Source organism: Haloferax litoreum, from assembly GCF_009674605.1.
In the GTDB taxonomy this organism is placed as follows: domain Archaea; phylum Halobacteriota; class Halobacteria; order Halobacteriales; family Haloferacaceae; genus Haloferax; species Haloferax litoreum.
In genome coordinates, this window is record NZ_WKJO01000001.1 from 2784550 (window position 1) to 2982643 (window position 198094).

212 protein-coding genes, 4 tRNA genes and 1 pseudogene (1 of these 217 cut by a window edge) are annotated in these 198094 nt (G+C 62.4%); 120 read left to right on the forward strand and 97 right to left on the reverse strand.

Annotated elements, in window-relative coordinates:
• The 3 genes in view from GJR96_RS14365 to GJR96_RS14375 are tightly spaced (each overlapping or abutting the next) and all read right to left on the reverse strand, a layout consistent with a single transcriptional unit that may run on beyond the window.
• Window positions 1–415 carry the 5' portion of a fla cluster protein FlaF gene (locus GJR96_RS14365; RefSeq protein WP_151163558.1) on the reverse strand. Its footprint begins 23 nt before the window's first position, so 415 of the gene's 438 nt are visible here — the first part of the coding sequence; the start codon lies at window positions 413–415; the stop codon falls past the left edge of the window.
• Window positions 399–1829, reverse strand: a complete 1431-nt coding sequence (locus GJR96_RS14370) for a flagella accessory protein C (RefSeq protein WP_394349496.1) — start codon at window positions 1827–1829, stop codon at window positions 399–401. Before GJR96_RS14370 ends, GJR96_RS14365 begins: the two co-directional genes overlap by 17 nt.
• Window positions 1762–1932, reverse strand: coding sequence for a hypothetical protein (locus tag GJR96_RS14375; RefSeq protein ID WP_154326238.1), 171 nt, complete (start codon window positions 1930–1932; stop codon window positions 1762–1764). The genes GJR96_RS14370 and GJR96_RS14375 overlap by 68 nt, the downstream gene beginning before the upstream one ends.
• A 190-nt stretch (window positions 1933–2122) precedes the next feature.
• Here GJR96_RS14375 and GJR96_RS14380 point away from each other — a divergent pair, with 190 nt between their 5' ends.
• Window positions 2123–2863: an RAD55 family ATPase gene (locus GJR96_RS14380; RefSeq protein WP_058573644.1), complete on the forward strand. Its 741-nt coding sequence runs from the start codon at window positions 2123–2125 to the stop codon at window positions 2861–2863.
• A 274-nt stretch (window positions 2864–3137) separates the two neighbouring features.
• Here GJR96_RS14380 and GJR96_RS14385 read toward each other — a convergent pair whose 3' ends face one another.
• The 3 genes from GJR96_RS14385 to GJR96_RS14395 all read right to left on the reverse strand — a co-directional run bounded on the left by GJR96_RS14385 (window position 3138) and on the right by GJR96_RS14395 (window position 4974).
• Window positions 3138–3776: an archaellin/type IV pilin N-terminal domain-containing protein gene (locus GJR96_RS14385; RefSeq protein ID WP_151163560.1), complete on the reverse strand. Its 639-nt coding sequence runs from the start codon at window positions 3774–3776 to the stop codon at window positions 3138–3140.
• 12 nt (window positions 3777–3788) lie between these two features.
• Window positions 3789–4430 (reverse strand): flagellin A1, encoded by a 642-nt coding sequence (gene flgA1, locus GJR96_RS14390; RefSeq protein ID WP_151163561.1) that lies wholly within the window; start codon window positions 4428–4430, stop codon window positions 3789–3791.
• A gap of 205 nt (window positions 4431–4635) precedes the next feature.
• Window positions 4636–4974: an ArsR/SmtB family transcription factor gene (locus GJR96_RS14395; RefSeq protein ID WP_058573641.1), complete on the reverse strand. Its 339-nt coding sequence runs from the start codon at window positions 4972–4974 to the stop codon at window positions 4636–4638.
• A gap of 141 nt (window positions 4975–5115) precedes the next feature.
• Here GJR96_RS14395 and GJR96_RS14400 point away from each other — a divergent pair, with 141 nt between their 5' ends.
• From GJR96_RS14400 to GJR96_RS14425, 6 genes are all read left to right on the forward strand, one after another.
• Window positions 5116–5775, forward strand: coding sequence for a DUF7500 family protein (locus GJR96_RS14400; RefSeq protein WP_151163562.1), 660 nt, complete (start codon window positions 5116–5118; stop codon window positions 5773–5775).
• Between the two features lie 145 nt (window positions 5776–5920).
• On the forward strand, window positions 5921–6289 hold the full coding sequence (gene cheY / locus GJR96_RS14405) for a chemotaxis protein CheY (RefSeq protein WP_151163563.1): 369 nt from the start codon (window positions 5921–5923) through the stop codon (window positions 6287–6289).
• Window positions 6286–7470, forward strand: a complete 1185-nt coding sequence (locus GJR96_RS14410; RefSeq protein WP_151163564.1) for a chemotaxis protein CheC — start codon at window positions 6286–6288, stop codon at window positions 7468–7470. Before cheY ends, GJR96_RS14410 begins: the two co-directional genes overlap by 4 nt.
• A 24-nt stretch (window positions 7471–7494) precedes the next feature.
• A complete protein-coding gene (locus GJR96_RS14415; protein ID WP_151163565.1) occupies window positions 7495–8004 on the forward strand; it encodes a chemotaxis protein CheD in 510 nt (169 codons plus the stop codon).
• Between the two features lie 219 nt (window positions 8005–8223).
• A complete protein-coding gene (locus tag GJR96_RS14420; RefSeq protein WP_058573636.1) occupies window positions 8224–8727 on the forward strand; it encodes a FlaD/FlaE family flagellar protein in 504 nt (167 codons plus the stop codon).
• A 145-nt stretch (window positions 8728–8872) separates the two neighbouring features.
• On the forward strand, window positions 8873–9967 hold the full coding sequence (locus tag GJR96_RS14425) for a hypothetical protein (RefSeq protein ID WP_151164065.1): 1095 nt from the start codon (window positions 8873–8875) through the stop codon (window positions 9965–9967).
• 66 nt (window positions 9968–10033) lie between these two features.
• On the opposite strand, the gene GJR96_RS14430 is transcribed toward GJR96_RS14425, so the two are convergent.
• Complete coding sequence (locus GJR96_RS14430; protein WP_151164066.1) at window positions 10034–12130, reverse strand: histidine kinase N-terminal 7TM domain-containing protein; 2097 nt, start codon at window positions 12128–12130, stop codon at window positions 10034–10036.
• A 329-nt stretch (window positions 12131–12459) separates the two neighbouring features.
• Between GJR96_RS14430 and GJR96_RS14435 the strand changes: the two genes are divergently transcribed.
• Complete coding sequence (locus GJR96_RS14435; RefSeq protein WP_151163566.1) at window positions 12460–12909, forward strand: FlaD/FlaE family flagellar protein; 450 nt, start codon at window positions 12460–12462, stop codon at window positions 12907–12909.
• Window positions 12910–12960: 51 nt separating this feature from the next.
• Here GJR96_RS14435 and GJR96_RS14440 read toward each other — a convergent pair whose 3' ends face one another.
• The gene (locus tag GJR96_RS14440; RefSeq protein ID WP_151163567.1) at window positions 12961–14103 is read right to left on the reverse strand and encodes an acyl-CoA dehydrogenase family protein; all 1143 of its coding nucleotides are present in this window, start codon (window positions 14101–14103) and stop codon (window positions 12961–12963) included.
• 117 nt (window positions 14104–14220) lie between these two features.
• On the opposite strand from GJR96_RS14440, the gene GJR96_RS14445 reads away from it, so the two are divergent.
• A complete protein-coding gene (locus GJR96_RS14445; protein WP_151163568.1) occupies window positions 14221–14658 on the forward strand; it encodes a universal stress protein in 438 nt (145 codons plus the stop codon).
• A 39-nt stretch (window positions 14659–14697) separates the two neighbouring features.
• A complete protein-coding gene (locus tag GJR96_RS14450; protein WP_151163569.1) occupies window positions 14698–15495 on the forward strand; it encodes an RIO1 family regulatory kinase/ATPase domain-containing protein in 798 nt (265 codons plus the stop codon).
• A gap of 24 nt (window positions 15496–15519) precedes the next feature.
• On the opposite strand, the gene GJR96_RS14455 is transcribed toward GJR96_RS14450, so the two are convergent.
• The 6 genes from GJR96_RS14455 to GJR96_RS14480 all read right to left on the reverse strand — a co-directional run bounded on the left by GJR96_RS14455 (window position 15520) and on the right by GJR96_RS14480 (window position 22944).
• The gene (locus tag GJR96_RS14455) at window positions 15520–17781 is read right to left on the reverse strand and encodes a PAS domain S-box protein (protein ID WP_191965873.1); all 2262 of its coding nucleotides are present in this window, start codon (window positions 17779–17781) and stop codon (window positions 15520–15522) included.
• Window positions 17782–18002: 221 nt separating this feature from the next.
• On the reverse strand, window positions 18003–18740 hold the full coding sequence (locus GJR96_RS14460) for an ABC transporter ATP-binding protein (RefSeq protein WP_151163571.1): 738 nt from the start codon (window positions 18738–18740) through the stop codon (window positions 18003–18005).
• Entirely contained in the window at window positions 18737–19543 is an 807-nt protein-coding gene (locus tag GJR96_RS14465; protein ID WP_151163572.1) for an ABC transporter ATP-binding protein, read from the reverse strand. The genes GJR96_RS14460 and GJR96_RS14465 overlap by 4 nt, the downstream gene beginning before the upstream one ends.
• The gene (locus GJR96_RS14470) at window positions 19543–20640 is read right to left on the reverse strand and encodes a branched-chain amino acid ABC transporter permease (RefSeq protein ID WP_151163573.1); all 1098 of its coding nucleotides are present in this window, start codon (window positions 20638–20640) and stop codon (window positions 19543–19545) included. The genes GJR96_RS14465 and GJR96_RS14470 overlap by 1 nt, the downstream gene beginning before the upstream one ends.
• A complete protein-coding gene (locus tag GJR96_RS14475) occupies window positions 20637–21578 on the reverse strand; it encodes a branched-chain amino acid ABC transporter permease (protein WP_151163574.1) in 942 nt (313 codons plus the stop codon). Before GJR96_RS14475 ends, GJR96_RS14470 begins: the two co-directional genes overlap by 4 nt.
• 52 nt (window positions 21579–21630) lie before the next feature.
• A complete protein-coding gene (locus GJR96_RS14480) occupies window positions 21631–22944 on the reverse strand; it encodes an ABC transporter substrate-binding protein (protein ID WP_191965905.1) in 1314 nt (437 codons plus the stop codon).
• A 183-nt stretch (window positions 22945–23127) separates the two neighbouring features.
• Here GJR96_RS14480 and GJR96_RS14485 point away from each other — a divergent pair, with 183 nt between their 5' ends.
• Window positions 23128–23967, forward strand: a complete 840-nt coding sequence (locus GJR96_RS14485) for a proline dehydrogenase family protein (protein ID WP_151163576.1) — start codon at window positions 23128–23130, stop codon at window positions 23965–23967.
• Window positions 23968–24042: 75 nt separating this feature from the next.
• On the opposite strand, the gene GJR96_RS14490 is transcribed toward GJR96_RS14485, so the two are convergent.
• Both GJR96_RS14490 and GJR96_RS14495 read right to left on the reverse strand, forming a co-directional pair.
• Window positions 24043–24417 carry a hypothetical protein gene (locus GJR96_RS14490; protein ID WP_151163577.1) on the reverse strand — a complete coding sequence of 125 codons (375 nt, stop codon included), beginning with the start codon at window positions 24415–24417 and terminating at the stop codon, window positions 24043–24045.
• Window positions 24418–24546: 129 nt separating this feature from the next.
• The gene (locus tag GJR96_RS14495; protein ID WP_151163578.1) at window positions 24547–25278 is read right to left on the reverse strand and encodes a helix-turn-helix domain-containing protein; all 732 of its coding nucleotides are present in this window, start codon (window positions 25276–25278) and stop codon (window positions 24547–24549) included.
• Window positions 25279–25446: 168 nt separating this feature from the next.
• Here GJR96_RS14495 and GJR96_RS14500 point away from each other — a divergent pair, with 168 nt between their 5' ends.
• Window positions 25447–26973 carry an aldehyde dehydrogenase family protein gene (locus GJR96_RS14500; RefSeq protein WP_151163579.1) on the forward strand — a complete coding sequence of 509 codons (1527 nt, stop codon included), beginning with the start codon at window positions 25447–25449 and terminating at the stop codon, window positions 26971–26973.
• A 73-nt stretch (window positions 26974–27046) separates the two neighbouring features.
• On the opposite strand, the gene GJR96_RS14505 is transcribed toward GJR96_RS14500, so the two are convergent.
• The 4 genes from GJR96_RS14505 to GJR96_RS14520 all read right to left on the reverse strand — a co-directional run bounded on the left by GJR96_RS14505 (window position 27047) and on the right by GJR96_RS14520 (window position 28583).
• Window positions 27047–27274, reverse strand: coding sequence for a hypothetical protein (locus GJR96_RS14505; protein WP_151163580.1), 228 nt, complete (start codon window positions 27272–27274; stop codon window positions 27047–27049).
• A gap of 376 nt (window positions 27275–27650) precedes the next feature.
• Entirely contained in the window at window positions 27651–28082 is a 432-nt protein-coding gene (locus tag GJR96_RS14510; protein ID WP_151163581.1) for an SRPBCC family protein, read from the reverse strand.
• A 42-nt stretch (window positions 28083–28124) separates the two neighbouring features.
• A complete protein-coding gene (locus GJR96_RS14515) occupies window positions 28125–28349 on the reverse strand; it encodes a DUF7123 family protein (RefSeq protein ID WP_058573606.1) in 225 nt (74 codons plus the stop codon).
• A gap of 51 nt (window positions 28350–28400) precedes the next feature.
• Window positions 28401–28583 (reverse strand): DUF7525 family protein, encoded by a 183-nt coding sequence (locus tag GJR96_RS14520; protein WP_058573605.1) that lies wholly within the window; start codon window positions 28581–28583, stop codon window positions 28401–28403.
• A 189-nt stretch (window positions 28584–28772) separates the two neighbouring features.
• Between GJR96_RS14520 and GJR96_RS14525 the strand changes: the two genes are divergently transcribed.
• Together GJR96_RS14525 and GJR96_RS14530 are read left to right on the forward strand one after the other, a co-directional pair.
• The gene (locus tag GJR96_RS14525) at window positions 28773–29984 is read left to right on the forward strand and encodes an LEA type 2 family protein (RefSeq protein ID WP_151163582.1); all 1212 of its coding nucleotides are present in this window, start codon (window positions 28773–28775) and stop codon (window positions 29982–29984) included.
• 137 nt (window positions 29985–30121) lie between these two features.
• Complete coding sequence (locus tag GJR96_RS14530; RefSeq protein WP_191965874.1) at window positions 30122–30565, forward strand: DUF7528 family protein; 444 nt, start codon at window positions 30122–30124, stop codon at window positions 30563–30565.
• Between the two features lie 10 nt (window positions 30566–30575).
• Here GJR96_RS14530 and GJR96_RS14535 read toward each other — a convergent pair whose 3' ends face one another.
• The 7 genes from GJR96_RS14535 to GJR96_RS14565 form a co-directional block, all read right to left on the reverse strand.
• The gene (locus tag GJR96_RS14535; protein ID WP_151163583.1) at window positions 30576–31607 is read right to left on the reverse strand and encodes a phosphate uptake regulator PhoU; all 1032 of its coding nucleotides are present in this window, start codon (window positions 31605–31607) and stop codon (window positions 30576–30578) included.
• Window positions 31608–31736: 129 nt separating this feature from the next.
• Complete coding sequence (locus tag GJR96_RS14540; protein WP_151163584.1) at window positions 31737–32801, reverse strand: ATP-NAD kinase family protein; 1065 nt, start codon at window positions 32799–32801, stop codon at window positions 31737–31739.
• A gap of 266 nt (window positions 32802–33067) precedes the next feature.
• Window positions 33068–33763 (reverse strand): competence/damage-inducible protein A, encoded by a 696-nt coding sequence (locus GJR96_RS14545; protein WP_151163585.1) that lies wholly within the window; start codon window positions 33761–33763, stop codon window positions 33068–33070.
• A 53-nt stretch (window positions 33764–33816) separates the two neighbouring features.
• Entirely contained in the window at window positions 33817–34578 is a 762-nt protein-coding gene (locus tag GJR96_RS14550) for a DUF5803 family protein (RefSeq protein ID WP_151163586.1), read from the reverse strand.
• Between the two features lie 4 nt (window positions 34579–34582).
• Window positions 34583–35260: a DUF2110 family protein gene (locus tag GJR96_RS14555; RefSeq protein ID WP_151163587.1), complete on the reverse strand. Its 678-nt coding sequence runs from the start codon at window positions 35258–35260 to the stop codon at window positions 34583–34585.
• Between the two features lie 3 nt (window positions 35261–35263).
• Window positions 35264–35794, reverse strand: coding sequence for a transcription factor (locus GJR96_RS14560; RefSeq protein ID WP_151163588.1), 531 nt, complete (start codon window positions 35792–35794; stop codon window positions 35264–35266).
• A gap of 127 nt (window positions 35795–35921) precedes the next feature.
• On the reverse strand, window positions 35922–36464 hold the full coding sequence (locus GJR96_RS14565; RefSeq protein WP_151163589.1) for a tRNA (cytidine(56)-2'-O)-methyltransferase: 543 nt from the start codon (window positions 36462–36464) through the stop codon (window positions 35922–35924).
• 145 nt (window positions 36465–36609) lie between these two features.
• Between GJR96_RS14565 and GJR96_RS14570 the strand changes: the two genes are divergently transcribed.
• Together GJR96_RS14570 and GJR96_RS14575 are read left to right on the forward strand one after the other, a co-directional pair.
• The gene (locus GJR96_RS14570; RefSeq protein WP_191965875.1) at window positions 36610–37506 is read left to right on the forward strand and encodes an SDR family oxidoreductase; all 897 of its coding nucleotides are present in this window, start codon (window positions 36610–36612) and stop codon (window positions 37504–37506) included.
• 86 nt (window positions 37507–37592) lie between these two features.
• Window positions 37593–38528: an NAD-dependent epimerase/dehydratase family protein gene (locus tag GJR96_RS14575; RefSeq protein WP_151163591.1), complete on the forward strand. Its 936-nt coding sequence runs from the start codon at window positions 37593–37595 to the stop codon at window positions 38526–38528.
• A gap of 25 nt (window positions 38529–38553) precedes the next feature.
• On the opposite strand, the gene GJR96_RS14580 is transcribed toward GJR96_RS14575, so the two are convergent.
• Both GJR96_RS14580 and GJR96_RS14585 read right to left on the reverse strand, forming a co-directional pair.
• Window positions 38554–38913: a BsuPI-related putative proteinase inhibitor gene (locus GJR96_RS14580; protein WP_151163592.1), complete on the reverse strand. Its 360-nt coding sequence runs from the start codon at window positions 38911–38913 to the stop codon at window positions 38554–38556.
• Window positions 38914–38975: 62 nt separating this feature from the next.
• Window positions 38976–40115, reverse strand: a complete 1140-nt coding sequence (locus GJR96_RS14585; RefSeq protein WP_151163593.1) for a S8 family peptidase — start codon at window positions 40113–40115, stop codon at window positions 38976–38978.
• Window positions 40116–40302: 187 nt separating this feature from the next.
• Here GJR96_RS14585 and GJR96_RS14590 point away from each other — a divergent pair, with 187 nt between their 5' ends.
• Together GJR96_RS14590 and GJR96_RS14595 are read left to right on the forward strand one after the other, a co-directional pair.
• The gene (locus GJR96_RS14590) at window positions 40303–41049 is read left to right on the forward strand and encodes a DUF2797 domain-containing protein (RefSeq protein WP_151163594.1); all 747 of its coding nucleotides are present in this window, start codon (window positions 40303–40305) and stop codon (window positions 41047–41049) included.
• Window positions 41050–41127: 78 nt separating this feature from the next.
• Complete coding sequence (locus GJR96_RS14595; protein ID WP_151163595.1) at window positions 41128–41535, forward strand: hypothetical protein; 408 nt, start codon at window positions 41128–41130, stop codon at window positions 41533–41535.
• Between the two features lie 26 nt (window positions 41536–41561).
• Here the strand turns inward: GJR96_RS14595 and GJR96_RS14600 are convergent, their stop codons facing one another.
• Complete coding sequence (locus GJR96_RS14600; RefSeq protein WP_151163596.1) at window positions 41562–42662, reverse strand: glycosyltransferase; 1101 nt, start codon at window positions 42660–42662, stop codon at window positions 41562–41564.
• A 96-nt stretch (window positions 42663–42758) separates the two neighbouring features.
• Window positions 42759–43817 carry a glycosyltransferase family 4 protein gene (locus GJR96_RS14605; protein ID WP_151163597.1) on the reverse strand — a complete coding sequence of 353 codons (1059 nt, stop codon included), beginning with the start codon at window positions 43815–43817 and terminating at the stop codon, window positions 42759–42761.
• Window positions 43818–43946: 129 nt separating this feature from the next.
• Here GJR96_RS14605 and GJR96_RS14610 point away from each other — a divergent pair, with 129 nt between their 5' ends.
• The 3 genes from GJR96_RS14610 (at window position 43947) to GJR96_RS14620 (ending at window position 45469) form a co-directional block, all read left to right on the forward strand.
• Window positions 43947–44222 carry a ribonuclease P protein component 4 gene (locus GJR96_RS14610; protein ID WP_151163598.1) on the forward strand — a complete coding sequence of 92 codons (276 nt, stop codon included), beginning with the start codon at window positions 43947–43949 and terminating at the stop codon, window positions 44220–44222.
• Between the two features lie 93 nt (window positions 44223–44315).
• Window positions 44316–44564, forward strand: coding sequence for a YhbY family RNA-binding protein (locus GJR96_RS14615; protein WP_151163599.1), 249 nt, complete (start codon window positions 44316–44318; stop codon window positions 44562–44564).
• Window positions 44561–45469, forward strand: a complete 909-nt coding sequence (locus GJR96_RS14620) for a mechanosensitive ion channel family protein (protein ID WP_151163600.1) — start codon at window positions 44561–44563, stop codon at window positions 45467–45469. The genes GJR96_RS14615 and GJR96_RS14620 overlap by 4 nt, the downstream gene beginning before the upstream one ends.
• Before the next feature lie 75 nt (window positions 45470–45544).
• Here the strand turns inward: GJR96_RS14620 and GJR96_RS14625 are convergent, their stop codons facing one another.
• Together GJR96_RS14625 and GJR96_RS14630 are read right to left on the reverse strand one after the other, a co-directional pair.
• The gene (locus GJR96_RS14625) at window positions 45545–46357 is read right to left on the reverse strand and encodes an HD domain-containing protein (protein WP_151163601.1); all 813 of its coding nucleotides are present in this window, start codon (window positions 46355–46357) and stop codon (window positions 45545–45547) included.
• Window positions 46358–46429: 72 nt separating this feature from the next.
• Window positions 46430–46933 (reverse strand): redoxin domain-containing protein, encoded by a 504-nt coding sequence (locus tag GJR96_RS14630; protein ID WP_151163602.1) that lies wholly within the window; start codon window positions 46931–46933, stop codon window positions 46430–46432.
• Between the two features lie 264 nt (window positions 46934–47197).
• Between GJR96_RS14630 and GJR96_RS14635 the strand changes: the two genes are divergently transcribed.
• Both GJR96_RS14635 and GJR96_RS14640 read left to right on the forward strand, forming a co-directional pair.
• A complete protein-coding gene (locus tag GJR96_RS14635) occupies window positions 47198–47449 on the forward strand; it encodes a Sec-independent protein translocase subunit TatA/TatB (protein WP_058573556.1) in 252 nt (83 codons plus the stop codon).
• 82 nt (window positions 47450–47531) lie between these two features.
• A tRNA-Arg gene (locus GJR96_RS14640) sits at window positions 47532–47604 on the forward strand.
• A gap of 383 nt (window positions 47605–47987) precedes the next feature.
• Here GJR96_RS14640 and GJR96_RS14645 read toward each other — a convergent pair.
• Window positions 47988–48518 (reverse strand): hypothetical protein, encoded by a 531-nt coding sequence (locus GJR96_RS14645; protein ID WP_151163603.1) that lies wholly within the window; start codon window positions 48516–48518, stop codon window positions 47988–47990.
• 137 nt (window positions 48519–48655) lie between these two features.
• Between GJR96_RS14645 and GJR96_RS14650 the strand changes: the two genes are divergently transcribed.
• The 8 genes from GJR96_RS14650 to GJR96_RS14685 all read left to right on the forward strand — a co-directional run bounded on the left by GJR96_RS14650 (window position 48656) and on the right by GJR96_RS14685 (window position 58622).
• Complete coding sequence (locus GJR96_RS14650) at window positions 48656–49843, forward strand: low temperature requirement protein A (RefSeq protein WP_151163604.1); 1188 nt, start codon at window positions 48656–48658, stop codon at window positions 49841–49843.
• Window positions 49844–50039: 196 nt separating this feature from the next.
• Window positions 50040–53327 (forward strand): ATPase, T2SS/T4P/T4SS family, encoded by a 3288-nt coding sequence (locus tag GJR96_RS14655; RefSeq protein WP_151163605.1) that lies wholly within the window; start codon window positions 50040–50042, stop codon window positions 53325–53327.
• Window positions 53328–55370 (forward strand): type II secretion system F family protein, encoded by a 2043-nt coding sequence (locus tag GJR96_RS14660; protein ID WP_151163606.1) that lies wholly within the window; start codon window positions 53328–53330, stop codon window positions 55368–55370. It begins immediately after the preceding gene.
• Window positions 55370–55870, forward strand: coding sequence for a DUF7287 family protein (locus GJR96_RS14665; RefSeq protein ID WP_151163607.1), 501 nt, complete (start codon window positions 55370–55372; stop codon window positions 55868–55870). The genes GJR96_RS14660 and GJR96_RS14665 overlap by 1 nt, the downstream gene beginning before the upstream one ends.
• Window positions 55864–56463, forward strand: a complete 600-nt coding sequence (locus GJR96_RS14670) for a DUF7288 family protein (RefSeq protein ID WP_151163608.1) — start codon at window positions 55864–55866, stop codon at window positions 56461–56463. Before GJR96_RS14665 ends, GJR96_RS14670 begins: the two co-directional genes overlap by 7 nt.
• Window positions 56451–57431 carry a DUF7261 family protein gene (locus tag GJR96_RS14675; protein WP_151163609.1) on the forward strand — a complete coding sequence of 327 codons (981 nt, stop codon included), beginning with the start codon at window positions 56451–56453 and terminating at the stop codon, window positions 57429–57431. Before GJR96_RS14670 ends, GJR96_RS14675 begins: the two co-directional genes overlap by 13 nt.
• Complete coding sequence (locus GJR96_RS14680) at window positions 57431–57871, forward strand: DUF7266 family protein (protein ID WP_151163610.1); 441 nt, start codon at window positions 57431–57433, stop codon at window positions 57869–57871. The genes GJR96_RS14675 and GJR96_RS14680 overlap by 1 nt, the downstream gene beginning before the upstream one ends.
• Window positions 57864–58622 (forward strand): DUF7289 family protein, encoded by a 759-nt coding sequence (locus GJR96_RS14685; protein ID WP_151163611.1) that lies wholly within the window; start codon window positions 57864–57866, stop codon window positions 58620–58622. The genes GJR96_RS14680 and GJR96_RS14685 overlap by 8 nt, the downstream gene beginning before the upstream one ends.
• Before the next feature lie 6 nt (window positions 58623–58628).
• On the opposite strand, the gene GJR96_RS14690 is transcribed toward GJR96_RS14685, so the two are convergent.
• The 3 genes from GJR96_RS14690 to GJR96_RS14700 form a co-directional block, all read right to left on the reverse strand.
• The gene (locus tag GJR96_RS14690; protein ID WP_151163612.1) at window positions 58629–60131 is read right to left on the reverse strand and encodes a DUF7289 family protein; all 1503 of its coding nucleotides are present in this window, start codon (window positions 60129–60131) and stop codon (window positions 58629–58631) included.
• An 875-nt stretch (window positions 60132–61006) separates the two neighbouring features.
• A tRNA-Ala gene (locus tag GJR96_RS14695) sits at window positions 61007–61078 on the reverse strand.
• 102 nt (window positions 61079–61180) lie between these two features.
• Entirely contained in the window at window positions 61181–61729 is a 549-nt protein-coding gene (locus tag GJR96_RS14700) for a helix-turn-helix transcriptional regulator (protein ID WP_154326239.1), read from the reverse strand.
• Window positions 61730–61997: 268 nt separating this feature from the next.
• Between GJR96_RS14700 and GJR96_RS14705 the strand changes: the two genes are divergently transcribed.
• Together GJR96_RS14705 and GJR96_RS14710 are read left to right on the forward strand one after the other, a co-directional pair.
• The gene (locus tag GJR96_RS14705) at window positions 61998–62330 is read left to right on the forward strand and encodes a hypothetical protein (RefSeq protein WP_151163614.1); all 333 of its coding nucleotides are present in this window, start codon (window positions 61998–62000) and stop codon (window positions 62328–62330) included.
• 47 nt (window positions 62331–62377) lie between these two features.
• Window positions 62378–62596, forward strand: coding sequence for a hypothetical protein (locus GJR96_RS14710; RefSeq protein ID WP_058573491.1), 219 nt, complete (start codon window positions 62378–62380; stop codon window positions 62594–62596).
• Between the two features lie 34 nt (window positions 62597–62630).
• Here GJR96_RS14710 and GJR96_RS14715 read toward each other — a convergent pair whose 3' ends face one another.
• The 3 genes from GJR96_RS14715 to GJR96_RS14725 all read right to left on the reverse strand — a co-directional run bounded on the left by GJR96_RS14715 (window position 62631) and on the right by GJR96_RS14725 (window position 64531).
• Window positions 62631–63497, reverse strand: coding sequence for a potassium channel family protein (locus GJR96_RS14715; RefSeq protein ID WP_151163615.1), 867 nt, complete (start codon window positions 63495–63497; stop codon window positions 62631–62633).
• Between the two features lie 52 nt (window positions 63498–63549).
• Window positions 63550–64182, reverse strand: coding sequence for a hypothetical protein (locus GJR96_RS14720; RefSeq protein WP_151163616.1), 633 nt, complete (start codon window positions 64180–64182; stop codon window positions 63550–63552).
• 277 nt (window positions 64183–64459) lie between these two features.
• Window positions 64460–64531: transfer RNA gene (locus GJR96_RS14725), tRNA-Ala, on the reverse strand.
• Window positions 64532–64756: 225 nt separating this feature from the next.
• On the opposite strand from GJR96_RS14725, the gene GJR96_RS14730 reads away from it, so the two are divergent.
• The 4 genes from GJR96_RS14730 to GJR96_RS14745 are packed head-to-tail and all read left to right on the forward strand — an operon-like array spanning window position 64757 to window position 67238.
• Window positions 64757–65224: a 30S ribosomal protein S15 gene (locus GJR96_RS14730; RefSeq protein WP_151163617.1), complete on the forward strand. Its 468-nt coding sequence runs from the start codon at window positions 64757–64759 to the stop codon at window positions 65222–65224.
• 4 nt (window positions 65225–65228) lie between these two features.
• On the forward strand, window positions 65229–66350 hold the full coding sequence (locus GJR96_RS14735; protein ID WP_151163618.1) for an exonuclease: 1122 nt from the start codon (window positions 65229–65231) through the stop codon (window positions 66348–66350).
• Window positions 66347–66589, forward strand: coding sequence for a KEOPS complex subunit Pcc1 (locus GJR96_RS14740; RefSeq protein ID WP_151163619.1), 243 nt, complete (start codon window positions 66347–66349; stop codon window positions 66587–66589). Before GJR96_RS14735 ends, GJR96_RS14740 begins: the two co-directional genes overlap by 4 nt.
• A complete protein-coding gene (locus GJR96_RS14745; protein ID WP_151163620.1) occupies window positions 66582–67238 on the forward strand; it encodes a 30S ribosomal protein S3ae in 657 nt (218 codons plus the stop codon). The genes GJR96_RS14740 and GJR96_RS14745 overlap by 8 nt, the downstream gene beginning before the upstream one ends.
• Before the next feature lie 487 nt (window positions 67239–67725).
• Here the strand turns inward: GJR96_RS14745 and GJR96_RS14750 are convergent, their stop codons facing one another.
• Window positions 67726–68172: a cupredoxin domain-containing protein gene (locus GJR96_RS14750; protein ID WP_151163621.1), complete on the reverse strand. Its 447-nt coding sequence runs from the start codon at window positions 68170–68172 to the stop codon at window positions 67726–67728.
• 129 nt (window positions 68173–68301) lie between these two features.
• On the opposite strand from GJR96_RS14750, the gene GJR96_RS14755 reads away from it, so the two are divergent.
• A complete protein-coding gene (locus tag GJR96_RS14755; RefSeq protein ID WP_151163622.1) occupies window positions 68302–68973 on the forward strand; it encodes a protein sorting system archaetidylserine synthase in 672 nt (223 codons plus the stop codon).
• A 2-nt stretch (window positions 68974–68975) separates the two neighbouring features.
• Here GJR96_RS14755 and GJR96_RS14760 read toward each other — a convergent pair whose 3' ends face one another.
• Complete coding sequence (locus GJR96_RS14760; protein WP_151163623.1) at window positions 68976–69233, reverse strand: hypothetical protein; 258 nt, start codon at window positions 69231–69233, stop codon at window positions 68976–68978.
• 132 nt (window positions 69234–69365) lie between these two features.
• Window positions 69366–69641: a DUF7111 family protein gene (locus GJR96_RS14765; RefSeq protein ID WP_151163624.1), complete on the reverse strand. Its 276-nt coding sequence runs from the start codon at window positions 69639–69641 to the stop codon at window positions 69366–69368.
• Between the two features lie 110 nt (window positions 69642–69751).
• Between GJR96_RS14765 and GJR96_RS14770 the strand changes: the two genes are divergently transcribed.
• Window positions 69752–70066 (forward strand): DNA-binding protein, encoded by a 315-nt coding sequence (locus GJR96_RS14770; protein WP_151163625.1) that lies wholly within the window; start codon window positions 69752–69754, stop codon window positions 70064–70066.
• Window positions 70067–70071: 5 nt separating this feature from the next.
• On the opposite strand, the gene GJR96_RS14775 is transcribed toward GJR96_RS14770, so the two are convergent.
• Window positions 70072–71214, reverse strand: coding sequence for an acyl-CoA dehydrogenase (locus GJR96_RS14775; protein WP_151163626.1), 1143 nt, complete (start codon window positions 71212–71214; stop codon window positions 70072–70074).
• 104 nt (window positions 71215–71318) lie between these two features.
• Between GJR96_RS14775 and GJR96_RS14780 the strand changes: the two genes are divergently transcribed.
• Together GJR96_RS14780 and GJR96_RS14785 are read left to right on the forward strand one after the other, a co-directional pair.
• On the forward strand, window positions 71319–72395 hold the full coding sequence (locus tag GJR96_RS14780; RefSeq protein ID WP_151163627.1) for a phytoene/squalene synthase family protein: 1077 nt from the start codon (window positions 71319–71321) through the stop codon (window positions 72393–72395).
• A gap of 181 nt (window positions 72396–72576) precedes the next feature.
• Window positions 72577–73425, forward strand: a complete 849-nt coding sequence (locus GJR96_RS14785; RefSeq protein ID WP_151163628.1) for a cytochrome c oxidase subunit 3 — start codon at window positions 72577–72579, stop codon at window positions 73423–73425.
• 93 nt (window positions 73426–73518) lie between these two features.
• On the opposite strand, the gene GJR96_RS14790 is transcribed toward GJR96_RS14785, so the two are convergent.
• On the reverse strand, window positions 73519–75177 hold the full coding sequence (locus tag GJR96_RS14790; protein ID WP_151163629.1) for a potassium channel family protein: 1659 nt from the start codon (window positions 75175–75177) through the stop codon (window positions 73519–73521).
• Window positions 75178–75231: 54 nt separating this feature from the next.
• On the opposite strand from GJR96_RS14790, the gene GJR96_RS18300 reads away from it, so the two are divergent.
• The 4 genes from GJR96_RS18300 (at window position 75232) to GJR96_RS14810 (ending at window position 79243) form a co-directional block, all read left to right on the forward strand.
• Window positions 75232–75576, forward strand: coding sequence for a hypothetical protein (locus GJR96_RS18300; RefSeq protein ID WP_225317745.1), 345 nt, complete (start codon window positions 75232–75234; stop codon window positions 75574–75576).
• A 67-nt stretch (window positions 75577–75643) separates the two neighbouring features.
• Window positions 75644–78061, forward strand: a complete 2418-nt coding sequence (locus tag GJR96_RS14800; RefSeq protein ID WP_151163630.1) for a penicillin acylase family protein — start codon at window positions 75644–75646, stop codon at window positions 78059–78061.
• Window positions 78058–78396 carry a hypothetical protein gene (locus tag GJR96_RS14805; RefSeq protein WP_151163631.1) on the forward strand — a complete coding sequence of 113 codons (339 nt, stop codon included), beginning with the start codon at window positions 78058–78060 and terminating at the stop codon, window positions 78394–78396. The genes GJR96_RS14800 and GJR96_RS14805 overlap by 4 nt, the downstream gene beginning before the upstream one ends.
• Window positions 78389–79243, forward strand: coding sequence for a CDP-alcohol phosphatidyltransferase family protein (locus tag GJR96_RS14810; RefSeq protein WP_151163632.1), 855 nt, complete (start codon window positions 78389–78391; stop codon window positions 79241–79243). Before GJR96_RS14805 ends, GJR96_RS14810 begins: the two co-directional genes overlap by 8 nt.
• Here the strand turns inward: GJR96_RS14810 and GJR96_RS14815 are convergent.
• Window positions 79240–80145 carry an SAM-dependent methyltransferase gene (locus GJR96_RS14815; protein WP_151163633.1) on the reverse strand — a complete coding sequence of 302 codons (906 nt, stop codon included), beginning with the start codon at window positions 80143–80145 and terminating at the stop codon, window positions 79240–79242. The genes GJR96_RS14810 and GJR96_RS14815 overlap by 4 nt on opposite strands.
• A 172-nt stretch (window positions 80146–80317) precedes the next feature.
• Here GJR96_RS14815 and GJR96_RS14820 point away from each other — a divergent pair, with 172 nt between their 5' ends.
• Window positions 80318–82444, forward strand: coding sequence for a DUF7527 domain-containing protein (locus GJR96_RS14820; protein ID WP_151163634.1), 2127 nt, complete (start codon window positions 80318–80320; stop codon window positions 82442–82444).
• 239 nt (window positions 82445–82683) lie between these two features.
• On the opposite strand, the gene GJR96_RS14825 is transcribed toward GJR96_RS14820, so the two are convergent.
• Window positions 82684–82989 (reverse strand): hypothetical protein, encoded by a 306-nt coding sequence (locus GJR96_RS14825; RefSeq protein WP_058573470.1) that lies wholly within the window; start codon window positions 82987–82989, stop codon window positions 82684–82686.
• 232 nt (window positions 82990–83221) lie between these two features.
• Between GJR96_RS14825 and GJR96_RS14830 the strand changes: the two genes are divergently transcribed.
• From GJR96_RS14830 to GJR96_RS14840, 3 genes are all read left to right on the forward strand, one after another.
• A complete protein-coding gene (locus GJR96_RS14830; protein ID WP_151163636.1) occupies window positions 83222–84559 on the forward strand; it encodes an adenylosuccinate synthase in 1338 nt (445 codons plus the stop codon).
• A gap of 120 nt (window positions 84560–84679) precedes the next feature.
• Window positions 84680–84865 (forward strand): methytransferase partner Trm112, encoded by a 186-nt coding sequence (locus tag GJR96_RS14835; RefSeq protein ID WP_013035425.1) that lies wholly within the window; start codon window positions 84680–84682, stop codon window positions 84863–84865.
• A gap of 43 nt (window positions 84866–84908) precedes the next feature.
• Window positions 84909–85490, forward strand: a complete 582-nt coding sequence (locus tag GJR96_RS14840) for a DUF7524 family protein (protein ID WP_151163638.1) — start codon at window positions 84909–84911, stop codon at window positions 85488–85490.
• 42 nt (window positions 85491–85532) lie between these two features.
• On the opposite strand, the gene GJR96_RS14845 is transcribed toward GJR96_RS14840, so the two are convergent.
• Together GJR96_RS14845 and GJR96_RS14850 are read right to left on the reverse strand one after the other, a co-directional pair.
• Window positions 85533–86618: a DR2241 family protein gene (locus GJR96_RS14845; RefSeq protein ID WP_151163640.1), complete on the reverse strand. Its 1086-nt coding sequence runs from the start codon at window positions 86616–86618 to the stop codon at window positions 85533–85535.
• Between the two features lies 1 nt (window position 86619).
• Complete coding sequence (locus GJR96_RS14850) at window positions 86620–87492, reverse strand: CbiX/SirB N-terminal domain-containing protein (RefSeq protein WP_151163642.1); 873 nt, start codon at window positions 87490–87492, stop codon at window positions 86620–86622.
• Window positions 87493–87655: 163 nt separating this feature from the next.
• Here GJR96_RS14850 and GJR96_RS14855 point away from each other — a divergent pair, with 163 nt between their 5' ends.
• The 3 genes from GJR96_RS14855 (at window position 87656) to cysS (ending at window position 90371) form a co-directional block, all read left to right on the forward strand.
• Window positions 87656–88150 carry a DUF7523 family protein gene (locus GJR96_RS14855; protein WP_151163644.1) on the forward strand — a complete coding sequence of 165 codons (495 nt, stop codon included), beginning with the start codon at window positions 87656–87658 and terminating at the stop codon, window positions 88148–88150.
• A gap of 63 nt (window positions 88151–88213) precedes the next feature.
• Window positions 88214–88762, forward strand: coding sequence for a dihydrofolate reductase family protein (locus tag GJR96_RS14860; RefSeq protein WP_151163646.1), 549 nt, complete (start codon window positions 88214–88216; stop codon window positions 88760–88762).
• A 121-nt stretch (window positions 88763–88883) separates the two neighbouring features.
• On the forward strand, window positions 88884–90371 hold the full coding sequence (cysS, locus tag GJR96_RS14865) for a cysteine--tRNA ligase (RefSeq protein WP_151163648.1): 1488 nt from the start codon (window positions 88884–88886) through the stop codon (window positions 90369–90371).
• On the opposite strand, the gene GJR96_RS14870 is transcribed toward cysS, so the two are convergent.
• Complete coding sequence (locus GJR96_RS14870) at window positions 90372–91022, reverse strand: helix-turn-helix domain-containing protein (protein ID WP_151163650.1); 651 nt, start codon at window positions 91020–91022, stop codon at window positions 90372–90374.
• 116 nt (window positions 91023–91138) lie between these two features.
• Between GJR96_RS14870 and GJR96_RS14875 the strand changes: the two genes are divergently transcribed.
• Window positions 91139–91984 carry an N-acyl homoserine lactonase family protein gene (locus tag GJR96_RS14875; RefSeq protein WP_151163652.1) on the forward strand — a complete coding sequence of 282 codons (846 nt, stop codon included), beginning with the start codon at window positions 91139–91141 and terminating at the stop codon, window positions 91982–91984.
• A 16-nt stretch (window positions 91985–92000) separates the two neighbouring features.
• Here GJR96_RS14875 and GJR96_RS14880 read toward each other — a convergent pair whose 3' ends face one another.
• Both GJR96_RS14880 and GJR96_RS14885 read right to left on the reverse strand, forming a co-directional pair.
• Window positions 92001–92483, reverse strand: coding sequence for a hypothetical protein (locus GJR96_RS14880; RefSeq protein WP_195759387.1), 483 nt, complete (start codon window positions 92481–92483; stop codon window positions 92001–92003).
• Window positions 92484–92525: 42 nt separating this feature from the next.
• Window positions 92526–92810 carry a DUF357 domain-containing protein gene (locus GJR96_RS14885; RefSeq protein ID WP_151163654.1) on the reverse strand — a complete coding sequence of 95 codons (285 nt, stop codon included), beginning with the start codon at window positions 92808–92810 and terminating at the stop codon, window positions 92526–92528.
• A gap of 154 nt (window positions 92811–92964) precedes the next feature.
• On the opposite strand from GJR96_RS14885, the gene GJR96_RS14890 reads away from it, so the two are divergent.
• Window positions 92965–94014 carry an NAD(P)/FAD-dependent oxidoreductase gene (locus tag GJR96_RS14890; protein ID WP_151163656.1) on the forward strand — a complete coding sequence of 350 codons (1050 nt, stop codon included), beginning with the start codon at window positions 92965–92967 and terminating at the stop codon, window positions 94012–94014.
• 339 nt (window positions 94015–94353) lie between these two features.
• Complete coding sequence (locus GJR96_RS14895; protein ID WP_151163658.1) at window positions 94354–95604, forward strand: cation:proton antiporter; 1251 nt, start codon at window positions 94354–94356, stop codon at window positions 95602–95604.
• Window positions 95605–95865: 261 nt separating this feature from the next.
• Here the strand turns inward: GJR96_RS14895 and GJR96_RS14900 are convergent, their stop codons facing one another.
• Both GJR96_RS14900 and GJR96_RS14905 read right to left on the reverse strand, forming a co-directional pair.
• Window positions 95866–97062, reverse strand: coding sequence for a TIGR04347 family pseudo-SAM/SPASM protein (locus GJR96_RS14900; protein WP_151163660.1), 1197 nt, complete (start codon window positions 97060–97062; stop codon window positions 95866–95868).
• A complete protein-coding gene (locus tag GJR96_RS14905; RefSeq protein ID WP_151163662.1) occupies window positions 97059–97346 on the reverse strand; it encodes an Htur_1727 family rSAM-partnered candidate RiPP in 288 nt (95 codons plus the stop codon). The genes GJR96_RS14900 and GJR96_RS14905 overlap by 4 nt, the downstream gene beginning before the upstream one ends.
• Before the next feature lie 100 nt (window positions 97347–97446).
• Between GJR96_RS14905 and GJR96_RS14910 the strand changes: the two genes are divergently transcribed.
• Window positions 97447–97947, forward strand: coding sequence for a halocyanin domain-containing protein (locus tag GJR96_RS14910; protein WP_151163663.1), 501 nt, complete (start codon window positions 97447–97449; stop codon window positions 97945–97947).
• Window positions 97948–97982: 35 nt separating this feature from the next.
• Here the strand turns inward: GJR96_RS14910 and GJR96_RS18425 are convergent, their stop codons facing one another.
• On the reverse strand, window positions 97983–98117 hold the full coding sequence (locus tag GJR96_RS18425) for a DUF7560 family zinc ribbon protein (RefSeq protein WP_255471317.1): 135 nt from the start codon (window positions 98115–98117) through the stop codon (window positions 97983–97985).
• 72 nt (window positions 98118–98189) lie between these two features.
• Window positions 98190–98831, reverse strand: a complete 642-nt coding sequence (locus tag GJR96_RS14915) for a helix-turn-helix domain-containing protein (RefSeq protein WP_151163665.1) — start codon at window positions 98829–98831, stop codon at window positions 98190–98192.
• A gap of 184 nt (window positions 98832–99015) precedes the next feature.
• Here GJR96_RS14915 and GJR96_RS14920 point away from each other — a divergent pair, with 184 nt between their 5' ends.
• Together GJR96_RS14920 and GJR96_RS14925 are read left to right on the forward strand one after the other, a co-directional pair.
• Complete coding sequence (locus tag GJR96_RS14920; RefSeq protein WP_151163667.1) at window positions 99016–99363, forward strand: ArsR/SmtB family transcription factor; 348 nt, start codon at window positions 99016–99018, stop codon at window positions 99361–99363.
• On the forward strand, window positions 99363–99563 hold the full coding sequence (locus tag GJR96_RS14925; protein ID WP_151163669.1) for a DUF7511 domain-containing protein: 201 nt from the start codon (window positions 99363–99365) through the stop codon (window positions 99561–99563). Before GJR96_RS14920 ends, GJR96_RS14925 begins: the two co-directional genes overlap by 1 nt.
• A gap of 45 nt (window positions 99564–99608) precedes the next feature.
• On the opposite strand, the gene GJR96_RS14930 is transcribed toward GJR96_RS14925, so the two are convergent.
• The 4 genes from GJR96_RS14930 to btuC form a co-directional block, all read right to left on the reverse strand.
• Window positions 99609–100286, reverse strand: a complete 678-nt coding sequence (locus GJR96_RS14930) for an RNA ligase partner protein (RefSeq protein WP_058573409.1) — start codon at window positions 100284–100286, stop codon at window positions 99609–99611.
• 130 nt (window positions 100287–100416) lie between these two features.
• On the reverse strand, window positions 100417–101586 hold the full coding sequence (locus tag GJR96_RS14935) for a tubulin/FtsZ family protein (RefSeq protein ID WP_151163671.1): 1170 nt from the start codon (window positions 101584–101586) through the stop codon (window positions 100417–100419).
• Window positions 101587–101741: 155 nt separating this feature from the next.
• On the reverse strand, window positions 101742–103094 hold the full coding sequence (locus GJR96_RS14940) for an ATP-binding cassette domain-containing protein (protein ID WP_151163672.1): 1353 nt from the start codon (window positions 103092–103094) through the stop codon (window positions 101742–101744).
• Complete coding sequence (gene btuC / locus GJR96_RS14945) at window positions 103091–104185, reverse strand: vitamin B12 ABC transporter permease BtuC (RefSeq protein ID WP_151163674.1); 1095 nt, start codon at window positions 104183–104185, stop codon at window positions 103091–103093. Before btuC ends, GJR96_RS14940 begins: the two co-directional genes overlap by 4 nt.
• Before the next feature lie 60 nt (window positions 104186–104245).
• On the opposite strand from btuC, the gene GJR96_RS14950 reads away from it, so the two are divergent.
• The 4 genes from GJR96_RS14950 (at window position 104246) to GJR96_RS14965 (ending at window position 107033) form a co-directional block, all read left to right on the forward strand.
• Window positions 104246–105352, forward strand: a complete 1107-nt coding sequence (locus GJR96_RS14950) for a PGF-CTERM-anchored ABC transporter substrate-binding protein (protein ID WP_151163676.1) — start codon at window positions 104246–104248, stop codon at window positions 105350–105352.
• 142 nt (window positions 105353–105494) lie between these two features.
• The gene (gene srp19, locus GJR96_RS14955; RefSeq protein WP_058573401.1) at window positions 105495–105773 is read left to right on the forward strand and encodes a signal recognition particle subunit SRP19; all 279 of its coding nucleotides are present in this window, start codon (window positions 105495–105497) and stop codon (window positions 105771–105773) included.
• Window positions 105773–105997 carry an H/ACA ribonucleoprotein complex subunit GAR1 gene (locus GJR96_RS14960; protein WP_058573400.1) on the forward strand — a complete coding sequence of 75 codons (225 nt, stop codon included), beginning with the start codon at window positions 105773–105775 and terminating at the stop codon, window positions 105995–105997. Before srp19 ends, GJR96_RS14960 begins: the two co-directional genes overlap by 1 nt.
• Before the next feature lie 49 nt (window positions 105998–106046).
• A complete protein-coding gene (locus tag GJR96_RS14965) occupies window positions 106047–107033 on the forward strand; it encodes a presenilin family intramembrane aspartyl protease PSH (RefSeq protein WP_151163678.1) in 987 nt (328 codons plus the stop codon).
• Between the two features lie 13 nt (window positions 107034–107046).
• On the opposite strand, the gene GJR96_RS14970 is transcribed toward GJR96_RS14965, so the two are convergent.
• Entirely contained in the window at window positions 107047–107529 is a 483-nt protein-coding gene (locus tag GJR96_RS14970; RefSeq protein ID WP_151163680.1) for a PUA domain-containing protein, read from the reverse strand.
• A gap of 119 nt (window positions 107530–107648) precedes the next feature.
• On the opposite strand from GJR96_RS14970, the gene GJR96_RS18190 reads away from it, so the two are divergent.
• Both GJR96_RS18190 and GJR96_RS14975 read left to right on the forward strand, forming a co-directional pair.
• The gene (locus tag GJR96_RS18190; protein ID WP_191965876.1) at window positions 107649–107816 is read left to right on the forward strand and encodes a hypothetical protein; all 168 of its coding nucleotides are present in this window, start codon (window positions 107649–107651) and stop codon (window positions 107814–107816) included.
• 51 nt (window positions 107817–107867) lie between these two features.
• A complete protein-coding gene (locus GJR96_RS14975; RefSeq protein ID WP_151163681.1) occupies window positions 107868–108770 on the forward strand; it encodes a DUF7847 domain-containing protein in 903 nt (300 codons plus the stop codon).
• Between the two features lie 15 nt (window positions 108771–108785).
• Here GJR96_RS14975 and GJR96_RS14980 read toward each other — a convergent pair whose 3' ends face one another.
• A complete protein-coding gene (locus tag GJR96_RS14980; protein WP_151163683.1) occupies window positions 108786–109283 on the reverse strand; it encodes a LabA-like NYN domain-containing protein in 498 nt (165 codons plus the stop codon).
• 322 nt (window positions 109284–109605) lie between these two features.
• On the opposite strand from GJR96_RS14980, the gene dapA reads away from it, so the two are divergent.
• The 11 genes from dapA to psmA all read left to right on the forward strand — a co-directional run bounded on the left by dapA (window position 109606) and on the right by psmA (window position 118633).
• A complete protein-coding gene (gene dapA / locus GJR96_RS14985; RefSeq protein ID WP_151163685.1) occupies window positions 109606–110523 on the forward strand; it encodes a 4-hydroxy-tetrahydrodipicolinate synthase in 918 nt (305 codons plus the stop codon).
• Window positions 110520–111281: a 4-hydroxy-tetrahydrodipicolinate reductase gene (dapB, locus tag GJR96_RS14990; protein ID WP_151163687.1), complete on the forward strand. Its 762-nt coding sequence runs from the start codon at window positions 110520–110522 to the stop codon at window positions 111279–111281. The genes dapA and dapB overlap by 4 nt, the downstream gene beginning before the upstream one ends.
• The gene (locus tag GJR96_RS14995) at window positions 111278–112120 is read left to right on the forward strand and encodes a 2,3,4,5-tetrahydropyridine-2,6-dicarboxylate N-succinyltransferase (RefSeq protein ID WP_151163689.1); all 843 of its coding nucleotides are present in this window, start codon (window positions 111278–111280) and stop codon (window positions 112118–112120) included. The genes dapB and GJR96_RS14995 overlap by 4 nt, the downstream gene beginning before the upstream one ends.
• On the forward strand, window positions 112117–113364 hold the full coding sequence (lysA, locus tag GJR96_RS15000) for a diaminopimelate decarboxylase (RefSeq protein ID WP_151163691.1): 1248 nt from the start codon (window positions 112117–112119) through the stop codon (window positions 113362–113364). Before GJR96_RS14995 ends, lysA begins: the two co-directional genes overlap by 4 nt.
• A 21-nt stretch (window positions 113365–113385) precedes the next feature.
• Window positions 113386–114252 carry a diaminopimelate epimerase gene (gene dapF / locus GJR96_RS15005; protein WP_151163693.1) on the forward strand — a complete coding sequence of 289 codons (867 nt, stop codon included), beginning with the start codon at window positions 113386–113388 and terminating at the stop codon, window positions 114250–114252.
• Window positions 114249–115340, forward strand: a complete 1092-nt coding sequence (locus tag GJR96_RS15010; RefSeq protein WP_151163695.1) for a M20 family metallopeptidase — start codon at window positions 114249–114251, stop codon at window positions 115338–115340. The genes dapF and GJR96_RS15010 overlap by 4 nt, the downstream gene beginning before the upstream one ends.
• Window positions 115341–115390: 50 nt before the next feature.
• Entirely contained in the window at window positions 115391–115948 is a 558-nt protein-coding gene (locus GJR96_RS15015) for a BGTF surface domain-containing protein (RefSeq protein WP_151163697.1), read from the forward strand.
• Between the two features lie 81 nt (window positions 115949–116029).
• Window positions 116030–116725 carry an RNase P subunit p30 family protein gene (locus tag GJR96_RS15020; RefSeq protein ID WP_151163699.1) on the forward strand — a complete coding sequence of 232 codons (696 nt, stop codon included), beginning with the start codon at window positions 116030–116032 and terminating at the stop codon, window positions 116723–116725.
• Window positions 116709–117392 (forward strand): class I SAM-dependent methyltransferase, encoded by a 684-nt coding sequence (locus GJR96_RS15025; RefSeq protein WP_151163701.1) that lies wholly within the window; start codon window positions 116709–116711, stop codon window positions 117390–117392. The genes GJR96_RS15020 and GJR96_RS15025 overlap by 17 nt, the downstream gene beginning before the upstream one ends.
• Entirely contained in the window at window positions 117389–117868 is a 480-nt protein-coding gene (locus tag GJR96_RS15030) for an Rpp14/Pop5 family protein (protein WP_151163703.1), read from the forward strand. Before GJR96_RS15025 ends, GJR96_RS15030 begins: the two co-directional genes overlap by 4 nt.
• A 6-nt stretch (window positions 117869–117874) precedes the next feature.
• Window positions 117875–118633, forward strand: a complete 759-nt coding sequence (psmA, locus tag GJR96_RS15035) for an archaeal proteasome endopeptidase complex subunit alpha (RefSeq protein ID WP_058573385.1) — start codon at window positions 117875–117877, stop codon at window positions 118631–118633.
• 174 nt (window positions 118634–118807) lie between these two features.
• Here psmA and GJR96_RS15040 read toward each other — a convergent pair whose 3' ends face one another.
• The 6 genes from GJR96_RS15040 to purH form a co-directional block, all read right to left on the reverse strand.
• On the reverse strand, window positions 118808–119161 hold the full coding sequence (locus tag GJR96_RS15040) for a helix-turn-helix transcriptional regulator (protein WP_058573384.1): 354 nt from the start codon (window positions 119159–119161) through the stop codon (window positions 118808–118810).
• Between the two features lie 25 nt (window positions 119162–119186).
• Complete coding sequence (locus tag GJR96_RS15045; protein WP_151163705.1) at window positions 119187–119939, reverse strand: NRDE family protein; 753 nt, start codon at window positions 119937–119939, stop codon at window positions 119187–119189.
• Between the two features lie 83 nt (window positions 119940–120022).
• Complete coding sequence (locus GJR96_RS15050; protein WP_151163707.1) at window positions 120023–120205, reverse strand: hypothetical protein; 183 nt, start codon at window positions 120203–120205, stop codon at window positions 120023–120025.
• 36 nt (window positions 120206–120241) lie between these two features.
• Complete coding sequence (gene folP, locus GJR96_RS15055) at window positions 120242–122689, reverse strand: dihydropteroate synthase (protein WP_151163709.1); 2448 nt, start codon at window positions 122687–122689, stop codon at window positions 120242–120244.
• Between the two features lie 62 nt (window positions 122690–122751).
• Window positions 122752–123180, reverse strand: coding sequence for a universal stress protein (locus tag GJR96_RS15060; RefSeq protein WP_151163710.1), 429 nt, complete (start codon window positions 123178–123180; stop codon window positions 122752–122754).
• A gap of 217 nt (window positions 123181–123397) precedes the next feature.
• Entirely contained in the window at window positions 123398–124975 is a 1578-nt protein-coding gene (gene purH, locus GJR96_RS15065; protein ID WP_151163712.1) for a bifunctional phosphoribosylaminoimidazolecarboxamide formyltransferase/IMP cyclohydrolase, read from the reverse strand.
• A gap of 190 nt (window positions 124976–125165) precedes the next feature.
• Here purH and purB point away from each other — a divergent pair, with 190 nt between their 5' ends.
• From purB to GJR96_RS15100, 7 genes are all read left to right on the forward strand, one after another.
• Complete coding sequence (gene purB / locus GJR96_RS15070) at window positions 125166–126557, forward strand: adenylosuccinate lyase (RefSeq protein WP_151163714.1); 1392 nt, start codon at window positions 125166–125168, stop codon at window positions 126555–126557.
• A 359-nt stretch (window positions 126558–126916) separates the two neighbouring features.
• A complete protein-coding gene (locus tag GJR96_RS15075) occupies window positions 126917–127990 on the forward strand; it encodes a glucose 1-dehydrogenase (protein ID WP_151163716.1) in 1074 nt (357 codons plus the stop codon).
• A complete protein-coding gene (gfcR, locus tag GJR96_RS15080; protein WP_151163718.1) occupies window positions 127987–128619 on the forward strand; it encodes a transcriptional regulator GfcR in 633 nt (210 codons plus the stop codon). Before GJR96_RS15075 ends, gfcR begins: the two co-directional genes overlap by 4 nt.
• 105 nt (window positions 128620–128724) lie before the next feature.
• Complete coding sequence (locus tag GJR96_RS15085) at window positions 128725–129069, forward strand: glutaredoxin family protein (RefSeq protein WP_151163720.1); 345 nt, start codon at window positions 128725–128727, stop codon at window positions 129067–129069.
• Between the two features lie 143 nt (window positions 129070–129212).
• Window positions 129213–129779, forward strand: a complete 567-nt coding sequence (locus tag GJR96_RS15090) for a DUF7110 family protein (RefSeq protein WP_151163722.1) — start codon at window positions 129213–129215, stop codon at window positions 129777–129779.
• Window positions 129780–129914: 135 nt separating this feature from the next.
• Window positions 129915–130886: a phosphoadenosine phosphosulfate reductase family protein gene (locus GJR96_RS15095; RefSeq protein WP_151163724.1), complete on the forward strand. Its 972-nt coding sequence runs from the start codon at window positions 129915–129917 to the stop codon at window positions 130884–130886.
• Between the two features lie 120 nt (window positions 130887–131006).
• Window positions 131007–131960, forward strand: coding sequence for a phosphoadenosine phosphosulfate reductase family protein (locus GJR96_RS15100; protein ID WP_151163726.1), 954 nt, complete (start codon window positions 131007–131009; stop codon window positions 131958–131960).
• Between the two features lie 250 nt (window positions 131961–132210).
• Here the strand turns inward: GJR96_RS15100 and GJR96_RS15105 are convergent, their stop codons facing one another.
• Window positions 132211–133050, reverse strand: coding sequence for an ABC transporter permease subunit (locus tag GJR96_RS15105; protein ID WP_151163728.1), 840 nt, complete (start codon window positions 133048–133050; stop codon window positions 132211–132213).
• A gap of 143 nt (window positions 133051–133193) precedes the next feature.
• Here GJR96_RS15105 and GJR96_RS15110 point away from each other — a divergent pair, with 143 nt between their 5' ends.
• Window positions 133194–133904: a diphthine--ammonia ligase gene (locus tag GJR96_RS15110; RefSeq protein WP_151163734.1), complete on the forward strand. Its 711-nt coding sequence runs from the start codon at window positions 133194–133196 to the stop codon at window positions 133902–133904.
• Between the two features lie 70 nt (window positions 133905–133974).
• Here the strand turns inward: GJR96_RS15110 and GJR96_RS15115 are convergent, their stop codons facing one another.
• Window positions 133975–134943 carry a sugar phosphate nucleotidyltransferase gene (locus GJR96_RS15115; RefSeq protein ID WP_151163736.1) on the reverse strand — a complete coding sequence of 323 codons (969 nt, stop codon included), beginning with the start codon at window positions 134941–134943 and terminating at the stop codon, window positions 133975–133977.
• Window positions 134944–135058: 115 nt separating this feature from the next.
• Between GJR96_RS15115 and GJR96_RS15120 the strand changes: the two genes are divergently transcribed.
• Window positions 135059–135358 carry a transcriptional regulator gene (locus GJR96_RS15120; protein ID WP_151163738.1) on the forward strand — a complete coding sequence of 100 codons (300 nt, stop codon included), beginning with the start codon at window positions 135059–135061 and terminating at the stop codon, window positions 135356–135358.
• Window positions 135359–135382: 24 nt separating this feature from the next.
• Here GJR96_RS15120 and GJR96_RS15125 read toward each other — a convergent pair whose 3' ends face one another.
• The 10 genes from GJR96_RS15125 to GJR96_RS15170 form a co-directional block, all read right to left on the reverse strand.
• Window positions 135383–136228 (reverse strand): HNH endonuclease, encoded by an 846-nt coding sequence (locus GJR96_RS15125; protein ID WP_151163740.1) that lies wholly within the window; start codon window positions 136226–136228, stop codon window positions 135383–135385.
• Window positions 136229–136291: 63 nt separating this feature from the next.
• Window positions 136292–136975: a type 1 glutamine amidotransferase domain-containing protein gene (locus GJR96_RS15130; protein WP_151163742.1), complete on the reverse strand. Its 684-nt coding sequence runs from the start codon at window positions 136973–136975 to the stop codon at window positions 136292–136294.
• Window positions 136976–137065: 90 nt separating this feature from the next.
• Window positions 137066–138370: an ABC transporter ATP-binding protein gene (locus tag GJR96_RS15135; protein ID WP_151163744.1), complete on the reverse strand. Its 1305-nt coding sequence runs from the start codon at window positions 138368–138370 to the stop codon at window positions 137066–137068.
• Window positions 138367–139449 (reverse strand): ABC transporter ATP-binding protein, encoded by a 1083-nt coding sequence (locus tag GJR96_RS15140; RefSeq protein WP_151163746.1) that lies wholly within the window; start codon window positions 139447–139449, stop codon window positions 138367–138369. The genes GJR96_RS15135 and GJR96_RS15140 overlap by 4 nt, the downstream gene beginning before the upstream one ends.
• Window positions 139446–140603, reverse strand: coding sequence for an ABC transporter permease (locus GJR96_RS15145; RefSeq protein ID WP_151163748.1), 1158 nt, complete (start codon window positions 140601–140603; stop codon window positions 139446–139448). Before GJR96_RS15145 ends, GJR96_RS15140 begins: the two co-directional genes overlap by 4 nt.
• Complete coding sequence (locus tag GJR96_RS15150; RefSeq protein WP_151163751.1) at window positions 140603–141577, reverse strand: ABC transporter permease; 975 nt, start codon at window positions 141575–141577, stop codon at window positions 140603–140605. The genes GJR96_RS15145 and GJR96_RS15150 overlap by 1 nt, the downstream gene beginning before the upstream one ends.
• Before the next feature lie 16 nt (window positions 141578–141593).
• On the reverse strand, window positions 141594–143429 hold the full coding sequence (locus tag GJR96_RS15155) for an ABC transporter substrate-binding protein (RefSeq protein WP_225317746.1): 1836 nt from the start codon (window positions 143427–143429) through the stop codon (window positions 141594–141596).
• A 247-nt stretch (window positions 143430–143676) separates the two neighbouring features.
• Window positions 143677–144243, reverse strand: a complete 567-nt coding sequence (gene hpt / locus GJR96_RS15160) for a hypoxanthine/guanine phosphoribosyltransferase (RefSeq protein ID WP_058573350.1) — start codon at window positions 144241–144243, stop codon at window positions 143677–143679.
• A 214-nt stretch (window positions 144244–144457) separates the two neighbouring features.
• A complete protein-coding gene (locus GJR96_RS15165; RefSeq protein WP_151164073.1) occupies window positions 144458–144859 on the reverse strand; it encodes a hypothetical protein in 402 nt (133 codons plus the stop codon).
• Between the two features lie 239 nt (window positions 144860–145098).
• Window positions 145099–145440: a winged helix-turn-helix domain-containing protein gene (locus GJR96_RS15170; RefSeq protein WP_151163755.1), complete on the reverse strand. Its 342-nt coding sequence runs from the start codon at window positions 145438–145440 to the stop codon at window positions 145099–145101.
• 600 nt (window positions 145441–146040) lie between these two features.
• Here GJR96_RS15170 and mbhE point away from each other — a divergent pair.
• Genes mbhE through mnhG form a run of 7 tightly spaced genes read left to right on the forward strand, consistent with a single transcriptional unit; the run spans window position 146041 to window position 152222 of the window.
• Complete coding sequence (mbhE, locus tag GJR96_RS15175; RefSeq protein ID WP_151163757.1) at window positions 146041–148446, forward strand: hydrogen gas-evolving membrane-bound hydrogenase subunit E; 2406 nt, start codon at window positions 146041–146043, stop codon at window positions 148444–148446.
• Window positions 148443–148916 (forward strand): MnhB domain-containing protein, encoded by a 474-nt coding sequence (locus GJR96_RS15180; protein ID WP_151163759.1) that lies wholly within the window; start codon window positions 148443–148445, stop codon window positions 148914–148916. The genes mbhE and GJR96_RS15180 overlap by 4 nt, the downstream gene beginning before the upstream one ends.
• Window positions 148913–149254, forward strand: coding sequence for a sodium:proton antiporter (locus GJR96_RS15185; protein WP_151163761.1), 342 nt, complete (start codon window positions 148913–148915; stop codon window positions 149252–149254). Before GJR96_RS15180 ends, GJR96_RS15185 begins: the two co-directional genes overlap by 4 nt.
• Window positions 149251–150951 (forward strand): complex I subunit 5 family protein, encoded by a 1701-nt coding sequence (locus GJR96_RS15190; protein WP_151163763.1) that lies wholly within the window; start codon window positions 149251–149253, stop codon window positions 150949–150951. The genes GJR96_RS15185 and GJR96_RS15190 overlap by 4 nt, the downstream gene beginning before the upstream one ends.
• Complete coding sequence (locus GJR96_RS15195) at window positions 150951–151547, forward strand: Na+/H+ antiporter subunit E (RefSeq protein ID WP_151163765.1); 597 nt, start codon at window positions 150951–150953, stop codon at window positions 151545–151547. Before GJR96_RS15190 ends, GJR96_RS15195 begins: the two co-directional genes overlap by 1 nt.
• A complete protein-coding gene (locus tag GJR96_RS15200) occupies window positions 151540–151833 on the forward strand; it encodes a monovalent cation/H+ antiporter complex subunit F (RefSeq protein WP_151163767.1) in 294 nt (97 codons plus the stop codon). The genes GJR96_RS15195 and GJR96_RS15200 overlap by 8 nt, the downstream gene beginning before the upstream one ends.
• Window positions 151830–152222 (forward strand): monovalent cation/H(+) antiporter subunit G, encoded by a 393-nt coding sequence (gene mnhG / locus GJR96_RS15205; protein ID WP_151163769.1) that lies wholly within the window; start codon window positions 151830–151832, stop codon window positions 152220–152222. The genes GJR96_RS15200 and mnhG overlap by 4 nt, the downstream gene beginning before the upstream one ends.
• A 15-nt stretch (window positions 152223–152237) precedes the next feature.
• Here mnhG and coaBC read toward each other — a convergent pair whose 3' ends face one another.
• A complete protein-coding gene (coaBC, locus tag GJR96_RS15210; protein WP_151163771.1) occupies window positions 152238–153389 on the reverse strand; it encodes a bifunctional phosphopantothenoylcysteine decarboxylase/phosphopantothenate--cysteine ligase CoaBC in 1152 nt (383 codons plus the stop codon).
• A gap of 147 nt (window positions 153390–153536) precedes the next feature.
• Window positions 153537–154316: an FAD-dependent oxidoreductase gene (locus tag GJR96_RS15215; RefSeq protein WP_151163773.1), complete on the reverse strand. Its 780-nt coding sequence runs from the start codon at window positions 154314–154316 to the stop codon at window positions 153537–153539.
• A gap of 168 nt (window positions 154317–154484) precedes the next feature.
• Between GJR96_RS15215 and GJR96_RS15220 the strand changes: the two genes are divergently transcribed.
• A complete protein-coding gene (locus GJR96_RS15220; protein ID WP_151163775.1) occupies window positions 154485–155078 on the forward strand; it encodes a class I SAM-dependent methyltransferase in 594 nt (197 codons plus the stop codon).
• A 210-nt stretch (window positions 155079–155288) separates the two neighbouring features.
• On the opposite strand, the gene GJR96_RS15225 is transcribed toward GJR96_RS15220, so the two are convergent.
• On the reverse strand, window positions 155289–156212 hold the full coding sequence (locus GJR96_RS15225) for a DUF7551 domain-containing protein (protein WP_151163777.1): 924 nt from the start codon (window positions 156210–156212) through the stop codon (window positions 155289–155291).
• A 115-nt stretch (window positions 156213–156327) separates the two neighbouring features.
• Here GJR96_RS15225 and GJR96_RS15230 point away from each other — a divergent pair, with 115 nt between their 5' ends.
• The 4 genes from GJR96_RS15230 to trkA (GJR96_RS15245) all read left to right on the forward strand — a co-directional run bounded on the left by GJR96_RS15230 (window position 156328) and on the right by trkA (GJR96_RS15245) (window position 161529).
• Window positions 156328–156864 carry a type II toxin-antitoxin system RatA family toxin gene (locus tag GJR96_RS15230; RefSeq protein WP_151163778.1) on the forward strand — a complete coding sequence of 179 codons (537 nt, stop codon included), beginning with the start codon at window positions 156328–156330 and terminating at the stop codon, window positions 156862–156864.
• A 126-nt stretch (window positions 156865–156990) separates the two neighbouring features.
• Complete coding sequence (gene trkA, locus GJR96_RS15235; RefSeq protein ID WP_151163780.1) at window positions 156991–158328, forward strand: Trk system potassium transporter TrkA; 1338 nt, start codon at window positions 156991–156993, stop codon at window positions 158326–158328.
• Window positions 158329–158445: 117 nt separating this feature from the next.
• A complete protein-coding gene (locus tag GJR96_RS15240) occupies window positions 158446–160050 on the forward strand; it encodes a TrkH family potassium uptake protein (protein WP_151163781.1) in 1605 nt (534 codons plus the stop codon).
• Window positions 160051–160191: 141 nt separating this feature from the next.
• Entirely contained in the window at window positions 160192–161529 is a 1338-nt protein-coding gene (gene trkA, locus GJR96_RS15245; protein WP_151163782.1) for a Trk system potassium transporter TrkA, read from the forward strand.
• Between the two features lie 18 nt (window positions 161530–161547).
• Here the strand turns inward: trkA (GJR96_RS15245) and GJR96_RS15250 are convergent, their stop codons facing one another.
• Window positions 161548–163092, reverse strand: coding sequence for a TrkH family potassium uptake protein (locus tag GJR96_RS15250; RefSeq protein ID WP_151163783.1), 1545 nt, complete (start codon window positions 163090–163092; stop codon window positions 161548–161550).
• A gap of 213 nt (window positions 163093–163305) precedes the next feature.
• Between GJR96_RS15250 and GJR96_RS15255 the strand changes: the two genes are divergently transcribed.
• The 3 genes from GJR96_RS15255 (at window position 163306) to GJR96_RS15265 (ending at window position 166388) form a co-directional block, all read left to right on the forward strand.
• Complete coding sequence (locus GJR96_RS15255; protein WP_151163784.1) at window positions 163306–164688, forward strand: APC family permease; 1383 nt, start codon at window positions 163306–163308, stop codon at window positions 164686–164688.
• Between the two features lie 88 nt (window positions 164689–164776).
• The gene (locus GJR96_RS15260) at window positions 164777–165439 is read left to right on the forward strand and encodes a potassium channel family protein (RefSeq protein WP_151163785.1); all 663 of its coding nucleotides are present in this window, start codon (window positions 164777–164779) and stop codon (window positions 165437–165439) included.
• 70 nt (window positions 165440–165509) lie between these two features.
• Window positions 165510–166388, forward strand: coding sequence for a hypothetical protein (locus GJR96_RS15265; RefSeq protein WP_151163787.1), 879 nt, complete (start codon window positions 165510–165512; stop codon window positions 166386–166388).
• A 10-nt stretch (window positions 166389–166398) separates the two neighbouring features.
• Here GJR96_RS15265 and gatA read toward each other — a convergent pair whose 3' ends face one another.
• Entirely contained in the window at window positions 166399–167670 is a 1272-nt protein-coding gene (gatA, locus tag GJR96_RS15270) for an Asp-tRNA(Asn)/Glu-tRNA(Gln) amidotransferase subunit GatA (protein WP_151163788.1), read from the reverse strand.
• On the reverse strand, window positions 167671–167949 hold the full coding sequence (gatC, locus tag GJR96_RS15275) for an Asp-tRNA(Asn)/Glu-tRNA(Gln) amidotransferase subunit GatC (RefSeq protein ID WP_151163790.1): 279 nt from the start codon (window positions 167947–167949) through the stop codon (window positions 167671–167673).
• Window positions 167950–168158: 209 nt separating this feature from the next.
• Between gatC and GJR96_RS15280 the strand changes: the two genes are divergently transcribed.
• Window positions 168159–169169, forward strand: coding sequence for a transcription initiation factor IIB (locus tag GJR96_RS15280; RefSeq protein WP_151163792.1), 1011 nt, complete (start codon window positions 168159–168161; stop codon window positions 169167–169169).
• A 58-nt stretch (window positions 169170–169227) separates the two neighbouring features.
• Window positions 169228–169701, forward strand: coding sequence for an NUDIX hydrolase (locus GJR96_RS15285; protein ID WP_151163794.1), 474 nt, complete (start codon window positions 169228–169230; stop codon window positions 169699–169701).
• Between the two features lie 15 nt (window positions 169702–169716).
• Here GJR96_RS15285 and GJR96_RS15290 read toward each other — a convergent pair whose 3' ends face one another.
• Both GJR96_RS15290 and GJR96_RS15295 read right to left on the reverse strand, forming a co-directional pair.
• Window positions 169717–170808, reverse strand: coding sequence for an asparagine synthase C-terminal domain-containing protein (locus tag GJR96_RS15290; RefSeq protein WP_151164075.1), 1092 nt, complete (start codon window positions 170806–170808; stop codon window positions 169717–169719).
• Between the two features lie 20 nt (window positions 170809–170828).
• Window positions 170829–171512, reverse strand: coding sequence for a PHP domain-containing protein (locus tag GJR96_RS15295; protein ID WP_151163796.1), 684 nt, complete (start codon window positions 171510–171512; stop codon window positions 170829–170831).
• A 259-nt stretch (window positions 171513–171771) separates the two neighbouring features.
• Between GJR96_RS15295 and GJR96_RS15300 the strand changes: the two genes are divergently transcribed.
• Both GJR96_RS15300 and purL read left to right on the forward strand, forming a co-directional pair.
• Window positions 171772–172206: a CBS domain-containing protein gene (locus tag GJR96_RS15300; RefSeq protein WP_151163798.1), complete on the forward strand. Its 435-nt coding sequence runs from the start codon at window positions 171772–171774 to the stop codon at window positions 172204–172206.
• Between the two features lie 98 nt (window positions 172207–172304).
• Window positions 172305–174413: a phosphoribosylformylglycinamidine synthase subunit PurL gene (purL, locus tag GJR96_RS15305; RefSeq protein WP_151163799.1), complete on the forward strand. Its 2109-nt coding sequence runs from the start codon at window positions 172305–172307 to the stop codon at window positions 174411–174413.
• A gap of 26 nt (window positions 174414–174439) precedes the next feature.
• On the opposite strand, the gene GJR96_RS15310 is transcribed toward purL, so the two are convergent.
• On the reverse strand, window positions 174440–175411 hold the full coding sequence (locus GJR96_RS15310) for a quinone oxidoreductase family protein (RefSeq protein ID WP_151163801.1): 972 nt from the start codon (window positions 175409–175411) through the stop codon (window positions 174440–174442).
• Window positions 175412–175474: 63 nt separating this feature from the next.
• Complete coding sequence (locus GJR96_RS18195; RefSeq protein ID WP_191965877.1) at window positions 175475–175648, reverse strand: DUF7550 family protein; 174 nt, start codon at window positions 175646–175648, stop codon at window positions 175475–175477.
• A 136-nt stretch (window positions 175649–175784) separates the two neighbouring features.
• Between GJR96_RS18195 and GJR96_RS15315 the strand changes: the two genes are divergently transcribed.
• A complete protein-coding gene (locus tag GJR96_RS15315; RefSeq protein ID WP_151163803.1) occupies window positions 175785–177551 on the forward strand; it encodes a glycoside hydrolase family 13 protein in 1767 nt (588 codons plus the stop codon).
• A gap of 93 nt (window positions 177552–177644) precedes the next feature.
• Window positions 177645–179390, forward strand: coding sequence for an alpha-glucosidase (locus GJR96_RS15320; RefSeq protein ID WP_151163805.1), 1746 nt, complete (start codon window positions 177645–177647; stop codon window positions 179388–179390).
• A gap of 34 nt (window positions 179391–179424) precedes the next feature.
• Here the strand turns inward: GJR96_RS15320 and GJR96_RS15325 are convergent, their stop codons facing one another.
• Both GJR96_RS15325 and GJR96_RS15330 read right to left on the reverse strand, forming a co-directional pair.
• A complete protein-coding gene (locus GJR96_RS15325) occupies window positions 179425–180048 on the reverse strand; it encodes a hypothetical protein (RefSeq protein ID WP_151163807.1) in 624 nt (207 codons plus the stop codon).
• A gap of 90 nt (window positions 180049–180138) precedes the next feature.
• Entirely contained in the window at window positions 180139–180363 is a 225-nt protein-coding gene (locus tag GJR96_RS15330) for a YgaP family membrane protein (protein ID WP_151163809.1), read from the reverse strand.
• A 153-nt stretch (window positions 180364–180516) separates the two neighbouring features.
• Between GJR96_RS15330 and hisF the strand changes: the two genes are divergently transcribed.
• Window positions 180517–181329 carry an imidazole glycerol phosphate synthase subunit HisF gene (hisF, locus tag GJR96_RS15335; RefSeq protein WP_151163810.1) on the forward strand — a complete coding sequence of 271 codons (813 nt, stop codon included), beginning with the start codon at window positions 180517–180519 and terminating at the stop codon, window positions 181327–181329.
• Window positions 181330–181429: 100 nt separating this feature from the next.
• Complete coding sequence (locus tag GJR96_RS15340; RefSeq protein ID WP_151163812.1) at window positions 181430–182020, forward strand: DUF1684 domain-containing protein; 591 nt, start codon at window positions 181430–181432, stop codon at window positions 182018–182020.
• Window positions 182021–182099: 79 nt separating this feature from the next.
• On the opposite strand, the gene GJR96_RS15345 is transcribed toward GJR96_RS15340, so the two are convergent.
• Both GJR96_RS15345 and GJR96_RS15350 read right to left on the reverse strand, forming a co-directional pair.
• Window positions 182100–182390, reverse strand: coding sequence for a DNA-directed RNA polymerase subunit L (locus GJR96_RS15345; RefSeq protein ID WP_151163814.1), 291 nt, complete (start codon window positions 182388–182390; stop codon window positions 182100–182102).
• 26 nt (window positions 182391–182416) lie between these two features.
• Window positions 182417–183403: an MBL fold metallo-hydrolase gene (locus tag GJR96_RS15350; RefSeq protein ID WP_151163816.1), complete on the reverse strand. Its 987-nt coding sequence runs from the start codon at window positions 183401–183403 to the stop codon at window positions 182417–182419.
• Between the two features lie 114 nt (window positions 183404–183517).
• Between GJR96_RS15350 and GJR96_RS18545 the strand changes: the two are divergent.
• A pseudogene (locus tag GJR96_RS18545) lies at window positions 183518–183652 on the forward strand (DnaJ domain-containing protein); the annotation flags it as partial.
• 77 nt (window positions 183653–183729) lie between these two features.
• Here the strand turns inward: GJR96_RS18545 and GJR96_RS18550 are convergent.
• Window positions 183730–184275 carry a hypothetical protein gene (locus GJR96_RS18550; RefSeq protein WP_394349497.1) on the reverse strand — a complete coding sequence of 182 codons (546 nt, stop codon included), beginning with the start codon at window positions 184273–184275 and terminating at the stop codon, window positions 183730–183732.
• Here GJR96_RS18550 and GJR96_RS18555 point away from each other — a divergent pair.
• The 3 genes from GJR96_RS18555 to GJR96_RS15365 all read left to right on the forward strand — a co-directional run bounded on the left by GJR96_RS18555 (window position 184256) and on the right by GJR96_RS15365 (window position 186335).
• Window positions 184256–184714: a molecular chaperone DnaJ gene (locus GJR96_RS18555; protein WP_394349498.1), complete on the forward strand. Its 459-nt coding sequence runs from the start codon at window positions 184256–184258 to the stop codon at window positions 184712–184714. The genes GJR96_RS18550 and GJR96_RS18555 overlap by 20 nt on opposite strands.
• Window positions 184715–184783: 69 nt before the next feature.
• Window positions 184784–185479: an MBL fold metallo-hydrolase gene (locus tag GJR96_RS15360; protein WP_151163818.1), complete on the forward strand. Its 696-nt coding sequence runs from the start codon at window positions 184784–184786 to the stop codon at window positions 185477–185479.
• A gap of 49 nt (window positions 185480–185528) precedes the next feature.
• Window positions 185529–186335 carry a DUF4097 family beta strand repeat-containing protein gene (locus GJR96_RS15365; protein ID WP_151163820.1) on the forward strand — a complete coding sequence of 269 codons (807 nt, stop codon included), beginning with the start codon at window positions 185529–185531 and terminating at the stop codon, window positions 186333–186335.
• Between the two features lie 349 nt (window positions 186336–186684).
• On the opposite strand, the gene GJR96_RS15370 is transcribed toward GJR96_RS15365, so the two are convergent.
• Window positions 186685–187311, reverse strand: a complete 627-nt coding sequence (locus GJR96_RS15370) for a uracil-DNA glycosylase family protein (protein ID WP_191965878.1) — start codon at window positions 187309–187311, stop codon at window positions 186685–186687.
• 87 nt (window positions 187312–187398) lie between these two features.
• On the reverse strand, window positions 187399–187872 hold the full coding sequence (locus GJR96_RS15375; RefSeq protein ID WP_151163822.1) for a DUF5793 family protein: 474 nt from the start codon (window positions 187870–187872) through the stop codon (window positions 187399–187401).
• Between the two features lie 144 nt (window positions 187873–188016).
• On the opposite strand from GJR96_RS15375, the gene GJR96_RS15380 reads away from it, so the two are divergent.
• The 9 genes from GJR96_RS15380 to GJR96_RS18200 all read left to right on the forward strand — a co-directional run bounded on the left by GJR96_RS15380 (window position 188017) and on the right by GJR96_RS18200 (window position 197988).
• Window positions 188017–188514, forward strand: a complete 498-nt coding sequence (locus tag GJR96_RS15380) for a DUF7549 family protein (RefSeq protein ID WP_151163824.1) — start codon at window positions 188017–188019, stop codon at window positions 188512–188514.
• Window positions 188515–188581: 67 nt separating this feature from the next.
• Window positions 188582–190276 (forward strand): type II/IV secretion system ATPase subunit, encoded by a 1695-nt coding sequence (locus GJR96_RS15385; RefSeq protein ID WP_151163826.1) that lies wholly within the window; start codon window positions 188582–188584, stop codon window positions 190274–190276.
• Between the two features lies 1 nt (window position 190277).
• Complete coding sequence (locus GJR96_RS15390; protein ID WP_151163828.1) at window positions 190278–192464, forward strand: type II secretion system F family protein; 2187 nt, start codon at window positions 190278–190280, stop codon at window positions 192462–192464.
• A 93-nt stretch (window positions 192465–192557) separates the two neighbouring features.
• Window positions 192558–193205 carry a class I SAM-dependent methyltransferase gene (locus tag GJR96_RS15395; RefSeq protein ID WP_151163830.1) on the forward strand — a complete coding sequence of 216 codons (648 nt, stop codon included), beginning with the start codon at window positions 192558–192560 and terminating at the stop codon, window positions 193203–193205.
• A 111-nt stretch (window positions 193206–193316) separates the two neighbouring features.
• Window positions 193317–194345: an NAD(P)/FAD-dependent oxidoreductase gene (locus tag GJR96_RS15400; protein WP_151163832.1), complete on the forward strand. Its 1029-nt coding sequence runs from the start codon at window positions 193317–193319 to the stop codon at window positions 194343–194345.
• An 84-nt stretch (window positions 194346–194429) separates the two neighbouring features.
• The gene (locus GJR96_RS15405) at window positions 194430–195635 is read left to right on the forward strand and encodes a DUF4382 domain-containing protein (RefSeq protein ID WP_225317747.1); all 1206 of its coding nucleotides are present in this window, start codon (window positions 194430–194432) and stop codon (window positions 195633–195635) included.
• Between the two features lie 123 nt (window positions 195636–195758).
• Window positions 195759–195829: transfer RNA gene (locus GJR96_RS15410), tRNA-Gly, on the forward strand.
• Window positions 195830–196138: 309 nt separating this feature from the next.
• Window positions 196139–197662, forward strand: coding sequence for a GMC family oxidoreductase (locus GJR96_RS15415; protein ID WP_154326245.1), 1524 nt, complete (start codon window positions 196139–196141; stop codon window positions 197660–197662).
• Between the two features lie 170 nt (window positions 197663–197832).
• Entirely contained in the window at window positions 197833–197988 is a 156-nt protein-coding gene (locus tag GJR96_RS18200) for a hypothetical protein (RefSeq protein WP_191965879.1), read from the forward strand.
• Window positions 197989–198094 lie beyond the last annotated feature (106 nt).

The window sequence follows — 198094 nt, forward strand, 5'->3', positions numbered from 1 at the left end:
CGATGCCAGAACCGGTGACGATTTTCACACGGGAGGGTGAACTGGGCGAGGACACTGTTATGGAAAGGTTTCCACCGGGGTGCCACAAGTTTGTCGACTCCACTCCGTCCACAGTCGTGTTGGCCGACGGCGTGGCCGTGTAGGTGTTGTTGACGAGTAACGTCGTCTCGTCGACTGCGAGCGTCTGTGCACCGGTGTTCGTGACGTTCACGGTGAGGGTCGAGTTCCCGGAATCGTACGTCGCGTTCGTGATGGAAATATCAGTGTTCTTTCGTTCGAGGGCCAACTCTGCGTCTGCGTCTTGGGCCTCGACCAAGTTCTCTGCAGCGTGAGACGTCGCTGTGTAGAGCGTCCCCGTCGCGATGAGGACGCCCAGGAAGATAATCGCGGTCGAACCGCTAACACCGAATCCCATCGATTTCCCCTCCGTAGGCGACGAGCTCTTCGAACAGACGCCCCGCAGGAACGCCTTCCGCGAGTCGGCTGACGTACGCGAGGCTCGTCTGGTGGTCCTCGATGCGAAGTTCGGTGTCTTCTTCGCTGTCCATCGCTGCTGCGATTTGCCCGACGTGGGCGTTCAGTTCGTTCTCGACGTGGCGCGAAATCCACTCCTGTTCGCGGTACTGCCGGAGTGCACGAGAGGCACCGAGTGCACCGCCGACCGAGACGAGGTGCTCGGCCCACTCGAGGACGAGCACTTCGGAGACGTAACTCGCAGGCAACTGCGTGAGGTACGCGTTCGACTCGACCACGACTGGCTCGAAGGGTTCTTCGACAGATTCGGTCGGTTCGTCGATGGTCGCCGACGCGTCGGAGTCGTCTTCCTCGTCGGATTCCGTAAGTTCCTCTTTGGCCATCGCCGCGGAGGCGTACTCGGCTTCCAGTTCGTCGAGAGTCTTTTCCAAGTCGTCCGATTCGTCCTCGGGTTCGTCCGTGACTTCTTCGACCTGTTCGTCGAGTTCGCCAGCGTCGTCTGCCGGGTCGTCTTCGAGTTCGTCGAGCGTGTCTTCGGCGAGTGCAGGTTCTTCGAGTTCGGCCGCTTCTTCGGCTTCTTCGGCCGCTTCTTCTTCTTCCTCGTCGTCCCAACCACCGGACTCTTCGTACTCTTGTTTGAGGTCGTCGAAGCTCGCGCCACCGGCGGTTCCGGCGTCCGAGTCGTCGTCCTCGTCAGTTTCTTCGCTGAAGTCATCGTCCAGTGCTTCCGCAGGGCTCTGACGCTCTGCATCGGTGAGTTCGTCTTCGGCGGCGAGTTCTGCTTCTTTCTCGCCAGTCTCGGCGTCGAGTTCGCCGAAATCGTCGTCGAAGAACGTCTCGGCCTCCGCGTTCGCGACCTCGGGGTCGAGGTGCTCTTCGTCTTCTGCTTCTGCCTCGAAGAGACCGAACGAGCCACCACCGTCGAGGCCGCCCATCTCGCGGGCGTCGTCGACGAACGGGTTGATACCGCGGGTGACCATCTCGTAGATGTCGAGGAGTTTTCGAATGGTGTCTTCGAGTTCCTCGACGGTTTCGCCTATCTGTTTGTTCTCTTCGCGGACGGTGTTCATCCCTGACGAGATGGCGCTCACTTCGTTCTCGAGTTCTCCTACGCGGTCCTCGAGTTCTGCGAGTTCCTCGTTGTTTCCGCCGTCGAATCCGCCGAAGTCGTCGTCGTCGAATCCATCGTCGAGGTCGTCGCCGAAGTCACCAAACTCGTCGGAGAGGTCGTCTATACCCTCCTCGAAGCCAAGTCCATCGTCTGATGACATATGTTGTTCTTTTGTTTCAGCTTCGTCCCCGGCGTCGGCCGTCTTCGAATCGTCTGTCTGTTCCATCTTGCTCGGAGGAGACAGCCCACACCACGTGTGGGGTGCCTCGCCCGCGCGACTGCCTGTCACCCGCCTGGTCGTCGGACGGGCCGGGGAGGTCCAACAGACCCGGGGGAGCAGGTAACATTACTGCAAGGTACGTAAGTCGATACAAGAAAGTTCCCGTCCCGTTATCAGACGAGATATTCGGGGTGAAGAGAATTTTACCTACTCAGACGCATAATAAAAGTCTGACGTAGGCCTAGCGCCGGTGAGAAGAATTATCCGGCGGGGGAACAGATGGACGTTCGACAGTCAACACTCGTCTCACTCAAACTATGACAGAACTAGTCAAGACCGGTGTCGAAGGGCTCGATTCGATCCTGAACGGTGGTATCGTGAAGGACGCCGCAGTACTCATCAGCGGCAACCCAGGGACAGGAAAGAGTATTCTTGGGTTGCAGTACCTCTACAACGGCGTCGACCAGTTCGACGAAGGTGGGTTGTACCTGACGTTCGAAGAGGCTGAAGACGACATCCGGCAAGCGGCGGAATCTATCGGGTTCGACCGCTGGCACGAGTACGTCGAATCCGGCCAGATCAAAGTCTACGACAAGCGGACGCTCCTTCGTGACGGCGACTTCTCCTCGACGCTCGACCGCATCCTCGACGACCTCCAAGACACCAGCTACGACCGACTCGTCCTCGACTCGCTCACGATGTTCCAACTCTTCTTCGACGACGAGAAGGAACAACGACAGTATCTCCTGAAGTTCATCGACATCCTGAAAGACAGCGGCCTCACGTCGCTGCTGACGACAGAACAGTCCGCAATCTTCCCGGAGACGGACATCGGCCTCGAGAACTTCCTCACCGACGGGAACATCTACCTCATCCAGAGTCCTGCCGGCGCGACGAGCAACCGGTACATCTGGGTGGCCAAGATGCGCAAACAGAGCATCAAGAACTCGATGTTCCCACTGGAGATTGCACACGGTGGAATCAAGATATACGAGCAAGCGGCGGGCTTCTCGATGGTCGGCGAATCGCCGCCGTGGTTCGGCGAAGAGACCGAATAACCGGACGACCGTTTTTCGCTACCGACGACTTCCCTTCTTAGTCGACCTCCCGAATTCTCTCCGTCGACGAACGCATGGTCCAGTGACGAGTCACGAGACGCGGCGTGTCCTTCAGCAGAGCGCTGTCAGGCGCGATTCAGCAGTCGTGTTGACGCTCTCGGCACTTCCTGTCAGCCCTCGTCGAAACCTGTCGACACTCGTTGCGATGCGTAGCCGACAGAGCGCGTCCGCTCACCGGTCAGCGTCAAGAAAATGAAAACGTTGGAAACCGAAGTTACAGTTCGACCGGTTCGCCTTGTTTCTTTCCGGCGAGCTGCTGCGGCATCGTCAGGATGACCTGCGTCGTACCACCGGTGCGGGAGGTAATCTCGAGGGTGACCTGTTCACCGGTCGAGAGACCACCAGCAAGGTCGGTGTTACCGTCCTCGATGGCCGACGGGGCGATGAGGACTTCGTAGCGGTCGTTCATGCTGTTGAGCACACCGAACGACGTGTCGTCGTCCGTGACTTCGACGAGACCGAACTCGTCTTGGTCAGGGGTCTGGGCCGCCGTACCATCACCGTCGCCCGTCGTCTGGTTCGTCAGCGTGACGACGTTGTCCCCGCTGAGGTACTTGATAGACGTCTCGTTCATGTCCACAGCGTCGGACCCTGCTGCGAGACGGACCGTCATGGTGATGTTGTCGATGTCGTCTTCAGCGCCGACCGTCCCGTGCGTGTTGAGGACTTCGACGCGGTTCGTGACCTTGTTCACAGATTGCTGTCCAGCGTCCTCGGCGGTGGCCTGCAAGAAGCCAGCCGTGTTCACGAGGACACCCGCTGCGATTGCAGCGACCAGGACCATCGCGATGAAGACGATGAGCGTACCGATACCGACCTGACCGCGGTCGTCGTTAGTGAGTTTGTTGAACATTGGTTTCTCCAGTTATAGTGCGATTGGGTCGTTGTTGTCCTTGCCCGCGAGCTGCTGGGGCATCGTCAGGATGACCTGCGTCGTGCCACCGTTTCGGCTCGTGATGTCGAGCTTGACCGTCTCACCCGTGGCCGTGCCGTTGACAGTGGCGCCTTCGACGACGGACGTGTTGATGATGAGTTCCGCGCGGTCAGACTGTTCGTTGAGGACTTCGAACGAACCGTCAGAGTCTTCGAGGACACCAGCGGTGAAGTTCTGACCCGTGGTCAGGTTCGTTGGGTCCGCCTGGTCGTTCGCGTCGTTCGTGTCGTTGTACGTCAGCGTCTCCGCGGTCGTTCCGCTGAGGTATTTGACAGTGGTGTCTTCGAGTGAGACACTACCGGAACCTGCAGCGAGGCGAACGGTGAGGTAAATCTGGTCGACTTTCCGTTCTTCACCGGTCTTGTTCACGAGACCGTGTGCGTTGACGACGTCGACGCGGTTCGTGACCTTGTTCACAGATTCCTGTCCAGCGTCCTCGGCGGTGGCCTGCAAGAAGCCAGCCGTGTTAACGAGGACGCCCGCCGCGATTGCGGCGACCAAAACCATCGCAATGAAGACGATGAGGGTCCCGATACCGACCTGACCCCGGTCTTCAGTTATGTTTTCGAACATGGGTTGTCGTGGGGGCCCCACTCTGGCGAGCGGCGACCTTCGACTGTTCACTTGAGCAGGGTGTACATAACGGTACGGACCTCAATATCAAGACTGATACTGGTGGACTGTTGCGTGATTACAGATAATACTTCGCGCCCACACGCGAGAGTAAGCACGTCGATAGCTCAGAAAACGGAGAAGAAAGATACGGAGCCGAGGAGCGTCAGTCTTGAGCGATTTTGCGCCAGACGTCGTCGAGTTTGTTCTTGACTTCTGGCCGCTCGGTCACACTCACAGTGTAGTCGTCACTTTCGAAGCGGACGACAATTTCGTCTACTTCTCGCCGGTAGACGTTCGTCCGGCGGTGTTCGTCGGAGAGGACGCGGTCGTGAAGTTCGAGAAGCCCGGCAGCCGTCAGTTCCTCGATTCGGCGATAACAGGTTGCGATGGGGATATCCAGCATCTCACTGAACTCCTGTGCCGAATGAGGTTCGTCGGCGGCACGGAGGATGTCAGGGTTGTATTCGTTTCCCAAGGCGGAAAGTGTCCTGTCAGACTCCATAGATGGATTTGCATCGGTACGCACGGCTTGTTAATATGTTGGTTACCGAGTTGCCACATTCTCAGTTGTAGTATTGGATACACGAATTCAGTTCGGTGTGGGGACGATGGTATTATATGTCGCCACTCCGAGCATCTGGCGATGGACGACGAGCGTCCAAGGCGTCGACAACGTGAGCAAGGCGTGGTCGACACTGACGACCTCGATATCAGCCACGACGAGCGTGTCGCCCAGATAGAATCGGGACGGTACGTCATCACGACCGGTGGTGACAAACCACCGAGTCGGGAACAACTCGCCACCGACGACGCTGACGATGAGACGAACGACCAGCAGACAGGTGACGGCAGTCCCGACGGCGACGGCGACGACGCTGCACAATCCGACCAGACCTCGGACCGTCCGGAAGTAGTCCTCCCTCGCGACCCCCGAAAACGCGCGATTCTCGCTCGCCGACTCCTCACCGAACGAGTTGGGTCGATTAAAGCAGACCACGCGTTGGTCGCCACGGCACTCGTCGATGGGAACGTGGAACGACACGAGAGTGTCTCCGACGACGTGACCGACGTCTTCCACTCGATGATGAGTTGGTACGCAAACGCAGTCGGGAGCGGTGAAACGCCTCCCGACGAGGTACTTGGAATCTTGCTCCTCGCTTCCGAAGTTCAGGTCACGTATCCGAGTCGAGCGATTGCAGCACTCGCTGCCTCGTACGGACTCGACCGCACCGACTCCATCGGCAACCTACTCGACGTGATAGAAGACGACGGTGCGTCGTTCCCGCCGCGCGGAAGTCGGTAGTCACGTCCGTCCGTGACCGACCGGCCCGTTCGACGCTCTACCGCCCGACTCATCTGGGTCCACAGTGGAACCACGACCACAACTCGTATCAGCCTTGATAATGGGGTGGAAGGCTTTATAGTCTGATTTTTGGAAATCTGGAAGTATGGCAAGCAAGGTACTGGTCGTGGACGACTCTGCGTTCATGCGGAACCTCCTCAAACAACTCTTAGAGGGCGAACACGAAGTCGTCGGCGAGGCAGAGAATGGCGTCGAGGCGGTCGAACTCTACCGAGAACTCGACCCGGACGTCGTCACGATGGACGTCGTCATGCCGATTCGAAACGGCATCGAAGCCACGTCAGAAATCAAGTCGCAAGACCCGGGTGCGTCTGTCATCATGTGCACCTCCGTGGGTCAGGAAGAAAAGATGCGAGAGGCCGTCGAGGCCGGTGCGGACGGATACATTACGAAGCCGTTCCAGAAGCCGAACGTCCTCCAGGCCATCGCCGACGTAATTCAGGCCGAGGCATGAACCTCGACGTACGGTCGCTTCGCACGTTCAGCCGACTCGCCCACTCGGGCGCCGAGAAGGCCGCAGGGTCGTTGACCACCCTCGCCGGCATCGATACGTACGTCAACGTCACGAAGGTCGAACTCGGCACGAAGGCGGACGTCGAAAACGAATTCGCCGAGCGAGACTTGGTCAGTGTCAACATCGGATTCAGCGGTGGATTAGATGGGCGCACGATATTGGCCTTCTCACCCGAGTCTGCCGAACGGTTAGTCGACGCACTGGTGCCCGGGATGGACCCGACGAGCGGCGACGGCGAACTCGCCGCGAGCAGTCTGAAGGAAGTCGCCAACATCATGCTCGGTGGGTTCATCGACGGGTGGGCCGACTACCTCGACACGTCTATCGATATCACGACGCCAACGTACGTCGACGAAGACAGCGGCGGTCCACTCGAAGAAGTCGAGACCGACGGGTTCGAACACCAAGACGACGAGCGAATCCTCGTCTTCCGCAACCAACTCGAAGCGGCAGACGACGCGATTGGATTCGACCTCTACATGGTCCCGACGTCACAGTCGATTGGAACCATCGTCGAGGCCAGTGGTGACGACGGTGCACTCCCCGTCGAGTCGTTCGCCGCGTTCTCCGAGATGATTTGTGACGGAGCGAATCAGGCCTCAGACGACATCACCGCGATGACGGGCATCGACACTGCGGTGGAGGTCAGTCGCCTGAGTTTCGTTCCGATAGAAGGTGTTCCGATGTCGCTGACGGACGGCGTCCGCCGCGGTGTCGTCTTGGAGTTCACCGGGACGCCGAGCGGATACATCGCTATCCTCTTCGACGAACCCTCCGCCGAGAACATCGCGAGTTCGCTCCTTCCGGGCATGGAAGCAGACGAGGCGATGCGGCAGAGCGCTATTCAGGAGATTGGGAACATCGTCACGTCGGGATTCCTCGATGGGTGGGCGAACGCGTTGGAGACGACCATCGAGATCTCACCACCGAGGCACGTCCACGACATCGGGTCAGCAATCGTCGACCCGTTGGCGACAGACCTCGCCCAGTCACAAGAGTACGCGTTCCTCATCGACTCGACCATCCGGACAGACGACGACGAGTTCACGTGCGACATCTACGCACTCCCGGACGAGAACGAGTTGCGGAAGGCTCTCGAACAACTCTCCCCGGCGGCCTAATCTGGCCCCGGACGCACCCCAGTAATGCAAGTTTACACTACGGACACACCCACGTCGACGTCTGGCAGAATCAAAGTCGGAATCGCCGATTACGCCGTCGACAGCGACGGGGGGTCCCTGACGACGAGTGGTCTTGGGTCTTGTATCGGCGTCGCACTCTACGACCCCGACTCGGGCGTCTCTGGACTCGCCCACGCGATGCTTCCAGAAGCGGACCCGAGCGGTGACCCGGCGAAGTTCGCAGACACTGGAATCCAGTCGTTGCTCTCGGAGATGAAAGACGCCGGCGCCGACCCGACCCGAGTCGTCGCGAAACTCGCCGGGGGGAGCACGATGTTCGACTTCACTTCGGCCAACGGCGGGGCGAGTATCGGAGACCGAAACGTCGAGTCGGCACGAAAGACGCTGGAACGACTCGGCATCGACATCGTGGCCATGGACGTCGGCGGTGACCACGGCCGGTCGTTAGAACTCGACACGTCGACCGGCGACCTGCGTGTTCGGAGCGCGAAGGCGGGCGACCAAATTCTCTGACCTGCAGTTCTTTCGGTGTCGACGCAGTCCTATTCGACTCTACTGCGCTCTCGATATCAACGCTGATAACAGCTCGGGTAGATTTATGTCGCCTGCTTCGAATTCTCTCACCGAAACGGTACGATGCTCGCGTGTGACATCTCGAGTAGCGTTCTGCGCTACCCAACCCAAGTCGGGGGACTTGGGGGACGTCGTACCGTCCCGAACACGAGGTGACCTATGTACCTGGACCCGGACGACTACGACCCAGACGAAATTCGACGCATCGCCCGCGATTCGCCGCAACAGCGACGGAACGGTGACTCTCGGTTCGAAGACCGGAGTCCGTTCCGCTTCAACAACCCGTTGTTCGACCGGAGTCGGGAACCCGCATCGGAGGCGCTTCGGTCGAGCCAACTCGAGCAACTGCTCGTCCACCAATCACGTGGTGACGACGACGACGGTATCGAAAAGCCGTACCTCCGGTCACTTCCCGACAAGTACGGTGCCGAACGCGTCGTCTTCGATTGGCTCGAGTTCCTCGTCCTCAAGGGAGGGTTCAAGCGGGCGATGGACGCCCTCCGGTACTATCAGACGGTCGGATGGCTCACCTCTGACGTCGAAGAGACGCTTCGAGACTACTTACTCGGGTTCTCCGCGGAAGTCGAAGAGGCGACAGACCTCGACGTCGACGACCACCTGCTGAGCCTCGTCTACGTCGCGCGCCTGTCGTCGATGGTGTAACGACGGTTCCGGTCCCGGTATCGGTCTCTCCTTGTGACAAACGAGCTAAACTGCTATGATTGACCACTTCGACATATCCTTCCACGTCCCACACAGGTGGTAACGAATGACAAACAACGCCGTCGACTCGGACGTGCCAGATAGTATGGCCGACTCCGCAGCCTCAACCGTTGACTCCGCAGCCTCAACCGTTGACTCCGCAGCCGCAACCGCCGACGACAGCGCCACGACACCGACGCCAATCGGCGTCAAACTCGGAAGCGCGAGGACCGTCTTCGTCTACGCCGACGAGGATGGTGACCCGGAGACGGTGCAGACCCGTTCGTGTCTCGCAGTCCCCGAGAACTCGAACCAGTTCTACTACGGTGAAGACGCCGAAGCGAAGTACCCGGACAAGACGATGTACTTCCTCGACGGCGGCGTTCCCGGTGACGCCGAGCGAGCGGAACTGACAGAGCGGTTCTTCACAGAACTCTGTGAGGCTCACGACCTGCCGGCGGACAGTGCCGTCGTGTTCGCGATTCCCGCAGTCGACGACGACTGTGGTCTCGCCAACTTCAACACCATGGTCGACGCGAGCGACATCGGTGACGCGGTCACCCGCGGGTTCCCCGAGTCACTCTGTGGGTCGATTCCAGCGGTCGGTGACGACCTCTCGGCCATCGACCAGATATTCGCCGCCATCAACCTCGGCGCGACCACGCTCGAAGCGTCCGGGTACAGACACGGCGAACGACTCGCGCCGTTCTCGACTGCCGCCGCAACCGGAAACGACGTCGACCAGGCTATCGTGGACGCCATCGACGACGAGACGGACGGCCGGGTGGAACTCGCCCGAACCACCGCCCGCGAGTACAAAGAGACGTACGCCGACTTCGACTCGTTCGAACCCTTCACCGACGTGTTCGACCACCCCGAGGAGGGCGAACAGGAGTTCACCGTCGAACGTGGGCTGATGGGGCCACTCGACGCCTACCTCGACGACGTCGTCGACGAACTCACGACCGGGTTCTTCTCGCGACTCGCGACCCAGCACATGCGGTCGTACCAACTGTCGGTCACCCGACCGCTCGTCGTCACTGGTGGGATGGCCTGCATCCCCGGCCTCGCCGACGAACTGGCGAGTCGATTGAGTGAGGAACTCGATAGAGACGTGACGGCAGTCACCGCAGACCACCCCGAAGTCGCCGCTGCCGAAGGTGCCTACCGTCTCGCAGAACGACTCGCCGCCACTCGCTGAGCGACTTCTCTCTCGCCGTCAGGTACGTTCTCGAAGAACGGGTTCCCTAGTCTCTGGCTCGCGGCGTCAGTCGGTCTGTGTCTCCACGGACGCCTGCTCAGTGTTCGTCACCGCTTTGTCCCACCGTTGAAGTCGAACGATTGCGACGGTCCCTCTGGGCTGGTTCTCAGCGAACTGTAGACGGCCGTTCGAGCGGTCGATAATCCAGTGGACCAACCACAGGCCGAGGCCGCTTATGTGCTGGAGTGGCGTCTCCGTCCCCGATTCGAGGACCGTCAACTCGGCGTCGGGAATCCCCGGACCGTTGTCGGTGATGTGAATCTCGACGAAGTCTTCGGTGACGGCAGACGATTCGATGGTGACGCTGACTTCGGGAAGGATTCGGTCGTTGTGTTCGAGCGCGTTGTCGATGAGATTCTTGAGTGCCGATTCGACCAGGTCGTCGGCGTAGACCCACTGCTCGTCGGGGAGGTCACGGTGGATAATCGCTCGTGGATAATCGGACTCGATGTCGTCGAGTTGTGTCTCGATTCGGTCGACGATTTCGACCGGCGTGAGGCCGTCAGATTCCCGGTCGAGGGTGGTGTCGATTTGTCGGGTCTGCTCTCCGAGTTCCACGAGTGACCGTGCTTTGCGCTTTATCGTCCGCGCGTGGTCTTTCGACTCGGCGGGGATGCGTTCGTCGAGCAGGAGGTCTGCGTGGCCGAGGATGACGTTCATGTCGTTTCGCAGGTCGTGGCGCAACACACGGTTGAGGACTCTGAGTCGTTGTTCGTACCGGTAGCGGTTGGTCACGTCACGAGAGTTCAGGACGATACCACCGACTGCGGGGTCGTCGAGGAGGTTGACCCCGACTGTCTCGAAGCGACGCCACGTGCCGTTGTTGTGTCGAATCCTGAACTCGGCCCGGACGGGACCGTCACCGTGGATAGCCTCGTTCAACCGACTCATTACCATCTCTCTATCTTCTGGGTGGACGAGGCCTTCGACGTGTTCTCCGACGAGCGATTCTGGAGTGTAGCCGAGTACGTCGCCCATCGACGGACTCGTGTACTTGCGGATGCCCGACTCGTCGAGGACCGTGATGACGTCCCGAGAGTTCTCGATGAGTGCGCGGAACTCTTCTTCGGTCCGCCGACGGTCGGTCACGTCGTGGAAGACGAGCAGTTGGGCACGGTTCTCGGTCTGTTCTCCGACGGGTCCGCACCTGACCTCGAAGTATCGCTGTTCGTCCTCGGACTCGACAGTCGTCTCGACGCGGTCACGGCCTTCGAGGACTGCTCGCACTTCCGACGGTCGGCGAGTGACGTCGAGGACGGGTCGACCGATACACTCTGAGACGGGGTGTTCGAGGAGTGCCGACGCAGCACCGTTCGACTCGACGACCCTATCGTGGTCGTCGAGGACGATGACTGCGTCCCGCATCTCCGAGAGGATGGCGTTCCGAGCGATGGGCGTGATGTCGAACAGTCGGTACCGAAGTAACGCCCAGAGGACGAGTACAGAACTGACGCCGAACGAGATGGGCGTCGGGTCGAGCGGAGCGACGGGCCGCCAAAACAGCGTCGTTGCGAAGGTTCCAATCGGGATTGCACCCATCGCGGTGAGCAGTCCTGCCTGTCGTTTGTGGACACCGGTACTCGCGAGTGCCGTCTTCGCGAGGATACTCAGGCCTGCGGTCGAGACACCGGCCGTGTAGACGACGTGGAGGATGAACAGCGGACTTCCACCGACTGAGAGACTCTCGGCGAACCCTGTTTGGAGAAGCATCGGTGAGACGAAGAGGCCGTGAAAGTGGTTCGTCAGCGTGAGGGCAATCGCGACCGCCGGTTCGACAGAGAGGAGGGAAACGGTCCGCCGCGTGAGGTTCTGTGCCTCACCGGCGTAGACGATGGTGAAGACCAGCCACGAACTCGGAACGAGCGTGGCACTCGCCCACGCGACTTCGACGTACAGCCGTGCTGCACTCGGTGACGAGGCGAGGAGAGAGAAACCGTACGCAGTCGCCCAGATAGCCGCCGAGAGTGAGAGAATCGCGAACGGTAACCGAACGCGACGAGAGTAGAGTCGAAACCGCCCCAGGACGACGACCGAGACCACACCTGCGAGGATGCCTGCAGCGAACAGGGCATACACGTATGGTGACAGTCCGAGGTTGGTCATGAGTGGGGTGTGGAACACATCTGTAACTCTCGTCCGTTCAGTCATCTCCGATGAATATCACATCGGTGCGACAGTACACGTGACTCGTGTCCGTGACTTAAGCAGTTCGTCCCAGATATCGATTCTGATACTACTCGTCCGAGAACTACACTCGCTATTTACGCAGAGAGAATTTCGCTATCGAGAGAGTGTCTCGTGACTCCTCACACAGTTATCGATAGTTAAACTACTCACTCACGAAGGGTCGCCTTCGCATTCTTGTCTATTAACCTACATTATATCCAAACGGCCCGAACGCTTAATCGGGATGGATACAGAACCACCAGTAGATGCCGCTCGACCCAAGACATCACGACGTTGCAGAACTCCACCACGCTGTCGATGGAAGGAGCGATGCGTCGTTCGATTGGGTCGACGACCCTGTGGACCACACCTGGCGCGAGACCGTCTACCACCGGCTCCTCGCGACGACGGCGATGATAACCTCAGACGGCGACGTGTACCTCGAATCAATTCCACGGACACCGCGCGCCGAGAACGTACTCCTCGACTGGTGTGTCCACCTCGTCGAACGTCTCGGTGGGCGCGGGGCACTCCTCATGGTCTCGTACTACCGAGACATCGGCTGGATTGGCGACGACCCCCACGACACGATTCACGAGCGAATTCTCTCCTTCACCGTGCCGTCTGACTTCGAAGACGCACCGACAGAAGAAGACCACGTCCAGAGTCTCTCGTACATCGCCCGACTCGCGTCGATGGACGACGAGGACGACTGACGTCGGAGCGAGAGCGAAGGTCGACCAGTTCGCTGTTCGACAGCGACCGTTTCAGAGTCCGAGTTGTCGGCCGATGACGAGGTGCTGAATCTCGCTCGTCCCCTCTCCAATCTCCATCAACTTCGCGTCGCGGTAGTATCGTTGCGGCGCGAAGTCGGTCGTGTACCCGTACCCGCCGAGGACTTGGACTGCGTCTTCGGCGACTTCTCGTGCCGCTTCCGAGGCGTCGAGTTTCGCCAGTGCGGACTCCTGGCTCACCCGATTGCCAGCGTCGTACTTCGTCGCCGCCTTGTGAGTGAGGAGGCGTGCTCGCTCGGTCTTGCGATACATCGAGACGAGTTTGTCGCGAATCGCGTCGAACTTCGAAATCGGTTGTCCGAACTGTTCGCGCTGGCCGGCGTACTCCTTCGCGTGGTCGTACGCACCCTGTGCGAGGCCGACAGAGAGGGCCGCAATCGAGATGCGTCCGCCGTCGAGCGTCTTCATCGTCTGCTTCCAGCCTTCTCCTTCCTCGCCGAGGAGACGGTCTTCGGGAATCCAACAGTCGTCGAACGAGAGTTCACACGTCGGCGAACAGTTGAGACCCATCTTGTCCCACACAGTGGTCACTTCGAACCCATCGTCGTTCTCCGGGTCGACGATGAACGTAGAGATGCCGTCGTACCCCTCACCGGGATCCGTGACGGCCTTGACGAGCACCGACCCGGCGACGTTCGCGTTCGTGATGAACTGTTTCGTTCCGTTGATGACGTAGCCGTCGCCGTCTCTCTCGGCGACCGTGTCCATGTCGCTCGCGTCACTTCCCGACCCCGGTTCCGTGAGTGCCCACGCACCCATGTGTTCACCAGTCGCGAGGGGGCGGAGCCACTGTTCTTTCTGTGCTTCGGTTCCGAACAGTTCGAAGGGTTTCGAAGCGAGACTGACGTGTGCCGCGTACGACAGGCCGATGCCCCCCGAGACGCGTCCTAACTCTTCGACGACGAGCGAGTACATCAACTGGTCACCGCCGAGACCACCGTACTCTTCGCTGATGGGGACGCCCATCACGTCCAGTTCGGCCAACTGGTCGAAAATCTCCGCGGGGAACCGGTGTTCGTCCTCGATGTCCTGCGCGATAGGTGCGATTTCCTCTTCGCAGAATTCGCGGACGGTGTCACGAATCATCCGGTGTTCCGCCGGAAGGTCGAAGTCCATGAGAGCAACTATCGCCGAACGGGACATAAACCAATCGAACGACCATGATGATTATGGGCTCTCAGTGTGTGGGAACGTCCGACCGCTTCTTTCACCCTTCGAGAACGACCGTCTCGTATGTACTCTCACATCCTCTTTCCGACCGACGGGAGCGAGTGTGCCGACGCCGCACTTGACCACGCACTGGACCACGCCGAGATGTACGACGCGACGATTCACGCACTCTACGTCGCCGACGTTCGGGAAGTCGGTCACGCCGCGCCCGCCGTCTCTCTCGGGAAGGTCCGGGACGCACTGCACGATAGCGGACGGGACGTCCTCGAACGCGTCGCACGCACGGCCCGTGCTGCCGGCATCGACGTCGAGACGACGGTCACGGAAGGAACACCCGAGAGCGAGATACTCGAATTCGCCGACCGAGACGACATCGACCTGGTAGTGATGGGAACCCACGGCCGGAGTGGCCTCGACCGTTACCTCATCGGGTCCGTCGCCGAACGGGTCGTCCGCAGTTCACCCGTCCCTGTGTTGACCGTCCGACAAGAACCGGAGTGAGCCCACGACGTTAAGCCATCCCTCGTCATACGAGGGTTCATGGACCTCCGTCGGCTCGTCCGTGGCCGTGTCGGGTGGCCTCGTCTCGAGGCTGTCGTCCGTGAACTAACGCGACGATACGACCGCCAGCCCCTCCACGTTCGTTTTCTCGAAGCAGACAACTGGCTCTCGACACCGATGGTCGTGGACGACGAGTGGTTCGTGAAAGTCATCTCCCGGCAGAACTCGCTCGTCCACGCGCTGTTTACGACCGGACGAAACCTCGGTGCGTTCTCCAGCGGAACCGAGGGGTTCTTCGAACACTTTGGGACACCGCTCGAGATGGCCGAACACGAACTCGAAGCCACGAAGCATCTGCGTGAAATCGGACTGAACGCCCCCGCTCCGGTCGAAGCGTTCGAAGTCGAAGGGCTCGGTGTCCTCGTCTTGGAGTACCTGCCGGATTTCCACACGCTCGATACGGCACCGCGAGAGGAAGTCCTCTCTCTCGCACCGGACCTCTTTTCTGCCCTCCACAAGATGCACGACAACCACCTCGCCCACGGTGACCTGCGGGCCGAGAACGTCCTCGTCCGCGACGATGGCATCTACTTCATCGACGCGACCAACGTCAACGACGAGGGGATGCACGACGCGCGTTCGTACGACTTAGCGTGTGCGCTGGCGGCCCTCGAACCACTCGTCGGGGCGAGGGACGCTGTCGTCGCCGCGGCGACGGTGTACGAACCGACCGAACTCCTCGACGCCGTCGACTTCCTCGACTTCGTCAACATCCGTCCCGACCACGACTTCGACGCGGCGGCGCTCAAAGGCGAGATAGAAAAGCGGGTCACGTGACGGTCCAGCGTGCGTGTCGTCGGATTACGTTGCTTTCTCGAGTCGAATCTCGAAGACCGCTCCAGATGGGTCGTTGTCGCTGACGGTGACGCTCCCTCCGTAGTGGTCGACGAGCGTCTGGACGAGGTACAATCCGAGTCCCGTCCCGCTACTTTCGAGCCCTCGTTCGCCTTTGCCGAAGATAGCGTCGCGCTGTGATTCGGGGATTCCCGGCCCGTTGTCTGCGATTCGGACGGTGATGTCGCCGTCGCCTTCTGTCGCGGACACTACCACTTCGGGAACGTCGGCCCGAGTGTGCTGGATAGCGTTGTTCAAGATATTCCTGAAGACCGATTCGACCATCTCGTCTGCACACACCGGTGTCGACGGGATTTCACCCTCGATGCGGATATCCGCGTCGGGGTTCGCGTGGGCGAGTTCGTCGACTGCCGCGTTCAGCGGGTGGGTGAGTGAGATTGCAGTCGTCCCGTCGGTTTCGTCAGTCAGGAGTGTCGCCATCAACTCTCCGACGGTCTGTGTCAGTTCGACGACGTGGTCCGACTTTTCGGTGATAGACGCCAACTGACCGCGTCCGTCTTCGTCGACGTGGTCTTCGAGCAGTTGACTCATCCCGAGGACGATTTGCATGTCGTTTCGGATGTCGTGTCGGACGATTTCGTTGAGCAACTCTAACTGTTCGTTCCGGTCTTCGAGTGTCCGTTGGTACTCTTTGAGGTCGGTGATATCGCGGTTGATGGCGACGAACCGAACGACTTCGTCGTCGACGACGATTGGTGCAATCGTCTGGTCGACGTAGAACTCCGACCCGTCCTTTCGGGCGTCGACCATCCCCTCGTAGTGCCACTGTTCGCCGTCCAGTATCGTTTCCCAGAGGTCGTCGTAGAACTCGTCGTCGTACCGACCAGACTGGAGCAACGCCGGCGTCTCCCCGACGACTTCCTGTTCGGTGTACCCCGTCTGTTCCTCGAACGCAGGGTTCACGTACTCGATGATGCCGTCGGTGTCAGTGATGTAGATGGCGTGCCCAGCGTGTTCGATGGCTTCCCTGTAGGTCTGGAGCGTTCGGACGTGTTCTCGTCGACTCGTGATGTCGCGAGCGAGCGTGAGCATCGCGTGCTCTCCTTCGTACTGTATCGAGACGGCACTCACTTCGACGGGGAACGTCTCACCGCTTGCAGTCTCGAACGTCGACTCGAAGACGAACCGGTCAGACGACTCCACGTCGTGGAACCAGTTGTCTTCGTCCAAGTCGACGACGAACGACGACAGATGTGCGCCGAGGAGGACAGATTCGTCGTATTCGAGGCGGCCGAATCCCGTGGTGTTCGCCCCCAGAATCTCACCGCGTTCGAGCGAGTAGACGACGACTATGTCGTCCATACTGTTCAGTAATCTGGCCTCACGGTGTCGTGTCTCGCCCGCCGCAATCGAGTTGGCAAGCGTATCTCCGACCTCTTCGAGGATTGCACGCTCACGCCCGTCGAACGCAGATTTTCTGTCTGCGTAGATGGAGAGGACACCGTAGCGCGTCCCGTTGTAGACGAGGGGGACGGCCATACTCGATTGGTATCCTCGTTCGCGTGCCGCGTCGCGCCACGGTTCGAACGCCGGGTCTTCGTGGATGTCTTGCATGACTGCCGATTCGTGCGTTCGGGCGGCAGTCCCTGCTGGCCCACGGGAGGTCGGTCCGTCGGTAACGGTAATCGTGATGCTATCGAGGTATCCGTCTTCGACGCCGGCAGACGCCCGCTGGACGAGTTCGTCGTCTTCGACGTCACCAACCCACGCGAAGACGTAGGGGTCTGCCTCGGCGAGTGTCTCACAGACTGCCTGTTCGAGTGTCTCGCGGTCGTCGGTCGTCGCAATCTGGCGATTTATCTCCCGGACGGTGTCGAGAATCTCGCCGGTCGTCTCCAGTTTCTCGGACTCCGCCGACCGCAACACCGTCGAATAACCGAGCGTCGTGCTGATGCCCGCGCCGCCGAGGACTGTATTGGTGATGAGATAGTTCGCGTGGACGATGGTGGCGCCGTGTATCTGCTGATACGAGACGAAGAGACCACCGATGGCCGCACCGACGAGTGCACCTGCAACGAGCCACGCGTCGAGGTGCCAGACTCTGGTCGTCGAAAGCGTACTCTGATAGAAGAAGACGCCCGCAAAGACGAGGCCGACACCGACGAGTACCATCGGCAAGACGCTCAGTAGGAGGCCGACGAGCGGTTCGCCGTCCTGTGCGTGCTCCCACCCGACGAGGAGTGCAACGGCGCCGAGGATGGCAGGCAATGCGGAAGAAACCGTTCTGGAATATCGTTCTCTGGAGATGACCATCTGCCTCTGAATGACGTGTGTTCGTGACTATCCGGGAGATACCACCGAATGAGAATTGATAATTTTGTTGGTAGCTACCTCTCAATAAATTATTTTTGGCTAACAGGTCTGGCGAGTGGGCACAGTCGCTCTCGTCGTCGAAGTCACGATAAAGAGTGTGACCGCGTCGGACCGACTTACTCCCCTTCGACGCCCTCGTAGTCTGCGCCACCCATGTAGAGACGCGAGACTTCGGGGTCGTCGAGGAGACTGCCGGCCTGACCCTCGTAGGCGACGGTGCCCTGGTCGAGGACGTACCCACGGTCGGAGATGGCGAGGCCCTCGCGGGCGTTCTGTTCGACCATCAACACCGAGGTTCCGAGTTCGTTCACCTTCTGAACGTCTTCGAACACCGACTGAACGATGTTCGGAGCGAGACCGGCCGACGGTTCGTCGATGAGGAGTACGTCGGGGTCCATGACGAGTGCGCGGGCGAACGCGAGCACCTGACGTTGGCCGCCAGAGAGCGTCTTCGCCTTCGCGGTGCGCTTCTCGTCGAGGATGGGGAACTGGTCGTACAGTTCGTCGATACGTGCTTGCAGACCCTGTTTCCGGGCGACGCCGCCCATCTTGAGGTTCTCGTCGATAGTGAGCGACGAGAACACGTTGTCGACCTGTGGGACGTATCCCATGCCGGTTCTGACGAGGTCTTCTGGGTCCTCGCCTGCGATGTCTCGGCCGTCGAGTTCGACCGTTCCGGTCCACGGTTTGAGGAGTCCGAAGACGGTCTTGAGGACCGTCGACTTCCCTGCACCGTTCGGACCGATGATGCAGACGATTTCGTCTGACTTGAGGTGCAACGTCAGGTCGCGAAGGACCTGCACCTCACCGTAGCCACTGTCGACGCCTTGCACGTCGAGTGCGCGGTTGCTCATGGGCCTGCACCTCCGAGGTACGCTTCGATGACTCGTTCGTCCGTGCGGACGTCGTCTGGCGTGCCTTCCATGAGCACCTTCCCCTGGTCGAGGACGATGATGGGGTCGGCGAGGTCCATGATAAACGGCATGTCGTGTTCGATGATGAGGAAGGTCTGTCCCTCCTCGTTGAGTTCGCGGATGAACCGCTTGATGTCGTTCGCCAGCGTCGGGTTGACCCCGGCGACCGGTTCGTCGAGCAGCAAGATGTCCGGGTTCGTCGTGAAGGCGCGCGCCAACTCGACGAGTTTCAACTGCCCGCCCGAGAGGTCCGTCGACGGTTGGTCGATGAGGTGTCCAATCTCGAAGCGTTCGAGCAGTTCCCGTGCTTGTTTGATGTTCGCCCGCTCTTCCCGAGTGACCTCGTCACCTGAGAAGAACAGCGAGAACACCGACTCACCGGCCTGTGGGCCCGGGCCGACGAGCATCGCTTCGCGGACCGACATCCCTTCGAGACGCCGAGGCGTCTGGAACGTCCGAACCAGTCCCTTTCGGGCGCGTTCGTGCGGTTCTAAGTCGGTTACGTCGTCACCGTTGACCATGACGCGACCAGCGTCGAGTTCGTAGAACCCGGAGATGAGGTTGAACAGCGTGGACTTCCCCGCGCCGTTCGGGCCAATCATCCCCGTGATGGTCCCGCGTTCGACTTCGATGGAGACGTCGTCGGTGGCGACGAGGCCACCGAACGCCTTCTCCAGACCGACTGTCTTCAACACGGCGTCGCCTTTCCCGAGGTGTGCGCCCTCGTACACGTCACCGGACATCAGTCGTCACCTCCGGTCTGTGGTTTCGGCGACCCACCGCTGGGTGCCGTCCCCGTGTCCTTCGCGGCCGGCCAGATGAGTTCGTCCTTCGGTGGAAGGAGTCCATCCTGCCGGTAGCGCATGATGAGGATGATGAGGACACCGACGAACAGGAGTCGGAGCGGTGCGACGTCGAGTCCGAGCGACCCAATCGCCGGCACGTCGTTGAGGAACCGCGTCCCCTCGCGGATGGCAATGACGACGGCGGCACCGACGACTGCCCCACGGTTCGACCCAGTCCCGCCGAGGATGACGGCAATCCAGATGTAGAACGTCGTCAGGGGGACGAGGTCGGAGGGGTCGATGTACAGGTTCAGGTGCGCGTAGAACGCCCCGGCGACGGCCATGATGACGCTGCCGATGACGAACGCTTGCATCTTGAACTGGTACGTGTCTTTGCCGAGTGCCTTCGCGAGGTCCTCGTCGGACCGGATGGTCCGCAGGACACGCCCCCACGGCGATCGGTGGGTCCGCCGGAGGAACAGGTAGATGAGTATCCCGAGGACGACCACGACACTTGCCGTCGTCGCGAGTCTCGTGAGCGGCAACCACGGGATGAGCGCGGGAATTCCGCTGATTCCGCTCGACCCAGCGGTCCACTGCCGTTCGTTCAGGATGATGAGACGGATGACTTCCGCCAACCCGAGACTGGCTATCGCGAGGTAGTCTTCGCGGAGGCGCAGCGTCGGGATACCGATGAGTATCGCGACGAGGGCGCTCACGACGATTGCCGCGAGGAACCCGAAGACCGGGTGGAGGCCGAGTCCGAGCGGCGAGTTGGGTGCGGTCAAGAGTGCCGCACAGTAGGCACCGAGGCCCCAGAACGCCGCGACTGAGAAGTTGATGAGACCGGCGTACCCCCACTGGACGTTGAGTCCGAGCGAGAGCAGTGCGTACATCCCGACCAGCGATATCTGGAACAACAGGAAACTCAACCCGACGACGCCGGTGACGACGCCGACGACGAGGAGCACCGTGATGAGTCCCAACGTGGCGAAGATGCGACGCTCGGTCTTGTCGCGAACGACGGTCTCGTTCACCCAGGTTGCGACACTCATCCGCTCTCACCTACGATTCCGCTCGGTCTGACGAGCAAGATTGCGACCATGATGACGAATGCCACTGCGGCGGCGTACCGCGACCCAACCGGGATGATTCCCCACTGGTTGAACAGCGGGACGAGTTCGTGGACCATCCCGATGACGAGGCCACCGAGCATCGCGCCGTACACGGACCCGATGCCGCCGAGGATGACTGCGGCGAACACGATGAGCAGGATGTCGAAGCCCATGCGGGGGCGTACGAGTTCTTCCAGTCCGAGGAAGACGCCGCCTGCGGCGGCGAGTGCGCCGCCGATGAGCCACATCGCGATGATGACTTCCCGCGTGCGAATGCCGCTGATTCGTGCGAGGTCCGCGTTGTCGGCGGTCGCACGCATCTTCCGACCAAGTGTCGTCCGCGTCAGTGTCAGGTGGAGTCCCACGACGAGGACCGTCGCGAGACCGACGACCACGAGGTTACGCGGTGTGACCGCGACCCCGAAGGATTCGCGGACCCACGGAATCGGCCCCTGACGGGTCACCCCGTAGCGCTCGGAGTCGGACCCGAACGACAGGAAGACCATCGCCCGGTAGACGAGGGCGACCCCAATACTCGTGATGAGGAGTCCGATGGACCCTGACCCTTTCATCGGTTTGTAGATGATTCGGTCCGTGACGACAGCGATGACTGCCGCGGCGAGCATCCCGAACGCGAGTGCGAGGAAGAACCACAACGGCAGTCCGAACACGCCCGCGTCGCCGAGTGCCGGTTGCAAGAACGACACCGAAAACAACGCGGAGAACGCGCCCACGGTCATGAGGTCACCGTGGGCGAAGTTCGCGAAGTCCGCGATGCTGTACACTAACGACAGGCCGATGGCCGCGAGTACGATGATGCTCGAGAACACCACGCCGTTGACGACGTACTGGAACGGGCTGATTTGAAGCGGAATCACCGCTTCGACCCCCTTCGTTCAGACGGTTGGCGCGCGGTGCGTACGTGCATGATTAGCTGGTGATGTAGTCGCCGAAGACGTACTCGTGGTTCTCGACGCTGTAAATCTGGTAGAATCCCGGCGGGTCACCGTTCTCGTCGAGGTCGACGGGACCGCTGACACCCTGATAGTTGATGTCGCTCGGTGAACCGCCGTCTTTGAGGATTGCTGCGGCCTCTTCGAAGTTGAACACTTCTTCGCCCTCGGGACGGGTCACGTCGCGGACGACCGACGCGAGTGCGTCGCCGCTGAACTCGTCTGCCGCCTCGATTGCGAGGGCAGCGACGGTCACGGCGTCGTAGGCGTAGGCAGACCAGACGGTCGGCGTCGCGTCGTACGCTGACTCGAACGCGGAGACGAAGTTCTGGTAGTTCTCCTGGTCCTGTGGGGCGCTCTCGGTGATGCCCTTCATGCCGTCCATGCTGCCTTCCGGCGTGTTCTCGATGATGGAGTCGGCGACGGTCGACTCTGCACCGTAGTAGTCGACAGCGGTGTTGTACCCCTGGTCGAACCCTTCGTTGACCATGACGGTGTACTCGTTCGCGTACGTGAGGAACACCCACGCGGTGGCGTCCGTCGATGCCATCTCGGTGAGGATACCACTGTACGACGACTGTCCTTGGTCGTGCGGTTCGTTGTAGGAGACGGTACCGCCGAGTTCGGATTCGAACGTCTCGGCGAACACGTCAGACAGGCCCGTCCCGTAGTCGTTGTTGATCCACGTGACGGCGACGTTCTCGTGGCCGTCGTCGTAGACGAGGTTGGCGAGTGCCGTCCCCTTCGCCGCACCGGACGGACTCATGCGGAGCAGTTCCGGACGCGTCGTCAGTTCGGGACTCGTACTGTTTTGGCTAATCTGTACGACGCCCGCGTCGTTCGTGACGCTGTCGTGGATTGCGATGGACACACCGGACCCGACAGACCCGATGAGCAGTGGGACGCCGTCTTGGTTGACGAGTTTCTGCGCACCGTTGACGCCGCCCTGATTCGTACTCTCGTCGTCCTCGACGGAGATGTTGAGCGAGACTCCGTCGTCACCGATACCGACTTCGTTGACTGCTTCGAGTGCCAGTTCGCGGCCACGGGTGTTACGCTCGCCGTACGGCGCGAGTGACCCAGTGAGCGAGTCGACCATCCCGATGGTGTACGAGGAAGCGCCGTCTCCGCCGTCGTCGCTCGCAGTCGTCGTCTCTTCGGTGTCGTCGCCGCCGCCACCGCCACCCGATTGCTCGGTGGTGGTCGGTTCTTCTTCTTCGCCTTCGAGACAACCGGCAGTCGCGCCGACGAGCGACAGTCCTGACAACTTCAGCAAGGTTCTGCGGTCTATGTCTTGCGGTGTCATAACATGGACTTCTCGCCGATTGTCGTAAATATACCTGTAACCGTCCATGGTCGGGATTGGACGATTTCGGGTACGCGAACACGAGTAGTGTTTAATTTTCGATGCCTAATACTCAGAATAATTTGGTAGGGTTCCCCTTTAGGAGGGGACTCTCAAAACACGGGAGCGATGATACCCCCCATCGCGAACAAGTTCGTGGCGGGTGAGACGGCCGAGAGTGCAGTCTCGCACGTCGAGTCGTTGAACCGTGACGGAGTCTCGGGGATACTGAATCTACTCGGTGAGCACTACAGTGACCGACGCGGCGCGGATGCCGACGCCGAAGCGTACGTCTCGCTCGTTCGCGACGTCGCCGCGGCGGATATCGACGGGTGCATCTCGGTCAAACCGTCGCAAATCGGCATCGACGTGAGTGACGGTGTCTTCCGAGAGAACCTCAACCGAATCGTGGAGGCGGCCTCCGAAGAAGACATCTTCGTCTGGGTCGACATGGAAGACCACACGACGACTAACGTCACTCTCGACGCAGTCTGTGACCTCGGCCACGAGACGGACGGAACCGTCGGCGTCTGCGTGCAGGCGAACCTGAAGCGAACTCCGGACGACCTCGAACGGTTGGCGTCCGTCCCCGGAAAGGTTCGACTCGTCAAGGGCGCGTACAACGAACCGGCGTCCGTCGCCCACAAGAAGAAGGCCAAAGTCGACGAGGTGTACCGTGACCTCCTCGAGTACATGTTCGCCGAGTTCGACGACGGCGTCGCCGTCGGCAGTCACGACCCGGCGATGCTCTCGTACGCACGCGAACTCCACGACGAATACGGGACACCCTACGAGGTGCAGATGCTCATGGGCGTGCGCGAGGATGCACAGCGCGAACTCGCTGCCGAGGGCGTCGACGTGTGGCAGTACGCTCCCTACGGTGACAAGTGGTTCCAGTACTTCTATCGTCGCGTGCGCGAGCGAAAGGAGAACGCGTTGTTCGCACTGCGGGCGGTTGTCGGTGTCTGAATACCACGGGGTTTGACGCTAGTGGGGTTCGACAGAAACTGACCTCATTTGCGGACGCCGGACAGAGACCGTACGTCACATGTATCTCGATGCGCAGAGATAGTCAAAATCGACATCTCTCTCGGTTATCTTGATGTCCATAATTCTGTTCTCACACGTTCTGCTGAACACAGGTCTGTATTCATGGGTCGTCTGGGTATCGTCAACTGCTAGTTCGATGTGGTCGATAGGACCTGCGACGTCCGCCAGTTCGTAGCTTTGGTTTGCTCGGAACGTCCCCGAATATTCGAACAGTTCCGTCTCGTTCGCCGACAGAACGCACAAATCGATTTCGACTGACTTCTCGGTGAAATTTCGAGCAGTCAGTTTGACCGGTTGCCCGTCACCGAGGCACCCTGTGAGGGGAACAATCGAGAGAAGGGTGGTAGACAGGAGGGACCGACGCTTCATGGAAATAGTCGGATAGTGTCGTTCAAATGTCTTTTGGGGCACTCCTTCGGCGTACGGGCCACGTATTCAGCACGCCCGTCGAAACCCCACCGAACACAGAAAAACTCGGCAGACAGGGCCTCGGTTCGGCTACTGCGGGTCCAACAGTTTCGATTCTGCTTTTCGCAGGTGTTCGAGCAACGTCGTCTTCGAGATGTCGAGCATCGACGCGAGTTCGCGGGTCGACACCTCGCGTGGCCAGCGGTAATAGCCCTGCTCACGCGCCAGTTCGAACGCCTCTCGCTGACTCTGGGTCAACGTGTCGAGTTGTCGCTCTCGCTTCGGTTCTGCTCCCGTCGCGGACGTTATCGACTGGACTTTGATGTCCGCTCCGCTGTTGTCCATGACCGCGTCGATTCGGTCCCGTATCTCGGTTCGTTCGCCGGCGTACCAGACCTGCCACAGTTCTCTTCCGTCTTCTATCCGTGCCGGAGCACTGTGGACGAACCCCTGTTCGAGCAAGTATGGATTAATCATGTCTCCCGGGTCGTACTCCAAGAAGAATTCGCGTGCGACCGACCCCGGCGCGACCTGTCTCCCTCGTGAATCGAACCGCTCCTGAAGTTCGAGTACGTCGCCGGTCAACGTCGAGTCGGCGATGGTGTCGAGGAGTGTCTCTACGACGTCTCCGGACTCACCGTAGGCGGTGAACAGTCCGTTCATCCGACCGCTCGGTCGTTCGATTTCACCGGCGGGCGTATCGTAAATCGCGTGTGCGAGAATCCCTCCGTCGTGTTTACTCGTCGCCTCTATCGCCCAGCAGTTCGGATGCCAGAGGTCGAGCGTCAGGCGCGTGCCTTGCCCTGCCATGCGCTCGCTCATACCGCGCCGTAGTAGGTGTGAGTGTAAGACCTTGTCTATGGTCACAACGCGTGACAGTACCCGTAATTCGTCTCTCTCGGTCGTCGGCACGATGGCCGACGCGACGGGGGTGACCCTCCCATGGGAGGTGCCGGGGTTATTAATGTAAGTTCCGCAAATACCACCATCATGGCGCAGGATGTCTACCGACACTATATAAACGGCGAATGGACAGACGGCTCCGGCGAGGAGACGTTCGAGAGCGAGAATCCGGCGACCGGCGAGACGCTGGCGACGTTCCGTCGCGGAACCCCGGAAGACATCGACGTTGCGACTGGCGCGGCGGACGACGCGTACGAGGAGTGGCGTGACCTCTCGCACATCGAACGCGCAGAGTACCTCTGGGAGATTTACCACGAACTGCGTGACCGAACCGAAGAACTCGCAGAAGTCGTCACCAAAGAGTGTGGCAAGGAAATCTCCGAGGGTCGCGCCGACGTCATCGAGGCGTACCACATGGTCGAGTGGGCCGCCGGTGACGCCCGTCACCCCAAGGGCGACGTCATCCCCTCCGAGATTCCAGCGAAGGACGCCTACATGCGCCGCAAGCCCCGCGGCGTCGTCGGGTGTATCACGCCGTGGAACTTCCCGGTCGCCATCCCGTTCTGGCACATGGCCGTCGCACTCGTCGAGGGGAACACGGTCGTCTGGAAACCTGCTGAGCAGACGCCGTGGTGTGGACAGATTATCGCCGAGATGTTCGAAGACGCCGGCATTCCGGACGGCGTGTTCAACATGGTACAGGGCTTCGGCGACGCCGGTGCCTCTATCGTCGACGACGAACGCGTCGACAGCGTGCTCTTCACGGGGTCCGCCGAAGTCGGCCACGAAGTCGCGAGCAAGGTGGCCCAGCAACCCGGCAAACTCGCCGCGTGTGAGATGGGTGGCAAGAACAGCATCATCGTCACGGAGAAGGCGGACCTCGACATCGCGGTCCACTCTGCGGTCATGTCGTCGTTCAAGACGACCGGCCAGCGCTGTGTCTCGTCCGAACGCCTCATCGTCCACGAGGACGTCTACGACGAGTTCAAAGAGCGCTACGTCGAACTCGCCAAAGACGTCTCCGTCGGCGACCCACTCCGCGAAGACACCTTCATGGGTCCCCTCATCGAGGATGGCCACAAAGAGAAGGTCACCAAGTACAACGAACTCGCCAAGAAGGAAGGCGTGAACGTCCTCGTCGACCGCACCGAACTCAACGACGACGAGATTCCAGATGGCCACGAGGACGGCCACTGGGTCGGTCCGTTCGTCTACGAGGCCGATGCGAAAGAAGACCTGCGCTGCACGCACGAGGAAGTCTTCGGTCCCCACGTCGCACTGCTCAAGTACTCCGGTGACATCGAAGAGGCAGTCGAGATTCAGAACGACACCGACTACGGCCTCGCCGGTGCCGTCATCTCCGAGGACTACCGCCAAATCAACTATTACCGCGACAACGCCGAAGTCGGCCTCGCGTACGGGAACCTCCCGTGCATCGGTGCCGAGGTTCACCTGCCGTTCGGTGGCGTGAAGAAGTCCGGTAACGGCTACCCGTCTGCTCGCGAAATCATCGAGGCAGTCACCGAGCGCACCGCGTGGACGCTCAACAACTCGAAAGAGATTCGCATGGCGCAGGGCCTCTCTGCAGACATCAAGACGAAAGACGACGAGTAAGTAGACTCGCACGAACGGTCGTAACGGGATTTTTTGACCGGCAGTCTCTCCGGAGTCGGCGGACGCTTCAGACCTACTCTCTGTGACGTTGGAACAGTATCCAGCCTCCGGCGACGAGTCCGACGAGCAAGAACGCCGCCGCGAAGAACGCCGACTGCGACCCGAGGACATTCGACAGTCCGAACAGGTCGATTCGGTTGACGTAGCCGAGGCCGACGAAGAGTCCGAAGACGACGGCGGCAGCACCGACTCGCAGTCCGAGGTCCGTCAAAAACTGGCCGAGCGACGAGTCAGACGACATACAATCTCACCCAGACTCAGCGTCTTGAGACTGACGGAAGGCACTCGAAGTGAGGACTAAGGGGGAGTGACGTCGCTCGACGGTGTGAAAGTCACGAAGGGAGTGGCCCTCCGTGTTCGCTCGCGTCACCAGTTGGCGGAGTGAGACGAGGCGAGGGGTGCGCCCCCTCCGGGCTTGGGGGCGCGAAACGACGTGGCCACGTCGTTGGAAGCCGCAACGGACCCCGATACGTTGCAGCGAGTGCGGCGGATGTGGAGTCGCCGACGTCTGGCGAGAAAAGCGCCTATTGCGTCGGCGATTCTGGCTAAGGAGCCATGGTGTATAAACCCACCGTAACACTGTATAGCGTGTCCCGTGCGCGCGCACTGCCGCTGTCTCACTCGGCCGATTCGAGTTCCTGTCGAAGCGCCGCTTCGAGGTTGTCGAGTTCGCGGTCGAGGTTTCGCTCGAAGAACGTCTCGACGCCCGGGAGTCGGCCGTCGACGACGAATTCGTTGACGAGTCGGCACCCTTCCTCGCTCGGTTCGATAGTGTGCTCACCCGTGACCCGCATCACGCGCGAGCGACCGACGAATTTGACGTGAGTGGGTTCTTCGACTGTCACGTCTTCGGTTTCGACTTTGACCGTAGACCGGACGAGCGGAATCGGGAGTTCGAGGTACCACGTCGCGTGGCGTCCATCGTCGGAGATATCGAAGCGTTCGACGACACTGATAGCTCCCGCTCGTTTCGCTGGGTCGGCGATAAACTCCCAGACGTCCTCGCCGGGGGCGTCGAACTCGAACGTTCGTTTCACGCGGACGGTCATGCGATAGCATCACTCCTCGTCAGTAAAAAGCCGCTGAATCGATTAGCTCAGGGTGACGCGCCAGGTGGTCGAACGGGCACGACCCCACTTCTCGATTTCCACGTCTTCAGATTTCTCAGCCAGGTGGGGGAGGCGGGAACCAACTTGCTTTGCGGTCAGACCAATCGCTTCGGCGATGTTCTTCGCCCGGAAGTACCCCTCTCCGCGGCTAACGCTATCGCGGAGGTATGCGATAATGCGTTGTTCCTCGTCGGTGTACTCGGTCATCCTCGCCCCGTCTAGGGAATGTGCGCTCTTAACGGTTACTTGTATTCTACGTTACTGGAAGATGTGAGCGCCGGAGACGGCCAGCGAGGCGGCGATAATTGCCACCGCGAAGCCAGCCGCTTTCGTCAGTTGGTCCGGTCCAGCAACCATCAGCCCTGCACCGACGAGCGTGAGCACGCCGAACAACGCCGCAAAGCCGATGGACTTGTCGGATTGCACCGTCTTGGTTTCCATATCGACGAACTTCTCGGGTGCGTACTTAGTTCATTCGACAGCGAGTGTCGCGTGACCGGTTCTCATCGACGCGGGTCGTGTCAGTGGCACGTCCTCTCCCGAAGGCCTGCTTCGCGCATCATGTGACCACGACACAAAGGCGTCGTCGGGCGTTCGACATTTGTACCAGTAGCTTCCTGTGACTCTACGATGGGATTGACATCTGTGCTGTTCGGCGGTAAACTCCGAATCGCACTCGCCGCACTCCTCCTTGTCGGAGGCGGCGTCGCTGGGGCGTTCGCCATGGGCGTCCTCGGCGTCCCGAGTGTACAGGGCGTCGACAACCGATTCGCGGGCGTCAACGAGACGGCGACGGTCATCGAGTCGGAAGTCAACGTCGCGAATCCGAATCCGCTGTCTGCGAACCTCTCCGGTGTCAGCGTCGACTACACGGTGTCGATGAATGGACTGGAGATGGTGAACGGTGAGAAAGACGGCGTCGCCATCGGGAGCGGAGAGACGGCAATCCCGCTCCAGACGACGCTCTCGAACGACCGAATCCCCGCGTGGTGGGTCTCGCACGTCCAAAACGGCGAACACTCCACCCTCCGCGTGGACGCGGACGTTAGCTCCGAGACACTCGGGCGCACGTTCGAGGCACCGGAGATATCCCGCGATATCGACACGGACCTCCTGTCGTCGTTCAACTCTACCGAGACGCGCAAGGTGAACGCCGACTCGGCAGTCGTCTCCGACCCCGTGTTGTACATCAACGAGACGAGCGCCGAGTGGGGCGAAGCGACCGAAGACCGCACGGCACTCGAACTCACGTTCGTCGTCCACAACCCCAAGCCGTACCCCGTCGCCGTCTCGGAACTCGGGTACAACATCTCGATGAACGACGTGGACGTGGGCGAGGGAGCGACGGAGTCCGGGTACGTCATCCCGGCAGAGTCCACCAAGACTATCGAGGCCACGACGTACATCGAAAACGAGAACCTCGACGACTGGTGGGTGACGCACCTCGAACGGAACCAGACCACCGACCTCCGCATCGACTTCTACGCGAAACTCGACGCGGCCGGGACGACGTTCACCGTCCCGCTCGACCCGCTAACCTACGAGAAGACGTTCGAGACGGACATCTTCGGCACCAAGGCCGAGTCCGACGCCAGCACGTCGGCGGACTCGTCGTCTGCGCCCGACTCCTCGGGCGAATCGACCACGACGCAGTCTGGAGAGACGACAACCGAGCAGCGTGACGCGACGACCACTGAGTCCGATTCGACCACTGAAACGACGACTGCGAGCCCAACGCCGACACCCACACCCACGCCAACACCGACGCCGACACCGACCCCCTCGCCGACGCCGACGACCACCGAATCGGGCGGGACGACGACTGACGACGGATTGTTGTAAGTATCCGGCCGTCGCCGACGAACCGTCGGTGATTTCTGGCCCAGCCGACAACTCTTTATTTGGGGACACGATAGCACTGTGTATGACACGGAGTACCCACGCTCCTGATCGAGTTCTTCTCCCGTGATGAGAACCCTGTGACCGTCGAGAGCGACGACGAAACCATCGTCCTCACTATCGGCGGCCAGACCTGTGAATTGTCCCGTGACGCCGCTGCCGACCTGCAGGAAGCCATCGGTTCGGCGCTGACCGAGAAACGCGAGTTCTTCCGGACTGCCGGTGAGTACCGGCAGGACGGCAGTTACGTCGTCTCCAGACGCGGCGCAGACTCGACCGGGAACGCGAAAGTGTTCGCCAGCTTCGAGGAATTGCAACGCCTGTACAAACGGTTGCCCGAGACGTTCGACGCGGACGACGTCGGCCGAACCGGTATCACCGGGTCGCGGCGACACATGATTATCCGCCATCTGGGTGAGCATCCGGCGTTCGACTGTCGAATCGCCAGTCGGAACCCTCTGACCGGCGAGAAGCAATCGACCACCGGCGACGACCGCAAAGAAGTAGAGGTTCTCGCCGACTGAGCCTCGTCGCTCAGTCGAGCGTGACGTGTTCTGACTCTTCGTTGAGCGCCAGGTTTGCCGCGATTTCGGCGTTCCGCATCGCGTACTGTGCGGTCTGCTGGAGACTGACGAGTACCTCGCGAATCTGGAGGAGTTTCTCGTTTTCCATCTCCGGGAGGTCGTTGAGGATGTCGCGTTCGCGGTCACCGATTTCGCGGTAGAGTTCGCGGCACTCGATGGTGAGGTCGTAGTCGCGTTCGACGACGGCCCGAACCGCCGTCTTCGTGATTTCGTCCACGTGGTCGGTGAACTCGCGGATGCGCCGCATCGTGGACTGGTCGACGTCGATGGTGTGGCCGTCGGCGTCCATGACGATGTTGGCGATGTCCTCGGCGTTGTCGGCCGTCAGTTCGAGGTTCTTCGCGACGGCGCGGTAGCCGATGAGCGGGAACCCCGAGTCGAGGCCGACGGCCCGTGCGAGGTTCGGGTTCTGGTACGACGTGAAGATGAGGCGGAGCAAGAGGACGAAAATCTTGTTCGCCTGCCGTTCACGGTTGAGGGCGCGCTGTGCGAGGTCAGGGTTGCCGTGGGCGAGTGCCTTCACAGCCTCGCCACGCATCGTGCTGCCCGTGTTCTCCAGTCGTTCGAGCAAGTTGTCGAGGGTGAAGTCCTCCGCATCGACCGAACAGCGAATGGCGATTCGCTCCGGTGTCTCCTCGATGACGCCGAGACCCATGAGTTGCGTCTCGGCTTTGTAGACGGCGTTGATGTGGTCGGAGTCGAGTGCGCCTTCGCTCTTCTCGATGTGGATGACGCGCCGCCCGAGGACGTACTGTGCGACGATTGCCCGTTCGAGGGCCTCTGCGTTCAGGTTGTCCGCTCGAATCGTCGCCTTCGAATCTTCGTTGCTGACCGATTCGGGGAGGACGGTCAGCGTGCCTTTGCCACTGGTACGAATCGACACTTCGTCGCCCTTGTCGACGTTGTGTTCCTTGGCCCACTCCGCTGGGAGCGTCATCGCCAGCGTGGAGGGACCGAGACGCTGGACTTTCCGGGTTTCCATGGTGACTGACAGCCATTCAATGACCTTAAATCCCACTATATGCCAACCTTTGTGAACAATTATTTGGGATTCACCTTTCACATAATTACCCGTACTAGAGCACTTCTCAGCCTGAATCCCGGGGCGTCGCTACTCGATTTTCATCATCCGTCGTTCGACGCGGCCGACACGAACCTTCGTCCACCCTCGGAGTTCTTCGTCGAGTTCCGTGTCGTCGGTATCGACGCGGAGGAACGGAATGGTGTCCAACTTCGACCGTGAGGCGACGATTGACACGTCACACCGGCGAATCACGTCCGGAGACAGTTGCGGGTTTCCACGGCCGAAGACGAACCCTTGCCCGCCGATGGGCGTGACCACGATGACGTTCTCCTCGCCGAGGTGCGCCAGAATCTCCGCTTCCGTCGCGTCGCGGACGAGAACCTCCCCGTCACGATACACGTCCACCCCGAGGGGCGACCCGTCGATTCCGAGTTCGGCTTTGACGGCGCCGACGGTGCTTCCGGGCCCGAGGACGTACGTGACGCCCGCCTCGGCACGGATATCGTCGGCGACGCCGGCAGCGAGGGCCTCTACTGTGCCGGTGCTCGTCTGTTTCGACGATTGCAAGTCTTCTGCAACGGGGACGTGTGCGACTGCCCTGAGTTCCGGGTGAACTTCTCCGGCCCGATAGTCGTCCTCGTCGATATCCATGACCTCGCGGGCCTCGGTTCGCTCGAACGTCGTCGCGACGGCGGCGGCGTCCTCTGGGGAGACAGCGAACACCGACGAGTAGACTTTCACACCGGCGGGGACGCCGAGCATCGGCACGTCACTCCCGTCGAGGGCGGCGGCGACGTCCGCCGCCGTACCGTCTCCGCCGACGAACAACACGAGGTCCACGCCGGCGTCGACGAAGGCGGTGACTGCGGCAGTGGTGTCGGACGCATCCGTCTCGTCGCCATCGGGTTCGCCGAGCACCTCCGGGTCGAATCCTGCGTCCTCGACGAGAGATGCACCCATCGGGTCACCCCACGTGAGGAGCGTCGTCTCGGGTGCGGCGTCGTACAGTCGAGAGAGTGCCCGGGAGGCACGCGCCGGTGCTCGTGGCTCGGCACCTCTCTTTCTGGCCTCCTCGACCTTTCCGTCGGTCCCCTTCAACCCGACTCGGCCACCCATCCCCGCGACGGGGTTGACCACGACGCCAATTCGCATACTCGAACGAACCAACGCACGCGGCAAAAACACCCCGATGCCGCGGTGACTCTGACGACGTGCCGACGGGTACTGTCGTGTATTATGCACGACCTGACTGTCGCCGGAACCTCACCGTTTAAGAACTGGACGGGGCAATTGTCATCTATGATTCCGTTAGAAATAGCCGAGCAGGTGTTGCCGATGTCGGAGACGGCCGGAACCGTCCTCCTCGTAGGTATCGCAATGACCGCCGGGTGGCTCTGGTACCTCCAGCGCTGACCGGGCTACGCTTCTTCGAGTAGGTCGACTCGTTCTTCGAGCCACGCCGCCGCCGATTCGACGGTGTCCTCGTCGTCGCCAGCGAGTTTGATGCGGACGTGGTCGCCGGGGTAGCTTCCGACTGTCACGTCGAACGCCGCCTGAACCGCTTGGAAACGCTCGATGAGCGAACTCTCGGGTTCCGACGTGTGCACGAACCGGACGTGCGTCTGCTCGCCGGAGAACTCGTCGGCGACTCTGTCGAACATCGCCTTCATCTCACGGGGGACGCCCGGCAGGACGTAGACCGAACCCAGCACTGCACCGGGAGCGACGCCTTCGCCGTTCGGGAGCATCCGCGCGCCGGCGGGGAGGTCAGTCGTCCCTTCTACGAGGTCCTTCGCCGAGTAGCCACCGTTCGTCTCCAACCACACTTCTGCTTCTTCGTTGCGTTCCAGTGAGCGCCCGAACGCGGCGGCGACGGCGTCCATCGTCACGTCGTCGTGCGTCGGACCGAGTCCACCGGTGACGACGACGGCGTCGTACTCGGCGTGATATTCGTTGACGACGCGGGCGATGTCGCCGATTCGGTCGGGGAGCGTCGTCACTCGCTCGACGGTGACGCCGCGGTCTGTCAACTGTTTGCACAACCACGTCGCGTTCGTGTTCTGTGTGTCCCCGGCGAGCAGTTCGTCGCCCACGGTGACTACGGCGGCTTGCATACCCCGGCCTAGGGTCGTGACAAGCAAAAAGGCGTCCGCACCGGCGTGTTTCGTTACCGCTTCCTGTCGCGGTCTTCCACGTCGAGGCCGAGTTCTTCGCGGCGTTCGCGAAGCGCCTCGATTTGCCGGCGATAGTAGAGAATCCCGGCCCCGCCGACGAGGAGCGAGACGGCCGCGACGGCGGCGAAGATACCGAGGTCACGCTGGAGGTAGAACTGGACGACGACGCTGCCGTCGGTCACGTTGGTCCATGTGATGTGCAACTGGTCGTCGACGAGTTCTGTCTCGTAGCCCTGCGGACGGACGGACCCGAAGATTGGGAAACTCACGCGTCGGTCCGGCGGCAACACCACCTCGTAGGACCCCTCGACGAGCACGGGAAGCGAGAACCGCTTCGGCGTGGACGACGAGGTGAACGCGAGTTTGCCCTCACTGTCGGCGTCCGACGGGAGCGTGACGTTCGTGATGCGGTTGTTCTGCGTCACGTCACCGCCGCGGGCTTTCAGTTCTGTCCCGTTCACGACGGTCCCGTTCGGATAGCGGTACCGGAGCGATTCGACTGGGAGCGGCGTCCTGCTGCCGAACCCGTCGAACCGGTAGAGTTCGACCGACGACGAGTTGACCTCGTACACCGCACGGAACCGTCCGTTCTGCTGGACCGTGATGTGGGCGTCCGTCTCGGCGTCCCACGTGTACGACGCTGTGGGCTCGGAGTCCAGACGCTCGTTCGAGACGCTCGACGTGCCGCCGAGACACCCCGCGGTGACGAGGAGGAGGGCGAGTCCAGCAACGCCGACGAGGAGTCGCCTGTTCATCGTCTTACTGGCCGATGACTGCCTTCAGTTCCGACGGCAGGTACGAACCGATACTCGCGAGGAGTCCCGGCGGGTCGGTCTGGTCCTTACAGACGATGCTCTGTTCGAGGAGACCGAGTCGTTCCACGGTCACGATGTCGTTCGCGTGGCCGGCGCGGTTGACCGTCGCGCGGACTTCGCCGCGCGTCGCGCTGTTGACGTTGACGCGGCCACTGCCACGAGTCCAGTCGTAGAGTTGGTCGACCGTGTCGTCGGCCAGGCGGGATGGCTCGTCCTCGCCGCCGTAGACGAACGAAAGCGGGACGTGTTGGACGAGGCCGAACCGGTCACGAATCTGCGTCGCCGACCCGCGACCGAGGCCGAGTTCTTTGGTGGGGATACGAATCTCACGTCCAGCGTCGAGGATGAATCCGTCTTCGTCCCAGTGTTCGAGCGTTCCGACGTACGTCTCTCCCGCGGTGAGGTGTGGCGTGACTTCGCCCCACTCCTCCCGGAGGACGTTCCGTGCGACGGTTTCGTCGTCGCCCGAGACAGTCACGGAGATGAAGTCGTCGTCGCGGATGCCGATGTCGTATTCCACGTCGAGGCTGCCGATGTCGTTGGCGACGAGAGACGTGAGACTATCGAGCGCGCGGTCACGTGCGTCGCCGTCGATGTAACACTTTGTTGCGAGTACGACCATCGATTAGTTCGTACCCGTGACTTCGACGTTCAGTTCGTCTCGCAGTTCGTCGATGCGGTGTTCCATCGCGTCAACGAGGTCGACGTTGTCCATCGGTTCGAGCGGCGCACCCGTCTCGGGACACTGGAATCCCAGTTCCATCGCTTCAGAGAACTCGAAGCGGATGCCGGCGGGTTCAGAGAGATAGAACTCGTGGTTACGTTCGTAGTCGAGACGCTCTTCGAGCGCCTCTAAGAGCCGGTACATCTCTTCTTCGAGGTTCTCCGGGATGTTTTCGTAGTGGAACGTCCAGAGGTAGGTGAGCCATCCAGAGTCTTCGTCGCGGACGCGACGATACGACGCGAGGTCGTTCTCGTAGAGGATGAAGAGGGCGCGACGAACGTCGTTGAGCTCTAAACCGAGCTCTTCGGCGAGTTCTTCGTCGGTTACCTCGCCGTCCGGGGGTGCCGCTGCGACTGGCATCCCCGTCGGCCCAACCAACTCGTGGAGGTACTTCTGGATAACAGGGTCGTTCAGTAACTCCTCAAAAGCCATTGTCCGAAATGGCGTCAGGAACGCCATTAAGTCTTATTACTCTCGCGCACACGGAGAACCGACCGGTGACGGGACAATTCGGCGGCGAGACAGGTCGTGTGTCTCCGTCTCGACCGTTAAAACGCGCTCACTCGTCGTCGGCTGGGACGACTTTCTTGCCAGTCGCCATGGGGACGACTCTGTTCTCGGCGTCTTCCCACTCGCGGTCCAGTTCGCGTCCGTCGAATAGTCTGTCGAGGAAGACGGCGAGGCCGGCGACTTCCGAGTGCGGTTGGTTCGTGACGCCGACGTTCCAGTCCGCTTCGTCGTACACCTCGAACGGGACCTTCTCGCCGCCGACGACGACGAGGAGTGGTTCTTCGGCGTGCGCCTCGCGGATGTCAGCTTCCACGTCTTGAACGCGCTCGCCGTACATCGTGAGGTGGACGATTTTGCCCTCCCAGTTGCGGATGACGCCGTTGAGTGCGTCGGTGAGTTCGACGGTGAACGGCCCGCCGAACCGCCCGGTGATGTCTTCGACTGTCTCCAGCGACTGCCCTGCGTTGTCCGGGAAGATGACCCGGTCAGCACCGAGCGCTCGGGCCGTCAGGCCGACGTGCGTCGTCATCCGGTCGTCCCGTCCCGGTCGGTGTCCGTACCGGAGGACGGCGACTTCGGGTTCGTCTTGCATGCCTCTCCGAAGACGGTGGAGGAAAGTGGTGCTTTCGGAACGTCGCCGTCGATTCGACTGCGACCGGTCGGAATTGGTGACTCTCCAGAAGTGGACACCCGCCCCCCTCCCGAGGTTTATGACCGATGACGGCCCACCACCCCATATGAGTCACAGACCGGAGGTCGGCGCAGGCGTCGAGGGAATCGACCTTTCGAACCGGACTGCGCTCGTCACCGGGTCCACCGCCGGAATCGGTCGCGAGACGGCGCTCGCACTCGGCCGACTGGGGGCGACCGTCTTCGTCCACGGTCGAAATCGTGATGCTGGCAGGCAGGTCGCATCGGCCATCGACGACGCCGGCGGTGAGGCTATCTTCTTCCGCGCCGACCTCGCGGACGTCGAGACTGTCCACCGCCTCGCCGACGAGGTCCGTGACCGAACTGACCGCCTCGACATCCTCGTGAACAACGCTGGGGCGCACTTCTCGACGGGGCAACTGACCGCAGACGACGTCGAAAAGACGTTCGCCGTCAACCACCTCGCACCGTTCGTCCTCACGCACGACCTGCGTGACGTCCTTTCCGAGGATGGTCGCGTCGTCACCGTCTCCTCGGGCGTTCACCCACGCGCTGACGGCACGTTCGACGTGACGACAGTAGACCACTACGACGGCCTCGACGCCTACGCTCGGTCGAAACTGGCGAACATCCTCTTCACGGTCGGTCTCGCCCGCCGTCTCGACGGACCCACGGCGAACTGTTGCCATCCGGGACTCGTCCCGTCGAGTCACCTGTGGCGGGAGGCGTCGATTCCGGTTCGTCTCGGGGTTGGACTGCTCTCACTCCTCCCCCATCGACTCGTCAGCGGGTTCGCCGACACGCCCGCGACAGGCGCTGAGACCACGGTGTACCTCGCTGCGTCTCCTGCAGTCGAAGGAACAAGTGGACGATACTTCTCTGATTGCGCACCCGAGGAACCCTCGGCGCTCGCCACCGACGAGGCACTCGTTCGGAAACTGTGGGAGTTGAGCGAGGAGTTGTCCGGTGTCTCGTGGTCGTGACCGTCCGCTCGCCCTCCCGGCGTCGGTGCATCGCGGGCACACCGAAAGGGGAAACGGACTTACCACTCCGTCGAATCATCTGAGACATGTCGTTAGCACTCTCTGACAAGCGCGTCCTCGTGACAGGAGGCGCGGGTCTCGTCGGTTCTCACATCGCCGCCCATCTCGCTGCGGACAACGACGTCGTCGTCGCGGACGACCTGTCGAAGGGGACCCGCGAACGCGTCCCCGACGGCGTCGAGTTCGTCCAGGCGGACATGACGGACCCCGACGACGTGGCCGCCGTCGTCACCGACGACCTCGATATCGTCTTCCACTTCGCCGCCTACACGGACACGAACTACCACGACCCCCGGCAGTTGTTCGAGGAGAACACCGAGATGACGTACAACGTCCTCGAACGGATGCAGGCCGTCGGCGTGACCAACATCGCCTTCACCTCGTCTTCGACCGTCTACGGCGAGGCACCGCGCCCGACGCCTGAGGACTACGCCCCGCTCGAACCCATCAGCATCTACGGGTCGTCGAAACTCGCCGACGAGGGACTCCTCTCGACGTTCGCCCACTCCTACGACTTCACCGTCTACATGTACCGCTTCGCCAACATCGTCGGGCCGAAGCAACGCGGGAACGTCATCCCCGACTTCATCGAGAAGTTACTGGAGGACCCCGAAACGCTCGAAATCCTCGGCAACGGCCGACAAGAGAAGTCCTACCTCCACGTCGAAGACTGCGTCGAGGCCATGTGCCACGTCGTCGAGAACGCCGAACGCGACTACAACGTCTACAACCTCGGCACGCGGACGACGACGTCCGTGACGACCATCGCCAACATCGTCGCCGACGTGATGGGGCTCGACCCCGAGTACGAGTACACCGGCGGTGACCGTGGGTGGACCGGCGACGTGCCGAAGATGCGCCTCTCCGTGGAGAAACTCTCCGCACTCGGGTGGGAACCCGAGGGGTCGAGCGACGACGCGGTTCGCCGCGCCGCCGAAGAACTGTACGACGAACTCTCCTGAGGTCTGCGGCGGTCCTGCCGCCCACTCACTCCGTCTTGGGAACCACGACGGTCATCGTCGCGGACGCGTCGGCGTTGCTGGCCGCTAGCGACCCGGTGACCTCGTATTCGCCGGGCGGTGGCGAGGACCACTCGGCCTCGTATCCGACCGACTCGCCGGGCACGAGCGTCTCGCTCCCGAGTGCCATCGAAAACGCCCGCCCGTTACTCCAGCGCCACACCTCTGACTCCTCCTCATCTACGGCGACGAACTCCGCGCGCTGGCCATCCGGGAACGAGAGGTCGAACGAGTCCTGTCCCACGTTCTCGACAGTCAGTATCAGCGTCAGCGACACGCCGTCGGCTAGCGGGGTGACTGTCAGTGTCGCATCGAGCGGGTCACTCATACGGCTGCGTGTGAACGCCACGAAAAAGAAACTACAGGCCGACGCCGACTGTGAGCAGGAAGTCAGTTGTCGCTAGAGTCGTAGCCGAGGGCGGCGGCCGTGTCGAGCAGTCCGCTGCCCTGCTGGTTCGACGCGAGTCCGAGGTCCTCTGCCGTGTTCTTGAGCCGCGAGCGAGCTTCGCTGTTCGTGTAGCCGTTGGCCATCAACTGTCCGGCGGCACCGGCGACGTGCGGTGTCGCCATCGACGTGCCCGAGAAGGTGTCGTAGCCGCCGGGGACCGTGGAGTAGATGTCCGTCCCGGGTGCGATGATTTCGACTTCGGGCCCCGTCGAGGAGAACCCAGACAGCGAGTCGTCGCTCGCCGAGGAGGCCACCGCCATGCATTCGCTGTACGCAGCAGGATAGCCCACACAGTCCGTACACGGCCCGGAGTTCCCGGCCGCGGCGACGAGGAAGACGCCGCGGTCGGCGGCGTACGTGCAGGCATCTTTCACCGTCTGGGAACCCGAAGAGGCACCGAGGCTCAGGGACCCCACGTCCCACCCCTGGTCGGCCGTGTACTCGATTCCAGCGGCGATGTCGGAGAAGCTCCCCGAGCCACGCTTGTCGAGCACTTTCACCGCGTGCAGCGTCGCATCGGTCGAGACGCCCTTTACTCCCTGGTTGTTGTCGTCGGCGTTGGCGATTCCCGCGCAGTGAGTGCCGTGGTCGTTGTCGTCGTCCCACGATTCCGCATATTTCCCTCTCGACTTGACGAACGCCTTGCCTGCGCCGAGGTTGGCCTGAAGGTCTGGATGGTCCGAGTCGATTCCAGTGTCGAGGATAGCGATGTCAGCTCCCGCTCCGGTGTCGCCGTTCGCGTGGGCCACCTCCGAGTCCGTGCGGTCGATACCCCACGTGAGTTGCTGGGCGAGCGCGTGCATCGTGCCGTTCACCTCGACGTAGCGCACGTCGGGGCGGTTTCGCAGCCCTGCAATCGCGTTCTCGTTGACCTCGACTGTCACCGCGTCGAAGTTGAACTCTCGGACGACAGTGTTCGCCTCGGCCACCGCCGCACGTTTGCCGCTGGCGTCGCTGTAGCCGACGTTGACCTCGATAGTTCCCGGCGAACCTGACGCCATCCCGGCGAGCCCAGTCGTCGCGACGGCCGCGCCGGCCGCCTTCAGTACGTCACGTCGAGTCTTCCCGTCACGATATACCATGACAATCGTGAAAGTGTCGCATATTGATATAATTCTGATGGCCAGCAATTAAATATAAGTTCTTTCGGTAGGTTTAGTATCTACTACTAATAGGTGTCATCCCGACGTATCGTTCACCACCGGTCGTGCGGAAAAGTCGGGTGCGGCGAACGAGACACCTTTCTACCACCGATTCGTACCCTGATTCGTGCAGGTCGTCGGCTACGATACCGAGACACCCGCCCTCTACGTGAGCACGAGCGACGGCATCGATTCCGTCGAACTCGACCCGGGGACAGAACTCGAATATCGCCTCGAATCCCGCCACTGTGCCGGAACGATACACGACGGCCACCACATCTCGTGTGGCAACGCTCGCGCCCCCTACTGTGACGACCACCGGAGCACGTGGGTCTGCGCCAAGTGTACCGGGATGTGCCTCAAAGACGAGATGGACTGCTACGAAGACCACGCCGTCTACCTCGCGGCGTTCGCCCCGGATACGTTCAAAGTCGGCGTCACCCGCCTGTGGCGACTCGAAACGCGCCTCCGCGAGCAGGGTGCAGACCGCGCGGCGCACATTCGAACCTTCTCCGACGGCCGCGTCGCCCGTGAGTACGAAGCAGAACTCGCAACCGACCTGACCGACCGCGTTCGCGTGCCGACCAAAATTTCGGGATTCGGTCGAGACATGGACACTGCGGCGTGGAGCGAACTCCTCGCCGAGTTCGACCCTATCGACACGTTCTCGTTCGACTACGGACTGGGCCTGTCGGACAGTCCGGTCGCAGAGACCATCGCCGCGGGGACGGTCCGTGGCGTGAAAGGTCGAGTGCTCGTCGTCGAAAACGGCGGCACCACCTACGCCGTCGACATGCGCTCACTCGTCGGCTACGAACTCGAACAGGGCGGAACCGACCGAAACCTCCAGTCGAGTCTCGGTGCGTTCGGATGAGCGCCGGCGGCAAAGCGTTCGACTCCCGACCTCTGAGAGACCGTCAGCACTTTCCGGGTGGACGGCTAATCCGCGACCATGGCTGACGACGAACCCGCAGACGAGACGCAGGCACCCGACGACGAGCAATCTGGTGAAGAAGAGAAGTCGTTCCGTGAGCGGGTCGAAGAGATTCGCAAGCGACGGGAGAAAGAACGCGAAGAAGGTGAGCGACCGTCCCCCGAAGAGATGATGGGCGGCGGCGGCCCTGGCGGAATGGGCGGCGGCATGGGCGGCGGCAACCCCTTCGCACAGATGATGAGCGGCATGATGGGCGGCGGTGGCCCCGGCGGAGCACCCGGCATGGGCGCAAGCCAGCGTGACCCCGAACAGAGTGGCGGCGACAACGAGGCACTCGTCCGCGAAGTTCGACAACTCCGCGACGAAGTTCGTGACGTGAACCGCGAACTGCGGCGCATCGCCGACGCACTCGAAAACCGCGACTAACGCGGCTTCACAGTCGGTCTCTTCTCTTATTGGAGTCGGTCGTAGAGCGCCGCCAGTCTATCGACCGAGTGTTCGACGCTCACCTCGTCCCGGCGTTCGAGGCACCGCGCGCTGAGTTCCTCCTGTTCAGACAACGCCCGCTCGATTCCTCGTTTGAAGCCGTCGACGTCGCCCGACTCGTAGTGATACCCCGTCTGTCCATCGACGATGGTATCCTCCAGCGCACCTTCGTTCACGCCCACGACGGGCGTCCCACAGGCGTTGGCTTCCAGCGCGACGAGACCCTGCGTCTCGACCGGACTGGGGAAGCCGAACACGTCGAGTGCGGAGTAGAACGCCGGGAGTTCCTCGCGGTCTAAAAAGCCGAGGAACCGAGCGTCTACGTCGAGGTCGGTGGCGAGTCGCTCCAACTCGTCGCGGGCGGGACCGTCGCCGCCCAACACGAGCGTCACGTCGAGGTCTGCCGCCGCGTGGACGAGTTCGTCGAGGTGTTTCTCGTAGCCGTGGCGACCGGTGTACCCGACGAGTGGACCGTCTCCGAGGCCGTATCGTTCGCGGAAGGCGTCCCCGTCGGCCGGAGCGAACTGTTCGGTATCGATACCGTTCGAGAGGACGACGATTTCGGCGTCGACGCCGACTTCGTCCACGAGGCGTCGCTTCGCGTCCTCGCTCGGGACGATGACCGCGTCGGCACGGTCGAAGAACCACCGTTCGTAGCGCTCGGCGGTTCGTTCGACGCCGCGTTCGATGACTTCGACCGAACTGAGATACTCGGCGTACTCGCCAGTCGGGGTGTGGTAGGTCGCCACGAACGGCAAGTCACGGCGACGAGCGAGTCGCAGACCTGCTAACCCGAGGCCGAACGGCGTGTGCGCGTGGACGAGTTCCGCGTCTTCGACGGCATCGGGGACGCGCGGCACGCCGACGCGCATGCCCTCGTAGAACGGGAACGGAAGGCTCCGAACGGCGTATTCCCCCGGTTCGGGTGCGTACTCGTCGTCTTTCGGGAAGACGACGTCCATGCGGCCACCGCGACGTTGCCACCGCTCGCGCCACGTCTGAATCGTGTACGTGACGCCGTTGACGGTCGGCAGGTACGTGTCGGTGAAGGCGGCGACCGACTGCATGGGCGGTGCTGTGAGGCCAACGGGATAAACTGTTGTGACTTCTCGCTGGCGTGTCAGTGTGTCGCGAAGCGTCGGTGGACGGGAGAACGAGTCGACTCAGTCGAGGGTCCCGGCGAGGGCGTCTTCGTACGTCTCGACGAGTCGGTCGCCGACGCGGTCCAGACTGTGCTCTGCAGCGGTCGCACGCGCGTTCTCGCCGAGGCGACGACGGAGGGCCGGGTCGCGGTCGAGCAGGTCGAGGGCGCGACGGAACTCCTCGTCGGTCGAGCACTTGAGGCAGTCGTATCCGTGGGTGTAGAACTCCTCGAACACGGGGATGTCGCGGAGGACCACGGCTTTGCCGCACGCCATCGCTTCGAGGACGGCGATGCCTTGATTCTCGTTCTTCGTCGGGAAGAGGTAGACGTCGCCCGCGCCGAACGCGCCACGAATGTCGTCTATCCACCCGGTGAACGTCACGTTCTCGGGGGCGTTTTCGACCCAGTATTTGACTTTCTTCGAGGCGTGCGGCCCGGTGTCGTACGGGCCGAACCACGCGAAGTCGTACTCCGTCTGTTTGGCGACGGTGCAGAAGGTCGTCAGGCCCTTCCGCTCGAAGACGTTGCCGACGGCGAAGACGGTCATCCCGTCGAGGTCGTACTTCTCGCGGTACTCGTCGCGGAAGTCCTCGAACCCTTCGAGAGAGTCGGTGTCGACACCGTTCGAGATAGGGCGAATCGGGGCATCGACCGGGTACGATTCGAGGACGCGCTTGGTGTACTCGGAGGGACAGAGGACCACGTCTGCTTGCGAGTAGAACCATTTGAGGTACCTTCCGAGGGCGGGGCCAACGGCGTTGGACCCACGGAAACTCTCGGCGAAGTCCTCACGGGTGACGTGCGAGTGGAGGACGAGTGGAATGTCGTTTCGCTTCGCGTGTCTGGCGACGGCGACCGACCCCGGTCCGATGAGGTTGCAGTGGGCGATGTCGTAGTCGCGGAAGACGCAGTTACCGCGCACGGCGTCGGCTGCAGCGGTGAGCGGTGAATCGGGCCACGGGGACGTGACGACGTCCACGTCGGTGGTCGCCAGTGCTGCCCGCTGTTGGTCGGTGGAGGTCCCGATACCGCTCCGTTCGAGTTGCGAGGCGAACTCGAGGTAGTTCAGTACGCGCACGTTCCGGGTTTCTTCCGGGTGGGATTTGACCCTACCGGCTTTCCGGTCGGTCACGTGCTGGGACTCCGGTCGGTCGGTTCGCTCCGATGCTTCGGAACGCCTATGTCTCGGCCACTCCCCCGACCTACCATGAGCATCGCGGAGGAGCGAATCGACCGACTCCACCACCTCGCCCGCGAGGCGGCCTCGGACCGGGACCACGACCGGGCCCGAGACTACGTCCGTCTCGCCCGTCGCGTCGCAGAGCGGAATCGCTGCGGTCTCCCGAAGGAGTTCCGCCGGTTCACGTGCGACGAGTGCGATGCGTATCTCGTTCCGGGAGTCAACGCCCGCGTCCGAACCCGGCCGGGGGGACACGTCGTCGTCAGGTGCGATTGCGGCGCGACGGAACGCTACCCGTACTGACGACGGCGAGTGCGCTCGAACCGTGGGTACGACCACCAAGCGCCGCCCAAAGCCTTACTATTGAAGGGCCCTCGAACATAGTAGAATCCACGCATGAACACGCAGGACCTGCGAAAGGAAGCCCACGACCTCGACGTGACGGTCTGGGTAGGAAAGAGTGGAATCGAGGCTGTCGTCGGCGAACTGAACGACCAACTCGCCGACCGAAACCTCGTCAAGGCGAAGTTCCTCCGCGCGGCCCTCGGCGGGACGACTATCGACGAGGCGGCCGCAGACCTCGCCGAACGAGTGAACGCGGACCTCATCGAGACACGGGGGAAAACAGCAGTCTTCCATAGATGAGCGTCTACACACTCCCCCTCCAGTTACAGGGTGACGGCGGAGCAATCGGTCGTGTTCTCGCACAGCAGAGCATTCCGTACGCGGGAATACTCGGGACACTTCTCGGATTCGTCGTCGGGTTCGTCGTCGTCTACATCGTCGGGAAGGCCCTCTTGTCGTCCATCCTTCGTCGTATCCTCGACCGACGCGGGGCGGACGAGCACGCCCAGAAGCCGTTGATGAAGGTCGTGACGCTCGTCGTGGCGTTCGTCGCCCTCGGCGCTGGATTCGCACTCGCTGGACTCGGGAACATCCTGCAGTCACTCGCGACCATCGGTGCGGCGGCGACACTCGCGATTGGCTTTGCGCTGCAAGACGTCATCGCGAACTTCGTCGCGGGTATCTTCATCTTCACCGACAAACCGTTCCGAATCAACGACTGGATAGAGTGGGACGGTAACTCCGGTGTCGTCGAGGACATCTCCTTCCGCGTGACGCGCGTTCGGACCTTCGACAACGAACTGCTCACTGTCCCGAACTCGCAACTCACCGACGGTGTCATCAAGAACCCCGTCGCGAAGGACAAACTCCGCCTGCAGGTGCCGTTCGGCATCGGATACGACGACGACATCCAGAAGGCGACGGACATCATCCTCGAAGAGGCCGAAACCCACGACGGTATCATGGACGACCCTGCGCCGTCGGTTCGCCTGACCGAACTGGGCGACTCGTCCGTCACGCTCAAGTCGCGCATCTGGATTGCCGACCCAAGCCGTGCCGACTTCGTCAAGACGCGCGGCGAGTACGTGACGTCGGTGAAAGAACAGTTCGACGCAGAGGGTATCGACATCCCCTACCCGAACCGGACGCTCAGTGGCGAACTGTCCGTCGGCGGAATGGACCGTCTCGTCCAGTCGAACGACTGAGATTCACGGTATCACCGAGACGCGGGCGCGCCGGTACCTCGCGTCCTCCATCTCGATTTTTTACTCGCTGACCGCTTAGAGTTCGATACGTTCGACCAGTTGCTCTTCGGACCGGGTGTTGACGGCGACGATTTTGACGTCGCCTTCGAGACCCGACCCGTCGAGTTTCGCCTTGAGTAGGTTGTCGACCTGGTAGACGCCGGCCGCGTTCACCATCTCGATTTCGACGAGGACGGGCGTGTCGTCACCTTCTTTCAGCGACACGTTACTGATTGCTTGACTGGAGAGCGTGTTGATGCCGCGTCCACCTTTCTCGTACGGGATGCGTGACCGACCGTGTTCCATGTCGAGGGCGTCTGCGACGCGGATGACACCCGCTTCGAGAGTGAGTGGGTCTTCCTCGCGATGGTGACAGAGAATCGCGTGGAGGACTTCGGCTTTCATTCGGACGGTATCCGCGAGGTCGTAGAACTGCGGGAGGAACCTGTCGAGCACGTCAGATGCGAGCGGAATCGAGTAGTACGCGTGCTCGTCACGGTGGACGATGTGCCCGATGTCGTGTAACTGTGCTGCGAGCGCGATGATGACGGCTTCGTCCGCTTCGTCGAGGCCTTGGTCTGCAGCGCCGTTGAACTCGCACCCACCGCGCTTGAGAAGGTCGTAGAGGCGAAGCGCACGGTTACGGACGATTTCGATGTGCTTCGGACCGTGGTCGTTGTAGCCCTTGCGCGTGACCGCGTTCACGTTCTGCGCTTCGAGGAGGGTCGTCACCTCTTCGTCTTCGAGGAGGACAGGGAGAATCTCGTTGAGTTTCTCGTCGGGGAAGGCGTGGTCGGCGTCAGGGTCGTAGACCCGACCACCGTTGATAGTCTCTTCAGAATCGGCCATGGCGTGAGTGGTCCTCGCAGCAAGAAAAAAGGATTGGCGTGAATGCGATACGGGAGCGTGCCGCGTGCCGGTTTACGCTGCTTCGGACGGTTCTTCGACCGTCTTGGATGCCGCCTGTTCGACGGCGTCGTAGTCGGGTTCGACGCCGGGGTCGTCGCTGACCCACTCGTAGGTGACTTCGCCGTCTGCGTTCACGACGAAGACAGCGCGCTTGGCGACACTGTAGACGCCGAGGTCTGCGAAGTCCATCTCCACGTCGTAGGCCTCGATGAGGTTGCGGTTGGTGTCGCTGATGAGGTCGAAATTGAGGTCGTTCTTCTCGGCGAATTCGGAGAGCGTGAACGGCGTGTCGATACTGATGCCGTAGACCGTCGCGCCGATGTCGTCGAAGTTGGCCATCTGGTCGCGGAAGGTGCACATCTCCGTGGTGCACACGCCGGTGAACGCCGCGGGGAAGAACGCGAGGACGATGGGTGCGTCGTCGAGGTTCTCAGAGAGCGTGAACGACTCGATGTCGCCGTCGATGTCCGTCTTCGGTGCGGTGAAGTCTGGGGCAGAGTCTCCGACAGATACCATATAACCACAATATTGAGGTTGCCACCTTATATTCACGGGAATTGGAACGACTGTCCGCGACGAAAATCGATAGACTGTGTGTTTGTCACCCGACACGATGTGTCAGATTCGAATCGGTTCGATATCAGCTCCATTCACGTATCCACAGGTTTCGAGGCTCGTGTCGACGTTTCGCGACAGTTCACTCTGGCCGATAGTCTCTTATTCGAGAAGCCGTAGAAGGCAAAAAGCCTATAATTGCCACTGGGTTACGCAAAAACAGCGATGTTCGAGACCATCACCCCTCTGTTCCCCGGACTCCCGGGCGGGCCGGAGCTGCTCATCGTCCTCCTCGTGCTCGTCCTGCTGTTCGGCGCGAACAAGATTCCGAAGCTCGCGCGGTCCACCGGGCAGGCAATGGGCGAGTTCAAGCGCGGACGTAGCGAAATCGAAGAAGAGCTCTCAGAGATGCAAGGCGAAGACGACGACGAAGACGACTTCTCCACGGAGAAGACGTCGGCTAAGGCGGAGAACTAATCGCAGCTCCATCTCTCGTTTCTCTCGGCCCAGTGGGGTCGAACCACGCGATTTTTGTCGAGTCCTGAGAGAGTTCTCGGCAGGGCGTGTGGCCTAGTGGACAGGGCGAGAGGTTCCTAACCTCTCGATCGCGGGTTCGAATCCCGTCACGCCCGTGCAGTGAGGAGCGACGCGACGAACGAACCGGCATGACGGGTTCGCAACCCTACGAGACGAGTGAAACGAGTCTCGGTTCGGTTCGAATCCCGTCACGCCCGCTTCACTCACGTCGTTCGTTCAGCGGGCGTTCCTGAGACCCACTCGCTTCGCTCGCGGGACTCCCGTCACGCCCTTTTGTACTTTGTGAGGTATCGCGAGTAGTGAACACGGTCAGCAGGGAGCGAACAAAGTGAGCGAGTGGGGTTCGAATCCCTTGTCTTCGTTCACGACCTGCAGCGTACAGTGCTGCACTCCCGTCACGCCCGTTCTGCGACGAACGTGCTGAGCGGACGGTATTTCGCGCGCCAACGTTCTTCCAAAAACCAGAACCGAACCTCCCTCACTTGTTCCGCCAGTAGTAGACGAGTGCGCCGACGCCGACGGTGTTGACGACGAAGTTCGTGATACCACCGATGACGGGGATGGCGGCGAGGACGGTTGCGACGAATGCACCGGCGACGAGGTGCCCCCAGCGCGACGTCTCGACGTTTGCCGCTTCGAGGAGTCGCTCACCCACGTAGATGAAGACGAGTGCCCCGCCGAACAGCGAGACGAATATCATCAGGAAGATGAGCGGGACGGCCACGACGATACCGATGAGCGTGATGATGAGGACGATGATGACGACGATGAACGCCACGAAGATGCCGAATCCCCAGAGGAACGAGGTGACGGGTTCGTCCTCGATGGTGTCGATGACTCTCTCGGTGAAGTCGGGCGCGAGCGCAATGAGCAGAGCGCCGAGGATGAGCGTTCCGACGAACGTCCCCACGGCAGAGACGGTCGAACCGAAGAACCGCGCGAACGTGCTGGGGTCGGCCCCCGGCGTAATCGGTGCTTGCTGCAGGATTGTGAGTGTGAATGGGTCCATAGTCGGAACTCTCATCGAAACAACATAGTGGTTCGCACCGGACTGACAGTGGTCCAGTGCAGTGTTTTTAGGCGGTCGCCGTCTGTCTGACAACCAACTCGCGGCAGTGCTATACTCTGTCACGACCTCTACTGACTATGCGATTCCCGCTTCGAGTCGCCGGCCCACGACTCCAGACCGACGAGACGACTGGCCGACACGCGACGTGGTTCGAACTCTTCTTCGACCTCGTGTTCGTCGTCGCCGTCGCGGAGTTGGCCCACGACCTCGCCACCGACGTGACTGGTCTTCGACTCGTCGGGTTCGTCGGTCTGTTCGTTCCGATATTTATCGTCTGGATGAACTTCTCGTACTACGCAGACCTCTTCGGCGAGGAGGGACTCGACCGAGTCGGCCTGTTCGTCGCGATGTTCGTCGTCGCCGCACTAGCGACCACGTTGCACGACGCACTCGCCGGCCAACTGCGCGGGTTCATCGTCTCGTATCTCGCGCTCCGAGTCGTGTTACTCGTCTTGTACGCACGGGCGAGGATGGCGAACCCCGACGTACGGCAGTTCACCGGTCGATACATCGCGCTCTATGGTCTCGGTGCCTTGTTCTGGGTGGCGGCGCTGGCGTTCGATGGACTGGCCCAGTTCGTGCTCGTCGGTATCGGACTCGCCATCGAAATCGTTACACCCGGGGTCACGTACTTCACCGTCGACGAACGTCCCGCACAGGTGTCGCACATGCCCGAACGGTTTGGTCTGTTTACCATCATCGTACTCGGTGAGGTGGTCGTCGCCGTCGTCTCAGGCATCAGTGGAACCGAGTGGTCAGTACCCGCAGTCGGCGCGGCGGTGGCATCTTTCGTCGCGGCGGTGGCCGTGTGGCGTCTCTACTTCGCGTACGTCCGCGAAGACACCATTACCGACCTCGTCCGTGGTGACTTCGACTTCTTCGCTGGAATGGGGTACACCTACGGCCACTTCGGCGTCACGCTCGGGATTACCGCGGCAGGTGTCGGGTCTCTCCTCGTCATCGTCGCGGCGGGCGAAGGGGTGTCGGTGGCCTTCTTCGACCGACTCGCACTGGGCGGGGGTGTCGCAGTGTTCCTCCTCGGAATCGCACTCACCCACGGAGCAGTGGGAACAATCAGCCAATCAGTCGCGGGTGTGTGGGTGGCAGGTTCGTTCGTCGCCGTCGTGTTCGCGGTCAGTATCGCGAATCCCGTCGTACTCGTCACCACTATCGCGCTTCTCCTTGGCGCACTCGCCGCACTCGAATTCGTGTTGTCGACAGACTCGGTCACGCCAACTCCAGATGCGCCTCGCCCGCCGACGTGAGGGCGTCGCCTGTCTGACGGTGCTCCCCCGGTAGGAGGGCTGACTCGGGGCATAAATCACTGCTTTAGCGGTCGGTCTGTAGAATTCGAAGTACACACCGTATATAAACTCGTATAAAAACAGTCCTTAAACGGACGCTATAATGTAAATAGTCTGGGAAAAAGACTTTTCCATTAACCCGAATATCCGAGGGACAATGGCAAGGAAAGACGCCGACGGTTCCGGGCCAAAGGCGATCGAGGGTGACGCGGAGTCACCGGTGGAGGGCGATGCCGCCCCGGACCAGGCGTCAAACGCCCGCTTAGGCGAGTATACGTGGGCCGACTTCCTCGACGAATATGGGGAAGACGGCGATGTCGAGGCCCTCTATGGCTTCGACCCGCGGACCCGCACGGAGACACCGGGTAGTTCACGGTGGGGAGAAGACGAGGAACACGAGGTTCCGACCCCAGACCGCACAGATTGGGAGAGCGTCGTGCTCGACCCCGAGAACTATCTCGACTTCCACCCGGTCGACGTGGCCGAATTCGTCGGGAAGCGAGGCGCGCACGCGACGGACATTCACGAACAGTTCGAAGAGTTCTGTGACCCCGAGACCACGCCGGTCGTCAAAGACGAGTGGATGTGGGAGCACTACAAACGAGAGTATTACTACGAAGACGATGGCTCCCGCCCGCGGGACAGCGACGGCGACATCGAGCGTTTCGACGCCGAAGATGCCCTCGGGTTCGACCCCGACTATATCGAGAACGCACTCGCACGAGGTGCCCAACGCGCCGACGAACTCGACGAGGTCATCGACACTCGGACGGTCGACGTCGACGAAGACCTCGACGAAGACGAGTTCTTCTCCAGTGCAGACGGCACGACGACGCTGGCGAACCGCTACGACCTCGAAAAGGCGGTTCCGATGGAGAAGAAGACACACTTCCGTGAGGTCGAACGGTACTGGGTCAACAAGCCCTACGCGTTCGTCGTCATCTTCCACTCGGTCAAAGAGAACGAGAAGAAGTACTACGCGGTCGAACCCTACCTGAACCGCGTCGAGGACGACCTGACAGAGTTCCTCACGAGCAAACTCCGGAACGCAATCAAGTACAGCGAAGAGAGCATCGTCCGAAACGGCGAGGACAACCGTGGGGCAGTCATCGAGGCGGAGACGTACGACCTCCTGTCGCGATACGACCTCTACGACAAGCCAGCATCGAAGGCGCTCGCGTCCGACGGGGCGACCGAGTCGTCCGGTCTCATGGACCGTCTCGGACTCGGCGGACTGTTCGGTGGGAACGACGAGCCTGACTCGACGGGCACGGCCACAGTTCCAGACGGCGGCAGTGCGTCTCTCTTCGGCGGCGTCGCCTCACGACTCGGACTCGGTGGGTTCACCGGCGGGTCGAAACGAACGAACCGCGACGACGCACCGCTCGGCGGTATCGACGGCATCGCCGCACGCCCAGAGTCCGCAGTTCTCGCAGACGACGAGGCAGACCTGAACGACTATCAAGTCCAGAAGCTCCAGTACTACCTCCGCCGCGACTTCATCGGGTACGAGCGAATCGACGGCATCAAACACGACATCAACGTCGAGGACATCTCGTGTGACGGGTACAACTCCCCGGTGTTCGTCTACCACTCCGACTACGAACAGATTATCTCGAACATCTACCACGGCGAGGGCGAACTCGACGACTTCGTCGTCAAACTCGCACAGCGTTCCGGGAAGGGCATCTCGAAACGTCGGCCACAGGTCGACGCGACGCTGCCCGACGGGTCGCGTGCGCAACTCACACTCGGCCGAGAGGTGTCCGACCACGGGACGAACTACACCATCCGTCAGTTCAAGGACGTCCCGTTCACGCCAATCGACCTCATCAACTGGTCGACGTTCTCGCTCGAAGAGATGGCGTTCCTGTGGCTTTGCATCGAGAACGACAAGAGTCTCATCTTCGCCGGCGGCACCGCGTCCGGGAAGACGACATCCCTGAACGCCGTCTCGCTGTTCATCCCGTCGAACACGAAAATCGTCTCCATCGAGGACACCCGCGAAGTCGAACTCCCACAACGAAACTGGATTGCGTCCGTCACGCGCCCCTCGTTCGCAGACGACGACAAAGGCGACGTGGACGAGTTCGACCTGCTCGAAGCGGCGCTCCGTCAACGCCCCGACTACATCGTCATGGGAGAGATTCGTGGGGAAGAAGGCCGGACGCTCTTTCAGGTTATGTCCACGGGTCACACCACCTACACGACGTTCCACGCGGACTCCGTGGGTGAAGTCCTCAAACGCTTCACGACCGCACCCATCAACGTCTCGAAGACGATGTTCTCCGCGCTCGACCTGGTGTCTATCCAGACGTCGACGCGGGTCGATGGCAACAAGGTTCGCCGGAACAAGTCGCTCACCGAAATCAACCACTACGACCCAGAGAACGACGAAATCAACGTTCAGGACGTCTACCAGTGGCAGGCAGAGACGGACGAGTTCCTCGAGATGGGGTCGTCGAACACGCTCGAAGAGATAAAGTTCGACCGCGGGTGGGACCACAAGACGCTCGAACACGAGATTTTCAAGCGACAGGTGGTCCTCGCGTACCTCATCGACCGCGGCCTCAACACGTACACACAGGTCGCCGCGACGTTCCAGGCGTTCATCAACGACCAGGACACTATCATCGGCCTGATGGCCACCGACGACCTCGAACGCAGTCTCGAAGACCTGCGTGAGATGGAGTCGGTCCACATCAACATCGACCCCGAGAGCGAGGCGATGGTTCCCCGCCCCGACCCACCGGAACACGTCAGAGAACTCGCCAGAGAGATTCTCCGTCGGGCCGAAGAAGAACTCTTCCCCGACTACCGTAACCGCGACGTCGGCGAAGTCGCAGAGGCACTCGGGCACATGCGAAGCGAACCCGACGTCGAGGCGACGCCCGGCGAACGGAACGAACTCGACTCGCTCGAAGAGGCCACTAGCGACCCTGCCCTCGGCGAAGGGTCAGAGCGGTCTGAACTCGACGCTGGTGACGAGACGCCCGAAATCGAAGGTGACGACGGTCCGTCGCCCATCGACGGCGAAGAAGAGACGCCGGCGCTCGAAGCAGCGATGGAGGACGCAGACGACCCGGACGAACAGGCGAAACGTGACGCCGCGACGGACCTGTGGGAGTCACTGCTCGAATCCGACGTCGAAGGCGAACCCAACGATTTCGGATTCGACGAAGAAGGCGACCCGACGTTCCCGGACCCGAAGGACGACGACATCGACCTCGACGACTTCTTCGGTGCATTCGGTATCGAGGAACCCAGTGACTCGGCGTCGTCGGACGACGACTCGACCACCACGGAGGCGGACGCGAGCGAAGACGCCGACGCCGCCGACGAGACGGTCGACGAGTCGTGGGGCGGGTTCAAAGCGGCAGAGACAGACACGCCAGACGAAGAGAAGACGGAGTCACAGTCCGTCCAGCGCGACGAGGACGAGTAGATGAGCAATTTCGACGCCGAGAACTCCGCGGGACTTGACCGAAGCACCGACACACTCGGTGACGCCTTCTATCCACTCTTTCAGATTCTCTTCGACGAAGACGGCGAGTTCGTCGCGGACGTCGAAGAGAAACTCCAGCAAGCGCGGATGCCGAACACCGTCGAACTGTACCTCTCACGGGCGCTCGCAGTGGGTGTCCTCGTCGGACTCTCGCTGTGGATTCTCGGAATGTCGCTCGGATACGGCATCTTCGCGCTCGGACTCGTGTCGGCGGAATCGATAAGCCTCGGTATCCCCGTCGGGAGCGAATCGACTGCCGAACTCCTCCGCTCACTCGTCATGCCTGCTGCGGTCACTGTCTCGGGCATCGTCTTCGGGTCCATCGGGTTCGCACTCGGATTCGGGACACTCGTGGGGATGCCGTACTCGAAAGCGTCCGCCCGGAAGCGCGAGATAAACATGCTCCTCTCGGACGCCATCTCGTTCATGTACGCGCTGTCGGTGGGGGGACTGAACCAACTCGAAATCCTCGAAGCGATGGCGCGCGCAGACGACACCTACGGCGAAGTCTCGCGCGAGTTCCAGAGCATCGTCCAAGAGACGGAGTACTTCGGAACCGACTACCGAAACGCGATTCGCCAGCAGGCACTTCTCACACCGTCCGACGAACTCTCCCAGTTCCTCACTGACATGCTCTCTATCGTCAACTCTGGCGGTGACATGGAGGGCTTCCTCAAGGACAAGAAAGACAAGCACCTCCGGACGGCCAAACAGCAACAAGAACAGACGCTGGACACGATGGAACTGTTCGGCGAGATGTACATGACGCTCTCGTTGTTCCCACTGCTCCTCATCATCATCCTCGTCATCATGAGCATGCTCGGGAAGGCACAACAGGAACTCCTCTACGCCACCGTCTACGGCCTCATTCCGCTCGTCGGCGTCGGGTTCTTGGTCCTCATCTCGACGGTCAAGCAAGACGAGATTGGCGATGGGTTCCTCGCACCGGCGAACGGGAGTGCCCGACTCCAGGGCCAGCAACAAGAGGGTCTCGTTCACATGGGACTCGTCGAGTCGTACGTCGGCGAGTACAGTCTGTTCTCGCGCATCAAGGACCGCGAAGGGACGTACAAGACGCGAGAGTTACTCCGGCAACCACACGTCTTCTTCAAACAACACCCGCTTTTCACCCTCGCGCTGACCGTTCCCGCCTCGATGGTCCTCCTCGCGGTTGCCGTCGTCGGAGGGTCTGCGCCCACGTCGTGGGAGGGGATGATTGCACAACCCATCTGGGGAACCGTCATCTGGTTCTACGTCCCCGTCTACCTCGTCACCGTCCCGCTGGCAGTCTTCCACGAGTGGAACGTCCACTCCCGGTCTGCGATAACCGGGAAACTCTCGGACAACCTCCGAAAGCTTTCGAGTGCGAACGACACCGGCCAGACGCTCCTCGAATCGTTCAAAACCGTCGCCGACACGTCCTCCGGGAAACTCGCCGACGAGTTCGAGATAATGTACGCGAAGGTCAACTACGGGATGAGTCTCCGTGAGGCACTCGTCGAGTTCAACAACAAGTACCACATCCCGCGCCTCGCTCGGACGGTCAAACTCATCACGAAGGCCCAAGAGGCGTCCAGCCAGATTACGGAAGTCCTGACGACTGCCGCACAGTCCTCCGAGAACCAAGACGACATCGAGCGGGAACGTATCGCACGGACCCGGATGCAGGTCGCGATTATCCTCATGACCTACGTCACGCTGTTGGCGGTCATGGCCATCCTGAAGACGCAGTTCCTCGACGTGATGGCGGGCCTCTCGTCACAGGCGTCCGGGTCCAGTGGCGGCGTCTCCGGTGGTCCGAGTTTCGGCGGTGCACTCGACCCGGACCTCATGTCGCTCCTGTTCTTCCACGGGGTCACCCTTCAAGCGGTGCTCTCGGGGTTCATCAGCGGCTACATCCGTAACGCCGACCTCCTCGCGGGGGTCAAGTTCGTCGTCGTCCTGCAGACGCTCGCACTCGGGGTCTGGATGGTGGTTGGCTGATGCGACGACGTGACCACACCGCCGGAACCGAACGGAGTCGGGCACAGACGACGCTCGACTACGCCGTCGGCGTCGGAATCTTCCTCCTCGCCATCGCGTGGGTCATCGGAACCGTCCCCCAAATCGTCCAACCGTTCGACGACGCGCAGGACCGTCCTCTCGTCGCCAACCGTGCGGCTGACCACCTCGCGGGTGGCGCACTCTCGCCACCGGGGGAACAGACGGTTCTCGACACGGAGTGTGTCGAGGGATTCTTCGAAAATACGTCGCCGCCGGCCGACTGTGAGTACGGAACCGGACCGGTCGAAGACGCGATCGGTGTCGGAGACACGTACGACGTGAACGTCACGCTCGTTCGGGATGGGTCGGTCGTATCGCTTCCCGGTGGGTCAGATGCGACGCGCGGTGAGCCTGTACCGACCTCCGGGCAAGTCGTCGCCGCTCGCCGCTCGGTTCTCGTCGACGGACAACTCCACCAACTACTGGTGAGGGTCTGGTAACGATGGACCGTGGACAAGCACACGCACTCGAGGCGTTCGTCGCCGCCACCGTCCTGCTGGCGAGTGTCACCTTCGCCCTCCAGGTGACCGCCGTCACACCCCTAACTGCGAGTACGTCGAGTCAACACATCGAGAACCAGCAAGCAGCAGTCGCACAGGGACTCCTCGACGCCGCGGCCGAAAACGGGTCGCTCAAGCGCACACTCCTCCTCGAAAATATCAGTGCAGAAGAAGGGGGGAACTACGTCGCTGGCGGCCCGCCGACGGTGTTCGGGCGGATGCTCAACGACACGTTCCGTGACCGCGGAATCGCGTTCAACGTAATCGTATACTCTGTCCAATCAAATCAAGAGGGGAAGGCACTCAACCGAGTCAGTCTCGTCCACATGGGGCAACCGAGCGACCACGCCGCGTCGGCGTCTCGTCTCGTTACGCTCATGGACGACGACGTGCTCCACGAAGTGGACGACAGGACTGCCATTCCGACGACGACGAGGCTCGACTCGGCGTCGTCGTTCTACGTCGACCAGCGACACGATACGGACCCAGTGTGGTCCGCGTTGAAAGTAGAGGTGGTCGTATGGCGGATGTGACGCTCCCCTCGCGAGACGCCGGTGAGGGCCGTGGGCAACTCTTCCTCATCACTGCCCTCGCAATCGCCGTCCTGTTGGTTAGTCTCGCGTTGATTCTCAACACCGCAATCTACACCGAGAACATCGCCACCCGGACGACCGACACGCAACTCGACGAGGCGACGAGCGCACAGCGCGTCGCCGTCGATACTGGAGGCGTGATTTTGGATGCAGAAAATCGGCGTGGTGGGTCACCCTCGGATATCGAGTCCCGATTCGAGACCACACTGGCGAACTGGAGTTCGTCGGCGGCGACGTTGGAGGCGACGAACGGGTTCACGACGAACGTCTCGTACACTGGGACGAACACGACTGGCTTGCGAGTCCACCAAGACGACGCCTCACGGGACTTCACCGACAACTCGTCGAAAGTCGAATGGGTGGTCATCGAAGATGGCCGCGTTCGCGGTATCCGGTTCAACGTCTCGCGGACCAGTCTCGATAGCACCCCTTCCGACGCCTTCAGGCTCGAAATCGACAACAACGACGGTGGCACGAACGACGACGTGCGAGTCACGATGCACGACGATGGGACAAACGTCGTCGTCACCGTGGAAAACGAGACTGGTGTCGTCGGTTCCTGTGCAGTCGAACCGACGAACGACGGTTCACTCGTCGTGGACGTAAGCGACGCGACTGTGGGGACACAGTACTGCCCACCACTCGAAACCGCTCACGACGAGGTCGACGGCGAAATCGACCTCGAGTTCGACAACGCGGACAACGCAACCGGAACGTACGAACTGTACGCGACGAACGACGATACCAACCTCTTCGACCTGTTCGATGGGGACGAATACGCGACGGTCGGAAGCGGGTACTGGCCCGTTCAACAGGACGCGATATACGACGCTAACGTGACGTTCGTGTTCCAGTCCAGTGGGACGACTGTGAAAAAGGAAATCCGAATCGCACCGGGTGAACTCTGATGAATTCACGAGCAGTCTCGACCACCCTCGGTTTCGTCCTGACCCTCACGATAACGACGATACTCATCTCGGGTATCATGGTCGCGGCAGGTGGGTTCGTCTCGTCCGAGCACGAGCGTGTGACCGAGACAGAACTCGAAGTCGTCGGACAGCGTCTCGCGGCGAATCTGGAGGCCGCAGACCGGGTCGTCGCGTCGTCAGGTGACGAGACGGTCACGGACGTGGAGACGCGTCTCGAGCTTCCCAACCGGGTCGCTGGAACGACGTACAGAATCGAAGTCGAATCGAACGAACTCGTCTTGCAGTCGGTCGACCCCGAGGTGACCGTCCGCATCGACGTCGAAACCGCGACAGACCTCAAGCCGGGGTCAGTCGACGCGGGCGACGTCACTGTCTCATACGATGCGGCCACCGACGAACTGGAGGTGACCAATGGTTGACCGCCGCGCCGTGAGTGACACACTCGGGTTCATCTTCGTCTTCTCGCTCGTCCTCTCGACGGTCGGTGTCGTCACCGCCGTCGGGATGGACGGTCTCCAAGACACCCGTAACGTCGAGCGCATCAACAACGCCGAGCGGGCCTTCGACATCCTCGACGACAACATGGAAGACATCGCCATCCGCGGCGCGCCGAGTCGGGCCACTGAAATCAAGTTGGCCGAGTCGGCGCTCTCGTTCGGTGACCCCGTTCGGATGGAAGTCGAGTGGGAAGATGGTGGCGTGGTCGACAATGCGACGGTGAGCACGCGACCGTTGGTGTACACGTCGGAGACGTCTAACGAACGCCTCGTCTACGCCTTCGGAACTGTCTTCCGGGGGACCGACGAGTCGATGACAGTCGTTCGCCACCCCGCATTCTTACTCTCTGAGGACGCCGTCGTCGTCTCGGCAATCTCCACCAGACGGTCGGCCCAGAGTGCGAACTCGGTCGGCGGGTCTGGAACGTACCTCGTTCGCGCAGAGATGTCCGATTCCGGTGCCAAGTACCGGGGAATCGCCTCCGAAAGTGGGTCCTACGACGTGACAGTCAACGTCACCTCACCTCGTCCACAACTCTGGAAGACCGAACTACAGTCGTACGACGACGTGACGTGTCCCTTCGTCAACGACACCATGGTCTCGTGTGAACTCACGGGTGTCGATTCAATTCGAGTCGTGGAAAAACAGGTCGACGTTTCGCTAGTCGACTGACGGGGGTCAGTGGACCTCGACGCGGACGCGATTTTCAGTGACGTGGAGGAACGTGATGTACCGGCCACCGTCCGCCTGTTCGTAATCGAGATTTCCGGACGAACTGCGTTCGTTCACACGCTCACTCCCGCCGGGACCGTCGGTCACGGTGAGTTTGTACTGCGGCGCGAGAAGGGAAAGGTAGTGGTTCGTAACCGTGTCGAGTGACTCCGTCTCGCCATCCGAGTACGGGGTCGCTCTGTCTGCATCGTGTTGGTCGAAGTCGACAGAGGAGTTCGTCGTGTCGTCTTTGATTTCGGGGCCGAAGTACCACTTGTTGTCGCTTCCGGTCATGTCGATTTCGCCGTACGTCATGTCGGTTCCCTCGTGCGTGAGGTTCACCGTGAACGTCGCGGGGTCGTCGCTGCAATCGACCTGGACGGCCTTGGATGGCCCGGGAATAATGTTAGACTTCTGCCAGCCTTCGTAGTATCCTGACCGATTCGAATAGTAGATGCTGATGTCGACGTCACCGTTGAAACTCCCGCCTGTACATTTCCCTGTAGAGTAGATGTGGAATTCGAGGTCTTCCGTGGGGCCGTCGTGGTACATCGACCAGTGCATGTTGTTGAAGTGCCCGTCGGCAGTGAGGTTGAGCGTGTACGAGGTGACGTTATGGTTGTCAGACATCCCTCGTACGTCGACTGACCCCCCTTCGTTCGGCATCCGGAACGCACCGACGACACCCCCGATTGCTTCCAACTCGACGCTCACCGATTCGTTCGAGTGGTCGATTGACATGTCGCCCTCTGTGCGGTCGTCGAAGAACTGTGCCCACCCGCGGTAGTGCGGACTGTAAATTGTCACCTCGACAGTCCCGTTTTCGACGGGGTTGCCGTATCTGTCGCCGGTGATGCTGTAGGTGGAACTCTCGTTCGGGTACACCGGATGGGCCTGTTCCTCTTCGATGATGTCGACGACCGGACTCTGCCCCGAACTGCCGTCACCGGTGACCTGAATCACCGGGAGCGTGAGCGTTTTGTCTCGATAGTGGAACTCCGGCGGCGACACCATCGACGTCCCGTTGTCCTGTGTGCGCCAGACGCCTCCACCTTCGTACGCGATTGTTACGTCCCCCGTTCGGTATTCGACGCTCCCGAGCGTGTCGTTGTACAACTCTTCGGAGGCACCGTCGCCGTCGAAGTCCTTGTGCGTGACGACGATTCTGGTGGTGTCGTCGCGGACGACGTACTGCCCGTCTTGGGTCCCGCTGAGTTCGACTGACTGCGACTGGGTGTCGCCGAGTGCGGTAATTGCAACCTTCGAGTCGAAGAGCGTCATCGAGTGTTCCGCACGGGCAGCACTCGACGCCTGTTTCGTTTCGCTGAGTGCGGCCCCACCGAGAGTGACCACCGCCGTCGTGCCGAGAACAGTGATTCCGAGGATAAGCACGACAGCCAATGGAGATGCTTGTCCCGACCGGTCACGGACGACGCGATACAGCCACGGGACACGGGAGCGACCGCTCATTACGTAGCCTCTCTACGCCCGGGACCAAAACCTCACTGGCTACGTGACAGTCAAATATCTGGATGTGTCGGTGGGTGACCTGCACCCGACGACTACCGTCGCCTCGACGAACGACTGCGACAAGAACGCTTCGTAAGCCAATCGGAGACGTGTGGGCCGGGGGGCCCGGGGAAAAACCGCGACAACCAATGAACGGGCGTGGGTGGGCGCCTCTGAAAGTGAGTACCGGGAATCGTCACCATCGGTCGATTGCCAGACCACACACAGTGCGACGTCCGGCACAGATAGGTGAATCCACGCTGGTTCAGTGTGTCCTGTTCACAGGTGGTTGCCAAGTTCACGCAACAGGACGGAAGCGTGTCTTGGAATCGGTGGAGCAGAGTTCGAGTGTCCGAGTCCCTTCATGAATCACCTCGTGATAATTCGTCTCACACGCGAGCATAGCTTGAACCACGTGAAATAGGGGGCTTTGATTACTTGTGGGGAGATTGCCGCCCAAAATTATCAACTCTGAACGTGGCACGGAGCCTTTGCTCGTCAGGTAGTGTCGCGGAGAATAGGACTCGCCGGGAGTCACGTGAGCAGAACGAACGTGACGTCGGTGAGTGGGCTTGCCGGGACTGAGCAAACCCCCGGTTTGCGACGGTTGTAAACGGAGTTCACAGGATTTGAACACACTTGCAAACCCGAGGGTTGCTCGCTGCTCAAATCCTACCTCAGACATGCATCAATACAGTCGATACACGCGACTCGTTACGCTCACCGGTGGTATCGACAAAAGTTGATGGACTCGCCGGGACTCCCGCGAGCGAAGCGAGGGGGAGTACGGCGAGTCCACGAACGACTGACGGAGCGAAGCGACGGAAGGAAGTGAGTGGACTCGCCGGGATTTGAACCCGGGGCCTCTCCCATGCCAAGGGAGTGATCTACCCCTGATCTACGAGCCCTCGAACGCATCCTTCCATTCCCCGGTCGAATAAATAAGGGCTTCGAATCGTCGGACCGCTGTGGGGCTATCGCGTGGCACGAACCCGATTCCGACGGCCGAATCACTCCTCTTCAGGGGTCCGGTTCGGGTCAGTGAAGACGACGAGTGTGCCGCCATCAGTCTCTCTTCGCTCGATGTCACCGGTGGCGACGAGTCCGTCGAGCACGCGGCGGGCGTGTGCCGGCGACCAGTCGAGGGCCTCTTGCAACACGTCCTCGAACATCCGACCGTTGTTCTCGTGCAGGAGCGAGATGACGCGCTCTGAGTCGGAGCGTGAGTCTACTGTCGATGCTGCTGCAGGTGGTGTCTGGGTGGTTGTATCGGATTTGTTTCGTCCGCGAAGGATACCCGCAGCGACGAACCCGACTGCGAATACCGCGAGTGCACCCAGCAGGAGCAAGGTCTGGTTGTTCGATTCCTCGCCGCCAGTGTCGCCGTCACCGCCGTCGTCGGGGGCGTCTGTCGCTGGCGGCGCGTCTGTTGGCTCCGCAGTCGTCTCGACCGGTGGTTCGGTCACTTGCTCTTCGGTCGTCTCGTTGGTGCCGTCTCCCACGCCCTCACCGACACCGGCACACCCCGCGGTCACTACGAGAAATGCGAGAATAGCCACCGCGAAGACATTGCGTCTCCGTCGAGCGTCCCCCACTGGAATCACCATGAATACCTATTCGTCAACAAACACGGTAGCTATTGTTGGTGGAGAATCTCCGTTTTGTCAGCGCGTGCTAAATCGTTCAAAAACGCCGAGAGGTACAGATTTTAAGAACATCAAAGGTTACTAGATATTTTCGAAGAGTCAGGTCTGCCTTCCTCCCAAACCAGTCATAATTAAATAATGTTTGACAAATCATATCCATCACGGCGTCGATGTATCGGGTATGGCCCGAGTCCGAGACGAACTGAAGGAAGCGAGTGAGAGCATGAAACGTGCCCTCGACGAAGCGCAAGAAGACGTAAGCGAAGGCGTGAGTGACGCGTCGGACCGAATCTCACGTCTCGTCGACAACGCGAGAGAGGACACAGAAGAAGCGACGGCGGACCTCCGGACGGACATCGACGGAGTGATTGCGGACATCGACCGCCTCATCGACGAGACAGCAGACGAGACGCGGAACTATCTCGAAGAGACGCGCAATCGCCTGCACAACGCCCGTGACGCACTCACCGGACGGTCGGACGACTCGACCGGTGGGGAAGAAGCAGAAACCTGAGCAGCGAACCGGTTCTGTTTTTCCGTCCGTCCGAAAACCAGTGGAGTATGCCCAGTGATGACGACGACGCACCACTCGTCCCAATCGTGTGCGAAGCGTGTGAGACGACGTCCCGGATTCCGCTTTCGGACGTTCCTGACACGATTCAGAAACACAACGACCAATTACACGACGGCGAGGATATCGCACAGGTGGACCCCGAAATCGTCCGTCACGTGACCGACCTCGCTGCCGAAGACATCGGCGTATCCGACGACGACGCGTAATTCGACGACGCTCGACTCTCCGTCTCCCCGCTTCTCAGTGATTCGTCGGGCCAGCGGAGTCGAGTGATTCTCCGCAGTGTGGACACCGGTTCTGAGACGCGTCGTCGCTCGACCGAGTTGGTCCTGTTTTCGGTTCGTCCTGCGCAGACTCAACGTCGTGCTCCTGTTCTCGCTCGGCGAAGAACCCTGCCGCCAAGATACTCGACGGGAGCGCGAAGAACGCGATTCCACCGAAGGTCGTAATCGCACCCAGCAGGCGACCCAACGGCGTAACCGGAACCACGTCACCGTACCCGACGGTGGTGAGCGTCACGACGCCCCACCAGAGTGCGTCGGGAATCGAACTGAAGGCCTCCGGTTGGGCACCGTTTTCGGCGAAGAACATGAGTGTCGAAGAGAGGAGGACGAGTGTTCCGGCACCGATGAAGGCGGTGCCGAGGTCATCGCGCTGAGCAGCGAGAACTCGCTTGAACCGCGTTCGGGACCTATCGAGGCGCGGGATGTCGAACATCCGTGCCAGCCACAGAACGCGAATTCCACCTAACGTCTCTGGGTACACAAAAAACGTGGGCCAGAACACGACGATGACGACCAAATCGAGGAGGACGAAGGGTTGGCGAACTAGTCGAAACCGTCCGTCCGAGCCTCGATATACTCTCGATGTCGCCGCCGCCCAGATTCGGACGGCAAAGAGGAGTGTGAAGAGAGCGACCGAGACGACAGCGAACCCGTCGAACAACAGTGGGGCCGCATCGTAGAGTCGGTCGATGCTCTGAAGCACGACGGCGACGACGTTCAACGACGCGAGAACGAGCGCAACAGATTGGAGACGCTGCCCGACGCGGCTCTTCGTCTCCGGGTCGACTAGCCTCCACGTCCGGCGTTTCGTCGAACTACTCATGGGTGACATATCACCGTATACAGGTAAAGTGTCGCCGCCGGCCCAGCCAAATTCAGATGAGCTCAAAGAAACCGGTGTCTCTCTCCAGTATGTTATTCTTTAGGTCCCAATGCTGAATCTTATCTAGCCCTCGCTCATACCCGCCCCTCCATACTCGACGAGCCAGAGCGACTACTATGATTCCGAGAATCGAAGAATTACTACTCAATACCTTAGCATTCCATCCTCGTTTGAATAGAAGAGCCGAATCGCGCTCACGTGGCGACGCAGAGGAGAAGCAGGCTAGATTGATTAATGCCTTTGTGAACAGCAATCCATGGTTAATCAGGGTAAAGAACAGAAAAACAGCGATAGAAGGAATAAATGCAGGGACTGAGGCCACCCCAAAATGTGTGAGTATTAGATATAAGCCCGATCCAAGTGCCCCTCCCGTGAGACCATCAATTATTTGGAGCTTATCGATTCCATCCTCAACTGTTAGGATTTTTTCTTGAGAGTTCTGAATGGAACTGTCGACTTCCAAAGCTAATTCTCGGGAGTTAATGTCCCACGACATATTCTCTCGATTTTCTTCCCAGATTTCCTTAACGTCGTCTCGAAAGCCGACTAAGTGTCCCTCGGCAAAAACTTCAGAAAGCTCTTGCTCCGCTTTGATGAGCTGAGATTGAAACGGCTTTTCGGCCATCTTCACACGTCAATTAGACGTGATTTGGCAAAGGGATTTCCCAAGGGGATGAGTCACAAAGGATGGAAACACTCGATTCATAGCGTAGGCTTAGGTGCGGGGCCCATTCAAATTCGATTTCAGATAGAGATGGGTGTGGTCGATAAACGCAACTAACTCTGTTTGCAAAACTATCGGCAGAACTCGGTGGACTCGCCGGGACTCCCGCGAGCGCAGCGAGGGGGAGTACGGCGAGTCCACGAACGACTGACAGAGCGAAGCGACGGAAGGAAGTGAGTGGACTCGCCGGGATTTGAACCCGGGGCCTCTCCCATGCCAAGGGAGTGATCTACCCCTGATCTACGAGCCCTCACCACCTCGTAGCCGCCACCTGTTTAGAAGCCCTTCGATTCGACGTCGGCACGAGTCGAAACGGTTTAACCCGGCGCGCGTGGAGAATCCAACGGGAATCCAGCACGGCCGCAAATCTGACGTGCCCACATGAGTGGGCTTGGGATTGCGGTAGTGCCCCAGCAGTCGCCAGTGCGACTGCGGGCACTCGTTTCTGCGGTCAGTGCGGTTCCAACCCGCAACAATGGCACGAATGCACACCCGCCGCCGTGGCTCGTCCGGTTCGGACAAGCCCGTGGCAGACGAAGCACCGGAGTGGAGTGACGTCGACGCAGAAGACATCGAAGCACGCGTCGTCGAACTTGCCGAACAGGGCAACGACCCCAGCCAGATTGGCCTCGCCCTGCGCGACGAAGGCGTCAAGGGCGTCCCGGTTCCGGACGTCAAACTCGCCACCGGCAAGAAAGTCACCACCATCCTCGAAGAGAACGACGCGTCCCCGGACCTTCCGGAGGACCTCCGTAACCTGATGGAACGCGCAGTTCGCCTCCGTGAGCACATGGAGGAGAACCAGCAGGACAAGTCCAACCGTCGCGCGCTCCAGAACACGGAGTCGAAGATTCGCCGCCTCGTCTCGTACTACCGGGGCGACAAACTCGACGACGACTTCACGTACAACTACGACGTCGCCGTCGAACTCCTCGAGAAGTAAGTAGATGTCTCCGAGTCCCGCCGAACAGACACCCGCCGCCGAGGCCGCCGCAGTGCTTCGCGAGGCGACGTTCGTTCGCCTCCGCGTCCACACCAGCGGTGCTGCCGTCGCCACGGCGGGCGTCGTCGGGCGGGCACTCGAGACACTCGACGTCCCCTTCCGTATCCGGGCGACCGACACCCCCGACACTGCCGCACACGACGACGTTGCGGCCGTCGTGGGACTGTCGGACGCCGATGCCGACCTCGAACTCGAACCGCGTGACGCTGTCGCTGTCGTCCGCGAACTCGGTGTCGACCCCGACCCGGTGGTCGCGCTGGCAGGCCTCCACGCCGCCGGCGTGTCGCCGGAGGACGACACTGAACTCACAGACGCGGCGACTGACGCAGGTGTCGAGTCCCGACCCGGTGTGGCCGTCCCGACGGGCGACCTCGCCGACGGACTCGCACACTCGACGCTCGTCCACGCACCGTTTTCGGCCGACACAGAGCGCACACAGGCGGAACTCGCCGAACTCGCACTCCCGGCCGAACTCGACGCAGACGCGCACAGACGTGTCGCCTCCCTCGTCGCACTCGATGCGACAGGTGGCGAGGCGACACCCCGCGCGGCGACCGCTGTCGAGCGTCTCTTGCAACCGGACGCGACCCCGAACGGCCCGTTCGCGACCGTCGGTGGCTTTGCCGACGTTCTCGATGCGACCGTTCGGGAGACGCCCGGTCTCGCCGTCGCACTGGCGCTGGGTCACGACGCACGTGACGCAGCGCTCGATGCGTGGCGCGAACACGCGCAAGCGACGCACACAGCACTCCGAGAGGCGACGACCGGCCGCTACGAGAGCCTCTATGCGCTCTCGTGTGACCTCTCGTCTCCGGGACGCCTCGCGACAGTCGCGCGCCTCGCCCGCGACTTTCGGTCGCCGGAACCGACCGTCCTCGCGGTTGGAACCGGTGCTGCGGCACTCGTCTCGACCGGCCCTGCCGGCCTCGACGAGCAACTCGCCGCAGCAGCAACCGAACTGGGCGACGCGTCGGCGACTGGGTCAGAAGCAGAAGCGACGATGCGGTTCGACCCGTCGGTCGAGCCGAAATCGGTCGTCACGGCCGTCAGGGGGGTGCGCCGATGACTCGGCGGGCGACCCTGCGGACCACACACGACGACCCCGAACTCGTCGCTGCGGCACTCGGCCCGGACAACACGGACTCGATGCAGACGACTATCGATGGGGACGAACTCGTCACGACAATCGAACGCGATTCGACCGGTGGACTCCTGTCTACGGTCGATGATTACGTCGTCAACGTGACGGTCGCACAGACCGTCATCGCAGCAACACGAACGCACACAACCACTAACCATGAGTGAACGATCCGTCTCTAAGCAGAAGCGCGGAAAGCGATGGTACACCGTCATCGCTCCCGAGAATTTTGACCGCCAGGAACTCGGCGAAACCTTCGCCGACGAACCCGAGAAGGTCTACGGCCGTACGGTCGAAGCGACCCTCGGCGAACTCAACGACGACCAGGGCGCGAACAACGTCAAACTCACCTTCAAGGTGAACGACGTCGGCAGCGACGCGGCCTACACCGAGTTCATCCAGCAGGAACTCACCCGAGACTACCTCCGTAGTCTCGTCCGCCGCGGCGCGTCGAAGGTCGAAGCCAACGTCACGGCTGTGACGAAGGACGACTTCCGTGTTCAGGTCCAGCCTGTCGCCTTCACCACGAAGAAGGCAGACCGCAGTCAGGAACACGAGATTCGCCGCATCATGATCGACCTCACCCGCGAGGCCATCACCGAACGAACCTACGACGACCTGACCAACAGTATCACCGAAGGCCGTCTCTCGTCGGCTATCTACGGCGAGGCGAAGCAGATTTACCCGCTCCGCCGCGTCGAAGTCAAGAAGTTCTCTCTCGAGGCCCGTCCCGAGGAGATCGAGGCCGAAGAAGAGGCCGCAGTCAGCGTCGACCAAGAAGACGTTGCCGTCGACGTCGACGAAGACGCCGAGTAAGTCCGCCAGACTGGCGGTCTGAATTCCACTTTCGATTTTTCACGGTGTCGAACAGTCGGATACCAGCGGGACCATCCACCGAGTCGTCGCTCCTGAAATGCAGTCTTCGGTGGTACTATTGCGCACTGAGTCGAGAGGAAACTGTGACCCTCCTCGGCATCGTGCTCGTCTGCGGACTCGCGGTCGCAACGATCACATCTTCTGCTATCTACGTCGATTCCGTCCGGTCTGGGCTATCACCCTCGAAGGGGTTGGTTCGGAGTGTCTCGATTGGAACCATCAGTTTTGCTGGCCTCGCTCTCTCGTACGTGTTTCACGACGGAATCAAGTACGTGTACTATTTTCTGCTAAAACCGAGACCGATTGCCAGCACGCCGTACGAATCACTGTTGGTCGTTCTCGCTACGGGGGTCGTCTTGAGCCAACTCCCGACGTGCTATTACCTCACGAACGTCCGGTCTGGGCGTCGGTGACGAGTGAAACTCGGTTACTCTTCGACCACAACCGTCCCGACCATCCCGGCCTGTTCGTGCGGGATGCAGAGATACTCGTACTCGCCGGGTACATTGAACGTGTACGAGTACGTCTCGCCGCTATCGATGAGGCCACCGAGTGAGTTCGAGTACGACTTGCGGGCCGTCTGTTCGTCCTCGTATCCGCCGCTGGCGAAGAACTCCGCACCCTCGGGGAGGACGCTCTCGTAGGCGGTGACAGTGTGACCGCGCGAACTCGTGTTTCGCCACACGACTTCGTCGCCGACTTCGACGGTGACGACCGGTGGGTCGAACGCGACGGCGGTCATCCCGACGTCGAACTCTCCGTTGGACGCCAGCGTCGTTGCACACCCGGCGAGGCTGGCAGTTACGGCCGTCCCCGCGGCGGCGAGAAACGCGCGTCGTGTCTGGCGGCCATCTGAGGACCCATCGTCTCGCATAGCCGAGTCTCGGGACGCGACGGATAAATGTCGCATGGTTCACTCGCCGAACCTTCTGTGGGGACCCGACTGGCCCGACAGCACGAACGGAACGTAAGAGGCAAAGGGGAGGTACGCAATCGCAACGGTATGAGACCCCGATTCGTCGGCCGGTTAGGCCTCGCGGACGTGGTCACCGCCGGCAACGCGGCACTCGGGTTCGTCGCTGCGGTGTTGACCGCAATCGACGTTCGCCTCGCCGCCAAGGCGATTCTCCTCGCCGCGATAGCCGACGGACTGGATGGGGTCGTCGCCCGCCGCTACGGTGGAACAGAAGCCGGACCGTACCTCGATTCACTCGCCGACGTGGCCTCGTTCGGTGTCGCACCGGCACTTCTCGTCGTCACCGTCGTCCGGGAGATGTGGGCCTTCGACCGACTGCGAGTCGTCCTCGGCGTCGCTATCGCGGCACTGTTCGTCGCTGCCGCCGTGATTCGGTTGGCCCTCTACACCGCCTACGACAGCGACAGCGACGAAACAGTCGGCGTGCCGACGACGCTCGCCGCGACTATCCTCTCGGCCGGCGTCCTCGTCGGGTTCGTCGACCCGATGCTCCTCGTCGTCCTCTCGGCTATCATGGCCGGACTGATGCTCTCCGACGTGACGTACCCAGACTTACACGCGCAGGACGCACTCGTGATGGGCGTGGTGCAGGGACTCGCCATCGTCCTCTCTGGGTCGCTCGGAGAAGGGTTCGCGTTCGGCTTGCTGTTCTTGGCGCTCGGCTATCTGTTCTTGGGGCCGCGGTTCTACTGGGGATAGCACTAGTACCGACCATCGTCGAACAACTCCGGCACGACGAGTGCGACAGCAAAGACGAGGATGGCGACGACAACTAAGACGGCCGGCCCCATCTGCGGGTCAATCCCGAGCGTCTGTGCGACTCCCCTCGCAATCGGGTCTGTTTTCGACTCGATGCGCTGGCCCACGAGGCCAGTTGCACCAACACCGATGCCCGCGGTGATGACGGCCGGGGGACCACCGGCTTTCACGGCGCGTCTCAGGAAACCCTGCCTGAACATGTGAGAGGCACACACTCGGCTCCGATAAAAGCGGTTCCCCGTGGAACCAGAGACGTCCGCGACTCGCCTACAGCGCGAACGTCACTGTGATAGCACCCCGTCGAATGGTGGACGGGACGCTCTCGCCTCGCGTCACATCCCCATGTCCGCCGCATCCTCCGGAACCGGAAGGTCCGTCGGCGAGACACCGAGGAGTTCTGCGGCGTGGTCGAGTGCCATGTCGAATCCGTAGTAGCGTTCTAGCTCGTCGCCATCGACCGTCGGGCGAACTTTGAGCATCGCATAGCCGCTGATGTTCTGCGCCACGGCGGCGGTTCGACCCTCCCGGTCAAATTCGAGGACGCGTTCAGTATCGGTGACGTAGTACCGTGCAGTGATGTCGTTGGCAGACGCCTCCTGTTCGGTCATAACCGCCGCTAAGGACTGGGGTGTGTCTAATGTACCGGTTCTCTCGAAGACCAAGACGAGTCACGACTGCGGAACGAAAGTGACGTGAGTCTCACCTTCGAGGTGGAGGTATGTGGTTCCAGAGCGGCCGGCGACGTGACCTCTGCGCCATCCTCTACGACGCAGGCGAACTCCGGGGACAGAAGTTGAAGACGCGACTCGAGAACTACTACGACATCCGACTCGACCCGCAGTCGTTCTACGCGACGCTCGACGCACTCGTGGATGCGGGCCACCTCGAACGACGAGTACGGGGGATACACGACGTGTATGGACTCACCGACGAAGGAGCGAGACGGGTCGAATCGTACTACGCGTGGCTCACCGAACGCGTAGAAAGTGGCGAAAAGCGGACGGCGGACGCCGACGTGCGGACTACCGACTGACGCGGTTACTTCTGGACCCAGTCGCCGATGGTGTTGCGGAGAATCTCGCTCGTTCCCTCGTATATCTCGTTGAGTTTCGCGTCGCGGTAGTAGCGTTCGGCGGCGAAGTCCTTGGTGTAGCCGTAGCCACCGTGAATCTGGATGCCTTCGTTGGCGACTTCACGAGAGATTTCAGAGGCGTAGAGCTTCGCCTGTGCGGCCTCCTTGATGAACGTCTCGTCGCGCATCTTCAGGTCTGCGGCCTTGTGCATGAGGAGTTTCGCGGCTTGCACCTTCGTGTCCATGTCGGCGAGTTTGTGCTTGATGGCCTGGAAGTCGCCGATTGGCTGGTCGAACTGCTCGCGTTCGCCGGCGTACTTCACGGCGTCGTCGAGGGCCGCCCGCGCGATACCGACAGAGCGCGCCGCGATGGTGATGCGGCCACCGTTGAGCGTCTTCAGTGCGTGGATGAACCCGTCACCCTCGTCGCCGAGGAGTCGGTCTTCGGGGATACGCATGTCGTCGAAGCGGAGTTCGGCAGTCGGACAGCCCTTGTCACCGAGTTTGTGCTCCGTGCCTTCGACGATGAATCCGTCGTCCTCCTCGGGTCGGACGACGAACGAGGAGATACCCTTGTTGCCCGCGTCGGGGTCAGTCTTCGCGAACAGGATGACCGTATCGGCGACCGAGCCGTTCGAAATCCAGAGCTTCCCGCCGTTGACGACGTACTCGTCGCCGTCTTTGACTGCCGTCGTCTCCATGGCGGGTACATCGCTGCCTGCGCCGGGTTCCGAGAGGGCGAACGCGCCGATATCTGTCCCTTCGTTGACCGGCGTGAGGTAGGTCTGCTTCTGGTCTTCGTTCCCGAACTCGTAGAGCATGTTGCCAGCGAGACTCGTGTGCGCGGCGACGATGGTACCCAGTCCACCGGAGCCTCGCGAAATCTCTTCGAGGCCGATAGCGTACGAGTGGTAGTCGAGGCCCGCGCCACCGTACTCCTCAGGGAAGGGCATCCCCATCAGGCCCAGTTCGCCCATCTCTTTGACGAGGTCGGCAGGGAACTCGTCGGTTTCGTCGATTTCGGCCGCCCGAGGTTTGACCTCCTCGTCGACGAACTCCGCGACCATGTCTCTGATTTGCTTCTGCTCAGCAGTGAGCGTGAAGTCCATGTGTGGTTCTTTCATCGACTATGCTTATGATTTTCTGCTACGGAACGCCGAGCCTCGCCCCACGAGACTTTTTATCCCCCCTTCCGTATTGGTGAACACTCCGAATGTCTCGACACGCCGATGCCCGGCCACCGGCAACCGACGACGACCTTGACTGGTGTCACGATGCAGTTCAGGGTGTCTCGCGTACCTTCGCCCTCACCGTGGACGTCCTCGACGAACCGATGTCTTCCTACATCTGTATTGGCTATCTCCTCTGCCGAGTCGCCGACACCGTGGAAGACTCGTCGTCGATTTCGCCCGGCGAGCAGGCCCATCTCCTTCGACTCTACGACAGCGCACTCGACCCAGACGACGACACCGACATCGACGAGTTCGTCGCTGCGGTCGAACCACATCTTCCACCCGAAGGCGAACGTTCCGACGACTGGATGGTCGTCGCGAACGCCGCCCGCGTCTTCCGCACGTTCGACGCACTCCCGGACGACGTTCGCGAGGCGGTCACGCCGCCCGTGCGCGAACTCGTCTCGGGGATGGCGATGTTCGTCGAACGCCACTCGGATACGGGCGGCCTCCGTATCCAATCGCGCGAAGAACTCGAAGAGTACTGTTACTACGCCGCGGGGACCGTCGGCAACCTCATCACGAACCTCGTGACGCGGGGGAACGTCGACCGCGAACGCAGTTCGCGCCTCTACGACACGGCCGAGGAGTTCGGCTTGCTTCTCCAACTCGTCAACATCGCCAAAGACGTTCACGACGACTACACCGCCGAGAACAACGTCTACCTCCCCGCCGAATGGTTGGACGAAGAGGGCGTCCCGCAAGAGGAAGTCGTCGAACCACAAAACCTGAGCAAGACAGCGTCCGTCGTCTTCCGGACGGCCACGCACGCCAAGTCGTTCGTCGACGACGCCCAGACCTATCTGGAGACGGTTCCACTGCGCGACGGCAATACGCTCGCCGCGTGGGCAATTCCGTTCCTCCTCGCGGTTGGCACCCTCCGGGAACTCCTCGCCAACCCGGAGCACGCGGTGACCGGAGAAGGCGTCAAAGTCTCGCGCCAAGAGGTGTTCGCCGTGGTGTCGGCCATGAACGGCGCCAGTTCCGAATCACTCGCCGAGATGCGGAACACCATCGCTCGGCAACCGTTCCACCGGACGACCACGAACGCCGACTGAGGCGTACCGCCTTCTCGCTTGGGTCGCCAGCCTCGACAGCGTCGGGGCGAGAACGAAGACTGTTGTTTCTCCGAGAGACCACGGAATCACGTCGGATTCCAGACGGGTCGACTGTTCGGTGTCCACGAGTGACGGGCGGGTTTTGGGAGGATTTTTAGTAGCCGAAGAATAACGGGCGTCTATGAGTACCGAAGAAGCACACGACGACCACGGCCACCACCTGCCGGCGGTCCAGGACTGGCCGCGCGGCTTCGGCGAGGCGAGTTGGTGGCCGTTCGTCACCGCCGTCGGGGGCGCAGGCATCTACACCGGTGCCGGTCTGTACGTCATGGGACAGGACGGAATCGTTGGGTCGGCGCTCGGCCCCGCCGTGTTCATCGGCAGCATCTTCCTCTTCCTGGCCGGTATCTACGGCTGGTTGTACCACGCCTTCGTGAGCCACTTCTGGTCGCGCGACGCGAACCAAAAGAGTGCGGCGAAACTCCGCTGGGGCATGATTGCCTTCCTCGGGTCCGAACTCGCGACGTTCGGTGCGCTGTTCGCCTATTACTTCTTCATCCGCGCAGGAGCGTGGCCCCCGCAGGAGCTCCCACCACTGACCGGGTCGCTCGTGTTGGCGAACACTGCCCTCCTGATTGCGTCGAGTTTCACGCTCCACTGGGCACATATCGCCATCCGTAACGAGAACCGTCGAAACTTCATCCTCGGCCTCGCCGCCACGCTCCTCCTCGGGGTCATCTTCATCGGCGGTCAGGTGTACGAGTACTACGAGTTCATCGTGCACGAAGGGTTCGACCTCACGTCGGGTATCTTCGGGTCGGCCTTCTACGGCCTCACCGGCCTCCACGGGCTTCACGTGAGCATGGGCGCTGTGCTTCTCGGCATCGTGTTCGTCCGCGCACTCCGCGGTCAGTACTCCGCCGAACGCCACGTCTCCGTGAGCACGGCCTCGATGTACTGGCACTTCGTCGACGTCGTCTGGATTTTCCTCGTCGTCGTCCTGTACGTCGGCGCGGAAGTCGGCGCGTAATCGTTCGGACCACGACTACCTTTTTCGCCGAAGTAACCTGTCAGCGACGGCGCTCGGACTGTCGTCTCGTCGAACGACCCCAGTGCGACGCCCTCAGCCGAACTGCTCGTTGAATCGGTAGATATCTTTGTCGAGGCCGGCGACGACGAGGTCGTCTTCCGACTGGACACGCAGGTCGGGCCCGACTTCGGTGAGGAGTTCTCCCGCACGCTCGACGGCGATGATGGTGCAGTTCGTCTTCGCTCGCACGTCCGCCCCGGCGAGCGTTCGCCCGACGAGGCCCGGTGCCTGCGTCCGAACGATTTCTATCTGGGACTGCGGCGCGATGACTTCCTCGTCGAGGACCGTCGACGCGAGCATGCGCCCCGCGACGGTGGAGAGTGCCAGCACGTAGTCCGCCCCAGCGCGGTAGAGTTTCGAGATGCTCTCGGTCTCGTTCGCCCGCGCGATGACTTCGGTCTCTTCGGAGACACGCTCTGAGACGAGTGTCGCGAACACTGCCGTCGTGTCGTCGTCGAGGGCGAGGAGGACGCCGCGCGCTTCGGTGACGTTCGCCTCCGCGAGCGTCTTCGGGTCGGTGATGTCACCGACCACGTCCACGCCGGGTTTCGGCTCTTTGTCGACGACGAGATGGGGGACACCCGAACTCGCGAGTGTCTCTGCGGCCGTCGACCCGACTTCGCCGTACCCCGCGACGATGACCGTTCCCCGGCGGAAGCGACGCGCCGACGAGAGGGTGAGCGAGCGAAGTTCTTCGAGTCGCTTCTCGCGCCCGACGACGAGGAGAATCGTGTGTTCGTCGATGACGTCGTCTGGCGCAGGTGGCGAGACGAACTTCCCTGAGAACCACGCCCCGATGACGTTGACGCCGGTGAGACGGGCGATACCGCTCTCGGCGATGGTCTCACCTTCGACCGGACTCCCGCGCTGGACCAGCAGTTCTGCGACTTCGAAGTCCTCACCGATTTCTATCGCGTCACCGAGTGCAGAGGAGACGGACGTGGTCGCCTTCCCGGCGAGACTCTCACCGAGGAGTCTGCGGGGCGAGACCACCTGGTCCGCACCGGCGTAGCGGTGATACTCCGCGACGCGAGGGTTTTCGATGAGACTGACGACACGACTCGACGGTGCGGCCTGCTTCGCGGCCAAGATGATACTCGCGTTCGTCTCGTCGTCGTCGTCGGCGACGATTGCGAGCGTTTCGGATGCGTTCACCGCTTCCAGCGACTCGACCGATTCGGGGTCGCCGTGGACGACTTCGTACCCTTTTCCGAACAGGTCTTCGGCGAGGTCACGGTCCGATTCGAGGACGACGTACGGGACGTCCATCGCGTCGAGTTCGTCGACGAGTGCGTCTCCACGCGGAGTGAACGTGCAGATGACGACGTGGTCCGAGAGGTCGGTGGACGTCGGCGGCGCGGTCCGTAACGCGTCTTCGACGAGTGGAACGAGGAACAACGGGAGCGTGAGGAAGACGGTGGTCACGCCGGTGAGTTGCATCAAGATAGAGAGCGCGAGCAGTGGCGGTGAGTCGACCCAGAACCGCGTCTGTTCGCCGTACCCAGTGGTCGTGAACGTCTCGACGACGACGTGGAGCGACTGGAGGTAACTCACGTCCTCACCGGCGAACTGCCCCGCCGCCCAGCGATAGACGACTGCGTAGGTGAGCATCAACGTTGCCGCGCCCGCGAGGTAACGACCGAGACGAGATTTCGCTTTCGACAAACCGGGGCCGTCACCCGAAATAGACATACCACTCGCTATGCCCCCCGGTGTCTAAAAGGGTCCTGCCGTCTGACGGATTCTATGGGCCGACGGAGAGACGCCGAACTCGCACTCGTCGTCGCGATACCCGTCGCAGTCGGTGTCGCCGTGCTTCGCCCGCCGAGTACGCTCAGTGCGATTCTCGTCGGCATCATCGGTGCACTCGTCGTCGAAGCACTGTTGCTCCGAGCGCGGTCCCGCGTGCGAACGCTGTGGGACGACCAGCGGGTACAGGTCGTCGCCGTCGTAACGACACTCGTCGCTGTCGGCGTCGCCGTCGAGACGGTCGGTGCCAGCGTCCTCGTTCTCGTCCTCTCGGGTCTCGTGACCTATCTGCTCCTCCTCGTCGGCGTCGAACTTCGAGACTGGCAGACTGGGCGACCGTAGAACTCGGCGTCCGTTCACAAACGTCATTTGAGGAATACTTATCCGCAATCCGGACGCCCCTTTGGGTATGAATACCACGACCCGCGCCGCCGTCGCCGTTGTGTGTACCGCGGCGCTCGTGGCCACGTCGGTCCTCGGAGGGTCGTTCCTCGGACTCGCTGCCCCGTTGTCAGGCGACCTCTACGAATCGGCCGCCCCCGAAGGGGCGACACAGGTCGACAGTCCGTACGGGCCCGCGAGCGTCTGGTACGACGACGACGGCGTCCCGCACATCGACGCGGAGAACGAGGAGGCACTCTACTTCGCAGTCGGGTACGTTCAGGCGCGTGACCGACTGTTCCAGATGGACCTCCAGCGACGACTCGTCGGCGGGGAACTCTCGGCCGTCGTCGGCGAGTCGACGCTCGAATCCGACCGCTTCTACCGGAGTCTCGACTTCCAGTCCGCCGCCGAGGCGTCGTGGCAATCGGTTCGCGGAACCGAGGTTGGAACCCCAATCGAGGCGTTCACCGCCGGGGTGAACCACTACGCTGGAACGGGACCACTTCCGCCGGAGTACGCTCTCCTCGACGCCGAGTTCGAGGCGTGGACGCCGACCGATACCCTCCTCGTCGGCAAACTCATCTCGTGGCAACTGTCGGGGTCGTTTGCCGACCTCCGCCGAGCGACTGCGGTGTCGCGTCTCGGAACGAACGCCACGGAACTCTACCCGGCGACACTCGACCACGACGTGCCCATCATCCGTGACCCTGCCGAGTCTGATGCGGCACCGTTCTCGCCGGCGGATGTCGTCGAGAACGCGTCTGCGACGAACGCGAACGTCGGTGGCGACTTCGGTGCCCTCGCCGAGTGGACCGACGCCTACGACAAAGACCCGACCTACGGGTCGAACAACTGGGTCGTCTCTGGCGAACACACCGCGTCTGGCAGACCACTCCTCGCGAACGACCCGCACCTCGCACTGACCGTCCCACCCGTCTGGTACGAGATGCACCTCTCGACCGACCAGATGGACGTTCGCGGTGTCGGATTCCCCGGCATCCCGATGGTCGTCATCGGCCGAACCGCAGATGCCGCGTGGGGCGTGACGAACGTCGGCGGCGACTTCACCGACCTCTACACCTACGAGATGCGCGACGGCGGATACGTCTACGAGGGCGAGGTCCGCGAGTTCGACACCGAGACGGAGACGATAGAAGTCGCCGACGGCGAGAACGTCGAGATAGCCGTTCGAAAGTCGGTCCACGGGCCTGTCATCGAACGCGGCGGCCGGACCGTCGGCGTCGCGTGGCCGGGGTTCTCCGCGACGAACGAGTCACTCGGCGTCTATCGACTCAACCACGCCGACTCGGTTGACGACATTCAGGACGCACTCCGCATCTGGGACGTGCCCGCGCAGAACTTCGTCGCCGCGGACCGCGCGGGGAACACGCTGTACTACCCCGCCGGACAGTACCCGATTCGCGTCACCGACGGTGAAGTCGTCCGCGGAGACACCATCTTCGACGGGTCCGCCGGAGAGGGTGAGTGGCGTGGGTACGAACCCTACGGCCAATCCTCGTGGGACGGATTCGTGCCGTTCGAGTCCATCCCACACGTCGAAAATCCGGACGTCCTCGCCACGGCGAACCAGCGAACCATCGACGGCCCGGCGTTCTACATGGGTACCTCTCTGACCTACGCCGACCCCTACCGCGGGCAGCGCATCTACGACTTACTGGACGACGCCGTCGCAGACGGAGACGTGACTGTCGAGACGATGCAGCAGGTACAACGCGACGTGCGCTCCGAGGCGGCGACCGGATTCTCCCCATACGCGACGAGTTCCGACGCTGTGGCGCAGATGTCGCCCGGCGCACGGGAGTTGTCCGCCGAACTCGAGGGCTGGGACGGTCAGATGCGCGCCGACTCACGCGCCGCACTCGTCTATCGCATCTGGGTCGACGAGTTCCGAACCGCGACGTTCGCCGACGAGTTCGAACCGCAGGGTATGGACGACTCGTACTACCCGCGTCTGTCCGTCCTCCAGCGACTGGACGCCGACTCCCAGTGGTACGACAACCGTTCGACGTTGGAACACACGGAGACCCGTGCCGATATCTCCGCACAGGCGATGAACCGCACCGCGGACCGACTCGACGAGGAGGGATGGGAGACCTACGGCGACTTCAACACGCTCGATATGAACCACCCGTTCGACCGTGAGTTCACGAACTACCCCGAGCGCCCGATGAACGGGTCGCGTTTCACCGTGTTCAACTTCCGCTCCGCCGGGTCGACGCAGGCGGGCAGTAGTTGGCGGATGGTCGTCGACTTCTCGGACGAAGACGACTCACTGGGCGTCATCCCCGGCGGTCAACGCGGTGTCTTCTGGTCCAGCCACTACCACGACCAACTCGACGAGTGGGCCGACGGCGAGTACAAGGCGCTCACACTCGACCGACCGTCTGGGTCGCCCGATATCGTCTTCGGAGGTGGCCAATGAGCGTCCTCTCCGAGGTCCGAACCGGGCGGCGCGCCGAACTCGCGTTGGTCGTCGCCACGCTGGTCGGACTGGTCGCCGCGTCGTTCCACTGGACTGGCCTCGTCGTCGGCGGTATCCTCGTTGGTCTCCTCGCAACGTCAGTTCGCCGCGCCGTCGTGCAGGGACTCACCTTCGGTGGGGTTGCGCTCGGCGTCCACGTCGCCCGTCTCTGGTGGCACGGGGCACTGGACCCGTTCTTCCAGACCGGGCTCATCCTCGTGCTCACTGTCGGCATCGGATTCGGTCTCCCGACAGTGGCCGCCATCGGTGCACGTGCCATCGTCGACGATGTCTGAGAACTCACCGACCACGACTGAGCGCACTCTGTCGACGGCGACACGACAGACTCGCCGGCGAGTTCTCGGTAGCGGGTTGTTCGCAATCGTTGGCGTCGTGAGCGTGGGGGCCGCCCTCAGAAGCGTTGCTGGCGCTGTGAGCGCCGCGAGGTGGACGACTGGGGCAGTGCTCGTCGTCGGGGGACTCTGGGCCTACACGTACGCCCACGCGGCAGAGAACGTCCACACGAGTGAGTGGAGAGGCAACGAGAGAGTGAGTTACGAGACGCTCGGTGCCCCTACTGTCGTCACACTGGCCCGAGGCGTCCTCGTGGCTGGTATCGGTGGACTCGCTGGTGTCGCTGCGTTGGGTCCCGCTCCCGACTGGGTGCCGTGGGTTGCTGCACTGGCCTACGGTGTCGCCGTCGTGCTCGACGTGCTGGACGGGTTTCTCGCCCGTCGTCTGAACCGCGTCACGGAACTTGGCGGACGACTCGATACCGCCGTCGACGCGTTCGGCCTCCTCGTCGCCCCGCTCACGGCCGTCGTCCTCGGTGAGTTGCCGTGGTGGTATCTCTCGGTCGGTGCGGCACGGTACCTCTTCGTCGCCGGTCTCTGGTGGCGCACGCGGACCGGGCGGCCGACGTTCGACCTTCCACCGCGAACGTCCCGCCGTGTCCTCGCTGGCCTCCAGATGGCCGTCGTTCCGATTGCACTCGCACCGGGAGTTGCCGACAGGTGGATGCCTCTCGTCGCTGGTCTCGCCGCGAGCGGTCTGCTCCTCGGATTCGGTCGCGACTGGTTGTACGTCTCTGGCCGAATCGACGTGGAGACGCCTGCGCCGAGAACTCCCCCGACGAAAGATTAGCCGAGTTGTGCGAGAATATCGACGTTGTGGGCGATGTACGAGAGTTGGTCGCGCTCTAACTGCTGGTGTCGCGTCGCAAGCCACCGTTTGAGCGTCTCGTTGTCCACGGTCTCGGCAGCACCGACCGACTCTTCGACGAACCCGAGGATTCGGTCGAGAAAGACACGTTCGTGGTCCTCGTGTTCTGGGTGGACGACCCAATCGGACCCGCCCGCACTGACGATGTTCGCGCCGAACTGCGGGAGGACCGAGAGGAGGTCCGCACCGGCGTCCGTCCCTGCGCTGTCGCCGTCGTGCATCGTCTCGTGGTAGGCGGCGAGCACCTCGTCGTCTGCCTCGTGTGACGGGCGGAACGCCGTTCTCCCGTCGAAGGTGATGGGTGCGTAGAGGTACCCGCCGTCGACGAGGCGAGAGACGAGTGAATCGACGGCGCGGCGAAGTGGAAGGAGGTCGAACACGGCGTGCGCGATGACGAGGTCGAGTGCCTTCGGGAGGGCCGACATGGCGTCGAAGAGGTCGCTCGTCACGTACGTGAGCGAAACGCGCCGTCCGTGGCGCTCGATTCGGAACCCGTCTCGTGTCGGTTCGGCCGACCATCCGGCGGCGTGCGACCACTTCGCGAAGGCTTTCGCCGCTTGGTCGGCCATTCCCGTTCGCCGGTCGACCATGACGTACTTGATGTCGTCGTGCGCGTCGAAGACGCCCCACGAGAGCAGGCGACGACACATCGCACCGGTCCCCGCTCCGACGGAGACGACGCGGAGCGGTTCGCCCGGATTCGACTCGGCGTGGTCTTCCAGACGGTCTCCGAGGTCCGCGAGTGTCGGTCGGTGGAGCGCGTGGTCGTCCACCGTCTCTTTGGACCGGAGGTAGCGAACGAACGCGTCGTCGTGTCTGGTCACGACCGATTCGTCTCGTCGGGATGGTATAATCGTTCTCCCGACGCATCGTCCGTCGGTCGAAAGTGGTCATCTCCGAACTACCTCGACCTGTGTCTCCGATGGGGCCGATGTGGCTGGTTCCCACGGAATCGCCCGGAAAGTATTTGATTCACTTACTGTGATGTAACGGCAAATGGATAGCGAGATCATCGACGCGGTGACTGGGTGGGATTCCGCACCGTCGGGTGGGGGTTACGGTGGCCTCCGGTCACTCGCGGACGACGGCTTCTCCGGTGCCGTCGTAGCCGGCATGACGTGGGGCTTCATGCTCAACGGTCGTCTCCTCGGCGTCTTCGAGGGGACGATAGCCGACTTCGACGACGAATCGTTCGAGGCCTACCGAGCGCCAGACGCATCGCTCCCGCTTCTCTACACGATGAAAGAGACTGGCGGCGAGGTTCGCGCACAGTACTACACGGAAGATACGCCGCTGACCGACGCCGACGGAACACTCTCTGCAGGTGGGTTCACCGGGTACGTCGAACTCTCCGAGAACGTTCTGTCCGGTGATTACTACGTCGTCTACCACGGTGGGAAGTCGATGAGTGTCGCGTTCGTCGGAAACAGCAAACGTCTCGTCACGGACGACGAGGCGTTCGAACTCGCCGACGACGAGATTGGCATCTACAAAGTCTACGACGTGGACATCGACCTCGTCGAGATTCCAGACGACGAAAGCGACGACGCGGCAGCTGAAGACGAGTCGACAACGGGGACAGCAGGTACTGTTTCCGAGGCCGAGACGGCGGGGAGCGTCGACGACGAAGAACAAATCGAACCCGCGAGTGACTCGTCGTCTCCCGAGACGACGGCGGTAGACGCTGCCGAAGCATCCAAGTCGTCTGGTGCGAGCGCGGAGTCTTCGAGTCCGACACGGGCAGACACGACAGGCGAGTCGGCAACAGCGACCACATCCGACGAGTCCGTAGCACAGGCGACGGCACCGGTCGAACGAGCCGAACCCGGTGACTCCAACGGCACGTCGGGGACGTCTTCGGTCTCGTCTCCGTCGTCGGCACCGGCGACGGGTGCAAAGAACGGTAGCGATTCAGCCCAATCCGCCGACGGTGAGACCGGCGACGACGTGTTCTCTGCCGAGGCTGAGTGGCGAAACGCACGGTCGATTCCGTCGCTCGACCCGCGCGATTCAGAAGGCGAGACTGCCGGCGAACGACCCGGCTCTTCTCGTCGGCCTCGAAAACGAAGAGACAAGAACGAGTCCAAAACGGCCTCGTCCAGACAGGGGACACAGCAACCGAAACGGGCCTCAGGTCGGTCTTCGAGCGCTTCCTCGGACGCGAAGCAGTCGGCGAAGTCGGCGACAGCGGCGTCGTCGAAAGCAGTCATCTCACTTAAAGAACAACTCTCGGAGGTCAAAGCGGAGCGTGACCGCCTCGAATCCGAACGAGATGCCATTCAGAAGGAACGCGACGAACACCAATCTCGCGCGGAAGAACTCGAGCGTCGAGTGAACGAACTCGAATCCGAAGTCGACCGCCTCAGGTCGGAACTGGACGAGGCCGGACTCACGTCCACCGACCGGTCGATGTCGGCCGACGAAGCGCTTCGCGGGACGAACCTGTTCGTCCGCTACGCGAAGAAGAGTGGCGCGACACTGGAGAAGGCCCACGCTGGGCAGGCAAAGCGCGAAGACGTCGTCGAGAACCTCCGTCTCGAACACCACACGACGTTCGACACCGACGGACTCGGCGTCGACGGGCAACCGTACGAGGAGTTCCTCCACGAGGCCCCCGAGTACGGGTTCGCCAAGTGGGCCGTCACCGACCTCCTCTACGAGATTGGTGAGACTGGCAACCGGTCGTCGCTCTCCGGCGTCTTCGACTCCATCCCGAAAGCGGACAGAATCGAACTCTACGGGACCGTCTCGGTGCCGATTGGTGAGGGAGAGACCGAACCCCGAAAGTTCGACGTCATCTTCCGGGACCAGATGGGTAACCCACTGTTCGTCGCCAACTTGAACAACTCTCGCGACCCGGCCACGCAGTCGATGGTCACGCGACTCATCAAAGATTCGAAGGCCGTCGCCGAGGCCAACGAGTCGCTCGGGTCGGCGTTCGTCGTCACGAAGAGCTTCTTCGAACCGGACGCCCTCGAAGCGGCCACCGCCGAGACCGGTGGCGGACTGCTGAGTCGCTCGAAGCGCAAGAGCTTCGTGAAACTCTCGCGGAAACAGGGCTACCACCTCTGTCTGGTCGAAGCCCGAAGCGGCGAGTTCCACCTCAACGTCCCCGACCTGTAGTCGGGTGACCGAATCTTCTCGAGACGTTCGCAGGTCGAATAGTAGACACAGTGACGAGAGAACGGGGGCAGAGAAGAGCGACACCGCTCGTGAATGGTCACGAACGCCTCGTGCAGCCCCGTGTCTCGAACCCGGACGGGGCGTGCCGAGGGGTCAACCGTGGACGCGGGCGTCTCCGCGACGGTCAGAGGTGACTCGTCGTGGTAATCAGAGACAGAACGACCGCGTGTATCGGAATCTTAGCTCTCGATTTCAGCTGCTTCTTCGATCTTCATCGATTCGAGCTTGGTGACAATCTCGTCGAGCTTGTCGTCGAGTTCGTCGACGAACTCGTCGGTTCGCTCGGTCTTGATCGCACCTTGGCTGGAGGGCTCGATAAGGTTCTCTTCTTCGAGAACGCGGAGCGAGTACCGAACCTTGTGGTGGGGGTAGCCAGTCTCGTTCGACATCTTGACGATGCCAATCGGCTCGTTATCGATAACCATCTTCAGGACCTGGAGATGGCGCTCCAACATATCGACTTCTTTCTCAAGTCGGTCTATCATGCCATTTGTTAACTCTTCTTGGGAGGCTTTAAGCCTTGCCCTCCACGTCGGCGAATAATAAGATATCGCGACCTATACGAGGAAACTAAATAACCGTTGTGTTATTCGTCGCCACGGTAATGCGAGTTCGTGGCTTGAATAGCCGTACGCGACACAAATATATGCACACATATGTATTCCTCCTCGGCCAGTACCGTAATCTGTTTAGTGCGGCGCGGGGAACGGCCGACGTATGACTGTTACCATCGTCGGTTCGCAACTCGGCGACGAGGGCAAAGGCGCACTCGTCGACCTGTGGGGCGGCGACGCTGATATCGTCGTCCGCTATCAAGGCGGCGACAACGCCGGCCACACCGTCGTCGAAGACGGCGAAGAGTACAAGTTATCGCTCGTCCCGAGCGGGGCCGTCCGCGACAAAGTGGGCGTGCTCGGAAATGGGTGTGTCATCAACCCCCGGACGCTCTTCTCCGAAATCGACGCCCTCCGCGAACGTGGCCTCGACCCTGACGTGCGTCTCGCCAAGCGTGCGCACGTCATCATGCCGTACCACCGTCGTCTCGACAACATCGAAGAAGAGGCGAAAGCCGACTCCGACTCCGACCTCGTCGTCGGTACGACCGGACGCGGCATCGGCCCGACCTACGAGGACAAAGCGGGTCGTCGCGGCATCCGCGTCGGCGACCTTCTGGACCCCGACGTGCTCCGCCAGCGACTCGAGTACGTCGTTCCGCAGAAGAAAGCCCTCATCGAGGACGTGTACGGACTCGAAGCAGGCGAGGAGTGCGACATCGAAGCCCTCGTCGAAGAGTTCACCGAGTTCGGCCGTCGCCTCCGCGAAGACGACATGGCCATCAACTGTGGTGACTTCCTCGCAGAACGCCGCGAGGCGGGCGAGAACGTGATGTTCGAGGGCGCACAGGGGACGCTCATCGACATCGACCACGGCAGTTACCCGTACGTGACCTCCTCCAACCCGACGGCCGGCGGCGCGGCGACGGGGTCCGGTGTCGGACCGACCGTGGTCGGGCAGGGCGAAGTCGTCGGCATCGTCAAGGCGTACCTCTCTCGCGTCGGCGAGGGACCGATGCCGACCGAACTGAAGGACGACGAACGCGACGAAGAACTCGCAGACTTCATCCGCGAGAAGGGCGGCGAGTTCGGGACCGTCACCGGCCGCCCGCGCCGTATCGGATGGCTCGACATGCCGATGCTCCGCCACGCCGCCCGTGTCAGCGGCTTTACCGGCATCGCCGTCAACCACCTCGACGTACTCGCAGGCCTCGACGAGGTCAAGGTCGGACACGCCTACGAACTGGAGGGCGAAGAACGACTCACCATGCCGGCGACCACCGAGCGCTGGGCCGAGTGCGAACCCGTCCTCAAGGAGTTCGAGACGTGGCCGGAAGTCGACTGGGCCGAAGTCGCCGAAGAAGGCTACGACGCCGTCCCGGACGCCGCACAAGAGTACCTCGAGTACCTCTCCGAGGAACTCGACGTGCCGATTTACGCCGTCGGCGTCGGTCCGGACCGCGCACAGACCGTCCACCTCGCAAACCCGTTCGACGAGTAATCTCGCCGCACAGGCCGGCGAGCGAATCGTCACGTGACGAACGACGGGACGGTCCAGAACCCGTCGGCTGACGGCGTCGAACCCGTACGCTTTTACTTCACGCAATCCACCGTCACGACGATGAAAGAATCCCTGATGGACATCCTCTGTGACCCCCTCGACAAGAGCGAACTCGAGTTGGAAGTCGACGAGCGAGACGGTGACGAAATCATCGAAGGACGACTCATCGGCACGGTCACCGGTGAGGTGTACCCCATCGAGGACGGTATTCCGAACCTCCTGCCGCCGGACATGCGCGACGACTGACTGGACCTGAACGTTTTTCTATTCTCGACTTGACGGTGCTATCGTGTCGAACGCGCCGCTCACCGTTTCGCTGAACGCCGAGCGCCCTCACGACCTTTCGGTCTCGCCATCGTTCTCGACGACCGGTTCGTTCACCGTCGAACTCGAAAATCTCGGACAGGCGGTTCACGTCCACCTCAACATCGACGACGACCTCTCGCGCGTCGTCACGTTGGCCAACGGAAATCACTTCGTCGACGGCGGCCAGACGAAGTCGGTTCGGTTGCCGGTTTCGCCGCCGGCAGAACCGGTGAGCGGAAAGCTCAAAATCGTCTCCGGATACGGGTCGGAGACGGCGTACGTCGACGTGACCGTCAACCCCGGACAGGGTGGTAAACCCCCCGTCGAGATAGACGAGACGCTCTCGAAACCACCACAGGTCGAATCGAACGACGGCCTCGTGGGTTCGCTCGGCGAAGCCTTGCCACGGGTCGACCCACGAGCAGGACCGCTCTTGCTTCTCGCCGCCGTCGCACTCGCCCTCGCCGTCGCTGTCGCATCGGTGTTCGAGAGTCTCGCCATCACACTCGGTGCTGTCGTCGTCGTGGGTGGGGTCTTCGCGGCGTTGACACTGGCGATTCGGTGAAAGAGACGCGCGACTGAAAGCCGCGTCCCGTCTTCGAGTCAGTTACTCGTCGTCGGTCGGGACGCCACAGAGGTTTCCGTCTTCGTCGAACAACTTCGCGCGGAGGAACCGAGTCCGGTACCGGTTGGCACCTTCGTACACGTCCGCCTCGCGGATGTCGTCGATTCGGCCGTCGGCGACGGCCTCGATGATTTCTTCGACCTGTGCTTTCTCCGACGGCGTCAGTTCGAACTCGTAGGTCTGCGTCTCTTCGCCTTCGAGACGCGTCCACTTTCGAGAGGCCGCGATGACGAGTGAACACGGTTCGCGGCACGGGAAGACGCCGTCGCCGCCGTCCACGTCGAGGTCCGTCTCGTCGTCGCACTGCCATTCGCGGCGCTTCACACACTGCGAGTCGTCACAACAGGCCTCGGCGACCCAGTCGACGTGTTCGTGGCCGTCGCCGCGGTTCCACGTCTCGATGACGCTGTACATCCCGGTCTGCCGACCAATCGTATCCTCCCAGTGTTCCACGTCGAGCGTTCCCTCGCGCTCGCGGTACCAGTTCGGAACGGACGCTGGGTAGAACGTCTCGACCGTTTCGACGAGAGTATGAGCGTCGATGTCCGGAAAGACCCATCCACCGGCGAGGTTGTTCCCTGACTTCAGTGGTCGGTAGCGACCGTTCTCGTCGTAGGTGGACAGTTGTCGGGCAGCGAGTGGGTCGTGGTACGGGTCCAACTCGTCTGTGTCCACGTCGGCATCGTCGACGTGCCGAACGTCGTAGACGCGTGTGTCATCGTCGAGTTCGACCGTGATTCGAAGTTGTCCCCACTCTGTGGAGACGCCATTGCGGAGCGCTTCGTATCGTTCGTTGAGGGGTCGTTCGTCGAAGCCTTCGACCCACTGCAAGAAGGCTCGACGGTGCTGGGATACGTCGCCGACAACGTCTGACCAGAAGTGCCAATCGTGGCCGGCTTCGTCCGCCCACTGCGTAAAGAGGTCGTACAGTTCGTCTTCTGAGAGGTTTTCGAACGTCATCTCTGGTGTGTCGAGGCGGTACGTCCCGTCCTCGAACGTGACTGCAAATCCGTCGTGCTCGATACCGTCCCTTGCAGCGTCTACGACCGCGTCGATGTGGTTGCTCACGTTAGACCTCCTCCGTTGCCCGTGTCTTCTCACGGACGACTTCGAGCGCGTCACCGATATCTGCCCCTGCGTCGGCGGCGCGTTCGAGCACCACATCTGCCATCAGGCCCTCGGTTCCCACGGCACCGGCGTACCAGATACGGTGGCCATCGACCACGGCGGGCACGTCGTAGCCTGTCCGGTAGTCGTCGGTCAGGCCCATGTCCTCGGGGATGTCTTCTTGCGTGTGGAACCCGTCGGCGACGAACAACGGGACGACGACGATGTCCTCGGAGTCGAAGTAGTCGGTCACGTCGTCGACTTCTGGGTCTTCGTCCATGTAGAGCGCCTGCACCTCGTCGAAGCGGCCCATCTGCCGAATCCGGTCGGCGTGGTACTCGATGGCTTTCGCGGAGTTCTCGTTGCGCTCGGTTCCGTGACCGACGACGGCGAGGCCGAACCCGTCGCCGACGTTCGGGTCACCGGTGACGGACTCCGCTCGGCGGACGATAACGTCGGTCATCGCTTCGTGGGTCCCGACCGGTCCGCAGTAGTGGACTGTTTTCTCGGGGACGTCTTCGGCAGTGAGCGTGACGTGCGACGCCGAGAGGCCATCTGAGTCCCAGTCTGCCACGTCCCACCCGTCGAGACGGAGTTCACGTGGGATGACTTGCTCTGTGAAGTAGCCCTCACTGATGAACAGTGGGACGACGTACACCTCGTCGGCCTCCACGGTCCTGAGAACCTCCCGAATCGATGGCTCTTCTTTCCAGAAGCCGGTTCGGACCTCGTCGAACGCGCCGACCTCACGGATGGTGTCCGCGTGGTCGTAGGTCGGCGTACTCGAATCCGGGTTCAGGTGCGACCCGTGCGCCACGATGACCAGCGCTTGCATGTCCGGGGGTTATGACGGGACTGTCTTATGGACTTCGCATCCCGGAAAGGAATCTTCGCGTTCGGCCAACTCAGGTTCGCCACCCGTTCAGGTGGGCACACGATACGGTGGCGGGATACGCCGAGGGCGCGGTTTTTTGCGCTCGGACGACGACCCCTCGACCATGTCTCTCGCCGCCGACGCACGCGACGCCGTCCGTGAACGACCGTTCCTCCTCGCCGCCCTCCGCGCGGGTGTCGTCAACTACGCCGCTGCCGCGGCCTATCTGGACCTCGGCGACGACGACGCAGTCGCTGCCGCGCTTCGCCGATTCGCCGACGACCTGTCCGACCTCGAATCTGAGTCTCGTGAGGTGACAGTCACGATGCGAAGCGGCGTCGGCCTCGTCGGCGAAGATATCGAGGAGTCGGACGGCGACCCGGTCCTCTCGGTCGCGGGGGTCGAACTCGCGGGGGGTGGGCCGCTCACTGCAATCATCGCCGAGGGCGACGTGGGAACGGATTACCTCACGACGGTTCTGTCCCGACTCGACGCCGAGTCGGTCGTGGTCGACGCTGCGGGCGTCGCGGGTGATTCCTTGGCCGTCGTCGTCCCACGTCGACAAGGTGCGGCCGCTCTGCGAATCGTCGAATCTGCGAGCGAATCAGTCTACGTCTGAGTGGGTCTGCTGTCCCCCGTACCGTGACGAGAGCTATTTGCCTTCACCGCAGCAACAACTGCCATGAGTACCGGCAAAGTCACACTCTACATCGCAGCGAGTGTCGACGGCTACATCGCCGACGACGATGGTGGGGTCGAGTGGCTCGACGAATTCGAGCAGGATTCAGCGAACGGCGATATCGCCGACGCCTACGAGGAGTTCTTCGCGAGCATCGATTGTCTGGTTATGGGGGCAACGACGTACGAGCAGATACTCACCTTCGGCGAGTGGCCATACGGAGACAGACCGACGTACGTGTTGACTCACAGAGACCTGCCACGGGCCACCGATGCAGTCGAGTTCGTTGACGGGGATATCGGTTCTGTGGCGACCGAACTCGAGCGTGAGTACGACCACACCTGGCTGGTCGGCGGCGCACAACTCGCCCGGAAATTTCTGGACGCGAACCACGTCGACGAACTTCGTCTCTCGCTCATTCCAGTCCTCTTGGGAAGCGGAATTCCACTGTTCGAGAGAAACGACGAGACGTACGGCTTACAGCATCTCGACACGAGAACCTACGACTCTGGAATCGTCGAACTCCACTACGAGGTCACCGCGAGACGGTGAACTGTCCGGCAGAATATCTGCACCCACCGACTGGGACGGACAGCGTCCGACCGGAACCAAAACCGCGTGGAACCGACGGGTTCCGACGGGTTGAAAACCGTCCCACGAGTACCCGAGAGCAATGACGCTGTCCGTGACCAACACGCTGACGGGAGAACGCGAGGACTTCGAGCCTCGAAGCGACGACGACGTGTTGCTCTACGTCTGTGGACTGACGGTCTCGGACGACGCTCACCTCGGTCACGCCCGCCTCTGGATGCACGCGGACATCATGCACCGATGGCTCGAATACGAGGGCTACCGCGTCCACCACGTCGAGAACTTCACCGACGTGAACGAGAAGATTGCCGCTCGCATCGGTGAAGACGACCTCGGTGACGACGAATCGACCGTCGCCGAACACTTCGTCGGCGACGTCATCCGCGACATGCGCGGCCTCAACCTGAAACGGGCGGAAGTCTACCCGCGCGTCTCCGAACACATCCCCGAGATTATCGACCTCATCCAGACACTCGTCGAGCGCGGTCACGCCTACGAGTCGAACGGGTCGGTCTACTTCGACGTGACCACGTTCGAGGACTACGGCAAACTCTCGAACCAGCGAGTCGACGAACTGGAGTCGCAGGGCGATTCTGCCGAACGCTCCGAGAAGCGGAACGCCGCGGACTTCGCGCTCTGGAAGGCAGGTGCCGTCAGTCCCGAGACGGCCGCCGAACACCGTAACCCGGACCTCGAACCCCTCACGGACCCGTGCGGTGAGACGTGGGACTCGCCGTGGGGAGAGGGTCGCCCCGGGTGGCACATCGAGTGCTCGGCGATGTCCATGACGCACCTCGACGAGACCATCGACATCCACGTCGGCGGCCGTGACCTCGTGTTCCCCCACCACGAGAACGAAATTGCCCAGTCGGAGGCCGCGACGGGTCACCAGTTCGCCCGCTACTGGCTCCACGTCGGCTTGCTCCAGACCGACGGCGACAAGATGAGTTCCAGCCTCGGGAACTTCTTCTACGTGGACAACGCCCTCGACGAATTCGGCGTCGACGTGATTCGGACGTTCTACCTCTCGACGGCCTACGGGTCGGAACAGACCTACTCCGAGGAGACGATTTCGGAGGCAGAAGAGCGCTGGGAGCGACTCGAACGGGCGTACGAGGCGGCCGTCGAGGCGTGCGATAGCCCCGCCGCGCGAACCAAAGTCGAGGCGACCGACCTCCGAGAGACGGTCGAATCGACCCGCGAGAGTTTCCGCGAGGCGATGAACGACGACTTCAACGTCCGCGAGGCGATGGCCGAACTCCTCGGACTGGCGAGCGCCGTCAACCGCCACCTCGACGCGGGCGACGAGTACGACTACCGCGCGCTCCGCGACGCAATCGAGACGTTCGAAGCCCTCGGCGGCGAGGTGTTCGGCCTGTCGTTCGGCGAGGGGGCCGACGATGGCGACGTGTCCATCGCCGCGGACCTCGTCCAACTCGTCTTGGACGTGCGCGAGGCAGAGCGTGACGCGGGCAACTACGAACGCGCCGATGGTCTCCGCGACGACTTGGAGGCGCTCGGCGTCGACGTCGAAGACGGTTCCGACGGCGCGACGTTCCGGTTCGAGTAGTCAGTGGATTCCGCCCAATTCTTCGCCGCGTTCTGAGATGAACCACCGAATCACACTTCCTTCCGCGCGGTGGAGAACTTCGCTCGCAGACGACGGGGCGATTCCGACCTCGTCTGCGACTTCTGAGAGTGTACACCGCCTCGGCGAGTCGTAATAGCCGGCGTCGACGGCCGTTTCGAGGACGTGCCACTGGTGGTCTGTGAGGAAGTCGGTGTCGTCGAGCGATTGGGAGACCATGGTCACGTCGAACGTCCACCCAAGGGACCGAAGTGTCTCGCCGAACCGCGAGAGCCTATCTGTAGACGTCGTCACTCGGAAGGTCAATACGCCATCCCGAATCGTATACGGGAACGCCGGAAGGATATCGGAGTCGCGAACTGCTCGATAGAGTTCGGAGACGTCCGTCTCGTAGCGGAAGACAGCACGGCCTTCGTAGCGGTCGAGTAGTTCGAACGCGCGAACCGAGGGGACCGCTCGAAGTTGGTCGAGCAGTTCGTCGAGGTCGTCTGCGTGGACTTCCACGAGTCCGTAACTTCGGTCCGGTTCTTCGATTCCAGAGAGGTACCGAAAGAGCGCGTCGGGGTGGTCACGGGAGATGGCCGTCACGCCGAACTCTTCGGCGAGCGGTATCTCAATCGTCGCCGTCACCATGTCGCTACGTCGATACGCAGAGCAGCGAGTTAGCCGCTCCGCTCACGGGGGAGTATTTGAATAGCCGAGGATGTTCGGACAAACGTACAGGCTGACTGCTCACTTCCTCAGTGTCGATGGCAACCGAACGACCCGTCTCGACCACACAGGAAACGACGCAGACGACGGTTCACGTGTTCCACACTGGTGCCGTGAACATCGACCGAGCGCTCGCGTTTAGGGAGCAGACACGCCACCCGATGCCCTACACCGGATGGCTTCGGCCGAAGTCCAAGCGGATGTGGGTACCCGTCTCTGCCTACCTCATCGACCATCCAGAGGGGCCCGTCTTCGTCGACACCGGGTGGCACAGCGACATCCGGACCGACCAGCGCGGACACCTCGGGTTCCTCTCGTCGACGATGTACTGGGGCCGCCTCCCTGCCGGGCAAGCGGTCCACGAGCAACTGGCGTCGCTTGGCGTCCGGCCCGAAGACCTCGAATACGTCGTCATGTCCCACCTCCACTCCGACCACGCGAGCGGACTGGCACACGTCCGAGACGCGGAGCACATCGTCGTCAGCGCTTCCGAGTGGGACGCACGCAACGATTTCGGGTACATCCCCTCGATGTGGGACGGTATCGACGTCACGCCGTTGGACCTGACGGAGATTCCATTCGGGCCGTTCAAACAGGGCCTCGACCTCTTCGGCGATGGCCTCGTCTACCTCGTCTTCACGCCGGGTCACAGCGCCGGCCACGTGTCCGTCCTCACCAAGACGGGTGCCGGGTGGGTGCTCCTTGCTGGTGACGTGGGATACGCCGCGAAATCGTGGGAAGGCGGCATCCTCCCGGGCGTCACGACCAACGACCGAGACATGCACGCCTCGCTGACGTGGGTGAAAGACTTCGCCACTCGCGACGACTGCGTCGCGGCCTTCGCCAACCACGACCCAGACGTGACGCCGACGACGGTCGGCTGACCGGTATCGAACGCGCCTATCTGTCGGGCGAGAACCGAACGACTGCGAGTTCCTCCGTCGCCTCGGAGAGTTGTACAGTCGGTTCAGGAGAGTCGTTCGAGAGTCCTAACCCGCGCGCCATGAACGGGTGGGAAGATGTGTAGATATCGAGCAGTCGCACTGCCGTCTCGCCCGTGGTGACTTCACTCATCGCAGTGTACCGGCCTCCGCGATACCAGACGTGACACGCCGTTGGGTCGCGAAATTTCTTCCACCAGTTGCTGTCGGCCTTCGGCGTGACGACGACGAGGTCATTCTGCGCCGTGGCGTAGACGACGGGGAACGTGTACCGGCGGCCACTCTGTCGCCCGACGTACGAGACCAGCACGAACCACCGACTGGCGAGTCGGTGAAGCGGCGATTTGAGGAGTCGCCGTAAGAACGGGTTCGCGAACCGCTGTTCGAGCGTTCGTTGTGCATCAGAGATGCGAGGAGCGGCCGACGACGAGGCGGAACTCATGGTGTCAATACGCGAACGTGGGCTAAATTATCTCCCGACGATTCACATCGTAAAGAGGTGCGAGTCGTCCGGGATATCGAACAGTCCCATTCGGACACCCGCATCGAGCCATCCATATCCGTAGGAGAACGACGCCAGCGCGTTGACCCAATCGTCTGCGTCCTTGAAGTGACGGCCGTCGTCGAGGTACGATTCGGCCATCTCCAGACAGTCGGCGGCGGCGTGTCCGAGGTGTGTCTCCTCGGGGACGGCTTGGACTGCTTCGCCGAGGGCGTCGGCGAGCATCTGCTCGTAGCGGTTCGTCTTCTCGTGAAGGTCGGCGGACATAGCGAGATGTGCGTCGGCGACTGATACTGGTCTTTCGCTCCGGCGTCGGTGCGGTGGGTCGGTCCAGCATCTGGTATGCAATCACGTGGCGGTGTTGTAGCCATCCTCGCAATACAGCGCAAGCTTAAGGCACCGGTATAGCGAACAACGGACTATGACGCAAGACGCCGATTCCTTCGTCGAACACAGGAAACTCATCATCGCCGGTTCGGGTATCTCTGGGCTCTCTGCGGCTATCTACGCGGCCCGGTCCAACAACGAACCACTCGTCTTCGAGGGCGACGAACCGGGCGGCCAACTCACGCTCACGACAGAAGTCGAGAACTATCCGGGCTTCCCCGAGGGTATCTCCGGTCCCGAACTCATCAACAACATGAAGCAGCAGGCCGAACGCTTCGGGACCGAGATTCGCCACGGCATCATCGAATCCGTCGACGCGTCTGAGCGCCCGTTCACGGTCACCCTGAAGAACGGCGACGTGTACACCGCAGACGCCATCATCTCCGCCTCCGGTGCCTCCGCCCGGACGCTCGGCATCCCCGGCGAGGAGAACCTCATGGGCTACGGTCTCTCGACGTGTGCGACCTGTGACGGCGCGTTCTTCCGCGACGAGAAGATTATGGTCATCGGTGGCGGTGACGCCGCCGTCGAGGAGGCCAACTTCCTGACCAAGTTCGCCTCGAAAGTGTACCTCGTCCACCGCCGCGAGGAGTTCCGCGCCGAGGACTACTGGGTCGACCGCCTGATGGAGAAAGTCGACGACGACGAAATCGAACTCATGCTCAACACCGAAGCGACCGAACTCCACGGGTCGCCTGAAGAGGGCGTCGACCACGTCACGCTGGTCCGCCACCCCGAGGGTCACCCGACTGCCAAACTCGACGACCCTGAGACCGAAGAGTTCGACTTCGACGTCGGCGCGGTGTTCTACGCCATCGGCCACACGCCGAACGCTGACTACCTCGAAGGGACGGCCGTCCAGCGAGACGACGACGGCTACATCGTCGCGAAGGGCGGCTCCGGCGCCAACCAGACGGCGACTGACGAACCCGGCATCTTCGCCGCGGGCGACGTCGTCGACTACCACTACCAGCAGGCCGCCACCGCCGGCGGAATGGGCGTGAAGGCAGCACTCGACGCCGACGACTACCTCGAAGAACTCGAACGCGAAGAGAAGAAGGAAGCGGCGACGCCGGCAGAGTAAGCGTCTCGGCGCCGTTCGACTGACACTGTTTTTTGACCGCTCTGCCGCAGTTGTGCGCCACCTTTCGACCCCGCCGTCGCAGTCCGCTTCCTGACTGTCGACACGCCGGTCAGTTGTCTACTCGGGTGGACGGACGCTTGGGGACCGAGTCTCTAGTGTGTCGTCGAACGTGATTCAGTAGCCGGGGTCACTGACCAGATGGCTACGTCTCGCTGGCCAGTCGAAGGCTGTTCGGGTGTATTTTGATGACTTTTACTGACGAGGGGGACGAAGACTATCGAGTGACGGTAGTAATGAGGACGAATCGTACGTTGCTGACCCACGGAGTGTGACTTTACCATGGCCGTCGAGTCGGGTGGGTTACTCACGTTTCTCGCCGGACTGACCCTCGTCTTGGCCGCTGCGCATACGCTTGGGACGGTCGCCGACAGACTGGGGTTCGCACCGGTTGTCGGTGAACTCCTCACCGGATTGGTTTTGGGTCCGTCGGTACTCGGGTTCGTCGCCCCGAACGTCACGGCTATCGTCGTCCCGGTCCCCGACCAGTTGGCAGCCCTCGCGTCGCTCGGACTCATCCTCCTTCTCGTCATGGCTGGAACTGAAGTCGACGTTCAGACGGTCCGTCGCTACATCCAACCGACGATAGCCCTCGCTACCGGGGCCTCGGTCGTGCCGTTTCTTTTGGGGTTCGTCCTGGGATGGTCGCTCCCGGGACGATACCTCGTCACGCCCGAACAGCGACTCCCATTTGCGCTGTTCCTTGCGACAGCCCTGAGCATCTCGGCGGTTCCAGTCGCCGTTCGTGTGCTGGTCGACCTCGACGCGATGGACCGAACGGTGGGACAACTCACTCTCACTGTCGCCGTCGTCATCGATGCGGCGGGGTGGGTCGCGCTCACAGTCGTGTCCGACATCGCAAGAGCGGGCCAGACGAATCCGTTAGCGGTCGGTCGAACGCTCGGTGTCCTCGCCGTGTTCGTTATCGTCGTCGCCGTGCTCGGCCCGCGAATCGTCGAGACACTCTTCGGTATCACCTCCTACGTTCGGTCGCCCGCGTTAACCGGATTTTCAATCGTCGTCGTCGTCGGGCTTGGGACGGCGGCTGCCTCGCTCGCACTCGGACTGGAGGCTGTTCTCGGCGCGTTCCTGGCAGGTGTCTTGGTCAAGAACCCACTCGATAACGAGACAGAACGGGTGTTTCAGATGGTGACCCTCGGGCTGTTCGCGCCCATCTTTTTTGCGACGGCCGGATTACGGGTCGATCTGAGTGGACTGTTCACGCTGGATACGCTGTTGGTGTTCGGGATTACACTCGCCGTTGCCGTGCTTGGGAAGGCACTCGGAGTGGTGCTCGGCGCGACGTTGACGGACCTCACACGAGAAGAGACCATCTGCCTCGCCATCGGTCTCAACGCTCGCGGGGCGATGGAACTCGTCGTGGCGGCGTTGGGGTTGTCCATAGGGGTTCTCACGCCCACGGTCTATGCCGTCATCGTGCTCGTCGCCATCGTCACCTCTGTAATAACGCCGCCACTGCTCCGTCGTGCCCTCTCACACCTTCCGGACGATGAGGTATCCGGGACGGCGTGACTTCCCGTGGTCGCTTCGGAAGTGACCAATCGATTACTCGAAATCGGCCAGTGACTGACTACGGCAACGCCCAGACCCACGACTTGGCTGCTCCGGAGGCGTCTTCACCTCACACGAGTGGGAGCAGTATCCAGACGCCCACCGATTTCACCCTCTATACGCACAATTCACCAGTCCTCTGTGGAGAACGCTCTGCTGCATGTGTCCTCTGTCTTGACGTTCCGACATCCAGCAATCGAGTTAAAACGACGGGATGTCGCCTCAGTCCGCAGGTTCTACCGTCTCACCGCGTTCTTCGGGCGTGAGGTAACACTGCGGGTCCGGCCCGAACAGGTCACCAGACCCAGCGATAGCACGAAGCCGTGACGACCCACGACACACGTCCTGATACTGGCAGGTCGCACACTTGCCCGTGAGGTGTTCTTCGCGTTCTCGAAGGCGAGCGAGAAGCGGGTTCGACTCGTCGTCCCAAATCTCGCCGAACGGCCTGTCGCGGACGTTGCCGAGGCTGTAACTCTGCCAGAACTGCGTGAGGTGAACGTCGCCACGGTAGTCTACGTCGGCGACGCGTTCGCCAGTCGGGTCACCGCCGTTGACGCGGAGGTAGTCGTGAATCTCCTTGGCGTGGTCGCTGCCGAGTTCTTCGTCGGCGTACTCGACGACGTACGCGGAATCCGCGTAGTTGCCGACGAGGAGCGTCTCTATCTCTTCGCCCTCGTCGTGGTACTCGCGGGTCATGTCGAAGAGGCGATTGACGGCCCGTCGCTGGGCGTCGTCGTCTAAGTCGGCGTCGGCGATGTCGCCGCCGCGTCCGCCGTAGTCGAGGTGATAGAAGCAGAAGCGGTCGACGCCCACGTCGTACAGGAGGTCCACGACGTCCTCCATGTCCGCGGCGTTGTGTTCGGTGATGGTGTACCGGAGTCCCGTCTTCAACCCGACCGAGAGGGAGTTTTCGATGCCTCGGACCGCGGCGTCGAAGGCCCCGTCTTTCCCGCGGAAGCGGTCGTTTCGCTCGCGGAGGCCGTCCACGGAGACACCCGCGTACGACAGGCCGGCGTCTTTGAGCGCCTGTGCCTTCTCTTCGGTGATGAGGGTCCCGTTGGTCGAGAGGACTGCCCGGACACCCTGGTCGGTGCAGTAATCGACGAGTTCGACGAGGTCCTCGCGGACGAGCGGTTCGCCACCCGAAAAGAGGAGCACGGGGACGTCGTAGTCGGCTAAGTCGTCGATGAGTCCCTTCGCTTCAGCAGTCGAGAGTTCGCCCTGTGCGGGGTCGAGGTCCGCACCCGCATAACAGTGTTCGCAGTAGAGATTGCAGCGCCGAGTCGTGTTCCAGACGACGACCGGACGCTTCTGTTTCTCTTCGCGAATCTGCTCGATAGAGGCGTCTGGGTCGTCGTATCGAAGGCCGTCACCCTCGGCCGTCTGCCCACACAACAACTTACTGATGGAAATCATCCGTGCGTCACCTCTGGGTCGGTCTCGCCGGCCGAATCGTCACGACCCTTTGCAGCCAGGTCGTTCCCGCCGAGTCGACGGACTTCGTCCGCCGGACAGAGCCACAACGCAGACGCCGCGAAGTCGAACAGTGTCCGCGCCTGTTCTGTCGCGAGGTCGATAGACGGAGCGGTCACGCTCCCGACGTGGCGCATGGGTTCGGCGTCGTTCTCACGGAAGAATACCTCCCACTGGCGGCTTCCGTCGATTCGTGGTTTGCTCCGCGGGTCGTCGTCCGTGGGCATGCGTGCGTCTTTGGAACCGACTGTTACGCCCGTTTCGCCTGTTTTCACCGACTGGGAATCGAAGCATTAGACTTCGTTGGATGCCCAGTACCATCGAACGATGACACAACGGTTCTCTCGACGGTCATTTCTGCACGCGACTGCGGCCACCTCTGGAATCGCGCTCCTCGCAGGGTGTAGCGGGTCGTCCGGTGGTGATGGTGGAAGCGACGGGGACAGCGAAGCGACCGACTCCCCAGCACCGGACCGAGAGATGCCGGCGTTCGACGGGTGGTTCGAGCGAACTGGGAACTACGACGGCGTCCACGACATGACCGGAGAAGACGAGGTCACAATCTCGGTCGGTGCCGAGGGCAACGGCGGCGGGTTCGCGTTCGGCCCCGCCGCGGTGAAAGTCTCGACTGGGACGACAGTCGTCTGGGAGTGGACCGGTAACGGTGGAACGCACAACGTGCTGCATCGGGAAGGCGAGTTCGAGTCCGAACTCACCGCCTCGGAGGGTTTCACCTTCGAGCACACCTTCGACGCGACTGGCGAGTATCGCTACGTGTGCGTCCCGCACGAGACACTCGGGATGGTCGGTATCGTCCTCGTCGAGTAACTGTCGAATCGGTTCCGCGTCGTCGAAAGAGCGTGTTACGCCGGTGCCACACCGTCGTGGACCGGTGCTTTACACATGACGCACCCAGTCTTCTGGAGCGTCTCGTACATCGGTTCGTTGACCCGATAGTGTTGCCCACATTCGGGACACGTCACCTCGAATTCGCGCATCGTGAACTCACCACGTAAGTCTAGGCACCCGAGAACCGAGGACCTGTACCCTCAATTCACGGGGGACTCACGTCAGTCCTGTAGGATGGCCCCCATGAGCTTCTTCTGTGCCATCGCGAGGTGCTCGGAGAACGTCGACGTGGTGATGCCGAGTTCCGTCGCGACTTCGCCTTTGTTCGCCCGGCGTGGGTGGTCGAAGTAGCCCATCTCGTGTGCCATCTCCAGGACTTCCCGCTGTCTGTCGGTGAGTTGACCGCGTTCGACCAACACGAGGTCACGCGACTCGTCCGACGACGACTGGAGAAGTCGGCGAACGTCGACGGACCCCGACGACTTCCGGAGTGAGGCGACGACGTCGCGAAGCGTCTCCACGTCAGGTGCGTGGAACGTCAAGAACAACGCGCCGTCACGTGTCTGCACGTCTACGACGGGGCAGTCGAACGTCTCGATTTGTTCGCACGGGCACCCGATGCCTCCCTCGCGTGCGAATCGGTAGACGGTCCCGTCACCGTAGTCGAAGAGTCGTTCCATCTCCGCTGGAACGGCCTCGTCGCTGTCGAAGACGAACTCCTCTGTGACGGAGCCCTCCTGATTCGGTGCCATGCTTCGCGACAACGCGTATCCTGAGCTGTCGTTTTCGGATACTGAAGCGACGGGACACCCCGATGGCCCTGTCACTTTCAACTCTGCTCTGATGCCCGCTGCGCTCGTCATGTATCTAGGCAGACGCCGCTCCCCCTGATATAAACACCCCCGATATCTCGGGCCTTTATATCGTGGGGTGTCCCGACACCAGTCGAGACTTCCCGGCGTTCGCGCACCGTCGCGCGAGAGATAAAGGCCCCAACATATGCGGGGTACGCTTCGACGGACGCGGAGAACGAATCGACGAACGAGCATGCAGACCGGACTCACACGCAATCCACTCGAACCGGCGTCCCCAGAGGCACGCGCCGAACAGGTCCTCGATGCACTCTCGGACCGTGCCTGTCGTCGGATACTTACGACCTTACAGGGTGTGAGTTCCCCGATGACTGCACAGGAACTGTCCACAGAGTGTGACATCCCCCTGTCGACGACCTACCGGAAACTGGAACGCCTCTCGGAGGCACACCTGGTCGAAGAGACGCTCCAGTTACGCACGAACGGGACGCATACCCACCAGTACCGGTCGGACGTCGACTCGGTCACCGTCTCGTTGGGCGCAGAGACTGGCCTCGAAGTCGCCATTCCGGAGGGCTACTGATGGGTTCTGAATCCGCACACACGCCCGACAAAGACACCGAAGTTCCGGGTCGACCCTCTCTCACGTCGCGCGTCGTGACTGGTAACGATGGCCGCGAAGAGTGTACGATTCACCCAACAGGCGCGACACCAGAAGAACTCCTCACGGTGTGGGTGAGCGCCCGCAGCGATTCGTTCGTCGACTTAGACGAGATTCGCTGAGTCCGCTTCGACGCCGGTCGTTTTGTCACTCGACGACGGTGAGAGTCACCAGTCTTCCCGTCGTTGTGGGTGCGGTTCGTCGAGCGCCATGAGATACTCTTCGAGGAGCGTCGGGAAGGCACGTCCGCGGAGGTTCCGGAGGCCGAAGTCGGCGGCCCAACTGATGATTCCCGTGTCCTCGGTCACCACGCCGGCATTCAGTTCCCGCGCGAGGATGAGGAGGTCGAAGTCTTCCCGCGAGTCGAGGACACCCTGTCTGAGCGCACCGCGGTAGTCCTCTCGGAGGTCGGAGATGACTTTGTCAACGTCGGACATCTTCGACGCACCGTCGGACCGGAGTTTGCTCTCTTCGGCTTTCCGGACGGCCTTCTCGGAGACGCGAAGTCCCCGGTTGACGCGGTCAGACATCTCGTCGATGAACCGGTAGACGATTTCGGCGGGGATGTACACCTCGTAGCGGTCGGGGTGTTTCTTGATGACCCACGTATCGAGTTTGCCGAGGAGTTCTTCCGAGACGCCGCGTTCCCGGAGGATGTGTTCCAGTTCCGACGCGATAGACGGCGGCATGTAACACGAGATGTTCAAATCCAGACGCGCGGCGGCAATCGTGTCGAGCAATCGTGCGACTGCCTCTTCGAACGTCTCGTCGTCGTCACGAATCTCCTCCGAGAGAAAAAGGGAGGTATCGAGCACGAACCGTTGTTTTAGCGGGTACTCGGCCATCGTTCGGACTTTCGCACTCACAGACTATGACCCTTCCCCGTCTTTCAGGTCGTTTCGACCCAGAAACGTAGCATTCATCTGTCTCTTCTGGAGGTCCCCACCGTCCCTGCCCAAAACGACTTGCAACGACTCAGAACAGCGGTTCGAGTCTGTCGTCGCCTGTGTCGACGAGTTCTTCGAGCGAGGCCGCACTCGACTGCCGCTTGGCGAGCATATCGCGTTGTGTCTCGATGGCGACTGCCTGCAGTTCCTTCACGCGCGGAACGTCGTAGACGCCGGACAGGAGCGTGACGGCGGCCACGTAGTTCGATTCGACGGGGTAGTCACCGCCGCGAATCTCCATCGTCCCGGTCTCTTCTTCGAGCCACGTCCGAGCGCGTTCGATTCCGCGGCGCGAGAGGACGTCCGGCGGGCCGGCGACGACGACGAGTCCACGCTCGGTCCCTGCAATCTCACACGGGAGGGTGAGACGGCCGAGGGCGGCACGTCGAACGAGACTCGTGATGCGGTTCATCGACTCACCGTCGTCCTCAGTGACGTGCGACCCGTTCGAGAGGCGAGCGAGGAACCCTTTCTTGGGTCTGTCGAGTTCGGCCGAGGCGTATCCGATGGTCGAGATGCCACCGGACGCGAGCGTGTTGATTATCTCGGACGCGTCGACGACAGACTCGGCGACGACACTCGACCCATCGGTTTCGCCGGCGCTGAAGAGGATACCCAACCGACGAGCGAGTTCCGTGTTGATGTCGCTGTAGCCCGATTCGAGCGACTCACCGGTTCGACGCCACGCTTCGTTGTCGAAGAGGATGAGGTTGTCAACTTCGTTGACGAACGTCTGGAGCGACCGGGCGGCGTTCAGGGTGTAGATGCCGCCTTCGTTCCTCGCCGGGAGGATACCCAGACCGTAGACCGGTTCGGTGTAGATGTGCTTGAGTTCGCGAGCGACGACGGGCGCTCCTCCCGACCCGGTTCCGCCGCCGAGGCCGGCGACGACGAGGAAGGCGTCTATCTCGTGGACTGGCAGGTCGTCGACTATCGAGAGGATGTCTCCGACGTCCTCTGCTGTGACCTCTGCGCCGAGTTCGTTGTCTGCGCCGACGCCGTGGCCTTTCACGCGCGACGTGCCCACGAGGACCTGATGGTCCTTCCGGACGAACTTCAGGCCCATCAGGTCGGCACGTGCCGTATTGACTGCAATCGCGTCGACGATGTAGCCACTTCGCGTCCGCCGGTCGTAATCGATGAGGGCGTCGACGACTTTTCCACCTGCCTGTCCGACCCCGATGAGTGCGAGTTTCATGTCCGATATCCTCTCAGAAATCGAACTAGTAAACGCACGCTCACGTATTGAATATGTAGTGCGTAGTGACTGTCAGCGACAGGCTAACCTCTGTCGAGTCTGGCGAGTAGGGCTGTGTGACGAGGACAGAGGGAAAATCGTGGTACAGCGTCGGGTCAGTCTCCGAACGCTTCGCACGCCAACTCGCCGACGACCGAGAGCAACTCGCTCGGTTCGACGACGTGGCCGTGTTCACGGAGGCGTTCGTAGACGGCGCACCCGTCGTCGCCGGCGTAGTTTCGCTCCGAGAAGGGACGTTCTTCGACGAGGACGAGGTACTCCGCCGCCGCCGCCGCTTCGAGGTTCGGGAGGTTCCCTTCCCCGACTTCGACGTCGGCGACGACGGTCACGTCGGCCGCCTCGATACGCGATTCGACGGCGGACCGTGCTGCACCGTCGACGGGTGCGTACGGTGGGACGGTTACGAGGTCCGCACCGACCCGTCGTGCCGCTTCGGCGTCGGTGTCGCCCTCGTTGAGTGCGCCGGTGGTGAGTGCGTACCCTGCCGCAGAGAGGACGTGAAGGGCGCGTGCGGCGGTTCCGCCGCCACCGACGACGTGGACGCGCCCCGTCGCATCTGCCGACGAGGAAGAAGATGGGAGGGCCGTGACGTACACAGACCCGGTGACGGGGTGTCGAGAGACGACTGCTTCGGCGTCGAAAGCGTCTCGAAGGTTCGATTCGGAGAGGACCGTCGTGGGGTCGCCGGCCGAGAGGATTCGCCCGTCTGCCACGAGTATCAGGGCGTCGCAGTAGTGGGCCGCGAGGTTCAGGTCGTGAATCGCGGCAATCGCCGTCGTTCCGTCGCCGACGAGTTCGTCGACGAGTTCGAGCGTCCGAACCTGATGGTTGATGTCGAGACTGGCGGTCGGTTCGTCGAGGAGGAGGACCGGCGTCTCCTGTGCCAATGCCCGGGCGATGAGGACTCGCTGACGTTCACCGCCGCTAATCTCCGTCACTGGTCGGTCCGCGAGGGACTCGACCGACGTTCGACGCATCGCCGCTTCGACGGCCTCCTCGTCGGCCTCGGACCACCCGTCGAACCGACCACGATGCGGTGTCCGGCCCATTCGAACGACTTCGCGAACGGGGAAATCGAAGGTGACGCTCGTCGTCTGTGGCACCGTGGCGACGAGTCTACTCGCCGCTTTCGACGACACCGCGTGGATGTCCTCACCGCCGACGCGAACGGTACCTGAATCGGGGGTGAGTGCCCCGTTGAGCGTGCGGAGGAGCGTGGTCTTCCCCGCACCGTTCGGGCCGATGAGTCCAACGAAGGTTCCGTCGTCGCCGTCGCCAGATTCGGTCTGGTGGCCCGACGACCGAAGTTCGCCGACGTCGGCGGAGATACCGTCGAGGATGCGTTGGCCGCCCAGCGAGACGGACACGTCGTCGAGTTCGACCGCCGGGTCTGAAGCGGAGAACGGGTCGGACGCGTCTGCAGACGAGTCCGGGCGCTGACCGCTCATGGCGAGCGCACCTCTCGGGTCCGGAGGAGATAGAGGAAGAACGGCGCACCGAGTGCCGCGGTGACGACGCCGACGGGGACTTCTGCCGCGCCGGACCGCGCGATAGTGTCGGTCACGACGAGGAACGACGCGCCCGTCAGCGCCGACGCGGGGAGGAGGATGCGATGGTCGGGGCCGACGACGAGGCGAATCATGTGCGGGACGACGAGGCCGACGAACCCGATGACGCCAGAGACGGCGACTGCCGTCGCGGTGACGATACTCGCCGTCGCGAGGAGCAGTTGCTTCGTACGCTCGACTTCGATGCCGAGGGCGTGGGCGTCCTCTTCGCCGAGGAGGAGGACGTTCAGGTCGCGTGTGTGTGCGAGCAAGACGGCGAACGGGAGCGGAAGCACCAGCGCCACCATCACCACTTCATCCCACGTCGCGCCCGAGAGGTGACCCATGAGCCAGAAGACGACCTGTCTGAGACTCTCGCCACTCTGGAGGAGGAGAAACGAGATAACCGCACCGAGGAACGTCTGTACCGCGACACCGGCCAGTAACAGTGTCGCAACGGGCGTCCTGCCGCCTTCCGTTGCGAGCATGTAGACGACGAAGGCGGTCACGATGGCAGACCCGAAGGCCGCACCTTGGAGCCCGAAGGGAACCGAAAGTCCCAGCACGATTGTCGCGACGGCACCGACGGCGGCACCCGACGAGACGCCGATGATAGAGGGGTCGGCCATCGGATTTCGGAAGAATCCCTGCATGACAACGCCCGCGGTGGCGAGTGCGAATCCGACGAGTGCGGCGAGGAGAATCCGGGGGAGCCGAACCGAGACGACGATGATTTGTGCAGTCTCCGGGACCGACAGCGAAACCAGCGAGCCGAGTTCGACACTCGGTGCCGGTACAGCCCCGAGCATCGGGAGAACGACGGCACCGCTGAGCGAGATACCCACCGGGACGGGAATCGCGTCGAGGAGGATGAGCGCGACTGTCCGCGGAGGAATTGTGACGTGGCCGATACCGGCGCTGACGACCACGACGAGAGCCAACAAGGCAGTCAAACCGAGTGCCCACGTGGTCGCTCGTGTTCGAACGTTCATCGAACACAACCGCGCTTTCATTAGGTAAATATTTATTGAACTATCGACGACGCGAATACCGTGAACCATCGATACACCGCAGCACTTCTCGTACTCGTAACCGTGTTTTCCGGGGTTCCGGCACCGGTTGCGGCCGCAGACCAGACTGCACAGTGTTCGTTCCCGATGACGGTCACCGACGCCACGGGTACCGACGTAACCATCTCTGAGGACCCAGAGCGCGTCGTCACGACCAACCCGAGTGCCGCCCAGACGATGTGGGAAATCGGCGCGCGAGACCAAGTCGTCGGCGTCTCACAGTATGCCTCGTACCTCGACGGCGCGAGCGAGAAAGCGAACGTCTCGGGGTCGAACGGCCTCAACGTCGAGGCAGTCATCGGACTCGAACCGGACGTCGTCCTCGTCCCGAACACGACGTACACCGCCGAACCTGACCGCGTCGAACAACTCCGCTCGGCCGGCGTCACCGTCGTCGTCTTCGAGAGCGGCGACTCGCTCGACGCCGTCGCGGACAAAGTCGAACGAATCGGTCGTCTCACCGGTAACTGCGAGGCAGGTATCGAACGTGCCGACGAGATGCGAACGTCCATCGAGAACATGGAGCGCGCACTGGAGGGCGTCGACCACCCTGTCGGTCTCAACGTGTTCTTTGGCTACGCCGCCGGTGGCGACACGTTCATCTCTGACGTGATGACGTCTGCTGGCCTTCGAAACGGGGCCGCAGAGGCCAATTTCACGGGGTTCGGCCAACTTAACGAGGAACTCGTCGTCGAAATGAACCCCGAGTACATCATCGTGCCATCGCACGCGCCGATTCCGAGCGGTCCTGGCTTCGAGAGCACGACGGCGATACAGGAAGACAACGTCGTCGTCGTGGACGCGAACAACCTCCAGCAACCCGCCCCACGCGCCATCGACGCGAGTGAGACCATCATGAAGGCGGTCCACCCCGACGCTTACGAGCGATATCAGGAACTGCAGAACCGGTCGGCGACGACCACGACGGCCGATTCGACCACTGCCACTGCGACGACGGCAGACGAACCGGAGACGACCACGGCGACCACTGCACCGGAACAGACCACCGAGAGTAGCGCGCCCGGCTTTTCGCCCATTGTCGCCGTCGTCGCACTCGTTCTCACGGCCTTCCTCCGTCGTCGTCGATAACGGTCGAACTCGACTCCGTCGCCGACGTCTTTTCGCCGATTACGACTCACTCCGGCGTGCATCCCAAAGCGTCCGCCAGAGACCAGTTCCCTCTCCCCGAGAGACCATAACCGTATTACCGTCGGGTGGCGGAGACACGGGTATGGTCGAGAACGTCATCTATCCCGCCTACCTCGACGCCTCTCTCTCGCGGAGCGAGGGTCGGCGGGTCGCCGAGTCGGCAGCGGTCGAAGACCCGACCGTCGACGAGATTGCGAAAGCGGTCCAGCAGGTCGGGTACGACGCGGTCATCGAACGAGGCAAACGCTACCCGCGTGAGTTCGAGACACGTGGCCGTGTCCTCGTGAACAACGCCGACGACGCGACGAAGAACGACATCGTTCAGGCTGTCGCCGCCTACGTCGGCATCCTCCGCGACTGATGCAGCGAATCGGCACCGTCTCTCGGACGGCGCAGGGACTCGCTATCGTCCGCCTCGACGACGACGACACGCCCGACATCGGCACGATGGTCCTCGACGAGTCGCTCTCGACGGTCGGCCGAATCGTCGACGTGTTCGGGCCTGTCGACCGTCCGTACGTCGCTATCACTGCAGACGACGACAACCCGGCACGACTCGTCGGCAGCAAACTCTACGCTCGCTAAGCGCGGCGAGAGCGCAACCCCCAAAGCCCTCGGGTCGAAACGGCAGGATATGCCACGCCGCGCCTATCGAGGGGTCGCCCTCGCCGCCCTCATCTTCCTCGTCGTGCAGGTGGGTGCACTCGCACTCGTTCCGACGTTCTTCGAACAGGGCTATCAGACGGTCGACGACCCCTCGGACCCGACGAACAGTCTCCTGTACATCGGCGCTATCATCGGGATGACGGCGTTCATGCTCGTCGCGTTCAAGTACGACCTCGACCAGTTGATTCGCGGCATCATCGTGTTCACGAGTGGGTTGCTGTCGTGGTACGTCTTCACCGCAATCCTCCCCAGTGGCCTCCTCGCAATCGGCCTCTCGGCAGTCGTCGCCATCGCACTCCTCGTCTACCCCGAGTGGTACGTCATCGACACGGCCGGCGCACTCATGGGTGCGGGGGCCGCCGGGCTGTTCGGTATCAGTTTCGGTCTCTTGCCGGCACTCGTCCTCCTCTCGGTGCTCGCCGTCTACGACGCCATCAGCGTCTACAAGACCAAACACATGCTCGACCTCGCGGAGGGCGTGATGGACCTCCGCATTCCGGTCGTCCTCGTCATCCCGACGACGTGGTCGTACTCGCTTCTCGACGAAGACTTCGCCCGAGACGCCAACGACGTGGGTGAGAACGCAGTCGAGGGTTCGGGCGAACGTGACGATGTGGAATCCGAGAACCCAGACCGCGACCCCGCCGACCGCGACGCGTTCTTTATCGGCCTCGGTGACGCCGTGATGCCGACGGTGATGGTCGCCTCGGCGGCGTTCTTCTCGGAGGCACCATCGCTCGGTCTCGCGACGCTTCCGGCGCTCAACCTTCCGGCGCTCCTCGCGATGGTCGGAACGTTCGTCGGGTTCGCCGGTCTCATGTGGGCCGTGATGAAAGGCCGCGCCCACGCCGGACTCCCACTCTTAAACGGCGGCGCGATTGGTGGATACATCCTTGGGTCACTCGCCGCGGGCGTCCCCCTAGTCTCTGCACTCGGCCTCGCGCCGTACCTCTAATCTCTCGTCGCGATTACTCGTCGCTTTCTGCACCCTCGCGGACGCGGACGGCCATCCCCGTCTCGAAGTCGAGCATCGCGTCTGCGGAGAGTTCCGCGCGGCCAACGCCGAGGAGTTCTCCGTCGGGCCCGACGACGCACACTTCGTCACCCGAACGGACTGCCAGGTCGACGTCGGTGACGAACTTCGCGAAGGCGTTCTTGCCATCGCGGACGAATGGAATCGACTCGTCGCCGACGGTGACGGTGTACGCCGACTCGTCGATACCCGAGCGAAGTCGTCGGCCACCGGCCACGCCGAGTGTGAACCGACCGTCGGTTCCGTAGGAGGTGACACGTTCGCCCTCGACGTACACCTGCCGGGGGCGGCCACTGCGAGAGCGGGACACGTCGATTGCTTCGTCGGTCGGGAACAACGCGTCGCCCGCGCCGGCCCCGAACTGGTAGTCTGCGACGACTCTGAGGTCCGCCAAGTCGCCCGCATCGTCTTCGGTCATACTCCGTCGTTCTCCCTGCCGGCTAAAGTGGGTCGCGGTCGCGGACGGTAGCGTGGTAACTTACAGCACGGTCGGGGCAGACGAAAAGTCCTAAGTACCGGAACGACCGCCGTCGGAGTATGTCAGTCGACATTCGACTCGCCGGGGTGGGGACCGTGCTGCTCCTCGCGAGTAGCGTCCTCCTCACGCAGACGGCCCTCGACGGTCGTCTGTCGGCCCTCCTCGCCGCCACCGCGACACTCGGTGCGCTCGCGACTGTCGTGCGAGCGTCGTCGCCGACGGCGTAACCGGGACCGAACCCGCTGTTTTACGTATTGGTGCTTCGACACGTCTGACGTATGGCAGCTATCAGTTCCCTCCAGACGGCCCTGCGGAGCATCGGGAAGAACCCGGTGTTGTTCCTCGGCGGGCTTGCACTCGGTCTCGTTACCCTTCCACAACTCGCCTCGCAGTTGGCGCAGATTCCTTTCGTGCCGACACTGCTGCAGGTGGTGACGTTCTTCGTCACGCCGTTCGTCGCTGCCGGAATCTACGGGATGGCCGACGAGGCAGTCGAACACGCCGGGTCGCGGACGACACTGTCGACGTTGACCGACGTGGGTCGAGAGAAGTACGTCCCACTGTTGTTGGCCAACATCGTCGAACTCGGTATCGTCATCGCGTTCGGTATCGCGTTCGTCATCGTCGCCGCTATCGTCGCCATCAGCCTCGGCGTCGGGTCACTCGCCGGCGGCGGTGACCTGGCACTCGGTGGCGGATTCCTCGTCGGTGCCGTTGTGCTCGGACTCCTCTTTCTGGTGTTCGTCGTCGTCAACTTCTTCATCCAGTTCTTCCCAGTCGCTGTCGTCGTCGATGACGCCGGCGCAATCGAGTCGTTCGGCAAAAGCTATCGACTCGTCCGTGCGAACGTCGTCCCCGCGCTCGGATACTCGGTCATCCAACTCGTCGCCGGATTGCTCGTCTCCGCGCCCGTCTCCGGGTTCATCTTCTTCCAGACGTTCCAGAACATCCAGTCCGTCCAGAACGCCGGCACCGTCGCACCCGGTACTGTCCCCGGTGGGTTGGGCTTCTCGACGGTCGAAATCGCCGCCATCGCGACGATATCGCTGGCGACACAGATGCTCCTCACGACGTTCCAATACACCTACGCCGTCGCGTTCTTCGAAGCGCACGAATCCGGGCGGTCGGTGACAGACGGACCGGATATCGACGGCGACGCGGTGATTCCGCAGTTCGAGTGACCGCAGGTCGTCTCGTTACAACAGGAACGTCTCTTGACGCTCCGAGAGGTCGATGAAGGCGTCTGCGGCCTCGACGAGTTCGTCCGCGGTGGACTCTTTGAACGACATCACTTCGACGCGGACGCCCTCGTGTCGCAAGTGTGAACAGAGACGCTCGAAGTCGCCATCGCCCGAACAGATGACAATCGTATCCACGTGATTGGCGAGGCTGACGGCGTCGAGGGCCATTCCGAGGTCCCAATCCGCCTTCTTCGACCCGTCGCCGAACGTCTTGATATCTTTTATCTTCGTCTCAAAACCGATGTCGATGAGTGCATCAAAAAATCGCTCTTCATCCGGCGAATCCGCGCGGATGACGTACGCAATCGCGCGAGTGAGTGCGCGGTCCGCAGTCGCTTTCTCTAACAGCGACGAGTAGTCGATGTTCCGTGAGTAGAGGCTCTGTGCGGTATGGTATAGGTTCTGTGCGTCGGCCAATATCGCGACGCGTTGGCCTGGGTGAATCTCTGTCATTCGTTCACCGGTTGCACTCCCCGGGCTAATAACCGTCCGGGACGTTCCCCTGTCGGACCACGACGGCAGGTCCTGCAGTGTACGCAAGTTATATTATGCTTCCAGTACCTGCATCCGATGTGAACGACGTCACGCGACCTGCGACGACCGCCACACGGTCGACAGCGTCGCGTGCTACTTTCTTTTCGAAAAAACGCGCGTATTGAATCGCTCGTTGCGGGAGTAGCGACCCCGTCTCGGGCGAACCCCTGACGACGCGCACTCGGTTCCACGACCGTTTCCCACACATCACCACATCCGTCTCCACACCACACACCGACACATGACAACATTTGACCTTCGCGGCGTCTACCCCGCGATGACAACCCCGTTCGACGAAGACGGGAGTATCGACTTCGAGCAACTGCAGTCCGACACCCGCCGTCTCGAAGAAGCGGGCGTCGACGGCCTCGTCCCGGTCGGTTCGACCGGCGAGTCCGCGACGCTGACCCACGACGAACACGTCGAAGTGGTCGAAGCAGTCGTCGAGGCTGTCGAGGACGTACCCGTCATCGCCGGGTCCGGGTCCAACTCGACCAGAGAAGCGCTCGAACTCTCGCGACGGTCCGCCGACGCAGGTGCGGACGCACTGCTCCTCATCTCGCCGTACTACAACAAGCCCGAACAGTCGGGTCTCGTCGAGCACTATCGCACTCTCGCCGACGAAGTCGACCTGCCACAAATCGTCTACAACGTCCCCGGACGCACGGGAAGCAACATCCTCCCCGAGACGGCCGCGACACTCGCGGAGCACCCGAACATCGCGGGCTACAAGGCCGCCAGCGGTGACCTCGGCCAGATTTCACAGGTCGTCGAGTACACGCAAGACGAAGACTTCGCGGTGCTCTCCGGCGACGACGGACTCACGCTCCCGGTCCTCTCCGTCGGCGGCATCGGAACCATCTCCGTCGTGGCCAACATCGAACCGGCGCGCACGGGTGCGATGGTCCACTCGGCCCTGCAAGGCGACTACGAGCGCGCCCGCGAGATTCACCACGAACTCGGTCCGCTGAACCGCCACCTGTTCGTCGAGACGAACCCTATCCCGGTCAAGGAGGCCATGGAAATTCGGGGCTACGGGCCGGCACGTCTGCGCCCGCCGCTGACCCGCCTCACCGAGGAGAACACCGAAGAGATGCGTCGCATCCTCGACGAACTCGCCGCCGAGCAAGCAGTCACTGACGGAGGGAGCGCCGAGTGACGGTCCGCGTCGCCGTCACCGGAGCGACGGGTCGCATGGGCGAGGAAGTCCTCGCCGCGGCCGCCGACCGCGACGACGTAGCGGTCGCGTTCGCAGTCAGTCGCTCGGCAGACGGGTCTGTCGAAGGTGTCGCCGTCGAAGACGCCGCCGACCTGCCGACCCTGCTCGCCGACGAGCATCCCGACGTTCTCGTGGACTTCACCGGCCCAGCGTCGTGCGTGGAGTACGCATCGGCCTGTGCAGAGACGGGCGTCGCGTTCGTCTCGGGGACCACTGGCCTGAGTCAGGGTGGATTCGACGCCCTCCGCGAGGCGGCCGAAGACGTTCCGGTCCTCTATGCCTCGAACTTCTCGCGCGGCATCGCGGCACTCCGCCGTGCGGTCCGCGAGGCGGTTCCCGCACTCGATGGCTACGACATCGAACTCACCGAGACGCACCACAACGCCAAGCGCGACGCACCGAGTGGAACGGCGCTCACCCTCTTGGAAGACATAGATGGTGTACGAGGCGATTCCCCCCGCGTCCACGGACGCGAGGGCGACGCACCCAGAACCGAGGGTGAAATCGGAGTCCACGCCCGTCGGGCGGGGGATATTGCCGGTGAGCACGAAGTATTACTGGCTGGAAATCACGAGTCACTCTCACTAACACACCGCGCGGGGTCGCGCGGAGTCTTCGCCGCCGGCGCACTCGACGCCGCGGCGTGGCTCTCGGGCCGCGACGCCGGGTGGTACGACTTCACCGAGGTACTCGAATGAGTCTGGAATCCGACGTACGAGAACTGTGGCAGCGATACGACGACGGCGACGTAGACGCCTCGTCGGCGACCGTGGACGAACTCGACACGCTCGACGCGTTCCTCTCCGCCCTCGAAGCGGGCGAGGTGCGCGCGGCCGAGAAGACGGGGTCCGACGTGACCTCGTGGGAGGCCAACGAGTGGGTCAAGCGGGGTATCCTCCTCAACTTCGGCCTCCGCGAGACACTCACCCGCGAGTACGGCGACGTTCGCTACCACGACGTCCTGCCGCTCCGCGACACCGAGGACCTCGGCGACCGCGGGACTCGAAATACGCCCGACGGAACCGTCATCCGCCGCGGTGCGTACCTCGGCTCCGACTGTATCATGATGAGTCCCTCGTTCGTGAACATCGGCGCGTACGTCGACGACGGTACGCTCGTCGATTCGTGTGACACCGTCGGGTCGTGCGCCCAAATCGGCGCGGACGTGAAACTCGGCGCGAACACCCTCATCGGCGGTGTCCTCGAACCCGTCGAGGACGCACCGGTCGTCGTCGAAGACGGCGCAGCACTCGGTGCTGGGTGTCGCGTCACCTCCGGGTTCGTCGTCGGCGAGAACTCTATCGTCGGTGAGAACACGCTTCTCACGCCGCGCATCCCCGTTTACGACCTCGTAGACGAGGAGATTCACTACGGCCACCTCCCGGCGAACCGCCGGGCGTTCACCCGGTTCGTGGAGTCGTCACTCGGCGACCACGACCTGTTCGCCGGCGGTGCGTACAAGCCCGCCGTCGTCGCCCTCGACATCGAAGACGACACCCTCGACGCGACCCGTCGGGAGGAGGCACTGCGCGAATGAGCGACGGAGGGCCGGCCGTCCGGCGACTGTCCGACTGGGACCGCGAGCACCTCCTGTCGCTCGCCGACGAGTTCGGGTCGCCGCTGTACGTGACCGACCTCCGTCGCGTCCGCGAGAACTGTCTCCGACTCCGTGAGGCGTTTCCCGAGGCCCACGTCAGTTACGCTGTGAAGGCCCACACGGGTCAGGCAGTCCTCGAAACCGTCCGTGACGCTGGCCTCGACGCCGAGTGCGCCTCCGCGGGCGAAGTCGAACGCGCCCTCGACGCAGGGTTCCCCGGCGACCGAATCCGCTACACGGCCGTCAACCCCCCCGCCGCCGACCTCGACCACGTCGTCGACCGGTGGGAGGAGAACCCCGAGATGACCGTCACCGTCGGTGCCGAGGACACCATCGGCCGCCTCGCAGACCGCGGATTCGACGGGCGTCTCTGTCTCCGAGCCAATCCCGGCATCGGTGCTGGACACCACGAGAAGGTCACCACCGGTGGCCACGCGAAGTTCGGCATCCCAATCGACCGGGTCCCGGGAATCGCCGAGAACGTCCGCGACGACTTCGACCTCGTGGGCGTCCACGCCCACGCAGGCAGTGGAATCTCGGGCGACGACCTCTCGGCACACCGTGAACTCGTTCGCCGGATGGGCGACCTCGCGCGCGCCATCGACGACCTCGAATTCGTGGACGTCGGCGGTGGGTTCGGCGTCCCGTACCACGACGACGAACCTCCACTGGACCTCGGCGCCGTCGCCGAGGCGACGCGCGAGGCACTCGGCGACACCGACGCGCAACTCGCCATCGAACCCGGGCGATACGTGGTCGCCGACGCTGGCGTCCTCCTGTCTGCGGTCAACACCGTGAAGGAGGTCCCAGAGACGACTGTCGTCGGCATCGACGCTGGTATGACGACTTTGCTCCGACCGGCGATGTACGACGCGTACCACGCGATTTCGAACCTCTCTCGGCCCCACGCCGAGGCGGTTTCGACACTCATCGCAGGACCCGTCTGCGAGACGAGCGACGTCTTCGCAGAAGACCGAACACTCGCCCGTCCCGAACGCGGCGACGTACTCGCAATCGGCAACACGGGGGCCTACGGCTACGAGATGGCGAGCACCTACAACTCGCGGCCGCGACCCCCCGAAGTCGTCCTCGACGCCGACGCCACTCGTGTGGCCCGTCGGCGCGAGACCCTCGACGACATCACCACCCTCGAACGTACCGCATCCGAGCAACTCCCCAACTGACCAAGCACACCACCCAGAACCATGAGCGTACTAAACACCGTCCCATTCGAAAAGTTCCACGGCACCGGAAACGACTTCTTCGTCGTCGATGCCGAAGACCCAGTCCCAGACCGACCAGCGTTCGCGCGAACGCACTGTGACCGAAATGCAGGCATCGCACTCGACGAGAGCGACCGACGCGGCGCAGACGGCGTCCTCTTTCTCGCACTCGAATCCCGCTATGACCCGCCGCGCGTCGTCATGACGCTCGTCCAACCCGACGGGTCCGTCGCCGCCATGTGCGGCAACGGCGCTCGCGTCGCCGCCGCGTGGGCGGCCGAACGAACCGGGTCCAACGAGATTATGATAGACACGCCCGCCGGCACCCGACGCGCATCGCTCGACGGCGGCAACGTGACCGTCGAGATGGGCGTTCCGTCGTTCGAACCCCGAGACGTTCCCCTCGCCAGCGACGAAGAACTCGTCGAAGCGGACGTCGAGGGACTCACCGTCACGGCCGTCAACACGGGCGTCCCCCACGCCGTCGCGTTCGTCGACGACGTGGACGACGTGGACCTCGAAGCGGTCGCACCGTCGATTCGACACGCGCCGCTGTTCCCCGACGGAACGAACGTCACCATCGCCTCACCCGACGGTGAAGGCGGGTTCCGGCAGCGAACCTTCGAACGCGGCGTCGAAGGCGAGACGCAGTCCTGCGGGACGGGCGCAGTCGCCGTCGTCGCCGCCGCAAAGCGACTCGGCCACGTCTCCGGCGACGACCCAATCGACGTCTCTCCGCCGGGCGGAACGCTCTCTGTCACGGTTCCCGACGAAGGGTCGGCACTCCTCGGCGGTCCTGCCGTCCACGAGGGCGACGGCGAGGCCGACATCGTCTTCCGCGAGCGATGACAGGCGGCGGGTTCGACCCCGTCGAATTCCTCGAACGGGCCGTTCCCGTGGCATCGAACGAAGACGTGGGCGCGATGCGCGACCTGTTAGTGGAGACACTCGACGCGTACGGTGCCGACCCGACTGTGGACGACGCCGGCAACACCGTCGCCTCGAAGGGGTCGTCCGACCCCGACACGCATCTCGTCCTCAACACGCACATCGACACCGTCTCGCCGCACGTCCCCTACGCTCGTGCGGGCGGCGTCATCCACGGCCGCGGGTCGTGTGACGCGAAAGGGCCACTCGCGGCGCTCCTCGCGGCGTTCTTCGCGGCAGACCCAGCACCGGACGCGCGGGTCACGCTGGCGATAACGCCCGACGAGGAACTGCTCTCGACGGGTGCCGCCGCACTCGACGTGGACGGCGACCTGTACATCGTCGGCGAACCCACCGGACTCGACGTGTGTACGGCGGCGAAAGGGAGGTTCGAAGGAACCGTCACACTCGGTGGAGTGGCCGCCCACGCCGCCGAACCCGACTCCGGTGCCAACGCCATCGACGCCCTCGCGCCCGTGCTCGACGCACTCCGGGAGTTCGACGACGACAGAGAGTCGCACCCGGACCTCGGCGACGCGACGTTGACACCGACGATGGTCGACGGCGGCGAGAACTCGAATCAGGTTCCGGCCGAGTGCCGACTCGTGGTCGACCGGCGAAGCGTTCCCCCAGAGACTGCAGATGGCTTCCGCTCGGAACTCGTCTCGACGCTTCAGTCAGTCGTTCCCGAGGGCATCGGCGTCGACTTCGAACTCACCGAGCGACCGACGCCGTTCCTCGAAGCCTTCGCCACCGAACCCGACCACCAACTCGTGACGACGCTCGCGCAAGCGTCACGTGATGCGGGCGGCCGAGGTGACGTCCGTCCGTTCACTGCCGCCACCGAGGCATCGTACTTCTCGCCCGCGCCAGTCGTCGTCTTCGGTCCCGGCGTCCTCACCGACGACGAGGGAGCAGTGGCACACGCCGAACGCGAGTACGTGCGGACCGACGACGTTCGGACCGCGGCCGAGGCACTCGAAGACGCCGTCACGCGTCTCGTCGAGTAAATGTCTACCAATCAAAACGTTCTTGATGTGCGGCAGAGTTGTCTCGAACGATGCGCCCTCCACATACGCTCATCGTCCCTCTCGTCGTGGTTCTCGTGGTGGTCTCTGGTGTCGTCGCCGCCGATGGCGGGACCGTAATCGACCACCGCGGAGACGAGATACTCTTGGACGCTGTCGCGGACCAACGGGTCCAGGGAACGACGCCGTACGAGTCGGGGACGGTCATCGGCGTCCGTATCAAGTCCGTCGAAGACACACACCCGTTCCTCGTGTCGAAAGCGGTCAGAGTCGGGACGAACGGGTCGTTCAGCGTCACCTTCGACCTCTCCGAGTTGGCCCCACTCCACGGCGGGCCAGTTCACGTCGAAGTTCGACACAACGAGACCACCGTCCACGAAATTGACGGCATCCTCGTGACGAAGAACATGCCCGACGACTCGACGCTCACGTACCACCAACCGACCGACGAGTCGACGGCGACGGACCCGTCACCGACCACCACGACGACCACCGACACCGGGTCACTCTCGGGGATTCAGGTTCCTGGACTCGGACTCGCCGCCGGGGTAATCGCACTGGTCGCCGTGGCACTCCTCGCACGTCGGTAATCGCGACCCCCCAACAGAACCGAGGTCCACGACCCGCGGCGGAACGCAACGCCCTTTTTCCACCCCGCCCATCGTCGGCGTATGTACGAGGCGGTCTACGCACACCCGGACGGCGAGAGCACGGCAAGTCGCGTCGCAGTCGCCGCCGGACGATACGGGTACGACGGTGTCGTGATTCGCGGCATCGACGCCCGCCCCGACTTCGACCGTCTCCGTGACGAACTCGACGTGGACATCGTCGACGCCGTCGAAATCGACGCTCCCGACCCGGAACACGCCAGCGGGGCGGTCGGTAACTACCGGCCGCAACGCGAACTCGTCGTCCTCCGCGGGGGGACGAACGCGCTCAATCGATTCGCCGTCGAACAACCCCGCGTCGACGTACTCGCCCGACCGATGGCCGGTCGTGGAAACTTCAACCACGTACTTGCGAAGGCCGCGCGCGACAACGGCGTCCGCGTCGAGTTCGACCTCGACCCGGTTCTTCGGAGTGACGGCGGCACCCGCGTGCAGGCGCTCTCCGACCTCCGAAAACTCCGCGAACTCGTCGAGTATTACGACGTCCCGTACGTCGTTTCCGGCGGCCCTCACTCGCACCTCGAACTCCGGGCACCGCGCGAGTTGGCCGGCCTCGGCGAAATAATCGGCTTCGACCGCGAACAGATTTTGGAGGGCCTCCGCGAGTGGGGCCGACTCGCCGAGCGAAATCGTGAGAGGATGTCCGAGTCGTTCATAGCCCCCGGCGTCAAACGTGGCAGACATGAAGAAGACGATTGAGGAACACGCCGCCCGCTTTTCGGAAGTCGCCCCGGAGTACGACGAATCACAGGACAGTGACGAGTATCGTGCGTGCGTCTCCCTCGTCGTCCACTACGCCGACCCGTCTCCCGACGACGTGGTCCTCGACCTCGGAACGGGAACCGGGGCTATCGCCCTCGCACTCGCCCCGGACGCGAAGCACGTCATCGGACGCGACATCAGCGAAGGCATGCTCGAACAGGCACGGGCCAAAGCCGCCGAAGTCGGTATCGAGAACGTCGACTTCGGGGTGGGTCGGTTCCGTGACCCGAACGTAGATGCGGACGATGTACACACTGGGTCGTCAGAGACGCCCCAAGCCGACGCTCGCGATGCTCGCGTCGATATTGTCGTCTCCAACTTCGCTATGCACCACCTCTCGGACGAGGAGAAACGCGAGGCGATTCAGGTCGTCGCCGACCTCGAACCCCGCCGGTTCGTCCTCGGTGACGTGATGTTCTTCGGCGAACCCAACCCGGACGAACCGTTCTACTCGCCAGAAGTAGACGACCCTTCGACTGTTGGCTTCCTCGCAGACGCCCTCACGGACGCGGGCTTCGTCCTCACCGCCGTCGAGGCTGTCCACGAACAGGTCGGGGTGTTGGTGGCCGAGCGGGCACCGTCGTTCGACGAGGGAGCTGAATGAAACACCTCCCGAAGCATCTCCGACCGCGGTGGCGATACCTCGCCGTCGAGGTAGAGTCGTGGCCAGACGCGTCGCTCAATCGCGGGACGTTCCAGCGCGAACTCTGGTACGCCGCGCAGAACCTCTTCGGTGACACCGGCAGTGCGGACGCCGATTTGACCGTCCTCGGCTTCGATTCCTCCGACTGCGTCGCCGAGACCATCGTTCGTGTCCGGCGGGGCTACGTCGACGAGGGGCGTGCTGCACTCGCCTGTATCGACACAGTCGGTGACGACCCAGTCGGGGTGAGAGTGCGAGGCGTCTCCGGGACGGTGCGTGCCTGTTCGGAAAGGTATTTACACGGCCGGACCGCAATTTCTGAGAAGAGAGACGTCGTGTTCGAGAACGAATCCCGGACCGCCGTCGTCCGCGACTCCCTCTTGGACGTCAGCGGTCCGGGCGGGTTCACGGGCGCGACGCAACTCGATTTCGAGTGATACTCTATGCAGGGACAAGCGCAACAACAGGCGTACGACCGCGGGATTACAATCTTCTCGCCGGATGGTCGACTCTATCAGGTCGAGTACGCTCGTGAGGCCGTCAAGCGCGGCACCGCGAGCATCGGTGTGCGAACGTCCGAGGGCGTCGTCCTCGCGGCGGACAAACGCTCTCGCTCGCCGCTGATGGAACCGACGAGCGTCGAGAAGATTCACAAGGCGGACGACCACATCGGTATCGCGAGCGCCGGCCACGTCGCCGACGCCCGCCAACTCATCGACTTCGCCCGTCGCCAGTCGCAGGTCAACCGCCTCCGCTACGGCGAACCCATCGGTATCGAGACACTGACCAAGGAAGTCACCGACCACATCCAGCAGTACACGCAGGTCGGCGGTGCCCGCCCGTTCGGTGTGGCCCTCCTCATCGGTGGCGTCGAAAACGGCACCCCGCGCCTCTACGAGACGGACCCCTCGGGGACGCCCTACGAGTGGAAGGCCGTCGCAATCGGTGCGGACCGCGGCGACCACCAAGAACACCTCGAAGAGAACTACCGCGACGACCTGACCCTCGAAGACGGCATCGCGCTGGCACTCGAAGCCATCGCCTCCACCAACGAGGACGGCATCTCACCCGACGGCGTCGACGTGGCGACGGTCTCGTCTGAGTCCGAACGCTTCGTCGAACTGTCGAACGAGGATATCGAAGACCACCTCGTCGCCAACGACCTGCTGGCGACCGAGGAAGACGAGACCGAAGACGAGTAAACCGCTTCCCGCGGTACCGCGTATTCTTCTTCGTACCGACCCGACACGTCGCTATCGGTGATTCTGTCGTTTCATCGATGAGACTGTGTCGCCACTCCCCAGTGTGGGTCGTCGCCAGCACACTCAGACGGTAAAATACGGCACCGAATCGGTGATTCGGTCGCGTCGGTGGCGTTAGTATTCCTCGTAGGCGAGGTTCATCAGCCACTGCGAGAATGCGTTACTGTTCGCGTTTATCTCCTCTTCTCCGATGAACGGCGAGAGCATGTCGCCCGCCATGAGCATCGAGAAGTCGAGGTCGCGCGCGGCGGGTTCGAGGTAGTAGGTGGTGTGCCCGTTGTAGACGGCCTGCGTCCGCTTGATGAGGTCGAGCGACTCCAGAACCTCTGCGATACGGCTTCCCTTGCGGGAGGAGATATCGAGTTCTTTCCAGAAGTCACTCTGATGGATGCCGCCCGACTCGCGGATGAGTTCGAGTCCCGCGCGCTCGTCGGAAGAAAGGTCGGATTCGGCTTCGCTCGCGCTCATACAATCTACACGTCGGGCGAGCGGTTTAATGCTGACGTTCGACCGGTTCGAAGGCGTTCTGACACGGCGGGCCATCGGCGAATTCGTACGACTGCCCTTCGTTTCCGAGTGTGATGAGCGACGACGAACGAGTGCCAAATCGACCCTCTGGGTCGTGGACGCAGACGCCGAACTCGTGGTCACCGAGCGCATCCGCCGCCCGGTCACGCCACGCACCCATCGACTCACTCGGTTCCGGTTGGAGCGCTTCCCAGAGACGGCGGGCGTTGTCGGCCTGCATCTCACCTCGCTCGGGGTGTCGCGCCGGGACGAACCACGAGTCCGGCGTCCCGACGTTGACGACGACGTGGACGCCGGGGTCGAAGCTTCGAACCGACAGGCTCCCGTCCCACTCGAAGTACAGCGCGGCGTTCTCGTCGGCGACGACGAGGTTGAATCCGTCGTACGTGTGTTCGTCTACGGAGTGTTCGACGAATCGTGCGGCGTCCTCCGCCGTCTCGTGGCGCAGTGCGTCGCGGACGAGGTGCCCGCGAGAACGCTCGCCGCCGCCATCCACCTCGACCCAGCGGTTCGTGATGCCGACGAACACGCCGGCGTCGTTGTGGCCGACCCACGTACCGCCCGCCTCTGCATCGCGCGGGGCGACTATCGCGGGGCCATCGCCGTCGTCCCATCGCTGCGGCGGTTCAGCGGGCCTGTCGAGCAGTTCGTCGCGGTTGGCGGCGACGACGACGGGTGCGTCTTCGAACACCTGCCACGCGAGGATGAGTGTACACACGACTGGAGGTAGGTGCCCAGGGTGGAAAAATATCTGTTTCGGGGACGGTCACTCCCATCGCTCTGGGTTTATTCGCGCAGCAATCACTCGTCCGACAACTCCTCGACCCGTGCTTCTAACGCTTCGACACGCTGTTCGAGGTCGTCATCCGGTCTCGACACCCATGCGAGAATCGACTTCACTGCGAGTCCTCCGACGAGAACGAGGACCACCACGAACGGGACGGCGATTGCGAGAACTGCGGGGAACTGCGTCGGGAGGGCCATACCCGTAATCCTCTGACGACGTGTCAAAAAGTGTGACTACTCGTCGTCTTCGAACCGACTCAGGTCACGCGACGCGAGTGCGACGTTCACTGCCGCGACGTTCTCCGGCACGTCGTGGACGCGAACGATGTCTGCACCTCTGTCGGCGGCGATGGCCGTCCCGGCGATGGTCGCCGCGAGGTTGTCACCCGTCTCTTCGCCGACGAGCGAGAACATCGATTTGTGTGAGTGGCCGACGAGGACTGGACACCCGAGTGCCGAGAACTCGTCGATGCGGTCGAGCAGTTCGAAGTTCTCGGCGCTGGACTTCCCGAATCCGAGGCCGGGGTCGACGATGATGTTGTGCCGCGGGATACCCGCTTTCTCGGCGAGGAGGACGCGTTCTGTGAGTTCGTCGATGACGTCTTCGACCACGTCGTCGTAGTCGATGTCTTTGTCCGGAATCACCGGCGCGTCGATGCTGTGCATCACGATGACCGGCGCGTCTCGTTCGGCGGCGAGGAAGCGCATCTCGGGGTCTTCGAGGCCGGTCACGTCGTTGAGGATGTCTGCCCCGGCGTCGAGGGCCGCCTCGGCGACGGCGGCCTTCCGGGTGTCGACCGAGACGAGCGCATCGAGGTCCGAAATCGCCTCGATGACGGGCGTGACGCGACGAATCTCCTCGTCTACCGGGACCGCTTCTGCGCCGGGGCGGGTGCTCTCGCCGCCGACGTCGATGATATCGACGCCGGCGTCGACCATCGCCTGCGCCTGAGTGACGGCGTCGTCGATGTCGTAGAATTGACCGCCGTCGTGGAAACTGTCCGGTGTGACGTTGAGGATGCCCATGACGGCAGTGCCGTCTCCCCACGGGTAGTCGTGGGACCGAATGGCGTCACCAATACCGACGCTCGCTCGAATCTCGTCGGCGAGTTCTGCGAGGGCGTACGGTCGGTCTCGAAGAGTCGCGGTGAGCCGTTCGAATTGGTCCAGCGTCGCCATCAACACCACGTCGACAAGTTCACCGCCATCGCTGTGGCCCGAAATCGCGCACTCGCCGCCGATGGCGAGGAGTTCTTCTCGGAGAACCGCTGCTTGGCGGCCCTGCACGCGGGTTCGAATCGTTCGGAAGACGCCCTTCTCAGCACGCTTCGCATCCGCGGGAGCGACGTGTACTCGTTCGAGCGTCTCGCGCGCGTCGTCGAGCGTTCGGTGCCTCTTCGGAATCATCGCCCGTGTCCACGTCGTCCGCGCCTCGGCGACGACGTACAACGACCCGACGACGAGGATGCAGTCGTCCGCTGTCGCGTGCTTCCGTGCCCGTGGGAGCGCGGACGCGACTGCGTCTCCTGTGTGTACGTCGTCGATGCCGGTTCGCTCGAAGACCGCAGAGAGGATTTCGGGGTCTTCGGCCCGTGAAATATCGGCGTGGCAGGTGACGACGGAGGAAACGTCGGGGAGGGCCTCGACCATCTCCCGGTGGTCCTTGTCGTGCATCGCTCCGTAGACGAGGTGCAAGTCGTCGTAGTCGAATTCGTCGAGGACCGTCGCCAACTGGGCGCACGCGTCGGGGTTGTGCGCGCCGTCGAGGACGACCATCGGGTCGGTAGACATGACTTCGAATCTGCCGGGCCAGTGTGCGTTCCGAAGGCCGCGGTGAATCGCGTCGGCGGAGATATCCGGGGCAACCTGTCGAGCGAGCGCAACCGCGATACCGGCGTTACGGGCTTGATAGGCACCCAACAACGGGATTCTGAGGTCGAGCGTCTCGTCGTCGATTTCGACGGTGACGGCCGCCTCTTGATGGTTCACGCGACCACCGTACGTGGCCCGAACGTCGGCGTCCGACCCGTCGTTGCCGACGGTCAGCACGTCACCGACTTCGCCACGGATGACGCCCAGCGCCTCGTCGGTGGCCCCCGTCACGAGCGGTGCATCTGTGGGTGCGACTGCGGCTTTCGTCCGCGCAATCTCTTCGATGGTGTCGCCGAGGACCGCCGTGTGTTCCAGCGAGACGTTGGTGACGGCACTTGCGATGGGGGCGACGACGCTCGTCGCGTCGAGTTCACCACCCATGCCGACTTCGAGGACTGCGACGTCGACGTCCGCTTCCGCGAAATACCAGATTCCGAGGGCTGTCATCGTCTCGAAGAACGTGAGTGGTTCGCCGTCGGCGGCGCGTTCGACCAGATAGGGTTTCGCTTCGGCGACGAACGCCGTCAGCGCGGACTCGGGTATCTTTCGACCGTCCACGCGGATGCGTTCGCGGATGTCGTCGAAGTGAGGTGAGGTGTAGAGACCGACGCTCTGGCCCGATTCGCGGAGCGTCGACTCCAGCATCCGGGCGGTACTTCCCTTTCCGTTCGACCCCGCGACCTGCACGAACGAGACTCCCTCGTGGGGGTCACCGAGGTGAGAGAGTAACCGCTGAATCGACTCGGTCCCCGGCTTGACCTGGAAGCGCCGGAGGTCGAAAAGGAAGTTCACCGCCTCGTGGTACTCCATACGCAAAAAACCCGCACGGTGGGCTTAGGCCTAACGCTCCGTGGCCACCGTCTCGTCCCGCGTTACTCGTCGATGTGGACGACGAGAACCGGCCGCTTCGCGTTCTCGACGACGCGTTCGGTGACGCTGCCGAGCGACGTGAGTTTGTCGCGTCCGGTCCGCCCGTGCGTCCCCATCACGACCACGTCGACGTCGTGTTCGTCGGCGTATTCGAGGATGACTCGGTGCGGCACGCCTTCTCGGACTGCCGTCGTCGTCTCGCACTTGCCTTTGCACTCCGCGGCGCACTTTTCGACGGCGTCTACCGCATCGTCTCGAAGCGCCTGAATGACGGCGTCCTGTTGGTCGCCACCGGCGGCGAGGTAGACGCGTTGGTCGACGACCGAGAGGACGTGAACCGTCGAGTTGGCACCGGCGAGTTCGAGTGCGTGTTCGATAGCCTGCATCGTTCCCGGACTGCCGTCAGTCGGGACCAGAATATCCTCGTACATACCCATGTGTTCTCCTCGCCGACACTTGAAGCATCGCGTTGGTTCAAGAAGTTGGGAACGGGGATTGGAGAAGAACGGGCGGTTTGGGCGGACTGGATTCAGAATGTGGGTTTGGTGGACTGGCTTGAGGAACTCGTTCGCATTGCTCGCTCGTTCCTCAAGTCGCGTGAGACGCGCTTCGCGCGCCTCACTGACTTCCGCCACTCCTTCGCTTCGCTCAGTCGTGGCGGAAGCACCGCTGTCCGGTGAACACCATCGCAATCCCACGCTCGTCACACGCCTCGATGACCTTCTCGTCGTTGACCGACCCACCGGGCTGGATGACCGCCTCGATACCCGCGTCGGCCGCCTTCTCGACGCCGTCCGGGAACGGGAAGAACGCGTCAGAGGCCATGACGGCCCCCTGCGCGTCCTTGCCCTCGGCGTGTTCTTCGGCCTTCATCGCGGCGAGTTCGACCGCGTCGACGCGGGAGACCTGTCCCATGCCGACGCCAACCGTCTCAGTTCCGTTGGCGAAGAGAATCCCGTTGGACTTCACGTGCTTCAGGACCTTCCACGCGAACAGCATCGTCTCTAACTGCTCGTCAGTCGGTTCCTTCTCGGTGACGACTTCGAGGTCGTCGAGCGTCGGCGTCCAGAGGTCACGCTCCTGAACGAGTCGGCCGCCGACGAGTGCTTTCTCGGTGTAGGTCTCGGTTCGCTCGCCGAGTTCTCCGACGTCGAGGACGCGGAGGTTCTTCTTCTCGGTCAGCACGTCGAGGGCGTCGTCGGTGTAGCCCGGAGCGACGACGACTTCCTTGAACGAGTCCACGACGAGTTCGGCCGTCTCGGCGTCGCACTCACGGTTGAGGGCGACGATGCCACCGAAGGCGCTCATCGGGTCCGTGGCGAGTGCGTCAGCGTAGGCCTCCGCGAGGGTGTCCGCGGTGGCACATCCGGCGGGGTTCGTGTGCTTGATGACCGCGGCGGCGGGTTCGTCGAACTCCTTGATGAGGTTCAACGCACCGTCGGCGTCGTTGTAGTTGTTGTACGAGAGGCCCTTCGCGCCCTCGTTGAGTTGTGGTGCGCCGACCACCGACGCCTCGTCGCACGTCTCGTCTACGTAGACGGCGGCGTCCTGATGCGGGTTCTCGCCGTAGCGAAGCGTGTCGTAGCGGTCTTCGGAGGTGAGACGACGTTCTGGGAGGCCAGCATCCACGTCGCCCTCGATGGTGACGCCGTCGTCGTCGACGGTCACGCGACCCTCGGCGAACCAGCGGACAGCGCGCGGGTACGCCTTGAACTCGGCCTCGTAGAGGACGCGGTTCTTCAGGGCGTCTTCGTCGTCGTCCGTGTAGACGGGGACTGCTTCCTGCGTCACGATTGGGCCGGCGTCGACTTCCTCGTTGACGACGTGGACCGTACACCCGGTCGTCTTCACGCCGGCGTCGAGAACCTGCTCGTGGGCGTTCATGCCGGGGAACGAGGGCAGGAGCGACGGGTGAACGTTGAGCGTCATCGGTGCCGCGTCGAGGAACGTGGCGGTGAGGACGCGCATGTATCCGTCGAGACAGACGAGGTCGAAGTCGTAGTCGGAGAGGGCGTCGAGAATACGCTCTTCGTGCGACTCGCGGGACTCGTCGTCGCCGCGTTCGACGACTTCCGTTGGGATTCCCTGCTCGTCCGCCCAGTCGAGGATGGGTGCGTCGGCGTGGTTCGAGACGACGACGCCGAGTTCTGCCCCGCCGGGGGTGCTGTCGGCGATGTTGCGAAGGTTTCGTCCACGGTTGCTCGCGAGACCGGCGATGGTGACCATGTGGAGATGGCGTGTCGCGGGCCTCAAAGTGATTGCGGTCCTCACTCTCCAAAGTATACTCGATTATGCATATGTCGTTCCGAAGAACCGGATTGTGTGCACCCCGATATTCACACACGTGCTCATATTCGGATTTTGGTACGGACGCGAACCCCCGGCGTTTAACCCATCCCACCGAGACGGGTCACCCATGACCGACGCCGACCGGAACGACCCGCTCTACGCGGTGTCCCCGCTCGACGGGCGCTACGCCTCTCGCACCGCACCACTCGCACCGCACGTGAGCGAGGCCGCACTCATGCGTGCTCGCGTACAGGTAGAAGTCGAATACCTCGTCGCACTCGCCGACCTCGACGCGACGCCACTCGAACTGCCCGAACCGGAACGGAACGACCTTCGGGCACTCTACGAGGAGTTCGACGCCGACGACGCGGCACTCGTGAAACGTCTCGAAGTCGACGGCGCAGAAGGCTACACCGCGACGAATCACGACGTGAAGGCCGTCGAATACTTCATCCGGACCGAGACGCCCGAGTCCATCCACCCGTGGATTCACTTCGGCCTGACTTCCGAGGACGTGAACAATCTCTCGCACCGCCTGATGACGAAGGGTGCCGTCGAGGAAGTCCTCGTTCCCGAGATACGTGAGGTACGCGACGAACTCGTCGCCCTCGCACAGGAGTACCGCGACGTGCCGATGCTCGCCCGAACTCACGGCCAACCCGCGACGCCGACGACGTTCGGTAAGGAGATGGCAGTCTACGCGTCCCGTCTGGGGCGCGCGCTGGCCCGTGTCGAGGCCGCGAGCGACGCTCTCGTGGGGAAACTCGCCGGGGCGTCGGGTACCTACGCGGCCCACGTCGCCGCGTACCCCGACGTGAATTGGCGGGCGTTCTCCCGCGAGTTCGTCTCGTCGCTCGGTCTGGAACACGTCCCACTCGCCACGCAGGTCAACCCCTGTGACGACCTCGCGGCACTGTTCGACGCGTTCCGCGGCGTCAACAACGTCGTCGTGGACCTCGACCTCGACGCGTGGCTCTACATCTCCGACCGGTACCTCGGCCAAGAGACCGTCGAAGGAGAGACGGGGTCGTCGACGATGCCGCACAAAGTCAACCCAATCGACTTCGAGAACTCCGAGGGCAACCTCTCGAAGGCGAACTCGGACCTGACGTTCCTCGCGGACTACGTCACGACGTCGCGTCTCCAGCGCGACCTGTCGGACTCCACGGTCAAACGGAACATCGGCGCGGCGTTCGCCCACTGCCTCATCGGCTACAAGAAGACGCAGGCCGGCCTCGGAAAGGTCGTGCCGAACGAACACGTCATGCGCGAGGAACTGGACGACATGCCGGCTATCATCGGCGAGGCAGTCCAGACGATTCTCCGCCGTGAGGGCGACACGCAGGCGTACGAACGCGTGAAAGAACTCACGCGCGGCCGTGACGTGACGCTCTCGGACTTCCACGACCTGTTCGAAGACCTCGACGTAGACGAGACGACGCGCGAGGAACTGCTCGCGCTCACGCCCGCGACGTACGTCGGTCTGGCGGACGAACTCGTCGGCGACGTAGACGAGTAACGTTCGTCGGCCCGTCAGTGGATGACTGACGGTATCGAGAGACGAAAGCCGTCTGGCCATATCGGCGACTGAAAACACAGGCTCACGACTCTTCTTCGGGACGCACCGGTGACAGACGCGACGCTCGCGATGGTTCGATAGTCAGGAGAAATACCGCCGTCAGAGGCCGATGGGCACGGTATCAGCCCCCAAGCGGTATGGGCACGGGTTCGGTGAACGCCGACACGGATGGGCTGGATAGGCTGGTCCGGTGTGACGGTTCGTCATGGGCTGGTAAGACGACGCAGGGCGCTCACCGTGATTAATTATTTACTCAGCATAGAATAAGTCTTTTGGTGGGGTGGTGCGTTGGGGGAAATATGAAAGCAATCGTCGTCAAGCGCGGGGAAGACAAACCGGTCGTCATCGACAAGCCACGACCGGAACCCGAATCCGGGGAAGCACTCGTCCGGACGCTTCGCGTCGGTGTCGACGGGACCGACCACGAGGTCATCTCCGGTGGGCACGGGGGATTCCCCGAAGGCGAAGACCACCTCGTCCTCGGGCACGAGGCGGTCGGTATCGTCGTCGACCCGAACGACACCGAGTTAGAAGAGGGAGATATCGTCGTCCCCACGGTCAGGCGACCACCGAAATCGGGGACGAACGAGTTCTTCGAGCGCGACCAACCGGATATGGCGCCCGACGGGATGTACGCCGAACGCGGTATCGTCGGCGAACACGGGTTCATGTCCGACTTCTTTACCAGCCCAGAGGAGTACCTCGTGCGCATCCCGCGCTCGCATGCCGAACTCGGCTTTCTCATCGAACCCATCTCTATCACCGAGAAGGCCCTCGAACTCGCGTACGCGAGTCGCTCGTCGTTCGACTGGGACCCGTCGTCCGCGCTCGTGCTCGGAAACGGCAGTCTCGGACTCCTGACGCTGGCGATGCTGAAAGTCGACGACAAGGCCTACGAGCGACTCTACTGCCTCGGCCGACGGGACCGGCCCGACCCGACCATCGACATTATCGAGAAACTGGGTGGGACCTACGTCGACTCTCGACAGACACCCGTCGAGGACATCCCGGACGTACACGAGCAGATGGACTTCATCTACGAGGCAACGGGGTTCCCGAAACACGCTATCCAGTCGGTGCAAGCACTCGCGCCGAACGGTGTCGGTGCCCTGCTCGGCGTGCCGAGCGATTGGGAGTTCGAAGTCGACGCGGGCGCGTTCCACCGGGAGATGGTCCTTCACAACAAGGCCCTCGTCGGAAGCGTCAACTCTCACGTGAAGCACTTCGAGGCGGCGACGGTGACGTTCACCAAGCTTCCCCGGTGGTTCCTGCGTGACCTCGTCACGGGAGTCTATCCGCTATCGAACTTCGAAGAAGCGTTCGACGACGACGACACCACTATAAAAACCGCCATCGAATTCAGTAGCGTATGAAGAACGTCGACGACCTCATCGCCAGCGCGGCGGAGCTCGCGGACCGTGGTCTCTCGAAGGGCGAGATTGCCGACGAGTTGAACGTCTCCCGTGAAACCGCTAGTTGGCTTGTCGAACGAAGTGGCGCGGCCACCAAACCCAAACCCGCAGAGAAACCCGATGGTCCAGACGACATCCACGTCGACTGGAACGCCATCGGGAGTGGCGGCAAACGCCTCACGTACATCGGTCGTGCACTCGCCGACCTGCTCTTGGAGACGCACGAAGAGGCAGACGTCACCATCGGTATCGAGAAAGCGGGCGTCCCGCTCGCGACGAGCGTCTCGCGCGAACTCGAAACGTCGCTCGGTGCGTACTCACCCGCGAAACACCAGTGGGACGAAGGCGACATCGAGGACCTCGGTGGCGGGTTCTCCCGGAACTTCGCCCCCGTCGACGGCCGCAAGTGCTTCATCGTCGACGACACGGTGACGAGCGGAACCACGCTCCGCGAGACGATAGAGTCGATTCGCGCGGAAGGCGGCGAACCACTCGCGTGTGTCGTCATCGTCGACAAACAGGGCGTCGAAGAGATAGACGGCGTCCCCGTTTACTCGCTCATCAACGTCGTCCGCGTCGGCGAACAGTAATCCCGACCCGGTAGCCGGCAGCCTACCTGGCCGACGGCCGACTGGTCGTCTGGCCGACCACCACACGACGCAACTCCTTTGTCTGCCGGGCCGTTACGTAGGTCTATGACTTTCCAACCCGAGAGCATGGACCCAGAAGAAGTCCAGTCCCGTGTGAACGAGGCCATCGAGAACAACGACGTCGTCCTCTTCATGAAGGGCAACCGCTTGATGCCGCAGTGTGGGTACTCCGCGAAGGCGCTCGAACTCATCTCACAGTACGTCGACGAGTTCGAGACGGTCGACGTGCTTCCTGCACTCCCGCACTACCGGGCGGCCCTCGACGACAAGAGTGGGTGGGAGACGATTCCCCAGACGTTCGTCGACGGTGAGTTCATCGGTGGCAGCGACATTCTCGAAGAACTCGACACCCGTGGCGAACTCGAAGCGACGCTGACCGGCGAGAACTAATCGACGGCCTCTCCCGAGAGTATGAACTCGTTTTTGCGCTAACTGGAAGGGGAGCCCATATAAGTCTCCGACTCGTACAGACACACAGGTATCGCCAACCGCGTGCGCCCGCACCGTGGCTCTCGTCGATACCGAAGCCAACAATGTCAGGCCGCGTATATCGACTCCATTCGACGTTGGAACTGCCACTCGAAGACGTAATGGACTACTTCGAGAACGACCCTACACTCCCACCGGAGGTTGAGGATGTGGACATCACGCGCCGCAACAACACCCTCATCATCAAAGCCGTCTCTGCTGACGACAATCTCAGCAAGTACACCCCGACGGCACAACTGAAGGCGAGTGTAACCGAGAACCGCGTCTACGAAGAAGAGCCACCCCGAGCAGGTGCGCCGAGTTGGGGACAAGAAGAAGAAGAGGAGATTCCCTCGGAACTCGTCGAGTTCGCCTGCTTCAAAGGTGACCTCGAGACCGTACTCCAGAACACGGCGCTTCAGTACCCGATGTTCCTCGTCCTCCGAGAGATTGCGATGCTCTCAGAGAAGGGGACGCTGACCGCCATCACCGAAGAGAGCGACGAACTTCAGGCGACGCGCATCGTCGAAGGCGAAGTGCGCGCTGCGTCCGTCGAAGTCGTCGAGAACCCACAGCAGAACAGTTCGGCTGACAGCGGTGTCAACTGGCGCGACAACAAGTTCATCTCCTGAACTCGCCGTATCCTCTATCCCAGTCCGTCGCACCACGATAGCCTGCGGCCCTACTCGTGTGCGACGGTACCACGGGCCACACAATTCCTCGGTCAAAAAGCATTTACACGACCTAATTAGATGTAATTACGTACCATGTCGGAAGCCTTCCCAGACTACCTCGACGTCGACTACACCGACGGCGAGGGAGAGACGCCGGAAGATTACCCGAGCATCGAGGAGAAAATCGAGAAGGCCATCGAAGTCACGAAGGTCGGTCTCGAGCAATACGAGAACCCTGCCGTCATGTGGACTGGCGGGAAGGATTCGACGCTCACGCTCTACTTCATCAAGGAAGTCGCCGAGCGCTACGACCTCGAAGTTCCCCCGGCGGTCTTCATCGACCACTACCAGCACTTCGACGAAATCATGGACTTCGTCGAGCACTGGGCCGACGAGTGGGACCTCGACGTCATCTGGGCGCGCAACGAGGACATCGGCAACTACGTCGACGAACACGGCCTCGAACCCGGTGACGACATCGACGTCTCGGAACTCTCCGAGCACAACCGACACCACATCCGCAACATCCTCGAGTACGAAGAGGACACCTTCCCCTTCCTCCTCGACACCTACGTCGGTAACCACCTGCTGAAGACCGTCGCACTCAACGACACCCTCGAAGAGTACGACATCGACGGCGTCATCTCGGGCGTCCGCTGGGACGAACAGGAAGCCCGTGCCGACGAGACGTTCTTCAGCCCGCGTCACGACCCCGACATCTACCCGCCGCACGACCGCATCCAACCCATCCTCCAGTTCGAAGAGAGCGCCGTCTGGGACGCCTTCTGGTACTTCGCCGTCCCCGACACGGTCGAGAACTACCCCGAAGACGGCTACGTCCCGGAGAGCGACGAGGACCTCCCCGAGGGCGTTTCGCAGGAAGACGTGCCCGTCTCGCCGAAGTACTTCGCCGGGTTCCGCAGTCTCGGCAGCGAAGTCTCGACGGACAAGTCCGCCGAAGAACCGGCGTGGCTGCAGGACATGGCGAACACGACCGAGCGCGCAGGCCGCGCCCAGGACAAAGAGGACCTGATGGAGCGCCTGCGTGACCTCGGCTACATGTAACGTTCGGGTCTGAAGGCTCGATTCGACAACTCGTTTTTGCGGTCCTAACGGTCGATAAGCGCCGCCTACCGTCTCGTTAGTCCGAAAACATAGATAACGCCTGCCGTCGATGCATCCACCATGGTTCTTCGGTTTCCCGACTATCTCAGCCTCGATTACAGCGAGGGTCGTGACGAGACTGCCGCAGCGTACCCCACACTCGAAGACAAACTCGAAAAGGCGGCGTCTATCACCCGCACCGCACTCGAACAGTACGAGCGACCCGCAATCATGTGGACCGGTGGGAAAGACTCGACTGTCGTCCTCTACGTCGTCCGCGAAGTCGCCGCCGACCTCGGCGTGGCGGTTCCGCCGGTCGTCTTCATCGACCACTTCGAACACTTCGACGAGACCGAACAGTTCGTCTACGACTGGGCCGACCGCTGGGACCTCGACCTCATCGTCGCCCGCAACGAGGACTTCGCAGGCCGTGGCATGGCCCCCGGCGACGAAATCGCCGTCTCCGACCTGCGCGACGAGACCCAACGCGAACTCGCCCGTCTCGGTTACGACGACGACACCATCGTCCTCGACGCCGATACCTTCGAGGGCAACCACCTGCTGAAGACCGTCGCGCTCAACGACGTCATCACCGAACACGGCTTCGACGGCATCTTCTCCGGCGTCCGCTGGGACGAACAGGAAGCCCGCGCCGACGAGACGTTCTTCAGTCCGCGCCACGAGTCCGACAAGTACCCGCCGCACGACCGGGTCCACACCATCCTCCAGTTCACCGAGGCGGACATCTGGGGTGCCTTCTGGAACTACGTCGTCCCCGACGCCGTCGACGGGTACCCCGTTGGCCACGTCCCCCAATCGTACGATGACCTCCCCGAAGGAGTCGAACCCACCGACCTCCCCGTCTCGCCGAAGTACTTCGAAGGCTACCGCTCGCTCGGCACCGAATCCGGGTCGACGAAGGCCGACGACCGCCCCGCGTGGGTGCAGGACCTCGCCGCGAGCAAGGAACGAGAAGGTCGCGCACAGGACAAAGAGAACCTGATGGCGCGCCTCCGCGACCTCGGCTACATGTAAGACGACTTCGTACTCGTCGGGTCGCACTCCGTTCGACCGTTCACGGTGAGACTATCGTTCGAAACTCTCTGAGTGCGAGCGAAGCGAGTCGCCCATCGCAGGGGTAAAAAGGGAGATTCTGCGGGTGTACTGACCCAGAGCACGTATCAGTCAAAAATTCGTTCCGTCTGCTTCAGGAGGGAACACCCTCTTCACGGCAGTCTCCGCCGGAGAGGGCGTTGCCGGAGAACCCCAGCACGGAACTCGTTCGCTACTGGATGTCAGCGGTCGTAAAGCGCAGATATCCCAATACGAGCGGAAGTGCACACCATAGTCCGAGAATCAGGAATCCGACCCAGTCGTCGAGGTACACTGCGCTTCCTTCCGGATAGGACGTAATCTCACCGTACTGTGGAATGACCGCCTTCGTTGCTTTCATGAAGGCAGTCGAAGGGTTGAGCGTCCCGACGAATTTGAACCAGTCGGGTAACCCCGCCTCCGGGATATCGTTCCCGTAAATCGCCAATTGGAGGAGGAGAAGCAGAACGTCCCATCCCAGCAGAAAAAGTGAGTACAGTGCTCCTGCACCGACGAATGCCCGCGTTCTCGACTTCATCCCCGCCGAGAAGCCCGTAGCGAGGCCGATGTAGACAGTCCCGTAAAGTATCGTCAGGAGCGTGTATTGACCGAAGACGACGGCGTCGAACGACTCGTAGGTCGCCAGAGCGATTGCCCCTGCGACGGTATAGCCGACGAGTATCGACACACCGATGACGGCAGTTCGCCCGACAAACTTCCCGAAGACGACTTCTGCTCGCGAATTTGGTAGGCTCAAGAGGAATCGGATTGTCCCGCTCTCCAGTTCACCCGCAACAGTGTCGTACGCGAGACTCAGACCGATTAAAGGGACCATGAACACTGTGGGCTGTCTCATACTGTTCAAGAGTGCCAGCGTGCTTCTGTTCGCAGTGCTGTCTTGATACATGAGGGGAATCCACTGTATCGTGGCGAGCCACGTGGCGAACGCGACGAACAGCAACGTCGTAGTGAGGAGGGAAAGCGACCGTATCGAGTCCCGGAAATCTTTCTTTATCACTGCGGGGAGGGCCATGAGTATCACCACACCTGTCAATCAAATGTATTTTTCGCACGTCGTCATCTCGGTACTCGTGGCTGTGCAGTCGTATCGTCGTCCTGCTGGCAGCACAGCATCCACACCGTAGCGCCTATCTCTCTCAACACGGTATCGCACCCATGGCATCCGAGTGGGTCAGTCTCTTCTCGGGCGGCAAGGACTCCTCGTGGGCGCTCTACCGGGCGCTCGAAGAGGGATTGAACGTCACCCGCCTCCTGACCGTCCACCCGAGCGACGACTCGTACATGTACCACGTGCCGGCGACCGACCTCACCGCACTCGCGGCGGAGAGCATCGGCATCGAACACGTAAACGTCCATCCCGGCGATTTGGAAGCGACCGACGCCACCGACTCCGGCGAACAGGGCGACGCCGAACTCGAACCGCTCGAAGCGGCCATCGAAGAACTTCAATCCGAAATCGACCTCGCAGGCGTCACTGCGGGCGCCATCGAGAGCGAGTTCCAGACGAACCGGATTCAGGGGATGTGCGACCGCCTCGGTATCGACCTCTTCGCACCTCTCTGGCAGGAGGACCCGCGCGAACTCGGCGAGGCGATGCTCGACGCCGGGTTCGAAATCACGCTGATTCAGGTCGCCGCGCACGGCCTCGACGAATCGTGGCTCGGCCGAACACTCGACGAAGAGGCACTCGACGAACTCGCAGAACTCAACGAGCAGTACGGCGTCCACGTCCTCGGCGAGGGGGGCGAGTTCGAGACGTTCGTCACCGACGGGCCCCACATGGACCGCCCGATTGAACTCGAATACGAGACCGAGTGGGAAGGGACACACGGGCGACTCCGCATCACCGACGCGTATCTGGACTGAGGTGACTATCCGGGATTCGTCTCGAACACGTACAAAATAGAACGCTGTTCTGCGAGTGCGGCAGTCGTTTCTACTGCCCGTTCGTCAACCGTGAGTGTGCGCCGATGAGCGCGTTCGAGAGGTCGAGGTTCTCGATGTGCGTCTCCTCGTCGACGATGGAGTTCTTCAGGTCGGCGTTGCGGATGATTGCACCGGGGAAGACGACCGACTCTTCGAGACTGGAGTTCTCGACTGTCGCGTTGGCCATGATATGGACGTTCTGTCCGAGTTCGGTGTTCGTCACCGTCGCCGTGTCGTGGATGAAGTTCTCGCCTTCGAGGTACCACGCCACTGCGTCGAGGTAGCTCTGCGGCGTGCCGATGTCGAACCACGCGCCGTCGAAGGTGTACGCGAACACGTCGCCGTTCTGTTGCAGCCACTGCATGAACCAGCCCGGTTCGTCGGGGTTGTTGTCGCCGGAGAGGTACTCGTCGAACTTCGGCAGGTCGCCGGCAGGAATCGCGTAGCACGCGATGGAGACGAGCGTGCTCTTCGGGTTCTCGGGCTTCTCTTGGAAGCTGACGACGCGGTCACCGTCGAGTTCGACGAGACCGTACGATTTCGCGCGTTCGAGGTCCTTCACGTCGTAGGCGGCCAGAGTCGGTGCTTCCTTCTCGTAGAAGAAGTCCACGAAGTCGGCGACGTCGAAGCTGATGAGGTTGTCGCCGGCGATGACGACGAGGTCCTCGTCGACTTCCTCGCGGTCGATGAGTTGGGCGAGTGCACCGACGACGCCGAACTTCTCGTCCTCGGCGCTGGTGTCTTCGACAGATAGCGTGGGCTTCTCGTACGGTGACTCGTCGATGTACGTCTCGAACGACTCTGCGAACCGCTCGTTCGTGCTCACGAACACCTCGGAGACTCGGTCGTCGGCTTCGAGGTCTTCGAAAATGGTGTCGATAACCGTCTGGTCACCGACCGGGAGGAACATCTTCGGTCGGTGTTTGGTAATCGGCCACAGACGCGTTGCGTACCCACCGGCAAGGACGACTGCCTTCATGTCCCTCAAATCCCACCACGTGGTCAAGGTCTTTTTGCATCCTCTCTATTTTGCTGACAGTTCGACGTGGTCGCACGGCGGAAGGAACTTTCCCCTCGGATACTAACCTCGTCCCATGTCAGACCGGGAGTCTACCGCGACGACCCGCCAGCGTATCGCCGACGCCCTCCGCGCCGACCCGGCAACCGCCTCCGAACTCTCGACGAGTCTCGGTGTCCCTGCGTCGTCGGTCTACGGCCATCTCCAGCACGTCGCTCGCACCATCCAGAGTGAAGGCGACGAACAATTTCTCGTCGCCCCACCCGAGTGCCGAAACTGCGGATTCAGTGCCTTCGACGACCCGGTGAACTACCCCTCGCGGTGTCCCGAGTGTCGGAGTGAAGGTATCGAAGAAGCAGTCTTCAAAATCGGGTAGCGAAGTCAGCATCGACGACGCCACTCAGAACGTGGCAATTTCTCTGTTGTGGTATTCGAGATACTGCTCGTCAACCTCGTGGTCATCGCGAACGTACAGTGACGCACCGTCGATGTCTCGGTCGTATGCGTGTGCGATGGTCTTCGAATCGGGGTCGATTGCGAGCATCCCGTAGTCGAAATCTGCGTGATGGTCAGGGCAGAGAACGAGAACGTTCGCTTCGACGTCAGGTCCGCCATGAGGTCGGCCGAGTGGTTTGAGATGGTGGGCTTCCGCGTAGCCATCGTCCACATTCCGTCGCCGCCGGTCTCCACAGACCTGACACGTGTGCGAGTATCGTTCTTTGAGTGCGGACGTGAGTTTCGTGTTTCTGATGATTCGACTTCGTGTCGTTTGGATTCTCTCAGGAGGCGAGAGGTCCGGTGTCGACTCGGCAGCATCCACCCGTTCTTCGTGTTCGGCCCGACGCCTGAGGACGAACTGGAATACCTCTCTGTCATCCGTATCGAACGGGCCGCACTCGTGGGAAACGACTTCGACTTGGCCTTGGTATTCCCAGTCAGCGTTGTTGTCTGGCCTGTGGAAAAAGAAGATAGGAAGCGGGTTATCCTCGGCTTGCGCGAGAAACTTATTTCCACCCGTGAGCGTCTGGTCACCCGTCCGACCTTCGCCGATGTACGTGAATTGACCACCGGTTACATCATCCGCATACGGTCCTGTGTCACTCGAAAAGAGTCGAAGGTAGCGTTGCTCGTCGTCGTCGTAACAGATTTCGATGCCGCGTCCGGTCATCCCTCGGTCGAACCGGGCCTCCAGTTCTGAACCACTGAGACGTTCTCCGGGGGTGAGCGAAAGGTCTGCTAACTTCACGACGGCACCGATGTAACCCCACCGAAAAAGTGTTACCTCACTGCCTGTAGTTGTCGATCCGACTTACAGTTCGTCCAGTTCGTCGAGGAGCGTCTGCGCCCCTGCTGCCGACGACCCCGGACCGCGCGCCGTGATGAGGTCACCATCGACAGTCACACTTGTGTCGGCGTCGAGTTCGGCGTCCCAGACGCCACCGGCGGCCTTCACTTCGTCTTCGACCCAGTAGGGCAACTTCCGGCCGTCGGGCATCAGGTCGTCGTCGTCGACGATTCCTTCTTCCCACTCGTTCGGGAACCCGGTGACGTTGCGCCCGTCGACGAGGAACGACCCGTCCGCCTCGCGGGTGAACGCGAGGATGCCGACGGCGTGGCAGACGACGAGGGCCTTGCTCTCGCCACCGGCGACGGCCTGCAAGAGTGCCTGTCGGGCGTGGCGGTCCTGATTGACGTCCCACTCGGTCCCGTGCCCGCCGGGGAAGACGACGGCGTCGTATTCGCGGGCGTCGACCTGTGCGAGTTTCTCGGGGTTCTGGAGACGTTCGTCGTTCTCGTGAACCTCCATCACGTGTTCGGCGAGTTCTTCGCCGACGTTCTCTGGGTCGACGGAGCGTTCGTCGACGACGGGGACGCCGCCAGTCGGTGTGGCGACGGTGATATCGACACCAGCGTCGCTCAGCGTGGTCAGTGGTTCGATACACTCCTCGCCCCAGTAGCCATGCTCGCTTACGATAAAGAGTGCTGACGTCATCGACCTGTTGTACGACCTGCTGATAAATAGGCACCGGGGAGGCGGAAACCTCGTGTGGGTTCTGCGTACCGAGACCGGTGTCGTCCCCACTCAGTCGTCGTTCGTGGGTGGGTCGATGGGGACGCCCTCGTCGACGAGGTGACACGCGGCGGTCGACCCTTGCGGCGTCGATTCGAGCACTGGATGGGTTTGCTCGCAGACGGTACTGAACGCGTCGTCGAGCGTCCGGCGTGCCGCCTGGTCGTCGCCGGCGACGAGGGCGGAGAGGCCGTTCGAGAGGAGTGCTTCGGCATCCGGGTCCGACAGTGTCGCTGGGATGTCGAACTCGCGCCGGAGTTCGCGTTTCACGGCGTCGTCCCCGACTTCTTCGGGTGTGTCTGCGTCCCCCTCTGCTACGAGGAACGTCCGAACGTCGTCGACGTCGACGTCACCGTCGATGCGTAGTCGTAAGTCGAGGACGCGACGCCACTCGGTCTGGTCGAGGTCGAACTGCTCGGGCTGGATGACCTCGGGACACCGGGTGTGGAACCGACACCCTTCGGGAGGGTTCGACGGACTCGGTACGTCGCCCGTGAGTTCGACACGGTGGCCTCTCCGCGAGGGGTCCGGTGTCGGAATCGACGAGATGAGTGCGCGTGTGTACGGGTGCTGTGGGTCTTCGAACAGCGTCTCCGTGTCGGCTACCTCGACGATTTCGCCGAGGTACATCACGGCCACCCGGTCGCACACCTCGCGGACGACGCCCAAGTCGTGACTGATGAACACGATAGCGAGTCCGAATTCGGCCTGCAACTCGCGCATCAGCGAGATAATCTCCGCCTGGATGGAGACGTCCAGCGCCGAGACGGGTTCGTCAGCGACGACGAGGTCCGGGTTGAGGACGAGCGCTCGTGCGAGTGCGATACGCTGTTTCTGCCCACCGGAGAACTCGTGCGGGTAGCGGTCGAAGTCCGTCGCCGACAGACCGACGCGCTCCAGTAGATTTTCGACGATTCGGCGGCGACGGCGCCGGTCACGCATCCCGTGGATGGCGAGTGGTTCGGCCACCGACTCGCCGACGCTCATCCGCGGGTCGAAACTCGACGACGGGTCCTGAAACATCATCTGTGCGCGGCGACGGAAGCGCTTCAGTTCGGTGTCGTCGTAGTCGGTGATGTCCTCGCCGTCGAAGACGACTGCGCCGTCAGTCGGGTCTTCCAACCTGAGGAGCGACGTCGCCGCCGTCGACTTGCCACATCCGGACTCACCGACGAGTCCCAGCGTCTCACCGGCGGAGACGTCGAACGAGATACCGTCGACTGCTTTCACCCGACCGACCTCCGATTTGAGGACGCCCTTCGTAATCGGGTAGTGTTTCTTCAGTTCCTGAACCGACAGCAACGGGTCAGAACTCATCGGGCGTCACCCCCAGACGAGTCGTGTCCGTCGTCAGGGTCCGCCACGGCGGCCCCGCCGTCTGCCACTCGTGATTCTGAGGCCGACCCACCACGAATCACCGACGAGTCGTACCCGGGGCCGTAGTACACGCACGCTGCTTCGTGGCCCGCGTCGACAGTGAGCGGTTCCGGGTGGTCACCGGCACGACAGTCAGCAGTCGCGTGCGGACACCGTGGGTGGAACCGACACCCTGCGGGTGGTCTCTTCGGGTCGGGGAGCGTACCACCAATCGGCCGCATCGACTCCCCTTGGCCGGGGAGGCAGTCGAGAAGTGCCTGCGTGTACGGATGCGACGGGCGGTCGAACACGTCGTAGACCGTACCGGACTCCATCACTTTCCCCGCGTACATGACGACGACGCGGTCGGCGATTTCGGCGACGACGCCCAGGTCGTGCGTGACGAAGACGATGCTCATGTCGAACTCGTCCTGTAAGTCGCGGAGGAGTCTGAGAATCTGGGCTTGTATCGTCACGTCGAGGGCCGTCGTCGGTTCGTCGGCGATGAGGAGGTCCGGGTCGGCAGACAGCGCCATCGCGATGACGACGCGCTGTTTCATGCCGCCGGAGAACTCGTGCGGATAGTCGTCGATTCGAGCGGTCGCCTCTGGGATTCCAACGCGGTCGAGGAGGTCGATTGCGCGGTCACGCGCTGCCTGTTTCGACACGTCCCTGTGGAGGCGAATCGCCTCGACGATTTGTGCGCCGACCGGATAGACCGGGTTGAGGGCGCTCTGTGGATTCTGGAAGACGTGTGCGATTCGACCGCCACGAATGGATTCGAGGCGCTTGCCCGACGCGTCGGTCAGGTCTTCACCGTCGAACAGAATCTCGCCGTCGGCAATCTCGCCCGGCGGCATCGGGAGGAGTCTCGTGATGGACTCACAGGCGACGGTCTTGCCGGACCCGGACTCGCCGACGATACAGACCGTCTCGCCGCGTTTCACGTCGAACGAGACGCCGTCGACGGCGCGGACGACACCTTCGTCGGTGTTGAACTGGACGTGCAAGTTCCGAACGGAGAGGAGTGGGTCGGTCATGCCTCACCCTCCGAACGCGGGTCGAGTGCGTCCCGCAACGCGTCGCCGACGAAGTTGAACGCCAGCACCGTGAAGAACAGGAACACACCCGGGATGGTCGCAATCCACCACGCGCTATCGAGGTCACCACGACCGGACGCGATGACCTGTCCCCACGACGGCGTCGAGGGGTCGGTCAGTCCGAGGAACGCGAACGTCGCTTCGAAGAGGATGAACGACGGGATGAGGAGCGTCGCCGCTGTGATGACCGTGTTCGACACGTTCGGCATCAGGTGACGGCGGATAATCCATCCGTCCGACGCACCGGCGTTCTCGGCGGCGCGGATGTACGACTCCTCGCGCCGTTGGAGCGCTTCAGAGCGTACCAGTCTGGCGATACCGCCCCACCCGAGGAAGCCGAATATCGTGATGAGCAAGAAGAGACTCGGCTTGAACAGGTAGGTCACGATGAGGAACAAGAAGAACGTCGGGAACGTCTGCTGGATATCGACGTAGCGCATCAACACCTCGTCGACGAGGCCAGAGAAGTACGCGGCAGACGTTCCGACAGCAGTCCCGATACTCACGACGATGAGCATCGTGACCAGTCCGACCTGCATACTCACGCGCATCCCGAAGACGACGAGTTTGGCGATGCCCTTCCCGTCGCTCGTCGTCCCGAGTGGGTACTGCCACGTACCGTGGCACAGTCCGTCGGCAGTCTGGCCGACACACGTCGTGGGCACGGCCGAATCGACGCTGAGGAACATTGGCGGTTGGTACGCCGCGAGGACGTTCAACTCTGGTTTCGCCAGCACCAACGGCCCGAACGTCCCGACGACGAAGACGACGATGAGGTACACGGCGCTCACGACTGCGGCGCGGTTCTTCTTGAATCGTCGCCAGTAGTACGCCGTCAACCGACGGTTTTCGACCAACGGCCAGACGACGAAGAACGCCCCGACGAGCAACGTGAGGACGAACAACCAGTTCGTCCCCGACAAGAGGGCGTCGTCTGTCACGAACACGTCGTAGGCGACGGTGACGACGTAGGCCAGTGCGGTCACGACGAGAACTTGCGTTCGCCGCGGCAGGCCGAGTCCGCCCAGTTCGTCCCACTCCACGTCCTCGAATCGTTCGGTGGTGCCCGCGTCGGGTTGCGTATCGGCTGCCATCAGCGGTCACCGTAGTCGATTCGCGGGTCCAACACGGTGTAGGCGATGTCCTGGACGAGGTTCCCGACGATGGCGATGAACACCGGCACGAGCGTCGTCGCCATGACGAGCGCCGTGTCCTGCTGGATGATGGCTTTGTAACTCAACAACCCGAGACCGGGAATCTGGAAGACCACCTCTGTGATGTACGCACCGGCGAAGAGCAAGCCGAGGATGTCGGCGACGAGGATGGTCATCAACGGCACCATCGCCGGTCTGAAGATGTGCCGGACGAGGACGCGCCAGTCGTTCGCCCCCTTCGCCCGCGCCGTCTTCACGAAGTCCGCGTGGACGTACTCCAGCGCTTCCGCGCGGGAGTACCGCATATTGCCGGCGATGGCACCCGTCGAGAGGACGATGACGGGTAAGAGGAGTTGCTTCGCGTTCGCGAGTGTCCAGACACCTCTCCCCGTCTGGTAGTAACTGGGCAACCACCCCAAGTCGACGGCGAACACGAGGATGAGCATGATACCGAACCAGAAGTTCGGGATGCTGATGCCGAAGAACGCCGTGAACGTCCCGACGTAGTCGGTCAGGGTGTACTGGTGTGTCGCTGAGTAGAGGCCGATTGCGTACCCGAAGACGATAGAGATGAGCGTGGCGGGCACGGCGTACATCAACGAGTAGGGATACGCGGCGGCTATCGCGTCTATCACCGGTTGGTTGCGGGTGAACGACCACCCCCAGTTGAACGTCGCCATGTTCACCATGTAGTTCGTATAGCGGGTCAGTAACGGTTCGTCGCGGCCGGTTATCTCGTCGAACGTCTCTCGCGCCTCGTCCACGTCGCCGCCCTCGGTGGCGGCCTGAAACGCGAAGGCTGTCTGGCCGTCACCCGGTGCGACGGCGAGGAGGCCGAAGGTAATCGACAAGATGAGGTACGTCGCAACCACCGCCCACGCGACGCGACGGGCGACGTACCAGTGCATGCTCATCGGGGACCCTCCACCCTCACTCGAATCCGTAGTCGCCCGACAGGTTGTCGGCGAGCATCTGCTTGGCTTTCGCCGCGCCGTAGTTCTCGCCCACACCGGTCTTTTCGACCTTCGAGTCGTCGAACCACTCGGAGAACTCGGGTTGGTGTGTGTGGGCGACTTCAGCGTAGCCACGGTCGATGTTCTCGACGATAGTCTGTTTGTTCACGCCCATCGAGAGCGCGTAGCGGACTTCGCGGGTCCGCAGTTGGTCCCACCCGTTCGCGCGCTGGTTGTACGCGAGAATGGAACAGAAGGCGTTCGGCGTCTGGATGACCTTCGTCGAATCGAGGTCTTCGAACTTCGTGGCCTTCGCCGAGGGGATTCCCGTCGCGCTGACTTCGCCCGTCTCGAACGCGGAGAGTCGCGTCGATTGCTCGCCGAACACCTGATACTTGTACTCCTCGAAGTAGGGCGTGCCGTCGTATCCCTCGACGTCGCGGAGGTAGTAGTCGTCGTTGCGCGTGGCGACGAACACCGATTCGCGGTCCCAGCGCTCGAACGTGTACGGACCGAGGTTCCCACCGTAGGCAATCTCTTGAATCTCCGTCGACTGGTTGAGTTGGTTGCCGCCGTCTTCCATATCGCGGTACTGTTCGACGAGGCCCTTCGGGAGGCAGTACGCGCCCCACATGATTGGTTTCAAGACGAACGCCGGGTCGATTTCGGGGAGTTGGACTTCGAAGCTCAGTTCGCCAGTCTTCTCGACCGGGATGGGTTCGTCGTTGCGGAACCAGTCGGACTGGTTCACGTCGCCCGCCCAGTTGTCCTCGGCCTGATGGACTTCTTGGATGTAGTACACCCAGTCGTCGGCGGTCATCTGGCCGTAGCCTGCACCCCACTGGAGGTTGTCGCGCAGGGTGAATTCGTAGTTCTGCTTGTCGTCCGTGTCGATGGATTCGACCCACAACGGGACGACGTTGTTGTCGTTGTCGAGTGAGTACGCGCCGTCGAGTACCGTGGCGAGTCGGTTCGACGACTCCTGGTCGTTGATGCGAATCGGGTTGAGTGTCTTGGCGTCGGTGCCATCACCGACGTTGTACGCGCCCGTGACTGACGGCGTGCCGCCGGACTCACCGCGGAAGTACTGCTGATAGTTGTAGCCGATACTCGGCCCGGCGTCGATACCCTGGATGTCCTGTTGGAATCCGTTGAGGTCGACCGAGAACTCGTAGAAGTTCACCGGTTGGTCACGACTGAGGATGCCGAACACGTTCGCGAGAATCGCCTGTCGCCTCGCGTCGTCCGTCTCTTTCGAGGCCTGGTCCAGCATCCCCGCGAGGTCTTCGCTCGGGCGGTACCCGTAGAAGTTGACCGTCGACTGCTGGCGTTTCTCTTCGCTTGTCCAGAACGGGCGAATCGCCGTCGGCGTCCGTGGGTACGAGTTGAATCCGATGCCGAGCATGAGGTCCCACTGCTCTTGACTCGTCGACTCGTCGCGCGGACCCGCGTTGAACGAGGTTCGTTCCTCGCCGTCGTCTGGCGTGTAGGTGTTCTGGGCGTACTTCGACAGCATCGTGTTGAACGGAACGCCCGTCAACTCGACGGCGATACCCATCTTCCCGTACTCCTGTTGCATGAACTGCGCGATGGTCTTGGTCGTCTCGCTACCCGTGCTGTAGACCATACTGAGCGAGACCTGTTCGCCGTCGGGTCCGACGAGCGTGTCGCCGAGGTCTTCTGCCGGCGTCTCGGTCGAATCTGACCCACCACCGCCGTCACCACTCTCGCTGTCTGGCGTCGACGTATCGTCGTCCGAACCCTGAGTACACCCTGCGAGTCCGACGACTCCCCCTGCCCCAAGTGTTCGCAATAGTGACCGTCTATCGAAATGGAATTTGTTACCGGATGCCATGAAACCATGTGACAGCCAATTATGCAAATAGTCTTCGATTATTATTGTGTTGACACGAATAGGGCGACGCCATCCACGTAAACGTCGAAACTGTTCAGCGGTTGGATACGACGTGAGAAGAACCGCGATTCGGTACCGCGACGGGTGGAGTCATACGCGTCGACTCCGTGAGTTAGACGACTGCCGCCGAGGTGGTCTGTCGTCTTCAGTCGTCGCCGTGTTCGTCGACGATGACGACTTCGCCGTCTTCGACGGTCACGTTGATGAGCGTCTTGACGTGGTGTTCCGAGTCGTCGAGTTCGTTCGGGCCGGCCTTCTTGATGATGGCCACGGTGTCGACGACGTCGGCACCGATGTGGTCGAGGGCGTCGAGGACGGCCTTCATCGTGCCACCCGTCGAGAGCACGTCGTCGAGGACGAGGACGCGGTCGCCTTCGTTCACGTCGTTGATGAACATGTCTCCCTCGGAGTACCCGGTCTGCTGGTGGAGAGAGACCTCACCGTCGAGACCGTACTCGCGCTTTCGGATGACGACGAGTGGGATGTCGGTCATGAGCGAGACGGCGGTGGAGATGTGGATACCCATCGCCGCTGGGGTGACGATTTTGTCGACGTCTTCGAGGTCCGCCTTGCGGATAATCTTGATGACGATTTCACGGAGGAGTCCGGGTTTCAGCATCGGAACCCCGTCGCTAATCGGGTGCACGAAGTATTCGTAATCGCCTTTTTCGATGATTGGCGCGTCGAGAAGCGACTGCCGCAACTGGTCCATGTCGCCCGTTCCCCGGGTTAGACATAAAATGTGGCGGTTCGCGGTCCGTCGGGTACGCAAACACACGATGGGCGGTACCGACTGGCACGCGAGGACGACGCTGTCCCGGCGGCGGTCACAGTTGCGTCTCGGTGTTCGGACCCACCGGCGAATCGGAACACCAGTGTTGCGACTCGTCGGTGCAGACAGTCCTCGGGGAGACCCCCGAGAGTCGTTACATTCCGCCGAGAAGGTGCGACGCCGTCCGAACGAGTGGTTCGACCGGTTCGTCGGTGTCGACGAAGAGCAACATACCACGTCCCCCGCAGTACACCTGCAAGACGCCGTGGTCGTCTCGTTCTTCGAATCGGTACTCGACACTGTTTTGGACCGGACTGAGTCCCGAGAACAGTCCACGTTCCATGAACTCCCTTCGTGTCTCTTCGGCGAGGTCACTCAGATGTGCGACGAGTTCGTCACGACTGCCGAACGACTCGCGAACCGACTCTCCCACGTGGAAGAGGTCGAACGCCGTCGCACCGTAGACGGCGACCAGTGAGACAGCCCCCTCAGACGTCTCACGAATCGCGTCCATCGCGACGTCGCTCATTGGTCCCGGTCCGTTGACGGATGCCATCCGTGCCGGGTCGATTATCACGCGTTCCCCCCCACGCCCTGACGCTGCGCGTCTCCCTGCCCGGAGCGCGCGTCTGGACCTGTCATGAATTCCAGATTGTCAGATGTTGTTATAAATGTGGAGGGGGAGTTTCTGGCCGTGAAAAATCGCCCCTCGTCTTCTGGAGAAGTATATACACGAACGAACGACTCTGTCGTCGAGTGCGAGTGTAACCCCAAATCGGAGCGAGAATCCGGCCGTCAGTCGTCGTCTGCGTTCGTTCGCTCGTGGAGGAACGTACCGTCGTCCAGCGAGAGATTCACGCGGAATCCGTCCGGAGTCAGTGAGACAGTCGTCCGGTCGAAGGTACACTCGTACTGCCGGTAGTGGGTGCCGTCCGACCGAACTTCGGTGGTGGACGTGACGAGGCCGAACTCACTCAACCGGTCGAGACGACGGTAGACTGTTGGAAGCGAGAGGCCGGCTGCCTCCCCGAGTTCTTTTGCCGACTGCGACTCTCGACGTAGGGCGACGAGCAACGCCCTCGCCTCGGTGTCTCCGAGGACGTCGAGTAGTTCGTTGCTCGGTACGCTTCCATCCATCTCTGGTGAACCAGTCCGAATGTGTGTATAAAGTAGTTGCGTCCACTGAGTGACCTGCATCTCGATTGGTCGGTAGACCACAAAATAAGGAGAGCCGATACTGGGGACGATGGGACGACTGCAACGACGACCCACGACGATTGATTGCGGTTCTCAGTCGAAGTTCCGGCCTCAGTTTGGAGGAGAGGCACAGTCTTCTCCGAGTGCGAGTCACGAGTCTCGGCGGCGGAGACACTTGCCGTATCGCGACGAAGTCGAGAGACGGACACACCAAACCACCACGTCGGTGTGACGTCGAGTGAACACGTTTCAGACCACCAGTCGAACGTGTCTTCGGTCACGAGGAGACGAGACTCGTTTCTCGCGGAGCACGAACTCTCTCGGAGCGTTTGCAGACGACACGCCTAGTGCAACAATTCTTCCGAGTCGCGTAACGCGCTCTAGTACGTAGTAACGTCGTCCTAGGATATAAATTTCACCACTACATGACTATCATGAAGTCGAGAAACAGCTCGAAGAAGGCGGGATAGCGGGTGTCTCCGTGCCATCTGGCCGTCGGGTTTGACAACACCTAAGTCTGCGCTACCCACAATTCCCGGCGTGCAACCCACACCGGAAGTCGTCCTCGCAGTCGTCTTCCTGCCGTTTCTCGCCGCGGCGTTCACCCCGGCCGTCTATCGGTTGCTGGGCGAACGCACGGCGTACTTCGCGGCGGCCGTCGCGTTGGTCACACTCGGCCTCGTGACGGACCAGTATCTCGCGGGGGCGCATGGAACCGTCTCGTTCGATTGGATTCCCTCGCTCGGCATCTCGCTGGCGTTCTACGTAGACGGGTTGGCGCTTCTCATCGCCTTCCTCGCCAGCGGCGTCGGCGTGCTCATCCTCACCTACTCTGGGGGCTACATGCACGGCGAACCGGGCCAGGCGAAATACTACGCGACGTTGTTGGCGTTCATGGGTTCGATGCTCGGGGTGGCCCTCGCGGGTGACCTCGTCGCCCTGTTCGTCTTCTGGGAACTGACGAGTCTCTCGTCGTTCATCCTCATCGGCCACTACACCGGCGAGGAAGCGTCTCAGTACGCCGCTCGGAAGTCGATGCTCATCACAGTCTCCGGTGGACTGTTCATGCTCGTCGGCTTCGTCCTCCTCGTCTGGGCCTCGGGCCAGACGGCGGCCATCGAGGGGACGACCTACAGCATCCCTCTCCTCATCGAGCACGCGGATGCTATCCGTGAGGTGCTGACGGCATCTGCGCTCCTCGTCCCCGTCCTCGTCCTCGTCGGACTCGGCGCGGCGACGAAGTCCGCGCAGGTCCCGTTCCACGTGTGGCTTCCGAACGCGATGGAGGCACCGACGCCGGTTTCGGCGTTCCTCCACTCCGCGACGATGGTCAAGGCGGGTGTCTATCTCGTCGGTCGTTTCCGTCCGCTCTTCCTCCCCGAAGAGGCGGCGGTCCTCGGCGACTGGACGCTCGTCTTCGCCGTCCTCGGTCTGTTGACGATGACCGTCGCGGCCATCCTCGCGGTGAGTGCGACGGACATCAAGGAACTGCTCGCGTACTCTACCGCGTCTCACCTCGGACTCATCATCGGCGCGTTCGGCTTCGCCAACACGTACGGCGCCGAGGCCGGCGCGTTCCACATCCTGAACCACGCGAGTTTCAAAGCGGCGCTCTTCCTCGTGGCCGGCATCATCGCCCACGAGGCCGGTACCAGACAAATCGAGAAACTCGGGGGACTTCGGAAGCACCTCCCGATAACGGCGGTCATCGCCGTCGTCGCCTCGTTGTCGATGGCTGGCTTCCCGCCGTTCAACGGGTTCTACTCGAAGGAACTCCTGTTCGAAGCGACCTACTACGCCGCCGAAGAGATGGGCGGTGTCGCGTGGGTGTTCCCCGCCGTCGCGGTGTTCGGGAGCATCTTCACGTTCCTCTACTCCATCAAATTCGCCTCGCTGTTCTTCGGCGACGAACCAGATGGACTGGGACACGTCCACCGACCGCCGGTCGCGATGCTCGTCCCACCAGCCATCCTCGGTGCCCTCGTCCTCGCCATCTCGGCAGCACCGAATTTCTTCATTAACGCGCTCATCGGCGAGGTGTACGGCAGCGTCGTTCCCGGCGAGGCGCACTCGTTCTCGGTGCACTTTCCCACGGAACTGACGCCGTACGTCATCATGAGTATCATCACCATCGCCGTTGGTGCCATCGCCTTCCCGTTCTACGACCGCATCCACGACGCGATTAACGCGATACTCCGTGGACCGGTCCGCGCGAACTGGTGGTACGACAACTTTGTCGAGGGGCTGACGACGACCAGTGTCGCAGTCACGCCCAAGATACAGACCGGACTCCTCCGCACGTATGCGGCGTGGGGCTTCCTCGGGTTCGTCGCGCTTGCACTGGGTGGCTACGCCGCCGCGGGCGTGTCGATGCCGGCATTCGACGGCCTCAGCGTGTCGATTCCCATCGTACTCGTCCTCTTGGTCGCACTCGTCGGAGCGTTCGCCGTCGACGTCGCACCCTCGCACGTCGCGGGCGTGTTGACACTCTCTATCGTCGGGTTCATGGTTGCAATCTTCTACATCCTCGCCGATGCACCGGACCTCGCGCTGACGCAACTCGTCGTCGAGACGCTCGTGTTGGTCATCTTCCTGCTCGTCTTGGACCGCCTGCCGGCGTTCTACGGCGACGCACCTGACCGACTCGTCTCGCTCCGCGACGGCGTCCTCTCCGTCGCAGTCGGTGCGACGGTGTTCTTCACCGTCCTCCTCTCGACGGACGCGTCGCCGGACCCACTCCTGAAGGAGTTCTTCGTCGCCCGTGCGGGCGTTCCGGCGGAACACGGCCCGTTCTTCACCGACTTCGGTGGCGGGTCGAACATCGTCAACGTCATCCTCGTCGACTTCCGCGGGTTCGATACCATGGGTGAGATTTCGGTGGTCGTGATGGCGTCGCTCGCCATCTTGACCCTGATTCGGATGCGTGGCCGAGGTGAGGCCCAATGAGTGGGTCTTCCGGGCGCACGACGGTCATCTCACAGACCGTCGCGCGCATCGCCGTCCCCATCATCCTCGTGACGGCCATCGCACTGCTCTTCCGCGGGCACAACCTGCCCGGTGGTGGATTCATCGGTGCGGTCCTCGCAGTGGCCGCCTTCGCGTTGGTGTACGTCATCTTCGGCCTCGAGTTCATCCAGCGCGAGATACTCGGCATCTCGCCCGACGGGTCGGAGCAACACCGCCTCGTCGAGAGTTATCGATGGATGGCGTCGCTCGGTCTCGCCATCGCAGTCGGGTCGAGTCTCGCACCACTCGCGTTCGACTTCCCGTTCCTCACGCAGGGTGTGCTCTTCCTTGAGCACCTGCCCATCTACGGTGAACTCGAAGTCGCCAGTGCGTTCGCCTTCGACATCGGCGTCTTCTTCGCCGTCGTCGGCGGCCTGCTCACCATCGTCGCGGAGGTCGGTAACGAATGACCGAAGTCTTCCTCGCGGGCATCCTCGGTGTCCTCTTTAGCATCGGAACGTATCTCGTGCTTCGGCGCGACGTCGTCCGCGTCGTCTGGGGTATCACCATCATCAGTCAGTCAGCGAACGTCTACCTCGTCACCATGGGTGGGTTCGGCGGACTCGGACCCATCCTCTCCGGTCACGGCGGGGGCGGCCCAGCACCGACCGACCCAATCGTGCAGGCGTTGGTGCTCACCGCCATCGTCATCGGGTTCGGGACGACGGCACTCGCCCTCGTCTTGACCTACCGGGTGTACGAGGAACACGGAACTATCGACATGTACGAACTCGGAGGTAGCAGATGAGCACGCTCGTCATCGCACCGCTCCTCGTGGCCCTCGTGACAGCAATCGTGACGCTGCTCGTGCGCCCGAGCGACATACTCCAGCGAACGGTCAGTCTCCTCGGTGCCGTGGGCTACCTCGGTGCCGTGGCCCTGCTATTCGACGCGGTGATGCTTCCGCTCGGCAGCGAGTCGGGCGTCCTGGTGTATCAAGTGTCGAACTGGGCCGCACCGTTCGGCATCACGCTCGTCGCCGACGGCCTGTCGGTGTTCATGCTGGCACTCGCCGGCATCGTGTCCCTCTTGGTACTCGTCTACTCCATCGCGTCCATCAGCGCGTTCGGCCAGCGACTCAGTTACCACCCGCTGTACCACTTCATGATGGTCGGCGTGACGGGGTCGTTCCTCACCGGCGACATCTTCAACCTGTTCGTCTGGTTCGAAGTGATGCTCATGTCGAGTTACATCCTCGTCCTGTTCTACTCCGGTCGTGAGCACACGCGTGCGGCGCTCAACTACGTCGTGCTCAACCTCATCGGGAGCGCGGTGATGCTCGTCGCTATCGGTGGCCTCTACAGCACGACGGGGACGCTCAACATGGCCGACATGGCGCGACGCCTCGCCGACCCGGCAGCCTACGACGTTGCCGTCCTACCGGTGCTCGGTCTCTCGGCCGTGTTGTTCTCGGTGTTCGCGCTGAAGGCCGGCCTCGCACCCTTCCAGTTCTGGGTGCCGGCGGCCTACCGCGCCGCACCGTCGCCAGTCACCGCGATGCTCGCCGGCGTCGTCAAGAAGGTCGGTGTGTACGCCATCGTCCGTCTGTACTTCACCATCTTCGCCGCGGCGTCGGTCGACCTCGCGTTCCTCGGTATCAGCGGCGACTCTGTCCTCGGCTTCTTCGGTCCGGTCATGTTCGCCATGGCCGCGGTCAGTATCGTCCTCGGTGGCATCGGTGCCGTCGGCCGGGACGACGTGGACGGTATCCTCGCGTACTCCTCTATCAGTCAGGTCGGATTCATCGTCCTCCCACTGGCAGTGGCCGCGACGGCACCGTCCGACGCAGTCGCAGTGCTCGGCGTGACCGCAGCACTCGTGTACGCGTTCAACCACGGCCTCGCGAAGAGTCTCCTCTTCCTCGCCAGCGGTACCATCCAAGACGTCGTGGGCAGCGACAAACTCTCGGACCTCGGTGGCCTCGCCGACCGTGCGCCAGTCCTCGCGGCCGGGTTCTTCCTCGGCGCGTTGACGCTCATCGGCGTCCCACCGATTTCGGGATTCTTCGGCAAGTTCCTCGTCTTTCAGGCCGCCGCAGAGGCACTCGCCGCCGGCGCAACCGGGTCGGCACTCGCGCTCGCCGTCGCCCTCGCTGGTGCCATCCTCACCATCGCGTACTACACTCGTGCGTGGAATCAGGTGTTCTGGGGCACCACGACCGAACTCGTCGACGCAGCGATTCCGTCCCGGTGGACGCTCGGCACGCACAGCGCAGCGATGACTGACGGCGGCGACGACGGCCTCGAAGCCCTCGAACTCACCACGCAAGTGACGGTGGTCGTCGCTCTCGCCATCGCCGCTATCGGGTTCGGTATCGGCTTCGAGGCCGTGTTCGCTGCCGCCGACGCCGCGGCCCACGCCGCACTCGACACCAACGCCTACGTCGACGCCGTCATGCACGGGCCGGGCGTTGGCATGGACGCAGGCACGGGAGGTGGGCACTGATGAGTCGCCGTTGGCCCCTGACTGGCTTCTTGCTGGCCATCTTGTGGCTCTTCGTCCGCGGCGTCGAACTGACGCCGATTCGACTCCTCGAAGAGCTCATCATCGGCCTCGGCGTCGGAATGGGAATCGCGTTCTTCTTCCGGCGCTTCTACGCCGACCGGACATCATTCTCCTGGAGCGCCCGCGTCGCCCCCTTCGCCACGCTCTACATCCTGACGTTCCTGTGGGAACTCCTCACGGCCAACGTTGACGTGGCACGCCGGACACTCGCGCCGTCGATGCCCATCGACCCGGCCGTGGTCGAAGTCCCACTCCGCGTGCGCACGCCGCTCGCTGTCACGACTATCGCGAACAGTATCACCCTCACTCCGGGGACGTTGACAATGGACTACGACGACGACACCAACACGCTGTACGTTCACAGCATCGACGGGAGCGACCCGGCGGGTATCCTCGAACCGATTCGCCGCTGGGAAGACTACGCGCTCGTCATCTTCGACGAAGAACTGAAACCCGGCGACCCGGCACCGCAAGCGCGGGTCACCACAGAGACCGACCACGCCGCCGCCGTCACGGGGGGTGAACAGCATGGCTGACCCAGCGTACCTCGCGGTGGTTGACACCGTTCTCTACGGTGCCCTCGTGCTCGCTGCGGGCCTGACGCTCCTCGTGAGCTATCGGGTCATCCGCGGCCCGACGGTCCCTGACCGCGTCGTCGCACTCGACACCATCGCGACGAACGTGGTCGCCATCGCCGCGCTGTACGCCATCTGGACCCAGCAAGGCTACTTCGTCGGCGTGAGCCTCGTGCTCGCCATCATCGGGTTCATCAGCACGATTACCGTGGCTCGCTACGTCACGGAGGGGGACATCATCGAATGACCGCAGAGAGCGCGGCCGCAGTGACGGTCGGTCCCGTCCGCGCGGCCCTCGTCATCTCGTTGACGCTCGTCGGGAGTTTCTTCCTCCTCGTCGGGACCATCGGACTGCTGCGGTTCCCCAACGTCTACAATCGGATGCACGCCACGACGAAGGCGACCACCCTCGGCGCGGCGTCTATCGCCCTCGCCGGGTCGGTGTACTTCCTGCCGCACGGCGACGGGTTGATGTCGCTCGTGACGGTGGCGTTCTTGTTCCTCACCGCACCGACCGGCGCGCACATGATATCGCAGGCCGCCCAGCGGATGGGCGTCCCGTTCGTCGGCGGCGTCCGATGGCCAGGGACGCAAAACGACGTGATGGCGGATGGCGACGGCGAAACCGACGACTGACTGTCGCCACTCGCGTTACAGTTCTTTTTCGAGTTCGTCGGCGACGCGCCCGCCGAGGTCGACTTTCGACCCGACGAACTCGCTCGTGTCGCCGTCGCGGACGACGAGTGCTCGCGTCGTCTCGTCGCCCATGACCGAGGCGTCGTTGGCGACGACGAATGCGAGACCGACGCGGTCCATGATTCGGCGTGCTTCTTCGACCATCGCCTCGTCGTCGCCGCTCGTCTCGGCTTTGAATCCGACGATGGTGAGGTCCGGGTACGACTCGCGGACGGTGTCGATGAGTTTTGGCGCAGGTTCGAGGTCCAGCGTAATCGCCTCGCCGGAGCGAATCTTCTGGTCGGCCGCCTCCACGGTGAAGTCGGAGATGGCCGCCGCCGAGACCAGCGCGTCGGCATCTCCCGCCGCCTCCTCGACCGCCGCGAGCATCTCCGCCGCGGACTCGACCTGTCGCACGTCGGCGTAGTGAACGTCGTCGCCGTCGTGGACGAGCGTCACGTCCGCGCCGCGAATCGCGAGGGCGCGAGCGACGGCGCGTCCCGTCCGCCCCGACGCGCGGTTCGAGAGCGTCCGAATGGGGTCGATAGACTCCGTGGTCGACCCCGACGTGACGACGACAGATTTGCCGGCCAGCGTCTGCTCGGTGGCGGCCTTCGCGACGCCCGTGACGATGGCGTCCTCGGTGGCAATCTTGGCTTTGCCTTCCTCGATTCGAGGGTCGACGAACTCGACGCCCCACGATTCGACGCGTTCGATGGCCTCCAAGACGCCCGGGTGGTCGTACATCGGTTCGTGCATCGCGGGCGCGACGACGACGGGAACACCGGCACCGAGCGCCGTCGTCGCGCACGTCGTGACCGGCGAGTCGTCGATGGCGGCCGCCATCTTTCCGACCGTGTTTGCCGTCGTCGGTGCGACGAGGAACACGTCCGCCCACCCGTCGCGGCCACAGAGTTCGACGTGTTCGACGCGACCCGTTATCTCGGTGACCACGTCGTTCTCGGTGGCGAACTCGACTGCCCACGGGTGGATGATTCCCGTCGCGGCGTCGGTCATCACCGCGCGAACGGACGCTCCCTGTCGGCGGAGTTCGTGCGCCAACTCGACGACCTTCACGGCCGCGATACTCCCTGTCACCCCGAGTGCGACGTTGACACCTTCCAGCATTCACTCGTGTCTGCGCCCGCTATCGGTTAAAAGGATTCGCGTCTGCGGAGGTGAAAACGGGTCCGCAGATTGGCGAGCGTGGAGTGGGGTGGAGTAGGGTGAACTGAAGTGAAGTTGGGACAGGTTGGAGTGGGGTGGGTTGGGCGGCTACTCGTCGAGTCGCCCGAGTTCGTCGTCGACGAGGCTCGGATGGGTCCGCTGGGGTTCGGGATGGCGTTCTCCGAAGAACTCGCGCATGACCTCCCGAGACTCCGCCTCGCGACGCTCCCACTCGTCTTCGTCTATCTCTTCGCACGCCGGCGGTACCTCGCGTCCGCGGTCAGTGAAGTACCCGGTCGGGGTGACCCAGTCGTTGTAGAACGGTGTCTCCGAGTCGTGAATCAGCGTGATTGCCATCTCGGCGGCGTCGCCCGCGGCGACGACGGTCTGATGGTAGATTTCGGTGAGTCGGCCGGCGGCGTAGATACCCGGGACTGCCGTCCGTCCGAGTTCGTCCACGTCGACGTAGGTCTTCGACCCGGCGTCGCGGAGCTCGACACCCGTGTCTTCGAGGTACGAGGAGTCCGACCACGAGGCGGCGACGACACGAGTGGCCGTGCGTTCGTCCGTCCCGTCGTCGGTTTCGACCGTTGCACGGAACAACGGGTCGTCGTCGCTACCGAGTACGTCCACGTCGACGACGCGACCGGTCAGCGTCTCCGCACCGGCACGGTCTGCCTGTTCGCCGAGAAGGTCGGTGAATAACCGACTGTTGACTCCGGCGGGGAATCCCGGTACGTTTTCGAGGTGGGCATTGCGTCGAACAATAGACTCGCCGTCGTTTACGACCAGTGTGTCGAGGCCGGCGCGAGCGAGGAACGTCGCCGCGGTGAGACCAGCGACGCCGCCGCCGACGACGAGCACGTCTCGCGGATTCGTCTCGTCCATACGTGTCGTTAGAAAAGCGCTGAGTAAAGGGACGCGGTTCCCTCTGTCGAAAACCTCGGAAGGTGATAGTTCGTCGAGGGCGTAGTAATACAGCGTGCGGGTCGGTGAAACGTGTCAGCGATGATTCTTGAGACCCTTTTCCTTTAGCACCTCCTACTCGCCGCACCGATGACCAACACGGAACGTGACTATCAGGGCTACACCCCGATGGACTACGATGCAGACAGCGAGGCTGACGAGGTGTACCAGAAGTGTCTGGCGTATCTTCTCACGCACGCCCCAATCGAGCGCGATGATACTGTGGTCGATATCGGTACGGGCACAGGTATCGTCGCCCTCGAACTCGCGTCGAAGTGCGACCACGTGTTAGGGCGGGATATCTACGACGAGTGGCTCCGGTACGCCCGTGAGAAAGCCGAGCAACGGAGTATCGAGAACGTCTCGTTCGACCACGGTTCGTTTCGTGACCCGAACGTCGAGGAACCGGTGGACGTCGTCGTCGCGAGCTACGCACTGTACATGGCCTACGACGAGGGAGGCGAGACCGAATTGCGCGCAGCCATCGACGGACTTGCAGCGTTGAATCCGCGTTGGTTGGTCGTGGCCGACAAGATACGCTTCGGGCCGACGCAGACCCCGACCGATTACGAAACACTGCCATCGATGGGGACCATCGCCACGCTCCTCGCAGATGCAGGCTTCACGCTCACCGACGTCGAAATCATCACTGAGTCGGCCGGTGTCCTCGTCGCCACCCGATAGTCCCACAGCAGCGGCATTCTCCCGAAACCTCGGTCTCGTATTGTCCCGAGATGAACACAGAGAACATACCGTAATCGCCTGCAACAGACTGCCTCTGTCTGTCCCACGCCACACCTGTCGAAATGTAAGGGACCGACAGAACCGCCCGACTCTCTCACTGTCGAAAATCGACCCTGCCGCGTCCGGCGTGCCCACTCCCGACTCGACGCGCTACTCCCTGTTCTCCTGGCTTGGTGTCACACCGGAATCGTGGAGCCAGCGGTTCTCCGCGACGTCGACACTGACGAGTCCGTCCGACGGAATCTCTGGAGAAACCTGGAGACGGAGACGCCACCGGGCGTCAGACAGCGCTTCACCGTCGATGAATTCGACACACCGGGTGGGCGTCCGTGTGAGCAGGTCGACGGCGATAGGGAGCGTCGGAATCCGACCCGTTCGCTCTGCGAGGGCGTAGTCGCCGAAGGTGACCTCCCAGCGTCGGGCCGCCTCGCCGGCGGTACTTCTCGCACTCTCGCCGCCGGTGAGGGGTCGAACTGTGTACCCGTCGAGGAACCCGACGGATTCGAGGTTTCGAAGCGTCGCTCCGACCGGATTCGGGGTTCGCTCCGAGGCGAACACCGAAGCGGCCTGCTCGACGACGGCCGTCTGTTCGTCTGCCGACAGTCGCACGTCCATCTCACTCATTAGACTCCACACCATCGTGAGACAGTAGTCGTCTTCGTCGCCGACGACTTCGGCCAGCGTGAGATACGTCTCCATCGCGGCGGACTCGACTTCCCGGTGACCAGACTCGGAGAGTGACTCGAACACCGCACCGGCGACGTCGTGGCAAAACGAGGTGAACCTCGTCCGCCGGTCGCCAGCGTCCGTCGCGAGCGGCGGTATCTGACTCGACGACGCCTCGTGGACGAGTGGGTCGCAGTACGGTGCCGCCGGGTCGTATCGTCGAAGCACAGAGCGATACTCGCTCGCGAGTTCGGCAGCCTCTCCAGCGGCGTGTCGGTCCGGAAACGACAGGCCGGATGTTGCCGACGGCGCAGTTCCACTGCGCCCACACAGGACTTCGTAGTCGCCATCGGGACAGGACAGCGACCGAACCTCTGCCCTGATGTCCCGCAGCGTTCCCCCCACCATCTCGACTCTAGGTGTTTACACGGGCCGATTATAGGTTGCGATGACGCGCTCACGGGGTGTGTACTGGGTATCTGCGGCCCACAAGGCTTAGTTCTCCCCGGATACATCACCTTGCGTGGACGAGATAGCCGTCAGTACCGTCGTCTACCTGCCTCCCGAAGATATCTACGAGTTCCTCGTAGACTTCCCCCGGTACGCGAACTACTCGAAACACTTGCGAGAGGTTCGGAAGTCGGGCGACGGGTCGCCAGGAACCCGCTACGCGCTCCGGTTCTCGTGGTGGAAGCTCACGTACACCGCCGAGTCGAGGGTGACGGACGTTACGCCGCCGACGCGCATCGACTGGAACATCACGAAGGACATCCACGCCGTCGGACGCTGGCGTATCGAAGAACTCGACGAACTCCCGGCCGACGCACCGTCTGGGGCCGAGACGGCCTCTCGTGTCTTCTTCGAAGTCGAGTACGACCCCGACACCGTCTCTGCCGGTGATATCGACCTCCCCCGGTTCGTCTCGCTCGGGTGGGTCATCGACAAGCTGAAACCCGTCTTGCAGACCGAAGCAGAGCGCATCGTCGAGCGTATCGTCGCCGACATCGAGGGCCGCCCACGACAGGTCGAGATTACGATTCACACACAACATGGGAACTGAGCGGTCCAGTCTCGGTTCGTGGGTGTGTGCCGGTGGTGAGGTACCGTCCGACGCACCCGTGGACGAAGGGAAATGCACATACGCACCCGCAGTCCAACCGAGAGGTATGACAGGGGCTGGTCCAACGTGCGCGTGATTATCGTCGGTGCCGGACAGGTCGGGTCGTCGATTGCGGCCGACCTGGACGCGACCCACGAAGTCGTCATCGTCGACTGCGACCCCGAGCGAGTGGACGAACTGAACTACTCGCTCGACGTGCTGGCGATTCGCGGGGACGGGACCTCCGTCGACACGCTCGAAGAAGCGGGCATCGAACGGGCCGACATGGTCATCGCCTCCACCGACGACGACGAGACGAACATCGTCGTGTGCGCGACGGCGAAGGCCGTCTCGTCGGCGTTCACCATCGCCCGCGTGAAGAACACCGAGTACCTCCGGACGTGGCAGCACTCCGAGAAGGCCTTCGGCATCGACTTCATGGTCTGTACGAACCTGCTCGCCGCAGAGTCAATCGTCCGCGTCGTCGGCCTCCCCGCCGCACGCGACGTTGACCCGTTCGCCGGCGGCGAAGTGCAGATGGCCGAGTTCGAAGTCGACGACAACAGTCCGGTCGCCAACCAGACGGTCAGCGAGGCTGACCGATTCGACTCGCTGACGTTCGCCGCGATTCTCCGCAACGGTGCCGTGACGATTCCCCGTGGTGACACCATCATCCGACCCGGTGACCGCGTCGTCGTCATCGGGAGTCCCCAGAGCGTCCAGGGGTTCGCAACGTCTATCTCACCAGACGAATCTCCGGGGACGGCCGAAGAAGTTGTCATCGTCGGCGGGAGCGAAATCGGCTACCACGTCGCTCGTCTCCTCGAAGAACGCGGGTTCAAACCGCGCCTCCTCGAACAGGACCCAGAGCGTGCTCGTGAACTCGCCGAGCAACTGCCCGGAACCATCGTCATGGAGAGCGACGCGACAGATATCGACTTCCTCGAACGCGAGTACATCGGCGACGCCGACTTACTCGTCTCCGCGCTCGACTCCGACGAGAAGAACCTGCTCGTCTCGCTTCTCGCGGCACGCCTCGGCGTCGAGCGAACTGTCGCCGTCATCGACACCACCCCGTACGTCGACCTGTTCGAAGCAGTCGGCGTCGACGTCGGCGTGAGTCCGCGCGAAGTTGTCGCTGAAGAGATTACGCGTTTCACCCGCGAGGGGGGCGCAGAGAACGTCGCACTCATCGAGTCCGACAAGGCGGAAGTCCTCGAAATCGAAGTCGATGCCGATAGCGTCCTCGCCGGACGACCGATTCGCGAGTCGGTGACGTCGCTCCCGGAAGGTGTCGTCATCGGTGCAATCACCCGCCAGCGTGAGTTCATCACGCCGCGCGGTGACACCGTCATCGAACCCGGCGACCACGTCGTCGTCTTCGCGGATAGTTCCGTCGTCGGCGACGTCGCCCCCAAACTGTAACGCTGGGCATCCCCCCGACAACGGCCACTGGGTCGCTAGCCACCACGTCACATGCTCTCGTAGGCGAGCGAGAACCCGAACAGGCAAGAACCCTGCGTCCGGAACGTTTCTCCACGAATGAAACTGCGCGTCGATTACAAAGCCAGCCTTCGTCTCGTGGGGACGGTCCTGAAGTATCTCGCAGTCCCCCTCTGTTTTCCCCTCGTCGTCGCGCTGTACTACGGTGAGTCGGTTCTCCCGTTCGTCGTCACGATGGCCGTCACGGTTCTCGTCGGCATCGGACTCGAACGTCTCGCCGACGAACCCGACATCGGCGCACGCGAAGGCTTCTTGATGGTCGCAACGACGTGGTTCGCGGTGACACTCGTCGGTGCGATTCCGTTCCTCATCGAGGCACACGGCGTTCCGTTCGTGACTTCGGCCATCCACCCGGAGTCGACGCTCGGCAACCCGGTCAACGCACTCTTCGAGACGATGAGTGGGTTCACGACGACTGGGGCGACAGTCCTCGGGGACATCTCGTTCGAGTCCCACACTCGCAGTATCATGATGTGGCGGCAACTCACACAGTGGCTCGGCGGGATGGGTATCGTCGTCCTCGCGGTGGCAATCCTCCCCGAACTCTCGGTGGGTGGGGCGCAACTGATGGACGCAGAGGCACCCGGCCCCGGTATCGAGAAACTCACGCCGCGCATCGCCGAGACGGCACGCGCACTCTGGGGTGCGTACCTCGGCCTCACCGTCCTCGAAATCGTCCTCCTCTACAGCCTCCACGTCACCGGCAACGCGCCGAACATGGACGTGTACAACGCCATCGCCCACGGCCTGACGACGATGCCAACGGGCGGGTTCTCACCCGAAGCACGGAGTATCGAGGCGTTCTCTGCGGCCGCACAGTGGGTCATCATCCCGTTCATGGTCGCTGCCGGGACCAACTTCGCCCTCTTCTGGCACGTGCTGACGGGCGAACCGAAGCGACTCGTCCGCGACACGGAGTTCAAGTCCTACCTCGGCATCATCGGTGTCATCTCGGCCATCCTCGCGGCAGTCCTCTTCCTCGGCGACGGACTCGTGTCGGTGGCTCCGGCGGGCGAGACGTACGACCAGTTCTACCTCGAAGGCGTTCGAACGGCGCTCATCGGCAACGTCGAACCGTCGCTTCGACAGTCGATATTCCAAGTCGTCTCTATCGTAACGACGACTGGCTACGCGAGCATGGACTTCAACGCGTGGAGCGCACCGACGCAGTACGGCCTGCTGTTCGCGATGTTCATCGGTGGGTCGGCCGGGTCGACTGGCGGGGCCATCAAAATCGTTCGCTGGTACGTCATCCTGAAATCGCTCCGCCGCGAGTTGTTCACGACTGCACACCCCGAGGCGATTCGCCCGGTCAGACTCGCTGGTCGCGCCGTCGACGAACGCGCCATCCGCGGTATCTACGCGTTCACGCTCCTGTACCTCGTGCTGTTCTTCGTCTCGACGGGCTTGCTCCACCTCGATGCGGCCCGTATCGACCTCGGACTGAGCGTGCTGGAGTCGATGAGTGCCGTCGCCGCGACACTCGGGAACGTCGGGCCGGGATTCGGTATCGTCGGACCCATGGGGAGTTATCTCGACTTCTCGAACAGTTCGAAACTGTACATGGTCATCCTGATGTGGATGGGTCGTCTCGAGATTCTCCCGGTGTTCGTCCTCTTCACCCCCGAGTATTGGCGGCGGTGAACGACTGCTGTCGGGGACTCTTCTACCGACTGTCTCGACCCACAGACGGTGGCGTCTTTTCACGTCCGCACTCCGGAGCAGAAATGTTGATGGGTGTGGTACTTCACTCGTGAGTATGAGAAACACGCGAGGGTGTCGTCCGTGCGCGTAGTCATCGTCGGCGCGGGCGAAGTCGGGTCGAACATCGCAGCGAGTCTCGCCGATTCACACGACGTCGTCGTCGTCGATGTCGACCCCGACCGAGTCGAGGAGTTGAACTACTCACTCGACGTGCTGGCGATTCACGGCGACGGTGCCGCGATAGAGACCTTAGAAGAGGCCGACGCCGGGAGTGCCGACCTCCTCATCGCGAGCACCGACCACGACGAGACGAACCTTGCGACCTGCGGCACGTCCAAAGTACTCGGCGACGCGTTCACCATCGCTCGCGTCAAGCACGTTGGATTCCTCAGGACGTGGGAACGCTCGTCTGGGGCGTTCGGCGTCGACTTCATGGTCTGTTCGAACCTGCTCACGGCGGAGGACATCGTCCAGATTATCGGTCTCCCCGCGGCAGTGGACGTCGAGTGGTTCGCAAACGGCCTCGTGCAGATGGCCGAGTTCGAAATCGGCCCGGAGAGTCATCTCGTCGGGCAGACGGTCCAAGAGGCCGACCAGTTCGACCTGCTCACGTTCGCCGCGATTCTTCGGAACGGCGACGTAGAGTTACCGCGCGGAGACAGCACACTTGACGCCGGTGACCGTATCGTCGTCATCGGACCGCCCGAACGAGTCTACCAGTTCGCGACGACTGCGTCGCCGAACGACGCAGCGACCGACACAGAGAACGTCTTCGTCGTCGGCGGGGGGGAAATCGGCTTCCAGACAGCGCGATTACTCCAAGAACGCGGCATCAAACCGCGCCTCATCGAAGAAGACCCAGACCGCGCCCGCGAAGTCGCAGAGACGCTGTCGGACACACTCGTCTTCCAGTTCGATGCGACCGACACGGAGGCACTCGAACGAGAGAACTTCGGGGCCGCCGACACCGTCGTCGCGGCCCTCGACAGCGACCAAGAGAACCTCCTCGTCTCACTTCTCGCCAAACGACTCGGGGTCAATCAGACCATCGCCGTCGTCGAGACTGGCGAGTACCGCGACGTGTTCGAGGCCGTCGGCGTCGACGTGGCGGTGAACCCGCGCGTCGTGACCGCCGAAGAGATAACTCGAATCACGCGTGAGGAGACGACGGAGAAACTCACCTTCATCGAGGACGACCGGGCCGAAGTCATCGAAGTCGAAGTCGACGAGAAGAGTGCGCTCGCCGGTGAGATGATTCGGGAGTCGATTCCGCGGTTACCGAAAGGTGTCGTCGTGGGTGCCATCGCACGCGAGCAAGAACTCGTCTCCCCCCGCGGCGATACGGTCATCGAAGTCGGCGACCACGTCGTCCTCTTCGTCGACGAACGCGTCGCCGAAGAGGTTACCTCGTCGGTGTAACGCGACGGCCCTCGAACCTCACGAGCGCCAGTACGACGGCGTGAGGATGATGAGGACCGACAGAATCTCCAGACGACCGATCCACATCAAGAAGACCATGTAGAGCTTCGCCGCGTTCGAGAACGGGAGGAAGTTGTTCATCGGCCCGGCGATACCGACACCGGGACCGATGTTTCCGAGCGTCGCGATGGCGACGCCGACGGCCTCGATACCGGAGAGTTCGAGCCCGATTCGGAGGCTATCGAGGTAGATGAGGACCGTCGAGACGGCGAAGATGGCGAGGAACGTCATCGTGAAGACGAACAGGCCGCGGATGGTCGACTCGTCGACGACGTCGTCGGCGAGGCGAACGGGACGGACCGCGTCGGGGTGGACCGACGTGAACAACTCGCGGACCGCCGCTTTCTGGATGAGGTACCAGCGAATTATCTTGACCGACCCGGCCGCAGACCCGGCGGACCCGCCGAGGAACATCGCCAAGAGGAGAACGACCTGTGCCGACTGGTCCCACGTGTTGAAGTCCATGCTCGCGTAGCCAGTCGTCGTCACGATTGCGACGGTCTGGAAGACGGCCTGTCGGACCGCGTGTTCGAGGTCACCCGGAATCGTGGGGACGTTGGCCGGCACCACGTCGAGACCGAGGCCGGTAAAGAGGAGGACCGAGAGGACGCCCCCCACGAGACCCATCATCAGGAGGTACGACCGAAACTCGGCGTTCTTCGTCAAGCGCTCGGGTTCGCCGGCGAGGACGTACCAAAACAGGGCGAAGTTGGTTCCGGCGACGACCATGAAGACGACGACGGCCCACTGAATCGCGGGCGAGAACGCTTCGACGCTCCGTGCTTCCGGCGAGAACCCGCCCGTCGGAAGCGTCGAGAGGGCGTGGGCGAGTGCGTTGTAGAAGTCCATGTTTGGTGCGAGACCGGCGAGGTGCAATCCGTAGTAGACGACCATGGCGGCGATGGTGAAGCCGATGTAGATTCGCCAGAGTGCGCGGGCCGTGTCCCGAATCCGAGGGGTGAGTTTCTCTATCGACAGCCCCGGCGCTTCCTGGTCGATGACCTGCGCACCACCGACCGAGAGTTCCGGAAGAATCGCGACCATCAGAACGATGATTCCCATCCCGCCGAGCCACTGGGTCACCTGCCGCCACATCATGATGCTCCGAGTGTGCGTGTCGAACGAGATGCTACCGAGGACTGTCGCCCCAGTCGTCGTGAATCCGCTCATACTCTCGAAGAGTGCGTTGACCGGTGTGGCGACGGTTCCCTGCCCAGCGACGAGGTACGGAATCGACCCGACGATGGGGACCGCAAGCCACGTCAGACTCACCAACAGAAAGGCTTCGCGGTGCCCGAGGTCCGGGTCCGACCGGAGACGTTCGAGGCCCACCCCGACGACGACCATGACGGCCATCGTGACGACGAACGGGACGGGACTCTCGCCGTAGTAGAGTGCGACGGCAATCGGCAACAACGGCGGGAGTGCCATGTACTTGATTACCGACCCGAGGAACCCCAGACTCGTCCGGTAATCGACGTAGGTTTTGAAATTCGCGTTCATCCTCTTGTTCACGAGTCAAGATTGGGAGCAGCCATATGATTCCTTAGGTCTCTCGAAGCACCCGTCTCCCTCTCGTCGCCGAATCTGCCGTGAGAAGACGGCCGAGTGAACGAGTGCAGACACACGGGCTGACATTTATCACAGTCCATGGTGATATCGCATTCACACACGCATGACAACTCGACGACGAGAGGATGTCGAGAGGGTGGCCCAGTGAGTCACTCTGGCGGACGTGAGCCTTCGGTTAGCCTCAGTCTGTTGGACGCGACGATGGTCGGTATCGGCGCAATGATTGGGGCAGGAATCTTCGTTCTGACCGGCCTAGCCGTCGACATCTCTGGCCCGGCAGCACTCGTGGCGTTTGCTCTCAACGGGGGCGTCACGACGTTCACAGCGCTCTCGTACGCCGAACTAGCCTCGGCGATTCCGCGAAACGGCGGCGGGTACGCGTACGTCCGAGAAGTGTTCTCCGCACCCGTCGCCTTCGTCATGGGATGGACGCGCTGGTTCACGTACATGATTGCCGGGTCGCTCTACGCGCTCGGATTCGCCTCGAACTTTCTCGAATGGGGCCACATCTACGGCATCACGCTCCCCGGCCAACCAGTGTTGTACGCACTGGGTGCCGTCGTGGCGCTCGTCGCGCTCAACGGCCTCTCGACGGAAGCGTCGGGACGAGGCGAGACGGTCATCACCATCGTCAAAATCGCTATCCTCGCCGTGTTCGTCGTCTTCGGCCTCACGGCGACGCGAGTCAACGAGTTCGACCCGCTCTTCACGAAGGGCCCGTTGTCGCTCCTGCCCGCGATGGGCCTGACGTTCATCGCGTTTCAGGGGTACGACCTCATCGCCACCGTCACCGAGGAAGTCGAGAACCCGCAGGTGAACATCCCGCGAGCGATTCTCTTGTCAGTCCTCGTCACCGTCGTCGTCTACCTCTTCGTCGTCTTCGTCGCCATCGGAACGCTCGGTGCCGAAGAACTCGCCGGGGCGGGTGAGACGGCCATCGCACAGGCGGCGGAGGGGTTCATGCCGTCGTTCCCGATAATCGGAACTGGTGCGTCACTCATCGCCTTCGGGGCGGTGTTCTCGACGATTTCTGCGCTCAACGCAGTCGTCATCGGGTCGTCGCGGGTGGCGTTCGCGATGGGTCGTGAGCGCCAGTTGCCCGCCCGTCTCGGCCGGTTCCACCACCGGTACGGGACACCGCTCGTGGCGATTATGGCCTCTGCGGTGGTGATGCTCATCGCCGTCGTCGTGGTTCCCATCCGTATCGTCGGAAATCTCGCGAGTCTGTTCTCGCTTCTGGGGTTCATCATCGTCAACTACGCGTTGATTCGACTCCGGCGACGACAACCCGACCTCCAGCGACCTTTCGAGGTTCCGTTCTACCCGGTCACGCCGATACTCGGTATCGTCTGTAACGCGCTTCTCGGGTTGTTCATCGACCCGTTCACGTGGATACTGGCTATCGGCTGGTTGCTCTTCGGTGGTGTCGTCTACCTCGCGTTGTCGAGGCGGGGCGACATCGGCCCATCGGGTCCACCGGAGATTCAGGAACCGGAGCCAATCCAGACGACAGACACCGACGACTGAGGAACCGAGACAGACTCGCCCCACAGAACCGACACCGACCAAACAGACCACCGAGACCACTACGACAGTCCCACACGAATATACACTCATGCCAAAACCAGTGACTCAGGATTTACGCGTCATCATCGGCGGCGGGGGAGAGATGGGCGTCCGTACGGCCGAACTCCTCTCAGACCGCGGCCACGACGTCGTCATCGTCGAATCCGACCCGGACCGCTGCAACGAACTCTCCGAGAAGTACGTCGCGACCATCATCGAGGGTGACGCCTCGCGCCCGGAGAAACTCAGACAGGCCCAACCCGAACGAAGCGACGTGGTCGCCGCGTTGACCGACGACGAGACGACCAACTTCGCCATCTGTATGGCCGCCCAGCGGATGTCGGACGCTCGAACCGTGATGCGCATCAACGAGACACCGGACGAACTCTACGAGGAGTTCGTGGATGGTCTCGTGTTCCCGGAGCGACTCGGTGCCCGCGCGGCGACGAACGAAATCGAGGTCAGCGGCGTCAGAACTATCGAGGACATCGGCGGCAACGTCGAAGTCGTCGAAGTCGAAGTCGCCGACGACGCACCCGTCGCCGGAAAACGACTGGACGAGGTTCGCCTGCCGCGCGGGAGTCTCATCATCGTCGACTACCACGGCAACCGACTCGGTGGCCCCGACACGCTCCTCGAAGCGGGTCACCGCTACGTCCTCGCCGTCGAGTCGAACGTCGCCGACGAAGTGATGAACCTGTTCCGCGGGTAGTCGGCAGACGAACTGTCCGGTGGGCACGCCCCCTGAAGGCTTATTCCGCGTCGTGTCTGGATTTTGAACAATGTCCCCCTCACCTCGCACCCGACGGGGCGTTCTCAGCCTCGGTGGAAGTGCGCTCGCCCTCCTCACTGGGTGTCTCTCTGCGTCACCGGCGACCAGCGACGACGTCGAACCGACCGAGAACCCGACGCAGACGACAGCGACGACCACACCTACGTCCGCCCCCGCCGACGTGACCGTCTCGAACGTCCAACTCACGCCGGAACTCGTCGCCCTCGATTCGCCGGACTCCATCGGAACGTTCGGCGAGCGAGGCGAACAGTTCGTCCTCGTCACCATCCTCGTCGACAGTACACCGTGGCCAGCAGTCGATGAGTTTTCGCTTTCGACCGACGACGAGTCATTCACGCCGCTCCCGACCGAGGAGGTGCCGGGATACGGTCGCCTCTGGGAACGTGGATACGCCTACGGAGGACACGGGAACGAAGAAAGCGGAGGTCAGTCCGGCTATCTGGTCTTCGAGGTTCCGAAACCGCTCGAAGCCTCAAACGTGGTGTTCCGAGGCCCCGGCGGTCAGTTTTCTCTCGGCCAAACTGCCCGCGACACACTCGCCCGGCGGCCGACAGAGTTCGCCGTGACAGACGTTACTGCCCCAGAAACGGTCGAGAGCCTGACGGAGATGGAACTCTCGGCGACGATAGAGAACGTCGGGACGTACGACGGAACGTTCGTCGGCGCAATGAATCGGGTCGGCCCGCACGTGGCCTATACACCGGTCACGCGCGTCTCGCTCGACCTCTCGGCCGGCGAGTCGAAAACGTGGACGCACTCGTACCGGCCGCAACTGACCGCCGGTAATGCTCCGATGCCGATGCGATTCAAACTCGACTGGCGCGATGGAAGGATTTCGACCGAAACGATGGTCGAATGGCCGTCCTAAGCGCCGGCAATCAGTTCTCGACGGCAGACGCCGCGCGAATGATGGTCTCTTCGTCGAACTTCTTGCCGATGAGTTGGAGTCCGACCGGGAGGCCGTCCGTCTCGCCCGCGGGCACGGAGATAGCGGGGAGGTTGGCGAGGTTCACCGGGACGGTGTTGGCGTCGGCGAGGTACATCTGAAGCGGGTCGTCGAGGCTCTCACCGAGTTTGAACGGCGGCACGGGCATCGTCGGCGAGGCGAGTACGTCCACGTCCTCGAACGCCGCGTCGAAGTCCTGTTTGACCCACGCGCGGGCGTCCTGCGCCTTCGCGTAGTACTTGTCGTGGTACCCGGCAGAGAGCGCGTACGTGCCGAGGAGGATACGGCGCTTCACTTCGGGGCCAAACCCTTCTTCGCGGGCGCGGGCGAAGGCGTCGTTCCAGTTGCCCTCGTAGCCACCGGATTTGCCGTAGCGGACGCCGTCGAACCGCGCGAGGTTCGAAGACGCCTCGGACATGGCGATGACGTAGTAGGCGGCGACGGCCTTTTCGACCGACGGCATGCTGACTTCGCGGTACTCGGCACCCTGTGCTTCGAGTTCGTCGAGGGCGGCCCAGAAGGCTTCCTCGACGCCCTCGTCGGCACCGTCGACCAGTTCGGTCGGGACGCCGATAGTGAGGCCGTCCACGTCGCCGTCGGCGGCCGAGGCGTAGTCGGAGTCGGCACCTTCGTCGTGGGTGGTGCCGTCGCGTTCGTCGGGGCCGGCGATGACGTCGAGGAGGCCTGCGGCGTCTTCGACCGTCGGCGCGATTGGGCCGATTTGTTCGAGGGAGTTCGCGTAGGCGACGAGGCCGTACCGTGAGACGAGGCCGTAGGTGGGCTTGATGCCGACGACGCCACAGAAGGCGGCGGGACAGCGGATAGAGCCACCCGTGTCAGACCCGAGTGCGAGGTCCGCTTCACCGGCGGCGACTGCGGCGGCAGACCCACCGGACGACCCACCGGGGACGCGGGATTCGTCCACGGGATTCTTCGTCGGGCCGAACGCCGACGTTTCGGTGGTCGTCCCCATCCCGAACTCGTCCATGTTTGCCTTGCCAACGATGGTCGCGCCGGCGTCTTTCAGCAGTTCGACGACCGTCGCGTCGTACGGCGGGACGTAGTCTTCGAGCATCGCAGACCCACAGGTCGTGCGGAGACCCTTCGTCGAGATGTTGTCCTTGACGGCGATGGTCTTCTCGCTGAGCGGACCGTCTTCGTCGCTCTCGACCGTCTCTTTCGTGATGAAGGCGTTCAGCGACATTTAGGACACCCGCGGACCCTTGAAGTAGCCGTCTTCGGTCTCTTCGGCGTTCGAGAGCGCCTCGTCTTGCGTCAGGCCCTCACGGACCTCGTCGGGGCGCATCACGTTCACCAGTTCGTCTTCGCGGTCCACTTCGGGGACCTCGTCGAGGGCGTCGAAGTACTCGAGGATGTCCGCGAACTGCGTCGCGAACTCCTCCACTTCGTCCTCGTCGAGGTCGACCCGCGCCAACTCGGCGACGTGTCGAACCTCGTCGGCGTCGACGGGCGTATCGCTCATATATCGCAGGTGACGGAGACTGGGAGTAAGGGTTTCGGTGTGCCCTCTCGCCACCAGTCGGGTGGTCCCCGGGCAGTCTGTTCCCAATCTATCGAGACGGCTATCGGTCCCCGCTATATTCAGTCGTTTTATTGCCGTCAGATATAAGTAACCGGCGTCGATACGAATAGACGGAGAACGACCGTTCCCAGTTGCTTCTCTCGCACACAATGACAGGAAGTGTCCGACGTTTCACGACCGATACCGCGCGCGTGCGCAAACAGGCAAACGACCAGTCCGAACGCGATAGCGAACGGACCAAACACGAACAGAACGAGTCGCTCACGTGCCCAGAGTGCGGTTCTGAGTCGCTCGTCTCTGATTCGGAGCACGGTGAGACGGTCTGTGACGACTGCGGACTCGTCGTCGAGGAAGACGAGATAGACCGCGGGCCAGAGTGGCGTGCGTTCAACTCCTCGGAGAAAGACCAGAAGTCCCGTGTCGGTGCCCCCACCACCAACATGATGCACGACAAGGGACTGTCGACCAACATCGGCTGGCAGAACAAAGACGCCTACGGACGCTCGCTGTCGTCGCGACAGCGAGAGAAGATGCAGCGTCTCCGCACGTGGAACGAGCGCTTCCGCACTCGTGACTCCAAAGAGCGCAATCTGAAGCAGGCACTCGGCGAAATCGACCGGATGGCCTCGGCCCTCGGTCTTCCGGACAACGTTCGTGAGACTGCTTCAGTCATCTACCGACGCGCCCTCAACGACGACTTGCTCCCCGGCCGGTCCATCGAGGGCGTCGCCACGTCGTCGCTCTACGCCGCCGCCCGCATGGCTGGGACGCCTCGCTCGCTCGACGAGATTACGAACGTCTCGCGGGTCGAAAAGGACGAAATCGCTCGCACGTACCGATACGTCGTCCGAGAACTCAAACTCGAGATTCAACCCGCAGACCCCGAGCAGTACGTCCCACGCTTCGCGAGCGACCTGGGTCTCGCAGACGAGACCGAGCGACGCGCACGACAACTCTTGAAGACCGCGAAAAAGCAGGGCGTCCACTCGGGGAAGTCACCGGTCGGCCTCGCCGCCGCCGCCGTCTACGCCGCTTCGCTCCTCACCAACGACAAGGTGACGCAAAACGAGGTATCTGATGTGGCCAACATCTCCGAGGTCACCATCCGGAACCGCTACCACGAACTGCTCGAAGCGGAAGAGCAAATCCAGACGCCCTAACGGGGTCGGCCTTTTCGCGTTCCGCAACACCGATACTCACTGCGCTAGAGCGTCGCGTATGGAGACGACACGACACTTCACCGCCACGGTGTACATCGTCAACGACGGGGCCGTTGCCCTCCACCGACACGAACGCCTCGGCATCCGCATCCCACCCGGCGGCCACGTCGACCGCGACGAACTCCCCCACGAAGCCGGTTTGCGCGAGGTTCGTGAGGAGACCGGTCTCGACCCCCAACTCGTCGACGACACCGATTCCGTGCCCGCTCCCGACGGCGAAGCGCTTCCGCACCCGCGCCAGCAGATGCTCTACGACATCAACGTCCACGGCGATGGAAGCGTCGGCCACCAACACATCGACCACATCTACTACGCTCACGTGGACTCTCGTGACATTGACCCTGCACCGGGTGAGGCCGACCCCGACGTGTGGGAGTGGTACGACTCCGACGACCTGCGAGAGAGCGAACTCGACCCAGATACGGTGCAGTTTGCGCTGGAAGCTATCGAAGTCGTGTCGGACGAAGACTAACCTCGGACCGGCCGCCTACTCGACGAGCGACTCCACGTACTGCTGGACGTGGTTCTCCATTCGACGTTTGAACCCCGCCTGTCGGGCGAGTCGGTCGAGTTCCCGAGACGCGTAGGTTCCGTACTGCACCGCTTTCTTGTCCGCCTCGGCGACTGACTCCGGAAGGACTGGTTTCGCCGCCTCCCTGAGGGCGACTTTCCGCCGGCCGTCGGCGACGAGTAACTCGTCGGGAAGCGGGAGTGCCGCTTCGACGACTCGGTCGTGCAGAAGTGGTGCGACCGGTTCGACACCCGCCGCACGGAGCGTGAGCACGTCCCGTTCGAGTTGGTCGGGAAGAGTGAGAATCATCTCACGGGCGGCCCCGCGAACCGTCTCGGCTTCGACCCGCGGGTCGTTCGGTGCTTTGGCAACCTTCGCGTACCCGCCGAACAGTTCGTCAGCGCCCTGCCCGACCGCCAGTCGGTCGTAGCCATCGGCGGCGACTCGTTCGGCAAGCAAGTACAGCGGAAGGACGATTTGCACGTCCATCGGGTTCGTGCGCCCGAGGGCCGCGACGATTTCGGGCACGGCGCGTTCGATAGCCTCGTGCGTGAGTTCGACGACGCGAAGGTCACGGTCCATCGCACCCGCGGCGTCGCGGGCGGCGGCAATGTCGTGTGAGCCCTCGAACCCGGCGACGTAACACGGTGCGTCTGGAACGCCAGACGCGACGACGGCGGAATCAACACCGCCAGAGAACGCGACGGCGAGGCCGTCGTCGTCGACTGAGTCGACGGACTCGAAGACGGCCGCTCGGACCTGTGCGAGTGCCTCCTCGGCGTCGGTGGCAACGTCCGGGGCGGGGAGTGTCCAGACCTGTTCGGCGCGTCCGGCATCGTCACCGGTCGTGGGGCGAGACTGACCCGACGGAACCGCCACAGGGTCTGTCAGGTCACGGTGGTCGAACGACCACACCGAGGGGTCCTCTCGCTCGGAGAAGAGTGGTTGGCGTCCGAGCACGTCGCGGACGAGACGGCCGTCAATCTCACCGGCGAACCCGGCGGTGCCGGGAAGCGGGTCGCGTTCGTTGAGGGCCCGTCGAACGAGTGCGTCGTCTGCGCCACGCATCGCGTCGTCCTCGTCGCCCATCAGAGCAGGTCGGTCAGCGCGTGTTTCACGCGGCGTTTCGCGCCGCCGGCGGCCTGTTGGAAGGAGATGCGCCACGGTGTCTTGCTCCCGACCACGCTGGTTCGTCCCTCGGTGATGGCTTCGAGGATGGCGTCGGCGGTTCTGGTGTCGGTTCCGACTTCGGTGACTGCCTGTCCGACCATCTCACTGATGTGGGCGTCGCTGCCGGCGGTCATCGGGAGTCCTCGACGCTTCGCGAAGCGTTCTGCACGCTGGTTGGCGATGCCGGTGAGGAGACGTGAGTTGTAGACTTCGATGGCGTCCGCGGCGGCGAGTTGGGCACGTGAGATGTGCGGGGCGACGCCGTGACGCGACTTCTGGAACGGGTGGGGGACGACTGCGATGCCCCCGGCGTCGTGGATTCGGTCGAGTGTCTCGTCGTACGAGAGGCCGGCGGGAATGAGTTCTCGCACGCCGAGTGCGAGTACGTGCCCTGCTGCACAGGTGATTTCCATCCCCGGAATGCCGACGAGTCCGTAGTCTGCTGCAACGTCTGCTGCTTCGAGACTCGCGTCTATTTCGTCGTGGTCCGTCACGGCAAGCGCGTCTAATCCGACGGCCGCCGCCTGTTCGAGGAGGAGTTCGACCGGGTCCCGCCCATCGTACGAGAGGGACGAGTGCGAGTGCAACTCGACCGATAACACGAGGTAACCTAACAAATGAGGCTAAAAAAGCGCCCCGGTCCCGGCTCGATAGGTGTGTCTCACTCACGCACGGATACCACCCAAGCGCAGTGATTGAACATTCACCGACACGTGGTATGTTTCCGAGAGTGTCTACGAGAGACGACATACCACCCGAACTGGTCAAAGTGTAAGAACACAGATATAATATGCCAGTGGACAATATTTCGATACGGTGGGGAGACCCGACGAGTGGTGGGCACCACCGGGGAGAAGAACGATGACTGTACGAGACATCGCGCGACCGAAGGACGAATTGGTAACTGCGAAGGTAGACACGCCGGTCGACGAACTGGCGAAGATGATGGAAGACAGGATGGTCGGGTCTGTCGTCATCGCCAACGGCGACGATATCGAAGGCATCGTCACAGACCGTGACATCGCACTCAAGTGCGTCGGGGCGGGCGGCGACCTGAAAGGGATGACTGCGAGCGACGTCATGACAGGCGAACCGTTCACCGTGGATGCGGACCTCGGCGTCTACGACCTGTTCCACCAGATGCGTGAACACGGCGTCCGTCGTGCCCCTATCGTCGACAACGGGAAACTCAGCGGTATCGTCACCCTCGACGATTTGCTCGTCCTCCTCGAAGACGAGATGCACGAACTGTCCGAAATCATCCGTGCTGGGTCGCCGCCGTACACGCCCGCGTGAGCGTTCGACGACCCGACACCGACGACCGACGCTGTTTTTTTGAGCACTTTTGTGCACATAGAAAGGGTTTACACTATGCGTTCTGACCATACCAATGAATGACGCTTCCCGACGCGGACCGCGACCTCGTCGTCGCCGAACTCGGTCGAGACCCGACGCCGGCCGAGGAGATACTCTTCGAGAACCTGTGGAGTGAACACTGTGCGTACCGGTCGTCTCGCCCCCTCCTCTCGGCGTTCGACTCGGACGGAGAACAGGTCGTCATCGGCCCCGGTGACGACGCCGCCGTCGTCTCGCTGGACGACGACACGTACATCACACTCGGCATCGAGAGCCACAACCACCCCTCGTACGTCGACCCCTACGACGGCGCGGCGACGGGTGTCGGCGGCATCGTCCGCGACACGCTCTCGATGGGCGCGTACCCAATTGCACTCGCCGACTGTCTGTACTTCGGCGACTTCGACCGTGAACACTCGCGGTACCTCCTCGACGGTGTCGTGGAGGGAATCGCCGACTACGGCAACGCCATCGGCGTCCCGACGGTCGCAGGTGCGACGTCGTTCCACGAGAAGTACGAGGGCAACCCACTCGTCAACGTCGCCTGTGTCGGTCTCCTCTCCGCCGACCGTCTCGTGACGGCGGTTGCACAGGAGGCCGGTAACAAACTCGTTCTCGTCGGCAGTTCGACCGGCCGTGACGGCCTCGGCGGCGCATCCTTCGCGAGTGAGGACCTCGCCGAAGACGCTGAAACCGAAGACCGACCGGCCGTGCAGGTCGGCGACCCGTACACCGAGAAACTGCTCATCGAGTGCAACGAGACACTTCTCGACGAGGAACTCGTCGAATCTGCACGTGACCTCGGTGCCGCCGGCCTCGGTGGCGCATCGTCCGAACTGGTCGCGAAGGGTGGCTTCGGCGCCGAAATCGACCTGAACGCCGTCCACCAGCGCGAACCGAACATGAACGCCTTCGAGATTCTCCTCTCGGAGTCCCAAGAGCGCATGTGCTACGAAGTCGCGCCGGAGAACGTCGAACGCGTGCAGGCGATTGCCGAGCGATTCGACCTCGGAAGCGCCGTCATCGGCGACGTCGCCGAAGGCAACTACGTCTGCACCTTCGACGGCGAGACGGTCGTCGACGTGCCGCCGGAGTTCCTCGCCGAAGGCGCGCCGATGAACGACCTCGACGCTACGGAACCCGAGGCGGCCGAACGTGACCTCCCCGAAGTCGTTCTCTCCGAGGCCCTCGAAGCGGTCCTGTCGGACCCAAACACCGCCTCCAAGGAGTGGGTCTACCGCCAGTACGACCACGAAGTCGGCCTGCGAACGGCCCGGCGACCCGGCGACGACGCGGCACTCCTCGACATCCCAGAAGCAGGGACGAAACTCGCCTTCACGGCCGGTGCCGACCCGAACTGGACCGACGCGGCCCCGTACGACGGTGCCCGCGCCGTCGCCTTCGAGAACGCGACTAACCTCGCCGCGAAGGGGGCCAACCCACTCGCAGCAGTCGACTGCCTGAACGGCGGTAACCCCGAGAAACCCGACGTATACGGCGGATTCAAGGGAATCGTTGACGGCCTCGCGGACATGTGCAGTGCACTCTCCGTGCCCGTCGTCGGCGGGAACGTCTCGCTGTACAACGACTCCGTCTCGGGTCCGATTCCGCCGACGCCGACCCTCGCGATGGTCGGCGAGGCCGACGGCCCCTCGCCCGGCATGTCGCTCTCGGGCGACGGTGACCTGTTCCTCGTCGGCTATCCCGGTGACGCGCTCGGTGGGTCGACCCTGCTCCAGCACGAAGGCGGGTCCGACGCCTTCCCGACACTCCCCGACGACGAAACCGCGGCCGCCGCACTCGATGCGATTCGTGCCATCGCGTCCGAGGATTCGACGCGTGCCGTCCACGACGTGAGTCACGGCGGTCTCGCGGTTACACTCGCCGAGATGGTCACCGAAGAAGTCGGCGCAGACATCGCCGTCGAGAACGTCGTCCAACTCTTCGACGAGACGCCGGGTCGCGTCGTCGTCGAAAGCACGGACGTAGATGCACTCGTCTCCCTCGCCGGCGACGTGCCACTCTACGAACTCGGCACGACGACCGACAACGACTATCTGGGTGTGACCGTCGACGGCGACTACGTTGCCTTCGACGCCGCGAAAATCGCCGACCTGCGCGACGTGCTCACGCACGAACTGGACTAAGAATAAACGGAAGCGACGACAGTCGCTTACGGTTCGAGGACGACTTTTCCAGTGCTCTTTCTGTCTTCGATGTACTGGTGTGCCGCCGCCGCATCTTCGAGGGGGAACGACTCGCCGACGATAACGTCGAGTTCGCCGGCAACGAGGAGTTCCGAGAGTTCGGGAACAGCACCGAGCACCGACTCGGGGCGCTTCCGCATCGCGTTTCCGAGGTGGAACCCGATGACCGACTTGTTCTCGAAGAGGAGGCGTGTCGTATCGGCTTTGGCAACCTCGCCAGAGGCGGCACCGTAGGTGACGACTCGGCCGAAGTCAGAGAGTGCGTCCAGACTGTGCTGGAACGTCTCGCCGCCGACACCGTCGAGGACGAGGTCCAGACCTTCACCGTCAGTCTCGTCGGCGATTGTCTCGCGGAAGTCTTCGTCGGTGTACTGGATGGGGTGGTCGAGGCCGAGGTCTGTCGCGAGGTCCAGTTTCGCTTCGGTGCTGGCCGTGCCGAACGTCTCGGCACCCGCGAGTGACGCAAGTTGGACGGCAGCGGTGCCGACCCCGCCGGCGGCGGCGTGAATCAGCACTCGTTCGCCTGCTTCGAGGCCACCCCACTCGTGGAGGCAGTTGTAGGCGGTGAGGAACTGGATGGGGAATCCGGCGGCCTCTGCAAAGGACATCGACTCCGGCACGTCGAACAACCCGTCCGCACGGGCGTTCACGTACTCGGCGTACGCGTTTCCACCGGTCATGGCGACGACGCGTTCGCCGACGTCGCGGTCGACGCCCTCGCCGACGGCGTCGATGGTTCCTGCCGCTTCCATCCCCGGCGTGTAGGTCGGGGTGGGGCCGTCACGGTAGTGGCCGCGCCGTTGCATGATGTCGGCGAAGTTGATGCCGACTGCTTCGACGGCGAGTCGGACCTCACCCGGCCCCGGGTCTGGCATCTCCGTCTCGCGGACTTCGAGGGTGTCGCTACTCCCGTACTCGGTGACGACTATCGATTTCACAGTCCTCCTTCGCGACGCTGACAGAAAAACGGAGAGAAAGCGGAAGTTCGTTGGATGTCGGTTCTACGCGAGGAACAGAGGGAGACCGAACGTGACGGCGAGGCCGACGACGAGGACGAGAACGCCGGTCGTGACCTGTCCCATCGTGAAGTCCTGCATCGGCGAGGTGACGCGCCCTTCTTCGCCCGAGTGGTGGTCGCCGTGGTCGTGGTCGCCCGAGTGGTGGTCGTCGCTCATACGCGACGCGACGGGTTCGCGGTACAAAAACGCACCTAACCGTCGCTCTGGACGTGGAGAAGTGAGCCACAGTCGTCCGGTGTCGAGAGACCGCTGCCGCCCGACAACCTAAGTTCCACGCGTGAGACTCCTCAGTATGACTTCAGTTCCCGCGGACGAAGAACGCCGATGGTGGAAAGAAGCGGTCGTCTACCAAATCTATCCGCGTAGTTTCAACGACTCCGACGGTGATGGGGTCGGCGACATTCCGGGCATCATCGAGAAGGTGGAGTACCTCGCCGACCTCGGTGTCGATTGCATCTGGCTCAACCCCGTCTACGAATCACCCAACGCGGACAACGGATACGATATCTCAGATTACCGCGCCATCATGGACGAGTTCGGGACGATGGCCGACTGGGAGGAACTGCGCGACGCCCTCCACGAACACGACATTCGCCTCATCATGGACCTCGTCGTCAACCACACCTCCGACGAACACGCCTGGTTCGTCGATTCGCGGTCGTCGCGAGATGCCGACAAGCGAGACTACTACTGGTGGCGCGAGGGACGCGACCCCGAGGCGACGGACCTCGACCCCGACGACTACGATACACCCGCCGACGTGGACGAAGTCCCGCCGAACAACTGGGAATCGTTCTTCGACGGTCCGGCGTGGACCTACGACGACCAGACCGGCGAGTGGTATCTCCACCTCTTCGACCGGAAGCAACCAGACCTGAACTGGCAGAACGACGCGGTCCGCGACGACGTGTTCGAGATGATGGAGTGGTGGTTAGACCGCGGTATCGACGGGTTCCGCATGGACGTCATCAACCTCATCTCCAAACCCGACGGCCTCCCCGACGCCGACCCGGAACACGACGTCAAGACCATCGACCGGGCGGTCAACGGTCCCAACATCCACGAGTACCTCGGCGAGATGCGTGACCGAGTCCTCGACGAAGACTTGCTCACCGTCGGCGAGATGATTGGCGACGAGATGCCACTGGAGACGGCGAGGCGCTACACGAGTCAGGAACCCGGCGGCGACGGCCTCTCGATGATTTTCCACTTCGAACACATGCTCCTCGACGAGGGCGACGAAGCCTGGGACGTCGTCGACTGGGAACTCTCCGACCTGAAGGTGGTCATGGACCGCTGGCAGGAGGGCCTCGCCGACGAGGGGTGGAACTCGCTGTACCTCAACAACCACGACCAACCGCGGATGGTCTCTCGCTTCGGCAACGACGAGGAGTACCGGCGCGAGTCGGCGAAACTGCTCGCGACGTTGCTCCACACACTCCGCGGGACGCCGTACATCTACCAGGGCGAGGAGTTGGGGATGACCAACTACCCCTTCGATTCCCTCGACGAGGTGCGCGACGTGGCCACGCTCAACCCCCTCCGAAACGCAATCGAGGCGGGGACAATCGACGGGTTCGACGACGTGAAAGACATCGTCCGCGTGAAGAGTCGCGACAACGCGCGGACGCCGATGCAGTGGGACGACTCCGAGCACGCCGGATTCACCGACGACGACCCGTGGATTCCGGTGAATCCGAACCGTGACCACATCAACGTCGAGGCCGAACGAGCCGACTCTGCGTCTGTCTGGCACTACTACCGTGACCTCATCTCACTCCGGAAGGACCGCGACGTACTCGTCTACGGCGACTACGACCAACTCACTCCGGACCACGAATCGCTGTGGGCCTACACCCGGACACTCGAAACTGCTGACGGCGACGACACACTGCTCGTCGTCCTCAACTTCGACGGCGACGAGACGCGTTTCGAACCCCCGGCAGACCTCGCTAGCGAACCCGCCGAGATGCTCGTCTCGAACTACGATGCGGACGTCGAGAGCGTCGAGACCACGACGCTCCGCCCGTGGGAAGCGCGCGTCTACGACCTCGCCTAACCCGGAGGTTTCGCCGGACGACACTCGATTTGGCGGACGGTGAGACGGGCGAACCGACGGAGTAAAAACACGGAACCGAGTGAATCTCCAGTAATGACCGATATCGACCGCGCGTGGTGGAAAGAAGCGGTCGTCTACCAAATCTACCCGCGAAGTTTCAACGACTCCGACGGTGATGGATTGGGCGACATTCCGGGCATCGTCGAGAAGGTGGACTATCTCGACGACCTCGGCGTCGACTGTGTCTGGTTGAATCCCGTCTACGAGTCGCCGGGCGTCGACAACGGGTACGACATCTCGGACTACCGCGCCATCATGGACGAGTTCGGGACGATGGCCGACTGGGAAGAACTCCGCGACGCCCTCCACGAACGCGATATCCGCCTCATCATGGACCTCGTCGTCAACCACACTTCCGACGAACACGCCTGGTTCGTCGACTCCCGTTCTGCGAAGGACTCGGAGTACCGCGACTATTACTGGTGGCGCGAGGGTCGTGACCCCGAAGGAACCGGCCTCGACCCAGACGAGTACGAGACCCCCGCAGGCGTGGACGAAGTCCCACCGAACAACTGGGAATCGTTCTTCGGCGGCCCGGCGTGGACCTACGACGACCGAACTGGTGAGTGGTATCTTCACCTCTTCGACGAACGGATGCCCGACGTGAACTGGGAGACGAAAGCGCTCCGCGAGGAACTGTTCGAGATGATGCAGTGGTGGTTCGACAACGGCATCGACGGGTTCCGCATGGACGTCATCAACCTCATCTCCAAACCCGATGGCCTCCCCGACGCCGACGCCCCTGACGAAATCGTCAAAGGCGTCGACCAGTTCACCAACGGCCCGCGCGTCCACGAGTACCTCTCGGAACTCCACGACCGAGTCCTCGACGGCACGGACGCGATGACCGTCGGCGAGATGGCCGAACTCTCCATCGAGGAGGCGAAACGGTACGTCGGTGAGGACGGCGACGGCATGAGCATGGTGTTCACCTTCGACCACATGCGTCTCGACATGACCGACGCCGGTCGGTGGTCCTTCCGCGAATCCTCACCGCGCGAACTCAAGGAGTCGATGACTCACTGGCAAGAAGGCCTCGCCGACGAGGGGTGGAACTCACTGTTTCTCAACAACCACGACGAACCGCGACAGGTCTCGCGCTTCGGTGACGAGGAGTACCGACGCGAGTCGGCGAAACTGCTCGCGACGTTGCTCCACACCCTCCGCGGGACGCCGTATATCTATCAAGGCGAGGAACTGGGCATGACCAACTACCCCTTCGACTCCCTTGACGAGGTTCACGACGTGGACACGATAAAGAACGTCCGAACCGCCTTGCGAACAGGCCGCCTCGAGGAAGACGACGTGATGGACCTCGTGCGCTACCGCACCCGCGACAACGCGCGGACGCCGATGCAGTGGGACGACTCCGAACACGCCGGGTTCACCGACGGCGACCCGTGGATGCCCGTCAACCCGAACAAAGACGACATCAACGCGGCGGAAGCCCAGAACGACCCCGACTCTGTGTGGCACTACTACCGTGACCTCATCTCACTGCGGAAGGAACGCGACGTTCTCGTCTACGGTGACTACGACCTGCGACTCCGTGACCACGAGTCGCTGTGGGTCTACACTCGAACGCTCGAAACTCCCGATGCAGACGAGACGCTCCTCGTCGTCCTCAACTTCGACGGCGACGAGACGCGCTTCGAACCGCCGACGGACCTTATGGGCGAGTCCGCCGAGATACTCGTCTCGAACTACGACGTTGCCGTCGACGCCGTCGAACCCACGACGCTCCGCCCGTGGGAAGCACGCGTCTACGACCTCTCCTGAATCGGGAGCGAAACCCCGCTCGTTTCCAGAGCGGTTAGGCAGTCTCGTTCGCGGCTAACGACGCCATCTCGAATCGAGACTGTTCGACGTGCTCGCCTTCGACGCGTGCTTCTCTGACCGCGGCCTTCGGACCGCGGACGGGGACGACGCGAAGGTTGTGTACGTCGCCGAGGACGGCGTGCAGGCCACGCGAGATGTCGTCGCGCGCCTCGACCGGAACGGCGAGTGAGACGTTCGTGAACTGGCAGTCTGACGCCGGACCGAGTTCGCCGACCACGTCACTGTCTGCGGCCTGCAGTTCGACCCGGAACCCCCACGGCGTGACGAGGAACGTCCGGCGCTCGTTTTCGGTTACTGACCAACCGTGTTCTCTCGCTCGCTCGACGACGTCGGAAACCTCGTCGACGACGACACCGAAGTGGTCGAAGTCGAGTCGTGGGGCCGGTGTGAGCGTCACGTCTGCAAATCCGCCGCGGTTCGTCTGGAGTCTGCGTGTGAACTCGGGTGGGGTGTCTTCTTCGGGCGCGAGTGCGACAGACTCGCCATCGACCGAACCGAACCGGGCAGTCGGCGTGATGCCGTGTGCCGAGAGGAGAGACGCGGCGAAATCGACGTCCGGAACGTGGTAGTGGAGGTGGAAGATGGAAGGGAGGTCCATGTCGGTGAGGTCTTCGCAGACCAGTATGAACGTAGCGCTGTCGTCACTCGCTCCCCACGTGCGCAGTGCGAAAAGACGGAGGCCAGACGATTACCTATCGAGCGTGTCGATACCGAGAACGCTGTACAGCAGGCACGTCTCGGTGGTTGCGGTGACGAACAACACTGCCGCGACGAGGAGCGACACTCCGGCGACTCCGGCCGTCGTGGGCACGTCCCACGGCCGGAGATAGGTGGTACTCATCGAGACGACGGTGAGGAGTAATCCTAGTGCGATACGAACTCCTTTGTCAAGTGAACCGACGTTTTGCTCCATATCGATAGTACGCTGTTTTGAATAGAGTAGCCACCCGCTGACTCTCGGCGGGCGAGAACGAGACTGACCGGTTCACGATATCCGCGGACGCGAGTTCTCTCCTGCCGTAGTCGAAACGGTGAAACGGCTCATTCGCCAACGTTTCGGTAGCGAATGCTCACGAAGCGCATCATCCCCTGTATCGACGTGGACCTCGACGACGACGGGAATCCGGCCGTCTACACCGGGGTCAACTTCGAGGACCTGAAGTACACGGGCGACCCCGTCGAGATGGCTAAACTGTACAACGAGGCCGGTGCCGACGAGTTCGTCTTCCTCGACATCACCGCCTCGGCCGACGGCCGTGAGACGATGCTCGACACCGTCTCGAAGGTCGCAGACGAGGTGTTCATCCCGCTGACCGTCGGTGGCGGCATCCGCACCCGCGACGACATCAAAGAGACACTCCGCGCCGGCGCGGACAAAGTCTCTATCAACACCGCGGCGTTGCAGAACCCCTCGCTCATCGAAGCGGGCGCACGCTCGTTCGGCAGTCAGTGTATCGTCATCTCGGTCGACGCACGCCGCCGCTACGACGAAGACGGCGAGTACTACGCCGAAGTCGACGGCGAGTCGTGCTGGTTCGAGTGCACCGTCAAAGGCGGCCGCGAAGGAACCGGCGTGGACGTGGTCGAGTGGTCCCGCGAGGCCGAGTCACGCGGTGCCGGCGAGTTGTTCATCAACTCCATCGACACCGACGGCACGAAAGACGGCTACGACATCCCGCTGACGAAGGCCGTCTGCGACAACGTCTCGACGCCCGTCATCGCCTCGTCGGGGTGCGGCGGTCCCGAGGACATGTACGAGGTGTTCACCGAGGCGGGGGCGGACGCCGGCCTCGCCGCCTCTATCTTCCACTTCGACGAGTATTCCATCCGCGACGTGAAGGAGTACCTCGACGAGCACGACGTCCCGGTCCGCCTGTAAGTCAGGGCCGCGAGTCGCGGGCGACACGTCCCGCGGTCGTGCGCACCGTGCGCAGTCGAAACCAATCTTAACCACGATAGCGGCCGTATCTCCGACCGCGATGACTGACGATTCTTCTTGGTTGACTGACCTGCAACGGCACCGCGAGCAGAAAGACCACTATCTCGCTCACGACCGCCACTCACCGATACCCCCCGACCAACGCGAGTCGTTCGACGGCCTGTCGTACTTCGACCCCGACCCCGACCTGCGGTACGAACTCGAACTGTGGGAGTACGACGACCCCGAGACCATCACTATCGGCACGTCGACGGACGGAGAGCGCGAGTACCTCGTCTGGGGCACGTTCGAGTTCGAACTGGACGGCGAGACGTACACCTTGGACGCGTATCGAACGAGTCCAGACGAGGACCGATTCTGGGTCCCCTTCCGCGACGAGACGAACACGAACGAAACCTACGGTGCCGGTCGGTATCTCGACCTCGAAGCCGACGACCGGACCGAAGACGGCCGGTGGGTGCTCGACTTCAACTACGCGTACAACCCGTTCTGTGCGTACTCCCCACGATACGAGTGTCCGCTCGTCCCCATGGAGAACTGGCTTCAGGTCAGCGTCGAGGCCGGTGAGATGGACTACGAAGGTCCCGCGGGGGCAGAAGACGCTCACGGCGCGCACGGCCACGCGGACTAACTGGTACACCCAACCATCGCTGCCCTCAGTCGACAGCCAGACGGCTCAGGGGGAGAGGAAACGAGCGTAGAACGGCAGTTTACGCGTCGATGCCTGCTTCGTAGGCGGCGGTGAAGTTGTCGGCGGTGTCCTGAACGCCGCGAGCGGCCTCGGCGAGCGCGTCGAGTGGGTCGACGCCCGCTTCAGTCTTGATAGAGAGCACGGGGTCAGTCTGTCCACCGGACTGCTCGGGGTTCACGTCGTACGTCGCCGCAGTCACGCTCTCGGTCTGGAGGAGTTCACCTTTCAGCACGTTCATGAAGGTGTGGTCCTCGCCGCCGATTTCGATGCGGAGTTCCTCGTCGGTCTTGTCGATGACCCGCAGTTCCATGGCTCTCCGTTCCGTCCAGCGGCGTTTTAACGTTTCGTCTCGGGGACAGGCACGAGTGCGTCTACGTCCACCGCGGTTCCGGTGAGGGCGTATTCGGACCCGTCCTGTTCGATGACGCCCTCGGCGACGAGATGGTCGAGGTGGGCGAACGCTTCGCCGGGGCCGTGGAGGATGTGGATGTTCGAGAGGTCACCGAAGAGGTGAGCACTCACCGTCCACGCGTCGGCGGGGCCGTGTTCGTCGAGGACAGAGAGGACGCGTTCGGTCCGTTCGCGGTGGTGTTCGGCGATGACGCGCGCCCGACCCGCGGGGTCGTCGATAGCGTCGCGGTGTCCCGGCCACGCGCGTGCGAAGTCGAGGTCAGCGATTTCTGCGAGACTGTCGAGATACGTTTCGAGCGGTCGGTCGACGCGGAGGTCCGCACCGCCCACGTTCGGCGTGTACTTCGGGAGGATAACGTCGCCGACGAACGCCTCACGTCCCTCGTCGCCGTCGAAGGCGAACGCGCTCAGGCCGGCGGCGTGGCCGGGGAGGTGAACCACTTCGAGTTCGTCGTCACCGGCGGCGATTCGGTCGCCGTCTTCGACGGGCGTCACGTCCACCGAGTTCCCGTACATGTCGTCGTGGCCGTCGAGGAACGACGTCACTTCCTCGCGTGGCCCCTTCGGAATCCGCCACTCGTCGAACCGCTGTTCGCGGATGTCGCGTTCTTCTGCGATGGCGTCGTCGTCGCGGGCGACGATTCCAGCGTCGGCTTCGTGGACGTACACCTCAGCGCCGCTCGCCGCTTGAAGTTCACCTGCAAGTCCGGTGTGGTCGGCGTGCCAGTGGGTGAGGACGATTGCGTCGAGGTCGGACACCTCGTAGCCGACGGCGGCGAGGCCGTCGCGAACGTCCTGCCGGACCGAATCTGTCGCGACGCCCACGTCGACGAGCGTCGGTCGGTCACCCGGGATGAGGTAGGCATTGTTCCGCCCTTCGAAGACGGTGTTGCCCAGCCGAATTCGTTCCATGAGAGCACCTGGCCGTCGAGGTTCATGATTATTCCGAAGGGACCCGGCGACACCGCCACAGTCCGACTCGCCCGGTACATTCAAAAGCCATCCTCACATCGGTTCGCACGTCGAATGCCGGTGGACTTCTACGAACTCCTCGGGGTCGAACGCGACGCCGAGAAGACCGAAATCAAACAAGCCTTCCGTCAGATGGCGCGGGAGTATCACCCCGACGTCAACGACGACGAACGAGCGACGGCCCAGTTCACCGTCGTCAGAAAGGCCTACGAAGTCCTCACCGACGAGACCGAACGAGCGGACTACGACCGGATGGGTCACAGCACCTACGTGGAAAAGCGACTCGACGGTCTGACCAAGTTCAAGTTCCCCGGACAGGCAGGCAACGGAAGCACGTCGACGAGTTCGTCGTCTTCCTCGTCGCGGTCCACCCCGTCTACGTCGCGGTCCACCTCGTCTTCATCACGCTCGTCTCGGTCGTCATCTTCGCGTTCGTCTTCCGCTCGGTCGTCATCTTCCCGGTCGTCTACGTCGGGGTCGTCTTCTTCGCGCTCGTCGGGACGAACGTCGTCGTCCTCGCGGTCTACGTCCTCGAACCGGTCGTCAGCCAGAACATCGACAGGGTCGTCCAACGGGTCGAGTACGTCTTCGCGGACGCGTTCGTCTCGAGGGGCTTCCAGTCGGTCGTCTACGTCGACGAGTCGCTCGAACCGGTCGTCGTCGCGGAGCAGTCGAACTCGTTCGACGAGTAATTCCTCTCGAACTGGGGGGTCGAGGAAGTCGAATCGATTCGAACGCGAACGCGGACAATCGGCGTCGTCGACGACAGACCAGGAGAGTGGGACGAACCCGTTGTGGTACGGATGGGCCATCTCCCTCGTTACCTTGCTCGCGTACTTTGGTGGTCTCGGATGGTACCTCGTCGGTGCGGGTGCCCCCTTCGTGACAGCAATCGCATCCATCGATACCGCCGCGCCTGTGCCGTCGTTACTCGCGGTGTCACCTCTGACGACGCCGAGTATTGCCGCGTTACAGACCGCGGTTTCGACTGCCCCGACGACACTCGTCCTTCCGGGGACTGCCGTACTGCTCGCCGTCTCGCTCCTCGGCGTCATCGCGCGGTTCGGTCACTCGTGGACGACGTGGCTCTACGCACTGGCGGCAGCAGTGCCCGTGGTCATCCTCGCCGCGGGAGCAATCGGTGTTGCTCGGCCACTCCTCGTCGATATCGTCGGACTCGTCGTCTGCCCGTTGGTCGGTGCCGGTGGGTTCGTCTTCGACGCCGGGCGGTATCTCTTCGCCACTCGGTGACCACGCCATCGTGGCGAGTCGTCTCACGAGGTACTCACGATTATTGCCACGGGAGTCGAACGTGTCAGTATGACTACTTCCGGTGGCCGAGTCAGGCGATTTCGCCTCGGTGGAGCGAACGCGTACCTCGTCGTCGACAGCGCCAGCAGTCGCGAGGACGGGGACGAGGTGGTCCTCGTCGACGCCGGGATGCCGTGGGACCGGCGGCGTCTCTTGGGCGGCCTCGCCGACGCCGGACTCGACGCTGGCGACATCGACCGTGTCCTCCTGACGCACTACGACCTCGACCACGTCGGCACACTCGCGACACTCGGCCTTCGAGACGACGTGCCGATTCACGTCGCCGAACCGGACGCGTCGCACCTGACAGGCCAGTCGAAACCGCCTCTCCGGTCGCACAAGGGTGCCTTCCAACGACTCACCGCCCCGTTCTTCGACCGACCGACGAACCCCGTCGAAGTCGTCGAAGACGGTGACGAAGTCGGCGGGTTCGTGGCCTACCGAACGCCGGGACACACACCGGGCCACACGGCATTCGTTCACGGACGCCTCGGTGTCGCCTTCGTAGGTGACATGGTACGTGCATCCGGTGAGAAACTCGCACCGATGCCGTGGGTGGTCGCTGCCGACGCCACGGAGAACCGTCGAAGTATCCGAGAGTTCGCCGCACGGTGCCCACCGGTCGACGTGGTTGCGATGGGACACGGCGACCCCGTACTGGAGCACGGGTACGGGGCGCTGAAGCGACTCGCCGACCGCGTGTGAACGTCTCACTCGACTAATACTTTTAGCCGGGCCGTTCGTCTGTACAGACATGAACACGCCCTCCAGACGGTCGGTTCTCAAACACGGTGGTGTGCTCGGACTCGCAGCACTCGCGGGGTGCGCGGCACCCAGCATCGAGACGCGAGAAGAAGAGACACAGGTCGTCCAGCCGAGTGGATACGAGTCGTTGGAGGTTCGGAACGTCAACGGCAGCGTCAGGGTCCAACCGTGGAATGCAGACGAGGTAGAGGTTCACATCGTCAAACGCGCCTTCTTCACCGATGCCCTCGGGTCGGTGCAAGTCGACATCGGCGGCGACGACACCCTCGAAATCACGCGAGTCGTCCGTGACGAAGACTCCGGACGTGTCGTCGTGGATATCGAGGTTCGCGTGCCCTCTGACTTCCCGGTGACACACGCGTCGTCGTCGAACGGGTCCATCGACGTACAGGGGACGACGGGTGACCTCGAAGCGCGGACGAGCAACGGGAGCGTCACTGTCCGGCGACTCGATGGCTTCGCCGAGTTGACGACCAGCAACGGAAGCATCACCGCCTTCGATGTGTCGGGACTCGACGGCGTCCGAACGACGAACGGGTCTATCGAAGTCGACGTTCGGTCGATTCGTGACGACACGAGCATCGAAACGTCGAACGGGTCCGTCGCGGCGGCCCTCGCAGGGGACCTCGACGCCGAACTCGTCGCCCAGACGGCAACTGGGTCCATCGACACGAGTGGACTCTCGCTCACTGGTGGCGACGTCTCACGAACCCGAGTCACAGGGACGCTGGGTGACGGAGGGCCGACGCTCACTGTGTCGACGAGTAACGGGAGTATCGAGCTGTCGCTCTTGTAGGAGTAAAGAGCGGGGACCGCGGCCGAGCGCAGGTCCCCGGACTGACCAAGCCACTGCGAGGAGCACCAATCTCACAGTTGCCTGACGCGCCCGGCGGAAATGAATCGAACCACGCGCGTCAACACCACGTATGGTTCTTGTTGTAAAAAATCCTTTGTTCTCGCCAATTAGGGCCGCGCCATACAGAACCACTGGATAAATATGCTCTTATGTGATGCATTTAGCTGTAGAAAGTGAACATTTGGGAACCTTCATGGTTCTTACTGGACGAACGGCCGGCAGAATCGTGAAGAATTCAGAGAATCGAACGACGACGGTAGAATAGGAGAGAAAACGAGAGAGAAGACGGTTATCTGACGAGATACGGGTCGTCACCGGGGATGAACCGCCCGAGGTCGGATTCACGGCGGAAGTCCGTCGACTGGAGTGTCGTCAAGCCAGCGACGAGTTCGTCGTGGTCATCGTCGTCCCACTCGAGAGGGTCCTTGATAGGAACGACGAGGAATCCACTCCCGCGAATCTCCTGTCCGTGGAGTGCTTCCATGTCGATATCGGTCTTCCATCCGACAGACGTGTAGTTGTTCAAGACGTGGTCCGTCGCGACTGCGCCCACAGGGAGCAGAACGTGGGCGGCGATTGCGCGGAGTTCTGCGTCGAAGAATCGCTCCATGTCGGTGTAGTCTGCGGCCGTCGGTGTCCCGTCTGGGACACACATGTGCAGATACGACACGAACGTCGAGTTCACGGTCGGTTCGTCGCCCGTCGTCCCCAAGAGGCCTGCATCGACGAGTGCTGCCTGGAGTCGCTTGCCTGCTTCGTTGGTGAACGGGACGCCGGTTTCGGCCCCACCGTGGATACCGGGGTGGTCACCGATGACGTGAAAATCAGCGTTGGCGTCGCCGTATCCCGGGACGAACCGGTCACACGACGGTCGCATGCCGAACGGGTTGCTCGTGCGGTCGGTTACGTTCCTCACGGTATCTCTTGAGGCGTCGTCAGATAAAGAAGACGTGGTTCGTCCCGAAATCGTACACGAACGTGTATGAGCATCCCGTTCGCCGATTCAGAGTTCGACGCCAGACGGGATGAGACTCCGGCCACGGAGTAGACTGCCGTCTACGTCGTAGACGAGAAACATCGACTTCTCGAACGTGGCGAAGTGTTCGCCTTCGATGGCGACGTCGACACGATAGTGGCCGTCTTTGTCGTCCGAATTTCGGCCGTACTCCCGCGCCGCGCCGATGAAGTACAGCACGTCTTCCGCGTCGGCGTTGAGTTCGAGGACGTAGTCACCGGTCAGGCGGTCAGTCACACTGACGACACCTCGTGTGTCCGTCTCGGTGATTGGACCCTGGAGGCGCAAAGATACGTCTAAGTCCCCCGACGCGAGGACGTCGCCGCCGGGTGCGGAGAATCGCTCCCGGAGTTCCTCGGGTGGGCCATAAAAGTCGATAGAGACCGTCGGTTGGCGAGGAGTGTCGTCTTCCTCGTACCAATCGACATCGCGAACGTCGAGTTCAAAGTAATCACGCCGCATTCCGTACGGTGTAGTATTATTGCGCGACCTATTAACGTGACGCCCACTCTCTCCCACGTGTCAGACGCACAATCGCACCGGAACTCCGACTCGGTGGTCGGACAGGTCGGTAGTTTTTACCCGACGCACCGTGGCGAATGTCGCATGGTCTGGGTCCGGTCTGAACACGCAGGCGCACTGGCAGTCGTTTCGACGTGGCTCTGCGCACTTCTCCCGTGGAACATCACGTACTCGTCGAGCATCGCCGGCGTCAGTTTCTTGTTCGTCAGGTTTCCCTTCCTCGAAATTCAGTACGCGTGGGGGCTGTCCCAACGCGTTGCTGTCCGTAATCCGTTGTCTGCGCTGTCGCTCCAGTCGGGACAGACCGTCGAAATCGCCTATCAGGTGTGGGTCGTCGGTGCGGCGGCGTTGGCGCTCGCACTCCTCTTTTCGTTCGCGTACTATCTACGTGAAGAACGCGTCGAGGCGGGGCCAGTCGACCCTGTCCGACTCCTCGGCGGCCTCCTCGGAGTCGTCGGCCTCTCGTTCGGAGCGTCGTCGTATCTGCTCGCAACGCGTGGAATACCGGGCATTCCGCTCCCTGTCGGCGTCGTCATCGCACTCGTCTTCGCCGGCGTCCTGTTGACTGTCGAACGTTCCTGAGTGTCGGGCGCGCGGACCATTTAAGTAGTGACCTCTCATACCACCCGACCAACTGAACCGGGTGACGATGCCACGAGATAGCACGAGAGATACGAGGCCGACAATCGACGCTGCGGGCGGCAGAGGCGTCTTCCGACTCCTCCGCGATGGTGACTTCGACATCGCCGCCGACGAGACGAGACGAATCTTGCGGCGAACCGCAGAGATGCTTCGCGGGTCGAGCCTGAACGTCCGTCCACTCATCCCAGAGGACACGCCACTCGGGACGTACGACATTCCAGAGGGGCACGAAGAACGCGAGCGATACTGGGTGAACGCGCCGTTCGCGTACGTCGTCGTCACCTTCGATACGAACGCGACTGCACACCACTACCACGTCGTCGAACCGAACCTCGACGAGTTCGAGGCGTCGCTCCTCGAGCGCGTTCGTACCGACATCCGCGACCCGTTGTTGTACAATCGCGACATCGACCCGACGCGCGAGGACGCCCTCACGAACGAACTCGCGACACTCCTCGAACAGTACGGTCTCGAACTGGGGATGGACTCGTTTCACACCCTGCTGTACTACCTCCGGCGCGACTTCCACGGGTACGGACCGCTCGACCCGTTGATGCACGACCCGCACATCGAGGACATCTCCTGTGACGGGTACAACCTCCCGCTGTTCGTCTATCACGACGAGTACACCGACATCGTGACGAACATCTCCTTCGAGAGCGAGGAACTCGACAACTACGTCATCCGCCTCGCACAGCGCTCCGGCCAGCACATCAGCGTCGGTGACCCCGTCCTCGGAACGACGCTCCCCAACGGTGCGCGCGCCGAGTTGGCACTCGGTGAAGAGGTGACGCCGCGCGGGTCGGCATTCACCGTCCGGATGTACGCTGAAGAGCCATTCACGCCCATCGACCTCGTGGAGTACGGGACGTTCTCCATCGAAGAGATGGCGTACCTGTGGCTCTGTATCGAGCACAACAAGAGCCTCATCTTCGCCGGCGGGACGGCCTCCGGGAAGACCACCTCGATGAACGCCGTCTCGATGTTCGTCCCACCGCGGGCGAAAGTGCTCTCGATAGAGGACACTCGCGAACTCGCGCTGTACCACGACAACTGGCTGTCGTCTGTCACCCGTGAACGCCTCCACGAAGGCACGGACATCACGATGTACGACCTCTTGCGGTCCGCGCTTCGCCACCGTCCGGAGTACATCATCGTCGGCGAAGTCCGCGGCGAGGAAGCGGTGACACTCTTCCAGGCGATGAACACGGGTCACACGACGTTCTCGACGATGCACGCCGACAGCATCGAGACGGTCATCAACCGACTGGAGAACGAACCCATCAACGTCCCGCGTGCGATGGTCCAATCGCTCGACTTGCTGTGTGTGCAGACGCTCACACGGCACGACGGCGAACGCGTCCGTCGGTCACAGACGATTGGCGAGATTGGCGACATCGACCAGCGAACCGGCGAACTCGACTACTCCGCCGCCTTCTCGTGGGACCCCGAAGACGACACGTTCAGCCAGAGCGACAGTTCGTTGCTCGACCAGATTCAACGCGAGAACGGATGGTCGCGGACCGAACTCCGTCGGGAACTTCGGCAACGTGAGCAGTTCCTCCGATACCTCCTCGACAAGGGCGTCTCCGACTACCGCCGGTTCACCGCACTCATCAACGAATACTACGCAGACGCCGACGACGTGATGGCCCGCGTCGAGGCCGACGAAAACATCGTCGACGCAGGAACGAGGCCCTGACATGGAGTTCGGCCTGCACTATCTCCCCCTCCTCGTCGCCATCGCCATCACGCTTCCCGTGGTGCTGTCGCCGGTGAGCAGGCGCGCTGACTTGGTGGTCTCGCAGGTCGCACTCCCAATCTTCGGCTTCTACGTCGCCAACGAGAACCCACGGCGCAGAGAGCAACGCCACCGACTCCGCGCGGCGCACGTCGGTGTCACTCATCGTGTGTACGCCTCGCGGACCTTGCTCATGGCCGGAGTCTTCGGCGTCGCAGGGAGCATCTTCGGCGTCTACGTCGCCGCCGCACTCCTCGAAACGCTCGCCGTCTCGTCAAAGACGGTGCAATCGACGCTCCCCGCTGCACTCCAGTTCCTCGGTGGCCTCGCGGGCATCGAGGCCCTCTCGCTCGGTCAGTTGTTCTTCATCCTCCTGTTTTCGAGTGCGACCATCGGGACGGTGCTCGCCGTCGGCGTCTACTGGATTCGCTGGTACTACCTCGTCGAGCGTGCGGACACGCGCTCTGCGGAAATCGAGGCGACACTCCCGCGGACAGTGGCGTTTACCTTCGCTCTCTCACGGTCCGGGATGCCGTTCCCGAAGGTGCTCCAGACACTCGCTCGCAACGAGGCAGTCTACGGTGAGGCGGCCCGAGAAGTTGGCGTCGCCGTCCGCGACATGGACGCGTTCGGGACGGACGTCCTCACCGCGCTAAAGTCGATGGCGACGCGGACGCCGAGTCCGAACCTCGAAGAGTTCACGGCGAACCTCGCGAGCGTCCTCGGAAGCGGTCGAAACCTCTCGTCGTTCCTCCGCGAACAGTACGAGCGGTTTCAGGAGGAAGCAGAGGCCCAGCAGCAACAGTACCTCGAACTCCTCTCGACGCTCGCCGAGGTGTACGTCACCGTGCTCGTCGCGGGACCGTTGTTCTTCATCACGGTTCTCGTCGTCATCGGCCTCGTCCTCGCGGATACACTGTTCGTCATCCGTCTGCTCGGGTACGTCGCGATTCCGCTCGCCAGTTTCGGCTTCGTCGTCTACATCGACAGCATCACTCGCTCGCTTCGGGGAAGCGTCGTCGTCGACGACGACGTACAGACGGCGGGCGACTCGATTCGGGCAATCGAGGGACGAACGGAGTCTGGCACGCGGCCTGCGACAGACGGTGGAGAAGTCGCAGACCGGTGGCAGGCGAACCGCGAACGACTCGCCGCGTACGACCGGTTCGCCTGGCTTCGCCGGTGGGTCGACCAACCCATCAGTCAACTCGGGCGGAACCCGTTTGCGACGCTCGTCATCACGATTCCGCTCGGAATTCTCTGGGTCGCCCTTCAGTCGTCGCCGCCCGACATCTCGCTCGAACGACTCCTGTCGTCGCCACCGCCGATTCCGACTGTTGCACTCCCGGAGACGTCGGCAACCACCAAGATGATACTCGACGTGGTCGCCGCCGTCGACCAACACGTCGTCGAGGCGGGTATCGTCTCGCTGTTCGCCATCGCCTTCGTCTACGAGGCGCGGAAGCGCCGGGTTCGGGCCATCGAACAGGGCATGCCCGACTTTCTGGACAGACTCGCGAGCGTCAACGAAGCGGGCCTCACTATCGTTCAGAGCCTTCGACGCGTGTCCTCGTCCGACCTCGGCCCACTCGGTGACGAAGTCGAGCGAACCTGCCGCGACATCGACTGGGGGGCCGACGCACAGACGGCGCTCCGCCGGATGGACCGCCGCACGACGAGTCCGATGGTCTCGCGGTCGGTCACGCTCATCACCAACGCGATGAGTGCGAGCGGCGACATCGCGCCGGTTCTCAGAATCGCGGCAAACGAGGCGCAGGACAGTCGCCGACTGGCCCGAGAACGAACTCAGGAGATGCTGACGTACCTCATCGTCATCTACATCTCCTTCTTCGTGTTCCTCGGCATCGTCGTCGCCCTGACCGTCTCGTTCATCCCGGCGGTCGAACAGGCGACGTCCCAGGCGGCGGTCGGGTCCGGAGGCGTCGCAGGCGTCACCTCCGGGACGTTCTCTGGCCTGCGCGACGTGGACACGCAGGCCTACTCGGTGCTGTTCTACCACCTCTCTGTGATACAGGGCGTCTGCTCTGGCCTCATTGCAGGCCAACTGGGAGAAGGCGAAGTCGCCGACGGCATCAAACACGCGGGCGTCCTCCTGCTCATCACCTACGCCCTGTTCTCGTTTATCTGAGAGGTTGCTGCTGGCGTCGGGGGGTCGGTGACGACCCGTGTCGTGACCGACGCGACCCGTGGAGTCTTTGTCGCGGCACCGCCACGGGCCGACATGGACGACCCTCGAACCGCGGTCCGCGAAACCTACGACCGCATCGCGTCACACTTCGCGTCCACACGCGAGTATCCGTGGCCGGAAGTCGAATCGTTCGTCACGGACGCGACGGCCGACGGGCCCGCCACGCGCGCTCTCGACCTCGGGTGCGGCAACGGCCGACACGTCGAACTCCTCTCGGGACACGCCGACGACGTCGTCGGATTAGACGTGAGTCGTGGCCTGCTGGACGAGGCAACGACCAGAGCGACGGACCGAGGGTTCGACGCTGGACTCGTACAGGGCGACGCATCCAGACTTCCGTTCGTCGACGACGCCTTCGACCTCGCCGTCTACGTGGCGACGCTCCACCACCTCACTCCTCGCGAGTCGCGCGTCGCGAGCCTCGACGAACTCGCTCGCGTCCTCGCGTCTGATGGTCGCGCCGTCGTCAGTGCGTGGAGTACGGCACACGACACCTTCGACAGAGAGGAGGGGTTCGACACGACGGTCGATTGGACGCTCCCCGGTGGCGAGACAGTGCCGCGGTTCTACCACATCTACTCGCCCGACGAATTCGACGCCGACCTCGCCGAAAGTTCGCTCACAGTCGTTGAATCGGAGATTTCGAGTGGGAACTGCTACGCTATCGTCAGCGGCGTGTGACGAACCGGAACGCTCTGCGGCAGGAGTGTGACACGGCGTGACATTTCGCGGCTGGATACTGTCCTCGCACAGGTGATGTGGGCTTAAGGCCAGTCAGACGTATCGACGTGTATGACCAAGACCGACGAACGACAGGAGTACGAGGTGGTCGTCGTAGGCGGCGGCCCGGCAGGGTTGCAGACCGCACTCTACACGACGCGACTGGGGCACGACACCGCACTCGTGGACCGCGGCGGTGGCCGCGCCGCGATGATGCTCGACACCCACAACGTCATCGGTATCACCGAAGACCAGTCGGGCAACGAGTTCCTCGCGACGGCGCGTCAGCAACTCGAAGACTACGGCACGGACATCTTCCGTGACTTCGTGACCGAGGCCGAGCAACTCGACGACGGCCGATTCCGTCTCGCCGCGAACGACGGCGAGTTCATCGCCGACCGCGTCGTCCTCGGCGTCGGGTTCAACGACAAACGCCCCGACCCGCCGCTTCCGCGCACCGGAAAAGGCCTCCACTACTGTCTCCACTGTGACGCCTACATGTTCGTCGACGAGTCTGTCTACGTCATGGGCCACTCCACGTCTGCGGCCTACGTCGCGATGATTATGCTCAACTTCACCGACGAAGTCGATATCCTCCTTCGCGGTGAGGAACCCGAGTGGTCCGACGAGACGGACGAACTCGTCCGCGCCCACCCCGTCGACATCGTCGAGGCCGAGATTTCGGGGATGAACAAACGCGACGACGGGTGGTTAGAGAGTTTCGAGTTCGAAGACGGAACCGTCCGCGAGTACAAAGGTGGCTTCGCGATGTACGGGTCGGAGTACAACACGACGCTCTTCGAACACCTCGACGTGGAAGTCGACGACGACGGGACCGTCCCGGTTGACGACCACGGCCGGACGAACGTCGAGGGCGTCTTCGCAGTCGGTGACATCACCCCCGGCCACAACCAGATTCCAGTCGCCATGGGGAAAGGTGCGAAGGCAGGCATCGCCATCCACATGGACCTCCGTGAGTTCCCGAAGAGTCTCGAAGAGATACGTGCCGAGGGTGCAGTTGCCGACGACGACGTACCCGGTATCTCGCCGGCACTCCTCGACAAAGCCAAACAGTTCAACGAGTCGCACGCGGACGACTAAGCCCGAAATTCGGCGAAAATCGGGGGTAATCGGAGTTCAGTAAACACCCATCTCAAGTTCTCCCAGACAGTATGGTCTGGCACGATGAAACGTACTGGAATCGCGACTGTCTTGGTCGCACTCCTGGTCGTCTTGGCCGGGTGTGCTGGCGGTGCGGGAACGCTGACCGAGTCCCCGCAGTCGAGCGGTGCGAGTGAGACGACTTCGTCCGGCAGTGCAGACGCCGGCGAGACGGGCACGGTGAACTTCTACGTGAGTGACGAAGAGAACGCAATCGGCGACTTCGAGCACCTCAACGTCACCATCGAACAGGTGACGTTCGTGCGCGCGGAAGGCGGTGAGGACGCGGGAACCGAGTCTGAAGACGACGACGCGTCGGAAGACGAATCCGTGGACAACGAGTCCGTCGAAGCAAACGCATCGGTGAACGTCTCGAACGACACGACGGCAGTCAACGCCACCGCGACTGTCGACGCGGCGGCCGAAAACGAGACGGAAAGCGAAGGAGATGCAGACGCTGACGTCGATGCCGAATCCAACGGGAAAGTGACCTACGAAGTCGACAACGTCACCGTCGACTTGACCGAACTGAAAGGCGAGAACGCGACGCTCGTCGACTCGTACGACCTGCCAAAGGGCGACTACAACGCAGTGTACATCGAGGTGAGCGAGGTGAACGGGACGCTCGAAACCGGTGAACAGGTGAACATCAAACTCCCGAGCAACAAACTCCACATCACCTCCGACTTCACCGTGGCGAGCGACGAAGACGTTGACTTCGTCTTCGACATCACCGCGTTCGAAGCCGGAAAGAGCGGGAAGTACATCCTCAAACCGGTCATCAGCGAGTCTGGAACGAACGTCCCAATCAAGAACGTCGACGAACCGGACGAGAACTCTGACGACGAGGCTGAAGACGAGGATGCAGACGACGAAGGAGCAGAACACGAAACTGAGGCCGAAGCCGAAGCAGAGGCTGAAACCGAACTGAACGTCACCATCGACGGCAACGTGACGCCCGGCGAGCACGTGACGCTCGTGGTGACGCAGAACGGGAGCGCCGTCGAGAACGCCACGGTCACTGTCAACGACGAAGTCGTGGGAACGACTGACGCCAACGGAACGCTCGACGTGGAGATTCCGCTCACGACTGACCTGTCGGTGAACGTCACCCACGGCGATGCCGAGACGGAACTCGAATTCGAGTTCGACGGCGAGGTCTCAAAAACGGTCGAAGCAGACTCTGAGAAGCCCGAAGACGCCGGAAAATCGGACAACAGCACCGCCTGACCGAAAAGGTAACATCCTTATTGTGGCGTCGAGAATGGAGGAATAGACGCTGCATCGGGAGCACCGGTGTCTCGGCCGAACGAAGTGAGGTCGAGGCTCGGTGCGAACGAGTACAGCGAGTTCGCACCGGTGGTCTAATGGTAAGACATTGGCCTTCCAAGCCAATTATCTGGGTTCGATTCCCAGCCGGTGCATTTCTCTGACGAACCAAAACTCCGAGTGAGAGTCGACTCTCTCGTTCTGTACGTCGTAAATGCCGCCCAGAGAAATCGAATCAGGAAGCGTCGTGAGGAGAGGCCGTCTCACCCACGAGGAGGAGTCCCGTCGACGTTGCACTCACGTCACTCGCGAGACTCCCCGCCAGCACACACCCATCTGCTGCGTTTCGTGGTCCCTTTGCAGTCGTCGTCTCTGGAAGTCGGTGGCCAACCCACGAATCTCGTATATGATTATAGTACGTGTACAATTTATGTGGCTGCCAGTGGTACAGTAACCGGCTACAAATGTCAGAATACGACTACATAGTGGTGGGTGCCGGGTCGGCAGGGTGTGCGGTCGCAAATCGGCTGTCTGAGGATTCAGACGTCGATGTCCTTCTGCTCGAAGCGGGTGCCCCAGACGAAGACCACCGAGAATCGATATACACTCCGGTGATGTTCCCGACGCTGTTCAAGTCCGAGGCCGACTGGGAGTACTACACGGAACCGCAGGCCGAGTTGAACGAGCGCCGACTCTACCAGCCGAGAGGTAAGACCCTCGGCGGGACGAGTTCGATGAACGCCCAGATATACAATCGGGGGAATCCGTGGGACTACGATAACTGGGCAGCGCTGGGCAACGAGGGATGGTCGTTCGACGAGATGCTGGAGGTGTTCAAACGGGCCGAACGGTTCGAAGGAACCGGACAAGACGAATTTCACGGGACAGAGGGGTTGCTAAACGTCGCCGACCTCGTGGACCCACACCCGAGTTCCGAGACGTTCATCGAAGCGGCACGAGAGTGTGGACTCGAACACAATCCCGATTTCAACGGCGAGACGCAGGTCGGTGCTGGATTGTACCACGTCACGCAGCGAGATGGCGAGCGCTTCAGTAGCGCAGCAGCGTACATCAAACCGGTCCTCGAACGCGAAAACCTCACTGTCGAAACGAAGGCGCTCGTGACGAAGATTCGCTTCGATGGCACGCGCGCTGTCGGCGTCGACTACACCCGAGACGGAGACGAACACACCGCAGATGCGACCGAAGAAATCGTCGTCTCCGGCGGGGCGTACAATTCCCCGCAACTGCTGATGCTCTCCGGGATTGGTCCCGCAGACCACCTCGAAGAACACGGTATCGACGTCGTCGTCGACGTTCCCGGCGTCGGCCAGAACCTCCAGGACCACCTGTTTACCTTCGTCGTCTACGACCGGACTGACGACCAACCGCCGGCCCCAACGTCGAATATCGGTGAGGCCGGCGGGTACCTCTACGTCGACGACGACGAACCCGCCCCGGACCTCCAGTTCCACTACTGCCCAGTGTACTACATGAACCACGGGTTTTCGAATCCGGAGGGCCTCGGCTACTCGATTGGGTCGACACAGGTCCGGCCAGAAAGCGTGGGCTTCGTCGAACTCGCCTCGTCCGACCCGACTGAACCGCCGGTCATCGACCCACAGTACCTCACCGCTGAGCCTGACCTCGCGGTTCTCAGAGAGGGAATCAAGCGTGCCCGCGAAATCGCACAGGCCGATGCCTTCGCGGACATTCGGGGCGACGAACGCTGGCCGGGCGAAGACGTCCAGACCGACGCAGAAATCGAGGAGCACATCCGGGAGACGGCCCACACCATCTACCATCCCACGGGAACGTGTAAGATGGGAACCGACGAGATGGCCGTCGTCGACCCGCAACTCCGGGTCCGAGGTGTCGAAGGTCTGCGCGTCGCAGACGCCTCTATCATGCCGAAAATCACGAGTGGCAACACCAATGCGCCGTCGATTGCAATCGGCGAGAAGGCCGCCGAACTGATTCGAGGGTAGTACCACCGGCCCAGACTGCTCCGCGAGTAACTTTTCTGAACGGGGCTATTCGTGAAGTCCGCAGAAACCGAACGGTCGTAGAGAGAGGAACCGACCCACGTTGGAGTCGTCTGAGAGACCGGACAGCGACCGGAGTAACGACTATGAGGAATCGTGAGAGACACAGTACCATGGCAAGCAGTTCATCGCAGCCGACCTCTCGGTGTCTGCGCTGTGGATACTCGGCTGTCTCGGGTGGAGACGAGTGGGACCGAGTCGAAGCCTCCCTCGGGACGATGACGCAGTGTCCCGAGTGCGGGAGTACGAACGTGATGACCGGACGCTAATCGCACCGGGCCATTCAGTTCTCACGCCTATCCGCTGTATCGAGAGCCGAACGGCCGACTACATTTAACAAATATTACAGCAAATATGCCCTGTGGTGTGTGAACA

What these genes read in the sequence shown, in the direction of transcription:
- GJR96_RS15010 (WP_151163695.1), top strand. Translation starts at nt 114,249, where the DNA reads ATGACAGGCGGCGGGTTCGACCCCGTCGAATTCCTCGAACGGGCCGTT.
- GJR96_RS15025 (WP_151163701.1), top strand. Translation starts at nt 116,709, where the DNA reads ATGAAGAAGACGATTGAGGAACACGCCGCCCGCTTTTCGGAAGTCGCC.
- GJR96_RS15280 (WP_151163792.1), top strand. Translation starts at nt 168,159, where the DNA reads ATGACAGGAAGTGTCCGACGTTTCACGACCGATACCGCGCGCGTGCGC.
- GJR96_RS14580 (WP_151163592.1), bottom strand. Translation starts at nt 38,913, where the DNA reads ATGAGTGACCCGCTCGATGCGACACTGACAGTCACCCCGCTAGCCGAC.
- GJR96_RS14960 (WP_058573400.1), top strand. Translation starts at nt 105,773, where the DNA reads ATGCAGCGAATCGGCACCGTCTCTCGGACGGCGCAGGGACTCGCTATC.
- GJR96_RS14760 (WP_151163623.1), bottom strand. Translation starts at nt 69,233, where the DNA reads ATGTTCAGGCAGGGTTTCCTGAGACGCGCCGTGAAAGCCGGTGGTCCC.
- GJR96_RS14505 (WP_151163580.1), bottom strand. Translation starts at nt 27,274, where the DNA reads ATGTCGTCTGACTCGTCGCTCGGCCAGTTTTTGACGGACCTCGGACTG.
- GJR96_RS14655 (WP_151163605.1), top strand. Translation starts at nt 50,040, where the DNA reads ATGGCAAGGAAAGACGCCGACGGTTCCGGGCCAAAGGCGATCGAGGGT.
- GJR96_RS14535 (WP_151163583.1), bottom strand. Translation starts at nt 31,607, where the DNA reads ATGGAAACCCGGAAAGTCCAGCGTCTCGGTCCCTCCACGCTGGCGATG.
- GJR96_RS14935 (WP_151163671.1), bottom strand. Translation starts at nt 101,586, where the DNA reads ATGAAACTCGCACTCATCGGGGTCGGACAGGCAGGTGGAAAAGTCGTC.
- GJR96_RS14895 (WP_151163658.1), top strand. Translation starts at nt 94,354, where the DNA reads ATGGCCGTCGAGTCGGGTGGGTTACTCACGTTTCTCGCCGGACTGACC.
- GJR96_RS15150 (WP_151163751.1), bottom strand. Translation starts at nt 141,577, where the DNA reads ATGAGCATGCACTGGTACGTCGCCCGTCGCGTCGCGTGGGCGGTGGTT.
- gatA (WP_151163788.1), bottom strand. Translation starts at nt 167,670, where the DNA reads ATGTCGCTGAACGCCTTCATCACGAAAGAGACGGTCGAGAGCGACGAA.
- GJR96_RS15100 (WP_151163726.1), top strand. Translation starts at nt 131,007, where the DNA reads ATGGTTCTTCGGTTTCCCGACTATCTCAGCCTCGATTACAGCGAGGGT.
- gatC (WP_151163790.1), bottom strand. Translation starts at nt 167,949, where the DNA reads ATGAGCGATACGCCCGTCGACGCCGACGAGGTTCGACACGTCGCCGAG.
- GJR96_RS15315 (WP_151163803.1), top strand. Translation starts at nt 175,785, where the DNA reads ATGACTTCAGTTCCCGCGGACGAAGAACGCCGATGGTGGAAAGAAGCG.
- GJR96_RS15095 (WP_151163724.1), top strand. Translation starts at nt 129,915, where the DNA reads ATGTCGGAAGCCTTCCCAGACTACCTCGACGTCGACTACACCGACGGC.
- GJR96_RS15145 (WP_151163748.1), bottom strand. Translation starts at nt 140,603, where the DNA reads ATGGCAGCCGATACGCAACCCGACGCGGGCACCACCGAACGATTCGAG.
- GJR96_RS14415 (WP_151163565.1), top strand. Translation starts at nt 7,495, where the DNA reads ATGCAAGTTTACACTACGGACACACCCACGTCGACGTCTGGCAGAATC.
- GJR96_RS14740 (WP_151163619.1), top strand. Translation starts at nt 66,347, where the DNA reads ATGACTCGGCGGGCGACCCTGCGGACCACACACGACGACCCCGAACTC.
- GJR96_RS14850 (WP_151163642.1), bottom strand. Translation starts at nt 87,492, where the DNA reads ATGCAAGCGCTGGTCATCGTGGCGCACGGGTCGCACCTGAACCCGGAT.
- GJR96_RS14380 (WP_058573644.1), top strand. Translation starts at nt 2,123, where the DNA reads ATGACAGAACTAGTCAAGACCGGTGTCGAAGGGCTCGATTCGATCCTG.
- GJR96_RS14375 (WP_154326238.1), bottom strand. Translation starts at nt 1,932, where the DNA reads ATGTTACCTGCTCCCCCGGGTCTGTTGGACCTCCCCGGCCCGTCCGAC.
- GJR96_RS18300 (WP_225317745.1), top strand. Translation starts at nt 75,232, where the DNA reads ATGGGCCGACGGAGAGACGCCGAACTCGCACTCGTCGTCGCGATACCC.
- GJR96_RS15215 (WP_151163773.1), bottom strand. Translation starts at nt 154,316, where the DNA reads ATGGACGAGACGAATCCGCGAGACGTGCTCGTCGTCGGCGGCGGCGTC.
- GJR96_RS15110 (WP_151163734.1), top strand. Translation starts at nt 133,194, where the DNA reads ATGGCATCCGAGTGGGTCAGTCTCTTCTCGGGCGGCAAGGACTCCTCG.
- GJR96_RS14435 (WP_151163566.1), top strand. Translation starts at nt 12,460, where the DNA reads ATGCCGCTCGACCCAAGACATCACGACGTTGCAGAACTCCACCACGCT.
- GJR96_RS14750 (WP_151163621.1), bottom strand. Translation starts at nt 68,172, where the DNA reads ATGCGAGACGATGGGTCCTCAGATGGCCGCCAGACACGACGCGCGTTT.
- GJR96_RS14860 (WP_151163646.1), top strand. Translation starts at nt 88,214, where the DNA reads ATGAGTACCGGCAAAGTCACACTCTACATCGCAGCGAGTGTCGACGGC.
- GJR96_RS15405 (WP_225317747.1), top strand. Translation starts at nt 194,430, where the DNA reads ATGAAACGTACTGGAATCGCGACTGTCTTGGTCGCACTCCTGGTCGTC.
- GJR96_RS14645 (WP_151163603.1), bottom strand. Translation starts at nt 48,518, where the DNA reads ATGGACCCATTCACACTCACAATCCTGCAGCAAGCACCGATTACGCCG.
- GJR96_RS15135 (WP_151163744.1), bottom strand. Translation starts at nt 138,370, where the DNA reads ATGAGTTCTGACCCGTTGCTGTCGGTTCAGGAACTGAAGAAACACTAC.
- GJR96_RS15240 (WP_151163781.1), top strand. Translation starts at nt 158,446, where the DNA reads ATGAAACTGCGCGTCGATTACAAAGCCAGCCTTCGTCTCGTGGGGACG.
- GJR96_RS14880 (WP_195759387.1), bottom strand. Translation starts at nt 92,483, where the DNA reads ATGAGTTCCGCCTCGTCGTCGGCCGCTCCTCGCATCTCTGATGCACAA.
- cheY (WP_151163563.1), top strand. Translation starts at nt 5,921, where the DNA reads ATGGCAAGCAAGGTACTGGTCGTGGACGACTCTGCGTTCATGCGGAAC.
- GJR96_RS14385 (WP_151163560.1), bottom strand. Translation starts at nt 3,776, where the DNA reads ATGTTCAACAAACTCACTAACGACGACCGCGGTCAGGTCGGTATCGGT.
- GJR96_RS14585 (WP_151163593.1), bottom strand. Translation starts at nt 40,115, where the DNA reads ATGGTATATCGTGACGGGAAGACTCGACGTGACGTACTGAAGGCGGCC.
- GJR96_RS14820 (WP_151163634.1), top strand. Translation starts at nt 80,318, where the DNA reads ATGGATAGCGAGATCATCGACGCGGTGACTGGGTGGGATTCCGCACCG.
- GJR96_RS15300 (WP_151163798.1), top strand. Translation starts at nt 171,772, where the DNA reads ATGACTGTACGAGACATCGCGCGACCGAAGGACGAATTGGTAACTGCG.
- GJR96_RS14870 (WP_151163650.1), bottom strand. Translation starts at nt 91,022, where the DNA reads ATGGTGACGGCGACGATTGAGATACCGCTCGCCGAAGAGTTCGGCGTG.
- btuC (WP_151163674.1), bottom strand. Translation starts at nt 104,185, where the DNA reads ATGAACGTTCGAACACGAGCGACCACGTGGGCACTCGGTTTGACTGCC.
- GJR96_RS14775 (WP_151163626.1), bottom strand. Translation starts at nt 71,214, where the DNA reads ATGGACTTCACGCTCACTGCTGAGCAGAAGCAAATCAGAGACATGGTC.
- GJR96_RS15365 (WP_151163820.1), top strand. Translation starts at nt 185,529, where the DNA reads ATGAACACGCCCTCCAGACGGTCGGTTCTCAAACACGGTGGTGTGCTC.
- GJR96_RS14675 (WP_151163609.1), top strand. Translation starts at nt 56,451, where the DNA reads ATGGCGGATGTGACGCTCCCCTCGCGAGACGCCGGTGAGGGCCGTGGG.
- GJR96_RS15050 (WP_151163707.1), bottom strand. Translation starts at nt 120,205, where the DNA reads ATGGCCCTCCCGACGCAGTTCCCCGCAGTTCTCGCAATCGCCGTCCCG.
- GJR96_RS15200 (WP_151163767.1), top strand. Translation starts at nt 151,540, where the DNA reads ATGGCTGACCCAGCGTACCTCGCGGTGGTTGACACCGTTCTCTACGGT.
- GJR96_RS14610 (WP_151163598.1), top strand. Translation starts at nt 43,947, where the DNA reads ATGAGCATCGCGGAGGAGCGAATCGACCGACTCCACCACCTCGCCCGC.
- flgA1 (WP_151163561.1), bottom strand. Translation starts at nt 4,430, where the DNA reads ATGTTCGAAAACATAACTGAAGACCGGGGTCAGGTCGGTATCGGGACC.
- GJR96_RS14430 (WP_151164066.1), bottom strand. Translation starts at nt 12,130, where the DNA reads ATGACCAACCTCGGACTGTCACCATACGTGTATGCCCTGTTCGCTGCA.
- GJR96_RS15290 (WP_151164075.1), bottom strand. Translation starts at nt 170,808, where the DNA reads ATGCGTGGCGCAGACGACGCACTCGTTCGACGGGCCCTCAACGAACGC.
- GJR96_RS14520 (WP_058573605.1), bottom strand. Translation starts at nt 28,583, where the DNA reads ATGGAAACCAAGACGGTGCAATCCGACAAGTCCATCGGCTTTGCGGCG.
- GJR96_RS15115 (WP_151163736.1), bottom strand. Translation starts at nt 134,943, where the DNA reads ATGAAGGCAGTCGTCCTTGCCGGTGGGTACGCAACGCGTCTGTGGCCG.
- GJR96_RS14665 (WP_151163607.1), top strand. Translation starts at nt 55,370, where the DNA reads ATGCGACGACGTGACCACACCGCCGGAACCGAACGGAGTCGGGCACAG.
- GJR96_RS14925 (WP_151163669.1), top strand. Translation starts at nt 99,363, where the DNA reads ATGGGTTCTGAATCCGCACACACGCCCGACAAAGACACCGAAGTTCCG.
- GJR96_RS14790 (WP_151163629.1), bottom strand. Translation starts at nt 75,177, where the DNA reads ATGTCTATTTCGGGTGACGGCCCCGGTTTGTCGAAAGCGAAATCTCGT.
- GJR96_RS15195 (WP_151163765.1), top strand. Translation starts at nt 150,951, where the DNA reads ATGAGTCGCCGTTGGCCCCTGACTGGCTTCTTGCTGGCCATCTTGTGG.
- GJR96_RS14550 (WP_151163586.1), bottom strand. Translation starts at nt 34,578, where the DNA reads ATGAACAGGCGACTCCTCGTCGGCGTTGCTGGACTCGCCCTCCTCCTC.
- dapA (WP_151163685.1), top strand. Translation starts at nt 109,606, where the DNA reads ATGACAACATTTGACCTTCGCGGCGTCTACCCCGCGATGACAACCCCG.
- GJR96_RS15090 (WP_151163722.1), top strand. Translation starts at nt 129,213, where the DNA reads ATGTCAGGCCGCGTATATCGACTCCATTCGACGTTGGAACTGCCACTC.
- GJR96_RS15185 (WP_151163761.1), top strand. Translation starts at nt 148,913, where the DNA reads ATGACCGAAGTCTTCCTCGCGGGCATCCTCGGTGTCCTCTTTAGCATC.
- GJR96_RS15120 (WP_151163738.1), top strand. Translation starts at nt 135,059, where the DNA reads ATGTCAGACCGGGAGTCTACCGCGACGACCCGCCAGCGTATCGCCGAC.
- purL (WP_151163799.1), top strand. Translation starts at nt 172,305, where the DNA reads ATGACGCTTCCCGACGCGGACCGCGACCTCGTCGTCGCCGAACTCGGT.
- GJR96_RS18425 (WP_255471317.1), bottom strand. Translation starts at nt 98,117, where the DNA reads ATGCGCGAATTCGAGGTGACGTGTCCCGAATGTGGGCAACACTATCGG.
- GJR96_RS14805 (WP_151163631.1), top strand. Translation starts at nt 78,058, where the DNA reads ATGAGCGTCCTCTCCGAGGTCCGAACCGGGCGGCGCGCCGAACTCGCG.
- mnhG (WP_151163769.1), top strand. Translation starts at nt 151,830, where the DNA reads ATGACCGCAGAGAGCGCGGCCGCAGTGACGGTCGGTCCCGTCCGCGCG.
- GJR96_RS15075 (WP_151163716.1), top strand. Translation starts at nt 126,917, where the DNA reads ATGAAAGCAATCGTCGTCAAGCGCGGGGAAGACAAACCGGTCGTCATC.
- GJR96_RS14690 (WP_151163612.1), bottom strand. Translation starts at nt 60,131, where the DNA reads ATGAGCGGTCGCTCCCGTGTCCCGTGGCTGTATCGCGTCGTCCGTGAC.
- GJR96_RS15130 (WP_151163742.1), bottom strand. Translation starts at nt 136,975, where the DNA reads ATGACGTCAGCACTCTTTATCGTAAGCGAGCATGGCTACTGGGGCGAG.
- GJR96_RS14570 (WP_191965875.1), top strand. Translation starts at nt 36,610, where the DNA reads ATGAGTCACAGACCGGAGGTCGGCGCAGGCGTCGAGGGAATCGACCTT.
- GJR96_RS14460 (WP_151163571.1), bottom strand. Translation starts at nt 18,740, where the DNA reads ATGAGCAACCGCGCACTCGACGTGCAAGGCGTCGACAGTGGCTACGGT.
- GJR96_RS14595 (WP_151163595.1), top strand. Translation starts at nt 41,128, where the DNA reads ATGGCTGACGACGAACCCGCAGACGAGACGCAGGCACCCGACGACGAG.
- GJR96_RS15360 (WP_151163818.1), top strand. Translation starts at nt 184,784, where the DNA reads ATGACTACTTCCGGTGGCCGAGTCAGGCGATTTCGCCTCGGTGGAGCG.
- GJR96_RS14470 (WP_151163573.1), bottom strand. Translation starts at nt 20,640, where the DNA reads ATGAGTGTCGCAACCTGGGTGAACGAGACCGTCGTTCGCGACAAGACC.
- GJR96_RS14995 (WP_151163689.1), top strand. Translation starts at nt 111,278, where the DNA reads ATGAGTCTGGAATCCGACGTACGAGAACTGTGGCAGCGATACGACGAC.
- GJR96_RS14660 (WP_151163606.1), top strand. Translation starts at nt 53,328, where the DNA reads ATGAGCAATTTCGACGCCGAGAACTCCGCGGGACTTGACCGAAGCACC.
- GJR96_RS14575 (WP_151163591.1), top strand. Translation starts at nt 37,593, where the DNA reads ATGTCGTTAGCACTCTCTGACAAGCGCGTCCTCGTGACAGGAGGCGCG.
- GJR96_RS14635 (WP_058573556.1), top strand. Translation starts at nt 47,198, where the DNA reads ATGTTCGAGACCATCACCCCTCTGTTCCCCGGACTCCCGGGCGGGCCG.
- GJR96_RS14785 (WP_151163628.1), top strand. Translation starts at nt 72,577, where the DNA reads ATGAGTACCGAAGAAGCACACGACGACCACGGCCACCACCTGCCGGCG.
- GJR96_RS15400 (WP_151163832.1), top strand. Translation starts at nt 193,317, where the DNA reads ATGACCAAGACCGACGAACGACAGGAGTACGAGGTGGTCGTCGTAGGC.
- GJR96_RS14485 (WP_151163576.1), top strand. Translation starts at nt 23,128, where the DNA reads ATGATACCCCCCATCGCGAACAAGTTCGTGGCGGGTGAGACGGCCGAG.
- GJR96_RS14545 (WP_151163585.1), bottom strand. Translation starts at nt 33,763, where the DNA reads ATGCAAGCCGCCGTAGTCACCGTGGGCGACGAACTGCTCGCCGGGGAC.
- GJR96_RS14450 (WP_151163569.1), top strand. Translation starts at nt 14,698, where the DNA reads ATGGACCTCCGTCGGCTCGTCCGTGGCCGTGTCGGGTGGCCTCGTCTC.
- GJR96_RS15395 (WP_151163830.1), top strand. Translation starts at nt 192,558, where the DNA reads ATGGACGACCCTCGAACCGCGGTCCGCGAAACCTACGACCGCATCGCG.
- lysA (WP_151163691.1), top strand. Translation starts at nt 112,117, where the DNA reads ATGAGCGACGGAGGGCCGGCCGTCCGGCGACTGTCCGACTGGGACCGC.
- GJR96_RS15325 (WP_151163807.1), bottom strand. Translation starts at nt 180,048, where the DNA reads ATGGACCTCCCTTCCATCTTCCACCTCCACTACCACGTTCCGGACGTC.
- GJR96_RS15015 (WP_151163697.1), top strand. Translation starts at nt 115,391, where the DNA reads ATGCGCCCTCCACATACGCTCATCGTCCCTCTCGTCGTGGTTCTCGTG.
- GJR96_RS15260 (WP_151163785.1), top strand. Translation starts at nt 164,777, where the DNA reads ATGCCAAAACCAGTGACTCAGGATTTACGCGTCATCATCGGCGGCGGG.
- GJR96_RS14555 (WP_151163587.1), bottom strand. Translation starts at nt 35,260, where the DNA reads ATGGTCGTACTCGCAACAAAGTGTTACATCGACGGCGACGCACGTGAC.
- psmA (WP_058573385.1), top strand. Translation starts at nt 117,875, where the DNA reads ATGCAGGGACAAGCGCAACAACAGGCGTACGACCGCGGGATTACAATC.
- GJR96_RS14905 (WP_151163662.1), bottom strand. Translation starts at nt 97,346, where the DNA reads ATGCCCACGGACGACGACCCGCGGAGCAAACCACGAATCGACGGAAGC.
- GJR96_RS14685 (WP_151163611.1), top strand. Translation starts at nt 57,864, where the DNA reads ATGGTTGACCGCCGCGCCGTGAGTGACACACTCGGGTTCATCTTCGTC.
- GJR96_RS15320 (WP_151163805.1), top strand. Translation starts at nt 177,645, where the DNA reads ATGACCGATATCGACCGCGCGTGGTGGAAAGAAGCGGTCGTCTACCAA.
- GJR96_RS14755 (WP_151163622.1), top strand. Translation starts at nt 68,302, where the DNA reads ATGAGACCCCGATTCGTCGGCCGGTTAGGCCTCGCGGACGTGGTCACC.
- GJR96_RS15265 (WP_151163787.1), top strand. Translation starts at nt 165,510, where the DNA reads ATGTCCCCCTCACCTCGCACCCGACGGGGCGTTCTCAGCCTCGGTGGA.
- GJR96_RS14615 (WP_151163599.1), top strand. Translation starts at nt 44,316, where the DNA reads ATGAACACGCAGGACCTGCGAAAGGAAGCCCACGACCTCGACGTGACG.
- GJR96_RS15330 (WP_151163809.1), bottom strand. Translation starts at nt 180,363, where the DNA reads ATGGAGCAAAACGTCGGTTCACTTGACAAAGGAGTTCGTATCGCACTA.
- GJR96_RS14465 (WP_151163572.1), bottom strand. Translation starts at nt 19,543, where the DNA reads ATGTCCGGTGACGTGTACGAGGGCGCACACCTCGGGAAAGGCGACGCC.
- purH (WP_151163712.1), bottom strand. Translation starts at nt 124,975, where the DNA reads ATGGTCACCATCGCCGGTCTCGCGAGCAACCGTGGACGAAACCTTCGC.
- srp19 (WP_058573401.1), top strand. Translation starts at nt 105,495, where the DNA reads ATGGTCGAGAACGTCATCTATCCCGCCTACCTCGACGCCTCTCTCTCG.
- GJR96_RS14445 (WP_151163568.1), top strand. Translation starts at nt 14,221, where the DNA reads ATGTACTCTCACATCCTCTTTCCGACCGACGGGAGCGAGTGTGCCGAC.
- GJR96_RS15225 (WP_151163777.1), bottom strand. Translation starts at nt 156,212, where the DNA reads ATGGTGGGGGGAACGCTGCGGGACATCAGGGCAGAGGTTCGGTCGCTG.
- GJR96_RS14980 (WP_151163683.1), bottom strand. Translation starts at nt 109,283, where the DNA reads ATGACAGAGATTCACCCAGGCCAACGCGTCGCGATATTGGCCGACGCA.
- GJR96_RS14625 (WP_151163601.1), bottom strand. Translation starts at nt 46,357, where the DNA reads ATGGCCGATTCTGAAGAGACTATCAACGGTGGTCGGGTCTACGACCCT.
- GJR96_RS14930 (WP_058573409.1), bottom strand. Translation starts at nt 100,286, where the DNA reads ATGGCCGAGTACCCGCTAAAACAACGGTTCGTGCTCGATACCTCCCTT.
- GJR96_RS14745 (WP_151163620.1), top strand. Translation starts at nt 66,582, where the DNA reads ATGAGTGAACGATCCGTCTCTAAGCAGAAGCGCGGAAAGCGATGGTAC.
- GJR96_RS14765 (WP_151163624.1), bottom strand. Translation starts at nt 69,641, where the DNA reads ATGACCGAACAGGAGGCGTCTGCCAACGACATCACTGCACGGTACTAC.
- GJR96_RS18195 (WP_191965877.1), bottom strand. Translation starts at nt 175,648, where the DNA reads ATGAGCGACGACCACCACTCGGGCGACCACGACCACGGCGACCACCAC.
- GJR96_RS14730 (WP_151163617.1), top strand. Translation starts at nt 64,757, where the DNA reads ATGGCACGAATGCACACCCGCCGCCGTGGCTCGTCCGGTTCGGACAAG.
- GJR96_RS14855 (WP_151163644.1), top strand. Translation starts at nt 87,656, where the DNA reads ATGTCTCTCGCCGCCGACGCACGCGACGCCGTCCGTGAACGACCGTTC.
- GJR96_RS14410 (WP_151163564.1), top strand. Translation starts at nt 6,286, where the DNA reads ATGAACCTCGACGTACGGTCGCTTCGCACGTTCAGCCGACTCGCCCAC.
- GJR96_RS18200 (WP_191965879.1), top strand. Translation starts at nt 197,833, where the DNA reads ATGGCAAGCAGTTCATCGCAGCCGACCTCTCGGTGTCTGCGCTGTGGA.
- GJR96_RS14680 (WP_151163610.1), top strand. Translation starts at nt 57,431, where the DNA reads ATGAATTCACGAGCAGTCTCGACCACCCTCGGTTTCGTCCTGACCCTC.
- GJR96_RS14975 (WP_151163681.1), top strand. Translation starts at nt 107,868, where the DNA reads ATGGCAGCTATCAGTTCCCTCCAGACGGCCCTGCGGAGCATCGGGAAG.
- GJR96_RS14825 (WP_058573470.1), bottom strand. Translation starts at nt 82,989, where the DNA reads ATGATAGACCGACTTGAGAAAGAAGTCGATATGTTGGAGCGCCATCTC.
- GJR96_RS14885 (WP_151163654.1), bottom strand. Translation starts at nt 92,810, where the DNA reads ATGTCCGCCGACCTTCACGAGAAGACGAACCGCTACGAGCAGATGCTC.
- GJR96_RS15170 (WP_151163755.1), bottom strand. Translation starts at nt 145,440, where the DNA reads ATGGATGGAAGCGTACCGAGCAACGAACTACTCGACGTCCTCGGAGAC.
- GJR96_RS15040 (WP_058573384.1), bottom strand. Translation starts at nt 119,161, where the DNA reads ATGAGCGCGAGCGAAGCCGAATCCGACCTTTCTTCCGACGAGCGCGCG.
- hisF (WP_151163810.1), top strand. Translation starts at nt 180,517, where the DNA reads ATGCTCACGAAGCGCATCATCCCCTGTATCGACGTGGACCTCGACGAC.
- GJR96_RS14600 (WP_151163596.1), bottom strand. Translation starts at nt 42,662, where the DNA reads ATGCAGTCGGTCGCCGCCTTCACCGACACGTACCTGCCGACCGTCAAC.
- GJR96_RS14510 (WP_151163581.1), bottom strand. Translation starts at nt 28,082, where the DNA reads ATGACCGTCCGCGTGAAACGAACGTTCGAGTTCGACGCCCCCGGCGAG.
- GJR96_RS15085 (WP_151163720.1), top strand. Translation starts at nt 128,725, where the DNA reads ATGACTTTCCAACCCGAGAGCATGGACCCAGAAGAAGTCCAGTCCCGT.
- GJR96_RS14875 (WP_151163652.1), top strand. Translation starts at nt 91,139, where the DNA reads ATGGCAACCGAACGACCCGTCTCGACCACACAGGAAACGACGCAGACG.
- GJR96_RS15250 (WP_151163783.1), bottom strand. Translation starts at nt 163,092, where the DNA reads ATGAACGCGAATTTCAAAACCTACGTCGATTACCGGACGAGTCTGGGG.
- GJR96_RS14715 (WP_151163615.1), bottom strand. Translation starts at nt 63,497, where the DNA reads ATGAGTAGTTCGACGAAACGCCGGACGTGGAGGCTAGTCGACCCGGAG.
- GJR96_RS14705 (WP_151163614.1), top strand. Translation starts at nt 61,998, where the DNA reads ATGGCCCGAGTCCGAGACGAACTGAAGGAAGCGAGTGAGAGCATGAAA.
- GJR96_RS14710 (WP_058573491.1), top strand. Translation starts at nt 62,378, where the DNA reads ATGCCCAGTGATGACGACGACGCACCACTCGTCCCAATCGTGTGCGAA.
- GJR96_RS14495 (WP_151163578.1), bottom strand. Translation starts at nt 25,278, where the DNA reads ATGAGCGAGCGCATGGCAGGGCAAGGCACGCGCCTGACGCTCGACCTC.
- GJR96_RS15285 (WP_151163794.1), top strand. Translation starts at nt 169,228, where the DNA reads ATGGAGACGACACGACACTTCACCGCCACGGTGTACATCGTCAACGAC.
- GJR96_RS14800 (WP_151163630.1), top strand. Translation starts at nt 75,644, where the DNA reads ATGAATACCACGACCCGCGCCGCCGTCGCCGTTGTGTGTACCGCGGCG.
- GJR96_RS14515 (WP_058573606.1), bottom strand. Translation starts at nt 28,349, where the DNA reads ATGACCGAGTACACCGACGAGGAACAACGCATTATCGCATACCTCCGC.
- GJR96_RS14500 (WP_151163579.1), top strand. Translation starts at nt 25,447, where the DNA reads ATGGCGCAGGATGTCTACCGACACTATATAAACGGCGAATGGACAGAC.
- GJR96_RS14890 (WP_151163656.1), top strand. Translation starts at nt 92,965, where the DNA reads ATGACGCAAGACGCCGATTCCTTCGTCGAACACAGGAAACTCATCATC.
- purB (WP_151163714.1), top strand. Translation starts at nt 125,166, where the DNA reads ATGACCGACGCCGACCGGAACGACCCGCTCTACGCGGTGTCCCCGCTC.
- GJR96_RS15220 (WP_151163775.1), top strand. Translation starts at nt 154,485, where the DNA reads ATGACCAACACGGAACGTGACTATCAGGGCTACACCCCGATGGACTAC.
- GJR96_RS14630 (WP_151163602.1), bottom strand. Translation starts at nt 46,933, where the DNA reads ATGGTATCTGTCGGAGACTCTGCCCCAGACTTCACCGCACCGAAGACG.
- GJR96_RS15060 (WP_151163710.1), bottom strand. Translation starts at nt 123,180, where the DNA reads ATGTACGAGGATATTCTGGTCCCGACTGACGGCAGTCCGGGAACGATG.
- GJR96_RS15350 (WP_151163816.1), bottom strand. Translation starts at nt 183,403, where the DNA reads ATGGAACGAATTCGGCTGGGCAACACCGTCTTCGAAGGGCGGAACAAT.
- GJR96_RS15390 (WP_151163828.1), top strand. Translation starts at nt 190,278, where the DNA reads ATGGAGTTCGGCCTGCACTATCTCCCCCTCCTCGTCGCCATCGCCATC.
- GJR96_RS15415 (WP_154326245.1), top strand. Translation starts at nt 196,139, where the DNA reads ATGTCAGAATACGACTACATAGTGGTGGGTGCCGGGTCGGCAGGGTGT.
- GJR96_RS14400 (WP_151163562.1), top strand. Translation starts at nt 5,116, where the DNA reads ATGGACGACGAGCGTCCAAGGCGTCGACAACGTGAGCAAGGCGTGGTC.
- GJR96_RS14835 (WP_013035425.1), top strand. Translation starts at nt 84,680, where the DNA reads ATGAAAGAATCCCTGATGGACATCCTCTGTGACCCCCTCGACAAGAGC.
- GJR96_RS15105 (WP_151163728.1), bottom strand. Translation starts at nt 133,050, where the DNA reads ATGGCCCTCCCCGCAGTGATAAAGAAAGATTTCCGGGACTCGATACGG.
- GJR96_RS14425 (WP_151164065.1), top strand. Translation starts at nt 8,873, where the DNA reads ATGGCCGACTCCGCAGCCTCAACCGTTGACTCCGCAGCCTCAACCGTT.
- GJR96_RS14440 (WP_151163567.1), bottom strand. Translation starts at nt 14,103, where the DNA reads ATGGACTTCGACCTTCCGGCGGAACACCGGATGATTCGTGACACCGTC.
- GJR96_RS14920 (WP_151163667.1), top strand. Translation starts at nt 99,016, where the DNA reads ATGCAGACCGGACTCACACGCAATCCACTCGAACCGGCGTCCCCAGAG.
- GJR96_RS14650 (WP_151163604.1), top strand. Translation starts at nt 48,656, where the DNA reads ATGCGATTCCCGCTTCGAGTCGCCGGCCCACGACTCCAGACCGACGAG.
- GJR96_RS15020 (WP_151163699.1), top strand. Translation starts at nt 116,030, where the DNA reads ATGTACGAGGCGGTCTACGCACACCCGGACGGCGAGAGCACGGCAAGT.
- GJR96_RS15030 (WP_151163703.1), top strand. Translation starts at nt 117,389, where the DNA reads ATGAAACACCTCCCGAAGCATCTCCGACCGCGGTGGCGATACCTCGCC.
- GJR96_RS15190 (WP_151163763.1), top strand. Translation starts at nt 149,251, where the DNA reads ATGAGCACGCTCGTCATCGCACCGCTCCTCGTGGCCCTCGTGACAGCA.
- GJR96_RS15375 (WP_151163822.1), bottom strand. Translation starts at nt 187,872, where the DNA reads ATGCGGCGTGATTACTTTGAACTCGACGTTCGCGATGTCGATTGGTAC.
- hpt (WP_058573350.1), bottom strand. Translation starts at nt 144,243, where the DNA reads ATGGACCAGTTGCGGCAGTCGCTTCTCGACGCGCCAATCATCGAAAAA.
- GJR96_RS14965 (WP_151163678.1), top strand. Translation starts at nt 106,047, where the DNA reads ATGCCACGCCGCGCCTATCGAGGGGTCGCCCTCGCCGCCCTCATCTTC.
- GJR96_RS14735 (WP_151163618.1), top strand. Translation starts at nt 65,229, where the DNA reads ATGTCTCCGAGTCCCGCCGAACAGACACCCGCCGCCGAGGCCGCCGCA.
- GJR96_RS14490 (WP_151163577.1), bottom strand. Translation starts at nt 24,417, where the DNA reads ATGAAGCGTCGGTCCCTCCTGTCTACCACCCTTCTCTCGATTGTTCCC.
- dapF (WP_151163693.1), top strand. Translation starts at nt 113,386, where the DNA reads ATGAGCGTACTAAACACCGTCCCATTCGAAAAGTTCCACGGCACCGGA.
- coaBC (WP_151163771.1), bottom strand. Translation starts at nt 153,389, where the DNA reads ATGCTGGAAGGTGTCAACGTCGCACTCGGGGTGACAGGGAGTATCGCG.
- GJR96_RS14420 (WP_058573636.1), top strand. Translation starts at nt 8,224, where the DNA reads ATGTACCTGGACCCGGACGACTACGACCCAGACGAAATTCGACGCATC.
- gfcR (WP_151163718.1), top strand. Translation starts at nt 127,987, where the DNA reads ATGAAGAACGTCGACGACCTCATCGCCAGCGCGGCGGAGCTCGCGGAC.
- GJR96_RS15180 (WP_151163759.1), top strand. Translation starts at nt 148,443, where the DNA reads ATGAGTGGGTCTTCCGGGCGCACGACGGTCATCTCACAGACCGTCGCG.
- GJR96_RS14910 (WP_151163663.1), top strand. Translation starts at nt 97,447, where the DNA reads ATGACACAACGGTTCTCTCGACGGTCATTTCTGCACGCGACTGCGGCC.
- GJR96_RS15385 (WP_151163826.1), top strand. Translation starts at nt 188,582, where the DNA reads ATGCCACGAGATAGCACGAGAGATACGAGGCCGACAATCGACGCTGCG.
- GJR96_RS15165 (WP_151164073.1), bottom strand. Translation starts at nt 144,859, where the DNA reads ATGGCATCCGTCAACGGACCGGGACCAATGAGCGACGTCGCGATGGAC.
- GJR96_RS14395 (WP_058573641.1), bottom strand. Translation starts at nt 4,974, where the DNA reads ATGGAGTCTGACAGGACACTTTCCGCCTTGGGAAACGAATACAACCCT.
- GJR96_RS14970 (WP_151163680.1), bottom strand. Translation starts at nt 107,529, where the DNA reads ATGACCGAAGACGATGCGGGCGACTTGGCGGACCTCAGAGTCGTCGCA.
- GJR96_RS18550 (WP_394349497.1), bottom strand. Translation starts at nt 184,275, where the DNA reads ATGGCCCATCCGTACCACAACGGGTTCGTCCCACTCTCCTGGTCTGTC.
- GJR96_RS14720 (WP_151163616.1), bottom strand. Translation starts at nt 64,182, where the DNA reads ATGGCCGAAAAGCCGTTTCAATCTCAGCTCATCAAAGCGGAGCAAGAG.
- GJR96_RS15380 (WP_151163824.1), top strand. Translation starts at nt 188,017, where the DNA reads ATGGTCTGGGTCCGGTCTGAACACGCAGGCGCACTGGCAGTCGTTTCG.
- GJR96_RS14525 (WP_151163582.1), top strand. Translation starts at nt 28,773, where the DNA reads ATGGGATTGACATCTGTGCTGTTCGGCGGTAAACTCCGAATCGCACTC.
- GJR96_RS18190 (WP_191965876.1), top strand. Translation starts at nt 107,649, where the DNA reads ATGTCAGTCGACATTCGACTCGCCGGGGTGGGGACCGTGCTGCTCCTC.
- GJR96_RS14780 (WP_151163627.1), top strand. Translation starts at nt 71,319, where the DNA reads ATGTCTCGACACGCCGATGCCCGGCCACCGGCAACCGACGACGACCTT.
- GJR96_RS14830 (WP_151163636.1), top strand. Translation starts at nt 83,222, where the DNA reads ATGACTGTTACCATCGTCGGTTCGCAACTCGGCGACGAGGGCAAAGGC.
- GJR96_RS14810 (WP_151163632.1), top strand. Translation starts at nt 78,389, where the DNA reads ATGTCTGAGAACTCACCGACCACGACTGAGCGCACTCTGTCGACGGCG.
- GJR96_RS14915 (WP_151163665.1), bottom strand. Translation starts at nt 98,831, where the DNA reads ATGACGAGCGCAGCGGGCATCAGAGCAGAGTTGAAAGTGACAGGGCCA.
- GJR96_RS14540 (WP_151163584.1), bottom strand. Translation starts at nt 32,801, where the DNA reads ATGCGAATTGGCGTCGTGGTCAACCCCGTCGCGGGGATGGGTGGCCGA.
- cysS (WP_151163648.1), top strand. Translation starts at nt 88,884, where the DNA reads ATGACGCTGTCCGTGACCAACACGCTGACGGGAGAACGCGAGGACTTC.
- GJR96_RS15345 (WP_151163814.1), bottom strand. Translation starts at nt 182,390, where the DNA reads ATGGAACTGCGGGTCATCGACAAGACCGACGAGGAACTCCGCATCGAA.
- GJR96_RS15140 (WP_151163746.1), bottom strand. Translation starts at nt 139,449, where the DNA reads ATGACCGACCCACTCCTCTCCGTTCGGAACTTGCACGTCCAGTTCAAC.
- GJR96_RS15340 (WP_151163812.1), top strand. Translation starts at nt 181,430, where the DNA reads ATGACTGACGATTCTTCTTGGTTGACTGACCTGCAACGGCACCGCGAG.
- GJR96_RS14620 (WP_151163600.1), top strand. Translation starts at nt 44,561, where the DNA reads ATGAGCGTCTACACACTCCCCCTCCAGTTACAGGGTGACGGCGGAGCA.
- GJR96_RS14565 (WP_151163589.1), bottom strand. Translation starts at nt 36,464, where the DNA reads ATGCAAGACGAACCCGAAGTCGCCGTCCTCCGGTACGGACACCGACCG.
- GJR96_RS14900 (WP_151163660.1), bottom strand. Translation starts at nt 97,062, where the DNA reads ATGATTTCCATCAGTAAGTTGTTGTGTGGGCAGACGGCCGAGGGTGAC.
- GJR96_RS14770 (WP_151163625.1), top strand. Translation starts at nt 69,752, where the DNA reads ATGTGGTTCCAGAGCGGCCGGCGACGTGACCTCTGCGCCATCCTCTAC.
- GJR96_RS14560 (WP_151163588.1), bottom strand. Translation starts at nt 35,794, where the DNA reads ATGGCTTTTGAGGAGTTACTGAACGACCCTGTTATCCAGAAGTACCTC.
- folP (WP_151163709.1), bottom strand. Translation starts at nt 122,689, where the DNA reads ATGGAGTACCACGAGGCGGTGAACTTCCTTTTCGACCTCCGGCGCTTC.
- GJR96_RS14940 (WP_151163672.1), bottom strand. Translation starts at nt 103,094, where the DNA reads ATGAGCGGTCAGCGCCCGGACTCGTCTGCAGACGCGTCCGACCCGTTC.